General features: G+C 35.0%; 208 protein-coding genes, 1 tRNA gene, 6 pseudogenes and 2 riboswitches. Of the genes and pseudogenes, 133 read left to right on the top strand and 82 right to left on the bottom strand.

Going from position 1 to position 230,686, the window contains the following annotated elements; translation table 11 throughout:
- Nucleotides 1-289: 289 nt before the first annotated feature.
- On the bottom strand, nucleotides 290-1,546 hold the full coding sequence (locus AK212_RS08095; protein WP_053030204.1) for a YhgE/Pip domain-containing protein: 1,257 nt from the start codon (nucleotides 1,544-1,546) through the stop codon (nucleotides 290-292).
- Nucleotides 1,547-1,710: 164 nt separating this feature from the next.
- Between AK212_RS08095 and AK212_RS08090 the strand changes: the two genes are divergently transcribed.
- The 3 genes and pseudogenes from AK212_RS08090 to AK212_RS08080 all read left to right on the top strand — a co-directional run.
- On the top strand, nucleotides 1,711-2,316 hold the full coding sequence (locus AK212_RS08090) for a TetR/AcrR family transcriptional regulator (RefSeq protein WP_053030203.1): 606 nt from the start codon (nucleotides 1,711-1,713) through the stop codon (nucleotides 2,314-2,316).
- 123 nt (nucleotides 2,317-2,439) lie between these two features.
- Nucleotides 2,440-3,690 carry an FAD-dependent monooxygenase gene (locus tag AK212_RS08085; RefSeq protein ID WP_053030202.1) on the top strand — a complete coding sequence of 417 codons (1,251 nt, stop codon included), beginning with the start codon at nucleotides 2,440-2,442 and terminating at the stop codon, nucleotides 3,688-3,690.
- A gap of 286 nt (nucleotides 3,691-3,976) precedes the next feature.
- Nucleotides 3,977-4,321, top strand: a pseudogene (locus tag AK212_RS08080) (aldo/keto reductase); the annotation flags it as partial.
- 51 nt (nucleotides 4,322-4,372) lie between these two features.
- On the opposite strand, the gene AK212_RS08075 reads toward AK212_RS08080, so the two are convergent.
- On the bottom strand, nucleotides 4,373-4,891 hold the full coding sequence (locus AK212_RS08075) for a hypothetical protein (RefSeq protein ID WP_053030201.1): 519 nt from the start codon (nucleotides 4,889-4,891) through the stop codon (nucleotides 4,373-4,375).
- Between the two features lie 209 nt (nucleotides 4,892-5,100).
- Between AK212_RS08075 and AK212_RS08070 the strand changes: the two genes are divergently transcribed.
- From AK212_RS08070 to AK212_RS08055, 4 genes are all read left to right on the top strand, one after another.
- Nucleotides 5,101-6,414, top strand: coding sequence for a PrsW family glutamic-type intramembrane protease (locus AK212_RS08070; protein ID WP_053030200.1), 1,314 nt, complete (start codon nucleotides 5,101-5,103; stop codon nucleotides 6,412-6,414).
- A 6-nt stretch (nucleotides 6,415-6,420) separates the two neighbouring features.
- On the top strand, nucleotides 6,421-7,509 hold the full coding sequence (locus tag AK212_RS08065; RefSeq protein WP_053030199.1) for a zinc ribbon domain-containing protein: 1,089 nt from the start codon (nucleotides 6,421-6,423) through the stop codon (nucleotides 7,507-7,509).
- Between the two features lie 30 nt (nucleotides 7,510-7,539).
- The gene (locus AK212_RS08060; protein ID WP_053030198.1) at nucleotides 7,540-9,573 is read left to right on the top strand and encodes an Ig-like domain-containing protein; all 2,034 of its coding nucleotides are present in this window, start codon (nucleotides 7,540-7,542) and stop codon (nucleotides 9,571-9,573) included.
- Between the two features lie 86 nt (nucleotides 9,574-9,659).
- Nucleotides 9,660-10,187, top strand: a complete 528-nt coding sequence (locus tag AK212_RS08055) for a DUF3267 domain-containing protein (protein WP_053030197.1) — start codon at nucleotides 9,660-9,662, stop codon at nucleotides 10,185-10,187.
- 67 nt (nucleotides 10,188-10,254) lie between these two features.
- Here the strand turns inward: AK212_RS08055 and AK212_RS08050 are convergent, their stop codons facing one another.
- A complete protein-coding gene (locus AK212_RS08050; protein ID WP_053030196.1) occupies nucleotides 10,255-11,133 on the bottom strand; it encodes a CobW family GTP-binding protein in 879 nt (292 codons plus the stop codon).
- 276 nt (nucleotides 11,134-11,409) lie between these two features.
- Between AK212_RS08050 and AK212_RS08045 the strand changes: the two genes are divergently transcribed.
- The 3 genes from AK212_RS08045 (at nucleotide 11,410) to AK212_RS08040 (ending at nucleotide 14,345) form a co-directional block, all read left to right on the top strand.
- On the top strand, nucleotides 11,410-12,399 hold the full coding sequence (locus AK212_RS08045; RefSeq protein ID WP_053030195.1) for a metal ABC transporter solute-binding protein, Zn/Mn family: 990 nt from the start codon (nucleotides 11,410-11,412) through the stop codon (nucleotides 12,397-12,399).
- A 174-nt stretch (nucleotides 12,400-12,573) separates the two neighbouring features.
- Nucleotides 12,574-12,696 carry a hypothetical protein gene (locus AK212_RS13940; RefSeq protein ID WP_256323751.1) on the top strand — a complete coding sequence of 41 codons (123 nt, stop codon included), beginning with the start codon at nucleotides 12,574-12,576 and terminating at the stop codon, nucleotides 12,694-12,696.
- A 308-nt stretch (nucleotides 12,697-13,004) separates the two neighbouring features.
- Nucleotides 13,005-14,345 (top strand): trypsin-like peptidase domain-containing protein, encoded by a 1,341-nt coding sequence (locus tag AK212_RS08040; RefSeq protein ID WP_053030194.1) that lies wholly within the window; start codon nucleotides 13,005-13,007, stop codon nucleotides 14,343-14,345.
- A gap of 308 nt (nucleotides 14,346-14,653) precedes the next feature.
- Here the strand turns inward: AK212_RS08040 and AK212_RS08035 are convergent, their stop codons facing one another.
- Nucleotides 14,654-15,877 carry an ArgE/DapE family deacylase gene (locus tag AK212_RS08035; RefSeq protein WP_053030193.1) on the bottom strand — a complete coding sequence of 408 codons (1,224 nt, stop codon included), beginning with the start codon at nucleotides 15,875-15,877 and terminating at the stop codon, nucleotides 14,654-14,656.
- 302 nt (nucleotides 15,878-16,179) lie between these two features.
- Here AK212_RS08035 and AK212_RS08030 point away from each other — a divergent pair, with 302 nt between their 5' ends.
- The 6 genes and pseudogenes from AK212_RS08030 (at nucleotide 16,180) to AK212_RS08005 (ending at nucleotide 24,297) form a co-directional block, all read left to right on the top strand.
- Nucleotides 16,180-17,232: a PTS sugar transporter subunit IIC gene (locus AK212_RS08030; protein ID WP_053030192.1), complete on the top strand. Its 1,053-nt coding sequence runs from the start codon at nucleotides 16,180-16,182 to the stop codon at nucleotides 17,230-17,232.
- 372 nt (nucleotides 17,233-17,604) lie between these two features.
- The gene (gene thrS, locus AK212_RS08025; protein WP_053030191.1) at nucleotides 17,605-19,521 is read left to right on the top strand and encodes a threonine--tRNA ligase; all 1,917 of its coding nucleotides are present in this window, start codon (nucleotides 17,605-17,607) and stop codon (nucleotides 19,519-19,521) included.
- A gap of 153 nt (nucleotides 19,522-19,674) precedes the next feature.
- Nucleotides 19,675-20,529, top strand: a complete 855-nt coding sequence (locus AK212_RS08020; RefSeq protein ID WP_053030190.1) for a GIY-YIG nuclease family protein — start codon at nucleotides 19,675-19,677, stop codon at nucleotides 20,527-20,529.
- Between the two features lie 77 nt (nucleotides 20,530-20,606).
- A pseudogene (locus tag AK212_RS13645) lies at nucleotides 20,607-20,747 on the top strand (MepB family protein); the annotation flags it as partial.
- Nucleotides 20,748-21,317: 570 nt separating this feature from the next.
- Entirely contained in the window at nucleotides 21,318-22,385 is a 1,068-nt protein-coding gene (locus AK212_RS08010) for an acyltransferase family protein (RefSeq protein WP_053030188.1), read from the top strand.
- A 16-nt stretch (nucleotides 22,386-22,401) separates the two neighbouring features.
- The gene (locus tag AK212_RS08005) at nucleotides 22,402-24,297 is read left to right on the top strand and encodes a glycosyltransferase family 2 protein (RefSeq protein WP_053030187.1); all 1,896 of its coding nucleotides are present in this window, start codon (nucleotides 22,402-22,404) and stop codon (nucleotides 24,295-24,297) included.
- Nucleotides 24,298-24,971: 674 nt separating this feature from the next.
- Here the strand turns inward: AK212_RS08005 and mntC are convergent.
- Genes mntC through AK212_RS07985 form a run of 3 tightly spaced genes read right to left on the bottom strand, consistent with a single transcriptional unit; the run spans nucleotide 24,972 to nucleotide 27,470 of the window.
- The gene (gene mntC / locus AK212_RS07995) at nucleotides 24,972-25,901 is read right to left on the bottom strand and encodes a manganese ABC transporter substrate-binding lipoprotein MntC (RefSeq protein ID WP_053030185.1); all 930 of its coding nucleotides are present in this window, start codon (nucleotides 25,899-25,901) and stop codon (nucleotides 24,972-24,974) included.
- On the bottom strand, nucleotides 25,898-26,734 hold the full coding sequence (locus tag AK212_RS07990; protein WP_053030184.1) for a metal ABC transporter permease: 837 nt from the start codon (nucleotides 26,732-26,734) through the stop codon (nucleotides 25,898-25,900). The genes mntC and AK212_RS07990 overlap by 4 nt, the downstream gene beginning before the upstream one ends.
- Nucleotides 26,727-27,470 (bottom strand): metal ABC transporter ATP-binding protein, encoded by a 744-nt coding sequence (locus AK212_RS07985; RefSeq protein ID WP_053030183.1) that lies wholly within the window; start codon nucleotides 27,468-27,470, stop codon nucleotides 26,727-26,729. Before AK212_RS07985 ends, AK212_RS07990 begins: the two co-directional genes overlap by 8 nt.
- A 258-nt stretch (nucleotides 27,471-27,728) precedes the next feature.
- Between AK212_RS07985 and AK212_RS07980 the strand changes: the two genes are divergently transcribed.
- The 16 genes from AK212_RS07980 to AK212_RS07910 all read left to right on the top strand — a co-directional run bounded on the left by AK212_RS07980 (nucleotide 27,729) and on the right by AK212_RS07910 (nucleotide 40,932).
- Nucleotides 27,729-28,928: a GTP-binding protein gene (locus tag AK212_RS07980; protein ID WP_053030182.1), complete on the top strand. Its 1,200-nt coding sequence runs from the start codon at nucleotides 27,729-27,731 to the stop codon at nucleotides 28,926-28,928.
- Between the two features lie 229 nt (nucleotides 28,929-29,157).
- Complete coding sequence (brnQ, locus tag AK212_RS07975) at nucleotides 29,158-30,519, top strand: branched-chain amino acid transport system II carrier protein (protein WP_053030181.1); 1,362 nt, start codon at nucleotides 29,158-29,160, stop codon at nucleotides 30,517-30,519.
- Between the two features lie 169 nt (nucleotides 30,520-30,688).
- Nucleotides 30,689-31,381, top strand: coding sequence for a class I SAM-dependent methyltransferase (locus tag AK212_RS07970; RefSeq protein WP_053030180.1), 693 nt, complete (start codon nucleotides 30,689-30,691; stop codon nucleotides 31,379-31,381).
- Complete coding sequence (locus AK212_RS07965; protein ID WP_053030179.1) at nucleotides 31,378-32,931, top strand: ABC transporter substrate-binding protein; 1,554 nt, start codon at nucleotides 31,378-31,380, stop codon at nucleotides 32,929-32,931. The genes AK212_RS07970 and AK212_RS07965 overlap by 4 nt, the downstream gene beginning before the upstream one ends.
- A gap of 2 nt (nucleotides 32,932-32,933) precedes the next feature.
- Nucleotides 32,934-33,890, top strand: a complete 957-nt coding sequence (locus AK212_RS07960) for an ABC transporter permease (RefSeq protein ID WP_053030178.1) — start codon at nucleotides 32,934-32,936, stop codon at nucleotides 33,888-33,890.
- On the top strand, nucleotides 33,890-34,657 hold the full coding sequence (locus AK212_RS07955) for an ABC transporter permease (RefSeq protein WP_053030177.1): 768 nt from the start codon (nucleotides 33,890-33,892) through the stop codon (nucleotides 34,655-34,657). Before AK212_RS07960 ends, AK212_RS07955 begins: the two co-directional genes overlap by 1 nt.
- Nucleotides 34,624-35,391 (top strand): ATP-binding cassette domain-containing protein, encoded by a 768-nt coding sequence (locus tag AK212_RS07950; RefSeq protein WP_053030176.1) that lies wholly within the window; start codon nucleotides 34,624-34,626, stop codon nucleotides 35,389-35,391. The genes AK212_RS07955 and AK212_RS07950 overlap by 34 nt, the downstream gene beginning before the upstream one ends.
- Nucleotides 35,384-36,019 carry an ABC transporter ATP-binding protein gene (locus tag AK212_RS07945; protein ID WP_053030175.1) on the top strand — a complete coding sequence of 212 codons (636 nt, stop codon included), beginning with the start codon at nucleotides 35,384-35,386 and terminating at the stop codon, nucleotides 36,017-36,019. Before AK212_RS07950 ends, AK212_RS07945 begins: the two co-directional genes overlap by 8 nt.
- 159 nt (nucleotides 36,020-36,178) lie before the next feature.
- A complete protein-coding gene (locus tag AK212_RS07940; RefSeq protein ID WP_053030174.1) occupies nucleotides 36,179-36,403 on the top strand; it encodes a DNA-dependent RNA polymerase auxiliary subunit epsilon family protein in 225 nt (74 codons plus the stop codon).
- A 162-nt stretch (nucleotides 36,404-36,565) separates the two neighbouring features.
- Nucleotides 36,566-37,024, top strand: coding sequence for a MarR family winged helix-turn-helix transcriptional regulator (locus AK212_RS07935; RefSeq protein WP_053030173.1), 459 nt, complete (start codon nucleotides 36,566-36,568; stop codon nucleotides 37,022-37,024).
- Between the two features lie 21 nt (nucleotides 37,025-37,045).
- Nucleotides 37,046-37,336, top strand: coding sequence for a patatin-like phospholipase family protein (locus AK212_RS13845; RefSeq protein ID WP_231119757.1), 291 nt, complete (start codon nucleotides 37,046-37,048; stop codon nucleotides 37,334-37,336).
- A 22-nt stretch (nucleotides 37,337-37,358) separates the two neighbouring features.
- A complete protein-coding gene (locus tag AK212_RS13840) occupies nucleotides 37,359-37,907 on the top strand; it encodes a patatin-like phospholipase family protein (protein WP_325969117.1) in 549 nt (182 codons plus the stop codon).
- Nucleotides 37,908-37,963: 56 nt separating this feature from the next.
- Nucleotides 37,964-38,395 carry a 6-pyruvoyl trahydropterin synthase family protein gene (locus tag AK212_RS07925; protein WP_053030172.1) on the top strand — a complete coding sequence of 144 codons (432 nt, stop codon included), beginning with the start codon at nucleotides 37,964-37,966 and terminating at the stop codon, nucleotides 38,393-38,395.
- 161 nt (nucleotides 38,396-38,556) lie between these two features.
- Nucleotides 38,557-39,573 (top strand): hemolysin family protein, encoded by a 1,017-nt coding sequence (locus AK212_RS07920; RefSeq protein ID WP_053030171.1) that lies wholly within the window; start codon nucleotides 38,557-38,559, stop codon nucleotides 39,571-39,573.
- 154 nt (nucleotides 39,574-39,727) lie between these two features.
- Nucleotides 39,728-40,156, top strand: a complete 429-nt coding sequence (locus AK212_RS07915; protein WP_053030170.1) for an Rrf2 family transcriptional regulator — start codon at nucleotides 39,728-39,730, stop codon at nucleotides 40,154-40,156.
- Nucleotides 40,157-40,293: 137 nt separating this feature from the next.
- Nucleotides 40,294-40,932, top strand: a complete 639-nt coding sequence (locus AK212_RS07910) for an NAD(P)-dependent oxidoreductase (RefSeq protein WP_053030169.1) — start codon at nucleotides 40,294-40,296, stop codon at nucleotides 40,930-40,932.
- A gap of 138 nt (nucleotides 40,933-41,070) precedes the next feature.
- Here the strand turns inward: AK212_RS07910 and AK212_RS07905 are convergent, their stop codons facing one another.
- Nucleotides 41,071-41,985 (bottom strand): LysR family transcriptional regulator, encoded by a 915-nt coding sequence (locus AK212_RS07905; protein WP_053030168.1) that lies wholly within the window; start codon nucleotides 41,983-41,985, stop codon nucleotides 41,071-41,073.
- 174 nt (nucleotides 41,986-42,159) lie between these two features.
- On the opposite strand from AK212_RS07905, the gene AK212_RS07900 reads away from it, so the two are divergent.
- The 7 genes from AK212_RS07900 to AK212_RS07870 all read left to right on the top strand — a co-directional run bounded on the left by AK212_RS07900 (nucleotide 42,160) and on the right by AK212_RS07870 (nucleotide 48,277).
- Nucleotides 42,160-43,464, top strand: coding sequence for a GntP family permease (locus tag AK212_RS07900; RefSeq protein WP_053030167.1), 1,305 nt, complete (start codon nucleotides 42,160-42,162; stop codon nucleotides 43,462-43,464).
- 39 nt (nucleotides 43,465-43,503) lie between these two features.
- Nucleotides 43,504-44,259: a 3-hydroxybutyrate dehydrogenase gene (locus tag AK212_RS07895; RefSeq protein WP_053030166.1), complete on the top strand. Its 756-nt coding sequence runs from the start codon at nucleotides 43,504-43,506 to the stop codon at nucleotides 44,257-44,259.
- Between the two features lie 41 nt (nucleotides 44,260-44,300).
- A complete protein-coding gene (locus AK212_RS07890; protein ID WP_053030165.1) occupies nucleotides 44,301-44,723 on the top strand; it encodes a lipocalin-like domain-containing protein in 423 nt (140 codons plus the stop codon).
- 147 nt (nucleotides 44,724-44,870) lie between these two features.
- Nucleotides 44,871-45,629 (top strand): SDR family NAD(P)-dependent oxidoreductase, encoded by a 759-nt coding sequence (locus AK212_RS07885; protein WP_080365539.1) that lies wholly within the window; start codon nucleotides 44,871-44,873, stop codon nucleotides 45,627-45,629.
- Between the two features lie 314 nt (nucleotides 45,630-45,943).
- Nucleotides 45,944-46,468, top strand: coding sequence for a dihydrofolate reductase family protein (locus AK212_RS07880; protein WP_053030163.1), 525 nt, complete (start codon nucleotides 45,944-45,946; stop codon nucleotides 46,466-46,468).
- Between the two features lie 84 nt (nucleotides 46,469-46,552).
- Nucleotides 46,553-47,602, top strand: coding sequence for an ABC transporter permease (locus tag AK212_RS07875; RefSeq protein ID WP_053030162.1), 1,050 nt, complete (start codon nucleotides 46,553-46,555; stop codon nucleotides 47,600-47,602).
- A gap of 12 nt (nucleotides 47,603-47,614) precedes the next feature.
- Nucleotides 47,615-48,277 carry an ABC transporter ATP-binding protein gene (locus AK212_RS07870; protein ID WP_053030161.1) on the top strand — a complete coding sequence of 221 codons (663 nt, stop codon included), beginning with the start codon at nucleotides 47,615-47,617 and terminating at the stop codon, nucleotides 48,275-48,277.
- A gap of 85 nt (nucleotides 48,278-48,362) precedes the next feature.
- Here the strand turns inward: AK212_RS07870 and AK212_RS07865 are convergent, their stop codons facing one another.
- The gene (locus tag AK212_RS07865; RefSeq protein ID WP_053030160.1) at nucleotides 48,363-49,772 is read right to left on the bottom strand and encodes an amino acid permease; all 1,410 of its coding nucleotides are present in this window, start codon (nucleotides 49,770-49,772) and stop codon (nucleotides 48,363-48,365) included.
- 363 nt (nucleotides 49,773-50,135) lie between these two features.
- On the opposite strand from AK212_RS07865, the gene AK212_RS07860 reads away from it, so the two are divergent.
- From AK212_RS07860 to AK212_RS07845, 4 genes are all read left to right on the top strand, one after another.
- Nucleotides 50,136-50,753 (top strand): nitroreductase family protein, encoded by a 618-nt coding sequence (locus tag AK212_RS07860; RefSeq protein ID WP_053030159.1) that lies wholly within the window; start codon nucleotides 50,136-50,138, stop codon nucleotides 50,751-50,753.
- Nucleotides 50,754-50,978: 225 nt separating this feature from the next.
- Complete coding sequence (locus AK212_RS07855) at nucleotides 50,979-51,644, top strand: MBL fold metallo-hydrolase (RefSeq protein WP_053030158.1); 666 nt, start codon at nucleotides 50,979-50,981, stop codon at nucleotides 51,642-51,644.
- Between the two features lie 38 nt (nucleotides 51,645-51,682).
- Complete coding sequence (locus tag AK212_RS07850; RefSeq protein ID WP_053030157.1) at nucleotides 51,683-52,219, top strand: VOC family protein; 537 nt, start codon at nucleotides 51,683-51,685, stop codon at nucleotides 52,217-52,219.
- 434 nt (nucleotides 52,220-52,653) lie between these two features.
- The gene (locus tag AK212_RS07845; protein WP_053030156.1) at nucleotides 52,654-52,944 is read left to right on the top strand and encodes a hypothetical protein; all 291 of its coding nucleotides are present in this window, start codon (nucleotides 52,654-52,656) and stop codon (nucleotides 52,942-52,944) included.
- 240 nt (nucleotides 52,945-53,184) lie between these two features.
- On the opposite strand, the gene lip is transcribed toward AK212_RS07845, so the two are convergent.
- Both lip and AK212_RS13365 read right to left on the bottom strand, forming a co-directional pair.
- Nucleotides 53,185-55,401 carry a YSIRK-targeted triacylglycerol lipase gene (lip, locus tag AK212_RS07840; RefSeq protein WP_053030155.1) on the bottom strand — a complete coding sequence of 739 codons (2,217 nt, stop codon included), beginning with the start codon at nucleotides 55,399-55,401 and terminating at the stop codon, nucleotides 53,185-53,187.
- A gap of 358 nt (nucleotides 55,402-55,759) precedes the next feature.
- A tRNA-OTHER gene (locus tag AK212_RS13365) sits at nucleotides 55,760-55,849 on the bottom strand.
- Between the two features lie 235 nt (nucleotides 55,850-56,084).
- On the opposite strand from AK212_RS13365, the gene AK212_RS07830 reads away from it, so the two are divergent.
- Complete coding sequence (locus AK212_RS07830) at nucleotides 56,085-56,948, top strand: trypsin-like serine peptidase (RefSeq protein ID WP_053030153.1); 864 nt, start codon at nucleotides 56,085-56,087, stop codon at nucleotides 56,946-56,948.
- A gap of 70 nt (nucleotides 56,949-57,018) precedes the next feature.
- On the top strand, nucleotides 57,019-58,365 hold the full coding sequence (locus AK212_RS14015; protein WP_053030152.1) for a hypothetical protein: 1,347 nt from the start codon (nucleotides 57,019-57,021) through the stop codon (nucleotides 58,363-58,365).
- 512 nt (nucleotides 58,366-58,877) lie between these two features.
- Here the strand turns inward: AK212_RS14015 and AK212_RS07820 are convergent.
- Nucleotides 58,878-59,741 carry a helix-turn-helix transcriptional regulator gene (locus AK212_RS07820; RefSeq protein WP_053030151.1) on the bottom strand — a complete coding sequence of 288 codons (864 nt, stop codon included), beginning with the start codon at nucleotides 59,739-59,741 and terminating at the stop codon, nucleotides 58,878-58,880.
- Nucleotides 59,742-59,984: 243 nt separating this feature from the next.
- Here AK212_RS07820 and AK212_RS07815 point away from each other — a divergent pair, with 243 nt between their 5' ends.
- The 6 genes from AK212_RS07815 to AK212_RS07790 are packed head-to-tail and all read left to right on the top strand — an operon-like array spanning nucleotide 59,985 to nucleotide 65,581.
- A complete protein-coding gene (locus AK212_RS07815; RefSeq protein ID WP_053030150.1) occupies nucleotides 59,985-60,956 on the top strand; it encodes a LacI family DNA-binding transcriptional regulator in 972 nt (323 codons plus the stop codon).
- The gene (gene rbsK, locus AK212_RS07810) at nucleotides 60,953-61,834 is read left to right on the top strand and encodes a ribokinase (protein WP_053030149.1); all 882 of its coding nucleotides are present in this window, start codon (nucleotides 60,953-60,955) and stop codon (nucleotides 61,832-61,834) included. Before AK212_RS07815 ends, rbsK begins: the two co-directional genes overlap by 4 nt.
- The gene (gene rbsD / locus AK212_RS07805) at nucleotides 61,827-62,216 is read left to right on the top strand and encodes a D-ribose pyranase (RefSeq protein WP_053030148.1); all 390 of its coding nucleotides are present in this window, start codon (nucleotides 61,827-61,829) and stop codon (nucleotides 62,214-62,216) included. The genes rbsK and rbsD overlap by 8 nt, the downstream gene beginning before the upstream one ends.
- A 12-nt stretch (nucleotides 62,217-62,228) precedes the next feature.
- Nucleotides 62,229-63,725, top strand: a complete 1,497-nt coding sequence (locus AK212_RS07800; protein WP_053030147.1) for a sugar ABC transporter ATP-binding protein — start codon at nucleotides 62,229-62,231, stop codon at nucleotides 63,723-63,725.
- Nucleotides 63,706-64,644 carry an ABC transporter permease subunit gene (locus AK212_RS07795; protein ID WP_053030146.1) on the top strand — a complete coding sequence of 313 codons (939 nt, stop codon included), beginning with the start codon at nucleotides 63,706-63,708 and terminating at the stop codon, nucleotides 64,642-64,644. Before AK212_RS07800 ends, AK212_RS07795 begins: the two co-directional genes overlap by 20 nt.
- A gap of 19 nt (nucleotides 64,645-64,663) precedes the next feature.
- On the top strand, nucleotides 64,664-65,581 hold the full coding sequence (locus AK212_RS07790) for a D-ribose ABC transporter substrate-binding protein (RefSeq protein WP_053030145.1): 918 nt from the start codon (nucleotides 64,664-64,666) through the stop codon (nucleotides 65,579-65,581).
- A 398-nt stretch (nucleotides 65,582-65,979) separates the two neighbouring features.
- On the opposite strand, the gene AK212_RS07785 is transcribed toward AK212_RS07790, so the two are convergent.
- Entirely contained in the window at nucleotides 65,980-66,828 is an 849-nt protein-coding gene (locus AK212_RS07785) for an oxidoreductase (RefSeq protein ID WP_053030144.1), read from the bottom strand.
- An 81-nt stretch (nucleotides 66,829-66,909) separates the two neighbouring features.
- Between AK212_RS07785 and panB the strand changes: the two genes are divergently transcribed.
- From panB to AK212_RS07765, 4 genes are all read left to right on the top strand, one after another.
- Nucleotides 66,910-67,728, top strand: a complete 819-nt coding sequence (gene panB, locus AK212_RS07780; RefSeq protein WP_053030143.1) for a 3-methyl-2-oxobutanoate hydroxymethyltransferase — start codon at nucleotides 66,910-66,912, stop codon at nucleotides 67,726-67,728.
- Complete coding sequence (gene panC / locus AK212_RS07775; RefSeq protein ID WP_053030142.1) at nucleotides 67,721-68,575, top strand: pantoate--beta-alanine ligase; 855 nt, start codon at nucleotides 67,721-67,723, stop codon at nucleotides 68,573-68,575. The genes panB and panC overlap by 8 nt, the downstream gene beginning before the upstream one ends.
- Nucleotides 68,576-68,578: 3 nt before the next feature.
- Nucleotides 68,579-68,962, top strand: coding sequence for an aspartate 1-decarboxylase (panD, locus tag AK212_RS07770; protein ID WP_011274512.1), 384 nt, complete (start codon nucleotides 68,579-68,581; stop codon nucleotides 68,960-68,962).
- A gap of 171 nt (nucleotides 68,963-69,133) precedes the next feature.
- Nucleotides 69,134-69,874 carry a hypothetical protein gene (locus AK212_RS07765; protein WP_231119754.1) on the top strand — a complete coding sequence of 247 codons (741 nt, stop codon included), beginning with the start codon at nucleotides 69,134-69,136 and terminating at the stop codon, nucleotides 69,872-69,874.
- On the opposite strand, the gene AK212_RS07760 is transcribed toward AK212_RS07765, so the two are convergent.
- On the bottom strand, nucleotides 69,772-70,290 hold the full coding sequence (locus AK212_RS07760) for a M15 family metallopeptidase (protein WP_053030141.1): 519 nt from the start codon (nucleotides 70,288-70,290) through the stop codon (nucleotides 69,772-69,774). The genes AK212_RS07765 and AK212_RS07760 overlap by 103 nt on opposite strands.
- A gap of 187 nt (nucleotides 70,291-70,477) precedes the next feature.
- On the opposite strand from AK212_RS07760, the gene AK212_RS07755 reads away from it, so the two are divergent.
- From AK212_RS07755 to AK212_RS07715, 8 genes are all read left to right on the top strand, one after another.
- Nucleotides 70,478-71,329, top strand: coding sequence for a MurR/RpiR family transcriptional regulator (locus tag AK212_RS07755; RefSeq protein ID WP_053030140.1), 852 nt, complete (start codon nucleotides 70,478-70,480; stop codon nucleotides 71,327-71,329).
- A 13-nt stretch (nucleotides 71,330-71,342) separates the two neighbouring features.
- Nucleotides 71,343-71,645 carry a PTS sugar transporter subunit IIB gene (locus AK212_RS07750; protein WP_053030139.1) on the top strand — a complete coding sequence of 101 codons (303 nt, stop codon included), beginning with the start codon at nucleotides 71,343-71,345 and terminating at the stop codon, nucleotides 71,643-71,645.
- Nucleotides 71,646-71,669: 24 nt separating this feature from the next.
- Nucleotides 71,670-72,965, top strand: a complete 1,296-nt coding sequence (locus AK212_RS07745) for a PTS sugar transporter subunit IIC (protein WP_053030138.1) — start codon at nucleotides 71,670-71,672, stop codon at nucleotides 72,963-72,965.
- 14 nt (nucleotides 72,966-72,979) lie between these two features.
- The gene (locus AK212_RS07740) at nucleotides 72,980-73,297 is read left to right on the top strand and encodes a PTS lactose/cellobiose transporter subunit IIA (protein ID WP_053030137.1); all 318 of its coding nucleotides are present in this window, start codon (nucleotides 72,980-72,982) and stop codon (nucleotides 73,295-73,297) included.
- Nucleotides 73,298-73,591: 294 nt separating this feature from the next.
- Nucleotides 73,592-74,680, top strand: coding sequence for a DUF871 domain-containing protein (locus AK212_RS07730; RefSeq protein ID WP_053030135.1), 1,089 nt, complete (start codon nucleotides 73,592-73,594; stop codon nucleotides 74,678-74,680).
- A gap of 13 nt (nucleotides 74,681-74,693) precedes the next feature.
- Complete coding sequence (locus AK212_RS07725; protein WP_053030134.1) at nucleotides 74,694-75,698, top strand: N-acetylglucosamine kinase; 1,005 nt, start codon at nucleotides 74,694-74,696, stop codon at nucleotides 75,696-75,698.
- A gap of 323 nt (nucleotides 75,699-76,021) precedes the next feature.
- Entirely contained in the window at nucleotides 76,022-76,888 is an 867-nt protein-coding gene (locus AK212_RS07720; RefSeq protein WP_053030133.1) for a hypothetical protein, read from the top strand.
- Nucleotides 76,889-77,028: 140 nt separating this feature from the next.
- On the top strand, nucleotides 77,029-77,580 hold the full coding sequence (locus tag AK212_RS07715; RefSeq protein WP_053030132.1) for a DUF805 domain-containing protein: 552 nt from the start codon (nucleotides 77,029-77,031) through the stop codon (nucleotides 77,578-77,580).
- Between the two features lie 93 nt (nucleotides 77,581-77,673).
- Here AK212_RS07715 and AK212_RS07710 read toward each other — a convergent pair whose 3' ends face one another.
- Nucleotides 77,674-78,855, bottom strand: coding sequence for a DUF418 domain-containing protein (locus AK212_RS07710; RefSeq protein ID WP_053030131.1), 1,182 nt, complete (start codon nucleotides 78,853-78,855; stop codon nucleotides 77,674-77,676).
- Nucleotides 78,856-79,020: 165 nt separating this feature from the next.
- Nucleotides 79,021-80,628, bottom strand: coding sequence for a MutS-related protein (locus AK212_RS07705; RefSeq protein ID WP_053030130.1), 1,608 nt, complete (start codon nucleotides 80,626-80,628; stop codon nucleotides 79,021-79,023).
- Between the two features lie 266 nt (nucleotides 80,629-80,894).
- Between AK212_RS07705 and arsB the strand changes: the two genes are divergently transcribed.
- The 3 genes from arsB to AK212_RS07690 all read left to right on the top strand — a co-directional run bounded on the left by arsB (nucleotide 80,895) and on the right by AK212_RS07690 (nucleotide 84,986).
- Nucleotides 80,895-82,184 carry an arsenite efflux transporter membrane subunit ArsB gene (arsB, locus tag AK212_RS07700; protein WP_053030220.1) on the top strand — a complete coding sequence of 430 codons (1,290 nt, stop codon included), beginning with the start codon at nucleotides 80,895-80,897 and terminating at the stop codon, nucleotides 82,182-82,184.
- Nucleotides 82,185-82,654: 470 nt separating this feature from the next.
- On the top strand, nucleotides 82,655-83,356 hold the full coding sequence (locus tag AK212_RS07695; protein ID WP_053030129.1) for an NAD(P)H-dependent oxidoreductase: 702 nt from the start codon (nucleotides 82,655-82,657) through the stop codon (nucleotides 83,354-83,356).
- A 235-nt stretch (nucleotides 83,357-83,591) separates the two neighbouring features.
- Nucleotides 83,592-84,986 (top strand): YfcC family protein, encoded by a 1,395-nt coding sequence (locus AK212_RS07690; RefSeq protein ID WP_053030128.1) that lies wholly within the window; start codon nucleotides 83,592-83,594, stop codon nucleotides 84,984-84,986.
- 159 nt (nucleotides 84,987-85,145) lie between these two features.
- On the opposite strand, the gene AK212_RS07685 is transcribed toward AK212_RS07690, so the two are convergent.
- On the bottom strand, nucleotides 85,146-86,342 hold the full coding sequence (locus tag AK212_RS07685) for an MFS transporter (protein ID WP_053030127.1): 1,197 nt from the start codon (nucleotides 86,340-86,342) through the stop codon (nucleotides 85,146-85,148).
- 142 nt (nucleotides 86,343-86,484) lie between these two features.
- Between AK212_RS07685 and AK212_RS07680 the strand changes: the two genes are divergently transcribed.
- The 8 genes from AK212_RS07680 (at nucleotide 86,485) to AK212_RS07645 (ending at nucleotide 95,358) form a co-directional block, all read left to right on the top strand.
- Nucleotides 86,485-87,387: a LysR family transcriptional regulator gene (locus AK212_RS07680; RefSeq protein ID WP_053030126.1), complete on the top strand. Its 903-nt coding sequence runs from the start codon at nucleotides 86,485-86,487 to the stop codon at nucleotides 87,385-87,387.
- A gap of 104 nt (nucleotides 87,388-87,491) precedes the next feature.
- Nucleotides 87,492-87,731 (top strand): hypothetical protein, encoded by a 240-nt coding sequence (locus AK212_RS07675; RefSeq protein WP_053030125.1) that lies wholly within the window; start codon nucleotides 87,492-87,494, stop codon nucleotides 87,729-87,731.
- A 151-nt stretch (nucleotides 87,732-87,882) separates the two neighbouring features.
- A complete protein-coding gene (locus tag AK212_RS07670) occupies nucleotides 87,883-88,410 on the top strand; it encodes a YfiT family bacillithiol transferase (protein WP_053030124.1) in 528 nt (175 codons plus the stop codon).
- Between the two features lie 140 nt (nucleotides 88,411-88,550).
- A complete protein-coding gene (locus AK212_RS07665) occupies nucleotides 88,551-89,585 on the top strand; it encodes an SDR family oxidoreductase (RefSeq protein ID WP_053030123.1) in 1,035 nt (344 codons plus the stop codon).
- A 180-nt stretch (nucleotides 89,586-89,765) separates the two neighbouring features.
- Nucleotides 89,766-91,376 carry a xylulokinase gene (locus AK212_RS07660; RefSeq protein WP_053030122.1) on the top strand — a complete coding sequence of 537 codons (1,611 nt, stop codon included), beginning with the start codon at nucleotides 89,766-89,768 and terminating at the stop codon, nucleotides 91,374-91,376.
- A gap of 34 nt (nucleotides 91,377-91,410) precedes the next feature.
- Nucleotides 91,411-92,691 (top strand): MFS transporter, encoded by a 1,281-nt coding sequence (locus tag AK212_RS07655; protein WP_053030121.1) that lies wholly within the window; start codon nucleotides 91,411-91,413, stop codon nucleotides 92,689-92,691.
- A gap of 14 nt (nucleotides 92,692-92,705) precedes the next feature.
- Nucleotides 92,706-93,488 (top strand): glucose 1-dehydrogenase, encoded by a 783-nt coding sequence (locus AK212_RS07650; RefSeq protein WP_053030120.1) that lies wholly within the window; start codon nucleotides 92,706-92,708, stop codon nucleotides 93,486-93,488.
- A 166-nt stretch (nucleotides 93,489-93,654) separates the two neighbouring features.
- Complete coding sequence (locus tag AK212_RS07645; protein ID WP_053030119.1) at nucleotides 93,655-95,358, top strand: ABC-ATPase domain-containing protein; 1,704 nt, start codon at nucleotides 93,655-93,657, stop codon at nucleotides 95,356-95,358.
- A gap of 52 nt (nucleotides 95,359-95,410) precedes the next feature.
- Here AK212_RS07645 and AK212_RS07640 read toward each other — a convergent pair whose 3' ends face one another.
- Both AK212_RS07640 and AK212_RS07635 read right to left on the bottom strand, forming a co-directional pair.
- Nucleotides 95,411-95,809 carry a hypothetical protein gene (locus AK212_RS07640; RefSeq protein ID WP_053030118.1) on the bottom strand — a complete coding sequence of 133 codons (399 nt, stop codon included), beginning with the start codon at nucleotides 95,807-95,809 and terminating at the stop codon, nucleotides 95,411-95,413.
- 149 nt (nucleotides 95,810-95,958) lie between these two features.
- Nucleotides 95,959-97,617, bottom strand: coding sequence for an FAD-binding dehydrogenase (locus AK212_RS07635; protein WP_053030117.1), 1,659 nt, complete (start codon nucleotides 97,615-97,617; stop codon nucleotides 95,959-95,961).
- A 161-nt stretch (nucleotides 97,618-97,778) separates the two neighbouring features.
- Here AK212_RS07635 and AK212_RS07630 point away from each other — a divergent pair, with 161 nt between their 5' ends.
- The 4 genes and pseudogenes from AK212_RS07630 to AK212_RS07615 all read left to right on the top strand — a co-directional run.
- Nucleotides 97,779-99,161, top strand: a complete 1,383-nt coding sequence (locus tag AK212_RS07630; RefSeq protein ID WP_053030116.1) for an NAD-dependent succinate-semialdehyde dehydrogenase — start codon at nucleotides 97,779-97,781, stop codon at nucleotides 99,159-99,161.
- 394 nt (nucleotides 99,162-99,555) lie between these two features.
- Nucleotides 99,556-100,335 carry a hypothetical protein gene (locus AK212_RS07625; RefSeq protein WP_053030115.1) on the top strand — a complete coding sequence of 260 codons (780 nt, stop codon included), beginning with the start codon at nucleotides 99,556-99,558 and terminating at the stop codon, nucleotides 100,333-100,335.
- Nucleotides 100,336-100,510: 175 nt separating this feature from the next.
- Nucleotides 100,511-101,584, top strand: a complete 1,074-nt coding sequence (locus tag AK212_RS07620) for an NAD(P)-dependent alcohol dehydrogenase (protein WP_053030114.1) — start codon at nucleotides 100,511-100,513, stop codon at nucleotides 101,582-101,584.
- Nucleotides 101,585-101,781: 197 nt separating this feature from the next.
- Nucleotides 101,782-101,967: pseudogene (locus AK212_RS07615) on the top strand (NAD(P)/FAD-dependent oxidoreductase); the annotation flags it as partial.
- Between the two features lie 106 nt (nucleotides 101,968-102,073).
- Here AK212_RS07615 and AK212_RS07610 read toward each other — a convergent pair.
- The 4 genes from AK212_RS07610 to AK212_RS07595 all read right to left on the bottom strand — a co-directional run bounded on the left by AK212_RS07610 (nucleotide 102,074) and on the right by AK212_RS07595 (nucleotide 106,150).
- Nucleotides 102,074-102,760 (bottom strand): type 1 glutamine amidotransferase domain-containing protein, encoded by a 687-nt coding sequence (locus AK212_RS07610; RefSeq protein WP_053030112.1) that lies wholly within the window; start codon nucleotides 102,758-102,760, stop codon nucleotides 102,074-102,076.
- 90 nt (nucleotides 102,761-102,850) lie between these two features.
- Nucleotides 102,851-103,618 (bottom strand): SDR family oxidoreductase, encoded by a 768-nt coding sequence (locus AK212_RS07605; RefSeq protein ID WP_053030111.1) that lies wholly within the window; start codon nucleotides 103,616-103,618, stop codon nucleotides 102,851-102,853.
- A gap of 20 nt (nucleotides 103,619-103,638) precedes the next feature.
- A complete protein-coding gene (locus tag AK212_RS07600; protein ID WP_053030110.1) occupies nucleotides 103,639-105,072 on the bottom strand; it encodes an acyl-CoA reductase in 1,434 nt (477 codons plus the stop codon).
- Between the two features lie 10 nt (nucleotides 105,073-105,082).
- Nucleotides 105,083-106,150, bottom strand: coding sequence for a LuxE/PaaK family acyltransferase (locus AK212_RS07595; protein WP_053030109.1), 1,068 nt, complete (start codon nucleotides 106,148-106,150; stop codon nucleotides 105,083-105,085).
- 71 nt (nucleotides 106,151-106,221) lie between these two features.
- Nucleotides 106,222-106,321: riboswitch (TPP riboswitch) on the bottom strand.
- Nucleotides 106,322-106,420: 99 nt separating this feature from the next.
- Nucleotides 106,421-106,519: riboswitch (TPP riboswitch) on the top strand.
- A gap of 97 nt (nucleotides 106,520-106,616) precedes the next feature.
- On the opposite strand from AK212_RS07595, the gene AK212_RS07590 reads away from it, so the two are divergent.
- From AK212_RS07590 to AK212_RS07540, 11 genes are all read left to right on the top strand, one after another.
- Nucleotides 106,617-107,189 (top strand): ECF transporter S component, encoded by a 573-nt coding sequence (locus AK212_RS07590; protein ID WP_053030108.1) that lies wholly within the window; start codon nucleotides 106,617-106,619, stop codon nucleotides 107,187-107,189.
- A 98-nt stretch (nucleotides 107,190-107,287) separates the two neighbouring features.
- Nucleotides 107,288-107,800 carry a DUF308 domain-containing protein gene (locus AK212_RS07585; RefSeq protein ID WP_053030107.1) on the top strand — a complete coding sequence of 171 codons (513 nt, stop codon included), beginning with the start codon at nucleotides 107,288-107,290 and terminating at the stop codon, nucleotides 107,798-107,800.
- Nucleotides 107,801-107,953: 153 nt separating this feature from the next.
- Nucleotides 107,954-109,150: a 3M3SH-releasing C-S lyase gene (locus tag AK212_RS07580; protein WP_053030106.1), complete on the top strand. Its 1,197-nt coding sequence runs from the start codon at nucleotides 107,954-107,956 to the stop codon at nucleotides 109,148-109,150.
- Between the two features lie 13 nt (nucleotides 109,151-109,163).
- Nucleotides 109,164-109,571: a carboxymuconolactone decarboxylase family protein gene (locus AK212_RS07575; RefSeq protein ID WP_053030105.1), complete on the top strand. Its 408-nt coding sequence runs from the start codon at nucleotides 109,164-109,166 to the stop codon at nucleotides 109,569-109,571.
- Between the two features lie 274 nt (nucleotides 109,572-109,845).
- On the top strand, nucleotides 109,846-111,198 hold the full coding sequence (gene lpdA, locus AK212_RS07570) for a dihydrolipoyl dehydrogenase (protein WP_053030104.1): 1,353 nt from the start codon (nucleotides 109,846-109,848) through the stop codon (nucleotides 111,196-111,198).
- 37 nt (nucleotides 111,199-111,235) lie between these two features.
- Nucleotides 111,236-112,183 carry a thiamine pyrophosphate-dependent dehydrogenase E1 component subunit alpha gene (locus AK212_RS07565; protein WP_053030103.1) on the top strand — a complete coding sequence of 316 codons (948 nt, stop codon included), beginning with the start codon at nucleotides 111,236-111,238 and terminating at the stop codon, nucleotides 112,181-112,183.
- Between the two features lie 14 nt (nucleotides 112,184-112,197).
- Complete coding sequence (locus tag AK212_RS07560) at nucleotides 112,198-113,238, top strand: alpha-ketoacid dehydrogenase subunit beta (protein WP_053030102.1); 1,041 nt, start codon at nucleotides 112,198-112,200, stop codon at nucleotides 113,236-113,238.
- An 18-nt stretch (nucleotides 113,239-113,256) separates the two neighbouring features.
- Nucleotides 113,257-114,549: a dihydrolipoamide acetyltransferase family protein gene (locus AK212_RS07555; protein ID WP_053030101.1), complete on the top strand. Its 1,293-nt coding sequence runs from the start codon at nucleotides 113,257-113,259 to the stop codon at nucleotides 114,547-114,549.
- 259 nt (nucleotides 114,550-114,808) lie between these two features.
- Complete coding sequence (lpdA, locus tag AK212_RS07550; protein ID WP_053030100.1) at nucleotides 114,809-116,170, top strand: dihydrolipoyl dehydrogenase; 1,362 nt, start codon at nucleotides 114,809-114,811, stop codon at nucleotides 116,168-116,170.
- 268 nt (nucleotides 116,171-116,438) lie between these two features.
- On the top strand, nucleotides 116,439-116,777 hold the full coding sequence (locus tag AK212_RS07545) for a PadR family transcriptional regulator (protein WP_053030099.1): 339 nt from the start codon (nucleotides 116,439-116,441) through the stop codon (nucleotides 116,775-116,777).
- The gene (locus tag AK212_RS07540) at nucleotides 116,770-117,546 is read left to right on the top strand and encodes a hypothetical protein (protein WP_244881425.1); all 777 of its coding nucleotides are present in this window, start codon (nucleotides 116,770-116,772) and stop codon (nucleotides 117,544-117,546) included. Before AK212_RS07545 ends, AK212_RS07540 begins: the two co-directional genes overlap by 8 nt.
- A gap of 86 nt (nucleotides 117,547-117,632) precedes the next feature.
- On the opposite strand, the gene AK212_RS07535 is transcribed toward AK212_RS07540, so the two are convergent.
- From AK212_RS07535 to AK212_RS07515, 5 genes are all read right to left on the bottom strand, one after another.
- Nucleotides 117,633-118,391 carry an SDR family NAD(P)-dependent oxidoreductase gene (locus AK212_RS07535; protein WP_075108299.1) on the bottom strand — a complete coding sequence of 253 codons (759 nt, stop codon included), beginning with the start codon at nucleotides 118,389-118,391 and terminating at the stop codon, nucleotides 117,633-117,635.
- Between the two features lie 521 nt (nucleotides 118,392-118,912).
- The gene (locus AK212_RS07530; RefSeq protein ID WP_053030097.1) at nucleotides 118,913-120,016 is read right to left on the bottom strand and encodes a mannitol-1-phosphate 5-dehydrogenase; all 1,104 of its coding nucleotides are present in this window, start codon (nucleotides 120,014-120,016) and stop codon (nucleotides 118,913-118,915) included.
- On the bottom strand, nucleotides 120,016-120,450 hold the full coding sequence (locus AK212_RS07525; protein WP_033079814.1) for a PTS mannitol transporter subunit IIA: 435 nt from the start codon (nucleotides 120,448-120,450) through the stop codon (nucleotides 120,016-120,018). Before AK212_RS07525 ends, AK212_RS07530 begins: the two co-directional genes overlap by 1 nt.
- 11 nt (nucleotides 120,451-120,461) lie before the next feature.
- Nucleotides 120,462-122,498 carry a BglG family transcription antiterminator gene (locus tag AK212_RS07520; RefSeq protein ID WP_053030096.1) on the bottom strand — a complete coding sequence of 679 codons (2,037 nt, stop codon included), beginning with the start codon at nucleotides 122,496-122,498 and terminating at the stop codon, nucleotides 120,462-120,464.
- Nucleotides 122,499-122,571: 73 nt separating this feature from the next.
- Complete coding sequence (locus AK212_RS07515; RefSeq protein ID WP_053030095.1) at nucleotides 122,572-124,131, bottom strand: PTS mannitol transporter subunit IIBC; 1,560 nt, start codon at nucleotides 124,129-124,131, stop codon at nucleotides 122,572-122,574.
- A 380-nt stretch (nucleotides 124,132-124,511) separates the two neighbouring features.
- Between AK212_RS07515 and AK212_RS07510 the strand changes: the two genes are divergently transcribed.
- The 5 genes from AK212_RS07510 to AK212_RS07495 all read left to right on the top strand — a co-directional run bounded on the left by AK212_RS07510 (nucleotide 124,512) and on the right by AK212_RS07495 (nucleotide 128,443).
- Nucleotides 124,512-124,727 carry a zinc ribbon domain-containing protein gene (locus AK212_RS07510; RefSeq protein WP_053030094.1) on the top strand — a complete coding sequence of 72 codons (216 nt, stop codon included), beginning with the start codon at nucleotides 124,512-124,514 and terminating at the stop codon, nucleotides 124,725-124,727.
- 245 nt (nucleotides 124,728-124,972) lie between these two features.
- The gene (rarD, locus tag AK212_RS07505; protein ID WP_053030093.1) at nucleotides 124,973-125,878 is read left to right on the top strand and encodes an EamA family transporter RarD; all 906 of its coding nucleotides are present in this window, start codon (nucleotides 124,973-124,975) and stop codon (nucleotides 125,876-125,878) included.
- Nucleotides 125,879-126,067: 189 nt separating this feature from the next.
- Nucleotides 126,068-126,673: a stage II sporulation protein M gene (locus AK212_RS07500; RefSeq protein ID WP_053030092.1), complete on the top strand. Its 606-nt coding sequence runs from the start codon at nucleotides 126,068-126,070 to the stop codon at nucleotides 126,671-126,673.
- A gap of 577 nt (nucleotides 126,674-127,250) precedes the next feature.
- A complete protein-coding gene (locus tag AK212_RS13935) occupies nucleotides 127,251-127,385 on the top strand; it encodes a hypothetical protein (protein WP_256323729.1) in 135 nt (44 codons plus the stop codon).
- 92 nt (nucleotides 127,386-127,477) lie between these two features.
- Nucleotides 127,478-128,443 (top strand): hypothetical protein, encoded by a 966-nt coding sequence (locus AK212_RS07495; protein ID WP_053030091.1) that lies wholly within the window; start codon nucleotides 127,478-127,480, stop codon nucleotides 128,441-128,443.
- A gap of 45 nt (nucleotides 128,444-128,488) precedes the next feature.
- Here the strand turns inward: AK212_RS07495 and AK212_RS07490 are convergent, their stop codons facing one another.
- From AK212_RS07490 to AK212_RS07475, 6 genes and pseudogenes are all read right to left on the bottom strand, one after another.
- Nucleotides 128,489-129,814 carry an RNA-dependent RNA polymerase family protein gene (locus tag AK212_RS07490; RefSeq protein WP_053030090.1) on the bottom strand — a complete coding sequence of 442 codons (1,326 nt, stop codon included), beginning with the start codon at nucleotides 129,812-129,814 and terminating at the stop codon, nucleotides 128,489-128,491.
- 400 nt (nucleotides 129,815-130,214) lie between these two features.
- Nucleotides 130,215-130,724, bottom strand: a pseudogene (locus tag AK212_RS14065) (restriction endonuclease subunit S); the annotation flags it as partial.
- Nucleotides 130,725-130,774: 50 nt separating this feature from the next.
- A pseudogene (locus AK212_RS14060) lies at nucleotides 130,775-130,931 on the bottom strand (restriction endonuclease subunit S); the annotation flags it as partial.
- A pseudogene (locus AK212_RS14055) lies at nucleotides 130,920-131,300 on the bottom strand (restriction endonuclease subunit S domain-containing protein); the annotation flags it as partial. The pseudogenes AK212_RS14055 and AK212_RS14060, both read right to left, overlap by 12 nt.
- Nucleotides 131,301-131,442: 142 nt before the next feature.
- Complete coding sequence (locus AK212_RS07480) at nucleotides 131,443-132,999, bottom strand: type I restriction-modification system subunit M (RefSeq protein WP_053030088.1); 1,557 nt, start codon at nucleotides 132,997-132,999, stop codon at nucleotides 131,443-131,445.
- Between the two features lie 120 nt (nucleotides 133,000-133,119).
- Nucleotides 133,120-135,906 (bottom strand): type I restriction endonuclease subunit R, encoded by a 2,787-nt coding sequence (locus AK212_RS07475; RefSeq protein ID WP_053030087.1) that lies wholly within the window; start codon nucleotides 135,904-135,906, stop codon nucleotides 133,120-133,122.
- A gap of 243 nt (nucleotides 135,907-136,149) precedes the next feature.
- On the opposite strand from AK212_RS07475, the gene AK212_RS07470 reads away from it, so the two are divergent.
- From AK212_RS07470 to arcC, 6 genes are all read left to right on the top strand, one after another.
- Entirely contained in the window at nucleotides 136,150-137,919 is a 1,770-nt protein-coding gene (locus tag AK212_RS07470; RefSeq protein WP_053030086.1) for a zinc-ribbon domain-containing protein, read from the top strand.
- The gene (locus AK212_RS07465; protein WP_053030085.1) at nucleotides 137,912-139,552 is read left to right on the top strand and encodes a hypothetical protein; all 1,641 of its coding nucleotides are present in this window, start codon (nucleotides 137,912-137,914) and stop codon (nucleotides 139,550-139,552) included. Before AK212_RS07470 ends, AK212_RS07465 begins: the two co-directional genes overlap by 8 nt.
- 102 nt (nucleotides 139,553-139,654) lie before the next feature.
- Entirely contained in the window at nucleotides 139,655-142,771 is a 3,117-nt protein-coding gene (locus tag AK212_RS07460; protein ID WP_053030084.1) for a choice-of-anchor I family protein, read from the top strand.
- Between the two features lie 796 nt (nucleotides 142,772-143,567).
- Complete coding sequence (locus AK212_RS07455) at nucleotides 143,568-144,599, top strand: PTS sugar transporter subunit IIC (protein ID WP_053030083.1); 1,032 nt, start codon at nucleotides 143,568-143,570, stop codon at nucleotides 144,597-144,599.
- A gap of 326 nt (nucleotides 144,600-144,925) precedes the next feature.
- Complete coding sequence (gene argF, locus AK212_RS07450) at nucleotides 144,926-145,924, top strand: ornithine carbamoyltransferase (protein WP_053030082.1); 999 nt, start codon at nucleotides 144,926-144,928, stop codon at nucleotides 145,922-145,924.
- An 18-nt stretch (nucleotides 145,925-145,942) separates the two neighbouring features.
- Nucleotides 145,943-146,872: a carbamate kinase gene (gene arcC / locus AK212_RS07445; RefSeq protein WP_053030081.1), complete on the top strand. Its 930-nt coding sequence runs from the start codon at nucleotides 145,943-145,945 to the stop codon at nucleotides 146,870-146,872.
- Nucleotides 146,873-147,106: 234 nt separating this feature from the next.
- Here the strand turns inward: arcC and lplA are convergent, their stop codons facing one another.
- The 5 genes from lplA to AK212_RS07420 are packed head-to-tail and all read right to left on the bottom strand — an operon-like array spanning nucleotide 147,107 to nucleotide 151,200.
- Complete coding sequence (lplA, locus tag AK212_RS07440; protein ID WP_053030080.1) at nucleotides 147,107-148,129, bottom strand: lipoate--protein ligase; 1,023 nt, start codon at nucleotides 148,127-148,129, stop codon at nucleotides 147,107-147,109.
- An 11-nt stretch (nucleotides 148,130-148,140) separates the two neighbouring features.
- Nucleotides 148,141-149,055 (bottom strand): SIR2 family NAD-dependent protein deacylase, encoded by a 915-nt coding sequence (locus AK212_RS07435; RefSeq protein ID WP_053030079.1) that lies wholly within the window; start codon nucleotides 149,053-149,055, stop codon nucleotides 148,141-148,143.
- Nucleotides 149,039-149,791, bottom strand: coding sequence for a protein-ADP-ribose hydrolase (locus AK212_RS07430; protein ID WP_053030218.1), 753 nt, complete (start codon nucleotides 149,789-149,791; stop codon nucleotides 149,039-149,041). Before AK212_RS07430 ends, AK212_RS07435 begins: the two co-directional genes overlap by 17 nt.
- A 44-nt stretch (nucleotides 149,792-149,835) precedes the next feature.
- Nucleotides 149,836-150,177: a glycine cleavage system H family protein gene (locus tag AK212_RS07425; protein WP_053030078.1), complete on the bottom strand. Its 342-nt coding sequence runs from the start codon at nucleotides 150,175-150,177 to the stop codon at nucleotides 149,836-149,838.
- Nucleotides 150,178-150,198: 21 nt separating this feature from the next.
- Entirely contained in the window at nucleotides 150,199-151,200 is a 1,002-nt protein-coding gene (locus AK212_RS07420) for an LLM class flavin-dependent oxidoreductase (protein WP_080365538.1), read from the bottom strand.
- A 239-nt stretch (nucleotides 151,201-151,439) separates the two neighbouring features.
- On the opposite strand from AK212_RS07420, the gene AK212_RS07415 reads away from it, so the two are divergent.
- From AK212_RS07415 to AK212_RS07405, 3 genes are all read left to right on the top strand, one after another.
- Nucleotides 151,440-152,633, top strand: a complete 1,194-nt coding sequence (locus tag AK212_RS07415) for an NADH-dependent flavin oxidoreductase (RefSeq protein ID WP_053030077.1) — start codon at nucleotides 151,440-151,442, stop codon at nucleotides 152,631-152,633.
- 234 nt (nucleotides 152,634-152,867) lie between these two features.
- The gene (gene bioB, locus AK212_RS07410; RefSeq protein ID WP_053030076.1) at nucleotides 152,868-153,833 is read left to right on the top strand and encodes a biotin synthase BioB; all 966 of its coding nucleotides are present in this window, start codon (nucleotides 152,868-152,870) and stop codon (nucleotides 153,831-153,833) included.
- Nucleotides 153,834-153,897: 64 nt separating this feature from the next.
- Nucleotides 153,898-154,098 carry a hypothetical protein gene (locus AK212_RS07405; RefSeq protein ID WP_053030075.1) on the top strand — a complete coding sequence of 67 codons (201 nt, stop codon included), beginning with the start codon at nucleotides 153,898-153,900 and terminating at the stop codon, nucleotides 154,096-154,098.
- A 76-nt stretch (nucleotides 154,099-154,174) separates the two neighbouring features.
- Here AK212_RS07405 and AK212_RS07400 read toward each other — a convergent pair whose 3' ends face one another.
- The 4 genes from AK212_RS07400 to AK212_RS07390 all read right to left on the bottom strand — a co-directional run bounded on the left by AK212_RS07400 (nucleotide 154,175) and on the right by AK212_RS07390 (nucleotide 157,171).
- A complete protein-coding gene (locus tag AK212_RS07400; protein WP_053030074.1) occupies nucleotides 154,175-154,705 on the bottom strand; it encodes a tubby C-terminal domain-like protein in 531 nt (176 codons plus the stop codon).
- A 135-nt stretch (nucleotides 154,706-154,840) separates the two neighbouring features.
- Nucleotides 154,841-155,419, bottom strand: coding sequence for a hypothetical protein (locus tag AK212_RS13825; protein ID WP_053030073.1), 579 nt, complete (start codon nucleotides 155,417-155,419; stop codon nucleotides 154,841-154,843).
- A complete protein-coding gene (locus AK212_RS13640) occupies nucleotides 155,391-155,558 on the bottom strand; it encodes a hypothetical protein (RefSeq protein WP_174841330.1) in 168 nt (55 codons plus the stop codon). Before AK212_RS13640 ends, AK212_RS13825 begins: the two co-directional genes overlap by 29 nt.
- Nucleotides 155,559-155,752: 194 nt before the next feature.
- On the bottom strand, nucleotides 155,753-157,171 hold the full coding sequence (locus AK212_RS07390; RefSeq protein ID WP_053030072.1) for an anion permease: 1,419 nt from the start codon (nucleotides 157,169-157,171) through the stop codon (nucleotides 155,753-155,755).
- A gap of 191 nt (nucleotides 157,172-157,362) precedes the next feature.
- Here AK212_RS07390 and AK212_RS07385 point away from each other — a divergent pair, with 191 nt between their 5' ends.
- Nucleotides 157,363-158,562, top strand: coding sequence for a DUF819 family protein (locus AK212_RS07385; RefSeq protein WP_053030071.1), 1,200 nt, complete (start codon nucleotides 157,363-157,365; stop codon nucleotides 158,560-158,562).
- Nucleotides 158,563-158,620: 58 nt separating this feature from the next.
- Here AK212_RS07385 and AK212_RS07380 read toward each other — a convergent pair whose 3' ends face one another.
- Nucleotides 158,621-159,406 carry a putative hydro-lyase gene (locus AK212_RS07380; RefSeq protein WP_053030070.1) on the bottom strand — a complete coding sequence of 262 codons (786 nt, stop codon included), beginning with the start codon at nucleotides 159,404-159,406 and terminating at the stop codon, nucleotides 158,621-158,623.
- 275 nt (nucleotides 159,407-159,681) lie between these two features.
- Nucleotides 159,682-161,295, bottom strand: a complete 1,614-nt coding sequence (locus AK212_RS07375; RefSeq protein ID WP_053030069.1) for a BCCT family transporter — start codon at nucleotides 161,293-161,295, stop codon at nucleotides 159,682-159,684.
- Nucleotides 161,296-161,513: 218 nt separating this feature from the next.
- Between AK212_RS07375 and nagA the strand changes: the two genes are divergently transcribed.
- The gene (nagA, locus tag AK212_RS07370) at nucleotides 161,514-162,671 is read left to right on the top strand and encodes an N-acetylglucosamine-6-phosphate deacetylase (protein WP_053030068.1); all 1,158 of its coding nucleotides are present in this window, start codon (nucleotides 161,514-161,516) and stop codon (nucleotides 162,669-162,671) included.
- A 117-nt stretch (nucleotides 162,672-162,788) separates the two neighbouring features.
- Entirely contained in the window at nucleotides 162,789-163,037 is a 249-nt protein-coding gene (locus AK212_RS07365) for a hypothetical protein (RefSeq protein WP_053030067.1), read from the top strand.
- Between the two features lie 58 nt (nucleotides 163,038-163,095).
- On the opposite strand, the gene nagB is transcribed toward AK212_RS07365, so the two are convergent.
- Complete coding sequence (nagB, locus tag AK212_RS07360) at nucleotides 163,096-163,824, bottom strand: glucosamine-6-phosphate deaminase (protein ID WP_053030066.1); 729 nt, start codon at nucleotides 163,822-163,824, stop codon at nucleotides 163,096-163,098.
- 24 nt (nucleotides 163,825-163,848) lie between these two features.
- Nucleotides 163,849-164,520 carry an N-acetylmannosamine-6-phosphate 2-epimerase gene (locus tag AK212_RS07355; RefSeq protein WP_053030065.1) on the bottom strand — a complete coding sequence of 224 codons (672 nt, stop codon included), beginning with the start codon at nucleotides 164,518-164,520 and terminating at the stop codon, nucleotides 163,849-163,851.
- A 171-nt stretch (nucleotides 164,521-164,691) separates the two neighbouring features.
- Here AK212_RS07355 and AK212_RS07350 point away from each other — a divergent pair, with 171 nt between their 5' ends.
- Nucleotides 164,692-165,498: a MurR/RpiR family transcriptional regulator gene (locus tag AK212_RS07350; RefSeq protein WP_053030064.1), complete on the top strand. Its 807-nt coding sequence runs from the start codon at nucleotides 164,692-164,694 to the stop codon at nucleotides 165,496-165,498.
- Between the two features lie 72 nt (nucleotides 165,499-165,570).
- On the opposite strand, the gene AK212_RS07345 is transcribed toward AK212_RS07350, so the two are convergent.
- On the bottom strand, nucleotides 165,571-166,437 hold the full coding sequence (locus AK212_RS07345) for an ROK family protein (protein WP_053030063.1): 867 nt from the start codon (nucleotides 166,435-166,437) through the stop codon (nucleotides 165,571-165,573).
- A 242-nt stretch (nucleotides 166,438-166,679) separates the two neighbouring features.
- Here AK212_RS07345 and AK212_RS07340 point away from each other — a divergent pair, with 242 nt between their 5' ends.
- The 3 genes from AK212_RS07340 (at nucleotide 166,680) to AK212_RS07330 (ending at nucleotide 170,060) form a co-directional block, all read left to right on the top strand.
- Entirely contained in the window at nucleotides 166,680-167,561 is an 882-nt protein-coding gene (locus tag AK212_RS07340; RefSeq protein WP_053030062.1) for an N-acetylneuraminate lyase, read from the top strand.
- A gap of 51 nt (nucleotides 167,562-167,612) precedes the next feature.
- Nucleotides 167,613-169,145 carry a sodium:solute symporter family protein gene (locus AK212_RS07335; RefSeq protein WP_053030061.1) on the top strand — a complete coding sequence of 511 codons (1,533 nt, stop codon included), beginning with the start codon at nucleotides 167,613-167,615 and terminating at the stop codon, nucleotides 169,143-169,145.
- 270 nt (nucleotides 169,146-169,415) lie between these two features.
- Entirely contained in the window at nucleotides 169,416-170,060 is a 645-nt protein-coding gene (locus AK212_RS07330; RefSeq protein ID WP_231119753.1) for a CPBP family intramembrane glutamic endopeptidase, read from the top strand.
- A 276-nt stretch (nucleotides 170,061-170,336) separates the two neighbouring features.
- On the opposite strand, the gene AK212_RS07325 is transcribed toward AK212_RS07330, so the two are convergent.
- Complete coding sequence (locus AK212_RS07325; protein WP_053030060.1) at nucleotides 170,337-171,557, bottom strand: MFS transporter; 1,221 nt, start codon at nucleotides 171,555-171,557, stop codon at nucleotides 170,337-170,339.
- Between the two features lie 169 nt (nucleotides 171,558-171,726).
- On the opposite strand from AK212_RS07325, the gene AK212_RS07320 reads away from it, so the two are divergent.
- Complete coding sequence (locus AK212_RS07320; RefSeq protein ID WP_053030059.1) at nucleotides 171,727-172,335, top strand: NDxxF motif lipoprotein; 609 nt, start codon at nucleotides 171,727-171,729, stop codon at nucleotides 172,333-172,335.
- 99 nt (nucleotides 172,336-172,434) lie between these two features.
- Here AK212_RS07320 and AK212_RS07315 read toward each other — a convergent pair whose 3' ends face one another.
- Nucleotides 172,435-173,280, bottom strand: a complete 846-nt coding sequence (locus AK212_RS07315) for a CPBP family intramembrane glutamic endopeptidase (RefSeq protein ID WP_053030058.1) — start codon at nucleotides 173,278-173,280, stop codon at nucleotides 172,435-172,437.
- 156 nt (nucleotides 173,281-173,436) lie between these two features.
- Between AK212_RS07315 and AK212_RS07310 the strand changes: the two genes are divergently transcribed.
- A complete protein-coding gene (locus AK212_RS07310) occupies nucleotides 173,437-173,694 on the top strand; it encodes a CPBP family intramembrane glutamic endopeptidase (protein ID WP_053030057.1) in 258 nt (85 codons plus the stop codon).
- 72 nt (nucleotides 173,695-173,766) lie between these two features.
- On the opposite strand, the gene AK212_RS07305 is transcribed toward AK212_RS07310, so the two are convergent.
- The 9 genes from AK212_RS07305 to AK212_RS07265 all read right to left on the bottom strand — a co-directional run bounded on the left by AK212_RS07305 (nucleotide 173,767) and on the right by AK212_RS07265 (nucleotide 181,902).
- Nucleotides 173,767-174,399, bottom strand: coding sequence for an ATP-binding cassette domain-containing protein (locus AK212_RS07305; RefSeq protein ID WP_053030056.1), 633 nt, complete (start codon nucleotides 174,397-174,399; stop codon nucleotides 173,767-173,769).
- A complete protein-coding gene (locus AK212_RS07300) occupies nucleotides 174,386-175,159 on the bottom strand; it encodes an ATP-binding cassette domain-containing protein (protein ID WP_053030055.1) in 774 nt (257 codons plus the stop codon). Before AK212_RS07300 ends, AK212_RS07305 begins: the two co-directional genes overlap by 14 nt.
- On the bottom strand, nucleotides 175,126-175,893 hold the full coding sequence (locus tag AK212_RS07295; RefSeq protein WP_053030054.1) for an ABC transporter permease: 768 nt from the start codon (nucleotides 175,891-175,893) through the stop codon (nucleotides 175,126-175,128). The genes AK212_RS07300 and AK212_RS07295 overlap by 34 nt, the downstream gene beginning before the upstream one ends.
- The gene (locus tag AK212_RS07290; RefSeq protein ID WP_053030053.1) at nucleotides 175,883-176,842 is read right to left on the bottom strand and encodes an ABC transporter permease; all 960 of its coding nucleotides are present in this window, start codon (nucleotides 176,840-176,842) and stop codon (nucleotides 175,883-175,885) included. Before AK212_RS07290 ends, AK212_RS07295 begins: the two co-directional genes overlap by 11 nt.
- Nucleotides 176,835-178,397, bottom strand: a complete 1,563-nt coding sequence (locus AK212_RS07285) for an ABC transporter substrate-binding protein (RefSeq protein ID WP_053030052.1) — start codon at nucleotides 178,395-178,397, stop codon at nucleotides 176,835-176,837. Before AK212_RS07285 ends, AK212_RS07290 begins: the two co-directional genes overlap by 8 nt.
- A gap of 317 nt (nucleotides 178,398-178,714) precedes the next feature.
- Nucleotides 178,715-179,353, bottom strand: coding sequence for a pyroglutamyl-peptidase I (gene pcp / locus AK212_RS07280; protein WP_053030051.1), 639 nt, complete (start codon nucleotides 179,351-179,353; stop codon nucleotides 178,715-178,717).
- A gap of 24 nt (nucleotides 179,354-179,377) precedes the next feature.
- Nucleotides 179,378-180,304, bottom strand: a complete 927-nt coding sequence (locus AK212_RS07275; protein ID WP_053030050.1) for a DUF979 domain-containing protein — start codon at nucleotides 180,302-180,304, stop codon at nucleotides 179,378-179,380.
- Nucleotides 180,297-181,001, bottom strand: coding sequence for a DUF969 domain-containing protein (locus AK212_RS07270; RefSeq protein ID WP_053030049.1), 705 nt, complete (start codon nucleotides 180,999-181,001; stop codon nucleotides 180,297-180,299). Before AK212_RS07270 ends, AK212_RS07275 begins: the two co-directional genes overlap by 8 nt.
- Before the next feature lie 289 nt (nucleotides 181,002-181,290).
- Nucleotides 181,291-181,902 carry a GntR family transcriptional regulator gene (locus AK212_RS07265; RefSeq protein ID WP_053030048.1) on the bottom strand — a complete coding sequence of 204 codons (612 nt, stop codon included), beginning with the start codon at nucleotides 181,900-181,902 and terminating at the stop codon, nucleotides 181,291-181,293.
- Nucleotides 181,903-182,020: 118 nt separating this feature from the next.
- Here AK212_RS07265 and AK212_RS07260 point away from each other — a divergent pair, with 118 nt between their 5' ends.
- The 4 genes from AK212_RS07260 (at nucleotide 182,021) to AK212_RS07245 (ending at nucleotide 187,171) form a co-directional block, all read left to right on the top strand.
- Nucleotides 182,021-182,896 (top strand): NAD(P)-binding domain-containing protein, encoded by an 876-nt coding sequence (locus AK212_RS07260; protein ID WP_053030047.1) that lies wholly within the window; start codon nucleotides 182,021-182,023, stop codon nucleotides 182,894-182,896.
- A gap of 8 nt (nucleotides 182,897-182,904) precedes the next feature.
- The gene (locus AK212_RS07255; RefSeq protein ID WP_053030046.1) at nucleotides 182,905-184,272 is read left to right on the top strand and encodes a four-carbon acid sugar kinase family protein; all 1,368 of its coding nucleotides are present in this window, start codon (nucleotides 182,905-182,907) and stop codon (nucleotides 184,270-184,272) included.
- Between the two features lie 9 nt (nucleotides 184,273-184,281).
- Nucleotides 184,282-185,643 (top strand): gluconate:H+ symporter, encoded by a 1,362-nt coding sequence (locus tag AK212_RS07250; protein WP_371106754.1) that lies wholly within the window; start codon nucleotides 184,282-184,284, stop codon nucleotides 185,641-185,643.
- 151 nt (nucleotides 185,644-185,794) lie between these two features.
- Nucleotides 185,795-187,171, top strand: a complete 1,377-nt coding sequence (locus AK212_RS07245; RefSeq protein ID WP_053030044.1) for an MFS transporter — start codon at nucleotides 185,795-185,797, stop codon at nucleotides 187,169-187,171.
- Between the two features lie 69 nt (nucleotides 187,172-187,240).
- Here AK212_RS07245 and AK212_RS07240 read toward each other — a convergent pair whose 3' ends face one another.
- The 3 genes from AK212_RS07240 to trhO all read right to left on the bottom strand — a co-directional run bounded on the left by AK212_RS07240 (nucleotide 187,241) and on the right by trhO (nucleotide 190,785).
- Entirely contained in the window at nucleotides 187,241-188,218 is a 978-nt protein-coding gene (locus AK212_RS07240; protein WP_053030043.1) for a choloylglycine hydrolase family protein, read from the bottom strand.
- Between the two features lie 36 nt (nucleotides 188,219-188,254).
- Nucleotides 188,255-189,472 (bottom strand): MFS transporter, encoded by a 1,218-nt coding sequence (locus AK212_RS07235; protein WP_053030042.1) that lies wholly within the window; start codon nucleotides 189,470-189,472, stop codon nucleotides 188,255-188,257.
- A 350-nt stretch (nucleotides 189,473-189,822) separates the two neighbouring features.
- On the bottom strand, nucleotides 189,823-190,785 hold the full coding sequence (gene trhO / locus AK212_RS07230; RefSeq protein ID WP_053030041.1) for an oxygen-dependent tRNA uridine(34) hydroxylase TrhO: 963 nt from the start codon (nucleotides 190,783-190,785) through the stop codon (nucleotides 189,823-189,825).
- A gap of 278 nt (nucleotides 190,786-191,063) precedes the next feature.
- Here trhO and AK212_RS07225 point away from each other — a divergent pair, with 278 nt between their 5' ends.
- Together AK212_RS07225 and AK212_RS07220 are read left to right on the top strand one after the other, a co-directional pair.
- Nucleotides 191,064-192,041, top strand: coding sequence for an SMP-30/gluconolactonase/LRE family protein (locus AK212_RS07225; RefSeq protein WP_053030040.1), 978 nt, complete (start codon nucleotides 191,064-191,066; stop codon nucleotides 192,039-192,041).
- Nucleotides 192,042-192,291: 250 nt separating this feature from the next.
- Nucleotides 192,292-193,938: a phospho-sugar mutase gene (locus AK212_RS07220; protein ID WP_053030039.1), complete on the top strand. Its 1,647-nt coding sequence runs from the start codon at nucleotides 192,292-192,294 to the stop codon at nucleotides 193,936-193,938.
- 224 nt (nucleotides 193,939-194,162) lie between these two features.
- Here the strand turns inward: AK212_RS07220 and AK212_RS07215 are convergent, their stop codons facing one another.
- The 7 genes from AK212_RS07215 to AK212_RS07185 are packed head-to-tail and all read right to left on the bottom strand — an operon-like array spanning nucleotide 194,163 to nucleotide 199,231.
- On the bottom strand, nucleotides 194,163-195,020 hold the full coding sequence (locus AK212_RS07215) for an urease accessory protein UreD (RefSeq protein WP_053030038.1): 858 nt from the start codon (nucleotides 195,018-195,020) through the stop codon (nucleotides 194,163-194,165).
- The gene (gene ureG / locus AK212_RS07210) at nucleotides 195,020-195,634 is read right to left on the bottom strand and encodes an urease accessory protein UreG (RefSeq protein WP_053030037.1); all 615 of its coding nucleotides are present in this window, start codon (nucleotides 195,632-195,634) and stop codon (nucleotides 195,020-195,022) included. Before ureG ends, AK212_RS07215 begins: the two co-directional genes overlap by 1 nt.
- Nucleotides 195,635-195,646: 12 nt before the next feature.
- Nucleotides 195,647-196,336 (bottom strand): urease accessory protein UreF, encoded by a 690-nt coding sequence (locus tag AK212_RS07205; RefSeq protein ID WP_053030036.1) that lies wholly within the window; start codon nucleotides 196,334-196,336, stop codon nucleotides 195,647-195,649.
- Entirely contained in the window at nucleotides 196,329-196,781 is a 453-nt protein-coding gene (gene ureE / locus AK212_RS07200; RefSeq protein WP_053030035.1) for an urease accessory protein UreE, read from the bottom strand. Before ureE ends, AK212_RS07205 begins: the two co-directional genes overlap by 8 nt.
- 12 nt (nucleotides 196,782-196,793) lie before the next feature.
- On the bottom strand, nucleotides 196,794-198,509 hold the full coding sequence (ureC, locus tag AK212_RS07195) for an urease subunit alpha (protein WP_053030034.1): 1,716 nt from the start codon (nucleotides 198,507-198,509) through the stop codon (nucleotides 196,794-196,796).
- The gene (locus AK212_RS07190; RefSeq protein WP_053030033.1) at nucleotides 198,509-198,916 is read right to left on the bottom strand and encodes an urease subunit beta; all 408 of its coding nucleotides are present in this window, start codon (nucleotides 198,914-198,916) and stop codon (nucleotides 198,509-198,511) included. Before AK212_RS07190 ends, ureC begins: the two co-directional genes overlap by 1 nt.
- Nucleotides 198,917-198,928: 12 nt before the next feature.
- Entirely contained in the window at nucleotides 198,929-199,231 is a 303-nt protein-coding gene (locus AK212_RS07185; protein ID WP_053030032.1) for an urease subunit gamma, read from the bottom strand.
- Between the two features lie 217 nt (nucleotides 199,232-199,448).
- Between AK212_RS07185 and yut the strand changes: the two genes are divergently transcribed.
- A complete protein-coding gene (gene yut / locus AK212_RS07180; protein WP_053030031.1) occupies nucleotides 199,449-200,351 on the top strand; it encodes an urea transporter in 903 nt (300 codons plus the stop codon).
- Between the two features lie 70 nt (nucleotides 200,352-200,421).
- On the opposite strand, the gene AK212_RS07175 is transcribed toward yut, so the two are convergent.
- Complete coding sequence (locus tag AK212_RS07175; RefSeq protein WP_053030030.1) at nucleotides 200,422-201,345, bottom strand: ABC transporter substrate-binding protein; 924 nt, start codon at nucleotides 201,343-201,345, stop codon at nucleotides 200,422-200,424.
- A 71-nt stretch (nucleotides 201,346-201,416) separates the two neighbouring features.
- On the opposite strand from AK212_RS07175, the gene AK212_RS13355 reads away from it, so the two are divergent.
- From AK212_RS13355 to pbp4, 3 genes are all read left to right on the top strand, one after another.
- A complete protein-coding gene (locus AK212_RS13355) occupies nucleotides 201,417-201,587 on the top strand; it encodes a hypothetical protein (RefSeq protein ID WP_154392021.1) in 171 nt (56 codons plus the stop codon).
- Nucleotides 201,588-201,722: 135 nt separating this feature from the next.
- The gene (locus AK212_RS07170; RefSeq protein WP_053030029.1) at nucleotides 201,723-202,862 is read left to right on the top strand and encodes a polysaccharide deacetylase family protein; all 1,140 of its coding nucleotides are present in this window, start codon (nucleotides 201,723-201,725) and stop codon (nucleotides 202,860-202,862) included.
- Between the two features lie 411 nt (nucleotides 202,863-203,273).
- Entirely contained in the window at nucleotides 203,274-204,425 is a 1,152-nt protein-coding gene (pbp4, locus tag AK212_RS07165) for a penicillin-binding protein PBP4 (protein WP_053030028.1), read from the top strand.
- Nucleotides 204,426-204,513: 88 nt separating this feature from the next.
- Here pbp4 and AK212_RS07160 read toward each other — a convergent pair whose 3' ends face one another.
- On the bottom strand, nucleotides 204,514-205,101 hold the full coding sequence (locus AK212_RS07160) for a TetR/AcrR family transcriptional regulator (RefSeq protein WP_053030216.1): 588 nt from the start codon (nucleotides 205,099-205,101) through the stop codon (nucleotides 204,514-204,516).
- Between the two features lie 196 nt (nucleotides 205,102-205,297).
- On the opposite strand from AK212_RS07160, the gene AK212_RS07155 reads away from it, so the two are divergent.
- Nucleotides 205,298-207,073 (top strand): oleate hydratase, encoded by a 1,776-nt coding sequence (locus AK212_RS07155; RefSeq protein WP_053030027.1) that lies wholly within the window; start codon nucleotides 205,298-205,300, stop codon nucleotides 207,071-207,073.
- 78 nt (nucleotides 207,074-207,151) lie between these two features.
- Here the strand turns inward: AK212_RS07155 and AK212_RS07150 are convergent, their stop codons facing one another.
- From AK212_RS07150 to AK212_RS07120, 7 genes are all read right to left on the bottom strand, one after another.
- Nucleotides 207,152-209,410 carry an ATP-binding cassette domain-containing protein gene (locus tag AK212_RS07150; protein WP_053030026.1) on the bottom strand — a complete coding sequence of 753 codons (2,259 nt, stop codon included), beginning with the start codon at nucleotides 209,408-209,410 and terminating at the stop codon, nucleotides 207,152-207,154.
- A gap of 30 nt (nucleotides 209,411-209,440) precedes the next feature.
- Entirely contained in the window at nucleotides 209,441-210,226 is a 786-nt protein-coding gene (locus AK212_RS07145; protein ID WP_053030025.1) for an arylamine N-acetyltransferase family protein, read from the bottom strand.
- Nucleotides 210,227-210,393: 167 nt separating this feature from the next.
- The gene (locus AK212_RS07140) at nucleotides 210,394-211,029 is read right to left on the bottom strand and encodes an ABC-2 transporter permease (RefSeq protein WP_053030024.1); all 636 of its coding nucleotides are present in this window, start codon (nucleotides 211,027-211,029) and stop codon (nucleotides 210,394-210,396) included.
- A complete protein-coding gene (locus AK212_RS07135) occupies nucleotides 211,029-211,874 on the bottom strand; it encodes an ABC transporter ATP-binding protein (RefSeq protein WP_053030023.1) in 846 nt (281 codons plus the stop codon). The genes AK212_RS07140 and AK212_RS07135 overlap by 1 nt, the downstream gene beginning before the upstream one ends.
- A gap of 94 nt (nucleotides 211,875-211,968) precedes the next feature.
- A complete protein-coding gene (locus AK212_RS07130) occupies nucleotides 211,969-212,685 on the bottom strand; it encodes a DUF3169 family protein (RefSeq protein WP_053030022.1) in 717 nt (238 codons plus the stop codon).
- Nucleotides 212,682-212,885, bottom strand: a complete 204-nt coding sequence (locus AK212_RS07125; protein WP_053030021.1) for a helix-turn-helix transcriptional regulator — start codon at nucleotides 212,883-212,885, stop codon at nucleotides 212,682-212,684. Before AK212_RS07125 ends, AK212_RS07130 begins: the two co-directional genes overlap by 4 nt.
- Before the next feature lie 143 nt (nucleotides 212,886-213,028).
- A complete protein-coding gene (locus AK212_RS07120; protein ID WP_053030020.1) occupies nucleotides 213,029-213,511 on the bottom strand; it encodes an RrF2 family transcriptional regulator in 483 nt (160 codons plus the stop codon).
- Between the two features lie 155 nt (nucleotides 213,512-213,666).
- Here AK212_RS07120 and AK212_RS07115 point away from each other — a divergent pair, with 155 nt between their 5' ends.
- A complete protein-coding gene (locus AK212_RS07115) occupies nucleotides 213,667-214,587 on the top strand; it encodes a DMT family transporter (protein WP_053030019.1) in 921 nt (306 codons plus the stop codon).
- Nucleotides 214,588-214,948: 361 nt separating this feature from the next.
- Nucleotides 214,949-216,118, top strand: a complete 1,170-nt coding sequence (locus tag AK212_RS07110) for an MFS transporter (RefSeq protein WP_053030018.1) — start codon at nucleotides 214,949-214,951, stop codon at nucleotides 216,116-216,118.
- A gap of 70 nt (nucleotides 216,119-216,188) precedes the next feature.
- On the opposite strand, the gene AK212_RS07105 is transcribed toward AK212_RS07110, so the two are convergent.
- Nucleotides 216,189-216,752: a hypothetical protein gene (locus AK212_RS07105; protein ID WP_053030017.1), complete on the bottom strand. Its 564-nt coding sequence runs from the start codon at nucleotides 216,750-216,752 to the stop codon at nucleotides 216,189-216,191.
- A gap of 74 nt (nucleotides 216,753-216,826) precedes the next feature.
- Nucleotides 216,827-218,368, bottom strand: a complete 1,542-nt coding sequence (locus tag AK212_RS07100; protein WP_053030016.1) for a bifunctional metallophosphatase/5'-nucleotidase — start codon at nucleotides 218,366-218,368, stop codon at nucleotides 216,827-216,829.
- Nucleotides 218,369-218,663: 295 nt separating this feature from the next.
- Here AK212_RS07100 and AK212_RS07095 point away from each other — a divergent pair, with 295 nt between their 5' ends.
- The 5 genes from AK212_RS07095 to AK212_RS07075 all read left to right on the top strand — a co-directional run bounded on the left by AK212_RS07095 (nucleotide 218,664) and on the right by AK212_RS07075 (nucleotide 223,209).
- Nucleotides 218,664-219,623, top strand: a complete 960-nt coding sequence (locus AK212_RS07095; RefSeq protein WP_053030015.1) for a phosphate/phosphite/phosphonate ABC transporter substrate-binding protein — start codon at nucleotides 218,664-218,666, stop codon at nucleotides 219,621-219,623.
- Nucleotides 219,624-219,771: 148 nt separating this feature from the next.
- Nucleotides 219,772-220,545 (top strand): phosphonate ABC transporter ATP-binding protein, encoded by a 774-nt coding sequence (gene phnC, locus AK212_RS07090; protein WP_053030014.1) that lies wholly within the window; start codon nucleotides 219,772-219,774, stop codon nucleotides 220,543-220,545.
- Nucleotide 220,546: 1 nt separating this feature from the next.
- The gene (gene phnE, locus AK212_RS07085; protein ID WP_053030013.1) at nucleotides 220,547-221,347 is read left to right on the top strand and encodes a phosphonate ABC transporter, permease protein PhnE; all 801 of its coding nucleotides are present in this window, start codon (nucleotides 220,547-220,549) and stop codon (nucleotides 221,345-221,347) included.
- Nucleotides 221,344-222,171: a phosphonate ABC transporter, permease protein PhnE gene (gene phnE, locus AK212_RS07080; RefSeq protein ID WP_053030012.1), complete on the top strand. Its 828-nt coding sequence runs from the start codon at nucleotides 221,344-221,346 to the stop codon at nucleotides 222,169-222,171. Before phnE (AK212_RS07085) ends, phnE (AK212_RS07080) begins: the two co-directional genes overlap by 4 nt.
- Before the next feature lie 387 nt (nucleotides 222,172-222,558).
- A complete protein-coding gene (locus tag AK212_RS07075; RefSeq protein ID WP_053030011.1) occupies nucleotides 222,559-223,209 on the top strand; it encodes an SDR family oxidoreductase in 651 nt (216 codons plus the stop codon).
- Between the two features lie 80 nt (nucleotides 223,210-223,289).
- Here AK212_RS07075 and AK212_RS07070 read toward each other — a convergent pair whose 3' ends face one another.
- On the bottom strand, nucleotides 223,290-223,664 hold the full coding sequence (locus tag AK212_RS07070) for a transcriptional regulator, SarA/Rot family (RefSeq protein WP_053030010.1): 375 nt from the start codon (nucleotides 223,662-223,664) through the stop codon (nucleotides 223,290-223,292).
- Nucleotides 223,665-223,897: 233 nt separating this feature from the next.
- Between AK212_RS07070 and AK212_RS07065 the strand changes: the two genes are divergently transcribed.
- Entirely contained in the window at nucleotides 223,898-224,278 is a 381-nt protein-coding gene (locus tag AK212_RS07065) for a hypothetical protein (protein ID WP_053030009.1), read from the top strand.
- A gap of 126 nt (nucleotides 224,279-224,404) precedes the next feature.
- On the opposite strand, the gene AK212_RS07060 is transcribed toward AK212_RS07065, so the two are convergent.
- Nucleotides 224,405-225,349 (bottom strand): hypothetical protein, encoded by a 945-nt coding sequence (locus AK212_RS07060; protein ID WP_053030008.1) that lies wholly within the window; start codon nucleotides 225,347-225,349, stop codon nucleotides 224,405-224,407.
- Between the two features lie 215 nt (nucleotides 225,350-225,564).
- On the opposite strand from AK212_RS07060, the gene AK212_RS07055 reads away from it, so the two are divergent.
- The gene (locus AK212_RS07055; protein ID WP_053030007.1) at nucleotides 225,565-226,047 is read left to right on the top strand and encodes a GNAT family N-acetyltransferase; all 483 of its coding nucleotides are present in this window, start codon (nucleotides 225,565-225,567) and stop codon (nucleotides 226,045-226,047) included.
- A 982-nt stretch (nucleotides 226,048-227,029) separates the two neighbouring features.
- Nucleotides 227,030-230,686, top strand: a 3,657-nt coding sequence (locus AK212_RS07050) for a lectin-like domain-containing protein (protein WP_195831488.1), incomplete at its 3' end; no start/stop codon positions are given.

Genomic DNA, 230,686 nt, shown 5'->3' with positions numbered 1-230,686 from the left:
AACTACAATCATATGATACATACATATGATACATAAACAATAATATATAAAGGGTGGAACAGAATTCATTTAGAATACGTCATCCCACCCTAACTTGTTTTACTTGTAAAATTTTTTGGAAATCTCTCATGTTATTGTCTCGCTTACAAAAGTGATTACAACTAAGAAAAGCTTGATTTAAGAGAATGCCTAGTATAGTCAGTTGTTGCGAATTTCAACGTAGTCTTATAATATAATTTTTGCTTCATACAGATTCTATTAATAAAACTAAATTTACTCAATTACCATGTTAACTAGCTTTTTTTACATAAACGGCAGAAATTAGTGATACTAAACCAAATATTATAAATGCAATAAACATCCATATTGTGCCGCTCATAGTTAAGCCAGAGTTAGTATATAGTAACTCTTTTAAAGTATTTACATAGTGATAGAATGGGCTCCATGGTAAAATCCAATCTTGATAGAATTTTGGCAACATGACTTTAGGCAACATCACTGCTTGAATTGTGAAGAATAGATATAAAATAAATATTGGAATAGCACCAAAGCCTATCCATACCATTAGTCCTAGTATGAGTAGTGCAAATCCTAATATTGCAATTGCTATGAATAATGCTGTATCTAATGGGTGATTAAAATCAAAGTTCAATACTCCACCTGTGTAGTAGACATAGACAAATGCACCAGCGAAAGCAGCTATTGTTACTGATAAGATAACCTTACTTGTAAACCATAATTTATCTTTATGTGATGTTAATTTTTCTCTGTTTTTAAAGGCAAAGAATGATAGCACTGCGGTAATCATTGCTGCAAACCATATTGGTGTAAACATTGCTGAAGCACCATTTCCATTACCTTGGTGATCTTTAACTTCATTTAAAGTTGTAGTTTCAACTTTGACCGGATTCATAAATTGATTAAATTGCTTACTTGGTAAATCTATTTGATTTTTTGCTAATAACCCAACATTTTGCTTACTAATCTGATGATTAAGATTCTCTGTAATTTTACTTAATGCTTGTTGAGCAATGTTTGATACTTGAGCATGACTACCTTGATTAATGATGGTTTCTATGTGAGCTTGTTTTGGTTTTGGTATTTCTTGATCACCATTACCCGTTTTTTCTTGCATTGCTTTAATTTGTTGTGGTGACAGTTCACCAGATTTGATTTTTTCTTTAACCTCATGTTGTTTTTCAGTCATAATTTTACTTTGAGCATTACTAATAGCATTTTTAGAAAAGTCTTTCTCGAAGACGATAGCGCCAATATATTTATTATCTTTTAGTCCTTGCTTAAGGTCTTTCTCATTTTTCACGGACTCCCAATTTAACGTTTTATTATCACTTTTCTTCAAATTATCTGCTAGATTCTTACCGATGTTGGTTGAATTACCTTGAACTTCAATACCTTTATCTTTATTTAATATTGCCATTGGTACATCCTTTGGCTTCGGGTTGTATGCAGGATAAAAAGCTGTCGCTAAAATCATTAATATTAATACGATTGCAATGGGGATGAACCACACTAATTTCTTTTTCATAAAAATTTCTCTCCTTATAAAACAACACAATGTTGTTTATCATTCTATTTGTTATTATAATAGGCAGATAAGGATATTCAATAATCAATAACTTTAAATGTGAATGTTAAACAACAATATAATCTGAAATGTTGTCATTATCTAATAAATAAGGAGTGATTTTTATGGATCGTAGAGTAAAACGAACAATTACAAGTATTGAGAAGGGCTTTATTCAACTTTTAAAAACATATAGTTTAGAAGAAATAACGATTCAACAGATTGCGGATGAAGCGGATATTAATAGGGCTACATTTTATAAATACTATTTAGATAAATACGATTTATTGAACCATTTAGAAGATAAAGAAATTGAACGTATGAAAGCAAATATTGATTATGATAGATTAGCTAATCAACAAATTAATGAGTTTAGTGATTTAAATAAGATTATCAATAATGTACCAAATAGCATCATTAAAATTGTTTTAAATAATATTGAATTATATGAAGTATTATTTAATCTAAAAAGGCAAAGTAAATTAGAAGAAAAATTAGCAGATACGATTTCACAAAACTTATTAATTGCTTTAAATAATAAAATGACCATCAATCATATACCTTTTAGATATTTTCACAGTTACATTTCTGGAGCTATCATAACTACAATTAAATATTGGGTATTAGATTCAGAAAGAATTCCAGAAGAAGAAATCATGCATCATCTATATACACTCATGAGCACAGGTCCATTAGAACAATTAGTCATAGAACTATCAAAAAAATCTTAGGATTGTTTGTGCTTTTGGCAACATTTTTTATTCTTTTGTTACTAAACATACAGATTGATGGTTTTTGATTATTGTATAACAGGTTACTCGTAAATATTATTAGACACACAGGGGGAATGTAACATGTCTAATAATGTTTCAAATAACAAAACAAATAACGAAAGTAAAAAAGTATTAATTGTAGGTTTAGGTATTAGTGGTATTTCTTCAGCAATAGCTTTAAAAAAAGCAGGATGGGATCCTGTCATCATTGAGAAAGCCTCAGAACGGCGTAAAGGTGGCTATTTCTTGGCGCTATTTGGACTTGGTAGATATGCTGCTCAAGATTTAGGAGCACTTCAATTCTTACATGATAGACGTAGTTCTACTTCTGTTAATTTTTCAATAGATAGAAATGGTATAACAGGTTATACGCTTGGATTTGCTGATATTCCGAGATCTTTTGCTCCGTGGATGATGTTGCGTGGCGATATTGAGAACGCTGTCTATAAAGCGTTGCCAAATGATATCGAAATAATTTATGATACAGTGCCAGATGCTATTTGGCAAAATTCATCTGAAGTAAGAGTGACTACTAAAAATCTTAAAACTAATATGAAATCTGAAAGTTCTTATGATCTTGTTATAGGTGCTGATGGGGTGTTTTCTAAAGTAAGAGAATTAGCATTTGGTCCACATGAACAATATATTAAAGAATTAGATTATATGATTTGTGCGTATCAACTAACTGAAAACCCACCTGATTTAAAAATAGATCAAGGCGTTATTTTGCATGAAGTTAATAAATCATTTACTATATTTACGTTTAAAAATCATCCAGCAACCATATTATTTACGTATAAAGCGGATAATCCACAAGCGGAAAGAAAAAAAGATCCACGTGAAAGAATTAGAGAAGTATTTGGTAAACCTTATGGTAAATATATGGAATTTGCGTTGGAGCAATTAGATCAAGCTGATAACGTCATATTTAGCACAACTGACCAAGTAAAAATGCCATCATGGCATCGAGGTCGTGTCGTACTAGTCGGTGACTCAGCATGGTGTCCAACACTTTATTCAGGAATGGGCGCAACATTAGGACTGGGTGGTGCTAATCTATTAGGTAAAGCATTGCAAAAACACTCAGATAATATAGAGTATGCGTTAAATGAATGGGAAAATATATTAAGACCTAAAGTTAAACAATTTCAAAAGCAAGGTGCGACAACAGGCAGAAGAAATTTTGTATCTATAAATGATAAAGAAGTACAAAAAAGAGAGAACAGTATTAAATTAAGAAGAACATTAATGAAAAGTAATCTGTTGGGTAATTTATTAAAGTATACACCATCCATAAAAGCCCGAAATGCAGATCTTACAAAAGAACTTTAGTATATATAAGGACCAATACTTAAATAGCGAAGCAATTTACGATGGTAAATACGCTTTGCTATTTTTGTTTTTTATATCAGAAATTAATTCCGAAAGCTGTTTCATTTTAATAGGTCGAGTAATTATTGTAATAAAAACAGCATCATTAATCAGAAGGTTTATTAAGTAGTTGCAGCCTACATTTAACCAACAAACAAATTCATATCAATATTTTTAAATTTATTGCTTGCTATAGAGTTAACGCCATAATTTATAGTGAGATTATCAAATTTAGGGAGTTAAAATAATGGAAACTTTAAAAATAGAAAATGACGTTGAAATTCCAGTGTTAGGCTTTGGTGTGTATCAAATTCCTCAAGAAGAAACTAAAGAAGCGGTTGAAAATGCAATTAAAGTTGGCTATAGACATTTTGATACTGCGCAAAGTTATCAAAATGAAACAGAAGTTGGAGAAGGTATCAAAGCTTCTGGTATTGATAGAAAAGAACTATTTATTACGACAAAAGTTTGGATAGAAAATGTGAATTATGAAGATACACTAAAATCGGTAGAACTTTCACTTCAAAGACTTGATTTGGATTATATAGATTTAGTACTTATTCATCAACCTTACAATAAAAAGGCAGGGAACTAATGTGAGTATTGCATCACATTAGTTCCCTGCCTTTAATTTTAATGGTTATTATTCTACATCTTCATCATCATTACCAATACCATCATGAGCTGCTGACATACCTGGTCCACCGACGTCGCCTCTAGGGTTATTTGGATTATATCCAATTCCTTCTTGTTCCGCTTTAGATAAATGATCTAGTTCTTGTTGACTCATCTTATATCCTTGATGTTCTATAGATGTTGCAGTGCCTGAATTTGGTTGGGCTACACTTCCTTGTTGTGCTTGTGTTGCGTTAGTATTTGATACTACTCCAGTAGATGCGCTTTGAGCGTTGGTAGTTTGTTCAGTAGTATCGTTCACATTTGATTTATTGATGTTTGTTTGCATCGTTTCATCATCTTGTTTTTCTTCTTTTTTCTGTTCTTTTTTAGATTTATTATCATTGTTCTGATTTTTATTTTCACTATGTGCTTTTGTATTATCGTTAGTTAAGATATCTTTACCAAAGCTCACTCCGAATACAACTAGCCCAATTAGAATAACGGATAGAATTGAAATAATTAATATGTTAATAATTTTTTGCATATAATACTCCTTATTTTGAAAATAATAAGTTAATTTTACCTTTTAATTAAATATTTGACTACTGTAATTAAAAAATATTTCAATATAGTAACGCCTATTAATTATATATTATAAATATTTTGAAATTCTTTAAAAACAAATAGTATTTTGACGAAAAATAAATTAAAATATTTGTATTAATAATAATCAAAAATAAGGAGTGCAACTAAATGGAATGTTTAGCTTGTGGTGGTAATGTTAATCGTGATGATAAATTCTGCCAGCATTGTGGTCATGATTTAATGACTGATAATTTGAAAGCCATGGACCAAGAGGACATCTTAACGCCTTTAACGTGTCCTACTTGTCATCAAATGGTAGATGAGAGTGACAAGTTCTGTACTAATTGTGGCTATGATTTAACAAATACGGATAAACAGACAATGCAAGGGGCTTATATTCATAACAATCAACAAGTCGAAATGACAGAAAATATGAATTTAGCATATGAGGCAAAGAATTTATTTAATAATACAACGAAATCAATTGGTAGAATCGCCGGTAATGAAGAAGTGTTGAGTTTAAATTTAAAAGATATGTTTTCAGAAGTATTCAAATCTCATGCTAAGCATGAATCTGATGACATTTTTATTGCTGGTACGAGAAATACGACACCACACATTAAAGATGTATCACAAGAATGGGCTAAGCCATGGGTCTTTTCACGTGTGTTTTTAGCTTTAGGTATCACTTTTATGGTCTTATTAATTTTAGTTAATACATTTGCGAATACGAATGCGTTACCTGGATTGATCTTTATAGGTGCACTCATTGTTCCTATTTCAGGTCTGATATTTTTCTATGAATCTAATGCGTTTCAGAATATTAGTTTCTTTGAAGTGTTGAAAATGTTTTTCATAGGTGGGGTGTTCTCGCTACTAAGTACGATTATTTTGTATCATTTTGTCTCTTTTAGTGATGAATTAGAAACTTATGGAATCATGACGATTACTGACGCGTTCTTAATAGGATTAGTTGAAGAACTTGGTAAAGCCATTATAGTTATCTTATTTATTAACTATCTTAAAACAAACAAGATACTAAATGGTCTATTGATTGGTGCTTCTATAGGCGCAGGTTTTGCTGTATTTGAAACAGCAGGGTATATCTTGAATTATGGGATTTTGAGTACTGGTACGCCAGATTTGACTGAAATTATGGATATTACTATTTTAAGAGGTTGGTCAGCAATTGGTGGTCATTTAGTATGGGCGGCTATTATTGGTGCGGCAGCAGTTATTGTTAAAGATGCGCGTCATTTTACCTGGGCTAATATTTTAGATAAACGTTTTCTATTTTTCTTTTTTGTATCTGTAATTCTCCATTGTATTTGGGATACAGATATAACAGTTTTAGGTAGTAGTAATTTGAAAATGATTTTCCTAATCATTATTGCATGGATTTTTGTATTTATATTAATGAAATCTGGGCTTAATCAAGTAAACCAAATTCAAAATGATTATCTAGAAATGGAAGGAAGATAGTGCTAAATGAGATACTGTACAAATTGTGGACACAAAATCAATGACAATCAATCATTTTGTAATAACTGTGGGACTAAGCTACATGATGCTCAAAGCAATCAACAAAGCAATCAACAAAGTGATCAACCAAACAACCAGCATGACAATCAACAAAGTGATCAACCGAACAACCAACATGACAATCAATCAAGTAATCAACATAGCCATCAACCAAATAACCAATACAGTAATCACAATAGAATTGCCAGAAATAGAGAAGTAAATGATCGATACGCATATCATTATCAAGATAATAGCCAACATAAGCGTTCTGGGTTTGGAAGCGTGTTATTAGCCATACTTGCAGTCGTTATTTTAGGTTTACTCGTATATGGTCTTTATTTTGCTTATCATCAATTTACTGGTCATAACAGTTCTGATGATACGACACAAAGTCAAAGTTCAAATACTTCAGATAGTAGTTCTGAAGGAGCGCAAATTGATATTTTTAGTGATGCATTTGACCAAGCCTATACGAAAGCACCTTCTAAAGACGGCTATGCAGAAATATACAACGGTATGAGTCGCTCAGGTGTTGAAACGAAATACGGACAATCGAATGGCACAGTCTATTTACAAGGTAGTACATATGAAAAGTATGGAGATATAGCTGTTTTATATGATGAACACGATGATGTGAGCCAAGTCATTATCACACCAAGTAATATAACGGAAGACGACTACATTGAACATTACGGTGAACCTGACGATAGAGAAGGCAATACGCTCATCTATGATACTTACAAAGATAATGATTTTAGCGTCTTAGTAACAATTAAAGATGGCATGGTATTAGCTATAGAGAATGTCGATCAATTACCAAGTAATAATTCAGATGATAGCGATAGTGATGAAGTATCAAGTACAAGTGAAGCAAGAGCCATTGCGAATGATGTGTTAGATAGTAGTGATTGGATACACTCAGTCGATGAAGGTGAATTCAGTTATAGAGTTAATTATGGTAAAGAAAATGAAGATAAAGCCCATCGTGCAATCATCGTAGAAAAAAGTGATGGTAGCACCTCTGAATGGCATGGTGGAGAATGGGATTATTAGGACAATATAAAAAATTAAGGGGATAGGTAGATGAAAGAAAATATTCAAAAACGATTTGTCAAAACGACAATTAAGACAGTCATTGCTTGTCAAGGCATGATTGCGGTAGGCATACTTACACATACTCTAGGTGATAATCAGCAGAAAGCTTTTGCGGCTGAGCGTAAAATAAACAATCAACAATCGACGCCAACAGAAACCGTTCAACAAAATCAATGGAATGGTAAAGTTCAAAATAACGTTAATAAGACTACTGGCAGTCTAAATAATGTTGAAAATAAGCAACAAACATATACCAATGTAAACACTGCACAACAAAAACAAAATAAATCATTAACTCAGTCAGACGCAGGGACTTTGAAACAATCAGTCATTCCTAAAAGTGACGCACCACAAGCTAACACGTCAAATATCCAAAGAAGTACGAGTCATACACAATCAACAAAGGTATCAACTGCACCTACTAAGGAAATAAATGACAAAAAAGTAGTTAGGAAAGAACAAACACATAGCACATCAAATAGTACTAAACATGTAAACACAGCAGTTAAATATAGTAGTCATTCGAACAAAACACTTCCCAACACTATTGCACCAAAAGCGACGACACCACAAATTAAAGTGAATAGAAAATATACAGTCTCATCTAATGTTACAAGTGATCAAGAAAAAGAAATTAGAAGAATTAAAAAATATAATGATGAACGATATATAAAGGGAAATAGCACTTACAAATATGGACATGACGATACTACGTATCAAGGTATATTAGGAATTGAAACAGATAAAGTAACATATAAACCGGGCGAAACAGTAAGAATATATACGGAACATAATAAAGATTTTGTTAAACCAATCTACAATGAAGCTAAACTTTTTTCTCATCGATTAGGTGGTTGGAATGGAATGGACCCGCCTTATTATTTTGATAGAACAGCTTACATAGGACGTACAACTCGATTCTACAAGAAACCCAATGGTAACTGGGAATCATTAATCGAAATTAAGTTACCAGATAAAATGGTGGATGAGGCATTTGATTTAGATATCAATTGTTGGAATGATAATTATGATAGTAACTCTGAAAGTAACTTCAATCATATTGTAATTAAAGTAATCAATGATAGTACAGCAGATCCGTTAGGTGGTTATGATGGTTCAGCTTTTGATGCTTCATCAACACGTAAAGCAGACTATGATGATCCGAAAGTGGTGAACATGAGCTTAGATAAGAAAGTGTATAATCCTAATGATATTGTGACGCTTACGGCTGAGATTGAAGAGGAAAGTGATTTGATGTTTGCAAGTGCGGATATGTCTACAGTTGAACCATATGGTTATGAAAGAGGAACACACCAATACATTCCAATGCAGTTTACACATTCTACAAGAACATTGACGCTACTGGACAATGGTAACTGGCAAGTTAAATTCCAGTTTAAACTTCCGGATTATATTAAGACAGGTGTTGTGAACATAGATCAAATATTAGCTGCTGATAAATATGGTAATGAAATGAGATATAATCCTGTGTTCGCTAACAATGAACTAAATGGTCAATTTAAAGTTGAAAGAACAGAGAATGTACAATCATTTTCAGCAGATCCTGTTGCAGACTTTTCAACGGAAATAAGAGGCAAAGCCACTTCAGGAATGACGATGTATGCTTATGTGAATGGTAAAAAGATAGGGCAAGCGCCAGTAGTAGATGGCAAATATTTTATGAAAATACCTAAACAATTGGCGAATAGCAAAATTCAACTTTACACAGTTAATAAATATAAAAATAAAAGTAAAATCATAACAATAACAGTGTTAGATAAGACAGCACCTAAAAAGCCAACAGTCAGCAAGATGGCGCCAAGAACGATTTCTGGTAAAGGTGAAAAAGGATCAATCATTTATATTTATAAAGGCTCTACCAAATTGGGAAGCGCGACAGTTAATGCTAAGGGAACATATACGATTAATATAAGACCACAGAAAAAAGGAACAACACTCGTTATGTATGCCAAAGATAAAGCGAATAATAAGAGTGCTTCTTTAAAGTTAAAAGTAAAATAAATCAAAAATGAAACAACGATGCATTGTGAACTTCACGAAAACATATTACGATTGTAGTAACTAAACTTTCAAAAGGGGCGCTATCTTTGGAAGAAATTAATTTGTTAGAAGATAAACAATTGGCGAATAAGCTAGCTATATATTCTTATATTAGCTTTGTCGTTTTTGGTATCATTTTTTATATTATTATGAAGTTTTCGGATGCACCTAAATTTTTTGATTCTTTGTTAGTTAATGCATTATTCGTGATTATTCTTATTGTACTAATGTTTGTTATTCATGAGTGTATTCACGGCGTATGTTTCAAACTATTTTCTCCTAAGAATAAAGTCTACTTCGGTGCAGCTAACGGTATGATTTATTGTGCGATACCAGGCGGGACGTTTACACCGCTCACATTTTTAATTAGTAGTATCGCACCGTTTGTCATTATCACAATGCTATTTATAGTGACGTTATTTTTAGGGTGGTTTCCACGGGGGCTCTTTTTCTTCTTTGCCACATTTCATGCAGGATGTTGCGCTGGTGATTTCTATTGGGTTTGGAAAATGATTAAAGCTCCGAAAGATGCAACCATTGAAACAACGGATAAAGGCATTATTATCCATTCATAATTAAGATATGTTTAATAAATTTTTTAAAAGCATCCAACATTAAATGACCTGTTGGGTGCTTTTAGTTTTATAATACCAACTCTATATCATCTAACTGCTTGCCAATGACTACCAAATATAAAGGGACGTCTGATTTAAATTGGACGGGTGTTAATTCCATCTCTCCTTCAGCATACTGAACTAGATGTATCAATTCATGATCTGTAAAACGAACAAATCCTTTCACACGGTAAACTTGTTGTGGGAGTTTGGTTAATCTTTCAATTAACGCTGCTTTCGTTTGTGAGAGAGGTGGTTCTATCAACTGATGATTGATTGCGTGATGTAGTGTACCACTTTGTTTAACATCTAAATGTTTCACGTTTAACAATGTATTTAAAGATAATTTGCCCCATTGTCCTACTTGTATATTTGCCTCTCCATTAATAACCTCCAGATGTCTTAATAGATGAGCAATCTGTTCGACATCAGCGATATCAATCTTATTCACAAATAATGTAGAACAATGACTTAACTGTTCATAGAATAACGCTTGAATATCTCTAGGGTATGTTTCCAATTGCGCATATAGATTCGCATCAATAATACCAAGCATGCTTCTTATTGTAGTGATTGGTGCTAAGACAGGTGTCAAACAGGCATCGACAACAGCCAATGGTTCTGCCACACCACTGCATTCAATGAATACTAGATCTGGTTGGTGTGCTAAATATAATTCGTGTAGTTGTTGAGATACGTCAGACTTCATAGCGCAGCATATGCAGCCTTCCACAATTTCGCTTATAGGGATAGCGGGATGGATGAGTTGACTATCGACGCTCATTTTTCCGAATTCATTTATAATTAATGCGGTTTTTAAGTTATGATTCAAGGCGTCTGTAATCAGATGATTTAATGTCGTTGTCTTGCCACTGCCTAAGAAACCCCCAACAATAATAATCTCCATAATAAACTCCTAACTATGAATGAGACGAGTGATGTCATTCATGATTTTAAATAACGATTATGATACAGGAAATAGATTCAATTTTTAAATCGTAATAATTACTATTTGAAAAGTATATCGAAACATATAATCATTTTCAAAATAAAATGTATAGATAAAGATAGATTAAACCTATTTCTATTGTCAGAGTTTTAAGATTTTAAAAATTAGCATTGACAATTACACCATTTAATGTGAATAATAAAACGTAACGATTTTGATTTAGGAGATGTGTACATGTTTAAGAAGAGTATTATTTTATTATTCGTGGCTGTTTTAACGTTATCACTTGCAGCATGTGGCAAAGGCGATAGTGAAAAGTCATCTGATCATAAAGGTAAATTAGAAGTTAAGACGACAGTTTATCCATTAAAATCATTTGCACAACAAATCGGTGGTAAATATGTTGATGTTGAATCAGTTTATCCAAACGGAGTAGACCCACATACATATGACCCAAGTCAAAAACAAATGGTTGATATCGGTAAATCAGATTTATTCGTATACACAGGTGACAATTTAGACCCTGTAGCTAAGAAAATTGCCAAAGCAATTAATGACAAAGATAAAACATTATCTTTAGAAGCAGCATTAGACAAAAATAGTGACTTATTAAAAGGTGAAGAACACGAACATGAGCATGAACATGGTGAAGAACATGACCATGACCATGGCGAAGAGCACGAACATCATCACCATGGTAAATATGACCCACATATTTGGTTAGATCCTGTCATTAGCCAAAAATTTGCTAAAGAAATTAAAGATGAATTAGTTAAGAAAGATAGTGAACATAAAGATTACTATGAAGATAACTATAAAAAATTAGTTAAAGACTTAAAAGGCATCGATAAAGATATGAAACAAGCAGTTAAAGGTAATGAAGGTAAAACAGTTTATATCTCACATGATTCTATCGGTTACTTAGCAGATAGATACAATTTCAAACAAGAAGGTATTCAAAATATGAATGCTGAAGAACCTAGCCAAAAAGATTTAACAAACATTGTTAAACAAATTAAAGAAGATAAAGTCAAATATATCTTAGCTGAAGAAAATGTATTGAACAAAGTTGCAGAGACAGTGAGAAAAGAAACAGATGCAGAAACAATCAAATTCTACAATATGGGCTCACATACGAAACAACAAGATGACGACAAAAATACGTATCAATCATTTATGAAAGAGAACGTTAAAGCAATTGAAAAAGCCCTTAAAAATGAATAATACGATTTAAAATACAAGATGACAGACCTTCGTGTATAGATCTCATGACAAGCGTCATGAGGTCTTCTTTATAAGTAGAGGTAAGTCTCACTTCCCTATGGATAATAGATAGAATTAGGCAGAAATTAATGTTATGGTGATAATGAAATGTAGTATTAGAGGAGGTCATTGCAAATGTCTTCAAGTACATTGGTTCATGTTATGTTTTATACGCTATTCTTTATAATAGTCGGAATGGCACCTGTATTTGGCGTTTATTTGCAAAAAAGAAAACAAAAAGATAGTAAATCTAAATAGTCATTAATATTTATTAAAAATAGGCAGCTAGCAGATTAAATTCTACTAGCTGTCTTTTTGTATATTTATGAACGTGTGAATGAATTGTTATAAATTAAAGTGATGACAATTCAATATTATATAAATTTAATATTTATTAAAAGTTAAAAAACTATAAAAATGAATATTGTAGTGTACATTAATTAAGGTATATAATAAGTTAAAGCAAAAATTTATTAATTTGAAACATGATGAAAGTAGGGATGAGTATAGTGAACAAAGGGGTAGCATTAAAGAGATATTCACTTATATTAGTAGTCTTTCTGATAATGATGTGTTTATCTTTTCATTTTCAATTTAATGAAGCGCATGCTTCTACTATAAGTGATAAATTAGATGTACAACAAACATCTCAACAACCTGTCGTTAAACAACAAAACAAGTCAGTAAATGTATCTAAAGATAAAGTTGTAGTAGCTCAGACTAAGGTACAAACGCCGTCTAAGGTAACAAATCGCAATCAAGCTTCGTTACAAAAGACAATGGCACCTTCTAAACGAGCACATATTACTTCAACACATGTGATACCAAAAAGTACTAAAGTACAACCTTCATCGCAAAACGTTTCAAAACAAAAGCAACCAACTAAGGTTAACAAAAAAGTTGTCTCAACAAATAAAAAACCACAAAATGCATCAAAAGTAACGCGTACACAATCTGCGAAGCCACAGTTATTAGCACAAACTACCAAAACGAAAAGTAAACCAATTACGAAAGTGGCAGTTGTAAGTAAGACTAAAGCTGCGAAACCAAGTGCGCAAACAACAGTCAAAGCGTCTAAAAAAGCATCATCAACGGCGAAAAAGAATTACTATAATCAAGCGCCTAAGCGTTGGCCATCAAATGTGCCAGGCGGTGATAATGTACGTGATTTCGGTCAAACGACGAAAGAATCCGGCATTGATGACGCACTAAAAATAATGAAGAAATCGGGCAACAAAGGCGTAACCATTGAGCACGCTAAAGCGAAAGATGCCAATATCGCAACGGTATATAACTGGAATCCAAAAGCAAAACAATTAACATATGGCACTGGTACAGCAATTGGAAAGCATACGATTCTAACTGCGAATCATGTTGTTAATGATCAAAGTGCGCATAAACCTTTAACACCGTCACAACCACAAAATATGCGTATCAACATATTACAAGAGGGATCTAAAATTGTGCGTACACTTGAAGTCTTTGGTGTTCAAATGCTGCAATATGGTGATGTTTCTCTAGTGTATACGTATGAAGATATTTCAAAGTATATGAAGATAAGAAAGATTGCATCAGAAAGTTCGATTAAAGCTATGAAAGCAAACACACCTATTCATATGTACCACTATGGTAAGCCGACTGGTAAATATAAAAATGATCCTGCCGGCACAATGTATCATTCAAAAGGGAAATACACGATGACTGCACGTAATGTGAACCCGATTGGCTATTATCAAATGATGGCAGAACCAGGTTCTTCTGGTGGGGCAGTCTTGAATAGTAAGAATGAAGTGATTGGTATTCATGCTTTCCGATTAAACTCAGGAGATTATAAAAAATATAATTTAAATACGATGGCAGAAATCAGAGGCAAATTACGCAAAGAAATTATTGATAATATTGTGTAACAATCTGATTGCGACAGTGAGCGGGATGACAGAAGTTAAAGCTAGTCAATATCCTGCTCTTTTTATAGTTACTTGAAGTTATGCGTCATAGCCTGAAGGAGAGTTGTGATTCAAACGAATATGGATTGTTTTAGGGATATTTTAATGAAAGAGTGTCATTCATTACAAGGAAGTTAGACTGCGGTCACTAACAGGTAAGCCTAACCTCAACATTGGATTTTACTTAAATACATCACTAAAATGACGTAGTATAGACACTGATCATATGACAATCAATGTCTATACTACGTCGCATGTTAAATATTAATTTACTTTTCACCCAAGTACTTCACGGCCACCTCTTTGTAGATATCGATGTATTTAAGGTACATCTCTTTTTCAATATATTCATCGACTTGATGGGCCATAATCGTAATTCCTGGACCAACAATAGCAAGATCCACATTATTTGGATTATCACCTAGAAGACTAGATGCATCCGTAGTACCTATAAATGCTGCGACAAAGACGTCGTCCTTATTCACATAATGTGGTGCAACGTCTGTAATCACTTTGATTAAGGTGCTGTCTTTATCACTTGTTACAGGACGATGGTCACTTACAACTTCAAATGACAATGCATCGCGATTTACTTCGTCAATCGTTTGCTGGAATAATGTTTTAACAAAGTCATTATTATACTCAGGTACAGGCCGTACATTGTATTCAATTGAGGCTTCTTCAGGTACAGAGTTGAATTGTTTACCACCTTTGATAACTGAACCGAGCATGGTAAAGCCAGATGCAAAATTTTCCGCTTCCTCACTTAATGTGCCTTTCATAAATTTATTTACCATAGGTGCGACATCCAACGCATGATGCAGGTCATGCTTTTTAATATCCGCATACTTTGAATTTAACTGATTGATAAATTGTACAAGTGTGTTAATTGCGTTGTCTCCTAGAAATGGCATTGAACTGTGGGCAGCGACACCTGTGGCCGTCACTTTACATGCCATAGACCCTTTATGTGCATAGAAGACACCGTTATCTGTTGGTTCCCCGATGATTAAGCCATCAAGATCATCTAAATAACCTGCTTTCGCAAATAATTTGGCACCTGCCTGTTCTTTTTCCTCTCCAGTCGTCGCCAGCAAACGGATGGTTCCCTTTGGTAGTGCGTCAGACATTTTTAATTCAATCAGTGCAATCACCATTCCCATCAAGGCGCCTTTCATATCTGTTGTACCACGTCCATATAATTTGCCGTCTTGTTCAGTGAGTTTAAATGGTGGGTAAGTCCATTTCTCATGATTTCCGGCATCAACAACATCCATATGACCACTCATTGCTAATATCGGAGAACCACTACCGATTTCAGCGACTAAATTTGCTCTAGTCTCGCTCACTTTTAATATTTTAGATGGTATTTCGTAGCGTGCTAATACGTTTTGTAAATAACGACAAACGTCTATTTCGTGATCATTTTCTGACTGAATTTCAATAATATCTTCTAGTAACTCAATTTTATCTTCTTCTTTAAAACTCCACATATGTATCCCAACCTTAAATTTAATATTAGTATTATGTATACATAAAGTGTAATTTATAAACATAATAATGAATATTCATCCTAATATATTTTATAAAATTGCATGTTAAATGATATAGTTATCAAAAAAGGGTTACATTCGTAATAGTTAATGTAATATACTATCGAAGTTGTGAACAAATGATGAATGTTACATATTTATTTTTATATGATTTAAAATAATGTGATTGATTTATTTGTTCGATACTTTAAAATCAAGATTAAAATTTAGAAAAAGAGAAAGTTTTATGAGGGATAAGAATTATGGGTGAGAGAGAAATGATAACACCTAGAACATTTATATTTAATGTATTAAATGGTGTTGCTTTAGCAATTGTAGTAGGTATGATTCCAAACGCAATTTTAGGGGAGTTAAGCAAATACTTAGGTCAGTATAATGATATATTTACGAAAATCGCCTTTGTAACGCAAGGTATTCAATATTCAATTCCAATTTTGACAGGTATATTGATTGCGGCACAATTTGGCTTAACACAATTACAAACCGCCGTAACAGGGGCAGCTGCTTTTGTGGGGTCTGGTGCATCGACATTTGTAGATAACAAGTGGGTCATTGTTGGCATAGGTGATTTAATTAATACGATGATTACTGCTTCCATTGCGGTAGGCATTATTTTATTAATTGGCAATAAACTGGGTAGTTTAAATATGATTGTGTTGCCTATCGTTGGTGGTGCGGTGGCTGGATTACTTGGATTATTGATCTTGCCATATACTAAATTGATTACATTAGGATTAGGAGATGTTATCAATGGTTTAACGAATACACAACCTATTATCATGACGGTATTGATTGCAATGATATTCTCTATCTTAATCGTGTCTCCGATATCATCTATCGGTATAGGTTTGGCAATTGGAATCTCAGGATTAGCCGCTGGTTCGGCTGCAGTGGGTGTTTCAGCAAGTGCAATAATGCTTGCGGTTGGTAGCTGGCGTGTGAATAAACCAGGTGTTCCGATTACAGTATTACTTGGCGCAGTGAAATTAATGATGCCGACGCTAATTCGCCATCCAATGATGATGGTACCAATTATTTGTACAGCAGGTGTTTCAGGTTTTGTTGGTGGCTTGTTAAATATTAAAGGTACGCCAGATTCAGCAGGTTTCGGATTGATTGGTCTTGTAGGACCTATTAAATCATTAAATTTATTAGATATGGGTACAACGAGTGGCTTATTGATTATCGCCATTACGTACATCATTGTGCCGTTAATTTCTGCACTGTTTTTCCATTATTTATTTACAAAAGTATTAAAACTCTATGATCCTAATATCTTTAAATATAAAGTTTAAGCCAAATATTAAACATAAATTGTCAAAAAGATAACTCATGTAGGTAATTTAATATTTTGATACGCATTTGACTAACATTTAAGATAGGTATATGATTATTAAAAATTAATACTGAATTTAAGGACAAGAACTTTATGGTCAATTCACAGAGAGGGAATAAGTGCTGAGATATTCCTAAATTTAAAATAAAGTTTACTACCTTTATATACATTACATGGAAACATGTAACGTTTCATACGCGTTAAAGTATGACTAAAGTGCCATCTCTTGAATGAGATGGAATGTTGGGTGGAACCACGGGTATTCAAGACTCGTCCCTTTTGTAGGGACGGGTTTTTTTATTTTATATAAATGTTTAAGGAGAGATGTATCATGTCTAATCAACAAATTCATATTCAATTTCCAGATGGAAGTGAAAAAGCGTATCAAGCAGGTGTTCTAGCTAAAGAGGTAGCGCAATCTATTAGCCAATCTTTATATAAAGAAGCGGTCGTTTGCCGTGTGAATGACCGTTTAGTTGATTTGACCCATCCTCTCCAAGCGGATTGTGAACTCACATTCTACACTCTTAAAGATCAAGAAGGTTTAAATGTGATGCGACATTCTGCGGCACATGTCTTAGCACAAGCACTTACTCGTTTATATCCTGACGTAAAATTAACAATTGGTCCTGTCATTGAAAATGGCTTTTACTATGATATTGATTTAGATGAATCGATTAGTGAAGCAGACTTAAATAAAATTGAAAAAGAAATGAAGAAAATTCATAGTGAGAATTTAAAATTTGTACGACAAGATTTAAGCTATGCAGAAGCTAAAAACATTTTTAAAGATAATCCTTACAAACTGGAATTGATTGAAGAACATAAAGATGATCAGCTTTCACTGTATCAACAAGGAGAATTTATAGATTTATGTGTTGGTCCACATGTACCAAGTACTAAATTTGTAAATCATTTCAAGTTAACAAAAGTGTCTGGTGCATACTGGCGTGGCGATAGTGACAACAAAATGTTGCAACGTATTTATGGTGTAGCATTTAGTTCTAAAGATCAACTTGATGACTATTTTGAGTTTTTAAGAGAAGCAGATGAACGCAATCATAGACGTTTAGGGAAACAATTAAAATTATTTATGTTCTCTGAAGAAGCACCAGGTATGCCATTCTATCTTTCAAATGGTCAATTTATTCGAAATCAAATGGAAAGTTTCTTAAGAGAAGTGCAATTGAAACATGATTACGATGAAGTAAGAACACCATTAATGATGAATAAACGACTTTGGGAAGAGTCAGGACACTGGGATCATTATCATGAAAACATGTACTTCACTAAAGTAGATGAAAATGATTATGCATTGAAACCAATGAATTGCCCGGGACATATGTTAATTTTCAAAAATGAATTAAGATCTTATAAAGACTTACCGCTTCGAATTGCTGAATTCGGGCAAGTACATCGTCATGAATTTAGTGGTGCGTTGAATGGTTTACTACGCGTGAGAACGTTCTGCCAAGATGATGCGCATATCTTTATTATGAAATCTCAAATCAAATCAGAAGTACAAGAAATTCTGAAGTTAATTGACTATATCTATTCAGTCTTTGGCTTTGACTATAGTATTGAACTATCAACACGACCAGATGATTATCTAGGTGAAATTGATTTGTGGAATGAAGCGGAACAGTCATTGGCACATGTGTTGGATGACCTTGGTTTGGCATATTCAATTAATGAAGGCGATGGTGCCTTCTATGGTCCTAAAATTGACGTACACATTAAAGATGCATTAAATCGTAGTCACCAATGTGCAACAGTACAATTAGACTTCCAAATGCCAGAAAAATTTGATTTAACTTATATCAATGAACAGAATGAGAAAGAACGTCCAGTTGTATTACACAGAGCAGTCTTCGGCTCTTTAGACCGCTTCTTCGGTATCTTGATAGAACACTTCAAAGGTGCATTCCCATTATGGATGGCACCTGTACAAGTGAATTTAATCGGCGTATCAGATAATAATGATGACTACGTCCGTAAAGTGGCAGACACATTAAGAAACGAGAATATTCGCGTCGCTATAGACGACCGAGATGAAAAGTTAGGCAAGAAAATTAGAGAAAGCCAAATGAATAAAATTCCATACACATTAGTATTAGGTGACGATGAACAACAACATCAAACTGTGTCATCAAGAAAGTACGCACATCACGATAACGAAACAATGGGTATTCAAACATTCGTTGAAAAATTAAAACATGAAATTGAAAGCAAAGCCTTATTAGTTTAATGATATAATCTGAACTCAACCAAGCCTATCAGAGTATGAACACTTTGATAGGCTTTTTTAGGTTCTAAATATTAAATATAAATATGTGAATTGTAGAATAATTATATAATGTATTAAAATAATAAAAATACTAAATTATTAAGGGTTATAAAGATGATTAAGCTAACAGATTTTATACAGACACCAAATGTAAGTAAAACTAAAATTAAATTCAATATGAATGCTGGAGATATTAATAAGCGTGCATGGGACTTTTTGTTAGAAGATAGTGAAGATTGGATAGTTATGAACGCATGGAAGACTAGACAAAATAATAATAATCTCAATAAGGCCGATTATTTAATAGCCTTAGCTCAATATTATCCATATGGACCAGAATATTTTGTCTTTGGCGGTATTTATAAGGTCGAAAAGATCAATCCAGAAGTATTTAATCAAGTTGGGTATAAACTAACATTACTTGATAACTATAAAGCATACCGAAAAAGACTTATTATCAAAATACAGAAACCGATTGGTAGAGATGTATATAATCGCCTCTATTCAACTGTGCAGGAACAATTAAATCCAGAAGTTTATGAAATAGCACCAAATGTTAAATTAGGACATTTTAAAGGTTATCAACATGTTTGTTTAAAGCATAAAGAATTACAGCAGATTATAGATAGAAATGAACCAAGTTGGAAAGATGCATTAAGTCATGTTAAAGGCGTTTATGTTATTACTGATTTAGAAACGGGACAACTCTATATAGGATCAGCGTCAGGCAATACTGATGGGATTTGGCAACGATGGTCGAACTATGCACATTTAAATAATTTAACCGGTGGCAATAAAGAATTTCTAACTATTTTAAATGAAAAGGGTAGAGAATATATTATTCAGCACTTTCAATACGCTATCCTAGAAATATTTGATACAAAGACAAAGACCAATACAATAATTGAAAGAGAGAATTATTGGAAAACAGTATTGGATACGAAAAAGCATGGTATGAATCATAATTAAATTTTAAGACATAACACATTAAAAAAGGAGTTTGTATATGAAACCCATTGAAACAATGCAATCATATCATTTGCTAGAAAGGTATTTTAAAAAGTGATACGTTTATAGGGAAAATGGCATTAAGAGTGTATCCACCATGGGAGACAGAATTAAATAAAACAGCAACTAAGACACAAGCATGGCAGTGTGCATATTTTAATGAGATAACGTATGAATAAGTACCCAAGCTACATTTTGCAGTAACAAAAATATTATAAATAAATGGAGAGAATACATGGATGGTATCATTGCATTTATTCAAATGTTAGTCGTCGTACCTTATTCCATATTTTTACTGGCTGTGTTTATGTATTGTATATGGAAGTGCGTGTTTTTCGTAAGTGATTTAATTAGATTATTGTTGAGAAACAAATTAAGACAAGATGTGTCTGAGGACTTGTCTTTTGTCATATTATTTTTCTCTATCATTTTTGGAACATTGCTTTTTATCATTCCTTTCTATATTGTTGTCCAAGTAATAGGCAACGTATTCCAATATGTTTTACTGATCTTCGGAATTTGTATCATTATAAAAAAACTGAAAAGATAAATATCTTTGATTGACAGCATGCTATTGAGTTAGCGTGCTATTTTTTTGATTTTTTCATTGATTGTATGTTTAAAACGATTTGATTTATATTTTTTTGAAGTTATATAAATTACTATTGTATAATAAGTGTTGATTGCGTTTTTTTTGAGAATTCAAACATAAAACAATCGTAGTTTAGTATGAAAAAGGGAGAATACAAATGAGGGTTTATACATCGATTATTTTCTGGATGAGGACAATCGCCTGTTTAAGTGTTGTCATGATACATACAATAACAACGACTTTTTATAAATTCGATATGCCAAATGAAGGCTACTTGTTAAGAATCTTTCAATTGTTATTGTTATACGCAACACCGATGTTTGTTTTTATTTCAGAATTCTTGCTAGCTAAGCAGTATAAAACGAAAGTTAAAGATGGCTTCTTTAAGCAAAAGTTACTAACGTTAGGTATTCCGTATATCATCATTAATTTAGGACTTGCTTATGTTTATGGACATCCTAAGAATTTCGGAGATTACATGGATTCTGTAGTCTTTATGATGTTTCGTGGTGGAACATTAACTTATTTTATTGTAATCATTTTTCAGTTTTATTTATTACATGTATTATTTGCTAAATATTTGGTCAAACTTAATCCCATCAAATTAATTATTTATTCACTGATTATTACTTCTTTATTTTGGGCTATGAGAAATTTCATTCCCGCACCAGAATCAATTTATTTTAATTGGTTATGGCAAAGAGAAGGTTGGATGATCTTTGTTGGCTGGTTGAGTTACTTCCTATTAGGTTTCTATATGGGTTATCACTATGAAAAATTAATGAGTAACATTCAAAAATATACAGTCCATATTGTGAGTGGGACAATCATCGTTACCATATTTGTCATTTTTAATTACTTGTTTGGCATTTTAACTTTAGTTGATTCTAAACGCTTTGATACACCTATTTATGTGACATTTGTCATTTTACTATTCTTTTTAATTGCATCTTATTTCAAGTATGTTCCAAGATTTATTATTTTCATAAGTAATTATTCATTTTCAATTTATTTAATTCATTACTTCTTCGTGCATCGATTAGGAGCACTACATGATCATCCGTTATTAAACATATTATTTACGTTTACGTTAACTGTGACATTCTCAATATGTATCGCCTACGTTATGAACTTAAGTAAATTTGGTAAGTATATTGTTGGTGGCATAGGGAAGATGAAATATGAAACGTACTATCAAAGTTATAAACAAAATTTAGTTGATTAAAAAATGGGGGATAATGATGGCTAAAGTAGTTTCAATTATTGTATCTGTATATAATAAAGAACATTTTTTAAAAAAGTGTATAGAGTCATTAATTGATTTAAAGATAGACAAAAGCATGATTGAAGCAATATTTGTAGATGATTGTTCAACAGATCAATCGGTTGATATTATCAAGGCATATGAAAAGGAATATGACTTTATAAAGTTAATTCAATTACCTGAAAATACAGGCAGTCCTTCTGAACCTAGAAATATTGGAATGAGAGAAGCACAAGGTAAGTATATTACGTTACTTGATGCGGATGATTGGTTGGATAAGGACGGCTTCCCACAAGTGATTGAGAAAGTGAATGCAGATGATGCTGATTTTGGCCTGGGTCAAAGTTACAAACATACGTCAAAAAACGTGGCATATCATTCCTTTTTCACTAGCTATAAAGACGCGTCTCATTTAAAACCGCAAGATATTAGTAAACTCTTTAGAGCAGTAGGACCACCAGGAAAAGTATTTAAACGAAGCTTAGTTATGGAAAATCATATTGAATTTGAGCATATGAAATATGGTGAAGATAAATTATTTTTCTTCCAACTATTTTCTAAAGTGGAAAAGATTACAATGTCCACAAAACCTATGTATCACGTGAATCGCTATGATGAAAACAAATCGTTAGTACAACAAACATCAATGTTAGATAAAGCAAGCTTGAATTTAGCGATTCTAGATAGAACATGTCGAATGGACATGCCTACACAACTTAAACATATGGCTTTATCAAGAATGGTCGAAGTAGACTTTATCTCGAGATTCCTTCGTACGAAGACATTTATTAAATCTATGGATAAACAGGCATTTTATGCTGTATTTGATAAAGTCGAACAAACATTAAATGCGCATGGTATTGATATCAACACTTTGATTACGAATCCAGTATTTAAGCAGATTTATACGTTATACCATCATGCAGATGAATCGGTATTTATTCAATTTACGAAAGATGTCGTATATAACCAATGGCGTTATATCATTCAAGACGGCATGGTCTTCAGAGATTTCGTTCATCCATACGACATGATTCAACCAACTGCTGTTGATTGCTATCCAGTCTACGAAGGAACGCAAATGGTAGAAGATAAGAAATATGAAGTCATTCACGTCATGAAACCAGACGATATCAGCATTAGTTCGGTGAGTATGGTTGAAATCAACAATGCATTTAATGAATATGAAGTGGCGTACCAATTTAATGACAATAGACTTTATATTGCACATGATGAATTTAAAAAGTTAGATAGCCACATCGATGTTAATTTTAATGTGAAGTACGGTGAATCAGGACAATCACTAGTATATGCCTCATATCCTAGTTTCAATGATGTCTATAAAATGAAACGTCAGAGTTTTAAAGTTGAATTCATTCATAAAGAAAACGAAAACCAAGCGCAACAATCAACTGATATAGCACATAAATATTTCACTAAAGTCATGAATCCTATGATGACCTTGAAAAAAATTAAAGTATACAAAGACTTATCTTTTAATGAACAAATCGATAGTTTAGAAGCCGGTGCTAGAGTAGAAGTGTCAGATGTTCGATATACATCGAATGGTACACCGCGTCTGATATTAAAAGATGATAGTGTTATAACAGCGAATAAAGACTTTATTACCTTGATTAACACAGCAGGTTTAGAACAGTATATTACTAAGGTGCCTGAAACTGTGAAAATTATAAAAGCTTGTAAACTGTATGACTCACGTAATTTCAAAGATAATATAGTAGGTAAACTTAAAAAAGATGATGTACTGACTATTAAAGACATTATTTATACTAAGAACGCAACACCAAGACTCGTAACACAAGAAGGGCTATTCTTAACAGCAAATAAGGATTTTATTGAGATAATCAAATAATACGACATTTATTTATGACTTAGGATTCATTAGTCCTAAAGATGGATTACAAATGACGTTGTGTGCGGGGCCCCAGCAAAGAGATTTTCAACAAGAAAATCTACAAGCAAAGCAAGCTAGGGTTGATGAACGTAAGTGCTCACACACTTACGTAAATAGTTCTAAGATAGATTACGAAACAGAGTTGTGGAGACTCCTCTGTTGGTTATTAATGAACATAAGTGATAGCGCACTTATGTAAGAAATTCTAAAGATGAACTACGAATGACGTTGTGTGACGCCTGAGGGAGTAGGATTTTTATTGAACTTAAGTGCTAAAGCACTTAAGTAAGAAATTCTAGAGATGAATGACGAATATTTTTGCGCGACTCTTGGCGGAAAAGAAAGTGTCGAGTGACTACAGGCACGAGCCTTTCCCGCAAGAAAGCGTCGCAACAAATTGAGTAAATATTCATCTAAGAATTTCTTTACAACCCATCCCCCTAGGCAAGCATCACAACAGAATGAGTAAATGTTCATCTAAGAATTTCGTTAGGATCTAGATGTTAACTAAGCATATCAAAAATAATAAGCCAGTAAATGAATTCCTAAAAATTCATTTACTGGCTATTTTAATAGGAGGATGATAATAATATATTAATTTAATTTCTTAAATGCGCTGTTTTTAATTAAGTCTATTCCATGCTTCCATGGATTGTTTCGATATTGTGTTTCATCATTTTATAATATGAATCACCTTTAGAGCCTTTTTCTCCGATTGAATCGGTAAAGACTTCTCCGTAAATCTGCTTACCAGTTTCCTCAGATAAGCTATTCATAGATTTTTTATCTACACTTGTTTCAACTAATAAATGTTTGATGTGATTGTCTTTAACAAACTTGATAGCTTGTTTCATTTGTGACGGTGTACCTTGTTTCTCAGTATTGATTTCCCAAATATAGCCTGGCTTGATATCAAAGGCTTTTGAGAAGTATTTGAAGGCACCTTCACTTGTAATCATAGCACGTTCTTGTTTTGGAATATCATTGAATTTATCTTTACTGTCTTTGTTTAACTTTTCAAGTTCGGCAAGATAAGCATCACCTTGTTTATGATAGTCTGCTTTATGTGAGGCATCTGCTTTCACAAGTTGTTCTTGAATATTCTTAACGTATTGAATACCATTATCCAAACTTAACCATGCATGTGGATCAATCTTGTCCTTGTTACCTGTTTCACCATTTAAATAGATAGGCTTAACGCCTTTAGACACCGCGAAGACTGACTTATCATCTGTAGATTTGCCTGCTTGTTCTAAAGCTTTTTCAAACCACCCGTTACCAGATTCTAAATTGAAACCATTGTAGAAGATAACATCTGCATCAGTAAGTTGTTTAATATCTTTCGGTTTCACTTCGTATTCATGTGGGTCTTGTCCTACAGGAACGATACTATGAACGTCTACTTTGTCACCACCGACTTGTTTGACCATGTCATAAATAATGGAATTGGTTGTGACAACCTTCAATTTGTCATGATTTTTAGAATGTTGATCACTAGAATTTGAACTACACGCTGCTAGAACTAGAATCAATGCAATAAGTAATGGAATAAATTTTTTCATGTTGTGTGTACACCTCTATACTTTGTTTTTAATTTTGAAAAGAGAAGGGTCAAGATATATATACTAAATGTTGCAATGACAATCGTTGCCCCGCTTGGAAGATTGTAAATAAAGCTAAAGTACAATCCGACAATCGAACTTACTACGCCAATCAAACTTGCTACAATCATCATTGAATAAAGATTCTTTGTGATTAAAAAGGCAGTCGATGCCGGTGTAACAAGTAATGCGACGACTAGGATAATGCCAACAGTTTGAATACTAGCAACGGTGACTAAGGCGAGTAAGAGCATTACAAAATAATGAATGACTGTTGTATTCAACCCACTTACGCGACTGAATGTTGGATCAAACGTTGAAATCATTAATGGTCGATACAATATGACAATCAGTAACATCACGATGGCACCAATAATAAGGGTTGTCCAAAATGTTTGTCGGGTAATCGCGAGTAAGTTACCAAATAAAATATGATGTAAATCTGTCGTGCTGTTTATCAGACTAATAATGATGACACCCGTTGCGAGAAATGCAGTGAAACTGATGCCAATCGCTGCATCTGGCTTTGTTTTACTATTATTAGAAATGTAACCAATTAATAAACTTGCAATCATGCCAGTGACTAATGCGCCGATGAACATCGGAATATTGAATAAGAATGACAACGCCACACCAGGTAAAACGGCATGACTCATCGCATCTCCCATCAACGATAATCCTCGAAGGATGATTAAACTTCCGACAGTCCCACAAACCACGCCTACTATAATAGATGTAATTAAAGCGCGATTTAAGAACTGATAATCAAATAAATGTTGAATGAAATCAGTCATTTGCTGTGTCACTCCCTTCATTAAACGTAGAAGTCACATTAAATAAAAATGTGCGATTGAGATATTGGGGTTGCATTGCTTGATGACTAGGACCGAAGAACCTAACTGTACGATTCAGTAAAAGAATACGATCGAAATAGTCTTCTGCTTTAGATAAATCATGGTGCACGATAAGAATAAGCTTACCTTGCGCTTTTAATTGACGAAGTTTCTCCATAATAAGTTGCTCACTATTAAAATCGATGCCTACAAACGGTTCGTCTAATAAATAAACTGTACTATCAGACATCAATGCTCTTGCTACAAGAACACGTTGCAATTGACCGCCACTGAGCTCGGAAATTTGTTTGTATTGCAACGCTTCTAAATCTAAGTCTCTTAATAGTTTTTGAAATTTTGTTTTAGACGCATGATCAACACGTTTGAACCAGCCAATGGTTTGATAGCAGCCAGATAGAATGACTTTCTCAACATTGATTGGGAAGTCTAAGTCTAATTGCGCTTTTTGAGGAATGTATGTAATGTATTGCAATTGTTTATGTATGGATTTGCCATATAAATACATCTCGCCACTAGCGTTAAACGTTCCGATCAAGCTTTTTAGCAATGAAGACTTACCCGCACCGTTGGGCCCCATGATGCCAATGATTTCCCCTGATATTGGAATCTTTAAAGAAATATCTTTTAGCACATGTTTATGATTTAAATGCAAATTCATGTTGTTAATTTCTATCAAAAAACTACCTCCTAAATAAAAGTTTAGGTTAACCTAATTTATTTCATAATAACTTCCGAAAACAGAGCGTGTCAAGTCGAGATAGTCAATAAAAGTGTGGAAATAGTATCAATTCATTTCGGTAAATAAGTTCTAGAGTGAGCGTTAATCATTGATATGGCTACATTTGATCATCATTAGTTTGATTGACAATTAAAAATTTAAATGTAAAATATAAAACGTAATAATTACGATTTATAAAAAGAAAGGTATGATTTTATGGGCAAGATACCTGTAACGGTATTGAGTGGTTATCTTGGATCAGGTAAGACAACATTACTTAACCACATTTTAAATAATCGTGAAGGCCGTCGAATTGCGGTTATTGTGAATGATATGAGTGAGGTAAATATTGATAAAGACTTAGTTGCTGATGGGGGCGGGTTATCTCGAACAGATGAAAAATTAGTCGAATTATCTAATGGTTGTATTTGCTGTACGTTAAGAGATGATTTATTGCAAGAAGTTGAGCGTCTAGTAGAAAAAGGAAATATTGATTATATTGTGATTGAATCTACAGGGATATCTGAACCGGTACCTGTTGCACAAACCTTCTCTTATATTGACGACGCATTAGGTATTGATTTAACTTCTATTTGTCGACTAGATACGATGGTAACTGTTGTAGATGCGAACCGATTTATTAATGACATTAATTCTGAAGATTTACTTGTCGATCGTGATCAAGGTGCGGACCAAACAGATGAACGCTCAATTACCGATTTACTCATTGATCAAGTCGAATTCTGTGATGTGTTAGTGATCAATAAGACGGATTTAGTTACCGAAGCGGAATTAACAAAATTAGAAAACATCTTAAGAAAATTACAACCGGATGCTAAATTAATCAAAACGACAAATGCCGAAGTGGATATCAATGACGTGTTAAATACAGGTCGCTTTGATTTTGAACAAGCAAGTAATTCTGCAGGTTGGATAAAAGAATTAACTGAAGGTGGTCACGCTGAACATACACCTGAGACAGAAGAGTATGGGATTGGATCATTTGTCTATTCAAGACGTTTACCGTTTCACGCGAAACGTTTCAATGATTGGTTAGAACAAATGCCTAATAACATTGTTCGTGCAAAAGGGATTGTTTGGTTAGCACAATATAATCAAGTTGCATGCTTATTATCTCAAGCAGGTTCATCTTGTAATATTAGTCCGGTAACGTATTGGGTAGCTGCAATGTCGCCAGAACAACGAGAACAAATTCTTAATCAACGACCAGATGTTGCCGAAAGTTGGGATATCGAATATGGTGACAGAAATACACAATTTGTAATTATCGGTACAGAATTAGATCAAGAACAAATTGTAAAGGAATTAGATCAATGCTTAGTAAATAGCGATGAAATTGGTAGTGATTGGAATCAATTAGAAGATCCATATCAATGGCAAATTCGAAAAGCTTAATATCATACCATCGTTCCAGTTGTTAATGTTTGAAAGACAACGTGGCTTAGGATGGACGATAACACCTCGTAGATTGCGTGAAATAATCAAAACGCCCATTACGAGGTGTTTTTTTATGGAATCATCCAGTGAATATAGTGACGATTTAAATTTATTGAATATTTTGAACAAATAGATGTTAAATTTATGTATAATAGCTAGTAAACACATAATAGGAGAGATGTAACACATGATGAAACAGAAACTTTCAATCAAAGAAAATATATTTATTGGTTCGATGTTGTTTGGTTTATTCTTTGGTGCAGGAAATTTAATCTTTCCTATTCATCTTGGACAAACAGCAGGTGCCAATGTTTGGCTTGCTAATTTAGGATTCTTAATTACAGCGATTGGGTTACCTTTCCTAGGTATCGTAGCCATTGGTATCTCTAAAACGAATGGCGTTTTCGATATTTCATCTAGAGTGAGTAAAGGCTATGCATATGCATTTACAATTGCCCTATATTTAGTAATTGGACCGTTTTTTGCGTTACCAAGACTTGCAACAACATCGTATGAAATTGCATTTTCACCATTTATTTCGGCAAGCACTGGAAAGTTAGTGTTACCGATATTCAGTATTTTATTCTTTCTAATAGCATGGTTTTTCTCTAGGAAGCCATCTAAAATTTTAGATTACATAGGCAAATTCTTAAATCCAGTATTTCTAGTATTGCTAGGTATCGTAGTTGTCTTAGCGTTTATTAAACCTATGGGTGGTGTTAGTCATGCGCCAATAAGTGCAAACTATAGTAATAGTGTCTTATTGAAAGGCTTTATTGACGGCTATAATACGCTAGACGCACTCGCATCACTCGCATTCGGGATTATCATTGTGACAACGATTAAGAAATTAGGTATTACCAATCCGAATGGGATTGCTAAAGAAACGTTTAAGTCAGGATTTATAAGTATCGTAGGAATGGGCGTGATTTACACGTTACTTGCTTTAATGGGTACGATGAGTTTAGGCCATTTTAAAGTGAGTGAAAATGGTGGTATCGCACTTGCTCAAATCGCGCAACACTATCTTGGAGATTATGGCATTATCATCTTATCGCTAATTATTATTGTGGCATGTTTGAAGACGGCGATTGGTTTAATAACTGCCTTTTCAGAAACATTCACAGAACTATTCCCGAAAATGAATTACCTTTGGTTGGCAACAGGTGTCGCACTACTTGCCTGTATCTTCGCGAATGTCGGATTAACTAAGATCATTATGTATTCAACACCTGTACTTATGTTTATCTATCCATTAGCGATTACACTTATTTTATTAACACTTGTCAGCCCATTATTTAATCATTCGACAATAGTTTATAAATTTACAACGTTCTTTACTATGTTTGCAGCATTCTTTGACGGCATCAATGCAAGTCCAGAATTCTTTGCGAAGACATCATTCGCGCAAACATTAATTGGCTTTGCCGAACACTATTTACCATTCTTTACAATTGGTATGGGCTGGATCGTTCCAGCAATTTTAGGATTTATTATAGGACTAATCGTTTATTCAATTCGTTCTCGTAGACATACACAAACACAATAAATATGCAGTTATAAGCTGTGAGCCTGGGACATCGATCAATGTCCCGCGCCCATAGCTTATTTTTTTGCGTTCATTCATGACTTTAAAAAATTCTTATTGTGTAAATGTACATAGTGTAGTACTATTTAAAACGTAATTATTACGATTTAAAGTAAGCGAGGAGAATGAAATGACTAAGACTTATGACGTTTGGTGGCAAAAAGGTCAAGAATCAGATGATGATATGGCACGAGACCATCAAGAAGCTTGGGAGAGAACGATAGAAATGCTTGATACATCTGACATCGAAGGGAAAACGATTTTAGATGTGGGATGTAATCAAGGCGGATTTTTACGACAATTATACGATACAACACCGTTTAAAGAAGGTGTTGGCATCGATTTAGCACGTTTATCTTTGGAAAAGGCAGAGACATTAAAAGGACAACGTCCACTTACATACTATTTAACAGATAAACCACAAGAAACGAAGCACATATTTGATACGGCTGTAAGTACGTCTGTCTTATACTTAATAGAGGATATTCCGCAACATGCGAAAGATTTAAAAGAGGTATTGAAACCAGGCGGCGTTTATTACGCTTCATTCGCGGATTTAACTCATAACCCGAGTCGTCAGTTTATGGATGACACGATTAATCAATATGGTGCCACACCGTCTCAGAATCACTCTCTAAAACATATCGTTGATAGCTTTGTGAATGCAGGATTTGAAGTTGCAGTAATGAAAGAGCCTGTACCTGACGTGATTGATTTAACACATTATAGCGATTTTTATTTATCACCAAATGATTATTTACAAACATTATATGAAGAATCATTTTTAATCAAAGCAAGAGTGAAAGAAGGTACTGAGAAATGAAGAAACGTATATTAATGACGGTAGCAGCAAGTGCTACGCTCTTATTAGCGGGTTGTGGCAATGGTCAAAAAGAAGATAAAGATGTTACGGTATCGCTACCTACTGAAGCAAAGGCGGATAAACTTGACGCGCAAGGCTATGATGCAGCGATGCCCGTTTATAGTGCAGTGTATGATGCATTAGTTAAATACGACAAAGATAAGGGCGTTAAAGCAGGTTTAGCAGATAAATGGCGCGTTGATGAATCAGGGAAAGTTTATGAATTCCATTTGAAAAAGAACGTTAAATTCTCAGATGGTTCAGCATTAGATGCTAAGGCCGTGAAATTCTCAATTGATCGTGCGAAAGCGATGAATAAAGATACGACTGTAGAAACGTTAAAAAAATTAGATAAGGTCGTTGTTAAAAATGATCACGTGGTCCAAATTAGATTGAAATCTCCATCAAATCAAGTGTTAAATGAATTAACACAAGTGAGACCGTTGCGTATTATGAGTCCACATTCAGTAGAAGATGGTAAAGTAAACGGTAAATTTGAAAAAGCGATTGGGACAGGTGCATTTGTTGTTGATAAAACTGGTAAAGAAAAAACGACAATGAAGCCAAATAAATATTTCGACAACGGTCACCCAGTCAATTATCATCTTGCATTCCAAACGATTGAAGATGGGGACTCAAGAAATTCTGCAGTACAAAGTGGTTCTGTAGATATTTCTGGTGGTGCTTTAGGTATGCTCTCAGATGAACAAATCAAACAAGATAAGAAAAATAAGAACTTAACGATTGAAGATAGACCTAGCACAGTAAGTCACTTTATGGCATTTAACCCTAAAAATGATGTATTAAATCATCGCGCAATTCGTGAAGCGATAAGTAAGAGCATCGATGCGAAAGACATTGTGGGCAAATCTGTAAATGGTCTGTTCCAGAAGAACGTACAATTTGTGACTAAAGATAATCAACAGCCACACGATTATGATATGAAAGCGGCTGAAAAGTTACTTAAATCAGAAGGCTATCATAAAAACGATGACGGCATCTTTGAAAAGAATGGCAAACCTTTATCATTTAACTTAGTCATTCAAACTGCAGAGTTCCCAAGTTGGAAAGATAAAGCAGAAAAAGTGCAACGTCAGCTTAAACAAGCCGGTATTAAGTTAAATGTGAAAACGTTAGATTCACAATCATACTATGATACATTATGGACGAAAAAAGACTATGATTTGATTTTCTATAGAACATATTCAGATGCACTAATGCCTTACAACTTTATGAGTTCAGTGTTTAAAAATAATGATGGTCAACCAGGCGTGTTAGCTGATGATGAAACATTAACGAAACAGCTAGACGATTTCCCATCAACCGTATCAAAAGAAGACCAACAGCGTTCGTTTGATGACATATTTAAACACTTTAATCAACAATACTATGGTGTGCCAATTGCTTATCCAAATGAGACGTTTGTAGTGAGTGATAAAGTAAAACAATTCAAATTCTCTGGACTTACGGATGCACCAATTGATTATAAAGCGTTGAAAGTTAATGAATAACAATGCTCAAACGTACAATTAAATTCATACTTTATTTAATCGTAAGTTCGTTTATTATCTTCATTTTAGTTGAGAAGACATCTGGTAATCCAGCGATTCTGTATCTACAACGTCATGGTTATACGTCGATTACGCAAGACAATATTGAAGCGGCACAACATCAACTTGGCTTAGGACAACATGTGTTACTTAGATATATCGATTGGGTTGGACATGCACTTACGGGCAACTTAGGATACAGCTTTAGTACCAACGAAGCGGTTACCGCTATGATAATGGAAGCCATCATGCCGACGCTTGTGCTAATCATTGTCTCTAGTTGTATCATGTTGCCATTTGGCTATATTGTTGGTTACTTCGTTGGGACGCGTCCGCATACACGTTACGCTAATGGAATTCGTGGATTCGCCCAAGTGATGACCTCAATGCCAGAATACTGGTTAGCTATTTTATTCATTTATTATTTAGGCGTACGTTGGCAATGGTTACCATTTGTAGGTAGTGATTCATGGCAACACTTTGTGCTGCCCATCTTCACAATTGTTGTTATAGAAGGGTGTCATATCTTATTGATGACAGCACATCTGATTGCGCAAACGTTAGATCAAGATGCGTATCAACTTGCGCAGTTAAGACATTTCTCGTTAAAAGCGCGTATCATCGTACAAATTAAAGAGATATTTGCACCACTAATGACCATTTCAATTAACAGTGTCATTCATTTAATTGGAAAAACCGTAATACTTGAAGTTATCTTCAGCATGTCTGGTATAGGTAAATTGTTGATTAATGCTATTAACCAACGAGATTATCCACTAATTCAGGGCATTGTCATCTTTATCATCGTCTTTATTATGCTAATGAATTATTTAGGCGATGTGATTATCTTGAAGAATGAACCTAGACTTCGACGACGTCACACCCAGCAGTCAGGCAATGAGAAAAGAGGTGCGATGTGATGAAAAAATATCAAACGTACATCGCAATAGGTTCACTATTGAGTTTGATAGTTGTATTAATGACGTATGGTTTAATGCAAGACACGCAACATTTGGATCCACTTGAGTCACCTAATGGACAACATTGGTTGGGTACCGATCAATTAGGCAGAGACTTCTTAGTAAGACTGATTGTCGGTAGTCTTGTCACATTGAGTTTAACAGGTATAGTGATTCTATTAAGTGTTTGTATAGGACTTATCTTTGGCTTAATTGCAGGCATAGAAAGACGATGGTTAGATCAAATCATTATGTTTGTTGCCGATATGTTGTTGGCTATTCCGTCATTTATTATCGCATTAGTCATTTTAAGTTTAGTAAGTAACTCCATGATAGGTTTAATACTTGCTTTAACGATTGGATGGATAGGACGTTATTTACGTTACTTCAGAAATTTAACGCGAGATATTCAAAAACGTCCATTTGTTCAATATGCACGATTGAGTGGGAACTCAACATTCAAAACGACAGTAACACATGTGATTCCACATTTATTAAGTAATATATTCGCTTTGGTAACGGCTGACTTTGGCAAAATGATGCTCAGCATATCTGGCCTTGCCTTTCTAGGACTAGGTATTAAACCGCCGACGCCTGAGTTAGGAACCATTCTTTTTGATGGGAAAAGTTATTTCAACGGCGCACCGTGGCTCTTCTTCTTCCCGGGTGTATTGTTAGGAGGTTTCGCCTTATTATGTCAAATCATCAACAAAAAAATAACGCAGTAAATACGGTAGTCAACGTCAATCAATTATCGATTTTAGATCAAGAGAAAGTATTGTTAAAAGATGTTGATTTGACAGTAACTAAAGGTGCATTTCATTGCATTATAGGTGAAAGTGGCAGTGGGAAATCACTGTTAACAAGAACAATACTGGGAATGAAGCGACCACAATTAAGTTATCAAGGAGATATTGACATCGATTTAACTAAAACAGATGCAGTGTTTCAAGATGTTCAAAGTAATATGTTTCAAAATATAACATTAGCTAAGCATTTCCAATACATTTATGAAGCTAATCGTACACATCTGACGAAACAGCGTATTAAGGATGATGTCTTACAGATGATGCAATTACTTGGTTTAAGACAAGGGGAACAATTACTTGAGCGTTATCCTTTTGAACTTAGTGGAGGTATGGCGCAACGTGTCGCCTTTATAATGTCATTAATTAGACGTCCGGACTACTTATTTTTAGATGAACCGACGAGTGCACTTGATCAAGACAATGTTAAAAAGTTTATGCATTACCTTCTTAAGGCACAAGAACGCTACCAAATGACCATCGTTTTTATCACACACGATATTAACTTAGTAAAAGATTTTGCCACGCATATTAGTATTATGCAGCAAGGTCAATTGATAGAAAGTGGTGAGGCGGCGTCAATCTTAACTAAGCCGACACATAGTTACACGAAAAAATTAATTACGATTGCACATCGGAGACAACCTTATGCTTAAAATTGAGAGATTAACCAAATATATAGATACGCAACTGATATTTAAAGAGATATCATGTACAATGAATGACCAGCACTTGCTCATAAGTGGTGAGAGTGGTTGTGGTAAATCTACGTTAGCCAAGATTATCGCTGGCTTAGATACGGACTATCAGGGCGAATTATATCTTAATGGGCGTTTGCGTGAATCTTATACGTCTAAAGAGTGGATGAAGCACATCCAATATGTACCTCAATATCAACGTGATACCTTAAATCAGCGTAAAACGGTATTAGCTACACTATTAGAACCACTTAAGAATTACAAGGTAGATAAACAGCGTTATACATCAAGTATTGAAGCAGTGCTTGAACAGTGTAACTTACCACACGATATACTTAAGCAGAAAGTATCGACGTTAAGTGGTGGTCAATTTCAACGCGTTTGGATAGCTAAAGCTTTAATATTAGAACCAGAGATCCTCATATTGGATGAAGCTACAACCAACTTAGATGTCATTAATGAAGAAGCTATACTTCAAATGCTAATGTCTTTAAAGACGACGCAATTAATCATTATTTCACATGATGCTTATGTCTTAAGCCGATTTAACGGTGTTCAATTACCGCTCAAACAATGGAATCAGTAGCGTTGAAATATAGTCACACGTCACCTCCCTCAGCCTGTTTTAAATCTTAAATAATAAAGAAGTTTGAAAATATTTAAAACAGGGCATATTTTACTAATTAAACCTTTCATGAAAAATGAAACGGCATAAGGTTTTTAACTTTTATAGGGGGATTGTCACATGAATATATATAAATTACGTTACCAACATTACAAAGATATCGTAGATGATAATATCTTAACGGTCTTTGTATTAGCTAAAAATGAAGAAGAAGTTGAACAATTCGCGAAAAAAGTAAGTTATGCAGTTGAGAGTATTACTAAAATCTCTCAAGAAGCGTATGAAAAAGAAAAAGAAAAAAATGAACATTTCGGACTTGAACATGCTGAAAATTATTTAGATTAATCGTCCGATACTGTGAATCATTAGAAGAGATTAAGGCAATGAACAGTTGCGTTAATCTCTTCTTTTAAAATATAACAAGCGTGCATTATCTATTTAGTTGACAAATCAACCAATACGTTATATAGTTAAATAGTTGATAAGTCAACTATATGAGGTGAGGCAATGCGAAACGATAAAGAATTTGAGTATCGTGATATTAAATTTATTGGAAAATTATCATCGAAAATATATAGACGGGGCAATATTTATATTACAGAGCAGTTAAAGCCATACGGAATTAACTATATCCAGGTGATGTGTTTAGTTGCACTCTATATTGAGAATGGTATAAGACAAGAAACCATTGTTGAAGACATCGGTGTAGATAAAGCAAGCGTGAATCGAGCAATTAAGTATTTAGAAGAAAAGGGTTATATTACAAGAGAACGCAATCAAGACGATAAAAGAGCGTATAATTTATTTCTTACGCCTAAAGCAATGGCATTTAAAGAAATAAGTTGGGACATTTTAAGTAATTGGGAATTAATGATTTCCGAGGGTATTGATGCTCAAGAGAAAGCAATCGCTTTCGATGTCTTAAAGAAAATGTCGCTAAATGCAGACAAATACTATAAAAATTAAATGAATCAAGGAGTATATATCATGATTAATAAAGACAATATGGAACATGCAATTGTATTAGGTGGCGGTGGATCACTTGCGATAGGTTGGGAATTAGGATATCTTTCAGTCCTTTCTAAAGCAAATATCGATGTGAGACACGCAGATTTAGTTATTGGTACCTCTGGAGGTGCTCAAGCTGGGACGAGTTTAACATCTCAACAGAGTTGGGACGAGATTTATGAACAACAAATTGCGCCAAAAGCCAATGAAGCACCACCAGTAGATGACATGTCTGATATTTTTGCCAGATATGCTCAAATAAAAAAATAGTGCACACACACCAAAAGAATGGATTGAAAATTATAGTGTCTATGCATTAGAGGATCACAAATTTAATGAAAGCGTCCATATTAATCGATTACAAAATAGAATTAAAGTATCCAATTGGCCTGAAAATCTGATGATTACGGCAGTAAATGCGAATAAAGCAGCGCGTGTTGCTTTAACTTCAGATAGTCAAGTCGACTTGCATAGAGCAATGGCCTCAAGTGGTTCATTACCTGGTGTGTGGCCGGCAACAACCATTAATGGTGAGAAACATTTTGATGGTGGCTGTCATTCTATGGAGAATGCCGATTTAGCTAAAGGTGCCAAAAAAGTACTTATCTTTGCGACAAACCTTCCTGTATCAACACCATACAAACTTGAAGATGCGATAAAAGAACTCGAAGAAAGTGGTTCAGAAGTTAAATTAATTACACCAAGTAAAGCAGTGTTCGATAAATTAAATGAACTCGGTGGCAATACGGTTAATCCAGCTATTAGACCTGACATTTTTAAAGCGGGGGAAGCACAGGCCCTTGAAGATGTAGAGATGATACGAAGCTTCTGGAATGAATAAGCCTGATTGGCTTCCAAAGTAATGAAGAAAATAGATATAAAAGGGGGAACGCAAACATGTCTAACCGTTTCGATCATGTTCAACCACCCAATCAGTTTAAATATAAAGAAGGACAAACCATATTAAAGCAACAATATGATTTCGTCTGTGATAATCGAATTTATTTTAGTGAAACGATCTATCGAGATTTGCATAATCATTCATATCGCTTGTATGTAGACGTACTTTCGCCGATTGGAGATTATGGTTTGGGATTAGATTTTAATGATATAGATGCGATTTATAGCAAAGTGATTGAACCAAAATTAAACCATCAACTCATCAATGAGACGTTACCGGATATGAACACGACTGCTGAAAATATTGCAATGTGGATTTGGGATGAATTTGAACAACATCTTCCAGAACAAAATGATATGTATGAATTACAATTATTTGAGACTGACCGCCATGGGGTAAGTCTAAATCGTACAATAATGAAGCCGTAATATACAATTGAACACTATAAAAGTATGGTTCTCAAGGATGTATTTTCAATTAAGTGCTATTTATATTAGTATTTAAAATTTAAATATTTTGATTATATATAAAACATTGATATAATTATTATAGTAGAAAGTCTACAATTTTTTATTTTGGAGGAACATATTTGGGGACCACATTTAGTCTTATTACTTTTATATTATTATTAGTCCTAACGGCTTTTTTCGTTGCAACAGAGTTTGCTATCGTAAAAGTCAGAGAAACAAGAATTGCGCAATTGTCTAATGCAGGAGAGAAGAAAGCAATCGCTGCTAAAAAAGTTGTCGATCATCTTGATGAATATTTAGCTGCCTGTCAATTAGGTATTACCATTACTGCACTAGGTATAGGTATGGTTGGGGAATCAACATTTGAATTTATTCTACATCCGTTATTCAGTAGTATCGGTATTCCTGAAGCGTGGATACATCCATTTACAATTGGTGGTGCATTTGTTATTGCGACATTTTTACACGTAGTTGTAGGTGAGATGGCGCCTAAGACCATTGCGATTCAAAAAGCAGAGTATATTACATTACTCTTTGCAAAGCCGATTATCTTTTTCTATAAAATAATGTATCCATTTATTTGGATATTAAATGGTGCAGCACGATTAATCTTGAAAATGTTCAACATGAAACCAGCTAAAGAGAGTGAAGTATTCCACTCTGAAGAAGAATTAAAACAATTAATTCAAGATAGCCATGAAGGTGGCGAAATTAATGACAGTGAATTACACCATATCAATCAAGCATTTAAATTCGATAATTTAGTCGCAAAAGATATTATGATCGATCAAGCACATGTTAAAACACTCAATTTAAATACGCACTTTGATGATGCGATTCAACAAATTAAAGTAGATGCGTTTACGAGATATCCAGCTGTTAAAGATGATCAAATCGTTGGTTTTATCCATTCCAAATCACTATTTAACGTGGATCAGCCATCTAAGTTAGAGACATTTGTTAATCCAATTATCAACATTAAACCGGATACGCCATTGAAGCATATCTTGGAAATAATGAAGAAGAAAAAAGTTCATATTGCCGCAGTTTATGACGATGCTGATTTCAAAGGAATCATTACTTTAGAGAATATTCTGGAAGAAATCGTAGGCGATATTGAAGATGAATATAATTAATGTGAATATAGTCTTATATAATTAATGTAATTGTTTATATTGACCCTATCATTGAGATTTGAAAGTCTGAATGATAGGGCTTTTTTATGAATCGATTTAAAAAATTGACATCTAACTCAACTTGTAACTATAATGGTTACATGAGGTGAGAAGATTGAAAATTAGTAGTCGTTTTACTGTGGCTGTGCACATTTTAGCGTTAGTCAAACTAGAACAGTCGCAACCATTAACGTCTTCTTGGATTGCCAGCAGTGTGAATACAAATGCTGTCGTCATTAGAAGGTTAGTTAGTAAATTAAAACAAGCGAACTTAATTGAAACACAGCAAGGTAGTGGCGGTATTCAATTGTTGAAACCATTAACGGACATTACATTACTTGATGTATATCAAGCGGTGGAAGTAGTAGAAGAAGGCGAATTATTCCAAATGCATGAAGACACGAATATGAATTGTGTTGTAGGTGCTAATATTCAAAGCGTACTTGAAATCGTTCTCTTACGCGCACAAGATGCGATGGAAGGTGTCTTGGCGAATGTTACGATGGAGGATATCGTTTCAGGTATCTTGCAACAAAACGGATAAGTCGTCATCCGTTATATCCAACTTGTAACTAAAATGGTTACAAGACAAAAACAACAATACGAATTCACTATAACGACCTAATTGACGCATATCACCATTGAAATCACTATAAATACAAATAAGTGGAGGAATAAATAATGAAAATTGGCATTATCGGAGCAACAGGTAAAGTAGGAACTAAAGTATTACAAGAAGCAACACGTCGTGGTCATGAAGTGACGGCCATCGTCAGAAATGCGGCTAAATTAAATCACTCAGATGTCAAAGTGATTGAAAAAGATATTTTTAATTTAACAACAGAGGATATTAAAGATCTTGATGTCGTTGTTAATGCGTTTGGCGCACCACTCGGCGAGGAAGAAGCCCATGTTGAAGCAGGACGTGCGTTAATTGCATTATTAAAAGATGTAGATACAAGAGCGATTATTGTTGGAGGTGCGGGAAGTCTATTTGTGGATGAGGCACAAACAACTCGTGTCGTTGATACACCAGATTTTCCAGATGTTGTTAAACCAACAGCTAAAGGTCAAGGACGCAACCTTCAAGACCTTAAAGATGCAGAAGGTATCACTTGGACATTTGTAAGTCCATCTGCAGAATTTGATGCGGAAGGTAAACGCACAGGATCATATACATCAGGTAAAGATCAATTATTAGTTAATAGTCAAGGTAATAGTTACATTAGCTATGCAGATTATGCGATTGCGATTGTAGATGAAGCTGAAAATGCAGACCACATTAATGAACGTTTTACTGTTGTTGGCGAACAAGTGTAATTGATTAAACGAGCCATTTAAGACAAGTGGATATATTGTTTGAGTATAAATATACAAAGGGCGTGGAACAGAATGCTTTATGATTCATTGTTCCACGCCCGTTTTCTATGGCTAATACGATGGTTTTTAATGTATATCTTATTTCATTCCGGATTTCGCCATTTGGATAAAGGTCTTAGCTGCTCTGGATAACCGTTTTTTATCATTTTCTTTATATGCTAACACGACTTGATTGTAATAATGATGCGGGTTCAACTGGACAAACGCACCATTAAATCGATCAGATGTCATATCTTTAACACTTTTAGGGACAAATGTGATAGCAATACCTTCATTTACGAGACGAAGCGCGTTCTCTACACTCACCGTTTCCATCATTACGTCAGGTACGACATGATAATCGTTTAAGATTTGATTGGTTAATTGACGTAACGTCATTTCAGGCTTCAGCAAGATAAATTTTTCATTATGCAATAAATGAAATGGGAATTTACCATCATCTGCATGGGCTTTCGCTTGGTCGATAAGGTCATGCCCAGGCGGTAATGCTAGATAGACATTTTCGGTATACAAAATATCATAAGATAAATCCTCAGTGTACAACGGTAAAATTGTTACACCGATATCCACTTTCTGATCGGAAACAATTTGTTCGATTCGATGTGCCACTTCTTCTACCAATTCAATCTCGACGCCAGGGTAATGCTCGATAAATTTTGGCAAGATACTATAAAGCGTATGTGTAGCTAAAATTGGATTTACACCTATACGGATGCGTCCCTTTTTCAAATTAGAAATCGTCTGTAACTCATCGCGCATTTGCGTGTCGATATCCTCAATGTCGTGTAAATAATCTAGAAATCGTTCAGCTGAATAAGTGAGTTCTAAAGGATTACTGTCGCGATTAATCAAAGTAACGCCTAAGTCATGCTCGACTTCTTTAATATAACGACTTAAATAGGGTTGAGATATATAAAGATGTTTCGCTGCGTGTGAAATACTGCCATAACGTTGAATAGCTTCTAAATATTGAATTTTATTTTTATAAGTCATGTAGATGACCGCCTTTCATCGTGCTATATATGGCTATAACTATTTAGTTATACATTTGATAGTTAAATACGTCTTTTACATTTAGACTATAAGGTCAGATAATAGATTTAGACATAAAACAGACACATTTTCCAGAATGCGTATTGTTAATTTCATACCTTTGGGGGTGACATGATGGACATGATTGGAACGATAGGGATTGTATTAGCAATTCTTTTCATTATATATATGTCAGACAAGAACTATTCTATTTTAGTTATAGGTCCTTTGGCATCTATTATAGTCATTTTGACGAACAATTTACCATTTTTCGACTCATTAATTGGTACGAAAGCGTCATATATGACTGGGTTAGCAGATTTTATCGTTAGCTTCTTTGGCGTTTTTATACTTGGTTCATTATTAGCGAAATTTATGGACGACAGTGGCGCAGCACAATCTATCGCTGAAAAGATTGTGTCAAAAACAGGAACGAATAGTCCATATGCTATTTTAGTTGCCATATCCATTATTACAGCAATCTTAACATATGGTGGTATTAGTCTTTACGTCGTTGTATTTGTATTAATTCCATTAGCGAAACCACTTTTCAAAGAGATGGACTTAGCTTGGAACTTAATCGGTATTCCAGTTATGCTTGGTTTGGGTACATTTACCATGACTATGCTACCCGGTACACCTTCAGTACAGAATGTTGTACCAACTAAGTATTTAGGCACAACGTTAACAGCAGCACCGATATTAGGTATTGTAGGGACGATTGTCGCAATTGTATTTGGTCTTTGGTATATGAAACATGCATTAAATAAAAGTATCGCAAAAGGTGAATCCTTTGCAGACTATAATATCAAGGATATGCAATTTGACAAGAAGGAACAGACACCGCATTTTCTATTAAGTATATTACCAATTGTCGTGCTTATTGTGATGAATATCGTTGGTAGTGCAATGGGTATTTCCAATATTATACTGATCAGTTTAACGACAGCGATTATACTTTCAGCACTTCTATTCTTTAAATACATTCCAGTTAAAAGACAAGTGCTCAATGAAGGTGCATCTAATTCATTAATGCCAATGTTCCTTACCGGCTCAGCAATTGCATTCGGTACGGTTATTACATTAGCACCAGGGTTCGAAACGATTCGCTCATTAATATTAAATATTCCGGGTAACCCATTAATTAGTTTAGCTGTTGCATCAGCACTATTTGGTGTGATTACAGGTTCACTCGGCATTGTGTTACAAGCATTTGGTCAACACTATGTTGATATGGGCATTGATCCTGAAGTGATTCACAGAGTTGCAGCGATGTCATCATCAATATTTACAGTAATGCCTCACACAGGCGTTGTATTAACATTCTTTGCAATTACTGGTTTAACACATAAAAACGGCTTTAAATATTTATTCATTACAAATACCGGTGCCAACCTTTTAGCGTTGATCGTCATATTATTAGGCGTAATTATTTTTTAGGAAAAGGCAGCACCAAATACTTATAGGAGGTAATTCATTATGACAAGAAATGTAATCGTAACAGGTTCAGCACAAGGAATAGGATTTGCAATTGCGCAAGCATTTGATAAAGAACAGGATCGTGTGTTCATCTTTGATATGAACCAAGAAGCGGCAGACAAAGCAGCGAATGAATTAAACAATGGCGTTGCATACAAAGTAGATATTACAAACGAAGATGAAGTGTCACAAGCAATTAAAGACGTGAATAATCAATATGGTGCGGTTGATGTATTAGTTAATAATGCAGGTATTCAGCACATCGATAAAGTTGAAGATTTCCCATTAGATCAATGGAACAAAGTCATTGGTGTTATCCAAACAGGTACATTCTTAATGACTAAACACGTGTTACCTTCAATGAAACAACAACAAAGTGGACGTATTGTGACAATTTCATCAGCACACGGTGAAATGGCAGACCCATTTAAATCAGCTTATGTTGCTTCTAAATTTGCACAAATTGGTTTCACTAAGACAGTTGCGCTTGAAACAGTTAAAGACGGTATTACAGCAAATGCTGTGTTGCCTGGACCTGTGCGTACGTCATTAATTGAGAACCAATTAGCACACCTTGCAAAACAAGATGGCTCAACAGAACAAGAAGCAATGGAAAAATATATTACAGGTAAAATGCCTATGAACCGTTTATTAGAACCTTCAGAGATAGCAGCAACAGTTGTATTCTTAGCTTCTGAAGGTGCTACAGCGATTACTGGTGAAACAATCAGTGTTTCTGGCGGTTCAAACGCATAATCATCAATTATTTTAAAAAATTAAGAAAGGATGTATTTAAAATGGCAGAACTTAAAGAACAATTAATCGGAACTTGGAAATTAGTTAGATATCAAGATGAAGATAAAGATGGCAACATCTTCTTTCCACTAGGTAAAGATGCAACAGGATTCATCATGTATAATCCAGATGGTTATATGTCAGCACAATTAATGCAACAAGGACGTCAAGCTTATGAATCAGGTGACTTACACACAGGCACACAAGATGAAATGGCTGAAGCAGCACATGGTTATGTTGCATATTCAGGTCGTTTTGAATTAGACGAAGAAAATTCAACAGTGTACCACACAATGGAAGTGAGTATGAATCCAACTTGGTTAGGCGATACACAACCACGTTTATTTGAATTAGAAGGCGATACACTTAGCATTGTAAACGGCAATGTGCCTAACCAAAAATTAGTTTGGCAACGTGTGAAATAAAAATACTATTCACGAAATGATTAAGGCGTGCATTTTAAAGGTAGGAATGTTGTGAAAGCGATATGCGTGAGTCAATGTGATGTATAGCTTTCAATAATGGTACTTTGCACATCGTATACAGAGATAAATCAAAGGGAGATGTTAAATATGAGATACAATGAGTTCGAAGGGAAAACAGTTGTTATCACAGGCGCAGCATCAGGAATTGGAAAAGCTACAGCATTAAAATTTGCTCAAGAGAAAGCAAATGTCGTTATCGGAGATGTCGATGAACGTGCGCAACAAACAGCACAAGACATCAATGATAATGGTGGTCATGCAGTATTCGTGAAAACAGACGTTTCTGATCCAGAACAGGTACGCGCATTGATGCAAAAAGCACTTGATGAATTTGGTAGTTTGGATCACGCATTTAATAATGCAGGTATTTTAAATCAACCGAAAAAATTCGCTGATCTTGACCCTGAAACATTCGATAAAGTGATGAATGTTGACGTCAAAGGCGTATTCTTATCAATGAAATATGAATTAGAAAGCATGCTTAAAAGTGGTGGCGGCACAATTGTTAATACTGCATCAGTTGCCGGATTAATTGCTGACCCTCAAATGGGACCTTACATTGCTGCAAAACATGCAGTTGTCGGAATGACAAAATCAGCAGGTTTCGACCATGCAACAGATGGTGTACGTATCAATGCTGTTGCACCTGGCTTAACTGAAACAGAAATGACGAAAGCTTGGAAAGATGATGATGAAAAATGGCAACAAATGATTTCAGGTGTACCAATGGCAAAAGCAGCACAACCTGATGACATTGCTGACATCGTATTATTCTTATCATCTGATTCAGCAAAATTCATGACAGCACAAGTTTACCTTGTTGACGGTGGTCAAACAGCACATTAGTCTTCATATTTATAAGATTTAGTTGTAATGAGTCTGGGACATAAAAATATAATAAAGCTACTTTGCAAATTTGCAGTAGCTGACTGAACTAAGAAGGCACTTAAACTAAGTGCCTTCTTAGTTTTAGTCATGCTTGTGGGCGGGGCCCCAGCAAAGAGAATTTCATCAAGAAATTCTACAAGCAAAGCAAGCTGGGGTTACGATGAATTTAAGAAAATTCTGTCCCACTCCTTTCACCTTTGTCTTTATATTATAAGTCATTATCGGTATAGTTAGGTTCAAACTATATTATAGAGAAAAGTGAGTGGATAACGATGTCAGCAAATATTTGTGCCTATTTAGGTGTATCTGTCGATGGTTATATAGCGGATCAATATGAAAGTGTTCAATTTCTAGAAGAGGTCGAAGGCGAAGGAGATAATGGTTATGCTCAATTTTATGACAGTGTCGATGTTGTGATCATGGGTGGGAATACATTTAGATGGTTACTCGATAATGGCGTTAAGACAAATCCATATGAAGGTAAACGCGTCATCGTAATGAGTACGCAACACGTTACGATAGACTGGGACATTGAATTTTATAGTGGAGACCTAAAGCAATTGTTTACGCAATTTAATAATGCCGAACTGGTTTGGATTGTAGGTGGCGGTGCCTTAATTTCCGAGTTAGTGAATTTAAATATGCTAACATCAATGCGCTTAACGCTGGCACCTAACTTATTAGGTCAAGGTATCAGTTTGTTCAATGATATTAAGGATAACGTTCATTTAACGTTGCGAGATGTGACGCAATATAACCAATTTGTAGAACTTAATTATGACATTAATTACAAATAATAAAAAAATTTAAATCAATTTATTGTAATTCTTAATATAAGTATTGCTATACTTGTTAATAATATGCATAAAGGAGGGAAAGACATGTTTCTTGCATGGAACGAAATTAAACGTAATAAGCTGAAGTTTGGATTAATTATAGGCATTCTTGTATTAATTAGTTACTTACTCTTTTTATTATCCGGCCTAGCGAGTGGTTTAATTAATATGAATACAGAAGGCATCAAGAAGTGGAAGGCAGATGCGATTGTCTTAAATAAAGATGCTAACCAAACTGTGCAACAATCAGTCATAAAAACATCAGACGTTGAAGGCAAATTTAAAGAAGAGGCGCCTTTGAAACAAATGGGCGTTATAGCATCAAATGGAGATAGTGAAGAGAATGCGCTACTCTTTGGTGTAACGTCAAATTCATTTTTGATTCCAAAGATTGAGGAAGGCAAAACATTTGATAAAGATAATGATGTCGTCATTGATCAATCATTGAAAGATAAGGGATTCAATATTGGTGATACGATCAAGTTATCTCAATCTGATGAGAAATTACATATCGTAGGGGTATCAGAAAGTGCTAAATATAACGCTTCTCCAGTTATTTTTGCGAATAATAAAACGATGGAAAAAATCAATCCAGCATTATCATCAGATAAAACCAATGCCGTAGTCGTCAAAGATAGTAATTGGAAAGATAAAAAGGTTGATAGTGATTTAGAAGTTACAGGTATCGATGACTTTGTAGAAAACCTACCAGGCTATAAACCACAAAACTTAACAATGAACTTCATGATTACATTCTTATTTGTTATTTCTGCTACAGTCATCGGCGTATTCTTATACGTGATTACATTACAGAAAAAGAATTTATTCGGTGTGTTAAAGGCACAAGGATTTACAAATGGCTTCTTAATGAAGATGGTATTAGCACAAACCTTTATATTAGCCTTAATCGGAACATTAATTGGTTTAATACTCACATTGCTGACAAGTCTAGTCTTACCTGAAGCGGTACCTGTCCAATTTAATATTGGTACACTCATTATCTTTGGTATCGTCTTAATATTAACGTCACTTGTTGGTAGCTTATTCTCAGTACTATCTATTCGCAAAATCGATCCACTCAAGGCAATCGGATAAGGAGGTGCCACTATGTTAAAATTTGATGAAGTAACCAAAGAATTCCAAGATGGGAATCATATCATTGAAGCAGTTAAACCAACATCGTTATCGTTTGAAAAAGGTGAACTGATAGCCATTGTCGGCCCTTCCGGTTCCGGTAAGAGTACGTTTTTAACAATGGCTGGTGCGTTACAAACACCAACATCGGGTGAAATTTATATCAATGATAAGAAAATTTCGCAAATGAGTCAGAAACAATTAGCTAAAATGAGAATGAAAGAAATTGGTTTTATTCTACAAGCGACCAACTTAGTCTCATTCTTAACAATCAAGCAACAATTCCATTTATTGAAAAGTTATAAAAAAGATGTCTTAAGTACAGAAGAATACGATAAGTTGTTGAATGATTTAGGCTTAAAAGAAATTGAAAATAAATTACCTTCTGAGGTGTCAGGAGGACAAAAACAACGTGTCGCCATAGCTAAGGCGATTTATACGCAACCATCTATTATTTTAGCCGATGAGCCAACTGCATCACTTGATACAGAAAATGCGATGGCAGTTATGGAAATCTTAAAAGAACAATCTAAACAACGTCATAAAACGTGTATCATCGTTACTCATGACGAACGTTTAACTAAATTCTGTGATAAAGTCTTTCATATGGAAGACGGACGTCTAAAAGAAAAATAAACAAATTAAACACCCTCCGAGTAGGCTTTAAGTGGTCCTACTTGGAGGGTGTTTATCATAGGTTGAGATAACTTTAATCAACCATCTATTTATCTTGTAATTCTCTCTCTAAATCAGTTTCATCTTCCATTGCGATGGTCGCTTTTTCAGATTCTTTTTTATATTTTTGATACATAATTACCAGTACAATTCCCCAAACTGGTGCAAAGAGTACAGCATAACGTGTACTACTATTGATCAGTAAAACAATAAAGATAAATGCGAAGAAGACTAGAATCGCATACGCCATATATTTGCCACCTGGCATTTTAAATGTACTCTCATTGTGTAATTCTGGGTTTCTTTTCACGAAGCCTAGATAAGCAATCATAATACAAGTCCAAATCATAATATTAAGTACTGTTGAGAACGTTGTGATTTGAACGAATACTTTCGTAGCGTCTTTAAATATAGCGTTTAAGATAATCGCAATACTTAATAAACCACACGTTAATAAGATAGCGTAATATGGGACACCATGTTTATTCGTCTTATGTAAGAATGGCGGTCCCTGCTTTCTGCCAGCTAAACCGAATAACGTACGGCTATTAGCGAAAATTCCACTATTACATGATGAAGCGGCAGCTGTTAATACAACAAAGTTAATAATTCCCGCTGCAAATGGAATACCAACTAAACCAAATAATTTAACATATGGACTTTCCGCAGGATCTAATTGATTCCAAGGTACAACTGACATAATAACAGCTAATGAACCAATGTAGAATATTAATATACGGAAAGGTACATTGTTAATTGCTTGAGGGATTGTTTTATATGGGTTCTTAGTTTCTCCTGCAGTGATACCGATTAACTCAATACCAATAAATGAGAAGATTGCCATTTGGAAGGCCATTAAGAAACCAGAGATGCCATTAGGGAAGAATCCACCATAACGCCAAATATTCGATACACTTGCTGTACCGTAGTCAGTCTTCATTGCGAAGACAACCATCACAATACCTACAACAATTAACGCAATAATTGTTATTACTTTAATTAGTGATAACCAGAACTCTAGTTCACCAAATAGTTTGGCACTGAATAAGTTCATGCCAACAAGCACAAGAATTGTAAATGCGACAGTTAACCAGTTCGGTATTGCTGGATACCAAAACTCAACATATTTCGCGACAGCTGTTACTTCAGCCATACCTGAAATAATCCAAGTGAGCCAATATGTCCAACCAACCATGAACCCTGCCATTGGACCAATGTGATGATGCGCGATATCCCCAAATGATTTAAATCCTAAATTAGATAATAAGATTTCTCCCATTGCACGCATAAACATAAATAATACGAAACCAACGATAATGTATGTAAGTAAAATCGATGGACCTGCTAAATGAATGGATGCACCGGCACCTAAGAATAAACCAGTACCAATCGCACCACCAATTGCAATCAGTTGTATATGCCTATTGCTTAACTCCCTTTGTAATTTATCTGCCATAATGTTCGTCCTTTCATGAGTATATACATGACTTAAGGTTATGACTGACTATAAATACCCTTAATAATTAGTTAAATAATTGTATTAAATTATGTAATTAATTTTTTTGTTAAGATTAATGATACCCTATTTATTAATTTTTAATCAATTGATAATTAAATGCCGGGCTATTTTAACAAGCACAAATACGTGGATTGAAATCATTGTGATACATCAAATCAGTGGTTTCATTGGCGCTTTCGTTACTAAGGAAGACTGAGGTTAGTCTAAAGTATAGTAACAACGGGAAACATATTATTGTACATAGATGCTATTTGCATTTAAATTATAACTAGAGAAAATGAATAGAAAGTAGGCTAAATCATGCTTAATGACTTTAATGAAATATTAGAAGGTCGCAGATCAGTTAAAGGTTTCGACCCAGACTATAAAATTCCGCATGAGGAAATGAATGAGATGATTGCAAAAGCAACCAAAGCACCTTCATCAGTAAACATGCAACCGTGGCGTTTTGTTGTGGTTGAAAGTGACGAAGCGAAATTGCGTCCATTGATTCAATTCAATACGAATCAAAATGACACATCATCAGCAATGATTATTATCTTCGGCGATTTACATTGCTATGAAGAAGGCGAATATATTTATGAACAAGCGGTGCTTAATGGGCACATGCCACAAGAAGTTAAAGAACAAATGTTGCCAATCGTCTTAGAGAATTATAAAAATCGCACACGCCAATCAATGAATGACATTGTGAAAGTAGATAGTAGTTTAGCCGCTATGCAATTGATGTTAGTAGCAAAACAACACGGTTACGATACAAATCCAATTGGTGGCTTTGAACATGAAGAAATCGGAAAAGCATTTGGCTATGATTTAGAACGTTATGTACCTGTCATGATTGTTGCTATCGGTAAGAAGGCTAAAGAGGCACATACATCATTCAGAATGCCAGTTGATCGTGTCATCGATTATAAATAATACGTTAAACATATATTGCAAGACACAGTAGCGAACACCATTGACAACTGTCGATAACGAGTTTTGGCTACAGTCATCTACATGGTGGGGCGGAACAGTAAATTCATAATGAATGCTGTTTCGCCCTTTTTAATTAAAATAAAGACCATGAACATGAACGGTCATATTCAATATATAGAAAAAGGGTATAGCTAAAGACACAGAAATTCACAAAGGGTGATTCACATGGAAAATAAACAATTCGAGACATTAACACACATAGAAAAGGGGTTATATGAAACTACGAAGGCAGTCTTACCATTTGATAAACGTTACCGTATCAAATCATTTGTATTAGAGCGACCATCAGGCAATATCATCATATATCATTCTCCAGGGTTAAATGAGGCAGATTCAGATATTCAATTATTAGGTGGTGCGACGCGCGTTTTAATGAATCATGAGCATGAATCTCTAGGTGGACACCCTCGGATTGATGTACCGTTTTGGATTCATCGAGATGATGTAGCCGCTATACGTCATACAGTGGCCATTGATGGGCAGTTCGAACAACGCGAAACAATTGCAAATGATTTGGAAGTCATTCCTACACCCGGACATACGCCTGGTACAACCATGTTTCTATGGAATAATGGTGAGCATCGCTTCCTGTTTACTGGTGATTTTTTATGTGTAGAAGGTGGCGAATGGCGTACTGTAATATTGCGTTCAAGTGATCGAGACGCATCGATTAAAAGCTTGGAGATGATTCGTGATTTAGCGTTTGATGCGATTGTACCTTGGGTTGCGATTGAGGGTGAAGACGCAATTTATTATGTTGAGAATGAAGAGGATAAACAAAATAGAGTGCAAAAGATAATTGACCGTGTTCGTCGTGGTGAAAATACGTAAACAAAATATGAATAGTTTATTAAACGGAGTGATAGCATATGAATATCAATAGAGGCATTAATCATATTGGACTGACTGTACCTGATATCGAAGCGGCGACAGCCTTTTTCAAGGAAGGCCTTAATGGCAAGATTGCCTATGATAGTCAACGAAAGAACGACGTGCCACGTGGTGGAGAAACGGTTGAACGCATACTTGGCTTAGAAAAAGGGGCCGTCATTATTCATAAACGTATGATGGTCTTTGGTAATGGAACGAATATAGAAATGTTTGAATTTAAAGATGCGCATCAAGGTCAAGCGCAATCATTACAGGATATTGGTTTTACGCATATTTCATTTTATATCGAGGCAGAACATTTTGATGAAGCTGTTAAACAGTTAATGTGTGCTGGTGGACAGTCGATATCTGAGCCTCATGCGAATACAAAATATGAAGATACAGAAGGTAACCGTACCGTTTATGTGAAAAGTCCATGGGGAAGCTTAATCGAATTACAAACCGTGCCGAATGGATTTTACTATCCAGATGATAGCGAAGCAGCCGTTTTTGTGCCGAAAAAGTTAGACGATTGATTAGTGAAAAGTATATCAATATTCATTAATATGACACATTTGTCATATTTAAAAATTTAAGTATTTTCTCCTTTTGAATTAAGGTATAATGCCTTTGAGCCTAGGACATAAATAATTTAATGATGTTATTATACCAATTCGCAGTAGCTGACTGAACTGAGAAGGCGCTTAAATCAAGCTTTTCTCAGTTCTAATCATCCTTGCGGGGGTGGGCGGGGCCCCAACACAAAAAATCACGAAAGTGATTTTACAAGCTAAGCAAGTTGGGGTTACGACGAATTTAAAAGAATTCTGTCCCACTCCCAAGCTAGATGTTTTAGGGGGATTCGGGCTGTTTGATAGATACTATTTTGAATATCTATGCTTAAAAAGGGTATAAATTTAAAGACATAAATTTTTTGATATGTCAACAAAAATTTAAGGGAGTAATAGTCATGATTGATATTCAAATTCAAAAATCAGAATTAATCGAAGCAATTGAAAGTATTGTAAAAGAAAAAGTATATGTTGAAAGTGACGATGCATGTGAAGTATTAGCGACTGAGATTGTCAATGGCTTGGAAGAGTTGAATAGCGATGAAACGCAAGCGAATAATTTGCTAGGTCTAAATAGTGAATTGCAGCACAAGGTTGATCAATCAAATGGCGCAATCGATAAAGTAACCGTCTCCACTGCAGGTAATGCCTCCAGTAACGTACAATCTATGAATGCGCGTGCGAAATAGTCAGTCTTGGTTAACATAATCATGATGAACAAGAGACCTTTCAAGTACAATGGCAATCAACGACAAATGATAAGCACCACCTATGTTAAGAAGCAAATGCTTTTTAAGATAAGTAGTGCTTATTTGATTTGTCATTTATTTATGAAAATAAGACTTTCAAAATATTAAATAAAGAACCTATTAATTGAAGCACAGTACCAGACATGAGAGGACCTCCCTTCGGTTAGATTGAAATATGTGTTAAACCTCACGTGTTAGCGACTCACTTTGAACTAAATCATCGGCTAAACTATGCCAAAATTGTTGTAGTTCGTCTCTAGTACGCTTCGTATCAGAACTATCTTGACCTACAAAATCGATATGGTCCCAATCGTGTTTCGTTGGAGTGACTTGCCAAATGCCTTTTTGATTCGTATCTGTAGCTTGAGTAAAGGCTTGATTAAATGGATGTTGTGACGAAATAACAGACACTAAGCCATCATTTTCTCGCCATTCTTTTTCAGCTACTTTGCCGATCACATTAGCAGTAAGGGTGAACGGGAAATATAAATTTAAATCTGATTTTTGACGTCCGAATAATGATGCATGTGTTGATTCACCAGTGTATGTTTTATATACAATATTTGGATTTAAAGATGTTTGGCGATTAAGATTTGTCGCGCCTTCACGTGTTAAATCATAAAAGCCATTGTCTTTTGTTTGCCATAATTTAGAATCTTTAACACGTTTGGCGTAGTCGATATAAGATTCATTCGGTTGTTGTTTTAGACCCCATTGAGACAGACCGAAGTCTACGCGTGAATCTTTATTGCCGAGTACTTTTCCTGCGTCAAAGACAATTTGACGAATAAGTGCCTCGTTACCTAATAAATCTGATGCATGTGTGCCGTTATGTGGCGTACCAAGCGTTGTTATGGAAGAAATCATATTGTCGTGTTGACCTTGGTATAATGGTGAAATTTCACCACCATGAACACGTTGGTATTCCTGTTCTTCTGGATTACCATTTCTTAATAATGCCTCTAATTGACGAATGGTCTGACCACCCATACTATGTCCGACTAGATGGACTTTTTGGCCTGGTTGCCAATCTTTATAGACACCTTCGTATGTTTTGCCGTAACGCTCATGACCATATTTGGCAGCGTGTGCAGCCCCATAATCAACCGTTCCACCTTTAATATAGTAATAAAGTTCAACGGCACGATCGTAGTTACTACCAAATGCACTAATACTTGCTTCATAAGATTCATAACCGTTTTCTTCTAAATCTTGGCGAATGTTTAATTTATCGCCACCCCAATAATGTGCTAATACAGATGGGCTTATATCATCAGTAAAACCACTAAAGCCGTGAACTAAAATAATAGGATCTTGGTTTTTATACTGAGCTTGTTTCGCAACTTTATTGGTTTGATCTTTTGTGCCACTTGCCGCTTGAGATTTAGATTGCGTATTGGTTGTTGCGACTGAATTATTTTTAAGTGTATTTAACCCTGATTGTGCATCTTTATCTTCCTTAGAAGGGTTGTCGTTATTGAAAGGGTTAGTTTGCGCATCAATAGAAATGTTAGCATGATCGCCCTTTTCTGTGTTGAGATCTTGTGATGCTTGAGTTGTCGTTTCTTCTTTTTTAGTTATCGTTTGTTGCTGTGACGGTGTGGTTGCTTTAAGTGCCTCGCTTTGATGGTTATCTTTTAGTGGTGATGGCGCTTGCTGATTGTCGCCTTTGGATTGAGTGGATTGCGTTGACTGTTGTTGTTCAGTTACGCCACTCTTGCTCGAATGTACGTCATTTGAAGACACACTTGTATCCTTAGATTTAACAGTATTTGAATGTGGTTGATTTAAGTCCGCTTGTTTAGTTTCAGATGTTTGGTTAACTTGTGATTCAGTATGTGGTGTCACTTTCTTAGTTGAATCATCCGTCTTCGATGATGGTTCAGATGATTGTAAAGATTGTTCATCTTGCTCTAATGATGCTGCGTGTTCTGTTGATGTGACTTCGTTAGTAGTTGTTTTAGAAGTTGGTGTTTCAGTTGAATGTGTTTGTTGAGAAGTTGATGTCACTTCTGTTTGTTGATTGTCTGTATTTGAATCTGACTTCTCAGATTCTTCAGTAGAAGGTTGATGCGTCTCGTTGGAAGAAACATGATCCTTAGATGCATCCGTTTGATGAAGTTCATTATGTAAGCTTGTTTGATTTTTATTTTCATTTTTAATTTGAGACACATCGTGCTTTGCTTGTGCAACGGATTGAACTTGTCCCTTTTGAGCCTCTGGTGTGTCATTATCCCCAATAGATTGTGCTGACGCCGTATCAGGAGTTCCCACTTCCTGTTGTTTCTCGGCTGCCTGTGCTGAGCCACCTCCCATGAATAGCAAAGTCGCTACTACAATTGATGACGCACCTACGCTTAATTTACGAATACTAAATCGGTTCTCTCTTGTTTTCATAAACAGCACCTCTATTTTATTTAATTTTTGAAAATGTAAATCAATGAATCCATGTTAGATAAATAAATTAATAATTACACGTGGTAAGAATTCAAACAATTTGCTAAATATCGCCTTAATTTCTTCCATAATGACCTTCCTTTCTTTTGAAAAGAGAAAGCGTTTGCAGAACTAGATAAAAAATATGTATTGATAAGGACAGTTCAAGTGGAGAAACGTATCTCTTTCAAAGTAATTTAAACAAATAGTAACCTTGCGCACAGATAATTGTCAACTCATGCCAATATATAAGCGTAGCGTTTAAGACGTAAACCATAAAAAAAAGACTGAAACGATCATCGTTCCAGTCTAGAAATAGCGGAGAGGGAAGGATTTGAACCAACGCGAGCAAAAAGCTCCTACCAACCATAAATGATTGGCCTCTTTAGCCAGGCTTGAGTACCCCTCCATAAATATATTTTTTTAATATGTTTTACATTTTACCTCTATCAATTTATTTTGTAAACAAAAAATACTTTGTTTTTGTTATTAAATTAAAAAATAAGTCTAAAGTTTTATTAATTAATACGTCTAAAGACGTATATTGTCCTACTAATATCATATAATAATATTGAAAAATGATTATATTGAGCGATGTATGTCGTGACATAACTATATAAAAGAAAGGTATTGAGGAGAATAATATGTGGAAAACAAAAGTTGGTAAAACGTTTATTGCTAGTGTAGTGATTGGAGCATCGATGTTTGGTTATGCTGGACATCATGAGGAAGCGCAGGCTGTTGGTAATTATTACTATGATGGCACACATGCAGGTGAGTATTCAGGGTATTTAAAAGCTAAAAAAATTGCTAAAAGTTCAATTTCTAACCAATATTATCCAAATGCATCTAAAAGCAATTTAAAATCTATTGGTCGTGTGTCGAATCTAAACGGTTGGAAGGTGGGGATTCCAAAATATAAAGGACAAGACTCAATGGGTACTGGCACGGTTATTGGTGCGCATACTTTTGTCACAAATGGGCATGTTATTGATGATCAATATGGTAAAGCCGCAGCACCAAAATATATTAAATTTCAATTGAATCGTAATGGTAAATCAATACCTTATACTTTTCATGCGAGTGAAGTGATTAAAGTACCGCAGTATGATATTGCCATCGTCCATACAAAAGAAAATATGTCGAAGTATGCTAAACCGATACGTATTGCGACAGATTCAGAAATTAAAAAATTGAAATTTAATACACCATTATATTCTTTAGGTTACTCAAAAATAAACGAAGACAACACGAAACCATATTACAGTAAATTACGTGTTACACAATTTTCTCCTAACGGCACCGAAATTCAAACGAAAGACTTTTTCAGATCAGGTGCGTCTGGTTCACCGATGTTAAATAGTAAATATAATACAATGTACGGTATGAGAACGTATGGCCATAATTTAGGTGGTACCGCAACTGATTTGTATGGTAAGCAAGAAATGGCTGGCGGAGAGTCATTTAAAGGGTACGCTGGTAAATTTGTCCGTCAACATATTAAGTAATTGGATTGAATAAATAGAATAACAAGCGTTTCGCAATTTATCTTACAAAGGGAATAAAGGGTGGAGAGAAATGAAGAAACAGTATTTAATGATTGGTGCAATAACGGGGACAATGCTGTTAGCCGGCTGTAGTTTAAGTGACTTAGGACTAGGAAATGGCTCATCCGATGATAAGAACACGTCATCACAAACGGATAAATCGAATAAAGATAGTAATTCGAAATCTGATAATAGTACTAATAATAAGAAAAATAATGATGCGAATTCAGTAAACAGTGTTAAAGATTTAAATCAAGCTGAGAAAGTCGCATTAGCGCTAAGTGATGACCGTGTGTCTAATATAGCGATAACTGCCAATGATTTAAAGCGTCATTCATACATTGAAAATAGTAATACTGGGAAAAGGCAACAAAGTATAGATAAATACGAGTTACAAGCAACTGGAGAAGCCGTTGAAGACGCACCAGAAGGGATGACATTTTATAGTGCTTCACCTGGCAAAGGATCCTTTGCGACGTTAATCGGTGTGAGTGATGATAAAGTAGCAGTAATAGGTACGCAAAGTCCAGGTAAATATCAACAATTTATTCAATCCGACTTAGGGTACGAGCTTGATTTAAATGCGTTATATCGAAAGTATGGTAAGGATTCAGATTATAAGAAAGTGGCAAAACAAATTTCGATTAGTGGCGGTTCTAATAGTACGCATTCGGCCGACAGTAATGATAAAAATACGAAAGAATACTTTGCTAAAATATGGCTGACAGCACGAAATGATGCGGATGAAATATTTAATGGAGAAGACCATACGTATGAACCTGTAGATATGTCCGGTGAACCGATTAATCCATATAATGAAGATGCGTCAGAAGTGTATCCGGAGGGAACTATTGTATTAAGTCCATCTGTTACAGCACTTGGTCACATTACGTTTAAAGATAATAATGATGGGACAGTCACATTTTATGATGTGCCAAGTCATTTCCAAGACCATCGTTGGACTGAAGATGGCTACTCTAAACAAGAAACAGCTCGAATTTTGAATAATGGTCAAACGAAGAAGATGAAGAACGCGTCAGATTCAGAAATTGAAAAGGTAGCAAGTTACATTACATCTGATACGCCTAGACAACCTGAACATTATGATAGTTCAAATTCAGATGACAGTAGCTCAGAAAACTCTGATAATAGTTCAAGTGATGAAACGGTGACACGCGATAATGTGATTGATAAAGTCGAAGCATACGAAGGGCATACCTTAGATACAGACACATACACTTATAAAGAACCAGAAAAAAATTCTGACGGCGATTGGGGATTCTCATTTACTGATAAAAATGGTGAATTAGCTGGATCATATATTGTAACCTCAGATGGAAGCGTTACGAAATATGATGAAAACGGTGAAGAAGAATAAATCTTTAAAATAAACAATATAAGGCACCTCGTTAATTTAGCTTAGTGATGTTTACTAAATTAACGAAGTGCCTAATTTATTGTAATTTGGAGATACATAGTTGAATTACGAATATCTCTTTGCTGGGGAAAAGGAGGGAGTGGGACAGAATTCTTTTTAAATTCGTCGTAACCCCAACTTGCTTAGCTTGTAAAATCACTTTCGTGATTTTTTGTGTTGGGGCCCCGACTCCCAGCTTGCTTTGCTTGTAGAATTTCTTGATGAAATTCTCTTTGCTGGGGCCCCGACCCCCGCAAGGATGACTAGAACTGAAAAAAGCTTGATTTAAGCGTATTTTCAGTTCAGTCAGCTACTGCGAATTTGCAAAATAGCATTATTATATTATTTATGTCCCAACCTCAAGTAGTTCTAATGATTAAAATCAAAGAACTGCTTTAGAGCCTTTCCCACAGGAAAGCGAAATAACTTAAGCAAGCGAAATCTATCTATGAACTACTTTACGAACACTTTCATTATTTATAAATACCTTTGATCTCATCTAATCTTTCTATAAAACTATCAATATATGACTGTGGTTTCAGAATCTTAGCATGTGGCGCTAATTGATAAGCGATATAGTACGCATCGAAACGCGTACAATTCACCCATACTGTGATACTATCTTCGCTGTGTTCAACGACTTCCTTAATTGAAAACTGTTGTTGGAATTGGTTCCAAAAGTGTGTGTGAATTTGGAATAACACAGGATTACATGTGCCATCTTTCTTAAATTTTAAATTTAAAATCTTAACAGACAGAATATCTCGAAGAAGAATCGTCTCAATTTCATGATCCTCTTCATATGTAAACCAATAGTCATAATGCATATACAAGATAGATAATGGTTTAACCACTATCTTTTTATCTTGAAGTTCAATGCGAACAATTTCTTTATTCACGATTGCTTTTTGGAGGAGCATGAGATGTTTCCCAGGCAATAATTCTTGTCTGATTTTAAATTGATGTAACGTACTCATTAAAACATGTTTATCTGAAACTTTCATTGAAGTAATTGAACTAAGTAAAAATTTATGAATATCGTGATGCAATATAGGCGTTAAGCTTTGAAGTTTAATGAGCAGACTCAGAATGCCCAAACTGTGTTTACTTTGAGTATCCTGCTTAAGTTCGTATCCTGCCAATTGATGATTATAAACGACTCTAGTATTACTAGGATTCCAAAACTCATTTTCATAAAAGAAAGTGTTAATCGTATTAATATCACGTTGAATTGACTTTTTACTTACATCAGTGAATTGATTTAAGTCTTGTTGCGTAACAACATAACCTTTAAGAAGCAAAGTTAAAATATTTAGTATACGAGTTGATTTATCCAAGAATTGGGTCCCCTTTGCATCAATTCTGTATTTACTTTGAAAATTAACTATATAGTATCATATTATTTTTGTAATGTGTATAATTCCAAATTTAAAAAGTAGCGATATATCAATAAACATAAATAATAAGATAGCGTACATTTACAAAAGTAATAATCTATAAATGTTTTATTTAATATTGCAATTAAAAGAAAAAAGTGATAAATTTTTGTGTAAGCGGTTACACATAAAAGGAGTGGCAAAGTGAGAACGATTAAAGAAGTGGCTAAACAAGCAAATGTTTCAGTAGCCACAGTTTCAAGAGTGATTAATAAAAGTGGTTATGTTAAAGAAGCAACACGTAAAAGAATTGAACAAGTCATCAAAGACCTAGATTATTATCCAAATGAAACTGCAAGAACCTTATTCACTAAGAAATCTAAAACGATTGGACTGCTTTTACCAGATATGAGTAATCCATTTTTTACAATTGTTGCTAAAGGTGTTGAGGATACTGCAATTCAAAAAGGGTATCATGTCATGATTGGTAATGGTGAAATGCAAGAACATAAAGAACTTAACTATTTAACCACATTTAAAGTGAATAATTGCAGTGGCGTCATTGCTTCACAATTATCGACGCAATTTGCTTTTGATCAATTCAACTCCTATCAATTACCCTATGTTCTCATTGACCGCGTTACAGATAATCAACAATGTATCGAAGCAGATCATTATAAAGGTGGTCAATTACAAGCTGAGGCAATCATAGAAGGCAATGCGCAACGTGTATTAGTGCTACATCAAGACCTGAATTATCGTTCGTTTGAAGAACGATTCAACGGTGCAAGAACGACGTTAGAAAGTCAGGGCATTCAATTATGGATTGAAGATGAGCGTGATATTACTATGGATAAATTACAGCGTTACATTAAGTACAATGATATCGATAGTGTGATATGTAGCAATGATGTATCAGCACTGAAAATGATGAAATGGTTACATGATTTACATATTACTATTCCAGATGACATACAAGTCATTGGGTATGATGATATCCCGTTAGCTAAGCTATTTTATCCAAGTCTCACAACCATCAAACAGCCTGCATATGATATTGGTAAGCAAGCAGCATTAGGTTTGATTCAACAATTAGAACATAATGACATCACAACGAAAGTAGTATTAGATGTTGATTTAATTTATAGAGAATCTACAAGGAGGAAGACAAAATGACAAGTATTTATGTAGTTGGAAGTTTATCTATTGATTTAGTCGTTTCTACGAATCGAGTACCAAGTAAAGGCGAAACCGTACTAGGTGAGTCATTCTTTACGACACCTGGAGGCAAAGGTGCGAACCAAGCCGTAGCAGCTGCCAGACTTGGTGATGATGTGTATATGGTAGGACGCATTGGGGATGACGATTTTGGCAATCAAATTTTCACAAATTTAGAAGATAACCATGTTTTAACGACATTTCTGAAACCCGTTACACATTCGGCATCAGGGACAGCGCATATTACACTATCAGACAATGACAATAGCATTATTGTGGTGCCTTCAGCCAACAACTATGTGACTTCAGCGTATGCATTGGAAGCATTAAAACAAGCGCAAGCAGGCGACATTGTATTAATTCAACAAGAAATTCCTGCCGAAACAGTTAAAGACGTCATAACTTATTGTGATGATCATGATTTAATCTCAATTCTTAACCCGGCACCATTCCGAGAAGTAGAAGCAGAAGTCATTGATAAAGCGACATATATTACACCTAATGAAACAGAGAGTAACGCGATGTTCCAGACTAACATTGATGAAGCGTTAGCACATTATCCTAACAAACTGATTATTACATTAGGGGATAAAGGTGCTATGTATCATAACGGCACTAAAAAGGTTCATATCGCAGGATTTAAGCGAGAAGTTAAAGATACCACAGGTGCCGGAGATACATTTAATGGTGCTTTCGCAGTAGGATTACAAAAGGGATATTCCATCGCACAGGCCCTTACACTTGCGAATTTAGCAGCAAGTCACTCAGTAACAGGTATGGGCGCTCAAGGTGGTATGCCGACCTTTTCAGAAATAGAAGGTGAATTCGATGTATAAAACAGGCATATTAAACAGCGGAATTTCAAAGGTACTTAGCGACTTAGGACATACAGATCAAATTGTAATCGGCGATTGTGGGCTACCAGTGCCTAAAGATGTTAAGAAGATTGACCTAGCACTAACGTTAGGGAAGCCTAGTTTCCTAGACGTTTATGACGTCCTTAAGCAGCACATGGAAATTGAACATATTACGATAGCCGAGGAAATGGAAGTAAACAATGCACCTATTTATAAGCAAGTGACACATGACTTTTCAGACATAACAAAAGTCGATCATGAAACATTTAAAGCATTAACGAAGGATGCAAAAGCGATTATACGTACAGGTGAAGCAACACCATATGCAAACATCATACTTCAAAGTGGTGTCATATTTTAAGGGGTGAGATTAATGATTCAAATGACTAATATTCATAAAGCCTTTGGTGATAACGAGGTGCTTAAGGGTGTTGACTTTACTTTGAAACCAGGTACCGTCCATGCCTTAATGGGAGAAAATGGGGCTGGAAAATCGACGCTAATGAAAATTTTAGTAGGTATTCATAAGAAAGATCAAGGTGTCATGACGTATTCTGATGTTGAAATAGAATATAGTAATCCTAAAGAAGCGGAAGAAAAAGGATTAACCTTTATACACCAAGAATTGAATTTATATCCAGAATTAACAGTACTCGATAATTTATTTGTAGGAAAAGAAATCCGCAACAAAATGGGCATACTCAATACAAAAGCAATGAAACAACAGGCAGAACAAGTATTTAAAGAATTAGATTTCTACATTCCGTTAAATAAAGTAGTTAAAGATTGCTCGATTGGTGAGCAACAAATGATAGAAATCGCTAAAGCGATGATGACGAAAGCACAAATCATTATTATGGATGAACCGACAGCTACCTTAACAGACAAAGAAATCCGACGTTTATTCGATATGATTCGTAATTTAAAAGCAAAAGGTGTTGCCTTTGTTTACATTTCGCATAGAATGGCTGAAATATTTGAGATTTCAGATGAAATAACAGTCATGCGTGATGGCGTTTCTGTGATGTACGATGAAACACGTCATCTAACGTACAACCAAATTGTGAAAGCAATGGTAGGACGCGAATTAGATGAACAATTTCCACATAGAACGTATGAACCACAAGATATTATCTTAAATGTAAAACGTCTCAATAATCCGCTACATCATATTGAGAATCAATCATTTTATCTTAAAGAAGGTGAAATACTAGGTGTAAGTGGCTTGATGGGTGCAGGACGTACGGAAATGATGCGCAGTTTATTTGGTGTGGATAAAGCAGACAATGACATTGAAATTAAAGGTCAACCAGTGACGATCACGTCCCCAATTGAAGCGATGAAACATGGACTTGCTTTTATAACCGAGAATCGTAAGGAAGAAGGATTAATTTTAGACTTCTCCATTCAAGACAATATGGTGTTACCTTCGTTATTTAGCTTTTCAAAACATGGCATCGTAGACGATAAGAGTTCTGAGCAATTTGTTGATACGATGCGCAAAAGACTGAACATTAAATCGCCAGGCAAGCTACCAGCTGGTTCATTATCAGGAGGTAATCAACAGAAAGTCGTATTAGCTAAGTGGATTGGTACGGGTGCGCAAATCATCATATTGGATGAACCTACAAGAGGTATTGATGTTGGCGCTAAGAGAGAGATTTATCAACTTATGAATGAACTTACAGATCGTGGTGTGTCTATTATTATGGTCTCATCTGAATTACCGGAAGTCATTGGTATGAGCGATAGAGTGATGGTCGTGCATGAAGGTAATATCAAAGGAGATCTTACAGGAAATGAAATTACAGAAGAAAATATTATGACGTTAGCTACAGGGGGAACTTTAAATGAAACAGTTAACAGCTAAAACATCGTTCATGGAAAAGATTATTCCATTTATTGGTCTGATTTTATTAATTATTGTAGTGAGTATTTTAAATCCATCATTTTTAGATTTATCTAATTTACTCAACTTATTAAGACAAATTTCTATCAATGGTCTGATTGCCTTTGGGATGACATTTATTATCTTAACTGGTGGCATAGATTTATCAGTAGGTTCAATCCTTGCTTTATCATCTGCGTTTATTGCACTGATGATTACAAGTGGTGTTGATCCAATTATCGCCTTAATTATAGGTGTACTGATAGGTTTTGTTTTGGGTGCAGTCAACGGTTTACTAGTGACGAAAGGGAATATGGCGCCATTTATTGCAACACTTGCGACAATGACGATTTTCCGTGGATTAACATTAGTCATTACTGACGGCAATCCAATCACTAATTTAGGTGATAGCTATTTATTCCAACTATTTGGTAAAGGCTATTTTATTGGTATTCCGGTACCAGCAGTAACGATGATTATCGTATTTATCATTTTACTTATCATTCTTCAAAAAACAACGTTCGGTCGTCATACATATGCAATTGGTGGGAATGAGGTAGCAGCTAAAATTTCAGGTATTAAAGTGAATAAAATTAAAATCTTTATTTATGGTATTTCAGGATTAATGTCAGCGTTAGCCGGAGGAATACTAACATCACGTCTAAATTCTGCACAACCAACAGCAGGTATGTCTTATGAGTTAGATGCGATTGCCGCGGTCGTGCTTGGTGGTACGTCATTGACAGGTGGTAAAGGACGAATTGTTGGAACACTTATAGGTGTACTTATCATAGGTGTTTTAAATAATGGATTAAATTTACTCGGTGTGTCTTCATTCTATCAACAAGTCGTTAAAGGTGTAGTCATTTTAATTGCGGTATTAATTGACCGTAAAAAATAAGAGAAAGCAGGATAACAATATGAAGAAATTATTAGCCATTACATTAGCACTCGTCCTATTTTTAGCAGCATGTTCCTTAGAATCACCTTTGAAAAATGATAAAAATGGTAAAACAAATAAGAAAAAATCAGAGATTACAATTGGTGTAAGTATTTCAACGTTAAACAATCCATTCTTCGTTAAAATTAAAAATGGTATTGAAAAAGATGCCAAAGCACAAGGGATGAAAGTCAAAGTTGTAGATGCACGAGATGATTCAGCAAAACAAACGAATGACATTGAAGATTTAATTCAACAACAAGTGGATTACTTAATTGTTAACCCGACAGATTCAAGTGCAATCTCAAGTGCGGTAGAATCAGCTAATAACGAGGGGATTCCGGTAATTACGTTAGACCGATCTGTAGATAAAGGTGATGTAGCGTCATTTATTGCGTCAGATAACGTTGAAGGTGGTAAAATGGCTGGAAATTACTTGGTAGATAAAGTCGGTAAAAATGCCAAAGTGGGTGAACTTGAAGGTGTACCTGGGGCAAGTGCGACTAGAGAAAGAGGTAAAGGGTTCCACGACGTTGCTGATAAGCAGTTAAAAGTCATCGCCAAACAAAGTGCAAAGTTTGATAGAGCAGAGGGGTTAAATGTAACGCAAAACATGCTTGAAGCACACCCTGATATCCAAGCAATCTTTGCCCAAAATGATGAAATGGCTTTAGGTGCAATAGAAGCAATTGGTGGTAAGGATATTCAAGTCATTGGATTTGATGGTAATGAAGATGCGATGAAATCCATTAAAAATGGCAAACTAGATGCGACAATTGCGCAACAACCTGAACTTATGGGTAAAGAAGCAATTAAAGTAGTTAATGGTCTAATGAAAGGCGATTCTGTCGATAAACAAATTAAAGTGCCATTAAAGTTAAAACAAAGTAAGAGTTAACTAGAAAAAAAGAGCCTGGGACATAAATAATATAATGAAGCTATTTTGCAAATTCGCAGTAGCTGACTGAACTGAAAATGCGCTTAAATCAAGCTTTTTTCAGTTCTAGTCACCCTTGCGGGCGGGGCCCCAACAAAGAGAATTTCACTAAGAAATGCTACAAGCAAAGCAAGTTGGGAGAGAGACGACGAATTTAAAAAGAATTCTGTCCCACTCCCTACAAATATATATTGGCAGTAATTGACTGAACTGAGAGAGCATTTAATTCAAGCTTTTCTCAGTTCTAGTCATCTTTGCGGGCGGGGACCCCAGCAAAGAGCATTCCACCAAGAAATTCTACAAGCAAAGCAAGCTGGGAGTGGACGACGAATTAAAAAAAATGCTGTCGCATTCCCTTTTTATTCTGCAATAGAATGATGTGACAGTAAAAGGGCGTAAACAGTGTCTAAGTGAGGTGTATTGAGATTATAGTATCTCGCCTTGCTATAGATAAAGCCTTGAATGGCTTCAACTTCAAGCGGTTGGCTATTGATCACATCATAATACATACTCGTACCCATATGGTCAGGATAACCTGCATAAATCTGCATAATATCATCGACCAATGAATCAGGAAGCGTAATGCCCTCTGATAAAGCTACGTGTTGTCCCTCGTATAATAAGTTTTTACATAATTGTTCCACTTCTTTAATTTTTAAGATTTGAGCGGTATTATGACCAAGCGCAGTAATAGAATTAATGCCGAGGTTAACTAATAATTTATACCAAATTTTGTCTTCAATATGTTCTTCAAGTACGAGTTCAATTTTTGTGTGATCAAGTAACTGTTTTAAGCGCATTGTTTGAGCATCTTTTTGAACATGTAAACGATAATCACGAAAATGTACGACTTCGTTTCCCGACTTTTGGCCACTAATATAAACAACAGCTTGGTAAGTGTGTTGAAATGGAAGACGAGATAGTAGGCCGTAGCCATTTTGAGCTAAAATAAATAGCGTTTCGTCATGGGCTAAACGATGTAACTTTGGAATTAAATGATTAAGCTGATGTGTTTTGACAGCAATGATTATCACGTCAAAGGTCGACGTCACGTCATCTATATTAAATACTTCTACCGTTTGATTTGCGGGTTGAATGGTTATGTCTTTATTAGAACGACCAATTAGTGTGACGTTTGGTAACGATGTTTGTAGTTCATAGGCGATCGTAGTGCCAACCGCACCTGGTCCAATAACAGCAATTTGCATTTAAAACTTTCCTTTCTAGGTATTCTTACATATAATTATACGTATTATTATCGAACTTTTAATATAGGAGTTAATTTAAAAATGAAAAATTTAGCAAAATTAGTTGAAATGAAACAAGAGAAAACAAAAATTTCGATGATTACGGCTTATGACTTTCCAAGCGCAAAACAAGCACAAGATGCAAATATAGATATGATTTTAGTGGGTGATTCACTTGGAATGACAGTGCTTGGTTATGAGACGACAACACAAGTGACGCTAGATGACATGATTCACCACGGTAAAGCGGTACGCAGAGGCGCAGATGATACCTTTGTAGTAGTAGATTTACCAATTGGCGCAGTTGGTGTGAGTGACGAACATGATTTGAAAAATGCGCTCACACTTTATCAACAAACGAATGCGAATGCGTTAAAAGCAGAAGGTGCACATTTAGTTAATTTCATTAAGAAATCAACGCAAATTGGAATACCAATTGTAGCGCACCTAGGTTTAATGCCACAAAGCGTGGGTGTTATGGGCTATCGTTTACAAGGTAGTACGAAAGATGCAGCTGAACAACTAATTCAAGATGCACATGCAGTACAAGAAGCAGGCGCAGTTGCCTTAGTATTAGAAGCGATTCCTAGTGACTTAGCTGGTTTAATTAGTGACCAATTAGATATACCAGTGATTGGTATCGGCGCAGGAAAAGACACGGACGGTCAAGTATTGGTTTATCACGATATGTTGAATTATGGTGTAGATCGTTATGCTAAATTTGTGAAACAATTTGGTGATTTTTCAGTGGGCATTAAAGGCATCAAACAATATGATGAGGAAGTTAAGGCAGGCACGTTTCCAGCTGAAGCACACACGTATAAGAAAAAGATATTGAACGAGGTAAATGGTAATGACTAAAGTAATTCAAACTGTAGCTGAGATGCAACACATTACGCAAGAATTGAAACGTTCGGGTAAGACAATTGGTTTTGTTCCTACAATGGGCGCCTTACATGAAGGGCATTTAAGTATGATGCGTCGCTCAGTTGAAGATAATGATGTTACAGTGATTAGCGTATTCGTCAACCCACTACAATTCGGACCAAATGAAGATTTCGATGCGTATCCACGTCAAATTGATCAAGATGTAGCTTTAGTTGAAGCTATTCATGTGGATTACGTCTTTCATCCAACAGTAGAAGAAATGTATCCAGACGAATTAAGTGTAACATTGAAGGTGGGACGTCTAGCGGAAGTCTTAGAAGGCGCACAACGTCCAGGTCATTTCGACGGCGTTGTGACTGTCGTGAATAAACTATTTAACATCGTCAGTCCTAATAAAGCTTACTTTGGTAAGAAGGATGCGCAACAACTTGCAATCGTTGAAAAAATGGTTGAAGATTTTAACCATCCAATTGAAATTGTTGGTGTTGATATTGTACGTGAAGCGGATGGACTCGCACGCAGTTCACGAAATGTATATTTAACCGATGATGAGCGACAAGAGGCTGTTCACCTAAGTAAAAGTTTAGCATTAGCACAAACGTTATATAATCAAGGGGAACGTCGTAGTCATATTATTGTTGGTGAGATTAAGGCATATTTAACGGAACATACGCGTGGTCATATTGATGAAGTTGCAATTTACAGTTACCCCGGTTTAGAAGTTGCGACAGAAATACAAGGTCAAATCTTTATATCACTCGCTGTTAAATTCTCGAAAGCACGGTTAATAGATAATATTATTTTAGGAAGTGAATCGTAAGTTATGATTAGAACAATGATGAATGGTAAGATTCATAGAGCACGAGTAACAGAGTCAAATTTAAATTATGTTGGAAGTATTACGATAGATGCAGATATCTTGGATGCAGTTGATATTTTACCGAATGAAAAGGTAGCCATCGTGAATAACAATAATGGTGCCCGCTTTGAAACGTATGTCATTGCTGGTGAACGAGGTAGTGGCAAGATTTGCCTTAATGGTGCAGCATCTCGATTAGTTGAAGTTGACGATGTGGTGATTATTATGACTTATGTTCAATTAGATGAACGTGAATTAGTTGATCATGCACCGAAAGTTGCTGTGATGAATGAAAAGAATGAAATTATTCAAATGATTCATGAAAAAGAAGGCACTATAATTAAATAAATAAGTATGACGGCAGTCTAAAAATATTGAAATGATTACAATCCGGTAGCTTAAAAGCTATCGGATTTTTGTGTATATAGTGGAGCATAATATTATAAGTAATGCCTCTATATATAACTTTTATATAGTATAATAAAATTATATAAATTGTTTAGATTAGAGGGCTTGTTTATGAAAAGATTTATATTACTTAGCATCACATTTATGTTGATTTTAACAGCTTGTAGTACGAATGAATCGTCCAAGGAAGGTAAAACTAATTCACATTCGAAACAAACGGATACTAAGACAACAGAAGACAATAAAAAACAAAACAAGGTTGAAAGCAAAAAGAAGAATGAAGAAAAAACTAAAGATATAGTAGCTAACTTTTCGGAAAAGGAAAAATTAGCTTTAGCATTTTGTGTCGACCATGTCGACCAATATACATTAACTAAAAATGAAATTTTAACTGGATTTTATTTAGCTATAGCACCAGCTGGGGAGTATCATTATAAATTAGTCGATTTTACGTTAGTTAAGCATGATAAACCTGTTGTAAATGCGCCAAAAGATATGCATTTTTACACTGTATATCCTGATAAACGAAATTTTGCTGCAATCATCGGTGTGAATAATGAAAAGATATTCTTAGGAGGAACACAAGCCGCAATTATAGATTATAATGCATTGATGCAACATGGTAGAGAAGTGAATTTAAGCGATGTCTATTTAAAAAATAAACATAACAAAGCTTTGCCAGAATTAGTAAGTAAAATGCATATTGATAATAAGTATCCTAACATTAGTTATGATGAGAATGGCATCTCTTATAAACAGTTGGAGGGATTGGGTGCAATCCATTGCCCCTCTTTAGTATCTCCAAAACATTCATGTAAATTGCAATTTGATCCAATAGCACCTACATCATAACTTAATCCACTTTGATGTTCAGAAGTGCCAGGACGCGCACTATATCGATTCGCAGCTTGTTCGCCATCACGCGCAACATACTGCTGATACAAACTCACTTGTGTTTGGTAACTTCTGAAACCACTTATCTGATAAAGGTTTACACCCTCTTCGCCAGCATCAGCAAACATCCGTTGTAATGCACGTTGTGCTTTCGGATTTTCACCAGGATTGTAATCAGGTGGGAGCGTTGTTGTTTTATTAACAATTAAAATATCGTCATAATACGTTCGACCATTTTTGATTTCTTTCTTGTGTACATGATGAGTTGATTTTTGTGATGAATCATGATTATTTTTGCTTTTTGAGTCATGATTATCATGACATGCACATAAGATTAAAGTACTCAAAATTAAAATTGCAATAAGCTTTTTCACAATATAATTCCTTTCCCAAAAAAGTTTATTAATAGATTATTCTTACAATGTAAGATTAGCATAAAAAAAGAAATGAAATAAGATGTTAAATAACTAAATTACATACAAATTAGATTTTGACAAATGTAATAATATTTTGTAAATTGTAATTGAAGTGAAATATTATTCCTTTTAGAGGTGATGTTTATTGCATGGTAGTTTAATTTTTATTGAATCATCTTTAAGCGATTTAAACCCCTCGGAACGTAGAGTTGCTGAGTATATTCTTAAACATCCAGAAGAAATTATTAATTACTCAGTACAAAAGCTAGCCGACCTAACAAACGTAAGCGTAGCTACGATTGTTAGGTTATCTAAAAAGATGAAATGTAAGGGCTTTCAAGATTTAAAATTGAAAATCGCATTTGATTTAAATGAACCTGGGAAAGTACAACGCGATTATGCAGAAATTGATGAAGATTATTCAATTGAAGAAGTCACGCAATCAGTATTTCATAACAATACTAAGACTTTAAAAGACACAGAAAGGATTTTATCCACAGTTAGTATTAAGCAAGCTTTTGAATTAATTATCAATTCAAGAAAAACTTGTATTTATGGAATTGGTGCATCAGCTATTATTGCGCAAGATTTTAAACAAAAGTTAACGCGTATAGATTATTGGTGTGATGTAGGAAGTAGTTTTGATGAGCAAGTGACTTTAAGTGCTAACCTATCTTCTGAAGATGTTGTAATTGCAATATCAAATTCAGGTCAAACTAAAGATATAGTCTACGCTACGCAATTAGCTAAAGAAAAGGGTGCAAAAATTATTTCTATAACTAAATATGGTGATAATTCTATAGCTAAATTAGCAGATGTACAATTGTTTGTTAGTTCTTCCGAAAAAACGATACGAAGTGGGGCAATGAGTTCAAGAATTGCTATGCTAAGCATCATTGATATTTTGTATATTTGCATCGCTAGTGATGATTATTTAAGTAATCGCCAGAAATTAGAGAATACAAGAAATGCTATAAAAAACAATAAATTAAAATAGAGGAGTGTTTTAAATGAAAGTAATTATGGTTTGTTCAGGTGGAATGTCAAGTGCAATGGTAGTTGATTCAATTAAGAAACAAGCAGATAAAGAAAACTATGATCTTGAAATTAAAGCAGTAGGATCTGAAGAATTTGAAAATCAAATTGAACATTATGATTTAGGATTAGTTGCCCCACAAGTTAAACACCGTTTAGATAAATTTAAAAAAATGGGAGAAGAAGTTGGTAAACCAGTTGATGTAGTTGATCCAATGGGTTATACACCAATAGGTGCACCTAAAATTTTAAAACAAATTAAAGAATACGATAACTAATATACATGTTTAGGAGATGGTCTTATGCAAAAGATATTACAATGGCTTGAAAAAGTATTAATGACACCAATGGCAAAAGCATCAGAGCAAAGACATTTAGTTGCCATTCGTGACGGTATTATTGCAACATTACCATTGATTATCGTCGGTTCATTCTTCACTTTGTTTGCATCACCACCAATACCCTATCTCGCAGATTTAGTACAACCACATGCTGAGAAGATTATGATTGCAAATAGAATGACGTTGGGGTTAATGGCTTTATACGCAGCATTTTGTATGGGTTATAACTTATCAAAATCATATAAAATGGATGGTCTTTCAGGTGGCTTACTTTCATTAGCAACGTTCCTAATGATGAATATTCCATTGAATTTAGATGATAAATTAGCTAAAAAGGATGCCGTTGGATATGTATTGCCTATGGCAGATTTGGGAGGGTCTGGTTTATTTGTAGCTATCATTTCTATGATATTTGCAGTAGAAATAAGCAGATTAGTTATTAAATCTGGTTTTACTATTAAAATGCCTGAACAAGTCCCTAGTTCAGTTGCCAGATCTTTTGAGTCTTTAATTCCGGCTACTTTAGTTATTGTTATTTCATGGTTTATCCGTGTGATTTTAAATGTAGATTTAAATAAAATCGTTAACATGCTATTTGAACCACTCGGTAAATTTGCAGGAGATTCATTGTTAGGCGCTTTGATACCAGTATTCTTTATCGTTCTTTTATGGGCTGCAGGTATTCATGGTGTTGCTGTCATGGGTGCTGTTTTCCAACCAATTTGGTTCTCACTCTTAGATCAAAATATTGATGCTAAAGCAGCGGGAGAACAACTACCTAATATCGTTGTAGAACCATTTTTCCAATGGTTTGTCTGGATTGGAGGCGCAGGTGCGACGTTAAGTCTGTGTATATTAATGGTTTTCTCTAAATCAGAATATCTCAAAAAAGTAGGTAGATTCTCAATCATTCCAAGTATATTTAACATAAATGAACCTCTCATTTTTGGGACACCATTAGTAATGAATCCAATTCTAGCTTTACCATTCATATGTATTCCTTTAGTTTTAACTACTATTACGTACTTCGTTTTTAAATTGGGATTAATTGCAAAAATTACCATCTTAGCACCGTGGACATTACCTGGACCTATTGGTGCATTGTTTGCGACTAATGGAGATTGGAAAGCACTTATATTAGTATTAATCAATATCATTATTGCAATTGTACTTTATTATCCTTTCTTTAAAAAATATGAGCGTGAAATGTTAGCGCAAGAACAAAGTCTTAATGAAGATGCTACTGAAAAAGATTAGGAGAGGTAATTGCTATGGACAATAAAAATGAAACAGAGATATTTGAAATTATTGCACATGGAGGAAATGCAAAAAGTTTAGCTTATGAGGCATTAAATAGTGCTACTGAAGGCAACTTTGAAGAAGCGAAAAAATTTCTTGATGAATCAGAGAGAGAAATGGCAGAGGCTCATAAAACACAAACACGTTTAATACAAGATGAAATTAATGGTGAAAAAGTTGATACGTCGTTATTAATGATTCATGCACAAGATCATCTTATGACAGCATTAAGTGAAAAAAGTTTAATTGAAAAAATGATTGAGCTATACAAAAAGTTAGAAGAGAAGTGATTTTCCATGAGACTTTTATATATCCTAGGATTATTATTTTTAATATTTTTTTGCTTCAAGTTATCACAGTTGATTATTAAGAAGGTTGCAATTAACAGATGGTTACTTTTAATTATTATGCCATTTATTATTGGTATTCCAGTTTTAATCTTTGATGAGATTAATTCATTCGGATGGACCGTTATTTACGTGTTGATCATATTCAATAGTATTTTATTTTTTGAACAGTCAAGACAATTACTTGAAAATAAAAAAATTAAAGGCGTTATTTATAAATCTGAGGAGGGCAAGTAAATGCATCGATTAGGTATTTCAATTTATCCTACACAATCTGATCTAGAGAGAATGAAGAATTACATTGATACCAGTGTGAAATATGGCTTCAAACGTATATTCACTAATCTGCTATCGGTAAAACAGGAAGATCGTGAAGTTTTTGAGAAGTTTAAGGAAATAGTGAAATATGCTAATGAGAACGGTATGGAGGTCATAGCTGATATAAATCGAGAAGTATTTAAAGATCTTCAAATAGATAATTTAGACTTATCATTTTTTAAAGATTTAGGTGTATCTGGAATTCGAATTGATTCTGGATTTTCTGCTCAAGAAACAGCGAAAATGACGCATAATAAGCAAAATATGTCTATTGAATTAAATATAAGTACAAGTGCAACATTTATCAATGATGTATTAAATTTTAAACCTGATAGAGATAAGTTAATAGGATGTCATAATTTTTATCCACAAAAATATACAGGCATATCATTTAAGCATTTTAAAAAAACCTCAGAATCATATAAACAACATCAATTGACGACTGCGGCATTCGTAACATCTCAACACGGTAAAGTAGGGCCTTGGAAAGTAATGGAGGGGTTACCTACATTAGAAAGTCATAGAAATTTACCTATTGAAGTTCAAGCAAAGCACTTATTAATGACTGGATTAATCGATGATATTATTATAAGTAACGCATTTGCTTCTGAGGAAGAGTTATACGCATTATCTAAGATTAATTTATCAATGCCTACGCTTGATATAGAATTAAATCCTGAAATTTCTAGTTTAGAAAAAAAGATTGTGTTAGAAGAAGATCATTTTAATCGTGGCGATGTCTCAGAGTATGTTATTCGCTCAACAATGAGCAGAGTACATTTTAAAGATAAAGATTTCCCGCCTCATAATACTGCTGAGATTAAAAGAGGAGATATTTTGATTTGCAACGAAACTTATGGTCACTATAAGGGAGAAATGCAGATAGCACTTCAAAATATGGAAAATGATGGTGTAAAAAATGTTATAGGTAAAATAACTGAAAATGAACAATTTCTATTAGATATGATAGAGCCTTGGGAATCTTTCGTATTAAATGTGAAAGAATAGGATTGATATAACAATGAGTATTAATAAAAAATACTATATTGGTATTGATGGTGGAGGAACCAAAACAGAAGGTGTCATTGGTAATAATTATGGAGAAATTATTGGACATACTCTAGCAGAATCTACAAATATACAAGTTAAAGGTTTGGACACTGTTAAAGAGATATTAATGAATATGATATCTAATTTGAGAAAACAAGCAAAGATAGACTTAAATGAAATTGATACGATTTATTTATCATTAAGTGGTGCTGGGAGAAAAGAAGAAAAACATTTGATTATAAAATCATTGGAAGCGTACAAATTACATAAGATAAAAATTGTCGTTGAAAATGATGCTATATGTGCTTTGGCATCCGGGACATTTGGAGATTCTGGTATTGTGCTCATAGCAGGAACTGGCTCTATATCATATTATTTTAATAAAGAAACAAATGAAATGAATAGAGTCGGTGGATGGGGGTATTTACTAGGCGATGAAGGCAGTGGGTATGATATAGGCAAAAAAGCACTTACTGCAGTAATGAAAAATTATGATGGTAGAGGTCAATCAACTCAATTAACTGAAGCGGTTAAGCAACAATTAAACTTGATACAAGAAACAGAAATAATTCCGTTTGTTTATCAAAATATGGAAATGAGATCAGAAATTGCTTCATTAACTAAAGTAGTGTTTGAGGTTGCCAACAGTGGTGATATGGTTGCTAAAGATATCATTAGTAACAGTATGGATGCATTGATTGAATTAATTAATGGCGCGTTTCTTTCGGTTAATAAGGCACAATATCATCCACCTATTGTATTATGTGGAGGTCTATTCTCTAATATTCAGTTTAAAGAGACATTTATGAATAAATTAAAAAAAGTTTATCCGAGTAATGAAATTATAATACCTAAATTTCCCCCAGTGGTTGGAGCCTATACACTATCTTTAAGAGAAAATAGCGAAAATAGTTTTACTCATACAATTCAACAAACAATTGAACGTAGCTGGAAAGAGATTGATACATTAAGTTAAAAAAGAGAGAGTGGGACAGAATTCTTTTAAATTCGTCGTCCACTCCCAGCTTGCTTTGCTTGTAGAATTTCTTGATGAAATTCTCTTTGCTGGGGCCCCGCCCGCAAGGATGACTAGAACTGAGAAAAGCTTGATTTAAGCGCCTTCTCAGTACAGTCAGCTACTGCGAATTTGCAAAATAGCATTATTATATTATTTATATCCCAGCCTCTTCTTTTTTGCAAGAAATACTTTCAATTAAGTATTTACAAAGTACACTTTTATAAATAAAATATAGTATAATTAATTGATTTTAAAAATGCAAATGATATGAGGAGACATAGATGAAAAAACTAGTATTTATATGTGGGGTGTTTTTACTTTTACTTGCAGCTTGTGGTTCTAATGACGGTTCTAAAGAAGATAATAGTAAAACGAAATCTAATGCAGAACAAACAAAATCTAAGAAGTCTAAAAAAGACCAAGAGTTGGAGAAAGAAGTAGCAAAACTTACTGAAAAACAAAAATTGGCTCTTGCCTTCTGTGTGGAAGATGTCGATCGCTATACATTGACTAAGAATGAAATTTTAACAGGTATTTATGAATACAGACTTGCGTCTGGTAATAAAAACTTTAAGCTAGTTGATTTCAAACTTGTGAAATATGAAAAACATATTAATAATGCACCTAAAGGTATGAATTTCTACAATGTATCACCTAATAAAGGGAACTTTGAAGCATTGATTGGTGTGAGTAACGACAAAATCTTTGTTGGACGTATGCAATCGGGTTCATTAGATTATAAAGACTTATTAGGCAAAGGCAAAGAGGTCAAACTCATTGATGTTTATAAAGCTAATAAAGATAACAAAGCTTTACCAGAATTAACTGACAAAATAAATATTGTAGATCAATTATCTAAAAAAGATAAAGAAGACAATAATCCATTATCTGCAGCATACTTAGAAAAATCAGGAACAGTTAATACACATTTCCGTAACCAAGTGTATCAAATGATTTCAGATTTCGAAGGTATTGCGGTAGGTAAGACAAACTATTTATGGGATGATGTTAAAATGGTTGGTCATAGTGGCGATTGGATTGTCAATTACCGAAATAAAGATGGCGAAATTTTAGGGACGTATAAAACTAAAAATAATAAAATTCTTAAATTAGACCCTAATGGTAAAGTCATTAAACAAGAAAATTAATAAACCAGTGTTATAGAGTTCTCATGTTAATTGGTTTAGCCTGAGAACTTTTTATATAGGGTTTTATAATTATGTCAGTATGGTACGATGAAACTGAAGGGAAAGACGGCAATTAAAATCACGCAAAGGAGTTTATGCTTATGAATCCAAAGGTAGGTTTTGGCGAAGCATTTAAGTTGTTTTGGAAGAATTATTTTAATTTTAAAGGACGCTCAAGACGTAGTGAATTCTGGTTTATGCAATTATGGCATGTCATTTTTTACGGACCAGTACTCATTCTTTATATTGCTTCTTTAATCATGGTTATGTTCTCAGCAGCATTAGAATCTGACGCGTTATCAATAGTAAGTATAGTCATGTTAGTTGGCACAATCATTTATATGATTTTATATGCAATTATTACTTTCATTCCGAATTTAGCATTGACAGTCAGACGCTTCCATGACACCGACCGTACAATGCTTATTCCAATTTTATCGGTTATATTAGGTGTGATATCTTTTATTAGTCAATTGATTTGGGATATTAATGACCCTAACGGTGACAATGGTTGGGTATTATTGTTTATTCTTCTACTTGCACTCGTTCAATTTGCTATTTCAATTTATCAATTAGTGATTACATGTTTAAATAGTAAATTTAATAAGAATAAATATGGAGTAAGTCCTAAATTTAAAGGACATTATGAATAATTCAATTCTTCTAATGAAATGCTTTTAGCGATATAAATTAAGGTTCAACGTGTTGTTAATCATTATAACCACGTTGAACCTTTTTTAGTATGTCTATTTTCGCTTACCTACATGCCATTTCCAATAAGTGAACATACGTAGAAGATATTCTAATGGACCGTATCGGAAGTGTCTTTGATGTAATGTTGCTAATACAACTAAAAGAATATAAATCACAATAAACAAAATGCTGGTATAGATGAGTATATCTTTGCCAAATAATCCTAGACCATAACTATAGAAAATAAGTGTACCGATAATACTTTGAGTAATATAAACGGTGAGCGAGATTTTGCCGGCATTTTCTAAACCTTTAAAGATAGGATGTTTCTCATGACGTTGATATAAATATTTAAATAAACTCATATAACCAAATGATAAAACAGGTCCAAACATAGCAAGGAGTACACCGGAAATCGCATCGTTATTTAACCAAAGTATGGTTGATTTGGCAATAATCGCTATTGGTATCAGGTATATGAATAATTTCGACGACCAAAAGTGTCTTGCATCTTTTTCGAACCAACCAGATCTAGAAAGAAAGATACCTAAAGTAAATAACGGCACCTCAAAAAGGATGGCTACCAAGAAGATGGCGCCCTTATTATCACCTAATTGATCTTTTAATTCTGCAAATTTAGGAGATGGCGCAATGTCATCTACATGATGAATGTCGTCATAACTACCTTGTGTGTAAATTTGCTGTACCTTATGGATATAAGCAGCAGCATCATGATTGTCGGATGTTGTAGACGGTTGTGAATCATCAAACATAGACCAAAAGCCCATGATGAAGACGAGAGAAATGATGATAATATTAAACCATTTAAAGGCTTTCGTACTAAGTGAAATGAAAGGGATGACACATAACATCGCTAAACTATAAGCGGTTAAGATATCGCCTTCCCATATGTAAGATGCATGTATAAAGCCTAAAATCAGTAAGAAAATGGCACGACGTAATAATTTTAATCTAGGTCGTGGTAACCCTTTTAATTTCATAGACTGATACAACTTATCCATCGAAAAGCCAAATAATATGGCAAAAATAGGTAAAAAGCTCTCTTCAACAAGTACAATGATAAGATTGAATATGCCTTGGTTGATGGGACTTAAATGGAAATGTTCGATGTAGTCTTTGCCGGATAAACTAAATTGAAATATAAGTAAATTAGCAAGAAATATACCTAATAAGCTGAATCCTCTTAAACTGTCAGCAAATGTAATACGTTTCATAATGTCACCTCAATACATACAGTAAACAATAATGATAAAATCTAGCATAAATGCACCTTAAATCTATCTTAAATAATTAACATCACAACAAAGTAGTGGAGTGATGAAAGTATAATTTAAGCTCAACACCCCACATATGCCGATAATGTTTTACATGAAACAATGTTAATCCAAATCTTTAACTTGGTCTTTGGCACGTTTGTAAATGCTGTCAGGGAAGTGGGTAATACGCAATAATTCAATGGCGTTTCGCGTATTGGATTTACCTGTTTTAATCTTATAATCGAAATGAATTTCATTGTTTTCAATCGTTTCATTAAAGTGATAGTTATGATAATTGTCCTTTAACAATTGGGAAAGTTCGATATCATGTGTTGCTGCTACAATTCTGTAATTGTGCAAATGATTCAAATACGATAATATGGATTCTGAAGCCGCAATACGCTCAGTTGTATTGGTACCTTTGAAGATTTCATCAATGAAACAATAAACGGGTAATGTCGTTTCTATATCAAATAAGCGACGAATCGATTTGAGTTCAGCCATAAAGTAGCTATCGCCTGATAACACATCATCGGCATTTGCCATAGAAGTATAAACTAAGCCAGGTCGATAGCTAAATGTATCGGCTGTCGCAGTTTCAATCGTTTGTGCAAGGATAATGTTAATAGCTACAGCTTTCATAAATGTTGATTTTCCTGATGCATTTGACCCAGTTAATAGAATATTGTGTTTAATGTCGAGGTCGTTTGGGACGGCATTGTCCAGTAAAGGATGAACTAAGTTTGTAAATGATACGTTCTGTTCTTCTGAAAAGGCAGTCGGATCACAATATGTGTCCAATGTGCGTCGATACATGGCTAATGAATAGTGATTATCTAAGGTACTCACATAGTCATAGCAGGCGAGTACTTCGTCTTGATATCGATAATACGTATGCTGGATGATATGAAATAGGAAGTAGTCAACCATAAATGCCATCTTGATTAACATGATAAATGCGCCGCCAATATCTTGATCGCCCACTTTGCCAAGTAGACCGCTAAATAGACGCGCACCTTTAAAGTGATTAAAGTTCGTCTTAACTTCAGGTGTGCCTTCGATTTGGTCAAGATGATAGCCTTCTTTAAGTACTTTTGCTGTGTAGAATAGTGACTTTAAATCTTGATCATATGTGCGTTTAAGACTACCAGATAAGATAATATTCAATAGCACTGCGAAAATAGTTATAAGTACACCGGTTGATGGCGAAAATAGAATGATAATAATGCCAATCAATGGTAAGAATGGACAAATCATAAATAAATTATTACGTTTAATCGGTTTAAGTTGATCTGGAAAGATAGGATAAACCACTTTTCCGATAGAAGCGAGATGATAAGATACATTCACTCTAAATGTTTCATTGTTATTAAAGTAGTCTAAGAGTTGATGGTCATTAACCTTAAACATATTGCGTAATGTAGCGCACCAACGCATTTCTCCAATAGCTGTGAAGTTAAAGTTACTGCGATGGAAGATTTCCTCCATATTTAAATCCGACCATGTTTTATCGTCAATAAGATTGTCGTGTTGATCACGCTTGAGCTCAAATTGATAATCGAAACGAGCATTTGGACGTATAAAGTTCTCAATTGGCTTCTTATTACGCCAAAGTGTATGTATATGATGAATCAACTTTCGCTTATCTGAAATGCTCAGAGCAATATTCATAATTAACCCCAGAATGATGATGCCAATCACCAATAACGCATAAGTCTGATAAATATTCATAACTAAACTCCTTAAAAATTTAAATCATTTACACAATTATTTCATAATATGATGTAATTAACAAAGATAGATAAATTACGCTTTATCAATATAAAAATAATATAGGATTACTCAGATAACCTTTGCCACATAGATTTCACCTTGTAGCTCGTGATATGCTTAATAATGGTATAGGAGGCTTTGGTTGATATGATAGAGAAACAAATAGCATTTACATATAATTTAATGAACTATAACATGTGCGTGTGCCATGGTGAATGTATATGATGACAGCGCTAGCAATCACTATTTTTGTTATCACACTCGTATTTGTCATTTGGCAGCCCAAGGGACTTGATATAGGAATAACGGCCGTTATAGGCGCAGTTTTAGCACTCATTACTGGGGTTGTGGGTTGGTCAGATATTGTAGAAGTAACGCATATTGTTTGGAATGCGACGCTAACATTTGTGGCGGTCATTTTAATCTCATTGATTCTTGATGAAATAGGTTTCTTTGAGTGGGCTGCCTTACATATGGTTCGAGCATCTAAAGGTGACGGTTTTAGAATGTTTGTGTACATCATGATTCTCGGTGCGATTGTTGCAGCTTTCTTTGCGAATGATGGTGCTGCGCTGATTCTAACGCCAATTGTGTTAGCTATGGTACGTCATCTTGGCTTCAATAAGAAAGTCATCTTTCCTTTTGTTATCGCAAGTGGTTTTATCGCGGATACAACGTCATTACCATTTACAGTAAGTAACTTAGTGAACATCGTTTCAGCGGATTATTTTAATATTGGTTTTGTAGAATATTTGAGTCGTATGTTTATGCCCAATATATTTTCATTAATTGCAAGCATCATTGTCCTTTGGTTGTATTTCCGAACGTCTATTCCGAAGACAGTCGATATTCAAAAGGTTCAAAGTCCTAACACTGCAATCAAAGATCAGAAATTATTCCGTATGTCTTGGCTAGTTTTAGCAATACTCCTAATAGGTTATCTTGTCAGCGAGTTCATACACGTACCAGTGTCTCTAATAGCCGGCTTTGTCGCTATTATTTTCTTACTCTTGGCACGTCAATCAGACGTTGTTTCTACTGGAAAAGTTATCAAAGGTGCGCCATGGAATATTGTGATTTTCTCACTAGGTATGTATCTAGTCGTCTTCGGACTTAAAAATGTGGGTATCACAACTGTCTTAGGGCATATATTCGCATCGATATCTACGCATGGCTTATTTACCAGTATTATGGGGGTAGGCTTCATATCTGCAATATTATCATCCATTATGAATAACTTACCGACTGTTTTAATTGATGCGATTGCCATACATCAATCACAAGTAACAGGTATGCTTAAAGAAGGTATGATTTACGCTAACGTCATAGGTTCTGACTTAGGTCCGAAGATAACACCTATAGGTTCATTAGCCACCTTGTTATGGCTTCACGTTTTAGCTCAAAAAGACGTTAAAATATCATGGGGTGTCTACTTTAGGACGGGCATCGTTATTACAATTCCTGTACTCTTTATGACGTTGTTAGGTCTATATCTGACATTACTCATTTTTTAACACAATAATCATATTTCAAGATGGATATGACAGTTAGGCATTGATACGTAGCTTTTAAGAATAGATGGACATCAGGTTTAAATCATCTGATAACATGTTAAAAGTATATTCAAGAGAAGTTAGATTGCTCGCCATCCCAAAATGTTAAAGTATAATTCGACCATTCAAACAGTTAATGACTAACTTTTATACACCTTGCAGTCTAACCTCCTTGTAATATAAGGCTTAGATATATACATAGTTGAATATACATAAATCGTCATTAGAAGACCTTTGAGCGTCTAGTACTAATGACTTAAGTGAGATAACGGATGTGTCGTCTATGATCCGTCTATCTCATTTTTTTATGCCTTTTAAAAACTTAGTTAAAAAACATGTTAATGACATTAAAACGAGCATAATTTTTGGCGAAATGATGGTGTCATAGTATCTTAAATCTATAACTATACCAATTCTATAGAGGTGAGAGTGTGAAAGCATTAATTGTATACGCCCATCCTGAACCAAAGTCGTTCAATGGCGCATTAAAAGATAAAGCTGTAGAAACATTAGAGGCACAAGGTCATGAAGTTAAAGTTTCCGATTTATATGCAATGAACTTTGATCCAGTAGCTCGAAAAGAGGATTTTGAAAATCTGACAGATTCTGACTTCTTCAAATATGCAGTGGAGCAAAAACATGCCTATGATAACGATGAACTGACATCAGTGATTAAGGGAGAATTTGAAAAATTATTATGGGCTGACTTAGTCATTTTCCAATTTCCATTATGGTGGTTTAGTGTTCCAGCTATTCTTAAAGGTTGGTTTGATAAAATCTTTATTTTTGGTGGCATTTACGGTGGAGAATATGACCGTTACGATAAAGCACGCTTGACTGATAAAATCGCAATGATTTCAACGACAACGGGTTCGCCCGAAGGCAGTTATGCTGCCAATGGTTTCTCAGGAGATATACACGAACAAGTACTATTCCATATTAATCACGGCATGATTTATTTCTCTGGAATGACACCGTTAGAACCATTTATCGCTTATCAAGTAAGTCATAGTGAAGCAGTAAGACACGACTATCTTGAACAATTAGCCGAAAAATTAAAACATATTGATGCAATTCCTAGAATTAAATATCCTAAATTAGCTGATTTCGATGATAATGGCCAATTAAAATAAATGGTTGGTAGTTAGAGATATCGGGTGTGGCGCAGTGAATTCAAATAGAATACTGTGTCACGCCCGATACTTTTTTAAGTTCGCCAATTTTCAAAGCCTGCTAGCACACGTATGAAATAACAACAATAACAAATGTAATTTAAATTGTAATAGTATATCTTATTGTAAATAGGGTATGATGTAAATAATCATTGAGTGAATGATAGTCATATTCTATATAAGGTGCTGATGAGTCATGGAAGAGAAGAAACGGAAGACATTTAAGTTTAAGACGCCACATACATATGCATTATTAATGTTTGTCATTTTTCTAGCTTGGTTGCTAACATATATCATTCCTGCTGGTGAGTATGCACGTGAAAAGAAGGGTGACCAAACGCTTGTCGTTTCAGGAACATACCATACGGTAGAGTCGGCAAATGTAAATTTTCTCGAAATATTCAGAGCCATTCCTGAAGGTTTGATTAGTGGTGGAGAGATTGTATTCTACATATTCCTTGTAGGTGGCGCCTTTGGCATTATTCATAAGACAGGTGCTTTTGAAAATGGTGTTAACAAAGCAATGAGAATGCTAGGAGAGGCCAACTTTCTTATGATTCCATTAACGATGACAGTATTTTCTATATTAGGGTTTACAATTGGTTTAGCAGAGGAAACGATTATCTTTGTACCAATTGGAATCATCATCGCACGCACATTAGGATACGATGCTTTAACAGGTGCAGCTATGGTGATTTTAGGCGCTGCGAGTGGTTTCAGTGGAGGGATGTTAAATCCATTCACAGTTGGGGTAGCTCAAACTGTCGCTGAATTACCCATGTTCTCAGGCTGGGGCTTACGTACGATGATCTATTTATTTATCTTAACCGCTGCCATTTCAACAGTGATGTTATACGCTAATAAAGTGAAGAAAGATAAATCTAAGAGTATTGTGTATGAGCTCGAAAAAGAAGAAGGACATACAGTACAAGAAGTTACTTACCAACATTTTAGTAAACGACAAGCAGCAAGCTTATTGATTATCGTTGCTACAATTTTATTTAATGTATTTGGAATATTTGTATTTGATTGGACATTTAATGAAATGAGTGCCAATTTCTTACTCGCAGGTATGATTGCTGGTTTAGTAAGTGGACTCGGTTTAAATGGCACATTTGATGCTTTAATTGAAGGGATGCAAAATATTTTATTTGGTGCAATGATTGTTGGATTCGCCAAAGGTATTGTTGTTATTTTGGAAAATGGCAAAATCATCGATACGATTGTTCATGGTATGACAATGCTGTTGTCAGATATACCAGCTTCATTTGTTATTATTGCGATGTTTATATTACAGTTTCTACTTAATTTCTTTATACCATCTGGATCAGGACAAGCATTAACAACCATGCCCTTAATGGTACCAATATCTGATTTGCTTCATATTAATCGTCAGTTAACTGTCCTTGCTTTCCAATATGGAGATTCAATAAGCAATATTTTATTCCCAACGTCAGCAATCTTAATGGGGGCGTTAGCTGTAGGACGCATTACCTATACACAATGGATAAAATTTGTATGGAAATTGATACTGCTTTGGGTGGTTATTTGTGCAATAGCCATGTCGGTGGCACTTATAATTGGATATTAAAATGTGTATTTAAATCTACATATAAACAGTGTGAAAATTAAGTGAGGTAAGACTGACGTTTGTCTGAAGTTAGAGGGTGGTGCGTCTAATAAACACTGATATATCAATAGATAAGCGCGTTCCTAACATTATAGAAACGCGCTTGTTTCATATGATCAATTAGTTGTTTACTGTTGTATTGAATGGATGTTTATGATGTTTACCATGGACGATATAATACACAATAATTGCGACGGCTAATAGTGAAGCCATGGCTAAATATAAGTTGCGATATCCCATAAATGGAATGATTAGTCCAAGTATAAATGGTCCCATACCGGCACCGAAATCTACGAAAATAAAATAGGTTGATGTTGCTAACCCCATTTTGTGTTTAGGAGATTGTTGAATTGCAATGGCTTGTGCAGTGGGAATAATGGTGCCATAACCAAAGCCGATAAATGCTGCTGATATCAGTAAAAATAATGATGAGGTTGTCATACTCAATAGAACTAAACCAACTACAAAGCTAATCATAACTGGATACATTACTTTATTTTCACCATAATGATCATAAATTTTGCCGGTGAAAGGTCGGGTTACAAATGTCGCTAAGGCATATACAACAAAGAAATAACTTGCTGCAGTAACTAAATTTAGTAACTCGGCATAAATGGATAAGAAAGATAACACACTTGAATAAGCTATGCCAACCAGCATTGTAACCATTGAAATCGGTAAGGCTTCTCGTTGTAAATAAGCGTGAATGCCTTTAGGTTGAGCATTCGCTTCATCTTCGTTTGAGGCGATATTGATTGGAAGCCTTTTAACAAAAGTAGTGAAAACTAAAGCAATTACGATACTGATTAAACTAATCGTAAAGATAGAAGAAAAACCTAGACGATGATTTAAAATTAATCCGAAAAATGGCCCTAAAGCTGACGCTAATGTCACACTTAATCCATAATAACCGATACCTTCACCTTTACGTGCTTCAGGAATAATTCTTGAGGATATGGTACCAGTTGCTGTTGATGCGAATCCAAAAGCAATACCATGTATGAAACGAACTAACATGAGAATCCATATATTCGTAATAGTGAAGTATAAAGCAATTGCGGCCACTGAAGCGATGACACTATAAAATAATATCGATTTCGGTTGGAGGTAATCAATGATACGACCCGAACCTAAGCGTCCACCTAACATACCAATAATAAATACTCCTGCAGCTAAGCCTCCAATGCTTTCAGATGCGTGATATTCGTCAATAGTAAACGCAGTGACCGTTACGATAAGCATGTAATGTATTAAATACATAAAGAAGTTCACTAATGTAACGAAGATAAAATCTTTTGTCCATAAGCGATGTTCCATCATGTCCCTCCTAAAATAGTTAGAGTGACTTAGACTCTATATTGTTTTTTAAGCGCATGGTTTATTATATAAATAATTAAAACTAATGTATAATTAGAATAAATGAATTTAATATAAGTAGAACTGATATAAAGGGGTATATATGAATTTCGAGCAATTGAGTTATGTTAAAACAGTGTATGAACAGGAATCTATGATTCATGCCAGTGAACGTATGCACATTAGTCAATCAGCGATGAGCCAATCTATAGCGCATTTAGAAGAAGAATTAGGTTATAAATTATTTTATCGTTCTAGAAAAGGGACGGTACCTACAGAAATCGGTAAACGTCTCATTCCTAAGATATTAGATATTATTGAAGCCAAACATGCGCTGCTTTCAGAAGTTGATAGTATTGAAACACATTTTGAAGGTAGAATTAAAATTGCTACGAACCCAACCTTGTTCCATAAATTACTTCCTAAAGTACTCTCTCAATTTAAAAAAGATCATCCCAATGTAGACATCGAAGTCATTGAATCTGATAAAGAAGATATATTAAGAATGATTGAAGACCATGATATTGATTTAGGGTTGATAGGTAAGACCAATCATTCTGAAATATCAAATCATATTATTGAATTTCCGCTTTATTTTGGTTCGAATTTTAAATTGATTGTACCAGCTAAATCGAAACTTTCGTTTAAAGAAACCGTGGATCTTGAGGATATTAAAGCGTACCCATTTGTCTTATATGATCGTAGCTTTTATCATCATCATTTAAAGAAATTTCAAGAAGCGAATGGAGATTTGAAGATTGTCTTCCGTACAAATAATCCAATTGTCTTAATGAGAACTGTTGCTGAAGGGCTAGGTGTCGGTATTGTATCAAGCTTTATGGTTGAGAATGAGCCTTTTTTAAACAATGAATGGATTAAAGCGTTACCTTTAGGACAATCTTTCGATTATACAGTTGACTTTGTAGCCATTACACATCAAGAACATCAAAATGATCCAACCGTGCTTGAATTTATTAACTATTTAAAAGACTATAAGACGTTGTAAACAACATATGACAAAGATGTGTCGATTTTGTTATAAAAATTTTACTCAATTCAAATAAATTTTAGTATATAATACTGTGTAACACCGATTGAAAGGAGCAACTTATGAATTTACATAACATTAACTTAGTTTCAGGTATTTTATGCTTATTATCATTTCTATTAGTAGTTTCAATTATGTTCACTAGCATGTTCTGGTTTCTTCCAGGATTGTTCGTCATGTTATTAGCTATTATTGCGAGTGTTTTAGGCATCTTAAAAGGCAACAAAGCCATTAATATTACAATATTGATTTTAAATATTGTATTTTTAGTTATTTTCTCAAGCCCGTTATTACTAGCATAAGCGTGTGAGAAAATCATATATTTTGAATTGATATAAGATAGCGGCTACAGAAATTAATCGATAACATTAATTTCTGTGGTCGCTTCTTTTTATTACGTCTTAATAAGGGTAAATAGAAGGTATAACGAAAGATAACTAAGGGGGATTTATCATGGACGTAAGATTTCCGATAGGAGAATTTGAAGCACCTAGTAACCCGACATTAGTCGATGTGAAGGAATGGATGAGTGACATAGAAGTGTATATTGACCACCTTAGTGCAACGGTCAATTCGTTAACTGATGCGCAATTAGCACGTCGTTATCGAGAAGGCAGTTGGACAGTCAGACAATTAGTACATCATATCGCAGACTCTCAAATTAATTTATATGAAAGATTAAAAATGGCACTTACTGAGACACAGATAACAGCATATATGTTTGATCAAGAACGTTGGGCCGAACTACCAGATTCAAATTTACCTATCCAAGTATCAATGAATATTTTAGATGGCCTCAATCAACGCATTGTTGAAATGGGGAATCATGTTACAGAAGATGATTTAAAACGTTCGATTAAGCTTTCAGATGGTAGCCAAGTACCAGTTTCAGAATTATTGGCAAAATTATCATGGCATGAGCGTCATCATCTAGAACATATCAAGATTGCTTTATCAGACCAAGGTGTGTCACAAGCATAAAGTGTTCAAAAATAATTATATGAAGAAGTCTCTACAACCTAAGAATGAACTTTATCAAAAGTAAGTGTTAATAAGCATACTACAAGGATAAAACTGTTATAATCTGAACTTACTAAGAGATAGATAGGGGAGGAAGTTTCATGAAGGAACAAGTTTTAGTAACTGGAGGTACAGGCTTCTTAGGTTTGCGTATAGTCGCAGAGTTGTTAAAACAAGATTATGGCGTACGTGCAACAATTCGTTCATTGTCTAAGAAAGAAACGGTACTTGAAACATTGAAAGTACAACAAATTGACACGCAAAACCTAGCGTTTGTTGAAGCGGATTTATCTAAAGATGATAACTGGGAAGAAGCTATGGAAGATTGTACATATGTGATGAGTGTCGCTTCGCCTGTAGTAATGGGGAGTGTAAGTGTGACCGATGAACACGCCATTAATAAACAAGCCGTTGAAGGGATTCAACGTATTTTAAGAGCTGCTGAGAAGACAGATGTCAAACGTGTCATTATGACAGCAAACTTTGGGGCAGTTGGATTTAGTAATAAAGATAAGTCGAGTGTGACAACAGAAGCATATTGGACTGACCCTAATGAAAAAGGACTTTCTGTGTATGAAAAATCTAAATTGATTGCAGAACGCGCAGCATGGGATTTTGTTAAAGCGACTGAAAATCATATTGAATTTGCGACAATCAATCCCGTTGCAATACTTGGTCCTTCATTGAATCAACATATGTCATTGAGCTTCCAATTTGTAGAAAATATCGCCAGTGGCAAAATGAAACGTATCCCTAATATCCCAATGAATATTGTCGATGTCAGAGATGTGGCATTAATGCATGTTTTAGCAATGAAGACACCTGAAGCCAATGGCAAACGTTTTATTGCTACTGCAGATGGACAAATTACTATGCCCGAAATTGCACAATTAATTAAACAAGAACGCCCTAAACTAGCAGACAAAATTTCAACTAAGACAATTCCGGATTTTGCGATTAAGTTAGGCGCTAGATTTAACAGTGAAGCACAAGAAGGTAAGTTATTACTTGAAATGAATAGAAATGTCAGTAACCAACAAGCGCGAACAATTCTAGGATGGACACCAAACTACACACAAGAAGAAGCCATCTTAGCATCTGTTGATTGTATGATAGAACACCACATCTTAAAATAAATATAAGTGAATACGCCATTTGAGGTAGCACCTTTATCTATAATATTGTAATTAGAAGATAAAGGTGTTTTTTTACTTACAAAATTTGGAAAGCGCTTACTTTTCTCTTGTTTCATGAAAAATACATATGCTAGTATAAATCTATGATAACGTTTTCATAACAAAAAGTAAGGTGAAACGATGAATAATACAGAGATTAAACAATTTATTGAAGCAGGACATTTAACGGTTGGTATTGAATTCGGATCAACACGAATTAAAGCGATTGCGATTGATGATCAATGCCAAACACTCGCAACAGGTTCATTTGAATGGGAGAACAGTTACCGTAACGGTTATTGGACTTATTCGATGAATGACGCATGGGTAGGTATTCAACGTGCATATGGTGCAATGACGCAAGAACTTAAAGACAAATATGATGTGACGGTGCGTCAACTCGCTTCATTAGGTATTAGTGGTATGATGCATGGCTACTTACCATTTGATGACAATGATGATTTACTCGTGCCATTTAGAACTTGGCGTAATAACAATGCTAATAAAGCAGCTGAACAATTGCGTGAAGATTTCCAAGTCAATATTCCAGAACGTTGGAGTATTGCACAACTTTATCAATCAGCATTAGATCAAGAAGTACATGTTGAGAAAGTACGTTATATGACGACACTTGCGGGATACATACACTGGTATTTAACTGATGAGAAAGTATTGGGTATCGGAGATGCATCAGGCATGTTCCCAATTGATAGTGAAACACAAGACTATCGTGAAGATATTATTCAGCGTTTTAATAAGAAATTTTCTGAAAAGGGTTACACACAAGACATAAGAGATCTCTTGCCTAAAGTGGTTGTAGCAGGAGAGTATGCCGGACGTCTTACGGAAACGGGTGCGAAATTAGTAGACCCGAACGGTGAGTTACAAGCTGGATGTCCATTATGCGCACCTGAAGCAGATGCGGCTACAGGAATGGTAGCGACGAATAGTGTAGCACCAAGAACAGGGAATATTTCGGCAGGTACAAGTATCTTCTCAATGATTGTTCTTGAAAAGCCAATCAAAGATGTTTATCCAGAGGTAGATATTGTTACAACACCAGATGGTTATGAAGTAGCAATGATTCATGCGAATAACTGTACATCAGATATTAATGCGTGGGTTGATCTATTTGGCGAAGTCTTTGAAACGATGGGCGTTCAATATGATAAAGGTGAACTATTTACCAAATTGTTTGAACGGGCTTTAAAAGGCGATGATGATTTAGGTAAGTTATTGTCATTTGGTTATATTTCAGGTGAATTTATTACAGATGTACAACATGGCTATCCAATGCTTGTACGATCAGTAGATAGCAATTTTAATTTAGCCAACTTAATGAAGACGCATATTTATAGCGCATTTACTACGTTGAAAATTGGTATTGACTTACTAAAAGAAAAAGAAAATATTCATATTGATTCAATGTTTGGTCATGGTGGCATATTTAAGACTGAAAAAGTTGCGCAATCCTTCTTAGCGGCCGCTTTAGACAGCCCAGTGCGTGTCATGCAAACTGCGAGTGAAGGTGGCGCTTGGGGTATCGCTGTCTTAGCAAGATACATGATTGAAACAGAGACATCTAATTTAGCAACTTATTTAAATGATTTCGCATTTAAAGGAACAGAATCTATGACTATGACGCCAACTGAAGAAGAAGTTGCACATTTTGAACAGTATACAGAACGTTTTAAACAAGGCATTCCACTTGAACGTCTTGCGCATGAACAATTTCATTCAGAACATAAATAACAACTAATAAACAAAGGTAGAAAGTGGGATTAAAGTGACGAACGAGATAGAAAAACGAGAACGTCAATTTTTAGGATTGCCTATGGTATTAATATGGGGTTACATTGCCGTAGCAATCTTCATGACCGGAGATGGTATGGAACAGGCGTTTTTATCTAAATATATTATGAGCCTGGGCTTTGATAATTCAGAAGCTGGTAATGTCTTAACCGTTTACGGTTTAGTGGTAGCAATTGCTTCGTGGTTATCAGGTGTGATGGCTGAGATTTTTAGCCCAAGACGTGTGATGACATTCGCATTTATCATTTGGATGGTCTTCCATGTTGGATTCTTAGTCTTTGGTTTAGAACAACAGAACTATGCCATGATGATGATCATGTATGGTATTCGTGGTTTAGCATATCCAATGTTTATTTATAGCTTTGTCGTATGGATTACATATTCTTCACCAAGTTACAAGCTGGCGTCAGCCATGGGTTGGTTCTGGGCAATGTATTCAATTGGTATAGGTGTATTAGGTTCATATTTACCAAGCTTTTCAATTCCAGTGATTGGTGAGATGGGCACTTTATGGTCAGCATTAGTCTTCATCTTAATTGGTGGATTAATCGCGATGTTCTTAGTTAAAGATAAAAAAGGTAAAGACGTAGAAGCGCAACATATGACTAAGAAAGAAATGTTAAGAGAATTTGGTCGAGGGATTACTATTCTTAAAAATAAGAATGTAGCAGTTGCCTTTGTCGTACGTATTATTAACCAATTGTCATTATTCGGCTTGGTTGTATTCTTACCTCATGTTTACACTGCAGATTTCGGTTTCACTACGTCAGAATGGTTACGTGTATGGGGATTAATGTACATTATTACCATATTTACAAACTTATTCTGGGGTATTATGGGCGATAAAATTGGTTGGGTACGCCAAGTCCGTTGGTTCGGTTGTATTGGTATGGCCGTATCCACATTAGCGTTTTATTACTTCCCATCATGGAGTGGGCCTAATATCATCGTGACAACGTTAATTGCGATTATGTTTGGTTTCGCAGTTGCTGCGTTCGTTCCAATGTCAGCTATATTCCCAACGTTGGTCCCAGAACATAAAGGTGCCGCAGTATCTGTACATAACCTAGCAGCAGGATTAAGTAATTTCCTGGGTTATGGACTTGCAAGTGTGATGCTCATCTTCGCTTCAGCAGAAGTGACTATTTGGGCTTATGCAGTGATTTATGTATTAGGCTTTGTTCTTACATTCTTTATGAAAGTACAACAGCCTGGAAGACAAGTCAAAACAACAATTAGTTCACAATCAAATTAAAAAGGATGATAAAAATGACAAACATTATTGATCAATTTAAAGTAAATGGTAAAGTAGCAATCGTAACAGGTGGTGCCATGGGTCTAGGTAAAGCGATGGCAGAAGCATTGGCACAAGCAGGCGCAGATATTGTAATTGCAGACATTAAATTAGACTTAGCACAAGAAACAGCGAAAGCAATTGCTGATAATGAAGGCGTTAAAACGACAGCATTAAAAGTAGACGTAACTAATCCAGAAGACGTTAATAAAATGGTGGATGACGTCGTAAATGAGTATGGCAAAGTAGATATCTTAGTCAACAATGCGGGTATGACAATTAATGAAAAAGCAGAAGATGTGTCTTACGAAAATTGGTTAAAAGTAATTAACTTAAACTTAAATGGTGTCTTCTTAGTAGCACAAGCAGTAGGACGTCAAATGATCAAACAAGGCTATGGTTCAATCATTAATACTTCATCTATGTCAGGCTTAATTGCCAATAAACCTCAAGAACAAGCATCTTATAATGCGTCTAAAGCAGGCGTTATCATGTTAACGAAAAGTTTAGCAATGGAATGGTCTAAATATGGCATCAAAGTAAACACAATTGCGCCAGGATACATGAAAACGGCATTAACTGAACCAATGTTTAATACTGGTGGCGAAATGATTGACTATTGGATGGGAGCAACACCAATGGGTCGTCCAGGTGAACCAGAAGAGCTAGGTGGCATTGTTGTATACCTTGCATCAGATGCGTCATCATTCGCACAAGGTAGCGTATTTACAATTGACGGTGGTTACACAGCATTATAATCATATTTAATGAATGGCAAAAATATACATCTCAACAGTAGGTGAAAATCTATCTGTATGAGGTGTATTTTTTTATAAGCAGATCAGGAATTTCAAGAATGACGTTATGCTTGCCGGTTAGGTCGGGTAAACAGTACATATAGACGTATTGAACGGAGGAATAATGATGAAACGCTCGACAGATCTCGATAAGACATTGAAATCTTTAGATGGACAAAAATACGGCGCGTATAAAAGAATTAAAGGAACATATGCCTTTAATCAATTTCGTTTAGCTATTGATCATGTACAGGTGGATCCTTTTGCGCCACCTTCAAAAATGCGACTTATGATCCAACGAGATGTTGCTCAAATTCCGGATCATTTACTAGATACGAAAGACAAACGGCTTGCAGTATCGGACTTCTTAACCCGAGCGTTTGCCTATCAAGTCGCAACGTTTAATCGCACTGTAAAAGGTTCTGGGAAAAATGGAAAAATCTTTATCAATCATTGTGGCCAAGAAATGCTAGAACGCACGTCGGTTGTAATCAATGATAAAACCATTGAAGTGCGCTTTGAAGTTGGTATGCCGGCTGCAGGACGTAAGATTCTTGGAAAAGCTGCAGCGCATACACTGATCAACGGTTTACCAAAGATCGTAAATCAAGCCATTATGTATCAAAATATTGATCAGCAAGCACTCCAACATCAAGTGACAGTAAAACTCGACCAAACGTATATTAGAGAACAACTTGAACAACAACATCTTGTTGCTTTCGTTGCGAATAATGCTATTTTACCAAGAAAAAGTGGTGTGTCTGATGAACCGATGAAAGATGCGATTCGATTTACGAGTCCAACAACGCTTGAGACGACGTTTAACTTACCAAGTGGTCGGGCAGTCACAGGGATGTCTATTCCTGAAGGCATCACATTGATTGTTGGTGGCGGTTATCATGGTAAATCGACCTTATTAGAAGCGCTTGAACGTAGCGTTTATGACCATATTCCAAATGATGGACGTGAATTTGTAATTACACGTCATGATGCTATGAAGATACGTGCTGAGGATGGACGTGGTATTCACAACGTTAACATTAGTCCGTTTATAGATAATTTGCCTGGTAAGAAGGACACGACGCATTTTTCAACTGAGAATGCGAGTGGCAGTACCTCTCAAGCGGCAAATGTGATGGAAGCATTGGAAACGCAAACGTCAACATTGCTTATAGATGAAGACACATCAGCAACGAACTTTATGATACGTGATGGGCGCATGCAGAAATTGATTGCGCCTGATAAAGAGCCCATTACACCATTTTCAAATAAAGTGAGACCACTCTTTGAAACACATCACGTTTCAACCATTTTGATTGTCGGTGGCTCTGGTGATTACTTTGATGTAGCCGACCAAGTATTAATGATGGATGCGTATCATTTGAAGGATGTGACGGATGAAGCGAAAGCCATTGCACAATCAGACGGCTATCAACGCGACACACAAGCAGATACGCCATTTGGTGAGATTCCATCTCGGGTGCCGTTAGTCACTTCTTTCTCTAAGAAGGGAAAAGATGATCGATTGAAAGCGAAAGGACTACACACAGTCATGTACGGCAAGGAAGCAATTGATTTATCTGGTTTAGAGCAACTGGTTGACGATAGTCAAACCAATGCATTGCCGGTTATGATCAATTACTTTAGACATCAACTGATAGATCATCATTTAAGTCTTATTGAGGCGACGAACCAAATGTATGAGGTGATTGAAAAGCATGGCATCGAAGCGGTATCTAACTTCGATGGTCATCCGGGTAATCTAGCGCTACCACGTAAACAAGAATTTATTGGAACGTTAAACCGTTACCGCGGATTAAAAGTGAAATAACATAACAAAAGCACATTGCACTTGATAGTTAATCAAGCTTTGCAATGTGCTTTTAATTCGTTAAGAAAAAGTCTACAGTAATATCATCATCATAATATCTTTCGTCATATTCTTCAATTGACGTATTAGGCAGTATGCTTAAGCTTTTGACATAATCAATACCATAGTCTTCGACATAGCCGTGTTGGCCATGTTTAACATAAGGCGTTACTTTCGATTTAAATTTAACAACTTGATGTAAAAATGGATCTTGGTCGTGATAATATCGCTTCGCTGCATAAACCCAAACATGATCGAAATATTGACCGCCGATGTTCACATCAGTTAATAAAATTTTCGAGAAAATAGGTTTATTTGGGATGTGTATTTTAGGTGTTATAGTAATATATTCAACTTGGCCTGTTACGGTTACAGTTTTATTCTTCAAAGATTTCAAGCTATCACGAGACATAGTATCACCTTCTTATGCAAAAATTGTAAAATTGATAACTATTACCTAAAATAATTAATGTTTAAAGTAATTTTACAATAAAATGCATAGAAAGTGGTAACTTATACATTCTGAAAATACTTAATTTCGGAAGTGTATATTTATGAAATTTACTGTATATAATGGTGGATACCTTCAGCTGCACGTATGCCACTGAAGATACAACCACCAAGGAAAGTGCCTTCTAAAGCGCGATAACCATGGACACCGCCACCACCAAAACCAGAAGCTTCACCTGCCGCATATAGACCTTGTATCGGTTGCATCTTTGAATTAAGTGCTTGGCCTTCTAAATTTGTTTGAATGCCACCAAGTGTTTTACGACTAATGATATTTAATTTGACGGCGATCAAACGTCCGTTTCTTCCACTTAATATTTTATGAGGTTTGGCCGTACGAATCAATTTATCGCCTAAGAACTGGCGTGCATTATTGATAAATGCGACTTGTGGATCTTTCGTAAACGGATTATCAATTTGTAAGTCGCGTGCTTTGATTTCTTGCTTAATCGCTTCATAATCAAGTAACGTACTACCAACTAAGTCGTTCATTTTTCGAACTAGCGTACCTAAATCATCAGCGATAACAAAGTCCGGGCCATTATTCATAAAGGCTTCTACTGGAGAGGTTGCTTTACGACCTAAGCGTTCTTGAAGTAGCAACTTGATATCTTTGTCCGTTAAATCAGGGTTCTGTTCAGAGCCTGAAAGGACGAATTCTTTCTTAATAATGTCTTCTGTTAAGATGAACCACGAGTAGTCATAACCTGTGTTCATGATAGTTTCTAATGTATGTAAGGTGTCGAAACCAGGATAATCAGGCGCAGGCATACGTTTGCCAGTAGCGTCAAACCACATAGAAGATGGACCTGGAATAATACGAATGCCGTGGTTCGACCAAATTGGGCTATGATTCTGGATACCTTCAGTGTAGTGCCACATACGATCTTTATTCACGATGTTTGCTCCTGCATCTTCAGTAATTTGAATTAACCGGCCATCCGTTGAATCAGGTACCCCTTGAATCATAGTTTTTGGTGGATTACCTAAACGTTTAGGCCAGTATTTACGAATAAGTGGCATGTTGGCACCAATACCACCTGAAGTAATTAACAGCGCATCCACTTCGAAATGGAATGTATCTATCACGGTACGGGATGATTTCTCACCGCGTGCCACATCACTTGGTTCTAAAATATTTCCAGCAATGTGTGTCACTTGATTATGTTTGATACCAATATCTGTTACTTGATGACGTGCGAGAAATTCAAATTGACCTTCTTGTTCTTTTTCAAGGACGTAACGACTAAACGGCTCAACTAATCCAGGACCTGTCCCCCATGTGATATGAAAGCGTGGCACAGAATTACCATGACCTGAAGCAGACGTACCGCCACGTTCAGCCCAACCTAAGATCGGTGTTAGGCGTACACCCATCGATTTTAAATAATTTTCCTTTTCAAAAGTCGCAAAGCGCACGTAGGCTTCAGCCCATTGTTTCGCCCAATAATCTTCATCCTCCAGGCGGTCAAATTGAGCAGAGCCAAACCAATCATTCAGCGCAAGTTCATACGAATCTTTAACCCCTAGACGTTGTTGGATCTTTGAGTTAACTAGAAATAGCCCACCGAATGACCAATAAGCTTGACCACCAATCGCTTGACGAGGTTCCTGGTCTAACATTGTGACGTGATAGCCTTTCTTTAATAATTCTGTCGCAGCAACTAACCCACTTAAACCAGATCCAATGACAAATATCTTTTTATTCATAAAAAACTCCTTACAACCATTGTTTTATGTAGTCTACATATTTTATCAAGTAATATTGTCATACGAAAGTGACAACCTAAATGTTAACAAAACGGTTTGATAGATTATCAACTTCTACGGGTATATACTTGTATCAAATGTTCTTAAAGGGGTGGATGTAAATGGCAACATTAGAAGTGCTTAATCCAGCGACAAACGAAGTGATTCAAACATTAGACTATACTGACGAAGCAACAGCGAAACAACAAATTGAGAAAGCACATGAAGCGTTTAAATCTTGGAGAGAGGTAGATGCACATGAACGTGCAGACAAATTATATAAATGGTTCGCTTTGATTAACGAACATAAAGAAGAATTGGCAGAACTTATTACTAAAGAGGGCGGTAAACCTTTAAAAGAAGCACAAGGTGAAGTAGACTACGCGAATTCATACGTTTCTTGGTATGCCGAAGAAGCCAAACGTATTTACGGACGTACCATTCCTGCGAATACACCGAATAAAAACATTATCATTAAGAAATTCCCAGTAGGTGTAGTTGGTGCTATTACGCCGTGGAATTTCCCAGCGGCAATGATTACACGTAAGATTGCGCCAGCATTAGCTGCAGGTTGTACCATTGTGTGTAAACCTGCGACGCAAACACCACTGACAACGATACGCTTAATTGAATTAGCGCATGAAGCGGGTATCCCAGAAGATGCCGTTCAATACGTAATTATGTCAGGTAAAGACGCAGGTGAATTATTCACGAAACATCCAGTGATGCAGAAAGTGACGTTTACTGGCTCAACTAATGTAGGTAAGAAACTTATTGCGCAAGCGGCTGAATCCGTTGAAAATGTCACAATGGAACTGGGTGGCCTGGCACCACTCATTGTTCATGAAGACGCCGATATTGATTATGCGGTAGACCAAACAATTGCTTCAAAATTCCGAAATGCGGGTCAAACATGTATCTGTGCAAACCGTGTATACGTACATGAAGCGGTTGAAGATGCGTTTGTTAAGCAATTAACGCAAAAAGTTCATGAACTGAAAGTCGGAAATGGTATGGATAAAGACGTTACGATTGGGCCGTTGATTAATGAAGATGGCGTGAAGAAAGTCGTTAATCAATTAGAAGATGCAGCATCTAAAGGTGCTCAATTATCACGTTCTTTAGAGGATGCACAAGCGTTAGGTGGTAACTTCTTGAAACCTGTTGTCGTATCAAATGCGAACCAAGAGATGTTAGCCATGCAAGAGGAAACATTTGGTCCTATCGTGCCTGTTGCAACATATTCAGATTTAGAAGATGCGATTCAAATGGCGAATGATACACAATTTGGCTTAGCTGCTTATTTCTTTACAAATGATTATCGTACTGGCTTCCACTTATATCATTCACTTGACTATGGCGTGATTGGTTGGAATGACGGTGGACCATCAGCTGCCCATGCACCATTCGGCGGTATGAAAGAAAGTGGTTATGGCCGAGAAGGTGGCACAGAAGGTATTGAACCATACTTAGAAACAAAATATTTATCAATCGGTAATATTTAAGCTACAACGGGAGTGGGACAGAATTCTTTTGAATTCGTCGTAACCCCAACTTGCTTAGCTTGTAAAATCACTTTCGTGATTTTTTGTGTTGGGGCCCCGACTCCCAACTTGCTTTGCTTGTAGAATTTCTTGATGAAATTCTCTTTGTTGGGGCCCCGACTCCCAGCTTGCTTTGCTTGTAGAATTTCTTAGTGAAATTCTCTTTGTTGGGGCCCCGCCCGCAAAAATAACTAAAACTGAGAAAAGCTTGAATTAAGCGCCTTCTTAGTTCAGTCAGCTACTGCGAATTTGCTAAATAGCTTCATTATATTATTTTTGTCCCATCTTTTAACTCTATGTAAATTAATGTTATGCTATTATGAAATGACTAACAGATAGAAGGTGTGAGAACATAATGACAAAAATGCTATTTTACATTAACGGTACACAAGTGACTCAAAAGAAAGTGAATAAATGGGAAACGCAACGTTTAAAAAATGTTTATAAATATTTATCGAAATATCCAGAAGCTCAGTTAAATAAAAATGTCAAATTATGGGTTAAAAATAATGATTTAGATAATATGAAACAGGAAATTGCTCAAGCTAAACTTAACATCACCTTTTCAAAACTAAGAAAATCAATGAGATTAAAATATACAGTAGGTAACTTAATATCAGCAATAGCTACTAAGCTATCGTTTGGACAACGCAAAATGAGCACAGTTGAAATCGCTATACCTAATAGTCATTTAAATGCTCAGGAAGTGATGAATGTTTTAAATCAAGTAATGATGCAGAAAACGCCAGAACATGATGAAATTAATGTGAAAGCAAATCCGGATCATTATGTACTCGAAGGCATTACTGCAGAAATTCAAGAAGTGCTTGAAACTACAGGTGGTAGTCCGTTACCGACACATTTCTTTGCTCATTATAATGATGAAACGAAACTTAAATCACGTATGTCGGAAGATTACCAAATTGAATTACCGGGCGTTGCTAAATTGAAAAACGGCATGATTATAGGCGGTATGCGTCATCAAATTCGCAATGAAAATAATGGCTTTCGTTTTAAAGCATTAGTTGAATTTCCAGCGATTTTACCAAATTATATGATTCATCAACATCAATATCATTTATGCTGTGAATTTGGAAACTGGCTGACTTACATTTTAGAAGTTGAAAGTAAATAGAGCTTTAAACTAATATTCGCTACCTAATAAAGTAGCGATTTTTTTATTGAAAAAATTATTGTGAATTCATCATTTTAGTTTAAAATTACTTTACAAATATTTATGAAATCGTTTACATACACCATTTTCAGTGAAAGAATAGTATAAGATACATAAACTTAGGAGGATGTTATTTATGAGTGAAACTATTCCGGAGAAAATGAACGTTGCATTAATGCATGAACCTTATGATATTGAAATTGTCGAAAGAGATATGCCAAAAGTAGGACCTAAAGATGTCTTAATCAAGATGATGGCAGTAGGCGTTTGTGGTTCTGATGTTCACTATTATGCACATGGTCGTGTTGGTGAATTCGTAGTTGAAAAACCAATCGTATTAGGACATGAATGTGCTGGTATGGTCGCACAAGTTGGGGATGAAGTAACAGACTTTAAAGTAGGAGATCGTGTTGCTATCGAACCAGGTGAACCTTGCCGTGAATGTGAATACTGTAAATCAGGACAATATAATTTATGTCCACATATGGAATTTATGGCGACACCACCATACGATGGTGCGTTCTGTGAATATGTAAGCCATCCGGCAGACTTCCTGTATCATTTACCAGACTCAGTGACTTATGAACAAGCAACCCTTGTTGAACCATTCTCAGTAGGTTTACAAGCATGTAAGCGTGCGGATATTAAACCAGGATCAACTGTTGTGATTATGGGTATGGGTCCCGTTGGTTTAATGGCAGTTGTCGCTGCTAAAGCTTATGGCGCAACAAACATTATCGTTTCAGACTTAGAAGATAATCGTTTAGAAGCGGCTAAACGTTTAGGCGCAACAACAACAATTAATATTAAAAATGAAGACGTCGTTGAACGCATTAAAGAATTAACAGACGGTCAAGGTGTTAACTATGCAATCGAAACAGCAGGTAACCCGATTGCCTTAAGAAGCGCATTAAATTCGTTAAAAGATGGCGGTACTTTAGCTATTGTTGGTTTACCTCAAGAAGATATGAACGAAATCAATGTGCCATTTATTGCGAACCATGAAATCAATATTGTAGGTGTGTTTAGATATGCTAATACGTACCCACAAGGTATCCAAATCTTAAGTACAACAGACGCTGACATCGATTCACTATTCACACATCAATTTGAACTTGCCGATACAAAAGAAGCGATGGAATTAACACGTACAAGTAAAGGCGATGCCTTGAAAGTGATGGTATATCCAAATGGCTTTTTAGATAAATAATGAATCACCACCATTAAGCTAAATTGAATATACATTAACAAATCAGTCTGGGACATAAATAATATAATCATGCTAATTAGCAAATTCGCAGTAGCTGACTGAACTGAGAAGGCGCTTAAATCAAGCTTTTCTCAGTTCTAGTTATCCTTGCGGGGGTGGGACGACGAATTCAAAAGAATTCTGTCCCACGCCCATTTGTGTTAGATGAAAATAAACGATTGGTCGGCGCAGAAATTTATGGTATTGACGCAGCTGAGTTAGTAAACTTATTCGTATTTATCATTAATCAACGTATGACAGCACAAGATTTAAATCAATTGATCTTTGCCTTCCCTGGTGCCTCTAGTGGTGTCATTGATATGTTGAAAGTGACTATGTTGTAAATTAATATAAATCAATAAATAAGCCTACATATTGGAACTAATGCGTTATTGTTCCAAATCATGTAGGCTTGTTTTTATATTTTAACTGTACGCGCAGTCTAAAATGTTACTTTTGAGATTCTAAGAATTTTTCAGCTACGGCTTTACCAGATTGTGGATTTTGACCAGTAATGATGCGACCATCAACGACTGCAAATTCAGTCCAGTTATCGCCTTGCTCATAGTTAGCACCGCGACGTTTCAGTTCATCTTCAGTAAGATAAGGCACGACGTCTGCCAAACCAACCGCTTGTTCTTCACTATTTGAGAAGCCAGTAACTGTTTTGCCATCGATGATATAGTTACCTTCAGCATCTTTAACATTTAATAGGCCAATTGCGCCATGACAAACAGATGAAACGACATCGTTATTGTCATAGATTTCTTGTGTTAATTTCTGTAAATCTTCATTGTCTTTGAAATCCCAAATCGTACCGTGACCGCCAGCGAAGTAGATAATATCGTAATTCTCAGCTTTGACAGCATCAGGTGTAACGGTATGGCCAAGACGTGTCATAAAATCTTTGTTTTGATAGTATTTCCAATCTAAATCAGTCATCATATCCTCTTGTAGACTTTGTGGATCAATGGCAGTATAACCACCTTCTGGGCTAATGTAATGCACTTTATAACCATTTTTATATAAGACATCCGCGAAATGAACAACCTCGCCAAACCATAGACCAGTTGGACGGTTCATATCTGGATATTTCGTTACACTTGTCACAACCACTAATGCTCTTTTTGTATTCATTGATACGCCTCCTCATTTTATACTACCTTCAGTCTACCCTTTTCAGAAAAGTAGGAAACCGAAGTAGTATATAATGGTCTATTTAAAATGTTAGATAGTAAAGCCACCATCAACATAAAGAACTTGTCCTGTAACAAATTCACTCCATTGTGAAGCTAAAAATAAAGTTGGTCCTGCAATATCTTCTGGTGTTGCAATCCTTCCCAACGGAGTTTGAGTTATAATATTTTCTTTTAGCTTTTCTTTAGTATTGTACGTTCCATTAGTTGGATACACTAATCCAGGCGCAATACAATTAACTCGAATGTTATATCGACCTAAGTCCATTGCAAGGTTTTTAGTGAAACTTTCTAACGCTGATTTAGCAACATTATATTGGTGATATGGAATAATAGGTCGTTTAGTTAAGTTACTAGTAATATTGATAATAGAACTTTCTACTTCTTCTTTAAGATAAGGCATGCAATAGTGTATAGTATTATATGCGTATTTAATGGCACCTTGGAATTGTGTGTCATATTCATCCCAAGAAACTTGATCAGCCATTTGTCGTTGCTCAGCATCAAATTTGAATGGAGCAAATGCGTTATTAACTAAGCAAGAAAGTTTACCGTATTTATTAATTATATATTTAATCATATCTTGAACTTCATCTTCATTGCTAATATCAGTTTTTATAGCTTCAACATTAGCACCAAAACTTTTGCATTTTTGAACTGTTTCGTTCGCAGCATTATTATTTGTTTTGTAATTGATAATGACAGTTGCTTTTTCTTTTGCAAATGCAATTGAAATTGCACGACCAATACCTCTACTTCCTCCAGTAATTAAAACAACTTTATTTTGAAAATGGGTCATTAAATTCCCTCCAGCAATTACTAAATTTCATATTCTACAAAGTTTTCACTGTCACTTAATAAATTTTGTTCAATATCTACATAAGAAACTAAATCTTTTAGATTAAACCCACCATCATGATGCCATCCTTCTTCAGGTAGAGTCATAGATTGAATGCTAGTAAAACGACTGACTCCAGTACTAGATAGTTTTTCACACCAATCAAACATTGTTTCCTTAGAAGATGCCATTCCTATCGTTTGGATGTATTTTTTATGAGGTGCTATTAATTGTATAAGTTCATTAATTTTATTAAATGGCATGATGCGAACAAAACGATTTAAAGGGGTAGGATAAAAGCATTGATTTTCATGATAAACAACCACCCATGATGAGTTTTGGTTTTTATATATTTTTAGAGAATCATCAAACATAATTTGTGTTTCAACCTCTTTAATTCTTTGCACACGTTCTATACTTTCTTCAAATGTGAGTGCGCGTATAGGATATTGCTTTTCTAATTGATGTAATGCACTACAAATTATCTGAGCAAAATTTTTAGGATTAATCTGTGCATTATCTTGTATGAATATCATTTGTGGTGAATAGCAACCTTGTTGATCATAACGCATGATTTCTAAAGCCATATTCTTAGCGACATTTTGAACTTTATTAGGTTTTAAAGATTCGCTACTTATAATAGATAAACCTACTTTTTCACCATAACTTAAGAACTTTTTAGTAATAGGAATTCGTTTAGAAATTTGGTTTAAAACTGTGTTATTACCATAACCTATAATCACATCTGAATGCTTAATGGCAATATCTTCTAAATTTGTGCTACCTCCAGTCCAATAAACAATAGCTATACTATTACCAATAATTGGATCGATTCTAGCTAAAAGTTGAACAAACCAACTAGCGATAAAAGGTTCAGACTTAGGTAATTTACAAATACTTCCAGATTTTACTATTAAACTATTGATTAGACTCCATAAAGGTAGTCCTGGAACATTTCCAGACCATATATGAGTGATAATATCTGGTGCGATGGCTTTTGAGAAGCCGCCTTTATGATTAGGAACAAAGTGTTCTAAAATATTAGGGTTATAAAAATCTTCTGATACGAAGCGTTGTAGTTCAAATTTTCTAAAAGTAGTTAAGTATTTTGTAAATCCTACTTTAAGTATTTCTGAACTATATCCTGTAGTTTGAGGTATGATTCTATCAATATTTTTTCTCCATTCGGATTGGGAATCTAGGAGTTCATGAATAGCTTGGTCAATTAAACTAATAATTTTTGAAGTTGAATAACTTCTCAATTTTGCTCTATGTTCTTTTATTTTAGAGCAAACGAATTCTAATTGATTTTCGGTTAATTCAGGCACTAAAGCGGTACAGTCTTGAAACTCGATTTCTTTATAATGTATTTCATGACTCGCTATAAAAGGCACATGTCCAACTTTTAATTTCATAAGTATCTCCTTAATTTTTAGAATTTAAAAATTCCTCTACAGCTAATGAACAACCTTTTGCCAATGATCCTTCAGTTCGACCATGTAATATAAATCCTTGCTCAGTAGGTTCTCCAACATCTTCCATCATGATTGTTGCCACAGAGTTATAGTTTGCTAAATCATAGTGAATTAAAATACCTTTTTCATTATAGGAAACATCCTTCATAGTCATTGGATTAACAACACGACTTCTACACCAATGAGGTGAAAATTTAATTGATGGAGATATTTGATTCCCTTTATCATAAAATTGTGTACTTAATTCTGTAACACCATACATATTGATACACATGTTTTTTGAGATATTAAATATATTTGATAATTTATCGTAAAATTCTTGTTGAGGTAGTTCTTTAGAACGATTTTTGTAACCTCCTGTATCTAATATACGGCTACCTTCAGGTAATATAAAAGTTAAATTATGTTCTTCTAGATATTCCATTAAATGAACAATGCTATAACTTGCACCAAGCAATGAAAATGGTGTTCCATTTGTTTCAGATTGTCTTAAAGCTTGAATAAGTTTTGTATATTGAATACCGCTATTGTCAATATATATTGCACTATTTTTTGTTCCGAATGTTGATTTCGCTACTTCAAGGTAATGAGCTAATGAAGAACTTGGAAGTTCTTTAGGAGAAGGGAATAATATAGCCATCTCAATCTCACTGTAATCTGGAAGAAACATTTTCTTAAAAAATGAAGTCATAGCTAAGTCATAAACATCTAAATCTTTATGATAGTTTTTGCCTTTAATTCCGCTAGTAGTACCGCTAGTCATATAGATAAATTGGGCATCTTCAATCGGTATAGTACTAAATGTTGCATGTTTGAATGCATTAATTGGGACAGCTGGAATATCTTTCCAATCATTAATTGTTTGAGGTGTTTTTCCTTGAGATAGGCAAAATCTTTTATAGTCACGGTTGTTATTAAATTGATATTCAAATAGTTTTAAAGCAACTGTTGGGAAATCATCAGAACTACCATTTTCAATAAATTGATAAATATATTGTTTAATTTGTTTAAAGTTCATTTGTATCTACTCCTTTAAAATAAAAAACAGGGAGCAACAATACAGTGCTCCCTGCTTTAATAGGTATAATAGTTATCTCGAAATCACTTTCCTACGTTGGTTTTAGCCATATCAGGTTCAATGGTTGAAGTTGATAACTTCTCTCAGCAAATAGCACCCATAGTGATATATAATTTTAATGTTGCTTATATTATATTAAAATATTAATTGAATTTCAAAATTAATTTTTGACAAATGAATAAAAGGTAATTATATTTAAAATAAAGCAGATATCAGTACTAGGGGTGTTTTTTAACTGAGATGGAGCAATCCAAACCCTTTGAACCTGAACTAGTTAGCACTAGCGTAGGGAAGTATATATCAAATATAAATCTATATACTTTTTTATGCGCAAACTTTCTGGTTAGATAAGTTTGTGTTTTTTATGTACTTTTCTGCATATTTCTTCTAAAGGAGTAGGAAAAAGTTGAAAAATTTAAATTTGGCAGATATATTGGTAACTGTTTTAATTAGCTTTATTTTTGGTTTGATTTATAAGGGTGTAGGACTAACTGTTGCAGCATTAAAACCATTAGGTCTTCATTTAGATCAAATAGCTTATGGACTTTGGTTTATAGCTGCAGTAGTTGCATTTTTAATAATTCGTAAACCAGGAGTGGCGTTACTAGCTGAGCTAGCTGCAGGAGCCGGGGAGACAATTTTATCGGGAGATATTAATATGTCCATCTTATTACATAGTTTAGCGCAAGGCTTAGCATGTGAAATTATATTTTTAATTTTTAAATACAAATCTACTAAACTAGCAGTAGCTATGTTAGCTGGTGCGACTGCTGGAATATTTACTATACCAGTTGATTGGTTATTTAACTATTTGGGAGAATTATCTACTTGGAATATAATCTTACTTTATACGATTAGAATTTTAAGCGGAACGTTATTATCAGGTGCATTTGGCTACTATATTGTAAAAGCGTTAGAAAAAACAGGCGTAACGAACTTATATCGAAATTCAACTAAAGATGATATTGACGCATTATAAAAATGTATCATTTTTATAATGAAATTTTATTTATTGTTACCTGACCATAAATTTCTTATACTTGAATTATTGTTTTTTAGTTGGAAGGAGTTATTACATTGGCACAAGATAATAACAAATTGAAATGGTCAAGCTTAATAATGGGGACATTACTGTTAATTGTGGCAGTTATCATCTTTAGTTATCCTGTTAAAAACTTCTACACGCTGACTTGGCTTATTGGTTTATTTATTCTTATTAACGGTGTGATTCAGCTGTTATTCCGTCGTGCTGCAAGAGCGGTCGCTGGTAGTGGTACTGGACTTATTATGGTTATAGGAATTATAGATATTATATTTGGACTGCTAGTCATGTTTAATGTTGGAGCAAGTTCAACATTCTTTATTTTCATGTTTGCCGCATGGTTTATTGTAAGTTCAATTATCGGTCTACTTACGATTTCTAAGCAAAGCCGTTTAAAAGGACTATCTATCATAGTTAATATTTTAGGCTTGCTATTAGGAATGATTTTATTATTTAATCCTATGATGGGGATGATACTTGTTTCAACAATGATTGCGATCACATTTGCAATTTTAGGTGTAACTTATGTCATTGACGGCCTTGCATAAATTTTCAGGGGAGGGAGAGAGACAGAATTCTATATGAATTTCTTGTCTTTCTCCCAATTTTTATATTTAGAAGAGAAAATCTTAAAAAGTGAATTCATGATTTGGAAGTATTACAATAAAATATATTAAACAATGATTATAGGAGGCATTCATGTGACGTACAATTTTGATGAAATCATTGATCGCCGTGAAACTAATGCGATGAATGTTGAAGGTTATAAAGGTTACTTATTTGGAGATGCAGATACTTCAGACTTAGAAGACCATGATGAACTCATCCGTATGTGGGTCGCTGATATGGATTTCGCGACACCCGACGTTGTGTTAGATGCGATTAAAGATAGACTAGATAAAAAGATTCTAGGTTACACTAACTTATTTGGTACAGATTATTATGATGCCTTTGTCTCATGGACAGAGCGACGATTTGGTTATACATTCCCACAAGACCACCTTGTATTCTCTCATGGTATAGTTGCTGGGTTAATTGAACTTGTAAGTTATATTTGTGATGAAGATGACAAAGCGCTTATTTTAACACCAAGTTATGGACCATTTAAAATGGCATGCGATAAAAACCACATTGAAACGGTTTATTCTCCAATGATTAATCATAACGGTTATTATGAAATTGATTTCGAAGATGTACGCAAAAAAGTAGAATCAGAAAATATTAAACTGTGTATCTTTGCGAACCCACATAATCCAACAGGCCGCGTATGGTCAGAAGATGAATTGAAACAATTTGGTCAAATCATGGCAGATAATGATGTATGGATCATTTCAGATGAAATTCATTGTGACATTAAACGTGCCGGTCAAACCCATATCCCTTTTGCTAAAGCAGTGCCAGATTACGATAAGATTGTGACCGCAATGTCGCAAAGTAAGGCATTTAATATAGCAGGCTTAATGTTCTCAAACATCATTATTCCGAATAGAAGATTATTAAAGACATGGAAGTTACATCACTTTAGTTCTGAGAATCCATTAAGTATCGTTGCGACACAAACAGCTTATGAAAAAGGCGAAGACTGGTTAGCCGCTATGAATGATTATTTAGACGATAACTTCAAATATTTGGCAAACTTCTTAGAACAAGAACTCCCTCATGCAGAATTTAAAATACCAGAAGCCACATACCTCGCATGGGTAGATTTAAGCTATTACATCAAAGAAAAAGAAATCAACGAACCCATCGCGAAATACTTTATCAAACACGCAGGCGTAATCATTGAAGGACAAGAACAATTTGTCCATAACGCGGAAAGTCACATTAGAATCAATATTGCCATTCCACGTGAAGTTATGAAAAAAGGATTACAAAAAATAAAAGATGCATTGATTTAAAAGGAGATTATGCATGTCAATTATACCCCCATCGAACAACGGCCAGACACCATTTCAAAAGTTATTAGGCCATCAAGACAAAATCATGCAGTCATGGTCACAGCTAAGTGATGTGCTAGAAAGTGACGGCACACTTAGCAAGGCATTGAAAGAAGAAATACGAAGAATGTTAGCCCAGAATAATGGGTGCCAATACTGTAAGGCAAAAGGTCAACCTACCGGCAGTCTAAAAGATGAAAAATCATCCATTTGCATAGGATTTACCGAGGTGTTTATCAAAATGGGCGACCACATTCCAGACAACATTATTAAAGTACTTCAAGACAATCTAACAACAGAAGAAATCGTTGAACTCATTGCATTTATTACATTCACCAACGCACAACAGAACTTTGGTGCAATAATGAAATTACAACCATAACACAAACCTCTAGTCTATTTGGCTAGAGGTTTTTTGCTTTGAGAGACTAGTGAGATAGTTAGTGAAATCGTATAAAATCGATATGAAATTTAAGAAATAAGTATATAAAAATTTAATTTTACAATTATTTGAAAATTCAAAATCATGAGTATAAAATGTAATTAAAGAAATAAGATAGCGCTTACATTAAAAATAAAGCATATTTTATTTCTATGTTTTTACAGAGTATTTTGGGTTGCACAATAATATGTTCTTATGAGAGTAGGTGATAGTGATGACAGAATCATATGATTTGATTGTTGTTGGTGCAGGACCTGGTGGATATGTTGCCGCTATTCGCGCTGCACAATTAGGTCAAAAGGTAGCAATAGTAGAGAAAACTAATGCAGGGGGGACTTGTTTAAACGTAGGTTGCATACCTTCTAAAACATTACTTGAACATGGAACAAAGGCGCATGACATCAGTATGGCTAATGATTGGGGGATTGAAACACAATCATTAAAAGTGAACTTCTCAAAATTATTGAAACGTAAACAGCACATTGTTAACACGCTTACGGATGGTGTGAAGTATTTATTAAAGAAAAATAAAGTGACTTATATTGAGGGAGAGGCTACTGTAACAGATGATTTAAAGGTCAAGGTAAATAGTGACACTTATCAATCAAAAGATATTATTTTAGCTACAGGTAGCAAACCATTTATCCCGCCTATTAAGGGATTAGATGATATTAAATATGAAACTACAGACACATTTTTTGATTTAGATACATTACCTAAACAACTTGCCATTATTGGGGGTGGTGTTATTGCGACTGAGTTAGCTTCTTCAATGGCAGATTTGGGAGTTAAGGTCACAATGATTGAAGTAAATGAAGATATTCTCCTGACTGAGATTGAAGTGGTGCGTGAACGATTAAAAGCACATTTGAAGAGTCAAAAGATTAAAATTTTGACCAGCGCTAAGATCAGTCAATTAACCTCATCCGAAGTAATCTTAGAGAATTACGATGATGTGTCATTTGATACATTATTGGTGGCAACTGGTCGACAGCCGAATATTAAAGTAACTGAAGCATTAGATATAGAGATGGACGGTAAATTTGTACAAGTTGATGACCACTATCAAACGAGTCGTCCACACGTATATGCTATTGGAGACCTAATTAAGGGCTATCAACTTGCACATGCAGCGAGCGCACATGGAATACATGTTGTTGAAACTTTAGCTGGATTAAATCCAAATCCAGTTTCTCCAGAAAATATTACGCGTTGCATCTATACTCGACTTGAAGCAGCCTCTGTGGGTTTATCTGAGGAACAAGCTAAGGAAGCGGGTTATGACGTGTCCGTAACACAATCTACTTTTCAAGGTAATGCAAAAGCGCTTGTAAAAGGAGAATCACAAGGGTTTATCGAAATTGTAGCTGATAAAAAGTATGGTGAAGTATTAGGTGCCTTTATTGTTGGTCCACACGCGACAGATTTAATTGGTGAAGTATTAGGTGTTAAGGCCTCAGAAGGTACGATGAATGAATTATCTAACATCATTCAACCACATCCCGCTCTATCAGAGGCTATTGGTGAGAGTGCGGATGCATACTTCGGAAAAGCCATTCACATGTAATTACAAAACGAATCATGAGTGATGGGAGGAACTAACGATGGAAAAAGAACAAGCACGTTGGATTTATAAAACGATGAATGAAATTCGATACTTTGAAGAAAAGGTGCATAAAATCTTTAGCGATGGTAAAATTCCTGGTTTTGTTCATTTATATGTAGGCGAAGAAGCCGTAGCAACTGGTGTTATGTCACAACTTGAAGATGATGACTATATCACTAGTACCCACCGTGGTCATGGACATGCGATTGCGAAAGGTTGCGACTTAAATGGTATGATGGCTGAAATTATGGGTAAACGCGATGGTCTTGGCCATGGTAAAGGTGGCTCAATGCATGTTGCGGAAATTGATAAAGGGATGTTAGGGGCCAACGGTATCGTAAGTGGTGGCTTTGGTCTTGCGACAGGTGCTGGCATCTCTATTCGAAATCAAGGTAAAAAGAATGTAGCGGTCTGTTTCTTTGGAGATGGTGCAGCAAATGAGGGGAATTTCCATGAAGGACTAAATTTTGCTTCAATTTTAAATCTTCCAGTTATCTTCGTTTGTGAAAATAACCAATTCGGTGAAGGTACAACACATGACTATGCCAGTGCCTCAGAAACAATTGCCGAACGTGCTACAGCCTATAATATGCCAGGCGTCAGAGTAGATGGCATGGATGTAGTCGAAGTGTACAAAGCAGCTCAAGAAGCCGTTGAACGAGCAAAAAATGGTGAAGGTCCTACATTAATCGAGTGTGACACATACCGTAAGTATGGACATTTTGAAGGTGATGAACAAAAAGTTAAATCTCCAAACGACCGTAATGCAGATAAAAATGCAACAGAAGACTTTAAGCGACAAGCACTCGAAGAAGGTTGGTTGACTGAAGAAGAAGCAGATGAAATTGAACAAGCAGCTGAACAAGCTGTCGAAGATGCCGTGAAATATGCAGATGACAGTGAATTGCCAGATGTCGAATCGTTATATAAAGATGTATTTGCTTAAAGGAGGTTATCGCTATGAGTGAAGAACGCAAGTTAACATTTATGGGCGCAATTAACGAAGCAATCGATCAGTCAATGGAACAAGATGACAACGTTATTCTCATTGGTACCGATGTTTCAGGTGGTGCAGGTGTTGAACATATTAAAGATGACGATACTTTTGGGGGCGTCTTTGGTGTCACAAAAGGTCTCGCAAAAAAATATAGTCGTGACCGTGTTATTGATACTCCAATTGCTGAACATATTACATTAAGTTCTGCTGTAGGTGCAGCGGCAACCGGCTTACGTCCTATTGCTGAATTAATGTTTAATGATTTTATTGGTTTTGGATTGGATCCGATTCTAAATCAAGGAGCAAAAATGCGTTACATGTTTGGTGGTAAAGCTAAAATTCCACTTGTCGTACGTACAGTTCATGGCGCTGGTGCAGGTGCAGCAGCACAACATTCTCAATCGCTATATAACATGTTCGCCGCTATTCCAGGTGTGAAAGTGGTTGTGCCGTCTAATCCTTATGATGCTAAAGGACTGTTAATGGCAGCAGTACAAGATGATAATTTGGTAGTCTTTTCAGAAGATAAAACGTTACTCGGTCAAAAAGGCAATGTACCTGAAGAACCTTATACAGTAGAAATTGGTAAAGCAAATGTGACACGTGAAGGTGAGGATTTAACAATTGTAGCAATCGGTAAAATGGTTGCTGTTGCTGAAGAGACAGCAGAGAAATTAGCAGAGGATAACGTTTCAGTTGAAGTCATTGATTTACGTTCTGTATCACCGTGGGATGAAGAAACAGTACTAGATTCAGTGAAGAAGACAGGACGATTAATTGTGATTGATGAATCGAATCCACAATGTAATGTAGCAAGAGATGTGGCATCTGTTATTGGTGATATCGGTTTCGATTACTTAGACGGACCAATCAAAAAAGTCACTGCACCTGATACACCAGTTCCATTCGCAGCTAACCTTGAACAAGCCTATATACCAAACGTAGATAAAGTGTTGGATGTTGCGTCTGAACTAATTGAAGACTTAAAACAAGTTAATTCATAGGCAGGGAGGTGTTGAACGATGAGCGAAAATATTATTATGCCAAAACTCGGTATGACGATGAAAGAAGGCACAGTCGAAGAATGGTTTAAAGCTGAAGGAGACACTGTCGAACAAGGGGAAAGCGTCTGTACAATCAGTTCTGAGAAACTAACGCAAGATGTTGAGGCACCGGCCAGTGGTACGCTACTCCAAATTAAAGTTCAAGCCGGTGAAGAAGCAGAAGTCAAATCTACTTTAGGTGTTATTGGAGACGAAGGTGAGAGTTCTGAAGATAGCAATACTTCTCATTCTGAAAATGTAGAGTTAAACAACGCTCAATCAGACAATGAAAATCAACAAACGAACGATACAACTTCTGCAAATGAAGATGATAGTAAGCATGATGAAGATACAAGAAAATCCAATAATATTGAACATAAAAATGGTAAACGTATCTTTATTTCACCACTTGCACGCAAGATGGCAAAAGATAAAGAGTTTGATATTACGCGAATTCAAGGTACGGGTGGTAATCAACGTATTACGAAACTAGACATCCAACGTGTCGAAAATCAAGGATATGATTTTGAAAATAAAGATGAGCCAACACAATCTACAGTAGAGGCTAGCTTTAACAGTGTAAATGTGGGCGAGGGATTAAATCCTATGCGTAAGCGTATTGCACAAAATATGCGTCAGAGTCTTAATGAAACAGCACAACTCACATTACATCGCAAAGTAGATGCCGACCGCTTGCTAGATTTTAAAGACAAATTATCGGCGGAACTTGAGAATGCAAATCAAGATACGAAACTGACTGTCACAGTATTGCTAGCCAAAGCCATCGTATTAGCGCTTAAAGATTATGGTGCTATGAACGCACGTTATGAAAATGGTCAACTTACAGAATACGATGATGTTCATTTAGGTGTAGCAACCTCACTCGATGAAGGTTTAATGGTACCAGTTATTAACAATGCAGATACTAAAAGTATTGGTGCCTTAGCTCAAGAAATTAAGTCTTCTGCTGAAGCGGTACGTGACGGTAACACTAACGATATTCAACTTTCAGGTGCTACCTTCACAATTACAAATATGGGTACCAGTGGTGTTGAATACTTTACACCTATTCTTAATCTAGGTGAAACAGGTATTCTAGGCGTAGGTGCACTTTCTAAAGAAGTTGTGCTGGAAGGAGATAGTATCAAACAAGTATCACGCATTCCGTTAAGCTTAACATTTGATCATCAAATTCTTGATGGTGCGAGTGCTGCTGACTTCTTAAAAGTATTAGCTAAATATATCGAAAATCCATATCTATTAATTCTGTAATAACAAACCCATTTGATTCGATTAATACCCTCAGCGCATTTAAAATGCTGGGGGATTTTCATGCCTTGTTCTAAATACGTCCCTTATTTAAAAAAGTAAAAAATCTGTCACTTACGTTTATTTGAAATTATAAAAATATAACTCTAATATATAATTGAAAGGGTGTAAAGCGCTTACACCAAATTAGGGTGATTATGTTCAAAGCAAACATTATTAAGGGATGGAAAGACAACTTCAAAGGTGAAAGGGGTAGCAAATGATGTCTAAATCATATGATTTAATCGTTATTGGAGCAGGGCCTGGAGGTTATGCAGCAGCAATTCGAGCAGCACAATTAGGAAAGCATGTAGCGATTGTTGAGAAACAACATGTGGGTGGTGTATGTCTGAACGTAGGTTGTATACCGTCAAAGATATTTTTAGAATATGGTGCGAAAGTGAGAGACATACAATCTGCAAACAATTGGGGAATTAAGACGAATCACATAGATATTGATTTAAACGGTCTAGTGCAACGTAAAGACCAAGTGTTTAAGACCGTAACGGATGACGTTCGAGATGCACTACAGCAACACAATGTTGACATGATTGAAGGCGAAGCGGAAGTACTTGAAGGATTGAAAGTCCAAGTGAATCAGACCATTTACTCGGCGAAAGATATTATTTTAGCAACAGGGACAAAGCCGTTTGTACCACCAATCGAAGGTCTAGATCAAGCACACTTTGAAACAGCTGACACATTTTTCAACATGGATGCATTGCCGAAACAACTCGTGATAATTGGTGGCGGTGTGATTGCCTCGGAAATCGCCTCTTCAATGGCTGACTTAGGCGTAGATGTAACGATTTTGGAAAAAGGCGATAACATTTTATCTAGTGAAATTGAGGAGATACATACGCATCTATCCTCATATCTGAAACAACAAGGTGTACAAATTATTACCAATTCAGAAACAACGAAAGTAAATGCTACAACCTTAGAAATAGATGGTAAAGACGGACCTAAAGAAATACCATATGAAACGTTACTCTTTGCGACAGGACGACAACCTAATGTTCATGTGGCTAAGGCGTTAAATCTAGAACAGGAAGGGAAGTGCCTCCAAGTCAATGAACATTATGAAACAAGCTATGCGCATGTTTATGCGATTGGTGATTTGGTGCCAGGTTATCAACTAGCACATACCGCAAGTGCGCATGGTAAGTATGTAGCAGAACATATTGCAGGCAAACATCCAGAGGCGATTAATCAAGAAGATATACCGCGATGTATCTATACAAGATTAGAATCTGCGTCTGTTGGTTTATCAGCATTACAAGCACAAGAGGCGGGCTATGAGGTTGAAGTGACGACTGCGTCTTTTCAGAAGAATCCTAAAGCAATCTTGAAAGGTGAAACACAAGGACTTGTTAAAATAGTAGCGAATAAGCAAGATGGCAAGATTTTAGGTGGATTTATCGTTGGGCCGCATGCGACAGATTTAATTAGTGAAATCTTAGGCATTAAAGTGGCAGGAGGTACGTTGAACGATATTGCGCACATTATTCAACCACATCCTTCACTATCAGAAGTGATTGGTGAAAGTGCAGAGGCATCTTTTGGAAAAGCAATATACCATTAAATATGAACGATCATTATCTTTCAAAAACCAAGTCAAATACATTAGCGATTTATTTATAAATTACACAAAATGAATTTTAATATTTACGTAACGAGTATGGATAATCCCCCAGGCGCGCCAAAGCTGCTGGGGGTTTTAATGTGTTATTTATGTAACTTATTAATTAGCGTAGCGATTAAAGTATCACTATATTTTATTGTAAGATAGTTGACTTCTTTTTTAAAATGCATTATCTTATATTATAAGATAGTTAACAAAAGGTGATGACATGTCAGTATCTAATCAAATGATGAAGGGGCTTTTAGATGGCGCAATTCTAGGACTTATAGCTAAGGGTGAGACCTATGGGTATGAAATTTTAGAGAAATTAAAAGAAAACCAATTTCCTGAAATTAGCGATGGTAGTATTTATCCAGTGTTACTTAGATTAAGTAAGAAAGGCTACGTTCACACAACCACGCGTAAATCAGATAACGGTGGCCCTAAACGTAAGTATTATACGATTTCTGAAAGCGGCCAAGAAGAATTGGAACGATTTAAGGAGAAATGGCGTTATCTCAACTCAGGAATGAATAATTTATTCGGGAGTGATGAATATGATGACTAAAGAACAGGAAGACTATATATTAAAGCTAAAGGCAGAATTAATGTTTAGAGGTAAGGATGAGGATGAAGTCCATGCCATTGGTGATGAATTACAAGATCACTTTGAAATGGCAGAAGCGAATGGTGGCGATGTGAGCGATATTCTGAATACGCCTGTGAAAGACTATGCGGATAATTTCTCTAAAGAAATGAGCTTCACTAAAGGGTTACCTAAATATTTAACGTACTTCGTATGCTTTATGATTGCGGTATTTACGATACCAGATTTCTTTGAAACGACCTTTACACTCACGGTGGGCTATATTTTAAATATAATTTTTATCTTCGTATTAGCGATTATTGTGCCGTGGTTCTTAATAAGAAAAGCAATTGTAAAATATGGCGATGCTAAACGTGTCTATGTCTATGCGTTTATAGGCGGTATGGTTCTTTTTACACTAATGATTGTAAGTACGTATATTGCTGAAAAATATCCAATCTATACACTTGTGCGCCTTAATCAAACGCAAAGTATCGTTACTAGACTCATATTATTAGCAATTGTCATGTTGCTATGTTTCATTGTGAAACAAAAGCTATTTGCACTTGTCATCTTTATCGTGTGCTTACCTAATTTAATTGGCCAGATTTTTAAAGCACATCATCATTCTAATGAGCAATTTCTAACGATATCACTTGTACTGTATATCGTATTACTTATTGGAATCAATATCGCATTCTTTGGTCGTGCTTATTATACGAACCGAAAAGAGCGAAAGCATCATTCTTAAATGATTGATAAAAAGCGTTGAATCACTTCATTAATAGTGACTCAACGCTTTTATTAGTGACGCATCATTGAAATATGATTGCATCATTAATCGACTAACCAACCACCATCGATTGGAATAATTGAACCGTGGATGAAATCAGAATCATCACTTGCTAGGAAGAGTGACAATTGTGCAATTTCCTCTGGTTGACCATAACGACCAGCAGGTACAGAATTTGTTTTTTCCATAACATCTGCAGAACCTTCTTCAAACATCGCATGTGTCATGCCAGTATCAACGGCACCAGGTGCAATGGCGTTTGCTTTAATACCTTTAAGACCATAATCAAATGATAATTGTTTCGTATAACCTGCAATACCATGTTTCGCTGAAGTATAAGCAGCACCGCCACCGCCAGCTACAAATGCACCGATAGAAGCAATATTAATAACCGTACCTTTGCCATTGTCGATCATATGTGGCAACACTGCATTCGTTACAAGATACGTACCTTTTAAATTGATATTAATAATTCTATCCCATAATTCCTCTGACGTTTCTAGCGTTGGTTTATAATCATCTAGAATACCAGCTGTATTACTTAAGATATTGATCGTACCAAATGCTTCAACACCTTGTTTAACAGCGTGGTCAACACTTTCTTTATTAGATACATCGATCGTAACTGGTAGTGCTTCGCCACCATGCGCTTTAATGTCACTAGCTGTTTGGATCACAGTTTCTTCATTGATATCAGCGATTATAACTTTAGCACCTTCTGATGCATAAAGAATGGCCTGTGCTTTACCCATACCTGAACCTGCACCTGTAATAAATGCGACTTTACCATCTAATTTTCCCATTAATAATCCCTCCAAGATATATTCATGAACACCCTTTATTTAACTATTCCTTTAAAATGTGAAAGTATTCATATCACTTATTTATGTGTTCATAACTTTAAGTTATGAGACTTTGAATGATTATTAATTAATAATATAGGTTCAACTAAACTATTGTAGATGGCTAGAATTATAAATTTTACTTGCTAAAATACGAAGTATAGGCTGCGAGACGCTACTAGGAATAGCATTAGCACTGAGACAAAACCTAAGTAAAAAAAGAGTTAAATCACAACCTACAAGACTTTGAAAAAGGCTTATAAAGTGATTTAACTCTTTTCAATTATAAACAGATTGGCTTCACAGTGGTTGATTGGGAGTGGGACGACGAATTTAAAAGAATTCTGTCCCACTCCCTAATCAACTTTGTGGGGGCGAAAAAACGAATTCTTAAACACTAGAATTCTGTTTCGCTCCCAGCAATTCCTAGAGCAAGCGAGCAGCAAACCTGCACGCATTCAATTGTTAGAGTAATTAACGCATTATAGTTCTTCGTACACAGCTACAATTTTATCTGCTAAACGGTCATTGATTTTCGCATATTCTAATAAGAATGCTTTTACACCATGTGCATCAATATATTCACGCATTTCAACTGTTTCTTTATCGTTCATATCATCATATTTCAATAATAACGCTGCTGCTTTTAATAAGCCTTTGCGACGTAAGTTATTTTCATATAGATAAGATAAAGGTTTGATAATACGATCTTTAGGACCGATTTTACGGATTGTGCCACGACCTACACGTGTTACTTCGTCAGAAAGGTATGGATTTTCGAAACGACCAATAATTTTCTCAACATAAGCCGCTTGTTCATCTTTAGTGAAGCTGAAGTTATCTACGATATACTCGCTTGTTTCACCTAATACTTGACGTAAATCTGCAACGATAGCATCGTCTTTAACCGCATCTAGGACAGTATCTCTACCATAGAAACGACCAGCATATGCTAATAAGGCATGACCTGTATTAACAGTTAATAATTTACGTTCGATATAAGGTGTTAAATCATCAACATATTTAATATGTTCTAATTCTTCACCGTACCAAGCGTCTTTTTCGACAACCCATTCAAAGAAAGGCTCAACCATAACGTCTAAAATATTGTCATTCTTTTGAAGAGGGACAATACGGTCAACCGCAGAGTTTGCGAAGTGAATGTTATCGCCTAATGGACCAGTGATATCTAAGATTGCTTCTTTAAGCGTATCAGTCGCCATAATTGCATTTTCACATGCCACGATGTTGACGTGATTTTCTTTTTCTTTTAACACTGGTGCGAATGATTTCGCAATGATAGGAAGAATGTTCACACCAACCGCAGTTGTAATGATATCTGCTTCAAGAATTGCTTGTTTCAACTCATCTGAAGGTTGACCACTGTTAATTGCACTAACACCAGTCACGCGTGTTGTTGTTTTCTCTTCATTAGCAAGAATAACGTTATACGCGCCTTCTTTATCTAATGCAGTGATAATGTCTTCGTTAACGTCTGCAAATGTGACATCAATATTGTTATCTGAAAGAATATAGCCGATGAACCCACGACCAATATTACCAGCTCCGAAATGTACAGCTTTCATTATGCATCAGCCTCCTCGAAGACTTGTTTGATTTCTTCCGCAGATTTAGCATTGACGATACGGTCAACATTTTCTTCTTCACTGAATGTAATTGCGATTTTAGATAATAAGTCTAAGTGTTCGCCATCTTTACCAGCGATACCAACGACAACTTTCACTGTTTCGCCGTTCCAATCTACACCTTCAGGAATTTGAAGTAATGTTAAACCAGATGCTAATACATCACCTTTAGCTTCATCAGTACCGTGAGGAATTGCTAATCCGTTACCCATGAATGTAGAAACAAGTTGTTCACGTTCTTTCATTGCTTGGATATACGCTTCGTTTACAGAACCGCTATCTACTAATGCACGACCTGCTTTTTCGATGGCTTCGTCTTGGCTTCCTACAGATACGTTTAAAAAGATATTGTCATTACTAAATAATTCAGTCATTTTATACACTCCTAAGTTAATTGGTTTTGAATTCGTTTTAAAAAGCTATCTCTCAATATGTGTTTCATAGCGGCAGGGTCTTGCATGAAGTCATCAATTTGCTCGAGATGATGACCCAATTCAGCAGATAGTTCCCCGACAAGTTGTGCCATTTCATCATTATTTGGGATGAATAGGCTAACCATATATTTAATTTTGAAAAGGTCATTTTGAGTACTTTGCATGTCCATCTCTTGATTCAATATCGTGATGAGAATCAACGGACGAAGAATCAAATCATCCTTCATATGTGGAATAGCAACAGGGTAGGGTTGCAATATCCAACCAGGATTCTGATTCAATTTATCTTGCAACAGCTCAGCGAATGACGTCTGACTATTCGGCGCAATCACGCCATTGTCCTCAAGATAGTCAGCTAAATAGTGATTCCAAATAGTTACATCTTTATATTCAAATTGCATAGAGTTCAACAACGCTAAGCCTTGTTCGATGTTCCTGACCACTTGATCAGGATTTTGAATCGAATGTTTTACTTCGCGTATTTCATGTTGTTTTGCTTTATGCTCAGTCGTCTTTAAGAATGATGCCACATAGGTCACGTCAGCTTCTGGTAGTAGCGGGTTAACCGTAATAAATGGTGCTGAAATATCCAATTTAACGGTTGAAATAATACCATCGTAATCTTCAAGATTTAATCGTTTCAAATCACTGACGGACGCTTGTGTAATCTTCTCTATTTCATTAAACGATTGTTGTAGTCGTGTTGCTAATAATCGACTTGTTCCAATACCACTACTGCAGACAACTAAAACATGTAGCAGTTGGCTCGACTGACTTTTTAAGGAGCCACCAAAATGCAAGACAATAAAGGCAATCTCGCTATCTGGGAAGACTAGCTCCGGCCACGTCTGATCAATCGCTTTATGCACGATGTCGAAGAGACGAGAGTACTTGTACTTAATCATCTCAGTGAGTGGATTATATGTCTCAATATTGGCTTCCAAACGATTAATCGCTGGATTGATGTGCAATGATAAGCCATGAACAAGTGTCGCATAGTCTTCAAATGTTTGGCCTGATAGACGTTCAACACGGTTTACAAATGCTTGTATTTTACGGTCGTCAAATTCATTATTCTCAAACATCTTGGAGGTTGTTCGGCGGTTTGCACCGCGTAAATGAATGGTGATAAATGTAACTTCCGCTTGATTAAAGTCGATATCGTATAGTGTCTCTATACGTTTCGCAATTTCTGTAGCAATTTGATGTTCAAATGTGTCTTTAACAGAATGATGAATATCTTCATTTATGGATACATATTCTCCATTTTGAATGCGCGCAATACTCAATACAATATGGACGGTTAAGGTAAGGTAGCTCGACTCCGTTAAGGTGTACGGCAATTGGCCTAAGTAATCCATTAAGATACGTTCAATCTTGAAGATGCTATCCAAATCGACTAACGCTTGTTGTGACTGATTAATCGATTGATAGACAAAGTGATTCTCGATAACGGAGTAAACACTTGTACTATTTAAGTTATTTACCATCAATTGACTTAAGAACTCACGTTTCTTCGATTCAGGGCCATCAAGATATACCCCTTCACCACGTTTGCGATAAAGGTTAAGTTGATAGCTTGCGAGATCTTTCTCTAGGTCATCAAGTAATTTGGTTAATGATTGAACAGATACGCCAATTTCTTGCGCCAAGCTGTATTGCTTCACCGCATGCTTGGATTGAATCAGTGCGTATAAGATAATCGCTTTTTGTTCTTCAACAGACAAGTCAATCGTATCGTGTTGGGCCATTTCTTGTTTTAAAAGTTGAATTTGGTCATCGTTACAAGACAACTTAATGCCTTTTTTATTCGCACGTTCAAGTGTCATATTGAATCCTTGAAGATAGGATTCAATGCCTTTTAATTCACGATGAATTGTACGAGAGGACACGCCAAGTTGTTGAGCAATTTCATAAATCGTGACGTATTGACCGTAATACTTAATTAGCAGTTCAATGATTTCCTTTTCACGTGTACTCATTAACATGGTGTGTCCCCCCTTTGAAGGAAGTCTGAACATAGGAAGCAATCGCGCTATGTTCGACTCCTAAACTATTTAATTATGCTTTGTCTTGATCTTTCTTCAAGTTGTTTAATAATTCTTCATAACGTGGAGAATTTAAGAAGTTATCCACTGAGATATGAATTGCGTTTGGAACTTGTTTGATTGCACGGTCTGTTAATGTTTTTTGTGTAATAACAAGTTGTGCATTATTTGGTAATTGGTTAATCGCAGTATTTGTAACGTTAACGTCTGAAATGCCTGCTTTTTTAAATTTATTACGTAACATACTTGCACCCATTGCACTAGAACCCATACCCGCATCACATGCGAAAATAACATGGTCAACATTGCTATAGTCATGCGCGTCTACGTCTTCAGTGTTGTAGTTATCAAGTAAGTCTTCTTCTTCATCTTCTGATGAAGCTTCTGTATGATTGTCACCTTCAGCTTTGTTTGCTGCTACGCCAGCTGCGCCAGTACCAGTAGTGGCACCAGTTAATTTAGATGACACGCTAGATTTTTTACCTTTAGTAGATTCCATTTTTGCTGTTGCTGCTTCTAAATCTTGTTTAGGTTCTTTCGTAAATTTCATAATTAATGCGGCAACTACGAATGAAACAAGTGCTGCTAAGAATACGCCTAATACCATGTGTAAGAACTCGCCTTTAGGTGCATTTAAGCAATACACGATGAATGAACCTGGTGAAGCCGGACTCTTGAATCCGAAACCAGTTGCTTGATAAGTTGCTACGCCAGTCATACCACCTAAAATAACAGCGATGAATAATAATGGACGCATTAATACATATGGGAAGTAAATTTCATGAATACCACCGAAGAAGTGGATGATTCCTGCACCATATGAAGTTGCTTTAGCTGTCCCTTTACCAAAGATCATGTACGCTAATAAGATACCGATACCTGGTCCAGGGTTTGATTCGATTGCGAATAGAATAGATTGACCTGCACTTGCGGCTTGGTCAGTACCAAGTGGTGTGAATACACCATGGTTAATTGCGTTGTTAAGGAATAAAATTTTAGCTGGTTCTACGATAATACTTACAATTGGTAATAAGTGTAAGTGTACTAAGAATTCAACTGCTACTGATAAGATGTGCATGATGAATTGCATAATTGGCGCCAATAGTTTGAAGCCAAGGATTGTCATAATGAATGCTAGAATACCTGCTGAGAAGTTATTGAATAACATTTCAAAGCCTTGTGGTGTTCTAGGTTGTAAGAATTGGTCAACTTTCTTCATTAACCAACCAACAAGTGGTCCCATAATCATTGCACCGAGTAACATTGGTGTATCTGGTAATGCAACAATAACCCCCATAGTTGCTGTCGCTGCAACGATACCACCACGTAAGTCGTGAATTAAACGACCACCACTAAATGCGATAAGTAATGGAATTAAGTACGTGATCATTGGTCCTGCTAATTGAGATAATTCTTTATTAGGATACCAACCATTATCAATGAAAATCGCAGCAATAAAGCCCCATGCGATAAACGCACCGATGTTTGGCATAATCATACTACTAAGGAATGAACCAAACGCTTGAACTTTACGGCCGAGACCTTTTTTCTCTTGTGTCTCTGTTTGAGCCATAACTACACCTCTTTTTTTATTCTGATTTGATACTTCAATTGTAAGGGCTTAAGAAAGCGTCTTCAACACAAAGAAAATGCCACTTTGTCACAGTAATTGTGACAACAGTGTGGCAAGGTCGTGGCGAATGGGTTTAGGGTTTGGATTGAAGTAATTAGCGAGCAAATCTGAAAGCCAAGTTTTGCATATATTTTGTCGAGAATCCTGCATTTAGATTGTTATTTATAAGATGACTTACCTATAATTTGAGAATTAAAGGAGTGATGCCAAACATCTTTTAAAACAAACGTGTAATTCAACTGGAGATATTTAATATCTAAAGATTAGCGATTAATAAATAGGCTATAAAATAAGTGAGAAACAATAAAGGAGTGTTGTTTATGACTGGAAACACAGGAGACGGTTGTGTGAAATGTGGACATACAGAAGTGGAAGAAGGGACATTATCGGCAACAGGTTCAGGACTTTCTAAAATGTTTGATGTACAACATAACAACTTTAAAACAATCACTTGTAAGAATTGTGGTTATACAGAGTTTTATAAAACTGATAAAAATAGAACGAGTGATATAGTCGATTTATTCTTTGGTGGATAATTGAATACGACGCTTTATGGTAGGACCAGTGACTTTCATGGCGCTGGTTCTTTTTATATTGAAAGGAAGACTTCGGGTTGTGTGATGTTAGAGAGATGGATGTCTAAATTTGGGTTAATTTGATCCGATTTACTGGGAATTTAAGAGATTTTGAGCAGTTTATATATCTAACTTTCTTAACTATTGGTAACATAGTTGTATTACTAAATACATATTTCCAGGGTTATACCAATAGGAGGGTTTGGATGAATTCCAATACTGAATTCAAAAAAGGGATTCTATATGCGTTAGGGGCATATGTACTATGGGGTATCTTGCCAATTTATTGGAAATTAATTGGTGGCGTTAGTGCATTTGAAATCCTAGCTTATCGCATTGTATTATCCATGATCTTTATGATTCTAATGATCGTCGTTTTAAAGAAATCACAAACATTCAAGCGTGATTTACAACATTTATTCTCACATCCAATTGAACTTATCGTCATCATTATTGCCGGTTATGTGATTACGGTGAACTGGGGAACGTTCATTTGGGCTGTATCTAATGGACACGTCCTTCAATCTAGTTTAGGTTATTACATTAATCCATTAGTCAGTATATTATTGGCGTTTATTTTCCTAAAAGAAAGATTTAATAAATTTGAATCTTTAGCCATCGTATTTGCGGCAATCGGAGTACTCTATATGACGATACGCGTTGGAGAATTTCCAGTTATCTCATTAATGCTTGCTTTCTCATTCGGCATTTATGGCTTGTTGAAGAAGATTGTTAAAATCGAAGCCATCAGCAGTATTGCGATTGAATGTATCGTCACAGCGCCAGCGGGATTAATGTATATGATTTATTTATGGAAGACAGGAACGTCATCAGTCGGTATGAACATGGATACCTTCTGGCTACTATTCTCAGGGGCAGTAACAGCCATTCCACTAATTCTATTCTCAGCAGGTGCCAAACGAATTCCATTATCTCTAACAGGATTTATTCAATACGTTGGACCAACGATCATGTTCTTCTTAGGTATCTTTGCTTTTAAAGAACATTTTGACGCACAACAGTTAGTTACGTTCGCACTTATTTGGTTCGGAATCATACTATACAGTATCTCTCAATATGTGAAGATGAAACGCAATCCAAGACCTCAATAATCACTTCAATTTAGTTAAAATAAGCTATGAAGAAACCGATAATGCAAGGTTTCCTCATAGCTTTTATAATGTTAGAGCGCTAATGTGAACGTGTACAAGCGAACATTAAGTCTACCTTAAATCTCTGAAAAAGATATTAAAATACCGTATGAGATTTGTTAGTATATGTGGTGACAGAGGAGGTCGCTTATGCTGAAATCAATTGACTTGGATATTGTTAAACGTGCCGTAAAAATTTTTATAGTGGCTACGATATGTGTAATCATTACTACGCTATTCTGTTATTTTGTTCATCCGTCAATTAATGACTTGAAGAATATGGGAAATGCGAGCGAAAAGATTGGCGAAGCTAAAGGACTTGAAAAAGTGTGGAAATATATCGTTAATAACGGCTTTCAAGTGCCACTACAAATGTTTATCTTAGCCTTACTACCTATACCTTATCTTTATTTGATCAATATAGTGGTTACCATTCTTATGCCTGGCATAATGTTTGGTTTTATTCTGAGTTTTGATTTACATAAAGGCTTGATAGGATGTATTGCATTTATTCCGCATTATACATTTGAAGTCATGGGCTTTTGCATTTTAGCAAGTGCATTGTATATGTTGAACAAAGCCATCACACGCCGCTTTACCAATCTCTTCAGGAAAAGTAAAAAAGAAAATTACGCGATAAAAGTTAACTTAATCAACGTAATCAAATCATATGTATTGATCGCATTACCCTTAATCATCATCGCTGCATTTCTAGAAACATATGTAGCTAATTTTATATTTGAATGGATGAGTTGATTCTTATACAAGAAGCCAAATGAACTATTTCTGCGTTCATTTGACTTTTTTAATGCACTTTTTTAGTTTTGGTTGGATGTTAAGAAGTTCGTGGTTGGAATATTTATTTTGACTAACATTAACGTCAGCGAATGTTAGTGAGAACTCACAACTCTGAGGACTTAATGTTTTATATAAAAGTCATAATGTACATCTATAACAGAAAAATATTAATTGTTACTATAAGTAACTTAATAGGTTTCATAGGTGGTTATTACTTACACCAATTAATCATGAGCACAAAACCACCTAACAATGCCTGGCACTTTATTTGACCAACTTTCGTCTAACAAACGTGCTAATGCTCATCTTCGCGTTTATCATTATGCACCGCTTGGCAAAAAAATATATAAAACAGATATACTTAGCGCTCTAAATTCAGTGGAATAAATATTTAAATTTAAAAAAGTATAGTAAATATAAGTTTTTAGACTTTCGTTAATGAAATTTTTTAATTTACTACAAAAAGTTTTCTTTTTTGATTTATATTGATAGTTTATACTTAATAATAAATTTATTTAATGAAGAGGTACATAAAATGAAGTATGAAATTGATGATTTTAATTTTAACAATTTAAGTAGCAAATTATCACACTTAAATACTAAAGAAGTTGTAACTTTAATTAATCGATATTATGCAGAAGAAAAAATAAATAACTTAATAAATGAATAAATGAATACTCTATTACGGTGCAACCAAGTAAGTTAGTCTCACTATTTCCATATCTAATAATAGATGAAAAATGTATTTATTGTAAATCAAAAATGAATAAAAAGTTAAAGGGTAGAACTGTATCTGCACATTTATATAATGATATTTCATTTTGTTTAAAATGTGGACATGATAACTCTAATAATTGTATTTGTGAAAATTGTAAAAAAAATAAAGATAAAGAACAAAAGCTTATTAAAGAGTTAGAAGAAGAAATTATTTCTAGTTATGGTAATAGGGATTGTAAAAGTATAGAAGAATTAAGTGAAACAGATCGATTTTATTTAGCTTGTCTCTTAAGATGTGGTCTCAGTGATAATTTGGAATATATTGTTCCTTTTAATCAATTGAAAGGTAAGTTAGCACCCACAGGTAAAATGATTAGCGAAATATATGACCATTTATTTTTAGAAGGGATTATATCTCCAAATTTTAATATGAGCAATAATAATGATTTAGTTTTTGATTATAAAAATAAAACTATAGAAGAGTTTTATACATATAAAGTCTATTATTCAATAAATATAGACTTTAAAGGAAAGGGTATTGACTATATAAATATGTTAGAGCAATTAGTTTACCCAAGTAAATCACTATTTTCCAATGAATTTTATTATTCTATGTGGAAGGTTATCGCACTAAATGAAAGTGTTGAAAATTTAAAATATTTAATGGAAGAAGTAAATTTTCATAATTATTCAATTGATAGTGCAGAACAAGTTTTTAAAAAATTACTTGAAAACTTTTCCACGGGCGAAATTTCATACATAATTAATCATGAAATAAAAAATGCTACTAAATTAATACGTACTAAGAAATATACTTTAAAACATGTACAAAATATGGTTGTTTATGGATGTGAACAATATGGAGAGAGAGTTATAGCAAATAATTGGAGTGTAATGAATTTTACACGAAATAGAAATATTGAGCAATCTCAAGTAAGTCTAATTTTATTTAATTATTTAATGCAAATTGATGAAATTGGTTACAATCACAAGCCTATTGAAGACATATAACCTCTCTTGATAAATTAAGAGAGGTTTTTACAAAGATAATATTCCTTATAATCTCGAGTGAATTTTATAGCCAAGTAGCTTTTCAATTTTCTTCTTTCGATTATTTATTTGTTGCATTATTATATTGTTAGTTTGTGGCGATAATTTATCAAAGATTAGTTGTGCTCTTTTAGCATAATCAATAAAATTATTTTTACCATTATTAGATGTACCTAAATCAGTATAGAGTTTATAAATTCGTTTTCGATATGGAAGTTTATTTAAATCACTTTTCAACATTCTATCTTTGGCGAATGAAATTTGTTTTTTAGCATTTCGATAAAATTTATAAGGACTTTTACTTCTCATTTTTACTGACTGACCATCAAAAACGAATCCTAAATAGTCAAGTTGATGTTTACTATCATTGTTTAAGCTTTTTATTTTCGAGTTATCAAATAAATAAAGGTCGGTTTTTTTATCTTGTAAATCTATTTTATGTTTCGCAGTTAGTTGTTTAACAAAAGAAACAATTTCTTCTTCAAACGGTGAATCGATAAACTGATAAGGTATAATTAATATAAAGTCATCAGAGTATCTTCTATATAATCCTAAATATTTTTCAGTAAAATTTTTCATTTTTATATCAAAATTTATAGCATAAATATTAGCAAATACAGCACTAATTGCTGTGCCTTGAGGAATACCATACTTCTCGTTATTAAATTTAGGCTTATATATACGTTGGAAATTTCTAAATTTCTTAACACTTTCAAAAAAACTTCTTTTATTTAAGGATCTCAACATTTTTTCAGTGCCAATCTTTTCTTCTAGAAAATCTTTATCATAATATCCATACTTAGTAACTGACTTGAATATATTAAACCAATCTTTATTTAAATAATTTGTGTTAAGTACTTTTTTTAAATTCGCTTTTAAAATCGAATGGTCAATATAGTTGAAATAATTTGAAAAATCCCCAATCAAAATATAGCACTTTTCATACATAACTATGCTGTTAATAACTTCAGCAGCAAAATGTATATTAGATTGTCCTGGTTTATTATTACGATACGCTATTATACAATCATCTATTTCATTATTTTTACAAAATTGATTATAGTAATGAGTATTTAGTAATTCAGCATAATATTTATAAATGAAATTATCTAAGTGTCCAGCATACATTATTTTTCTAGTTTTAACTTTAACTGGTCTGTCATTATAAAACGTTTTATGGGATTCATCAAACTTTTCGAAGTTTAAGTCACTATGAATTAATGGGAGAAAACTATGAGTAGCTATTGAAGTAGGGCTAGAAATATATTCTTTTACTTTGCCATAAGAAATTTTTGAATCAATATGTAAATAATTTTTAGAAATAAATTTCATTATATATACCTACTATATGTGGAGCTATAAAGAGTCACAGACCCAATTTCTGTTAAACCGACCCTTTTAGCACTCTATTTGTCGATACTTTATGCATTACGACAATTTTTTATGCATAAGATTGGGAAAATAACAAATATGTTATCATCTAATAGAAGAATATCTGAAAGGTGTGAATGATATGGATGTTGTATTCTTTGTAATAATCTTCTTCTGCTTATTCATGTGTAGACTAATTGGCACAAGAATGAGCAACAGACAACTCTATGTTCAAATCAGTCAATTAGAGTTTGACAATTTGAAACAAAATTTTCTGTTACCATATGTAACAGGCATATTTATTTTATCATTTTTGTTTATAAACTTAAATATTTAATAAGCTTGTGAAGCGTTATCAGAATTACATGAACATTTTTTGAAGTAATCCTTGTTTGCGCTCTTTTAAATTTCTAATCTTGTTTACTAAAACTTCAATTTGAACGTCAATTTTAGAGAAAAATAAACCTATTTTTTCTTGTTCTTCTAAACAAGGCATTGTTATTATTCCGTTTTCTAAATCTTTTCTAGATAAATTACCTATTGAACCATTGCCACCTTGAACTTTATTAATAATCTTTTTATATTCTTTTGTATTCATCCATATTTGAATAAACTTAGTATTTTTTGATTTTAAGAGGTACATAAATCCACCAGCTACACTATCTTGTTTTAACGCTTTTATTAAGGCGTGTTTGCCTACTAATTTTGGACTTCCATTTGCAGCTGTAATTAATATATCTTCTTCATTTGCTAAAGGAATCTTCACTACATTTTCATCTACAAAAATATCATCTTCATATGTATGAAATTTGTCATTAACAATATTAGAAGACCTTAAAACCCTCACACCTTTTTGACGAATATCTGAAGGTTTATAGGTTAGCCCTCTATTAATTGTAGCTACATTATCTAATTTTTTAGTTTTCCAATTAGGATATTCATTACCATTTTCATCTTTAAATCTTAATTCTTGTGAGAATATTTTTTGTATATATCCTTTTTTCTGTTGCTCTAAAAGTTCAAGTTTCTCTTCTTCTAACTCTATCTGGCGGTCGAGTTTGCTAAAGAACTCTCCAATTTTCAATTGTTCATCAAAAATTGGTACAAAGTATTTTAATTTTCTTAAATCTCTAGGATATATTGCAGCTACGCTTGTAGTCCCTACTGCTAGCGATTTAACTTTATGAATCATCTTAGTAGTATTGTATAAATAGTTAAAAAATACTGTATCCATATTTTCTAAAGTTAATCTTGCTATATTACTATTAAAAGCAAACTTATTACTTTCACCTATCCATGTTGCACTTTTGCCTACAAGTTCCATCGTATTTAGAGTATTAAACAAAAAATCTTTATTTTGAATTAAGTGTTCATTATTAACTACTTCATCTTTTTTTAATTTTTCAAGTTTATTGAATGTAAAATTTCCACGCTGTATATTCCCCATTTTTAATAATGGAAGACCTGAAAAATCTTCTGACCCAAGCTTATTAGTCCCTGTCTCTATTTTGCTAAGATGCGATTGAAATTGATATTCTGTCCATTCCCCTTCAAACTCTGGAAATCTGAGTTCTGGAGTATTTTGTGGTTCAGTCATGTTTTAACACTCCTAGTTCTTTGAGGTATTCATTGATTTCTGATTCTACGTCTGCGATTTCTTTATCGATGTCTGTGAGTTGCTGTTGGACTTGGTCTAGATCAATCGGTTCTTCTTCTTCGAATGTGTCGACGTATCTTGGGATATTAAGATTATAGTCGTTTTCTTTAATTTCTTCTAATGTTGCTATATAGCTGTATTTATCAATGGTTTCTCTATTGCGGTAGGTATCAACGATTTTGTTAACGTCTTCGTCGGTAAGATGGTTTTGGTTTTTACCTTTTTCAAAGGATTGAGAAGCGTCAATAAACACTACGTTGTCATTCGCTTCACGACATTTCTTAAATACTAGAATGCTTGTTGGGATACTTGTACCATAGAATAGGTTAGCAGGTAAGCCGATAACGGCATCTAAGTAATTCTTCTCTTCAATTAAATATTTACGAATGGTACCTTCTGCTGCGCCACGGAATAAAACACCGTGCGGTAAGACTACGGCCATAGTGCCATTGTCATCTAAGTGGTAAACCATATGTTGAATAAAGGCAAAGTCGGCTTTAGATTTAGGCGCAAGTTTACCGTAGTTACTGAAACGTTCATCGTCTAAGAATGAAGGGTCAGCACTCCATTTCGCGCTGTATGGTGGGTTAGCTACAACGGCACCAAAGCGTTCTTCATGTACTGCAGGACTTTCAAGCGTATCGTCATTTTCAATTTGGAAACGTTTATAGTTCACATCGTGAAGTAACATATTCATTCGAGCTAGGTTGTATGTCGTACTATTGTATTCTTGACCATAGTATTGACGTACTTTAGCTTCTGCACCAACACGAAGGAGTAAGGAACCAGATCCACACGTAGGGTCGTAAACGCTTTTTAAGTCATGCTTTCCTGTTGTAACAATTTTAGCTAAGATTGTAGATACTTGTTGAGGTGTATAGAACTCACCAGCTTTTTTACCTGCACTTGCTGCGAATTGACCGATTAAGTATTCGTAGGCATCACCAAGCATGTCGATTTCAAGGTCACTATGTACGAATGGTAGTGTTGAAATTTGAACCATTACTTTTGAGATGAGTTGTGTACGTTTCGCGTTTGTATTACCAAGACGGCTTGATGTTAAGTCCATGTCATCGAAGAGGTGTATAAAGTCATCTTCACTTTCGTGACCACGTGTAGAGTTTTCAACGTTTTTCACGGCATTGCTTAAGTCTTCAATTTGGAATGTTTGTTTTTCAATTTCTTTAATTAAATTACTAAATAAGTATTGAGGTTCAATGACAAAACCAATACGTGCGATTAATTCTTTCTCAACGATAGGTTTATATGTATCATTATTCATTGCTTCTTCATATGAGATACCATCTTCTTTAAGCAAGTCTGAAGCGATTTCTTCATTCTTCTCACTTAAGTAACGATAGAAGATTAAGCCTAAGATATAGTTTTTGAATTCATTTGCGTCCATGTTTCCGCGTAAGTCATTGGCGATGGACCATAATTTTCTTTGTAGATCAGCTTGTTGTTGACGTTGTTTTTCTGTCGTTGACACTGATGTTTCCCCCTTAATAAAAATAGTTATATTGTTTGATATATTGCTTTCTTTTTTATATGTTATAACTTATTTTAAATCACAAATTAAAATAAGTTAAGCGGGAAACCGCCTAACTTATCAATTCGCTGCGCCATATTTTTCTGTTGTTTCTTGAACGAAGGATTTAACGTTTTCAATCTTCTGGGTACGTACCAGTAAGCCCCCTGTAATACCTTGTTCAACAACGGTATTGTCTAATTGTCCGCTAAATTCATATTCATTAATGACTTCTTTAAGCAGTTCGACTGGATATTCTTTTGAATCTGCGAAGTCTTGAATTTCCTTTTCTTTGACCGTTTCCTCGAAATTAAAGTAAGCATCTTCTACAACGGCATCTTCATCTAAATGAGGAATGACTTTATCTAAGAATTCTCTAATTAATTCGGCTTTAAGGCGAAGTTTGTCATCGTCAGCTTTATCTAATAATTGCTTAATTTGATTACGCACGCGCTCAGTTTGTTTTTTATCAGTTAAGTCGATGTTGTTGAGAAGGTCTAAGATGTATTGAACATTGATTAAATCGTTTCTAAGTACTTCGATTTTAAAGTCAATATCTTCTAAAACAGATGTCTTTTCAGTAGTATTGGTTGCTTTGACTTGATCATAAATGTTGAGATATTTACTCTTATAATCTTCGTACGTTTGTTCATCAATACCTACCACATCTGTTGTGAAATAGAATTCGTCGAATGTTTTAAGTCGTTGCATAATACTCGCTAGGGCACGATAAATCATTACAAATTGATACTTGTCTTCTTCACGCTCTAAGTCATCTACACTATCTGGCGTTGGGGCAAGTTTGAATAATTGTTCTAACTCTGACTTGAATTGTGACAATATGACATCAAATGATGGACTTAATACGGTATCCGTATCGTTTGTTTGTGAAAAGAGCTCAATGGCTCTATCTGTATTGTCTTTCAAATTTCGATAGCAAACGATATTACCATAAGGCTTCATTTCTTTCTCAACACGATTTGTACGTGAATAGGCTTGGATTAAGCCATGATATTTTAAGTTGCGGTCGACATATAGCGTGTTTAGCTTCTTGCTATCAAAACCAGTTAAGAACATATCGACAACAATCAGGATATCTAGACGTTCAGCAGGGATGCCTTGTTTGACACGTTTTGAAATATCGTTGAAGAACCCATCGAATGAATCGAGTGAGTAATTCTTGTCGAAGGTCGCGTTATAGTCTTTCATTATTTCGGCAAGTTCATCTTTAGTATGTTTATTATCTGTTTGTTGTTTACTATCCTCATTCGCTCCGTAAGTAAAGATGGTAGAAACATTTAAATCATGTTTACCTTCTTCTTTAAGTTGTTTGAAGATTTTATAATATTTAATTGCCATCGGTATACTTTGCACAGTAAATATGGAAGTATACATTTGATTACGCGTCTTCTTATGATGATTATCAATCATATGTTGTGCTACTAATTTAAGACGGTCGTCAGCCATCCATAATTCATTTTCATCGATATTAGCGACATAAGTGTCGTCCATCTCGTGTAATTCCTTTGCAAATGTACTGATATATTCTACTGAGAAACCAAGTACGTTGCCATCACGAATCGCATCTTTGATGAGATAGGTGTGTAAACACTTTTCGAAAATATCTGCAGTCGCACGCCCATCTTGACTTGAATTCTCTTCAAAGCGTGGCGTACCAGTGAAACCGAAATATTGAGCGTTAAGGAAGTGTTGTCTAATAAGACGATGCATCTCGCCAAATTGTGTACGGTGACATTCATCAATAATGAAGACAACTTTATCTTCCTTATATTTATCCATTACTTTAGCGCCAGTCTTAACCGCATTGGACATCTTCTGAATCGTAGTAACAATGAGTTTCTGATAAGGATCATCAAGCTGCTTTAAAAGTTTATGTGTATTATCGGTTAAATCAACAGAGTCCATTTGGAATTTATTAAATTCTGCGAGTGTTTGACTGTCTAAATCTTTACGGTCTACGAGGAAGATGACTTTCTTAATGCCAGGATCTCTAGATAGAATTTGGCTCGTTTTAAATGATGTCAGTGTTTTACCACTACCAGTCGTATGCCAAATGTAGCCATTATTATTCATTTCCGTAGCACGATTGATGAGTGCTTCCACTGCATATACTTGATATGGTCGAAGCGCCATTAATAATTTATCAGTTTCGTTTGTAATCATATAGCGACTAATCATTTTCGCTACGCGACAACGGTCAAGGAAGTCTTGGATAAACTCTTTTAAATTGTTAATTCGACGATTGTCTTTATCGCTCCAATAGAACATAAAACTTTTGAATATTTCTTTATCACTGTTCGCATAATAACGTGTTTCCTTCTTATTACTTACGACGAATAATTGAATGAAGCGGAACAAGCCTCTGTAGTTATGTTTACGATAACGTTCAATTTGATTGAACGCTTGTGTAATCGCAATACCACTACGTTTAAGTTCAATTTGAACAAGTGGCAGACCATTAATGAGAAGCGTCACATCATAGCGACCTTTATATTTATCATCGACTGATACTTGATTCGTAACTTGGAATTTGTTTTGACACCAATGTTCCGTATTAATGAAGTATAAGTACACCTTCGATTCGTCATCTCTTTCAAGCGTGTAACTATCGCGCAGTTGCATTGCACTTTCAAAGACACTCTTATCACTAATGTCAGTCATCAAACGCGCAAACTCAGTATCAGTGAGCGGTTTATTATTAAGTTTGTCCATATTTCGTTCATTTAAAATTTGACGAAAATTGTTAACCAATTGGTCATGATTTCTTAAGATTACTCTTTCATAACCTTGAGACTCTAGTTGCTTAATCACTTCATTCTCTAACGCCAATTCACCTTGATAACTCATAACATCACCCGAAAAATAGTATTTGGTTTAAATATAGCATAAGAGAATAAAGTGTTGTAGAAAACAATTAAATTAACTAAATACGCAGACTGAATTATATATTTTAGAGTGAAATACTACACTTATTTTCAAATTGTAAAAAATATAAAAATATTTATAAAAATTACAATGATTTTTAACTAATTTTATGATTGTTGTGCTAAACTAATTTCGAAAAATAAGTATTTTAAGGGGATAATTGAAATGAAATTTTGTCCGGAATGTGGAAATAAATTAATTGAAAATGCTAAATTTTGTCCGGAATGCGGATTTAAAATTGCAAGTATAAACAATAGTAGTCAAAAAATCGAAGAAGTGGATGTAGTAGAGAAGTTAAGTTCAGATGTGTATATTAAGTCATTATTAAATGAAACAAATCTAACAGATATCATGATTACACCTGATATTCCTGAAAAAGTTCTCATAAATGCATCAGTCAGTATTGCAGAAGGTATTGATCCAAATACTGTTATAGCATTAATCGATACTAGTTTATTAAATAATGGTAAATCAGGAGTAGTGTTTACTGGGGCTGAAATGTATTTAAAAACTACGTTTGATAGTGTTAAGAAAATCCCTTTTGAAAATATAATATCAGCTGAGTATGATTCTGACAGAACAATCAATAATAAGGGAAAAGTAATTGAATATCATCGAGTAATCGTTTCATATAAAAACGGTGAAGATATAGAATTTAGCTCTGAACAATTTGATAGTGATTTGCCATATAAACTTATTGCAAAGTTATTGAATGATTTTAATAAACGTGTAGATAATATTGCTTCTAAAAATCAAGTAGTGCAAATTAGTCAAATGAGTTCAGAAATATTGGAATTATATTTCAGAATTGTTATTGCATATTTAAAAGATGATGATGGCATTATTGATAGTCGGGAGTATAAAGAACTCATCAGTTTGATGACCAAAATAAAAGTTAGCAAACAATTGGCCAATGATTTAAGAAAGTATCGATTCGAAGATAAAGAAGATTTAACTATTGAAGAATTAATAGATCAACTTAAAAGTCAAACTAATAAAGATAATTTTTCAGAAGCTGCAGTAGAACAAACTTTGGCTATGGATATTATAGGAATGAATAGTGATAAATTAGACAGTATTAAGGATGACGAAGTATTAGTTAGAATGCTTAATAGATTAAATATTTCAGATAAACAACTGAAGTTTATTTTGAGAAAAATTAAAGCAGATAAAGAAATTATTGAAAGTAGAATGACAGATAGTCAAATTAAAGAGGTAAACAAAGAACTTGCTGCTGTGGCTAGTGGTGCCGGGTTAGTGGCTCTGGGACTACTTACGAGTGGTGGAACTGTTTACCTGGGAATTATAGCGGGATTTGGTGTTTATAGAGGCCTTAAATACTTCTCTGGCACAGGAGAAGCAGAGAAGTTCGGTATTAGAATGCAAACGCTTAATGACCGTATTAGTCAACTACGTATTGCTAATGCCTACATTATTGAAGATATCAATTGGTTAAGTCAAAAAATGACAGATTTTGCTTTAAAATTACGTGAATCAAACGAACTTAGTTCAGAGTTGTATAAAGAATTAGAATTAATTATAAATCAAAATCAATCATTAGCTGATGCTGGTAGTTTGATTGAGGAGGATGAAACTTATTCTGAACGTGAATTGTTATTAACTATGATTCCTGAAAGTTTAGATATAGGAAAATATAACGAATTATTAGCTAAAAATATTAATAAAGTTTATGCGGATGAAGTAATTAAAAATGTTTATTTGATAAATGGAGATTTAGATAATCAATCTGAAGCTGACGATGTCGCTTTAAGAGAGAATATCGAATTGGATGAATTAAAAGCAGTGCATACTGTTCTTGAAGATATCGGTTACTTCGATACAAAAGCATCAAGTATTGCTCAAAGTAAATCACTTGCTAAAAAAGGATTTTCAGGTTTGAAAAAATCATTGTTTAGTGGAGAAAAAGATGAGTAGACAGGGGAGAAAAGATAAAAAAGAACTAAAAGGTTTAGCAGAAAATCTGTTAGTAGATTATGAATTACGTAATCAAGCTAATGACAACCTTGATAAGTCTTTGCATAATATTGATGTTATGAAAGGGAATATTGATAATCAAATTAATATGAAAAAAGACTTATTGAATGAATTAAGAAAACGAAGATTAAATAATACTCAGTCTCAAGATTCTAATCTCACAAAATTTAATGATGAAGTGTTGAGAAATAAACTGAGAGATGGCCAAATTTATGCTTCAAAATCTATTGATTTGGTAGAAACAAAAAATGTTAAAACAATAGATATTGATAGAGATGATTTTAATTCTTACGAATATAATAGACAATTCGCATTAGAAAATAATATAGACTTAACAAGTCCATTTTTAAATTTATATAGTAAACATGAGCAGGTTGAAGTGGCTCGTAAAATGATAGAAAAATTTGACTTACTAGAACTTGAAAAAGAGGACTATGGATTCGCAGCATGTGCAGCGTTAATTGCAGGGATTGTAGATTGTGCGCTTGTAGGTACGATATCTCATAATAATCCAAGTGTATTACAGAAAAAAGTGGATGAAAAATTTTATTCAATTGTACAGAAATACTCTAATAACAGAGAATTACCAGAGTTGAAAGCGAAATTCGAAAAAGTTCAATCAAGGAAAGATGTTAGTTCAGATTATATTAAAGAGTTAGAAAATAAAATTAAAGCCATTGAAAATGGAACTCAATCAAGAAAAGATATGGTTGGTTATTTAGAAAAGAAATACAGAGTTAAATATGATGCGGTACATGATAAGTCTATAGCTGGAATGTATGTCAATAATCATCATAATGCTTCTTTAGCACATGATTTTTCACCTTTAGGTTTATTAGTTGGTATTATGGACCAGTTAACTGGGAAATCAACTTTTATTTCTGCTAAGACCGGGGAAATATCAAGAATTGCAACAAAGAATAAAAATACAGAATTACAAGGAAATATTATACAGAAAATTATTGGAGCCACTAACAATTGGTTTGGTCATTGCATGAGTGATATTGTTGGTAGTAGTGGCTCAAAAGGTAGAGGGCAAGGCTTACCCGCACCTTTTTGGCCCTATTTGCAAAAATTAAATTTCGGTAAAGTTAAACTTTCTAATAATAAAGAATTATCTATTGGACAGTTAACAGATTGGATGTTTCAAAATGGCTATGACACAAGGGCTTTTGTTGCAGAACTAATTCCTGTTATCATATTTGAAACTTTAATTAGATGCTATTGGTTTTATAAACAAAAATTCTATTATGGCAAATCATTTAAAGAGAGCCTACCTATAGCAAATAGTCGTGAGTTATCTCGCTTATTACTGGTTGGTAATGCAACTTTTACTTCAATTGATACTACACATGCAACTATTAAAGGGGTAATGAAAACTGGTGGGCATGGCGTTGATATTGGAACGTTTGTAATGACTGTAAATAAACCTGGTCTTGTTGATTTAGGATTTAGAAGTTTTCAAAATGCCCGGTTAGAACTTGAACATAAAAAACATGTTAATAAAATTATAGATGAAGACATTGTAGTAGAGTATAAGAGAGTGATGTCTTCTAGGGGTGTATTTGAGTAACATTTGCACTTTACCATTTCTTTACTCACCCCCAATAATCCATAAATATTCCTCTTGTAAGATGGTGGTGTATACACTTTTATCTTACAGGGGGATTTTTTTATGGATAAGAAGCAGTTTGGGAATAAGCGTGAGGCGTATTCGATCCGTAAATATTCAATCGGGGCGGCGTCTATTCTTGTTGGGAGTTTATTATTTATAGGTGGGGGTCAAGCGTCTGCTGCGGAAAGTCATGAGGCGAATACTTCTGAAAAGGTTTCAACTGAACAAACACAATCAACTGAGGAACAACCGAGTCATGAAGCCTCAACGCAACGTGTGGAACAACCACAAAACAAAGTGATAGCAACACAAGAAATTCAAACTAAGGAAGACGCATCTACTGAACAAGTACCGTCTCAAGAAGCGGATACAGATGGAAATAAAGCGATACATAATAAGAATCAAAATAGTAATCAAACAGAACAAGTAACTAAAGAAACGACACAACAAAGTAAATCATCTAACGATGTAACAACATCTCAAACACCAACTACACAAGAACAACCTAAAACAGAACAATCACAAACCCAAGAACAACCTCAACATGAAACCAAAAAAGCATCATCACAAAACAACACACAAGAAGCACCTACACAAGAAACTAAAAAATCAACACAACCAGCGACTAATTTCAGACAAACAGAAAAACGTCATACGACACAACAATCTAACCAAAATGCACATTCTGATGTATCTCAATCCAACGTGACATCGACTGAAAAAGTACGAAACTCAAATGTAGCACGTACGAACGCACACCCTTTTTCAAAAGAAACGCAAATGAATAAAGTAACGGCTACAGAAGCGCGTGATGTCACAGTTGCGGATGTTCCTAAATCACAACTGACGCATATGTCTCCGCAACAAAAGCAAGTGCTCTTCAATGCGTTACAACGTGATGCGAACGCGCAAGATCAACAACCGAAAGCAATCCTTTCTACAACACCTGAATGGACATCGGCACAACGTACAAAGAATGCGTCTCGCACTGGTCAAGATCAATTGAACATCACGCATACAGGACGTTATACAAGTGGTGCGGATTTCGATAAGGGTGGAACTGAAATTGTGAAATACAATCCAAAGAATGGCTATGCGTATTCGGTAAATGGTGATAAGGAAGCGTTGGATATTATTGATGTGAAGCATCCTGGAAAGGATGGCGCAATTCATTTAGTGAAGCGTATTTACCTGCAAGATAATGGGATTGAAGCGGGTGACTTAACGAGTGTGACGGTACATCCGAGTGGAGCGTATGTAGCTGTGTCGGCGCCAGCAGTGGATAAGACGAAGCCCGGGCATGTTGTATTTTATGATTCAAATGGTGAATATATCAATAACGTGACGGTCGGCAGTCTACCAGATATGGTCACTTTTTCAAAAGATGGCAAATATTTATTGGTCGCTAATGAAGGGGAACCAAGTGACGATTATACCGTCAACCCACCAGGTTCTGTGTCAGTGATTGATGTGGCGAATGGTCCTGAAAATGTAACTGCGAATGACGTGCGTACGGCAATGTTCACGAAAGAACATCAAGAAGGTATTCGAGCTTTAGGACCTAATGCGGAAGATGCTTATTTGAATATTGAACCAGAATATATTGCGGTTGATAGTCAAAGTAAATATGCCTATGTCACGTTACAAGAAGTGAGTGCTATCGCGAAGATTGATATTGCGAAAGGAAACATTGTCCAAGTGAAAGGGTTACCGTATAAAGACCATTCACTTGCCCAAAATGCGATGGATGTATCTGATGAAGATGGTAAATCAGAGTTGCGACGTGTACCAGTATTAGGACTGTTACAACCAGATGGCATCGATACGTATGACTACAATGGTGAAACCTATTTATTGATCGCAAATGAAGGTGATTCTCAAGATTATGAGGGTTATTCTGAGGAAAAACGTGTGAAGAAATTGAAAGATGATATTCAATTGGATGCACGTTATTATCAAGGCTACACGCAAGCAGAACTAGATGAAATGGTGAAAAATGGCTTATTTGATGATGAGCAATTGGGTCGTTTGAAAGTTACGACGTCACATGCATTTAAAGATGCAAATGGTAAATACAATGCGCTTGTATCATACGGTGGACGTTCATTCTCAATCTTAAGAGCGTCAGACTTAGAAATGATTTATGACAGTGGCAATGATATTGAGCAACGCGTTTTAGACTTATTGCCTGAGAGATTCAATGCCAATTATGAATCAGCTGATGACATTAAAGTAGATGACAGAAGTGATGATAAAGGTCCAGAAGCTGAAAATGTGGTAGTTGGTAAAGTAGGCAGTCATTCATATGCCTTTGTCGGTTTAGAACGTGTGGGTGGTATTATGATTTATGATATTACAAACCCTAATGAACCGTATTTTGTGAAATATTTATATGACCCAGATAATAAAGATATTTCACCTGAGGGCATCACGTTTGAAAGTGCTGAAGACAGTCCAAATGGTAAACCAATGTTGATTGCATCATTTGAGTTATCTGGCACAACATCCGCTTGGGAATTAGAGGATTTAACAGGTGATCAAGAAAGTGATGATGGAGAAGATAGTGATAACCCGGGAAATACTAACGGGGCGTCTAAAGATGATTCAGATAACCCTACCTCTGAAAATGAAGCACCCAATACTAATCATGGTGTAGATAATGACGAACAACCTAATAACGGAAACGATACTTCAAGTAACGAAGAAGGCAATCATGCTTCTGATAATAATAATGGAAATGATGAGGGCTTAGAACCACCTTATGAAGTCGGTGGTGACATTTATGAAGATGATAGTGACGCGATTATCTCAAATCAAGAAGATAACAATGCACAGGCACATAAAGAAGTAGAGAGTAAAGATTCTTCTCACAATATGAATCATAGTGTCCATAACAATCATCAAGAAGAAAGCTATAATCAACAAACAACAAAATCTAACAATCATAACTTGAGTGTGATAAGTACTCAATCTCCAAGTCATCATGAAGTGATAACTCATCATGCAAGTGAAGTATCTGATAAGGTAACCCATTCAAATACTTCGAGTGACAACGTAACAAAGGTACTACCAAAGTCAGGTCAAACTGATACAAACACAACATTATGGTCAGTACTTTTAGGAGGCCTAGGCCTTGCATTAATTAAAAAACGCAAAACGTCAAAATCTGAGAAATAATGCTTCAGAGAGTGAGGCTGGGACATAAATAATATAATGAAGCTATTTTGCAAATTCGCAGTAGCTGACTGAACTGAGAAGGCGCTTAAATCAAGCTTTTCTCAGTTCTAGTCATCCTTGCGGGGGTGGGACGACGAATTCAAAAGAATTCTGTCCCTCTCCCATTTTTCACACAACAAAAGCACTTATAGCATTGGGAGAACTATAAGTGCTTCAACGGCCATATTGGCGTTTTGGGAAAATATAAAAATTGGGTTTTTAATAAAATGTACGTATGGATACATTTTATTGGCATGGGATTACTAGTAATTCATAAATGTACTCAATAATTTAAAGAAGTTTGAGTAATTCAAACTAAATTGAAAAGAAAAGAGCATGTAATTGATCACGTAAAGAACATTACGAATGCAATTAGTCTCCCAAAACAAATACATAAATCATGTATCTACTTTTGATAAATACCCATTCAATTTAAAATAAAACTCTTTTTACAAACAAAAAGGATAAAAATATTAATTTTATTGAAGATAAAGATATTATCTTTAAGCGTGCCATGCTATATACGATTTCTAAGTTTTTCCATTACAAAACGATACAATTAAATGCGATTTACGTATATATGATTTTGCATAGTATTTATTTTGCTTTTTACATAAAAAATAATAAATTCCGTGGAATATAATTTGTTTTTTTAGTAAAATAGTCACTAAACGAGGATAAAAGATAACTTTAGGGGTTTAAAATAGTTAACTTATATTCTCTTTTTTTATTATCTATAAGGGGATGGAAAAATATTATGGATTTACTTATTGGTACGTTATTCTTAATTTTAGTTCTTATTATTTTTACATTATTTACGTATAAAGCGCCCAATGGTATGCGTGCGATGGGAGCACTAGCAAATGCGGCGATTGCAACGTTCTTAGTCGAAGCATTCAACAAGTATGTAGGCGGAGAAGTCTTTGGCATCAAGTTTCTTGAAGAGTTAGGAGATGCTGCGGGAGGCCTTGGTGGCGTTGCTGCAGCAGGATTAACTGCACTTGCGATTGGTGTGTCTCCAGTCTATGCACTAGTGATTGGTGCTGCCTGTGGTGGTATGGATCTCCTACCAGGTTTCTTCGCAGGTTATCTGATTGGTTACGTTATGAAATACACAGAGAAATATGTTCCAGACGGTGTCGATTTAATTGGTTCGGTTGTGATACTTGCGCCACTTGCAAGATTAATTGCAGCTGGTTTAACACCAGTCGTTAATAATACACTCTTGAAAATTGGTGACATTATTCAAAGCAGTACAGACACGAATCCAATCTTTATGGGTATCGTTCTCGGAGGTATCATTACAGTTGTTGGTACAGCGCCATTAAGTTCAATGGCATTAACCGCATTACTCGGATTAACAGGTATACCGATGGCAATCGGGGCAATGGCTGCATTTAGTTCAGCATTTATGAACGGAACATTATTCCACCGTTTAAAACTAGGTGACCGTAAATCAACAATCTCAGTAAGTATTGAACCGTTATCTCAAGCAGATATTGTATCAGCTAACCCAATTCCAATTTACATAACCAACTTCTTCGGTGGTGCTGCAGCAGGTCTAATTATCGCATTATCTGGTATGGTTAATGATGCGACAGGTACAGCGACACCGATTGCAGGTTTCCTTGTCATGTTTGGCTTTAATAATCCAATGACAGTCGTTATATACGGTGTAGTGATGGCTATCGTTGGTGGACTTGCAGGTTGGATTGGTTCACTCGTATTTAAGAAATACCCAATTGTTACTAAACAGGACATGATTAATCGAGGCGCTAAAGACGCATAATATCAAAATAAACCTTCTTTGTACCATTGTGACAAAGAAGTTTTTTTAGTATATAAATTTAAAAAATGGAACAAGTATTGCCAATGAGAAACGAATTACTAAATAAGTTTAATAATACTATTTTATGTGTAATAATAAAAATATAAAAATTGGAGTAATCTCTTTCATTATAACGCTATAAAATGTAAAAATATCTAAAATCATGTTATTGTAAACATTTTGTCAATTATACATAAATAATTTATAAACTTATTTAAAAAGTGTTGTATTATATTTTGTTATCGCTTACAATACATGTGAAAGATATCACAAAGGAGTTGTACAAGATGCAAAATTTAAGAAATAGAAGTTTTTTAACACTATTAGACTTTTCACAAAAAGAGGTTGAGTTTTTACTAAATCTATCTGAGGATTTAAAACGAGCGAAATACGCTGGTATAGAACAACAAAAGCTTAAAGGTAAAAACATCGCTTTGATCTTTGAAAAAGACTCTACGCGTACACGTTGTGCGTTTGAAACTGCAGCATATGATCAAGGCGCTCACGTGACATATCTTGGACCAACTGGAAGCCAAATGGGTAAAAAAGAATCTGCTAAAGATACTGCTCGTGTATTAGGTGGTATGTATGATGGAATCGAATACCGTGGCTTCTCACAACGTACTGTTGAAGAATTAGCGAAATATTCAGGTGTGCCTGTGTGGAACGGCTTAACAGATGAAGATCATCCTACTCAAGTACTTGCTGACTTCTTAACAGCAAAAGAAGTATTGAAAAAACCATACCACGAAATTAACTTCACATATGTTGGAGACGGACGTAACAACGTTGCAAATGCATTAATGCAAGGTGCAGCAATTATGGGAATGACTTTCCACTTAGTTTGCCCTAAAGAATTAAATCCAACAGATGAATTATTAAATCGTTGTAAAGAAATCGCAGCTAAAAATGGTGGCGAAATCTTAGTAACTGATAACATCGATGAAGGTGTTAAAGGTTCAGACGTTATCTACACAGACGTTTGGGTATCAATGGGTGAACCTGATGAAGTTTGGGAAAAACGTATTAAATTATTAGAACCATATCGTGTAACTAAAGAAATGATGGAAAAAACTGGTAACCCACGTGCAATTTTCGAACACTGCTTACCATCATTCCACGATACTGAAACTAAAATTGGTAAAGAAATTCAAGAAAAATATGGCTTAACTGAAATGGAAGTTGCTGACGAAGTCTTTGAAAGTGAACAATCTGTTGTCTTCCAAGAAGCAGAAAACAGAGCACACACTATTAAAGCTGTGATGGTTGCAACTTTAGGAGAATAATCGAAGGGAGATCTACCTATGTCTAAAATCGTAGTGGCTTTAGGTGGTAACGCTTTAGGACAATCACCTGAAGAGCAATTAGAATTAGTTAAAGGAACAGCTAAATCATTAGTTAGCTTAATCCAAAAAGGTTATGAAGTTGTAATCAGTCATGGTAATGGCCCACAAGTCGGCAGTATTAATTTAGGATTAAATTACGCAGCTGAAAATGGCCAAGGACCAGCGTTCCCATTCCCAGAATGTGGCGCAATGAGTCAAGCTTACATTGGCTATCAACTACAAGAAAGTTTATTAAATGAACTTCATGAATTAGGTATCGATAAACAAGTTGTTACATTAGTAACCCAAGTAGAAGTTGCTGGTGATGACCAAGCATTCGATAATCCAACAAAACCAATTGGTCTATTCTATACTAAAGAACAAGCGGATCAAACAATGCAAGAAAAAGGTTATCAATTTGTAGAAGACTCAGGACGTGGCTATCGTCGAGTTGTACCTTCTCCAATGCCAATCAACATTGTAGAATTAGATAGCATTGAAACATTGATTAAACACGGCACACTCGTTATTGCAGCTGGTGGTGGCGGTATCCCAGTTGTTAAAGAAGAAGGTAACTACAAAGGCGTCGATGCTGTTATCGATAAAGATAAAACAAGTGCTTTATTAGCAGCACACTTAAAATCAGATCAATTAATTATCTTAACAGCAGTAGACTATGTTTACATTAACTATGGTAAAGATAATCAAGAAGCTTTAGGTGAAGTAACAGTAGATGAAATGAATAAACACATTGCTGACGGTCAATTTGCAAAAGGCAGTATGTTACCTAAAGTAGAAGCAGCATTACAATTCATCGAGAAAAATCCAGAAGGTAGTGTATTAATCACATCTCTTGAAGACTTAGGAGATGCCTTAGATGGTAAGATTGGTACATTAATTAAAAAGTAATGTTATGTGAATGACTTTTGACATGGTTATAAAATAACACTCAATACATTTTAATAAATAAGTTAAACCTGGGCTTAATGTATATGATTTACATACTAAGCTCAGGTTTTTTAGTGGTCATTTAATTATTAAAAATCCCCTCACTAAATAGCGTAGTGAAGGGAATGAGGTTTATCAAATGTGATTTAGTTGTTAGTAACATTCAAAATGTGACTTAAAATTGCTCTGCTACAATTAACTCAATATAAATGCCACAAATTCTTCTACGCTAAGATTGCCAAAGTAGAAGGTCAAATCAATGTCATTCAAACGTTCAATTAAATCTGCTTTGACCATGCGTGTCCCAATTAAATGTGCTTCAACATCGTGAATGTTGCCTTGACCAAAGAAATCGCCATAAATACGACAAGCGGCAATACGGTTATGTTCAATTGATAGGGAAATATCAATTGTGCCACAACTAAAGCGCTCATTTCGATTGTATTCGTATCGTGGTGAACGGCCATAGTTCCATTCCCAATTATCATACTTTTCAGCGACTAATTGATCGATGCCAGCCCAATCTTCATCAGTTAATTCATAGCGTTTAGCATCTTTAATGTCATCAATGCCCATAATTTGCGTAATCATCAGATCTTTAAATTCGTGAATAGTGATGTCTTGATATTTAGGATCTAATGCATCACGAATTTGACCGACACGGGCACGTACAGATTTAATACCTTTAGATTCAATCTTCTTACGGTTTGGTTTCAACACATTGACCATGGCGTCATAATCAACATCTAATAATAATGAATAGCCACCATAAATACGATCATTCAATAATGTCATCGCAGCGCCTGAAATTTTCTTGTCATTTAAAGCAAGGTCATTTCGACCACTTTGAATGACGTCAGTGGCACCTAAATTGTGTAGTGCTTGAATGGCCGGACGATAGAAGCGTTGGAAATCTCCGTATATGGATGTATCTTGTTCTAAAATACAACATACGTTGACGGCACCATCATCCACGTAAACTGCGCCACCGCCTGTATCACGGCGCACCACTTTAATATGATGCGCATCGACATAATCTTGATTAATTTCTACTGCAGTATTCTGGAAGCGACCGATTTCTACTTTCGGTTGGCAATAATATGGAAGTAATATATCTTCATCTAAAAAGATGTGGTTATTAACATATACTTGCATCGCCAAGTTAACGGCGCCATCATCGATATATTTACCATTACGAATAGGTTCTATTAAATACATGTTCTCGTCTCCTAAGTTGTTAATTGTCTTTGTGCATGAATGATTAACGACGCAATATCTTCAGTAAGATGAATCGTTCTATCTTGGATTGATTTAGGGATGCGATATGCTTTCTTATTTAACGTCATAAACACAGCATTTGGATTTTGGCGTGTCATACGTTGGAACGGATGTTTCACAAATTGTGGTGTCGTATAACCAATACCGATTTCAAGATATAACACTTTGCCATCTTTATGCGTGTCTAGAAAATGGTTGTAGCGATCTAGTTGTGCATGGAAGTCCGCATCTTCAACCATCCCTACTTGTGCTTTACGTTTATTAATTTCCATAGGCGCATCACATTTAGGGCAATGTGGAATCAGTTCATATGGAATTTTCATGTCTTCTTGTTGGGCTACCATTTCGCGAATTGCATCATCGTCACGATACGTTTGTGCATGACAGTGTTGGCTACATTGCCAGAGAATGTATTCTCCTTGAATATGGAACACTTTGTCTAAATCATAATCTGCGACGAGAAAGGCATTATCTGCATTTGTCGTAATGATATGATAATCCTTTTGCTGAAGCATCTGTTTAAGTGCCACGTAAGAAGGACCTACAGGTTGATCTAAGTAGTTTAATTTCACGAAACGACTTTCAAATGCCCAATACTCCTGCCAACTTTCAAATGGATGCAGACTCGCTTGTAGCATATCGAAGAAGTTATATTTCTCGATAAAATCAGGGAAATTCTGCGTAAAGCGTTCACCAATATAAGTGAAGCCGTCTGATGCAGACATCCCCGCACCTATACCTACAACAATGGCATCTGCTTCATCAATCGCTTGTGCTAAAATATCCGTTTGATTAGCGTCTGCTTGTTGCGCCTTATCAAGTGCAATCCAGTTCTGTTTCTGTGTTATGTTATCTGTTGTTGTCATTGAAAGCCTCCTTATAAAGTGCTAAATCTCTGTCTGTGAATACGTTAAAGAGTACTTTCATCTTTGAGCCAGTTTCATGCAAATAGTCGCGTGTGGTTTGAATTGCTATGCGACTCGCTTCATCTTGAGGGAATCCAAAGACACCTGTTGAAATACAACAGAATGCTAGGTGCTTTAAGCCATGTTCGTCGGCGAGTGCCAGACAACTTCGATAACAACGTGCGAGCAAATCTTTATTCATCTGTGACACAGGTTGTTTATGAATTTGAGGCCCGACTGTATGAATAACATATGTCGCTGGTAGATTATAAGCAGAGGTAATCTTTGCTTTCCCCACACCTTCTTTACGGCCTTGTTGCGCAATAATATCAGCGCAATCAAGACGTAACTGTACACCAGCTTTAGTGTGAATGATATTATCGATGCAATCATGATTCGCTTGCATACATCCTAAGAATCGGCTGTTCGCTGCGTTGACGATACCGTCAATAGCAAGTGTTGTGATGTCGCCTTGCCATACATATAGTGACGCATCTGAAATAGGTGTTAAATCATCGATATGTGTGATGTCTTGTTGGTTGTTCAATGTAGATAAAAAGGCATCTTGTATCTCTAAGTACTCAGAACTTACAGGCTCAGGTGGACGAACATTGGCCAAACCACGATACAATTCCCACTGTTCTATGTCAGTCTCAGGGAGGTCTAAAGGTTTGTCACCATATTGTTCTTTCCACATGGCTTCAATTAGATAAGCTAAACGTTCTTGTTGATTCACTGCATTTAGTCCTCATCTGGATCTGGTAATGCGTCGTATGCTGCTTCATCTACATTTTCTAATTTAACTAACCAATTTTCTTCTGGTTTTTCTGAATTTAAAATGGCTGGTTCATCTTCTGCTTTCGTATTACGTTCGACGATTTTACCTGCAAGTGGAGATTGCACATCTAATACAGTTTTAGATGCTTCGATGCTGACGATTTCATCATTAACATTAACATCGTCTGCACCCATAAATTCGACATAACCTACAGTACCTACATCATCTTGTAATTCAGGTGTCATACGATAAATATATTGGTTACCTACTTTTTCTACATATAAATAATTAGCTAATTTAGCCATTACATATCATCCTTTCTTTCTTTATAAATACGCTTGTGCTATGCGTTCGATTGTACGACATCGTTGGTCGATGCCTGGTAATAGTGGTACAACTAAGACTTCATCCGCCTTAAATTCTTGGATCATTGCATCCAAGCGGGGTTTCACTTGTGCTATTGTTCCAGCTAGAATTCGTGAGCGGTGTTGAGCGATAATGCGTTTATCACGGTCACTTAATTTATATTGTCTAGCTGTTTCAATAGAAGGGAAGCGGTCAAACTCAGCAAATTGTTGTTTGCCTAATAACCAAACGTCAAGTGCATGTAATAAGTCTTGCGCCTCTTCTTCAGTATCCGTAACGATGACAAACGTGGTTAACATGACTGTGGGTGACATGTTTAACGCAGTCGGTTGAAAATGTTCGCGATACGTTTCGACGGACGCTTTAGCTGCATCAATCTTATCTTGGCTTGGTAATAAGAATGTCCCTAATGTGTAGCCCATGCCTTGTGTAGCAGCTAATTTAGCTGAACGTTGACTTGCGCTTAAGAGCCACATATCAGGATGACGAGATAGCTGAGGTTGACTAATGACCTGTCCTACGCGTTGGGCTTCTGGTGCTTGCGTCAAGTAATGGCGAATATCTTCAATACTTTGTGCATAATCAAGATAATCACGTTTGTCCTCGTCCATTGCGCGTTTAACCACCGATGTACCTGGATTATTGCCGATACCCAAGTCAACCCGACCAGGGTGGAGTGCCTCTAACATCTTGAAATTTTCGGCCACTTTAAACGGGCTATAGTGCGGTAACATGACCCCGCCAGACCCCAATTTAATGCGTTTCGTTTCCCCTAACAAATGCATCATTAAGAGTTCAGGACTACCACTCGCAAACGCTGGTACATCATGATGTTCCGTTAACCAGAAACGTTTATAACCAAGTTCGTCAGCGCGTTTAGCAAGTCTTGTTGTATCTTGTAATGCTTGTGTCGCATCCTTACCTTCATCAATCATGGCATAATCTAATATATTGAAATCCACTTGGTGCTCATCTCCAAAGCTTAATTGTTTAGTCCCTTATTATAATACCCACCACCATTTTAACGTGTTTAAAGAATTTTTGTAGTAATTTAGTTTATACGTCACACAAATGTTCTACTGGTATTTTCTTTTCCCGAAAAGGGGCCAAAAAATCGTTCACAAACAAGTCGATTGTGTATTGTCATAAAGCATGATACTTTGAAAATAATACAAAAATGAACGAAAGAGGATGTCATAAAATGTCGAAGTACGCACCATTGCTAGAACCCATTACATTATCTAATGGCATTACATTAGCCAATCGATTTGTCCTTTCGCCAATGACGACGAACTCATCTACGAAAGAAGGACATATCACAGAAGAAGATTTACGTTATGCGAAACGACGCGCAAGTTCAGCAGGATTGCAAGTAACCGGCGCAGCATATATTGAGCCATATGGACAATTGTTTGAATACGGCTTTAATATCTCTGATGATGCTTGTATTTCTGGTCTTAGAAAAGTTGCGCAAGCGATGAAACAAGATGGCAATAAAGCGATTATTCAACTTGCGCATGCTGGAAGATTCTCAAATACTGCAATTATGAATTATGGAGAAGTGTATGGCCCCAGTCCAATGACCTTGCATTCACCAATTAAACATAACGTATTAGAGATGTCAGTTGATAAAATTCATGAAGTTACACAACAATATGCAGATGCGACATCTCGTGCGATCCAAGCGGGCTTTGATGGTGTTGAGATTTCAGTCGCACAACGTTTAATATTACAAACATTCTTCTCAACATTCTCTAATCAACGTCATGACCAGTATGGTGTTGATTCATTAGAGAATCGAGCACGCTTTGGCTTAGAGGTCATGCAAGCAGTACAGAAAGTGATTGATGATGAAGCACCAAGTGATTTCATCTTCGGCTATAGAGCAACACCTGAAGAAACTAGAGGTAGTGACTTAGGCTATACCGTCGATGAATTTAATCAACATATCGATTGGGTTATGGACGTTGCCAATATTCATTATCTGGCTATCGCAAGTTGGGGGCGTAATATTTATCAGAATAAGACACGTACACCTGGCGCACATTATGGACGACGCGTTAATCAAGTCGTATATGAACATTTAAATGGTCGTATACCACTCATTGCAAGCGGCGGAATTAATTCACCTGAGACGGCACTAGATGCTTTAAGTAACGCTGATATGGTTGGTATGTCTTCACCATTTGTCACAGAACCAGATTTCGTGCGTAAATTGGCAGAAGGACGTGAAGACGCCATTGATTTACATGTACATCCAGATGAGTTAGATGAGCTAGCCATTCCACATGCAGCATTCAAAGACATTGTTCAAATGATGGATTATGGCGAAGGCCTGCAGAAGAAAACACGTGATGAATTGCGTAAATTAGAGAAAAATTATGATGAAGAGTAGGACGCAAGGCATAAAACGAATGTGTTAAAAGATTTTGTTGCATTGCCCTACAATGATGAATAGAACAAGAATATGTTGATATAGGTTGGGATGTTTTAATACGTTCCAGCCTTTTGTTTTGTTTAATTTCCGGCTAAATATTTAATTTTTTACGTCGTTAATGTAAACTTATTTATATATAAAGTTTACTTTTAGGGTTTAGCGGGATTTTTTAAGGATAAGGGGTTTAACAACATGACATTAAATTTGGCAGAACGTATTTTAAATCAAGATGTTTTAAGTAAAGAAGAGGCGTTAGCATTATTTGAAGATGAAGCGATAGATACGTTTGAATTATTAAATGAAGCGTATGTTCTTCGTAAACACTTTTTCGGGAAAAAAGTGAAATTAAATATGATACTTAATGCGAAAAGTGGCATTTGTTCAGAAGACTGTGGTTATTGTGGTCAATCTGTGAAAATGAAAGACAAACAGCGGTACGCCTTAGTGGAACCAGAAAAAATTAAAGCAGGTGCACAAGTAGCGACAGATAACCATATTGGTACATACTGTATCGTGATGAGTGGGCGTGGTCCTACAAATAGAGAGGTTGATCACATTTGCGACACAGTAGAAGAAATTAAAGCGTTACACCCACAACTTAAAATTTGTGCTTGCTTAGGACTAACGAATGAAGCACAAGCGGAGAAGTTAAAAGAAGCGGGCGTGGATCGCTATAATCATAATTTAAATACAAGTGAACGTTATCATAGCGAGGTTGTAACGACACATACATATGAAGATCGTGTACGTACGGTTGAAATCATGAAAGCGAATCAAATCTCGCCGTGTTCAGGTGTGATTTGTGGCATGGGTGAGACCAACGAGGACATTATCGATATGGCGTTTGCGTTGAAAGATATTGACGCTGATAGTATTCCAATTAATTTCTTACACCCAATTAAAGGAACAAAATTCGGCGGACTCGATTTATTATCGCCAATGAAATGTTTAAGAATTATCGCGATGTTTAGAATTATTAATCCATCTAAAGAAATTCGTATTGCCGGTGGTCGAGAAGTGAATTTACGATCACTCCAAGCCATCGCATTAAAGGCAGCCAATTCCATCTTTGTAGGTGATTATTTGATTACAGGCGGACAACCAAACGAACTCGACTATCAAATGATTGAAGATTTAGGATTTGAGATTGATGGGTAGTTTAGAATACGTTTGAAATTTGCTACGATAGAAGAGAAGAACATTTAGAAAAGGATGAAATAACATGTCATCTAAACAATCATCATTTGGAGATAAACGTTGGCATAACATTTTACTTATTGTAGTAGGCATATTGGCATTCTGTATATTCCATTTTGTAATGGGTGTTAATGTGGCATATGCATTAATGTTTCTATATGGGCCACTTATCATAGGGATTGTTAATTTAGGAAAGATTAGAGAAAAAGAAAATAATAATGACTGAATCATAGACATAAACCACACGTTTTGAATTTTAAGGTAAAAAAACGTGTGGTTTTTAACATTAAAACACAAAATCATTAATATTCAAAAATAGTATTGAAGATACCTAAAAATAATAATTGATGTTGCGCCATAGTGGGATCTAATAACTCAAAATATACTTGCTTATTTGGTTCTCTTATTAACTTCCAACTTGCTATTGTAGTGCCGGTATCTTCGTTTACAATCGTGCTCCATCCAAAAAAATCATATCTTAGAGTATAAAGTTCATCGTTAAAATAAAAATAAGGATAGTCTGTTTTCTCGGGAAATAATTTTTGGTGGATGGTTATATCATGCGTTACTTGCGGTTCCGATTCAAAATAATTAACGATATAATTTTTGGTGATAAATGGAAATTTGCGACGCCCTTTGAATACTAAGCGTTGTTCATTGTCAAAAATACGCCATCTTGCTTTGAAAAAAAGACGCATATCCTCAATGAATAGATATTCATAGCCATATACTTCAAAACGTTTAATGGTTCCTAACTGTTTGTTAGGATCGTCTACATCAACAATGTTTTTTAATTTTGGTGATAAGACATGCCCAATTTTATGTGTATACATACTGCGCACCTACTTTTAAAGAATTACAAGAAGTATCATTTATTTTAAACATAAACAATTTGTATATTTCATGCAAGAGGAGAAAGAAAAAGATATAGCTTATTGGTGGAGATCATATGAAATGAATTTTTTCGATTACTCAAATTTATAGAAGGCCGAAACAAGTTTACCTTTATCAGTAACTTTATATTGAAATATTTTAAAGCCACAATCTTCACAATAAAATTTATCTAGTTTGAAATGATCGTACCAGTCAACGCAAACATGTTTCAATGCAGTTTTTTTATAAATATCATAAGCTATTGAGAATGCATATTTTAAAATTGTTTTCCCTGAAACTAAACCTTTATATTGGTCGTTTCTAGCGAGTTTCGTAATTAATAAAGATGGAAATTCATTGTTTTTCATAGCATCAGAAGAAATTTTCTTTTTAATATTTTTACTTACATTAATTTCAAATTTTATGATGACTATTTTTAAACAAAAATATCCGATGAGTTCTGAAGTATCGGAATCAATTATTAAATACGTGCGGATTGAATTTTGTTTATTTAAAGAAAGAGCTTTGTCTTGCAAGTAAGATGCAATAGAAGGGTTTGAAGAAGTTTTAAATTTACTTATATTTCGTCGGATAAGTTTGAGAAGAAATTCATCTTCCATCTCATAGTTAGTAAGTTCAAAGATATTACAAAGTTGATGGTTTATCTTTTTCATTTTCTACTAGTTTTTTAAATGGATTTGGTTGTGGTGTATCTTCTTCAAGTCGGTTATGAAAAGGCTTAAACTTTGCAGTTGCAAATATGATAGCTTCTTCTTCAGTTAAAGTATATGAACTTCTTTCTTCAGGAATCATAGTATCATCTCCTTTTGTTATAATATAATGTTTTTATAAATTATAATACGCATTGAAATATTTGGCAATAGAAAAGATATGTAAGTAAAAGTCTTTATTTGTTCAATAGTATTGACTAAGGCAGAGATAAATATAAAGGAATAAAGAACAAAAAAGGAGGGAAACAGAATTCACTGTTTCTCTCCTTAATATAGTTACATCAATCCTATCAATTTCATCCATAGTGAGCCTAAACCGAGCCAGATGACAAAGTACACAACGCCTAAAACAAGGTTCATCAGCCACCAACGTTTCTGAGTGACATAACCAGCGGCATAAAGGATAGGTGCTGGACCGCTACTGTAGTGTGTTGTAGAGGCCATTAAATTTCCAAAGAAGCCAAGCATTAATGCACTGAATAATGGTGGTGCACCTGCGGCAACGGCTACGCCAAGCAATGCAGCGTACATGGCACTGACGTGAGCGGTTGAACTGGCAAATAGGTAATGTGAATAGAAGTAAAAGATAATGAGTATGACAAGAACGACTGGCCAACTGAGTACACCTAAGCTTGTTGCGATAGTATGGCTTAACCATGGAATAAAGCCTAATTGATTGAGTTGATCTGCCATCATAACTAGCACTGAGAACCAAACTAATGTATTCCAAGCACCCGTTTCATTTAAGATATCTTTCCAATCTAATACACCTGTGATAAGCAATAAAGATAATGCAATAAATGCAGTTAATGTTGCATCTACACCAATAAAGCTGCCGATGACCCAGAGTAGTAAGGCGATGATAAATACACCAATCATAAATTTTTCAGCTTTAGCAATTGAACCCATTGCTGCTAATTCATTTTCAGCCCAATGTTTCGCATCCGGTGTCTCTTTCACTGTTGGCGGATAGAGTTTATAAATAATGTAAGGTATGACAATCAGTGACACAATTCCAGGTACAACTCCTGCTAAGAACCAGTTCATCCAAGTTAAGTGAACATGCGCGGTTTTCTCTGCTAAATTTTGAGCGAGTGGATTACCGGCCATTGCTGTTAAGAACATGGCTGCAGTAATAAGATTGCCGTGAAATTCGGTAAAGATTAAAAATGAGCCCACCTTACGTTCGGTGCCTTGTTTTGGGTCAGAACCAAATGATTTAGATAGGGACTGAATGATTGGGAACATAATACCACCAGCACGGGCAGTATTACTAGGTGTTGCTGGCGCCAATATTAAATCTACACCGACGAGTGAGTATGCCAGACCAAGTGTCTTTTTACCAAATAGTCTTACAAACTGAAGTGCGATACGTCGACCTAGTCCAGTCTTAACAAACCCTCTAGAGATAAAGAATGCCATTGCAATCAACCAAATACTTGGATTACCGAAGCCTTGAACCGCTGTCTTAGTATCGATAACGCCAACTAATATAGTTAACGTGAATCCTATAATTGATACGGCACCAATCGTCATCGGTTGGGTGATACAACCGATAATGGTACCTACGAATATAGCAAACATAAGCCATGCATCCAGACTGAGTGATTCGGGTCTGAAGGGGGCAAGCACAGCGATAAGTATGCCGATGACAAGGGGTAATATGAATTTCTTATATTTAACAGAGTGATTCATCTCGAAACCTTCTTTCCAACTTTCGAACATTTTCATACATAGAATAGACTTATTTTTAAGTAATGTACAGCGTGTTTTTGCATTTTGTTGAGAATGATTATCAATGAAATATTAAGTTAAAAAAACGCATAGGCTATCGAATTTTAGATGTGTATGGGATAAAATGTTATTCAAAGAAAGGGGATGACATCATGTTAACTATAGGGACGTTGATCGCGAAAGATGATACATGGATATTGTGGGCAATTATTATTGTTTGGGCGACAGTCAGTATTGTCTTAGAACAAAAGTATCAATGGGCGAGCACGATTTCAGGAACTATTATAGCCTTGGTAGGTGCGATGGTATTATCTAATTTTAAAGTGATTCCAACTGAATCACCGGTGTATGATACGGTATGGGATTATGCCGTACCTATTTCAATTCCTTTATTATTGTTCAGTTCGAACATTTTAAAGATTTGGAAAGAAAGTCGTCGATTATTATATATTTTCTTAATTGCGTCTGTTGGGACATTAATGGGAACCACAGTAGGATTTATTGTGCTTCATCAATGGATTCCATACTTAGCTAAGATTGGCGCGATGATGACAGGTAGCTATATCGGCGGTGGTGTAAACTTTGCAGCTTTAAGTACCAAATTTAAAACACCAAGTGATATGATTTCATCTACAGTTGTAGCGGATAATAGTGTGATGGCGCTTTACTTTATGTTATTAATTGCTATACCGTCATTGCCTATTATAAAGAAATGGTTCAAGACGGATTACCAAACGGCGTCAACACCAGAAACGCAACAATCCTATTGGAAACCGAAGCAAATTCAACTATTAGATATTGCACTTTCAGTGGCGATTGCAGTCGCATTAGTCGCTATTAGTTTTAAATTATCTGAGGTAATTCAACATGTGATACCGCAGTCTAATGTTCTACTAACTATCCTTGTTTCTTTCTTTGGAGATCAGTATTTGTTATTGACGACACTGACGTTATTAGCGGTGGCTATTTGGGGAGATTTCTTTGATAAATTAGCCGGTTCTTCAGAAATTGGGACGTTCATTATTTATATATTCTTTGTCGTTATCGGAACGCCGGCTTCATTTATGATGATTATAAAAACGGCGCCATTGTTATTTGTCTTTGTGATGATTATTTTAATTTTCAATTTAGGTTTAAGTTTAATTGTAGGGAAATTATTTAACTTCAAGATTGAAGAAATATTGTTAGCGAGTAATGCGACAGCAGGTGGTCCAACGACGGCAGCAGCATTAGCAATTAGTAAAGGATGGCAAGGGCTTGTTGGTCCAATATTAATTATAGGCACATTAGGTTATGTCATTGGGAACTATGCCGGGACACTTATGTATCAACTGTTAATACACATTGGATAAGCATACATAAAAGGAGATATCTCAGCAAAACGTTTAGCTGAATATCTCCTTTTTAAATTTAATCATTTAATTCGCTATCTTTAATATCTGTAATAAACATGTGTCCGGGTGAGTGTGTAATCATTAACTCAGGTTTGGCATCAAGCGCAACGGACTGTGGTGTCACGCCACACCCCCAGAAGACAGGGACTTCATTTGGTTTGATCGTGACAGCCTCTCCATAATCAGGCTTATTAATATCCGTGATACCCAGTTCTTCTGGTGTGCCAATATGGATTGGCGTGCCATGGACATTCTTAAAGTGTGATGTGATTTCAGTTGCTTTAATCGCTTGTGTCATTGTCATTGGACGCATGCTCACTGTAATATTACCTTTAAAATAGCCACTTGATTCGGCAGGAATATGCGTACGATACATTGGGACGTTATGACCTTCTTCAATGTGTCGAACAGGTAAGCCAGCTTCCAACATGGCATGTTCGAAGGTGAAACTACAACCAATTAGAAAGCTAACCATATCTTCGGTATACAACTCTGTGATATCATCGACTTCTTTAATCAACTGGCCATGTTCATAAATGCGGTATTTCGGAACGTCAGTGCGAATATCTGCGTTACGTCCATAATATGGAAACGAATGTGCACCAACTTCCGAGACATCTAATAGTGGACACGTCTTAGGATTTCTAAAACAAAATTTTAAAAAATCATAAGCGTATTTCGATGGCAATATGACTACATTTGCTTGAATGTAGCCCTCAGCCATACCACTTGTGTGACCGACAAGTTCTCCTTTACGAATCAATTGGCGCAAGACTTCAGGTGATGCTTGTTTGTAATTCATGTTAAATCCCCCTTGTTTCCCCTTTATAATTGAAAGTGCATATTACTACAATATTTTAAAATTACACATATGACAAGAAAGAAGATACAGTTTATTTATTGAAATAGTTATAGACTAAAGTGATAGAACTATTAACAAATAATGGTAATAAACAATATAAACTAACGACGATCCAATTATCACTTACACGATAAATGACAAAAAACAATATAAACAAAAATATACTTATGATTAGCCCAATGAGTGGTAATAAATGATAGTACTGGTCCATATGATTATGATTGTTTCTCATTATGATCCGCCTTTTCATTAGACTCACTAAGCTGTTCACGTTGTTCCAATGGGATAGAATAGTCTTTGTCATCATTGATATAAGACATTTGGAAGTGCTTCGTATGTTCTCTACGGAGTGCGCGCATAATTGAGAGCGTCATTAATAATAGAATGATAGAGAACGGTAATCCTGTTACAACAGAGGCAGTTTGTAAGCTTGTTAACCCACCTGCAATCGTCATTGCTACCGAGATTGCACCAATGAGTAATCCCCAAACCACTTTGTGCTTAACCTTAGGATTCTCACTACCTCCCGTTGCCATGCCAGCAACAATATGTGTCGTTGAGTCGGCACTTGTCACTATGAGTAAGAATATTAAGACGACGGCAAGAATGCTCGTTATATCAGCCAATGGGAATTTAGATAATAATTCAAATAATGCAACGGTGTAATCTTTATCAACTAATTGCGCAATATTATCGCCACCCATTGCAACTTTCACTGCCATACCACCAAAGCCAGCAATCCATACAAATGAAATGAGTGGCGGTACGATTAAGACACACATAATAAACTCACGAATGGTGCGTCCACGAGATACACGCGCAACGAAACCACCGATAAATGGTGACCATGAGATAACCCATGCCCAGTAAAAGACAGTCCATTGTTGAATCCATGCATTATTACCAGAATAGGGATTGATACGCAAACTATATTCAACAAAATGTCTGATATAATCGCCAATGGCTAACGTGTAGGATTCAAAGATGAATTTTAAATCCCCAACAATCAGCATAAATAATAATAAGATTGCACCTAAAATAATATTGATGTTGCTTAGCCATTTCACGCCACGATTTAATCCAGTTACCGCAGAACCTAAGAATATACACACCATGAGTACTGTGATAGCTATTTTTGTAACGTTATTGTTGGGTACATGAAAGACATGGTTAAGACCACCACTAATTTGCATAATTCCAAGACCGATAGAAGTGGCGATACCCATGACTGTAGCTATAATTGCTAAGATATCAATGATATTTCGAAATGGACGTTTATAAGCTTGTCCGAAGACAGGTTCCATTGCTGTAGAAATTAACCCGTCTCGCTTTTTACGAAATTGAAAATACGCCACGATCAGTCCCGCCATGGCGAATATAGACCATTGTGAAATGCCCCAATGGAAGAAAGTGTAACCCATAGCTACACGAGCAGATTCTGCCGATGCATTCGGCACGTCTTTTGGAAAAGGTGAATGGAGATAATGTGTGAGTGGTTCAGCAACACCCCAGAATACGATACCAACACCAAGTCCAGCCGAAAATAACATACCTAACCATGATAAGAATGAAAATTCTGGTTCTTCATCATCACGCCCTAATTTGAAGCGACCATAACGAGAAATTGCTAAAGAGATTAAAAAGATGTCTAAAATGAATATGATAAGTAAAAATAACCAACCAAATGAATTAGAAATAAAGTCATAAATATGCTGTGCATGATTTCCAAAAGCTTTAGGAAAGAAGCCAGCCATTGCAGTTATAAGTATAATGATGGCTACGGATACCGTGTATACTAAATAATTGTTTTTCTGTCGCTTGTCATTCATTGTTCAATTAAGTCATCCTTTATAATTTATTTATTTTGAGTATACCGATAATAGTAAATATTTTCAAAATTCAAATTTTATGAAATATAACGATTCATAAGTCATACTGCGCTATTTTGAAAACTTTTTCCAAAAGAGAAATTTGGCTAAATACTATCTAATGAAATGCTATAATTGAGATGAAAATTTGAAGAATTCAATAGAAAAGAAGGTATATCATGTCGACAAACTATGTCATTACGAACGGTAAAATTTACACAGAACAACAAGTTATTGAAAATGGATATCTTGTCGTAGAAGATGGCAAAATCAGTGATATTCAGCAAGGAACGTATACTGGCGAATTAGAACAAATAGATGTGAAAGGTCAAAATGTATTGCCTGGGTTCATTGATATTCATATTCATGGCGGCTATGGTGAGGATGCCATGGATGCGTCTTACGATGGTTTGAAACATTTGGCAGAACAATTGTTATCAGAGGGCACAACTACATTCTTAGCAACAACGATGACACAATCGGATGCCAACATTGAAAAAGCATTGAAAAATATCGTGGCATATCAAGCAGATCAACAACAAGGAGAAGCAGCGGAAGTAGGCGGCATTCATTTAGAAGGACCATTTATTTCAGAACATAAAGTTGGTGCACAAAATCCTAAATATGTGCAACGTCCATCAGCGTCGAAAATTCAACATTTCCAAGATGTGGCTAATCATCAAATCAAAATTATTACATTTGCACCAGAAGTTGAAGGTGCCCATGATACGCTTAATCAATTACATGATGATATTATCTTCTCAATGGGGCATACGGTAGCCACTTTTGATGAAGCGAATGAAGCGGTGGAACATGGTGCTAAGCACGTCACACATCTATATAATGCAGCTACACCATTCGAACATCGCAATCCTGGTGTCTTTGGTGCAGCGTGGACGAATGATCAATTAAATACTGAAATTATTGTGGATGGTATTCATTCACATCCGGCTGCTGTGCATATTGCATATAAGCAAAAAGGAAATGAACATATGTATCTCATTACTGATGCTATGCGTGCGAAAGGCATGGAAGATGGGGAATATGATTTGGGTGGACAGAACGTTATCGTTAAAGGTAAAGAAGCCCGCCTAGCAAGTGGTGCCTTAGCAGGTAGTATTCTTAAAATGAATGATGGTTTGCATAATTTAATTCATTATACACACGATTCATTAGAAAATTTATGGCGTGTGACAAGCTTGAATCAAGCGATTGCATTGAACATCGATGCGCATAAAGGTAGCTTAGCAATCGGCAAAGATGCGGATATCGTAGTGGTAGATGATACGATTCGTATTGACAAAACAATCAAATCGGGCGTTGTACATCAATATTAAAAAATGTATTCAATTGGGATTATCTCTTTTCCGCGTTTAAAAATATGCATACAAGTGTATATATGTAGTAAATGTTTTGATACGAAACACAAGCGACGGAAAAGAGGTGTCCTAACCATGAATAATGATTTTAGATTCCCAAATGCTAAACATTTCTTTAGTTGGTTAACATGGCTATCAATTATTGCATTACTTGCAGTAATCGTACTTAATTTTATTGTATATAGCACATTCAAAAGTTTTAATCATTTTACTTTAGCGTTTGAATTCCATCAAACAGAGTTAATATTCTTAATTACTTTCTCAATTATTGCGATTATCAGCATTATTATGTATTTAATTTTAAAATTATTTAAACATTCATAAAAAAAGAAAGTGGATTGTAATCTCCACTTTCTTTTTTTGTATTATTTAGGATAAGATACTATAACTGTTTGAAAATCGTGTCATCAACAATGATTTCTACATTAGGATGTTGATGTAGGATCGATGCAGGTAATGACTCAGTGGGTTCACTGTTTAATAATTGATGAATCGCATCACGTTTACGTTCACCAAATGCTAAGAGTATGATTCGTTTCGCACGCATGATGGAATTTAATCCCATTGATACAGCTTGTTTAGGTACATCATCAATATGATCAAAATGCACACTGTTGGCATTAATCGTTGATTCGGTTAAATCAACGACACGTGTTTCACTTTCAAAAGATGTGCCTGGCTCATTAAAACCGATATGGCCATTTTCACCAATACCTAATAATTGGATGTCTGGTTGACCTATTTGCTTCAAGCGCGCTTCGTAACGTCGTGCTTCCTCCTCTAAATGATCAACATGCCCTTGAGGGATATGAATGTGATCTTCATTCCAACTATCATTATGATCAAATAATAATTGATGCATATACGTATGATAACTTTGAGCATGCGAAGGTTCTAAACCTACATATTCATCTAAATTGAACGTTTGAACATTTGCTAAATCAACGTGATTGGCTGATAGCAATTCTGAAAAGCGGGGATAGACATCCGTCATCGTGCCACCAGTAGCAAGGCCCAATATCGCATCAGGTTTGTCTTTAGTCAGTTTCAATAGTTCAATGGCAACATAATCACTCGCCAGTTTTTTGTCTACTAAGTTTGTTATTTTCATGATTTATGCCTCCAAATTAAGATGTTATTTCTGTTGGACAGCTTCTATAAAACGTTCAGTGATTTGTTTAGGACGTGTAATTGCACCGCCAACAACCGTGCAATGTACGCCTAAATCGCTTACCTTTTTATACATTTCAGGGGTAATGACATTTCCTTCAGCAATCACTTTGGCATTAACCTTTTGCAATACTTCTTTCAAGAATTCAAAATCATTCTCAAAGAGAATGTGTCCCTTTGTATAAGACGTATACCCTCGTAATGTTGTGCCAATGTAATCAAAGTTTAAATGATCTGCATTAATGGCTTCTTCAACTGTTGAAATATCAGCCATAATTTCAACATGAGGTGCTTTCTCTCGAATGTATTGAACTAATGCCTCAAGTGACTCCTTAGGACGCGATTGGGTAGTGGCATCTAAAGCGATTACCTCGCAACCACTTTCGATTAATTCGTCAACCTCTTTAGAAGTTGCGGTAATAAATACATTTGAACCCTCATAATCTCGTTTTACAATTCCGATAACCGGTAGTGATACTTCTTCTCGAATCGCTAAAATATCTTCTTTCGTATTAGCACGAATTCCAACTGCACCACCTTGATAAGCGGCAAGCGCCATTTTTGACATAATAAATGATGAGTGCAATGGTTCGTCAGGTAACGCCTGACATGACACGATTAATCCGTTTGGTAACATTTTTAAACACGCTCCGTCTTTTCAAAATTGTAAATAGAAATAGCATTGTAATTGATTCGTTTATTCATTCATATCATAACATTAAGAAAATATTTATCAATTTATAAACCACATTTGAAAAATATTTTCAAATATACTACAGTTTAACTAACTTAATTACGAGGTGATGTAATGAAATTTGAAAATCGTATTCAACGAAGCCGTCATTTGTTAACGAAAATGGATAAAAAAATCATCGACTACATACAAACACATGAACTTGATGAAAATTTCTCAACGATTAATTCTTTAGCCTATGCCATAGGGACATCACCAGCTACAATCACAAGATTTAGTGGGAAATTGAACTATGCCAACTTTCAAGATATGAAATTTAATTTGCAACATGAAAAATCAGAAAAAGTAGTTGAAAATGCGCCACTTGTTCAACTGATTCATCGTTATCATCAAAATATTATTCAACAAACGGGTGAATTTATTTCCGAGGAAAAGATTAAGCGTTTAGCACATAATTTGAAGACATGTCGCCAAGTCAATTTCGCGGGATTAGGAAGTTCAGGATTAACGGCAAGTGAATTTTATTATCGAACGATGCGCATGGGTATTAAAGGATCTGTGTCGACAGATGCACATCAAATGAAGATTTCTGCATCGCTATTGTCATCGAGAGATATGTTTGTCGCTATTTCAAATAGTGGTGAAACGTTAGAGTTAATTGAAGCTGCGAAGATTGCACAAAAACAAGGTGCCTATGTGGTTGTGATAACCAACTTTGAAGGAAGTACGCTCACTAAGAATGCAGATTTAGTATTAATTACGACTGCACAATCCAGCAACAATGATTCGAAATTTATTAATTCACAAATCGCGACACATTTTTTATTAGATTTAGTCAGCTATATACTACTTAATGACACACATATGCATCACGTGTATCAACAAACGCGTCATGTCATTTTAGGTGATGAGAAAGAATGAAAAAGGGGGCGTGGGACGACGAATTCAATGTGAATGCATCGAATTCTGTCCCGCTCCCCTAACGCTATAGCCTTATAGTTGAGTGATTGCACCAAATAATGCGGCATGGTTTTCTGTTTGAGTGGTTTGTATCTTAGCAATGCCGTAATCAGAAGGTAGATAGTGATGGATTTTAGGTTCGATGTATTTAAGTAATGTGTTACCTTGAGATGAAATACCGCCACCTATCAGAATAAGGCTTGGATCATACATAATTTGAATTTGTGCGATACCTTCAGCAACATAATGACTCCATTGATCAAGAATGTGAATGGCATCTTGATGATTCTTTTCAGCTAAATCAAATAACTTAGGTACGTCGGTGCCGTGTTCAAACTGATTTACCGTCATTAGGGCTTTAAGTGCAGAAGTTGAGGCACGTTGCTCGAATGTTTTACCATCTTCTTGTCGATACAGTAAATAACCAATTTCATTTGCGCGATGACGTGACCCTTGATATATACCAAGCGTTGAATTATAAAATGCACCCCCGATACCAGTGCCTAAAGTTAAACAAAAAATATTATCCTCTTCATAATGGTGGAGTTTGAGTTCCCCTAATAATGCAGCATCCACATCATTATAGACAGCGATATCAGACGATAAATCTTTAAAGACCTCGAAGAATTGCGTACCGTCGTAATTTGGAATGGTCGGACCGGTATAAATAATCTGACCTAAATCCGAATCAACGACGCCGGCACTTGAAATACCAATAAATGGATTGTTAAGTTGATATTGGCTCATAAACCCTTCTACCAATTCATACACTTTATCTACTATACGTACATTTATATTATCTGGCGTTTTAATCTTTTGATAATCAATCATTTCTAAATCATCATTAATGACTGCTACTTTAATATTTGTTCCACCTATATCTACAGCTATTTTATACATTGAGGTACCTCCTTATTCGTCTTTATTATAACGACACTTCAAATCGAAGTAAGCGTCATCCCTCCTTTTGAAAAATATTTTCACTAATTTTAGAATATTTTGTTAAATCTTTTCAAAAGTAGTTGTTTAAGAAAATGATAGCGTTTACAATTCGAAGTGTAAATAGAAATTTATTGTAATTGAATTTATCTCAAAGTTTATAAAAATGAATTTGAATAAAAATTGGTTTGGAGGAACGTGACATGGAAGATAAATTAAAAGGTTTATATGCCGCATTACTTGTACCATTTGATGAACATGGTCAAGTCAAAGAAGAAGGGCTCAAACAAATCGCCAAAAATGCGATTGAAACTGAAAAACTTGATGGCTTATATGTGAATGGTAGTTCTGGAGAAAATTTCTTAATTAGTAAAGAACAAAAGAAACAAATCTTTAGAGTTGTGAAAGAAACTGTTGGAGACGATGTGAACTTAATCGCGCAAATTGGCTCATTAGATCTAAATGAAGCGATTGAACTAGGGAAATATGCAACTGAATTAGGTTATGATGCATTATCAGCAGTTACACCATTCTATTATCCATTCTCATTTGAAGAAATTAAGCAATACTATTTCGATATTATCGAAGCAACGCAAAACAATATGATTATTTATGCAATCCCTGATTTAACAGGTGTCAATATTAGTATTGAACAATTTGGCGAGCTATTTAACCATGAGAAAGTTGTTGGCGTGAAATACACTGCACCCAATTTCTTCTTATTAGAACGAATTCGTAAAGCATTCCCTAATAAGCTCATATTATCAGGATTTGATGAAATGTTAGTTCAAGCCACAATCTCAGGTGTCGATGGGGCGATTGGTTCTACATACAATGTGAATGGTCGCCGTGCACGACAAATTTTTGATTTAGCACGTGAAGGTAAAATTGCTGAAGCCTATCAAATACAACACGATTCAAATGACATCATTGAAACAGTATTAGGTATGGGCATTTATCCAACATTAAAAGAAATATTAAAGTCTCGTGGTATCGATGGCGGCTTACCTAAACGTCCATTCAAACCATTTGATGAAACACATCGTGACGCATTAGACACTTTAATTAAGCAATATGATTTATAAGCAAACTGAGACGATTTAACAACAGAATATGAAGCACAAGGGGTGTTGATTATGCATCAAGTAGGTTTTGGGGCATGGAATTGGGTAGCTGTTATTGGTTATCTAGTCATTATGTTATTAATTGGAGCGTACTTTACTAAAAGAGCTGGTAAAGATACGGATAGTTTCTTCACGGCAAGTGGTCGCTTACCTTCATGGGCCATTGGTTTCTCGATTTATGCGACAACATTAAGTGCCATTACCTTTATGTCTACACCAGAAAAAGCATTTTTAACGGATTGGGCATACATAGCTGGTAATATTGCGATTGTCGCAATTATTCCAATTTTAATTGCTTTTTATGTACCATTCTTTAAAAAGTTACGTGTAACATCAGCGTACGAATATTTAGAAGCACGATTTGGTCCAAGTATTCGTGTCATTGGATCATTATTATTTGTTATCTTTCATTTGGGACGCATCGCTATCGTAATTTATTTACCGACACTAGCCATTACAGCAGTATCTGATATGAATCCATATATCGTAGCTAGTTTAGTAGGGATTTTATGTATTCTTTATACGTTTTTAGGTGGATTCGAGGGCGTTGTATGGAGTGACTTTATTCAAGGCGTTATCTTACTTGGCGGGGCATTATTGATTATTATCATCGGTGCTTTTGAAATCAAAGGTGGTTTCGGCACCATTGTCAGTGACGCAATCGCCAACAAGAAAATTATTAGTGCAGATAACTGGAAATTGAATTCAGCAGCGGCTGCGATTCCAATCATTTTCCTTGGAAATATCTTTAACAACTTACACCAATATACTGCGAGTCAAGATGTTGTTCAACGTTATCAAGCATCAGATTCAATGGACGAAACGAAGAAATCATTATGGACCAATGGTGTATTAGCGTTAATCTCTGCACCTATCTTCTATGGTATGGGAACAATGATGTATTCATTCTATCAACATGAACAAGTCTTACCTAAAGGATTCAATACATCATCAATCGTGCCGTACTTTATTCTAACTGAAATGCCACCATTTGTAGGTGGGTTATTGATTGCTGCTATATTTGCAGCTGCACAATCAACGATTTCATCAAGCTTGAACTCAATTTCAGCATGTATTTCAGAAGATATTAAACACCGTTTCTTTGGAAAAGGGGCAGACAAAGCAGAAGTTAACTTCGCACGATTAGTCATTGTTGTGGCAGGCTTATTAAGTTATGGTATTTCAATATACTTAATTGCTGCTGATTCAAATAACTTATGGGATTTATTCTTATTAATCACTGGATTATTTGGTGTACCACTGGCTGGTATCTTTGCAGTAGGTATCTTTACGAAGCGTGCCAACACATTTGGCGTCTTAGTAGGTTTAGTTACAGGCGTAGTGATCGCATACTTACTCAATGGTGTCGGAGGCGGAAACTCACCATTCTATGTATCAATTATTTCTTTCGTCGTGGCCTTCGTCTTTGGCTACTTAGTAAGTCTGGTTGTACCAGCTAAAAATGCGAAAGATATTACTGGATTAACAATCTTCGATAAAGATAAACCATCAACATATATTTCTAAAGTAGTAGAGAAAAAATAATATTTTGTTGCGAGTTGGACACAAGTTTTTGTTCGACTCGTATTTTATGCCTCTAGAGTTATGCTAAGATAAAAATGAACTATAAAACAAATAGAGGTATCATCATGAAATTATTAAAGATTATAGGTATGTTTATTCTAGCACTACTAATCATGAGCATTACGCATTGCATCCATCTTCAGTGACTTAATTCCATTTTTAGGTATAGACGCTATTCTACAAGGGTTATTATATGTTATCTTTGCATTTCTCGTTGTTCGATTATTCATCATGCGTGTATTTAAAGATAATTTAAAAGCATATCGCATCACGAAACCTAAATTTAATATCATCTATGTGGTATTAGGTATAGGTTTACCAGTAGCAGTTTATGCGGTATATTTCATCTTTGTACCAGGTGATTTCATCGTACATCATTTTAGTACTTTGAATGATACATTGCACACGTTTTTCTGGTCTATCTTTGTAACAGCCATTGGTGGCGCAATCGTTGAAGAAATGGTATGCAGAGGTTTCTTGATGGTGTATGTTGAGAAGAAGACGAATATCAACGTTGCCATTATTTCCACGGCAATCTTTTTTGGTGCCATTCATTTGTTAAACGGTGGACTAAATGTAACTAGTTTCTTCTTATTATTAATTAGTGGTTCATTAGTAGGTATGATGTTTGGTTTAGCAACTTATACATTCAATACCATTTGGGCAAGCATTACATTACATTTTTGCTGGAATTTATCCCAAATTGTATTCATCACTGAAAAGGAAAGCCAGTATAGCATATGGCAGTATGTCGTACATACTAAGAACATAGCAATCACAGGCAATCAATTTGGTTATGAAGCATCAGTGATATCCATCGCTGGATATGTATGCATGATTTTAATTTTACTAACAATTAAGCGAAAGCAAGCATAAGGGAGTGGGCAGAATTCTTTTAAATTCGTCGTCCACTCCCAGCTTGCTTTGCTTGTAGAATTTCTTGATGAAATTCTCTTTGCTAGGGTCCCGACTCCCAACTTGCTTAGCTTGTAAAATCACTTTCGTGATTTTTTGTGTTGGGGCCCCGCCCACCCCCGCAAGGATGATTAGAACTGAGAAAAGCTTGAATTAAGCGCCTTCTCAGTTCAGTCAGCTACTGCGAATTTGCTAAATAGCTTCATTATATTATTTATGTCCCAGGCTTTTAGTTATTTATACTGAACGTTCATATTTTTTATTCAACTTCAAGAGCATACTAATTAGTATAGAAGCACACAGAATACTGCTAAATAAAATTGGATAAAAAATATTAGAGATATTAAACAATACACCGGCAAGTAAATATCCAATTGGTGCAACGCTTTGAACAACACTCGTCATTAAACCGAAGTATCGACCTTTATAATTTTCTGGAATAACTTTTTGTAAATATATCATAGCTGAAATATTCATAAATTGGATTCCTACGCCAGTTAAAAAACGTGAAACGCTATAAATAATAAGTATAAAACTCGGATTAAAATGTACTATAAAAGGAACAGATAATATACCCATACTTATACCAAGAATCAATGATCCAATGATGTTTCTATCAAACGTACTTTTTATAAATTTAATATAAGGATAGACAATTGCCATTAGAAACATTGATATAGTCGTAATCGATTCTATTAGCCCTAATGATTTAGAATCCATATGAAAATATTGAGCAAAACTAGTCGAAATACCAACATTACTAAAAGCCAAAAAGAAATTAGAAATAACTCCAATACTTAGTAAGACAATGAGGTCTTTATGTGGTTTGATAAATTTAAGAATCCCTGTTTCTGTCATTTGGTTTTCTTCAATAGTTTCTTTATTCTTTTCAGATGTTTGTTCATGATTGAATTTGATGAATAAAAAAAGTACCAATGATAATAGTTCAGTTATTATCATAATAATTAAGAAATCCGATAAATGAATAAACGCATAAATCGTTCCACCAAGAATAGGTGCTACAATGGAAACCATTCTAATGATTGCTTCACGATTTGAAACAGCTTTTTCTAATAAAGTGTCCCCAACTATTCCGACTAGACCACTTGTGAATGTTAATCCTACAATAATATCTGTTATCGTAAGAATAATCAGCAATATAAAAATAGTTATAATATTGTCTAATAAATGATTAAATACAATAAAAATTGGAATAATACATAAATTAATTATTTGTCCTATTATTACGAGTTTCTTTTTAGTATAATGATCAACTAATTTACCTATTAAAGGTGCGCATAAGACCTCTATAATGACTAAAGTAACAAGGTAAGTTGTGAAATAAAGTGGACTTTTGTAGTCATAGAGTAATTTAAATGACAGGGCAAAGATGAATAGTTCACTGCCAATAATGCTTATTAAGGTAAATAATAACAGTAAATAGTAATTTCGCTTCATTTTAGGTCACCCCCACAATATAATATCTTTATAATACCATTTATCAGAATTTTTAGAATATAAAGGTTGTATCATTTAAGTTTTCAATTCTGTTAATTTATATAATTTTGTACGATATACTCTGACTGTGAATATATTTAATACTGATAAATAAAAAAGGAGATTTGATATGAAAAAGTTTATATTATTCATTTCAACATTAGTATTAACCCTTTCATTAGTAGGATGTTCGTCATCATCGGATGAGAAAGATTCTAAAGATACATCTTCAGATAATAAGCAGTCACACAATAGTTCTAAACATAATCATAAGATACCGAAACATATTTTTGAAAAAACAACCAAAAATCAGAAGATTTCTGAGGGTACGATCAAAAAAGATATTAAAACCTATTTAGATACCGATAGAAAACTAACAGATGCTAGAGAGCCATACGAGGACAAGTTAGACTCTGACGAAAAATTATCTAAAAAGAAAGAGCAAAAATTCAATCATATTGTTGACTTACAAGAACGAAATTTAAAAAACTTTGCCAATTACATAAAAATTAATCAGATGCCTAACAAAGAATATGAACAATACACTAAAAAGATAAGTAATTATATGATAGCAATTTATCAAACAAATCAACGTGCGTTAAATTTAGATGAAAATGCATCATTAAAAGATATTCTCGATATTAATAAAGATAAAAATATTGCGAATGGTCGAGAACAAGCAAAAATTGAGAAATTTTTAAAAGAGAAAAATATCCAAACCATTGCATTTGATAAATAAAAATAAGCAGGACTTCGACGGGATGAAGTCCTGCTTTTACTGTGTAAGTAATCATTTCTAAATTAAGAAAGATTTAAGATTAAAGAGTGACATTATTTGTTATGGTAGAACTAGCTTCAGACACTTATGTTTAAAAAGTACCATGAAATAACTTACTAAAATCATGATGCCACTCACACCGTTATGAATCATGTGAACCATCATACTATCTCTAACATTACCACGACGATGGTAAGCTAGATAGAATATCATGCCCATCATCGTATACATTAGAACAGCTACCCAATTTGAAATACCATGCTGAGAAGCAAAGATAAGGGATGATAAAATGAATGGTAACCAGAATCGTGTACGTTTAAATAATGTTTCTTTGAAGATGCCACGATAAACAAGTTCTTCTAAATAAGGTGCTACAAATGTAATCGTAAGTACGAAGATAATGAGCGGAAAGACTTGCCCTAATTGATCAGGTGTTGGTTTAGCCGCATTCATATCACCTAATAACATTTTGTCATTTTGTGTTTGCATCGAACCTGTAGCAAATAACATTAAATATGACATACCTATAACGATGATTCTAAGAAGTACGGCCCAACCAATGTTAATCGCAATCGCTTTGCCTGTGAATTTTTTAGGTTCTTCATACGTATGACGTTTATAATAGCCTCTAACAAGCCATATCACTATAGCAGCGATTAATAAATAAATGATGGTTACTAATGTACCAGTCAATGTATCTATATAAATAGAAAAGCTATAGATAAACATGATACTAACTAACGGAATTTGAATCAGTAACATCCAGCCAATGAAAATGAGGGCACGCACAAACTTATTACCCTTTGGACGATGTTCTTCAATATGTATATGCTCCTTGGATGTCAATGCTTCATTTGAGGAAGTGGTTACATTAGCATTTGTATTCAGATTCTGTTGATTCGTCATAATAAACCCACCTTTGTCTAGAAATAGTAAACTTTGAACATGAATACTTCATTATGAATGTAACATATATTTGACATTTTTAATAGGTCACTTGCTAAGAATAAGTAATTTTAACTTAAAATTAACAATTCAAATAATAATGCTAGGAGGCGAACGGTGGCACAACATGATACGAAAAAAGACTTTCAAATTCCTCATAAACCTTATTGGAAGTTGCTATTACAATCCCTATGTTTAATCATTATTTTATTTGCTGGGGCGCACGGTCCAAGCAATATAGAAGAATGGTTGATTTACGGCTTTTCAGGTTTGATTTTTCTTACTGCATATTTAAAAATAAAACGCCTTGAAGTACCGATAATCATACACATGCTTGGTAATATATTCGCTACATTTCAAAATTATTTTTGGTAGAGAAGCGCTAAAGTTATAGTATATACGTAATAAAAAGCAATGCCCAAGTTTTGGTGGGCATTGCTTTTTATCTTAATTACACTCGATTTTTAAGTGTTTACCAGGAAGGCTGTCTAATAAATAAGGATCATGTGTGATCATAATAAGCTGTAACGTATTCAAATTTCGTAACATTTGAATAATGATGTCTTCATTGATCACATCAAGATTCGTTGTAGCTTCATCCAAAATTAATATCTCAGGTTCAACGAGTAGGGCTTTCGCAATCCACAAGCGTTGAAATTGTCCGCCACTCAAAGTGCACACTTTTTTAGATAATAAACGTTTGTCGAGTTGACATTGTTCGATGACACTTAAAATCTTATCGTCATGTAGACGTTTAGGAATATTAAAGTGCTTTAAAGGTTGTTTCAAAACCCATGAAACAGTTTTTTTAGGATCTAATGTATTGGCATTATATTGCGGAACGTATTGAATATGTTTCATCCAGTCGTGACGTGACACGTGTCCGAGTGTCATCTCTTTATAGCTTATGATACCTTCATAACGATTATCCAAACCAGCAATGATTTGTGCGAGTGTCGACTTACCGCTCCCACTTGTACCACTAATAATTAAATGATCATCATTTTTAAGTTCGAAATTAAAGTTTTTAAAAATTTGCTTTTCAGAAAATGATTTATTTAAAGATTTAATCTGCAACATATCGGTATCTCCTATGTGCCAATTCAATTAATTGTTGAGTGTATGGGTGTTTAGGGTTCGCTAAAATCTCTTCAGCCTTGCCACTTTCAATTATTTGTCCGTTACGCATCACACTAATATGTGTTGCGTAATTCATCACTAAACTTAAGTCATGCGTGATAAATAAGAGTGTCATATGATGTGCTTCGACAACATGATGTAATAACTTCATTAAGTGATTGCGATTGTCAAAATCTAATGCGCTAGTTGGTTCATCTACAATCAAGAATTTGGCTTCTCTTACAATTGACATCACTAACGCAATACGTTGTGCCATACCACCACTCAATTGAAAAGGATAGTCATGAAGTAAAGCTTCTGGATGTTCTAAACCTAAATGTCTAAATTGGCGGTATACAAATTCATGTTGTTGCTGTCGAGACCATTGCGTATGCAATGCATCAAATAGGGCATCAAAATGCTTTTGGATACGTACGTTTTGGAAGAAATTACTATTGGTATCTTGGAACATAGCATCCGTATTATTTAAATCAATATCGATTTGACCTTGATATTTTAAATGCGGAGGGCACATATTCAAAGCCGTCCGTGCTAGTAAAGATTTCCCACTGCCACTCTCCCCAACTAAACAATGAAAGCTACCTTCTGTGACATTAAAATCTATATCGTTCAATAATACTTGATGTCCATCATAAACAGAGACATTGTTCAACTTTAATAACGTGTTTAGCGTGTGTATCGACGATTGAGTATTTGACATATGAGCGCGAAACCTCCTAACAATAGTCCTGGAAAGAAGAATAACCAAGGCGCTGAGTAAAAGTAACTCTTACCGTCATAGAGTATTGCACCTAATTCGGGCAACGGCGGTTTTACGCCTAATCCAATAAAAGCTAATCCAGAAATACTAAGCATTAATTTACCAAAATCTGCAGTGATTAATGCAGTTACGTTACGTATTAGGTGTGGAACAATGTGGTGTATCGTTGTTTGTGTCTTCGTAAGGCCACTCAAAGATGCGAATTTAACAAATGGTTGCGTTTGTACATCACGTGCCAAATTTCTAAAGTAACGTAAGTAGCGTCCTAACCAGCCAATCATCAAGGCTAGGCATAAACCGATAATTGAGTTATTGATAAAACCTAATACCACAAGGGCGATAATAATAGATGGTAAGGCAATTAACATATCGGCAAGTGCCATTAATAACGCATCCAGCCAACGACCAATCAGTGCAGCTGCTAGCCCTAATACAAGTCCTAATACAACGGTGCCAAAAATAATAAGCGTTGTTAAACCGAGTGTAACCATACTACCTACAAATAAGCGTGTGAAGAAATCACGACCTAAATGATCAGTACCTAAAAGGTGGTGCAGACTCGGTGGCAATAGTGCCTCAGATTGATGAATCATATTTGCTTTATCATAGAGCAGTGTAGCAAGTATGACTAAAATAACTGCCACGATAGGCCATATCCAATGTTTAATCTTCATATGTAATTCGGCCTCCTGACTTTCTTGACAATCTTAGACGTGGATCACTCTTCTCAAGTAAAACATCGCCGAAGAAATTAAGCACCATTATAAAAGTAATAATCATCATTAATATGCCTAAAATCACAGGATAGTCACGCAAATTAATGCTGTTGATGAGTAACTTACCTAATCCAGAAATACTAAATATGACTTCTAAAATGATCACACGACTAAATAAATGAATAAAATTATTAATGGTAATCGTCATGAGTGGCGCTAATATTTCTTTTACTTGTACGTAGATACGATCTTTTAATTTGTACCGACGCAATTGGGCTAATTGGAAAGGTTGACTTTGTAAGGTGCTTTCAAAAAGGTGACTGCTTAATAGCAACATATGACTACCTTCTACAAGAACGAGTATAACAATTGGAAGAACAAAGTATTCCCAACTATTACTTCCTACAAAGGGGAACAGATGCCATTTCACACCAAAGTAATAAATGAAAATAATAGCTAGCCAATATTCTGGTAATGATGTTATGACTTGAGCAATACGAGTTAATACGACTGACCACTTTTTCCGTGGATGATTGCCACATAGATAACCGATGACGTAACTAATAGGAAACAGTATGATAGCTGAACCAATAATTAGTTTAATCGTTGGTGTAATTGCCTGGGAAATACGTTCTGTTACAGGTTCACCATTGCTGAAACTCGTACCAAGATCGCCTGTGAAGACATTACCTAACCATTGTACATAGCGAACAGGCATTGCCTGGCTTAAACCGAGTTTATCTTGAGCCATTTTGATACGTTCAGGTGTAATTTGAGCGACACCATGTTCTTGTAAGTATTGAACGGCAGGATTGCCAGTTGTGTTCTCCAAAAGAAGAAAGAGCACAAAAGAAATAATGATTAAATAAATGAGTAGTCGGATGAAATGTTTTACGATGTTAGTCATTATTTGACACCTTCAACTTATCATAATTTAGCGGTGCATCTGTTTGCCCTGAGAACTCGAAATGCTTGATTTTAGGACTGGTTACAAATGTCTCATTAGGATAGGAAATTGGGACAATGAGATATTGTCGGTCAATATAAGATGATAGCTTATCAAACGCATGTTGTCGGTCACGCATATTGATGATCGTCGGGAATTGATGAATCATAGATGTTAAAGTGGCATCGTCTGCAAACACACCGGGACGCGTACCATCTTGTTTAAATCGTGCATTCAAGAAATTGTATGGCATTAATGCATTCGTATATGTTCGATAATAAATGAGGTCAAAATCTTTACGCACCGTTAATGTTTCATAATATGTTTGTGAATCTAAAATAGTAATATCGAGTTTAATACCTACTTTTTTAAGGTCTTGTTGCATAATTTCCGCTTTCGTCTTCCATTCTGGAAATTCATCGGTTTGTAGTGCGAGTTTAAATGACAGTACACGGCCGTCCTTTTCAAAATAACCATCATCGTTCATCTTGTAACCTAAAGAACGGATGAGTGACTGAGATGTTGAAGGGTCGTAATCATGGTCAGAATGATTATTTGAATTGACGTATTGAACATGTTGTTGAAATAGACCTTTCAATTTCTTATTCGGTGATAAGTCATCTGTATTAATTGCTTTGCTAATTGCCTCACGCATTGTCTTATCTTGTAAGATTTTATGCTGTGGATTAAATCCCATAAATTGCGTTTCTGTACTTGGTGACGTATGTACAGATAATGCTTTGTTTCTATGCGACTCTTTTACTTGTTGTGGCGTCATTTGACCTAAGGAACCACCCGTAATATCAATAGAATGACTCTCAATCGCTAAATGTCTTGAATCGCTATCCTCAATCGATTGAAATGTTAGATTGTAGTTAAGGGGATGGCCATTACGGTAATATGTATTTGGTTTGAAGCTCACAGTTTCATTGGTTGAATCTGCAACTTTAAATGGACCTGTGCCGATTGCTTTCTCAAATTTACCAGTTGTCTTGCCGTCTTTAACTGCATGTGGACTCATAATGCGGAGCGGTCTAACTTGAGACAACTCATTTAGCACTTGGTTTGATGGCGATTTTAATTCAATCTCAACGGTATGTTTGTCCTTTATTGTGACAGATTTTAATTTATCTAACGTTTCCATAGGATCTGTTGTATCTGTTGCCTTCGCACGTTCAATCGAAAATTTAACAGCCGATGCATCAAATTCAGAACCGTCATTAAATTTTACATTGTGCTTCAAGTGAAAAAGGTAGTGTTTACCATCTTCTGAAACGTCCCATGATGTAGCAAGTCCAGGTTCAATCTTGCCATTTTCACCATAAGTCACAAGCGGTTGATAGATGGCATTGTATACAGGCATAGGGGCATCAAAACCTTGTGCATCAAGTTGTTTTGTATTAAATTCACGAGGGAGCGAGACTTTTACCTCACTGTCATCATTGTGATGTTGAGCACAACCACTTAACATAAGCATCGCGCACATAGAGAGCGAATAGCATATGCGCTTTTTCAATGTTTTACCTTCTTTCCATTGTATTCATCATTATTTTTTATAATAGAGTTTAGTTATGAAAAAATATTTTTCCATCAATAGACATTATTATATGATACACCCTATACAAATTCTTTGAAATGATAAATTTGTGAATAGATACGTAGAGGTTTTCCAATTTTGAAAATAAGGGAGTGGGACAGAATGCTTTTAAATTCGTTGTCCCACCCCCGCAAGGATGACTAGAACTGAGAAAAGCTTGATTAAAGCGCCTTCTCAGTTCAGTCAGCTACTGTGAATTTGCAAAATAGCTCCATTATATTATTTATGTCGCAGGCTTAATGTGTTTCACCTAATGCAACTTTAGTATCATCTTCTTTAGAAATGGCTTTAATAGCAGCAGTTAAACCTTTCGCTATTGTCTCAATAGACATCGATGGTTTCCCAGGTTTATCTGTCACTTGTTCTGGGATAAACGGCACATGAATAAATCCAAATAACAAGCCAGGGTATGATTTATCAGCGAGATAACCTAATTGATATAAGACATGATTACAAACAAAAGTGCCAGCGGTATTCGATAAACTTGCTGGGATGCCAGCTGCTTTAATCGCTTCAGTCATCGTCTTGACAGGTAGATTTGAGAAATAGGCAGGTGCTCCATCTTCTTGAATAGCTACATCAATTGGTTGATTTCCTTTGTTATCTGGAATACGTGCATCATCTATGTTGATACCAACACGCTCAGGCGTCAGATCATAACGCCCACCAGCTTGACCAATAGACAAGACCACATCGTAATTGCCATTTGCTAACTCTTTATCAATGACGTCTTTAGATTCATGAAAGACGGTTGGAATTTCTAACTTTGAAATGGTATGTTCACCAATTATGTCCTCTAATTGCTTTACTGCCTCTAATGCAGGATTAATCTTTTCCCCGCCAAATGGATCAAATGCTGTAACTAAAATTTTCATTATTCATTTCCTCCTTAGAATTTTTTAAAATGCCCAGAAATACATTAGTGCAATGTGAATTACTATAAGTGCTAAGGCTATAGGTGCTTGTGCTTTAATAACGCCAAATTCTTGTTTCATCTCAAGTAGTGCAACTGGTAATGTGTTGAAATTTGCTGCCATAGGTGTAAGTAATGTTCCACAGAAACCACCAGTCATGGCAAGTGCACCTGCTATGATTGGATCTCCACCTTGAGCAATCACGAAAGGAATACCGATACTCGCTGTGATAACTGTAAATGCAGCGAAAGCATTTCCCATAAGCATTGTGAAGAGCACCATACCTAGCACATATGCAATGGCACCAATTAAATGGTTACCCTCAGGTAAAAATGATGAAATGCCTTTAGAAATGACTTGACCTACGCCACTTGCAGTAAAGAGTACGCCTAGTGCTGCTAAGAACTGTGGCAATATACCTGTTGTCCCAACTTGTTGTGTTAATCGGTCACTATCATATAATGTGTAAGATAATTTCGGTTTGATAATGAGTAATGCTGCAATTAAGCCGATAACTGATGAAATACCTAAACCAATTGCACCACCAAGTGGTGTCCAGTTTGATACAACAACAGCTACGACAGCTAGGACAATTGCTGGAATGAAGAGCTTATTTCCATATTTAGCAGAACCTTTTTCAACTTCTTTATCATTGACATCGATAATATTTTTAATTGTAACTTGTCTGAAAAGTGTTAACGCACCCATAGCTAAAACAAGGAGACCATTTATTGCGTCAGGAATGTAAGGCCCGCCTATGAATAAAATAGCTAGAATCGTCCAAAACGCTGCCGTACCTAAACGTTTTGATTTATCTTGTGAACGTAAAGCGCGAAAGGCTGTATATAGGAACTGAAGCCCAATAAGTATGTAAAATATTTCTAAAATATGGTTTAACGTTGTCTCATTCATGATTTTTCACCTCATTATGTCCATATTTTTTATTAAAGTAACGATCAAGTAAAATATTCTTAATCCAAACTAAGATAAGTGTGATGATGGCGATAGGAATTGAAGCAAGTACTAAACTCATTGCATTCACTTTGATATCTAGAGATTGGAAAGTCCCAACCATTAACAAGACGCCTGCAGCACCAACAAATAAGTTTTGACCGAAGAAATTACCATAGTTTTCCATAGCAGATGCTTCAGCTTTTAATTTTTCAATATCTTTCTCATCGATGTCTTTATCAGTAAGATTAAAGCGTGTTCGAAGTGCACCTTGAACCATTGGATTAATTAAAGGTCGAACAAATTGAGGGTGTCCACCGATACGTATAGAAGCTACACCGGCGATTTCACGAATAATTAAATATAAAGTAAGAAGGCGACCGGTTGTTATTTTCTTAACGTTACTAATGAGTTTAGAAGCTTGTTGCTTCAAACCAAAACGCTCAATTAAACCGACCATAGGAAGTGTAAGCATAAATAAAGTTACAAGACGTTGATCTACAAAGGCTTTTCCAAGTGTTGAAAGTACTTCAACGATATCCATACCGGCAACTAAACCAGTGACCACAGCAGCAATTAAAATAATTGCGATTGTATCAAACTTAAGAATGAAGCCGATGATAATGATTAAAATACCAATCAATTTAATCCATTCCATAAAACCACTCCTTAAAATTAATTCAATTTATCATTTAATATCTAAAATCTGAGGTTCAAAGTTACAATAATGTTGTAATGAATCTAACTCAGATAAGATAGATAAATGATTAATAGATGTAATTTTCTTAATATTAGCACAACTAAAATTACTATTAAAGTGAATTTAAAATAAAAAGAATAATATTTTATATAAAGAAAGTATAATAATTAATAGTATAACAAACGATTTTAACCATTATTAACCCTTCTCAAAATAATGATATGAGAAGGGTTTAAATTATATTAAATTATTTTTTGAATTCAAGGTAGTAAAGACTGAATTCTAAGTCTTTTTTTAAGTGGTCTTCAAGTAAATTAGTAGCATTTTGAACATTTCCTTTTGCAAGTTCTACGACTATTTCTTTATGTTCTTCAATTAAGTTAGGTCTACGCTTATTTATTACAGTTTGGCTAAATAAATATATAAAACTACGATATTTTTGATAAGTTTCTAGAATGAATTGATTATTAGTTGCCTTCATTATTTTTTGATGAAATTGATCATTGACTCTAATAATTTCTTGTTCATCATCCTTATCAATATCTATCTGAGTATATTGATTAAGTTCCTCAAAATCTTTTTTAGTATAAACAATGCCAGCTTTTTTGATAGCAAAAGTTTCTAATAAAATTCTCATTTCAAAAATTTGCCTATATTCTTCTTTTGTTGGAGTGAAAATGTAAGAATCTCTTACAAAGTATTCTAATTCTAACTGTTTTAGAGCTTCTCTGATAGGGGTTCTACTAACATTATACTTTTTTGCTAGTTTAGATTCTGTTAATTTTTCGTTTCTCTTTAAATTCCCATCAATGATGTCATTTCTGATTCTTTGGTAGATAGTTAAATTCAAGTTTTCCATAACCATGCCCCCTCGTTATGAAATAAGTTTACTATAAAATTTAGGGTTTTAAAATGTATACAATTATAGTATTATTGTATACATAAATAATGTAATCGCTTACAAAGGAGAGGGTATTATGAAAATTGGGTTCATAGGTTTAGGTATTATGGGTAAGCCAATGGTTAAAAATTTATTGAAAGAGAATATTGAAGTATTAGTAAATGATATTAATAAAGAGTCAATAGAAGAAGTTGTTAGATACGGTGCTAAAGATTCCACAATTCAAACAATCTCAAATGAGGTAGACTATTTAATTTTATCTTTACCAAATGGTGCAATTGTCAAAAGTGTTTTATATAGTGGGGAAAATAATATCCTAAATAATAACAAAATAAATATTAAAGGAGTTATAGATACTAGCTCATTAACTCCAAATGAGTCATTAGAAATTAGTAAAGTGCTAGGTGAAAGAGAGATTAAATATTTTGATGCGCCAGTAAGTGGAGGAGAACCATTAGCTATAAGTGGAGAACTATCAGTTATGGTAGGTTGTGATGAGAATGATTTAAATGAGATAAAAAATGTCTTAAATCCAATTGCAAATTCCGTCGTAAGAGTAGGGGAAGTCGGTTCGGGAAGTGTAGTTAAATTAGCTAATCAAATAATTGTAAACACTAATATAGTGGCTTTATCTGAGGCAGTAGTTTTAGCCAAAAAATTTAATATTGATTTAAATGGGATGTATGAAGCTATAAGAGGAGGATTAGCTGGCTCAAGTGTAATGGAAGCTAAATTTCCTAAAATGATAAAAGAAGATTACAAACCAGGTGGGACTCTGAATATAAATTTAAAAGATTTAAAAAACGTTAATTCTACTGCTGACACAGTTGGTCTTACACTACCTTTATCATCACTTGTAAAAGAATTTTATAAATCTGAAGTAAGTCACGGTAATGGGCTTAATGATCATTCTGGAATAATTAAATATATTGAAAAAATAAACAATATGTAGGTGATATTATGATTAGCGACAGTTTAGTGAATCAAAAAAATATAGAAAATATTAACAAAGGTTTAAGTGATTTTAACTATAAAATTATTGTTTTGGATGATGATCCAACTGGTACTCAAACAGTTAAAGATTTGCCAGTTTATACAAAATGGACTGAGCAATGGATTGAAGATGGGTTCTTACAAGAAAATAATATGTTTTATATCTTAACTAATTCAAGAGCTTTAAGTGAAAAGGAAACAGTAAAATTACATGAAGAAATTAGTCGGAATATAGAAAAAGTGGCAAAAAACCTAAAAAAAGACTACTTAATTATTAGTAGAGGAGATTCAACATTGCGTGGTCATTTTTATCTTGAACCAAAGGTAATAAGTGAATCAGCTACGCAACCTTTTGATGGAGTATTTTATTTACCACAATTCTTCGAAGGAAACAGATATACCTATAATGGTATACACTATTTAAAAGAAAAAGATGAGTATATACCTGTAGTTCAAAGCGAATTTTCAAATGATACTACATTTGGTTATTCTTCTGAAACTATGTTTGAATTTGTGGAAGAAAAAAGTGGGGGAGAGATAAAATCTAATGCAGTATTTCATATCTCATTGAAAACTTTGAGGGAAAAAAATGAAAAAGAAATATTTTCTGTTTTTGAAAAATTAGATAATTTTAGCGCTGTAGTTGTGGATGCTCTCAATGATAATGACATGAATTATTTTGTCAGTTGTTTGATTAAGTTTCTAAAAAGAAATAAAAAGAAATTTATTTTTAGAACTGCAGCGTCATTTGTAAAAGCTATGTGTGAAACTCCAGGAGAAATCATTAATTTAAATCAATATAGTAGTAATAAAAATGGCGGAATAATAATTGTTGGATCACATGTAAAGAAATCAAGTGACCAATTGAGCTACTTAATTAATAATACAGAAATTAAACCTTTTGAGTTTGATGTTAGAGAAATTACTAAAAAGAGTTTGGAAGATTATATAAATAAATTAATTCAAAAAGTTGAAAAAGAAATATCTAATGGAAATAGTGTTGTTGTTTATACATCTAGAGATGTTATTAAAACTGAAGATATTAATAATAATTTGAGTATATCAACCAATATTTCAAATAGCATAGTCAATGTTATCAAAAATATATCTATAAAACCGAAATTTATTATTGCTAAAGGTGGAATTACCTCAAGTGACGTTGCTACAAAGGGATTAAATATAGAAAAAGCAGAGGTTATTGGCCAAGTTACAAAAGGAGTTCCTGTTTGGTTAACAGGTAATGAAGCTAAATATCCTAAAATGCCTTATGTTATTTTCCCAGGAAATGTGGGAGAAGTTGAAACTTTAGCAACAGTATATGAAATGAATAAATAGGGGGTAATGGTGATGGGAGAATTTTGGCCATTGTTTGCAGTTGTAATAGGGGTAATTATATTATTGTTATTGATAATGATATGTAAATTGAATACATTTATCTCATTAATAATAACTTCTATGGTAACTGGTATTTTATTAGGTATGCCTTTAGAAAAAATTGTGGAAACTATTGAAAAAGGAATGGGAGATACTCTAGGTCACATTGCGATAATATTTGGTTTAGGATCTATATTAGGAAAGCTTCTATCAGATGGTGGCGGGGCAACTAAAATAGCTGACACCTTAATAAACGCATTTGGAAAGAAATATGTAACATGGGCAATGTTAATTGCTTCTTTCATAATTGGGATTTCATTATTCTTAGAAGTTGCATTTGTATTGCTAATTCCTTTAGTTTTTACACTAGCAAGAAGAATGAAAATATCTAATTTAGTTGTTGGGTTACCGATGGCAACTTCAATAGCAATAACACATGGATTTTTACCACCGCATCCTGGACCTGTTGCAATAGCTGAAGCTTTAGATGCCAATATAGGTTATGTGTTAATGTATGGTTTTATCATTGGTATTCCTCTAGCAATTATAGTTGGAGGGACTTTCCCTAAATTAGCTTATAAGCTTTCTCCATCAGCTTTTGATAAGTTAGGTAATCAAAATGAGTTAGGAGAAGTTAAAGATGATGAAAAACAATCTTTACCAAGTTTTGGAATAAGTTTATTGACTGCACTTTCTCCAGTTATCCTTATGTTGTTTTCGACAGGCGTACAATTAATCACTGGGAATGAAAGTGGAAAGGCATCAGGATTAGAAGGTGTAATATTCTTCTTAGGCAAATCTACTACTGCAATGTTAATAGCTGTGTTAATAGCAATTTATACAATGGGATTAAGAAGAAATAAAAATATGAAAAATATCATGGAGACAGTTACTAATGCGATAACACCAATTGCAATGCTGCTATTAATAATTGGCGGTGGTGGTACATTTAAGCAAATTTTAATTGATGGTGGAGTCGGAGATACTATTTCTGATATATTCAAGGGCACTGAAATGTCACCTATAATCTTGGCTTGGTTAGCAGCAGCCTTATTACGTACTGCGTTGGGTTCTACTACAGTAGCTGCGATTTCATCTGTAGGTATTGTTTTACCATTATTACAAGCAGTAGATGTTAATATAGCACTAGTGGTATTAGCGATTGGTGCAGGAAGTATATTTTGCTCGCACGTTAATGATGCAGGATTTTGGATGTTTAAAGAGTACTATGGACTATCTATGAAAGAAACTTTTTTAACATGGACTTTATTAGAATCAATTCTTTCGGTAGTTGGTTTAGGATTGATATTAATAGTTAACTTGATAGTGTGATTTTCAAAGAGACTTTTACAAAAATTAGTAGAAGTCTCTTTGAAATTTAACCCTATATATTTTCTCTGCATACGTGATATAATAACTAAGGTTAAATGAGAACAATTCTCATTATCTAGGTTGATTATATTATGTAAAGGAAGTGTCAGATGTGAAATCGCATCAAAGTAAGTTTGACGGTAAATTAATCATTGCGGCTAGTTTTGCAGTGTTAACATATTGGTTGTTTGCGCAATCATTTATTAATATTGGCTCAAGCGTTCAAAAGACGTTTAGTGCTGCGGATTCAACATTAAATCTATCAATCAGTTTAGTCGCTTTTGTAACTGGTATTTTCATGGTAGGAGCAGGGGATATTGCTGATAAAGTCGGCAACCTGAAAATGACGATATTAGGTCTTATCTTTAGTATCATCGGCTGTCTTAGCCTGATCATTGTGCCAGCAACACCCTTTTTAATTATTGGACGAATCTTTCAAGGGCTGTCAGCTGCGATACTCTTGCCTTCAACGATTGGTTTAGTATCAGATAAATTTAAAGGTCAAGATTTGCGTAAAGCCTATAGTTTTATGATGATTGCGACAGTTGGCGGAATTGGATTTTCTTCCTATGTCGGCGGTCTTATTTCTAGTTTATTAAGTTGGCAAATGATCTTTGTAATTTCAATCATTTTGTCAGTGATTGCAATCTATATTTTAAGTCGTAGAAAGGAAACGCCACGTTCAGAACGTAATCATCAGCCTTTTGATTATGTAGGTATGATCATCTTTGGTGTCGTCATTGCTTGCTTGATGTTGCTGATGACACAAGGATTTACATATGGTTGGACGAGTCGTTTCACATTATCTGTTGCTGCTATTGGTCTCATTGCCTTAATTGTGTTCTATCTTTTTGAAAAAGGCAAAACCACACCATTTATTGATTTCTCGATTGTAAAAAACCGAGCATTTCTAGGATCAACGATTAATAATTTCGTACTTAACACAGGCGTTGGGACTACAGTTGTCTTCAATGGCTATGCGCAAAAGCAATTTGGCATGAGTGAAGCACAAACGGGGTTAGTCACTGTGCCGTACGTCTTCATGGCGATTGCAATGATTCGTTTAGGTGAAAAAGCAATTCAAAAATATGGTGGTAAAAGCATGTTAATTGCAGGACCACTATTCCCAGCAATTGGTATTATTCTAATTAGTTGTACATTCTTATCACCAAGTTGGTATGTTGGTGTTGTAACGTTCGCATTCGTGGTTTGTGCAATTGGTAATGGATTGGTAGCAACACCAGGGTTAACCATTGCGGTGTTTAACATGCCAGAAGAAAAAGTGAGCTTTGCGACAGGTTTATATAAGATGGGTGCTACACTTGGGGGCGCCTTTGGTATTGCATTAAATACAACTGTATTTACAGTATGCCAACAGTTCTACTCAGTAGAAATGTCAGCAATGATTTCCTTCTTAGTAGGTGCGATTATTATGGTACTTGGCCTCATTTCGGCATTTATTCTTATCCCTAAAAATGTTAAAGCATAACAAACAAGCGTGACTGTATACTCAGCCACGCTTATTTATAGATAAATATGTAAGAACTTCTTTAAAAAACTATTCATTCACTTTATCGGTCGTCAAACCTTGAGGGATAGGATCGAACATGACTAAGTCCTCGCTATTTAATAAGTCCTCTGTTAATTGTAATTCAGCAATACGATTAGAATTATAGTATTTTACATATAACGTACGTGACGTTAAGTTAAATACAGTTTGGTATAGCGTATAGTGGAATTCATGTTCAGAAGGGCGAACTGCTCCTTTAGGAATGCTGACGCTATCAAGCATTCTAAAGGCATCCAACACCGCATCATCACCATCGTCAGGCAACATATTATTTACGAGATAAGCGGCTCTTACATAACGTTCTGCTGACGTGTAGCCACCTGGTAGTCCAGACGTACCACTTTCATTTCCAATATATAAATTTTTATAGCGTTTATATTGGGGTTTGTAAGGCGTCACATTCGCATAGTTCTTCAAGTTCTCGTAATGCCAATTTAAGTCAGGACTATTTGTTAGTACACCAACTGGATTATCATGAACGACAATGCGACCCTCTACAAATGTAATTTCTGCAGTTCGACCTGTTGCATCCGATACATGATAATGTAAAGGTGGTGCTTCATTAATATCATTTAATGTATGTGCAACGACATTAACTTGGTCTGCTTGTTCAATCAGTTCTTCAATCGTTTGGTTGTAACCAAGCACCCATGTTAACACTTCAGTTTGTGAAATATTAATATAGCCATCACGTATTTTATTAGCGTACGAGGCATAACCTCGGTCATATTGATTTGAAATCGCAAGGCCATGCTCATTTACACCATCTCCGAAAATAAACCCTTCCATATCAGAACCAGCACCAGTGAAACCATACTTCGTTGTCCCTTTATAATCTACACGAGATTCCCAATAGTAGTGACGTGGTTGCACAGCTGGATGACCAGTTAAAGGATAATCATAATCCATCGTACGACCTAAAATAACATCACCGTTTTTAGCTTGAAACGTAAAACCTGTACACATATACAATAGCCTCCATATCCAAAGTGAGAATTATTTTCAATTATAAGATGTCTGTTTATGTATTTCAATTTTAAAATATTTTCGGAAAAAGAGTCCTAAAATAAAAGTTAATATATACATACTAAAGCAAATAATATAGGCCCAAATAATACCATAATAGTCAACGATCATTGATATAACAAAAGTTCCAATAGCGAAGAAAATACTACTGAATAAATTGTTTAATATGTATGTAGAAGGAAGAATCTCTTTAGGCGTATAACGTTGAACTACCGAATTTAAAGAAATGTAACGCATATCTTCGAAAATGCCCATCAATAATGAAAATAATAAGACAATAATGATTGAATGATGGAGGATAAAGCTTAAATTAATAAATGCTAAGAGCACAGGAACGTAAATAATAATCGGGTAATTGATCTGCGTAAAGAAGCGATCTTTATAATTTATCCATAGGCCTGCAATAATTGTGCCACTAAAGAAAAAGGCATTAATCAGTCCAAACCAATAATCAGGAACGTGTAAATAAGTTCTTGTGTAAGTCAAAATAATTGCTGCAATCCAAATGGTTGTTGCGAATGATTCAAAAATGATAGAAATATTTAGATATAAACTTAGTTTATTGCGATAGTTATCACGGATAACGGTTTTAAAACTATTAAAAATCGTTTCCTTATCTGTTTTATAAACATGACGTTCTGAAAGGCGTAAAATAAAGTAATAGCTTACTATTTCTAGTATTAATGCAAATAAAAATAAGTACTTTGCACCGATAAGACTCATTAAGACACCGCCTAATGCCCAAGTAGACAGTTGAACAATGCTGCTCATCATATTCATCAAAGCGTTAGCAGAAGTGATTGCGTCTTTATTCTCAATAAAAGGAATCATTGAGTTCTTAATAGGATTTGTGAATCCGTCAAAAAGAGCATTGAAGAAAAGCAAAATAAATATAAAAGCAGGGGTCATTTCTATCATTAATAGAATGGCGATGCACGCTAAGCTCACTAGTTTAAGAAATTGAAATATAGATAATACTTTTTTCTGAGTAAGGTATTGATAAATATAATTTGAAATAAAACTACTTACAAAAATACCCATAGTAAAAATAATCGGAATTAAAGAAGCGGCTGTCGTCTTTGATGTCATGTTATAAACAACAGCAATTAAACCCACTATCGTTAAAATATCACCAGTATTAGCGAATAACTGACTATAAAGTAAATGGTAAAAATCTTTGCTGTGCTTTGTCATAAATGTCACCACATTTCAGAAGGGATTTTTTACACTATTATAGCATTGGGTAGTTATAAAAAAAACGGGATATCAATAGGTGTCTCAGGCTATAAAGATATATTGGTAGTAGTTGACTGAATAAAAAATGCACTTGAATTAGGTTTTTTCAAACCTTGTCATCCTTGACGGTGGACCTTAGCAAAGAGCATTTTATCAAGCAAATATACAAGTTAAGCAAATTGGGAGCGGGACAAAGAAATACATTTTGAAAAATATGATTTCTGCCTCGCTCCCTAATAAGATTAAGCCTAAAAAATAAGCGTTAGGAGGTAGTGTTTAACTGCCTCCTAACGCTTTTGTTCAGACCACTATGCGTGTGCGTGTTCTGGTACGTCTTTAAAATTGTCTAAACGACGATTCCATTCTTCATCACTTATATTATTTTTAGCTACATAACGGTTACGTTCATGTTTCGCGCAATCATATGAACATGCGCCAAGATATTTAGCTTCATTTTCTTCTGAAACAAGAATTTGTTTGTTACATTCTGGATTAGCACAGTTAATGTAACGCTCACATGGTGTGCCGTCGAAGTGTTCTTTACCAATCACTGTTTTCTCAACTTGGTTGACGTCTACGCTAATACGCTCATCGAAGACGTACATTTTACCGTCCCAATATTCACCTTTAGTCTCAGGATCTTTACCATACGTTGCAATACCGCCATGCAATTGACCAACATTCTCGAAGCCCTCTTTTACTAACCAGCCTGAGAATTTTTCACAACGAATACCACCTGTACAATATGTTACGATATTTTTACCATCTAATTGGTCTTTATTCTCACGAATCCAATCTGGTAAATCTCTGAAACGTGTAATATCTGGACGGATTGCACCGCGGAAGTGACCTAAATCAAATTCATAGTCATTACGTGCATCTAAGATAACAGTATCTTCATCTTCCAATGCTTCTTTAAATTCACTAGGTGAATAGTATTTACCAGTTGTGACACGTGGATCAACATCGTCCTCTAAACCAAGTGCAACAATTTCATTTCTTGGGCGAACATGCATTTTTTTGAAAGCATGACCTTCAGCTTCGTCAATTTTGAACGTCATATCTGCGAAACGTTCATCTGCATGCATATGTTCGATATATTGATCTGTATCTTCTTTCGTACCTGATAACGTACCATTGATACCTTCTGTAGACACTAGAATTCGACCTTTTAAGTTGTTTGCTTTACAGAATTCTAAATGCTCAGCAGCAAATGTTTCTGGGTCATCAATCGTTGTGTATTTGTAATATAATAACACTCTATAATCCATTTTCTGATTCTCCTCTAAAAATTATTATTTATCGTAAAGGCAAGCCATATCATTTAATGATTCATTCATTTATCTTTTTATAAAAATCAACATTATATTATTTTATCAAATTTACAATAACTTTCAATATTTCAGTTTTTAAAATAGGGCAATAGACCTATGTTAGAAGTATAATTACTTTTTGAAAACGATTACATGTAGTACGATAAGTAGAAAGTGTATTAATGGATTATAATGAATGCAAATGATACTTTTCACAAAGGGAGGAAATGTTAATAATGACAAATCAATCTTTACCAAAATTAACATATACTGGAGCATCTAAAAGCGCAGTACCAATTATTTCTGAAAGTGAATTACAAACGGTAACGGCCGAACCATGGTTGAAAATTTCAGATGAAGGATTGCAATTAGAAGGTCTCATCTTTGATAGAGATCATAATTTGTTCTTATGTGAAGTATTTGGCGGTAAAATTTTTAAAGTTGATATAAATACAAAAGAAGTTTCAACAGCATTTCAATCAACAAAACAAAATCCAGCTGCAGTCAAAATACACAAAGATGGACGATTATTTACATGTTATTTAGGTGACTTTGAGTCAACAGGCGGCATCTTCGCTACTGATGAACATGGTGAACAGTTTGAAGAAATTATTTCGGAACTTAACACGGAATATTGTATTGATGACATGGTCTTTGATAGTAAAGGTGGCTTCTATTTCACTGATTTCAGAGGGTATTCTACTAACCCTAAAGGTGGCGTCTACTACGTTTCGCCTGACTTCAAGACAGTAACACCAGTCATTCAGAATATTTCAGTAGCTAACGGAGTAGCGTTAAGTACGGATGAAAAAGTACTATGGGTGACAGAAACAACGACAAATCGACTTCATCGTATTCAATTGGAGGACGATGGTGTGACAATTGCACCATTTGGCGCAACGATTCCATATTACTTTACTGGACATGAAGGGCCAGATTCAGTATGTATCGATAGTGATGATAATTTATATGTAGCGATGTATGGCCAAGGTCGTGTTTTAGTCTTTAATAAACGTGGCTATCCTATTGGTCAAATCTTAATGCCAGGGCGTGATGAAGGAAAAATGTTACGTTCAACACATCCACAATTTATTCCTGGAACAAATCAATTGCTTATTTGTACCAATGACATTGAGAATGGCTCAGAAGGTGGTTCTATGATTTATACCGTTGAAGCCTTTGCGAAAGGACATGAAAGCTATCAATTTCAGTAAGTAATAAGCGACATCGTCTAACACACCATAAAACCCCTCACTAGCGCAATAGTGAGGGGTTTGGTGTTGCCAATGGAATTAATTTATGAATGTATTATATCACTATGAGTAACTTATTGCAAGTTTAATTCGGCCAGCATAAAAGATTACTAAATAGAGCTTATTTACTAATCAAATGAAACTTTTTTAAATATCCAGTATACTGAAATAGAATAATAAGACATCCGCATAAGTATGAAAGGAGTATATGATGAAAGACAATTGGATGAAATATAAAGATGACAGTCTTGTAGCATCATTCTATGATAGCCAGACCGCAACGTTTCAAGAACAAGGATTTGAAACTGAATTAGCATTTGGTACTGCCGGTATTCGCGGCCAGTTTGGACTTGGTCCAGGTCGTTTAAATCGCTATACCATACAACGTCTGGCATTAGGAATTGCTAATTACTTAAAAGATAAAGAAGATAATCCTTCAATTGTCATTCACTATGATATTCGTCACTTATCATCAGAATTCGCGCATATTATTACGCAAATTTTGACTTCGAATGATATCAAAGTTTATCTGTCAGATGTGTATAAAACAACGCCACAGCTCTCTTATGCTGTGCGATATTTGCAAACATCTGCAGGTATTATGATTACAGCAAGCCACAACCCTAAAGATTATAATGGCATCAAAGTTTATGGTGCAGATGGCGCACAATTAGATGAGGCTACGTCATTAGAAGTTGCTAACTATATCAATAATTTAGGTGATCCGCTTGAGTTAAATATTAAATTAAACCAAGAACGCATTGAGCAGAATACTAGTGATTTACCAGAAGCGGTTAATGATAGTTATATCAATGAAATTACACGGTTAGTAGGAGATATTCCACAATCTGACTTAAAGGTTATTTATACGAGTTTACATGGTACCGGAGTACCGATTATTCCAGACGTGTTAAAGCATCTGAATTTTAAACAAGTCAGCTTAGTGCAATCACAATGTGAACTTGATCCGAACTTTAGTTCCGTGAAAAGTGCGAACCCTGAAGAACGAGAAGCCTTTGATTTAGCGATTCAACAAGCACATGATAGCGATGCGAATTTAATTATTGGAACAGATCCAGATGTTGATCGCATGGGGTTTGTTGAACGTTATACAGATGGACAAACATATTACTTTGGTGGCAGTGAAATCGGGGCATTACTCATTAAATATTTTCTCGAACACACGAATGTACCGGAGCATTCAGTTGTTATTCAATCTATTGTAAGTGGTGAGTTAGGTAAACGTCTTGCGCAACAACATGGGGTCACTGTGAAGGAAGTCTTAATCGGCTTTAAGCATATTGCTAAAGCTATTCGTGAATTAGATGATACAGAATCTTTCCTATTCGCCTATGAAGAAAGCTATGGCTATTTGGCCGATGATTTCGTGCGAGACAAAGATGCTATTCAAATCGTGCCATTGATGATTAAGTATGCATCTATTTTGAAAAGTCAGGGCAAAACACTATACGACGCTTTAAATGAGATTCATAACGAAGTAGGGCAATATCGTGATAAACCGATGTCTAAAGTCTTTGAAGGTAAAGAAGGACAACAACAGATTAATGAATTAATGAATCAATTAAGACAAAATATTCCTGAAATCATAGCAGGATTAAACGTTGTTGCAGTAGAAGATTACGAGACATTAAAACGCGTCAATAAAGAAGATAATACCGAAGAAGCAATATCATTACCACAAGCAAATGTGATTCGAATTATCTTTAAAGAAGGCTTTATTGCATTGAGACCATCAGGTACAGAACCTAAACTGAAGTTCTATCTCTCACTCAACGTCGATAACTTCGAACAAGTATCACAAGAAATCTATAATTATATATTTGGTGATACTGAATAGCCTTTCTCAAATGTCTTTCCTAGTACAAAGACGGCATTTTGATGGCAAGACGCTACTAGGAATTGGATACGTCTTGAGACAAAAATGAAAACAAAAAGCGATGAATCACGACCATTAACCTTTGTAAAAGGCTGGTCAAGTGCGTCATCGCTTTTTCAATCAAAGCAAGCAGGGAGCGGGACAACGATTTTAAAAAAATCTGTCCCGCTCCCTGTTCTACTTTATTAATACTTTCTTAAAAAATTGATTTGTCGATCGTATAATTTATTCGCAATATAAGATTGTACCATATTCAGAATCTCTTCAATTTCCTGTGTCATATTTGATAATACACGCACGGTAAAGCCATGTGTTGGCAATTGTGTTATACCAAGACGACAATCATATTGCTTCATATAACCTTTAATTTCGTCATACACTTCATCGATTAACTTTTGCGTCACGTCAGGATGAATAAAATAGGCTGAACCTAAATGTGTGTAATGCTCCATATAACCAATCGAACTAATCTCTGTTTCACTTGGATGCATACGCAAATTATCGTAAGTGACGAGTTCATCACCGACGTAAATTTCATTTAATAAATGCATATAATCATATGTGAAATGTTCATCACGCATAGAATAGCCAGGCGTCAAAATATCTGTATAATACATAGATGCCGTTTCATCTAACTTGAATATATTGTGCTGATAGAATTTCGCATGTTCGTAAGCAATAATCGGGTCACCAACATATTCCATATATCCATCTTTCGCTATATGGAATGTTTGATATTGTTCCACACGATCATTCAACGTCTTATAAATCTTCGTAGCACCTTGTGATGTGAGCGTCACTGCTGCGCCTTGATCTACATTGATATTCATTCGATATCGATCGCCATCTAAGTAACCACCGCCCACGTTCACAATATAGAACGTAGGCATCGTTGAATGATTTAAATAGACTGGGCGAATGACTTTTAGCGCTTTTTCAAAGAAGATGTCGCGTGCAACAGAGCGTTTACCATTATTGAATACAGTTAAGTCTAACTGTCCAGTCCAAGGTTGTTCAATAGCTTGTTTCTTGTCTTCAGTCATTAAGCTAGCCCTTTAAGCAATACATCACGTTCAATCCATTCAATTACATTATCTAAGCCATCATCAGTCTTAAGGTTAGTGAATGTGAATGGACGATTTCCTCTAAATGTCTTCGTATCTTCAGCCATTTGGTCTAATGACGCACCGACAAATTCCGCTAAGTCTGTTTTATTAATGACGAAGTAGTCAGATTTAATCATACCTTGACCACCTTTACGTGGAATCTTCTCACCTTGGGCTACATCGATAATATAAATTGAGAAATCTACTAATTCTGGACTGAATGTAGCGGCTAAGTTATCGCCACCAGATTCAATAAATATTAACTCAATGTCGTCATTACGTTCTAATAATTCATCAATCGCAGCAAAATTCATTGAAGCGTCTTCACGGATAGCTGTATGTGGACAGCCACCTGTTTCGACACCAATGATTCTATCTTCAGCTAGCACGCCTGTATTGACTAAGATTTTTTGGTCTTCTTTAGTATAAATATCATTTGTGATAACACCGATACTTAATTCTTTAGACAGACGGCGGACTAATTTTTCTACTAATTGTGTTTTACCTGCACCAACAGGACCACCAATACCAATTTTAATTGGATTTGCCATAAATATTACCTCCTATGAAATAAAGATTCTCACATTAACGTTCTCATGTTCCATTTGATTAAGTTCTAATCCTGGTGCTGTCACACCAAAGTCTGATTCGTTCAATGTGAAGATATGTTGACGCGTACGTTCAATATGCGGAATCATATCTGACACAACTTGTTGCCCCGTTGTTTGACCAAGAGGGATTGCACGTACCGCATTCTGAGTTAAACTTGAAACATTTTGATACAAGTAATAATCAATAATCGTTTCGATATCAATACCTAAATGATGGCCTAACATTGTAAAGCAAATCGCTGGATGTAATTTAGCGCGCTTCTCAGTCATTTGCGTATGGTACCACGTCATCCATTCGCTATCATAAAGTTCCATTGCCAGTTTTGCCATACGTGTGCCCATTTGTTTCGTGCCGACACGTGTTTCGCGAGGCAAACTTTGAACATAGATTAAGCGGTCTAATCTTAATATTTCTTCTGTATCTTCATTTTCTAACGCTTGATAGACAAAACGCATAGCCAAACCGTCTGAGTAGGTTAATTGCTCATTTAAAAATAGCTGTAACCATGCTTTAAACGTCTTAGCATCTTTAACTACATCGCGTTGAATGTATGTTTCTAAACCAAATGAATGACTAAATGCACCTGTAGGAAATTGTGAATCACAGAACTGAAATAATCGAAGATGTGAATGATCAATCATGTGAATGTCCTATATGTCTGAAGGCTTTATTAACTTTACGGTCTTCATGACTGTAAGGAATGCCTAATGATTTTAATAAATCTTCGACCAAATAATCATATTGTACGAGCATTTCAGTTTCTGTAAATTGTGCAGGTAAATGACGATTGCCAAGTTGATGTGCGATATCGCCCATTTCTTGTAACGTACGTGGTTTGATAACGAGTAAGTCTTCAGAATTCACATCAACCACAATCATATTTGTTTCGTCTTGATATAAAATATCACCATATTGTAAATCAATAGGTTGTTTTAAACGGATACCAATTTCTGTGCCATGATCTGTTGTCACACGTTGAATACGTTTAACTAAATCAGCATTTTCTAAATAGACTTTTTCAACGTGCTTTTGTTTATCTTCAGCTGGTAAATTAGCGATGTTTCCTTGAATTTCTTCTATAATCATTAAACGTACCTCCTAGAATAAGAAGTATCTTTGAGTTAACGGTAATTCAGTAGCAGGTTCACTTGTCACTTTTTCGCCATCAACAAATACTTCATAAGTTTGTGGGTCTACATCAAGTTTAGGTGTAGCATCGTTATTCTTCATGTCTTTTTTCGTTAAATTACGAATGCCATGAACAGGTCGAACCATACGTTGTAGGTTTAAGCTACGGTAGATACCACTTTCGAATGCAGTTTTAGACACAAATGTAATGGCAGTATGCTGTAAATTGCCACCATATTGGCCATACATTTTACGATATTTTTGTGGCTCTGATGTTGGAATTGAACCGTTGGCATCGCCATTAACCGCTGCATTAATTAAACCGCCTTTTACAATTAGTTCAGGTTTAACACCGAAGAAGGCTGGTTCCCACATCACTAAATCTGCTAATTTACCACCTTCGATTGAACCAACATAGTCTGAAATACCATGTGTAATTGCAGGATTAATTGTATATTTAGCGATATAACGTTTAATACGGTTGTTATCATTGTATTCTGCATCACCATCTAAGAAACCGCGTTGTTCTTTCATACGGTGAGCGACTTGCCAAGTACGTGTTATCACTTCGCCTACACGTCCCATCGCTTGTGAGTCAGAACTTACCATACTAAAGACGCCCATATCTTGGAGTACATCTTCAGCTGCGATAGTTTCTTTTCTAATACGAGAATCTGCAAAGGCGATATCTTCAGGAATAGATGCGTTTAAGTGATGTGTAATCATTACCATATCTAAATGTTCGTCGACAGTATTTTGTGTGTAAGGTAATGTTGGGTTGGTAGATGAAGGTAAGATATTAGGATATGATGCGGATTTAATTAAGTCGGGCGCATGTCCACCACCTGCACCTTCAGTATGATACATGTGTAAGACACGTCCTTTAACTGCTGCCATTGTATCTTCCATAAATCCAGCTTCATTTAATGTATCAGCGTGAAGGGCAATTTGAACATCGAATTCATCTGCAACGGCTAATGCGTGATCAAGTACTGATGGTGTTGCACCCCAGTCTTCGTGAACTTTCAATCCAATGACACCTGCATGAATTTGTTCGATGAGCGCAGTGTGATTAACAGCTTGACCTTTACCAGTGAAACCAACGTTAATAGGGAGTTGCTCAGCTGCTTCAAGCATGCGATGTATATGCCAAGGGCCAGGGGTTACTGTCGTAGCTTTAGTACCTTCAGATGCACCAGTTCCGCCACCAATGTGTGTAGTAATACCACTTTCAAGTGCTACTTCAGCTTGTTCCGGATTAATAAAGTGAACGTGTGTATCAATACCACCAGCTGTCACAATTTTACCCTCAGCTGAAATAATATCTGTTGTCGCACCAATAATGATATCAATATTATCCATAATATCTGGATTACCTGCTTGGCCAATGGCAAAGATGTAGCCATTTTTAATGCCAATATCTGCTTTAACTACTTTATCGTAATCAATAATAACTGCATTTGTTATAACTAAATCTGCAACATAACGGTCGTCACGTGTCACATTAGGATTTTGCCCCATACCGTCACGAATTGATTTACCGCCACCGAAAGTGACTTCATCTCCGTAACTTGTATAATCGTGTTCAACTTGAGCAAATAAATTTGTATCACCTAGACGAATTGAATCGCCTGTAGTCGGACCATAAAGACTGGTATATTGAGATTGCGTCATTTTAAAACTCATTAATCTTGTCCTCCTTTTTTATTGACGTTTTCTTCGCCTTCGTCATGAAATACACCGGCGTAGTCATCATTCTCGTCGGTAGGACGGTAAACGCGACTTTCATCAATTTTGCCATTCACTAAACCACGGAAACCATATATATTACGATGGCCTACATATTCAACAAGTTGAACTTTTTTCTCGTCTCCTGGTTCGAAACGTACGGCTGCACCAGCGGGGATATCTAAGTGTTTGCCATAAGCTTTTTCACGTTCAAAATTTAATGCTTTATTAGCTTCAAAGAAGTGGAAGTGAGAACCAACTTGTACTGGACGGTCACCAGTATTTTTAACAACAAGTACCGTTTCCGCGCGTCCTTGATTAATTTCGATTTCAGTATTTTTAACAATAATTTCTCCAGGAATCATACTATTGCCTCCTTAGACGATTGGATGATGGACTGTAATGAGTTTCGTTCCATCTGGAAATGTTGCTTCGATTTCAATTTCTTTGATCATGCTTGCAACACCTTCCATGACATCTTCTTCATTTAGTATTGTTTTGCCATAGCTCATTAATTCGGCTACGGTTTTACCGTCTCTTGCACCTTCAAGTAATTCATCACTGATTAAAGCAAGTGCTTCAGGATGATTTAACTTTAAACCACGTGCTTTACGACGTCTTGCAACTTCTGCAGCTACAACAATCATCAACTTATCTTGTTCACGCTGAGTAAAATGCATATCTATTCCTTCTTTCCATTTGAAAATAAAGTTCGTAGTTTTAATGTTAGAACTGTTAAGAATATTGTACAAGCAATATAGTCATACAATTATTTTAAATCCAAACTCTAATTGTATTTCTACATGATTAAATTTTGTAAAAGTATTTTGTAAGTTGTAGTAATAGTGCTAGAATTTAAAAGAATGAAGTGTAATAAGAAAAGAGTAAGGTGAGTTTGTGAAGTATATTGATGTTTTTTTCAAAAATATAGCGCAAGTTGTGTTTATGAATAACAAATGGTCAGGGGTACTGATTTTAATTGGTTTGTTTGTGGCTCGATGGGAGATCGGTATAGCGGCTATGATAGGTAGCGTATTAGCGCTCTTATTGGCACCCTTCTTCAATTATAGTGAAGCGGAAATTCAAGATGGCTTAGCAGGGTATAATGCTGTGTTAACGGCTATTGGTTTAGCATTGTTCCTTCAATCTACAATGGTAGCTTGGGTTGTATTGCTGATTGCGACCATTTTAACGTTGCCTATGGGGGCGGCCATTAGAGAATGGTTAAAGCCATTTGGTGTACCTATGCTAACATTTCCATTTGTATTGATGACGTGGTTAGTGTTAGCAATGACGACACAATTTTCGAAATTAAAAGTGACAATTGATATATTGCCACAACAAGTAAAACATCCAGATATTAGTCATAATCATATCAGTTGGCTAAGTGGTATTACTACGAACTTCAGTGAAATCTTTCTAGTGACGTCTATACTGGGAAGTGTGTTAATTATAATAGGCATCTTTGTGGGATCGATCAAAGGTGGTATATACGCCATCATTTCCAGTATCTTAGCTGTTATCTTTATTGTGGCACTTGGTGGTGACTATCCATCTATTACGAATGGTTTATATGGATATAACGCTATACTTACAGGTATTGCGTTGGGTGCGATATTTACGACGAAATTAAATGCGTATATCGCAGTCATTACAGGGTTGTTATTAACTGTAGTAATGCATGGTGCACTCGCAACGTTACTTGCACCAGTAGGATTACCTGTATTTACGGCACCTTTCATATTTGCCACATGGATTGTGATGTTCGCTGGCAAGGCATCAGTTGAAGAAACAAATTAAATGTTATAATAAAAAACCATCAACCGACCAGGTATTCTGGTCGGTTGATGGTTGTTATGCAAGTATGGCACTATTTATTTGCAGAATCTAATAATTTTTTCTTTAAATCTTTACGTTCAAAGTCAAGAGAATAGGGATCGTTTAACCAATATACACCCTCGTCAACTTTAAATGTTTGTCCTTTTTTAACTGCGTCTGTATTTTTCCAAACATCTTTATTTTCGAATGAAAGGTCAGCCCCTTTAGCAACAGGTGTTACGACATAATCACCAGCCATTTCTGGAATTTGTTCCGCAGAAATATCAGCTAAATCTTCTTTTTTAGTTGCACTTTCAACTTTACTTGGCATTTTTAGGCCGAATGAATCGTAAAGTACTTCGCTACCGTGACCATAAGTTTTACCTAAAACATAGATTTTTTTATCGAAATCTTTGATGATTGAGACAGTAGCGTCTTCACCAATGGCATCCTTAATTTCTTTACCATCATCTTTGGTTTTATCTTCCCATTGATCTACCCATTTTTGCGCTTTATCTTCTTTACCGATAATTTTACCTAATTCTAAATGTTGTTCTTTATAATCATGCTTCATATAATCAAATGCGACAGTAGGTGCGATTTTTTTCAATTTTTTCAAGTTTTTGTCAGTATTATAAGTAATGATTAAATCTGGTTTCGCTTTAGCTACAGCTTCAACGTTTTCGGGATCAATTTTCTTAACATCTTTAAATTTATCTTTTAATACTGAACTATCATCAACATTTTTAGCTACAGCTTGAATGTTAGCATCAAGTTCTTTTAAACCACCGGCATACGTTGTACCTAAAACAACGATTCGTTTAGGTTCCTTAGGAATTTTAATTTTATCCCCATCGTCAGTTGTATAAGATTTAGTATCTTCTTTAGCATCATTAGAACGATTATTATCGCTATTATTACCACAAGCAGCTAAGGCTAAAATAAATACTAACGCTACAGCAAATAATTTTCTCAAAACATCCATCTCCTTTTATATGTATAATGCAATTATATAGGAAATTAAAATGAAGCAAAAGGTGAAATAGAATGACATTAGATAGTCACGATAAAATTGCGATAGTGCTCATCATAGTATTTGTATTTATTAGTACATTTTCAATGCCGGAAATTTACGAATTAATATTAAAGAGCATTATTGTTCTAGCCATTGTAGTTAATTTAGTTATGAAATTCATTGAAAAGCGTAAAAACAAATAATTTAATATTAAATAAAATTAATGTCATGTAAAAATTACGTTAAGCTATAAATGATATGTTATATATAGTATAAAAATGTTATATAATATTCAGTGATCGGCATAAAATCACTTTGTTATATAAAGGAGTAAATGCATGACTAAGAAATATTTGTTGAGTGTATTCACAGTTGTTCTCGCCATTGTTTTATGTGCATGTCAATCGACATCACACACGCAAGATAAAAAAGCGCAACAAGCATCGCAAAATAAAGAAGCAAACATGTATGCGAAAAAGAAAAATTCTGGACAAGAAGATTGGGTTGAATATAAAGGTGATGTGGCGCATGTCTTTTTTCATCCGTTAATTACAGATCCTAAGATCGCGTTCACTGGTGAAGCAAATCAAGCAAAAGGTAATAATGATTGGATGATTACTGTTGATGAATTTAAACGTTCACTTGATGAGTTATATCAACATCATTACATATTAATTGATCCACATGATGCCTATGATTTTAATTCTAAACCTATTAAGAAGAAAACATTAAAGCTGCCTAAAGGAAAGAAACCATTAATTTTATCCATTGATGATATGAATTACTATGATTATATGAGAGGAAACGGCTATGCAGACCGCTTAGTCTTAGACAAATCTAATCACGTTGTATCTGAAACAAAAGGTAAAGATGGGAAAGTAACACAAAGTGAAACGAATGATATCGTTCCGATTCTAAATCGCTTTGTGAAAGATCATCCCGATTTCTCACTGAATGGACAAAAGGGTGTCGTTGGTTTGACAGGATATAACGGTGTACTTGGATATCGTACCAATGAGTTAGACAGCAAAGATTATCATGAGCGAAAAGAACAAGCAATCAAAGTTGCAAACGCAATGAAACGTGACGGTTGGACATTTGCAAGTCATTCTTGGGGGCACATTGATTTTGCCAATAGTTCATATGATCGTATTGTGAAAGATACCGAACGTTGGAAGAAAGAAGTCACACCAATCATTGGACAAACAGATTTATTTATTTTCCCTCATGGCGCGCAAGATAGGGGCTCTGCAGGTTATCAATATCTAGAGCATAAAGCTGGTTTCAAATATTTAGCGGGCGTAGGTCCTAATAACTTTACTGATATCGGTGAGTATAGTGTATATCAAGATCGTGTTGCTATCGATGGTTTGAATCTTTATGACTTTAAATACAAGTTGAAACCATTTGTAGACCCTGACAAGGTTTATAGCAAAGAAGATCGTAGTTATTTTAAAGGTGACAAAGCGTATAAATAATCAGAAGTCACAGGCACATGACTCATCGCTATGACAAATGACAGCGAAATGAGCCTGGGACATAAATAATATGATGATGCTATTTTGCAAATTCGCAGTAGCTGACTGAACTAAAAATACGCTTAAATCAAGCTTTTCTCAGTTCTAGTCATCCTTGCGGGCGGGGCCCCAGCAAAGAGAATTTCACTAAGAAATTCTACAAGCCAAGCAAGTTGGGAGAGGGACGACGAATTTTAAAAGAATTCTGTTCCACTCCCTTAAATTTGGTTAAACCATTAAAAATTAGAGTTAATCATCATAATAAGAAACAGCATTCTAAGATGATGCGTTTATATATAGTTGTAATATCCATATAATATTGTTATAAAAAGTATTGTACAATATTATAAATATTTAAAAAGAGGGGATATATTGTTTAGTAAATTTGTAAAAGGGATAGGCGTCATCATTACGATAGCGCTATTACATACGTCGATAAGTTACGCGAGTGAATCGCCAGTAACGATTGCCAATAAAGAAAAAAATAGTAGCATAAGTAAGAAATATCAGCCTAGTGGTGTCATGTTGACTACAGATCAAGGGCAAATTTTATATAATTACCAGGGAAATCAACATGTTGATCCGGCATCTATGTCTAAAATGATGACCTTATATTTAACATATGAAGCCATTGACAATGGAAGATTAAAGCTTAACGATAAAGTAAAAATTACCAATCATTATGCAACCCTGTCTAATTTACCAAATTTATCATCAGTATCATTGCAACAAGGTCAAGTATATACGATTGAAGCACTAATCAAACAAACAACATTAGCATCAAGCAATGCTGCTGCGATGATATTAGGTGAGAAGATTAGTGGTAATAATGATGCATTTACTAACAAAATGAATCAACAAGCTCAATCATTTCATATGACAAATACAAATTTTGTCAATCCTGCTGGCGCGCAGAATCGCTTGTTAGGTCAATACGCACCATCTAAATTAAAAAACCAAGAATATCCTAAAAGTACAGCGAAAGATATGAACATTTTAATGCAACAGCTTATTTCAAAGCATCCTGAAGTATTGCAAATATCTAAGTTGACACAAGATACACAACAAGGCAATACGTTTAAGAGTACAAATTTATCGTTAAAAGGCCAACCGCTTTATTTACCTGGTACGGATGGGTTAAAGACAGGTACAAGTAATAAAGGCTATAACATCGCATTAACCAATAAGCAAAATCACTTACGTTTAAACGAAACGGTCATGAACGTTCAACCTTATGGCGATGAAAATGCAAAATATAATAGAAATCGAATAGGAAACAATATTATTAAACAATATCGCCAAAAATATGAATACAAGAAAGTATTAACTGAAGGTGACCATGAAATTGATGGCAAGAAATATCATGTTAAGAAAGATTTATATGATATCGTGCCAAAGGATAGCGCTCAGTGGCATATAGCCATCAATAAAGATGGTAAAGCCTATGTTCATTATCATAGGGATTTCTTACCAGGTAGTGACTACCCACGTGTTGCTGCAGATAAAAAATGGAAATGGTTCTAAATCGATAAATTAAATTAGAAAAAATGTCGCTAAGCTTTCAACTTGGCGACATTTTTCAAATTATGAAATACCTTAAATAAAGGGCGTTTTAGCTCAGTTTCTTCAAATGGATTTCTCTAGCACCACATATCATATTCACAATTTCATTCGTTACTTTATCAATCGATTGTTGTTGTCCATGTTGAATCCAATTCGTGATGACGCTTAAAATACCTCCAGTTAGAAATTCTCCATATATGGTTACATCTACATAAAATTGTCCACTTTGTTTATCAAAGGCAATTTGCTTTTGAACGGCTTTATAGATTTGTTCATAAAAAATCGTATAAACTTCGCCGTAAAAATTGAGAGTTATAACGCTACGGACCATGTCTTTATTATCGTGAATAAATGTCAAAACATCTCTCATCAATTTCTCAAAAAATTGTCGTGGATTGTCGGGATTAATGTCTGGTAAATATAGCTCTCTAAAATGATCAATCAACGTGCCGACAACGTGATTTAACAAGTCATATTTATCATTAAAATGACGATAAAACGTAGATCGTCGTACGTTGGCTTTGGTACATAAGTCCTGAACTGTAATCTGTTCAAATGATTTCGATTGCAATAGTTCAGAAAATGAAGTAATTAGCGCTTGATGTGTCTTTTGGACGCGTAAATCTTGTTTGGTCAACATCATCACTCCTCATATCGGACAGTTTAATTAAAATGTCGCTTATGTTACAAACCCACATAAGTGACGCACAATTCTTGGCCTTCCTCATTTTATAATACAGTCGAAGGGTAGATTAATTTCTTTAAGATTACTAATAGTTTACTACTTTTCAATCTAAAAATTAAAAATAATGAACATTTGGGAAGTGATATATATGTACTATAGTAACGGGAATTATGAAGCATTTGCCCGTCCTAAAAAACCAGAAAATGTCGCGCATAAATCCGCTTATCTTATTGGATCTGGATTAGCCTCGTTAGCTGCTGCATGTTTCTTGATTAGAGATGGACAAATGGATGGGTCAAAAATCCATGTTTTAGAAGAATTGTCTAAACCTGGTGGAAGTTTAGATGGCGATCAGCTTCCTTTAAAAGGCTATGTTGTTAGAGGCGGAAGAGAAATGGAAAATCATTTCGAATGTTTATGGGATTTATTTCGCTCCATCCCATCGCTTGAAATGGACAATGCTTCCGTATTAGATGAGTTTTATTGGTTAAATAAAGAAGATCCTAATTACTCACGTTGTCGTGTTATTGAGAAAAGGGGACATCAGTTACCTACTGATGGTGATTTTACTTTGACGCCACAAGCGATTAAAGAAATCATACATTTATGTTTAATGAAAGAAGAAGCATTAAATGATGTGACGATTACGGATGTTTTCTCAAATGATTTTATGCATTCGAATTTCTGGATTTATTGGAAAACAATGTTCGCATTTGAACCATGGCACTCTGCGATGGAGATGCGTCGATATTTAATGCGCTTTGTACATCATATTGGAGGATTAGCGGATTTCAGTGCCCTTAAATTCACCAAATATAATCAATATGAATCACTTGTTCTTCCTATGATTGCTTACTTAGAGTCCCACGGTGTGCAATTTCAATATGATGTTCAAGTCATGAATATTAAAGTAGATATCACAACAACAGAGAAGGTTGCTCGTGAAATACAACTTAAACGTTCAGGTAAAGATGAAGTTATTCCTCTAACGCCAAATGATTTAGTATTTGTTACGAATGGTAGTATTACTGAAAGTTCAACATATGGAGATAACAACACGCCCGCACCCCCTACAAAAGATATTGGCGGTAGTTGGACATTGTGGCGTAATCTTGCCAAACAGAGCCCTGAGTTTGGTTGTCCCGAAAAGTTCTATCGTCATTTACCGGACAAAAGTTGGTTTGTATCAGCAACTGCGACGACGAATAACAAGACAATTATTAATACCATCGAGCACATTTGTAAACGAGATCCTTTAGCCGGCAAGACAGTGACAGGTGGGATTGTTACTGTGAATGATTCTAAATGGCAATTGAATTTTACTGTAAATCGTCAACAACAATTTAAAAGCCAACCCGACGATGAGGTGAGCGTTTGGATTTACGCGTTATATTCAAACGTGAATGGTGACTTTATCAATAAACCAATCACCGAGTGCAGTGGAAATGAAATTTGCCAAGAATGGTTATATCATATGGGCGTACCTATCAATCAAATTGAAGACCTCGCTAAAAATCAATGTAATACGATACCAGTCTATATGCCATATATCTGTTCTTATTTTATGCCTAGAGCTGTTGGAGACAGACCACTTGTTGTGCCTAAAAATGCTCGCAACATAGCCTTTATTGGTAATTTTGCAGAAACAGAAAGAGATACTGTCTTTACCACTGAATATTCGGTAAGAACTGCTATGGAAGCAGTCTACCAATTGTTGGGCATAGATAGAGGTGTCCCTGAAGTGGTTGCAACAGAATTTGACCTTCGCATATTGATGGATGCCTTATATGAACTCACCGACCGTAAAAATTTATTAGAACTCACCGAACATAACAAAATACAGCAACTCGCACTCAACACTTTCTTGAAGAAGATTAAAGGCACATATATCGAAGCATTGTTGCAACAACACAAGTTACTATAAGTGTAGATACAAATGCTTAATGGCAGAACTCAACCCCCACATGACAGTTACGTTTGTGGGGGTGTTTATATTGTTATGTTAATTACTTATATATCGTTTTAAATGTTTAGCGGTTACGGAATTGTCGATATTGAAAATACCATTGGGTTCGCCCGCATAAAGTAATTGACCACCTTTATCTCCGGCATAGGGGCCGATATCAATTAACCAATCCGCCTGAGTCATCATCGTTAAATTATGCTCAATTAAGATAACCGTATTGCCTTCGTCAATAAGATGATTAAAACAATCAATAAGGATTGGCAAATCATCTTCATGTAATCCAGTTGTTGGCTCATCAAAGATAAAGAGCTTGTTCGTCACGTCTTGAGTAAGGTAGCGACTCAGTTTCACACGTTGAATTTCACCACCTGAAAGTGTATCTAATGATTGTCCTAAAGTCATATAATTGAGCCCTGTATCCGCTAATGCTTGAAGCGGTCGCGTGATACTTGGACTATCACTAAATTTCTCAATGGCCTCATCCACAGTTAATGCTAAAATATCCGCAATGGAATAACCTTCTACTTTAGCTTCTAACACTTCTGGACGATATCTTGTTCCACCACATAACTCGCATATTTGTGAAAAGTCTGGCATAAACGCAAGTTCAGTTTTTAAGACGCCTTTGCCATGACATTCTGGACATGCACCTTCTGAATTATAGCTAAACATACTTTTTTTAAGACCAGTGTTTTGGCTGAAGAAACTGCGCACATCGTCAAAGATGCCTAGATAAGTGAGTAAATTAGAACGATTAGATGCATGAACAGGTTTCTGATCAATAAAAATAGCATTTGAGTTACGTTCAAATCCTGCAGAAATGAGTGAACTTTTACCTGAACCCGCAACACCTGTAACGACAGTCATCGCATGTTTAGGTAGTTCAGTTGAGACATTTTGTAAGTTATTACGACTAATATTTGAAATTTGAAGCATGTCTTTTGCCGTACGTGGTGTCGTTTTGAGTTGATGTTCACGATTTAATGCGCGACCAGTACTCGTGTCCGAAGCGAGTAGTGCGTTGTACGAGCCAGTAAATGTAATGTCACCGCCGTTTTTACCGGCTAAAGGACCTAAATCAATAATGTGGTCAGCCGTCTTAATCACATCTGGGTCATGTTCCACAACAAGCACCGTATTACCTTTATCTTTTAAGGATTGAATGATGTCATTAATGCGTTGAATGTCTTCTGGATGTAGTCCAACACTTGGCTCGTCAATAATATATACAAGATCGCTTAGAGGACTATTTAAATGACGAATGAGTTTGATACGTTGTGATTCACCGCCAGATAGGGAAGTCGTTTCCCGTGCAAGTGTTAAATAGTTCAATCCGATATAACTTAACGCTTCTAGTTGTTTTTTGAGTGGCTCTATGATCACACGTGCCTTGTCGGATTTTATTTTTCTTAAAAAGGCTAACGCCTCATCAATTTGTAAATTTGTAAATTCTGCAATATTTAAACCATTAATTTTACAACTTAGCACAGTGTCATTAAGACGTTGACCATGGCAACTAGGACAGTCATGTTTCGATACGACACGGTCGATGTCTTCCTTAAAACGTTTCTTTTCAAAATTATCATTGAGTAGAAATGAACGACGAAAACGATGGATTAATCCTTCAAATTTCGCAGTCCTTGGCCAATTTGAGGGCGGGTTCTTTAATTTGGTTGGTTCAGTATACAGGAAGGTATCCATTTCTTCTTTCGTGTAATCCTTTAGTTTCTTATCATTATCAAATAAACCTGTATATAAATAACGTTTACCACGCCAACTGTCTGGTCTAAATGAAGGGAATTTAATTGCATCTTCATTCAGTGATTTATCATAATCAAGCAGTTCATTTAAATCTATATCTTCAACGTAGCCTAGGCCCGAACATGTTTCGCACATTCCTTTAGGATTATTAAAAGAAAAGATATCAGAGTAACCTACAAAGGGTCCGCCAATACGTGACCATAGAAGACGTACGGACGCGTAAATATCAGAAATCGTACCTACAGTTGAACGAGAGTTACCGCCAAGACGTTTTTGATTGATAATCATAGCAACCGGAAGATGTTTAATTTGGTCAACATCAGGTTTTTCGTATTGTGTGAGTTGATGTTGTACATAACTTGAATACGTTTCATTTAACAATCTTTCAGATTCTGCGGCTACAGTATTGAAGACGAGGGAAGACTTCCCTGAACCTGAACGACCTGTAAATACTGTTAATTTATGCTTTGGAATGGTTACATTTATATTTTTTAAGTTGTTTTGTTTAGCACCAACAATCTCTATGTTAGACATAATTTCACCTCTTAATGAGAAATGTATATTTTAAGGTTCTAAAGGCTTAATTTTGACATCTAAATTAAAGTATTCTTTTAGCAAAGCGCGATAGTTGTCAGAAGTTACGTCGTACTTATCTTTATGATCTTGTTTACTTAGTGTGAGATGTTGTAATGACATCGTAGCACGACCAAATGACTGAGGTTGCGTAACGATCAGTTGTTGCACAAATATAGAATCTGGGTGTTCTGAATTATATTGAATCATATCCGCAAAATCTTCGACTTGTTTGGGTTGAAAACGCGCTTCGTAACGCGTGACCCATGTACCATTTTCAAGCTTTTGAATACAATAGGTACCGTCATGTTCTGAAATCGCACGAAATTCGCCTGTAATATCTGTCACAGGATGAGTAGGGTCGGTATTGGTAATAGGTAAAGCTTGTAAAGGTAAATCTCCAAAACCTACGTCTGCAACATAACTGACACCATCAATTGGGACTACAAGTGACATATGTGAACCTTCTGGACTACGATTGCCATTCGGCTGTTCGACTGTCGCAGACATGCGATATACGGTGAACCCTTTGGCTTCAAGGTAAGTCCCAAAGAAATGATTCATTTCGTAACAGAAACCGCCACGGTGTTGAATAATGAATTTATCATATAAATCATTAATTTCTACGGAGATAGGTCTGCCATTTTGGACATTAATATTTTCAAAAGGAACCATAAGCATGTATTGCTTAATATAATAATTGAGTGCTTCAAGTGTAGGTTCATGATATTTTGATGCATCTATATTTAAATAGTGTTCGATAGCTTGAATATCCATTAGATGAGGACTCCTTTTTAAGTGCGTTTAGTCATCCATACCCTATAAAAAGTTGAATGACGCATATAAGCAATGAATAGAAAGTGGTTCTAAACACTTGAGTGCCACTAATGTAGCGTGCTTAGAACCACTTTGAGTTTAAATTAAAATTGTAAATAACTTAAAAGTTATAATTCTTGTTTATTGAAAATGGCTATTGAAAGGAAATAAGAAGCCACCAAGCAAATGATGCCAAGTAGTGCATATAATCCTATGAAAAGGAAATCTGTAGGATTTGTTCCTAAATCAGAGAATGATCCTGAACGTACCACAGCTGATATAATGACACCAAAGTAAGTAATAAAGAATAAAATAAGAACGATAACAGATGTTGAAATCATGATGACATTTGAATTTTCTGGACCGAATTTAAAGGTTAACGGGAACATGATAGCGTATGTGCCTGCAGCACCTATACCAACTAAACCTGAAATAAGTGTTAACATCAAATTTTGGTGTATGGCCAATACTGCGATTAAGCCAATAATTAATCCGATGACGATGAGTATGCCGTAAAATGCGAAATAGCTTTTAATATAAGCGCTACGATGTGATGGCAATGTTGAGATATAGTACATCCATTTAGAATCTTTTTCGCGTTTCAAGTTATCTGTCACTGGTGACAATAAGAAAAGCATTGGTAAGAAACATGCCATTGCTGGATTTATAAACGCGAATAAGACACTAGCTACAATGGCTACAATGAAATATGTGATAAGTGACTTTTTAGTTGCATAGAAACTACTTAAAATAAGACCTTTCATTATTTATCACCTCTCATAATTAATTTTGTTGCGTCATCAATAGTGTTAAGTGGGTGCGCATTTGTAACGCGTGACCAATCATTAATTAAGATTTGACGTTTACCGTGTCTTACTCTTGAGGCAATGATGATATCTTGTGGAATGTCTAAATCATCTTGTTCCTCAATTTCTACAATACCGTATTGTTTTAACAATGCTTCCTTATTTTCTTGAAGGACAACTTCACCATCACGCATAAACACTAATTGTGTAGCGAGATGCTCAATATCTTCAGAAATATGAGATGAAATGAGAATACCATTGCCTTCTGAAATATAGTCTTCCAACATTTCAATGACTTCTTCACGACCTGATACGTCCATACCCGCAGTAGCCTCATCCAGAATGAGTAACTTTGTATCATGCGCTAAAGCCATAGCTAAGGCTGCTTTCATACGCATCCCTCTTGAGAACGTCTTAATTTGCGCGTTAGTTGGTAATTCGAAACGCTGAATGACTTCAAAGAAACGATCACTGTTCCACGTTTTGAAAATATTCACAAAAACCTTATCCATATCTTTAATTTCGAGTTTATCAGGCACACGTAAGTCATCAAATACAACGCCAATATGCTCTTTGTATGCATAATCCTTATCTGAGACAACTTGATCAAAAAATGAAATCTCTCCAGAATCTTTAAAACGGTTACCAACTAATGTATTAATCAATGTTGATTTACCTGAACCATTCTTACCAATTAAACCAATCACTTCACCAGGTCGAAGTGTTAAAGAAATATCTTTCAAATGGAATTGCGATTTTCTATACGACTTGTTGAGATGTTGCACTTGTAGTAGATGTTCCATAATAATCCTCTCTTTCTGTTGATTAGGTTTTGGATTTAATTTAATTAAAGATTAGTTACGTTTATCATAATATAGATTAATTAATAAATAACTACTATTTGTAAAATTTACGTACTTTTAACATATAACCAAATGTGTTGTAAGCGAATAAAATGATTAAGATGCCAACGCCAACTGCTTGGTTAATACCTGTAACGATTGAAAAGATACCTAAGAAAATAGCGCCTACCATGATTAAGGAAATATTGACGTGATATACTTTAAACATTGATTCAAGTGTAATATGACGCTCACCTTCATCCATATTTTGTAAAATACGTTCTGTATAATTGGCTTCGCCTTGTTTAGGCATACGCGTGTCAAATTTTCTATAAAAGAAACCAAGTATGGTTGACGGAATTAATGTCAATATAAATGGCACAATGACTAAAAATAAAATAGATGATGGGCCATTACCTAAGGCAATAATAAATATGTTTAATAAAGCGACTAATACTGTAATGTAATATAATGTGCCAGTTCTCATGAAAGTTAAATTAGCTTTTTGTTCATATTGATCGAGGTTGGCATCACTGGCATTTTCAGTTTTATGTTTGTATTTTAAAGATGTGTGAGAGGTCCTCCAAATCGCTAAGATAAGTCCAATATTAATTGTTGAAGCGATAATGGTAACGATAATCGTGAAATTGTATGAAGCGAAATGTAAGATACCAAAGATGTTCCCATCACTTAGCATTCCTATTAAGGCTCCTATCATTCCACCAATAATACCTCCTATCAATAAATAGAGTAAATACCTGCCTACTTTCATAAATCTCCCTCCTCAAAGATAAAGACATTTTCAACTGGTTCATTGAATATACGCGCAATTTTAACGGCTGTTAAAATGGACGGCATAAAATCATTCCGTTCAATCAAAGAAACTGTTTGGCGTGAGATACCAGCTTTCTTAGCGAGTTGTGTTTGATTGAAGCCATCGCGAGCACGCAATTCTTTAAGACGATTTCGCAATATTCATCAGCTCCTTGTCTATAACGTTACATTATCTTTGTCATTTTGACAAGTATAGTAGTCAAAAAGACCTATATTTTTGTCATAAAATTCTAAAAGGTAGCCTTCGGGTTGTCTGAAGTAAGACATCCTGAAGGCTTGATTTACCGTGTTTTACAATTCGTTAGGACCCATTGATTTAAATCGTTAAGATGATATTTTGTGACGATGGTTTGATTGACTTCATCCAATGTAATCGAAGATAAAGTGGAGATAAGTGTATGTTCAATTGTATTTAAAGCATGACTAACTACACACATTTCTGCTTTCTGACCTTCCTTTTCACCTAAGAAGGGTTTCAATAAATGCTGACTAGAAAAGATCGCGTCTCGACTTTCTATTGCTAGAAAAACATCATAAAATGTGATTTGATTTAAAGGCTTATTTAAAGAAAAGCCGCCATTTTTGCCTGTAGAAGAATTAACGAGATCTTCTTTCACAAGTGCTTTGATAATCTTCTTTAAATAAGAATCAGAAACATTTAAACGATCACTTAACGCGGTAGAGGTCATCACGCTATGTTTGGGTAGTAGGTTCAACATTAATAGAACATAGACAGCTTGCTCCCATCCTTTAGATAATTTCATAATAGTCCTCCAATGATAGACGTTTCTTTCATTATAAAATATAATATAAAAATTTTATATATTATGATTGAAAAATAGAAAGGGTGCATTATAATACTATTTAAAGACAACAAATATCTTAATTATCTTTAATCAATGACTAGGAGATGACATCTATGAATCTACATCAACGTTCGTACTTATATTTCTATATATGTATCATTTTGACGACCCTATGTATGGGATCTTCTTTTCCGACTGGGAAATACCTCATCTCAATTGAACACGTGCCCCCCATGCTACTCGGGGGATGGCGTTTTACTATAGCCGGACTGATTATCTTAGTGGTTTTATTGTTGAAAAGGGGCGTTAAAAACACATTACCATCAATTGATCATAATAGTTATAAAGGCTTTATATTTGTCGCTACAATCGGTTTATTACAAACGGCTGGAACAATGGGATTATTAAATATAGCAATGTCATTGGGTGTATCCTCTTCAATGTCTGCCGTTTTACTGTTTACCAATCCATTATGGTTAGCTGTTCTTGCGCATTTCATACTGAAAGAGCGGTTAACAATGATTAAAATGATTGCTTTAATCATTGGTGTGATTGGGGTTACGATTTGTCTAGGGTTAGATCGTACATTGTTAGGATGGGGGTCATTTGTCGCATTACTTGGTTCACTATGTTGGTCATGTAATACTGTTGTGACTAAACAATTTAAGTTTGATAAAGGTGCGTGGGTATTAACAGGATGGCAATTATTATTTGGCGGCATCATCATGTTCTTGATTAGCCAATTGTTAGGAGAGCACTATCACATTGAACAATTGAATGGTTGGGGATGGTTATGGTTTTGGTGGCTTGTATTTCCTGCGTCTATTGGATCATTTGGATTATGGTTTAGCAGTTTGAATTTACGTGGTGCTACGATTTCGAGTAGTTTTTTATTTTTAGTACCTTTATTTTCAACCATTTTCTCCATTATAGGATTAGGCGAACCTTTCACATTACACATTATGTTAGGCGGATTGTGTGTTGTAATCGCATTGATTGCGATTAATTATTCGCCACATCACCTAAGAATTTAAGATAGTAAATGTTTAAAAAATCGAATGATCGCACTAAATAGTTCTAGGATAATATTAATTATGAGTTCCCAAAGTGGTTGTTTGGATTTATCTTTTTTAGATTCAGACATCATATCACTCCTATGCTAGTTAGATTAACATAGCGACATTTTGATTGAAAATGTTACATATATGGAAGGTTTTCGAAATACTACATCCTTAAAATTATCTTAATATTAATACAATGAAAATATATGAAAACTTGCGAATACTGACTTAAGAAAATCAAAAAATCTGAACAAACCTCTTCACATGGTACCTATTTTTTTGTAAGATAGCACTCGTATTATTTTTGAGCGCGATATAAAAGGAGGTAGCAATGATGAAAGGTAACAGAATGATGTTCTTTATATTCATGTTAGGTACATTTACAGTTGGCATGGCAGAGTATGTTGTAACTGGATTATTAACTCAAATCGCAAGTGACATGAAAGTATCTATTTCAAGTGCAGGATTATTAATTAGTGTATATGCTGTGAGTGTTGCGTTAATTGGACCATTTATGCGCATATTCACAATGAATGTGCGTGCCAAATGCTTATTACCGATTTTAGTGGCCATATTTATCGGAAGTAACGTGGTAGGTATGTTGGCACCTAATTTTCAAATATTACTGTTATCACGATTGTTGTCAGCGTCAATGCATGCACCCTTCTTTGGCGTGTGTATGAGTGTGGCTGCAGCCGTTGCACCTCGTGGTAAACAACCACAAGCCATCGCATTAGTCCAAGCAGGATTAACCATTGCGGTTATGATTGGTGTGCCATTCGGATCATTCTTAGGTGGCTTTGCGAATTGGAGAGCTGTCTTTGGCGTTATGATTGGTCTAGCTGTGATGACGCTATTAGGTATGTTGAAATTTGTACCAGATGTATCGCTTAGTACAGAATCTAATGTGAAAAATGAATTGAAAGTATTCAAAAATCCACATATTTTAATTGTGATGTCTATTATCGTCTTTGGTTATTCAGGTGTCTTCACAACGTATACCTTTATGGAGCCAATGATTCATAACTTCGCACCTTTTAAAATCGTCGGCCTCACCATCTGTTTATTTATGTTTGGTTTAGGTGGTGTATTAGGGAACTTAATTACAGGGAATGTGCCAGAACCTAAATTGACGAAATATTTATTCTATACGTTTTTATTACTATTTGTAACCATCGTATTATTTGTCACTTTCGTGCATCATACGATTTTAGCAATTATAATTTGCTTCTTATTCGGATTTGGTACATTTGGTACGACACCCTTATTAAATAGTAAGATTATATTAAGTGCCAAAGAAGCACCACTACTTGCAAGCACATTAGCGGCATCTATCTTTAATGTTGCGAACTTCTTAGGCGCAATTATCGGGTCTATTTTATTATCAGTCGGTTTACCTTATTTAATGATTACCTTCGTGTCAGGTGGCATTATTATTCTAGGTATTTTAATTAATACAGTTAATTATTTCTATGAAAAGAAACATATCGAATTTGAAGCATAATGCTTTAGTCGAAGCAACACCTCTAAGGTCAGTTGGTCATCATACTGATATTAGAGGTGTTTCATTATATTTAATCCGATTCGAATTTTAATGTGGGTTCATACATTTCGTGGTTGAAATGATGTTTAGAAAATTGACGTAAATCATTGATAAATGTATGGATATTACGGTCTAATTTCTCTTTCGTTCTAACGATGATAATTCGTTTATCGTCAGAAGTTGTTTCGTATTTATCGTCATAGATTCTTGCAGCTATAGAAAATTTAGAGATATAATTCTCCAAAGATTCATAGCAATTTAATAAATCACGAATAGGTTTATTGGATTCTTCTTCATGGTGACTCATAGTACCCAATAATTCTTGAATTTGATCGTCTAATTTTACAAAAAGTTCTTTGACGTCATCACACTTCTCTAATGTTTGCGGCTTATTGATTAAAGCATTCGTTTCGCTTAAATGAATTTTACTTATTTTAGAAGCTTTGTAAGCAGTTAAATCGATCATACTCAAAATGTCATTTTTATAATCTTCACGTTTTTCTTCTTTTTCTTTAGTGATTTGATATTTAATCCCCCAAAATGTCCCAATTAGCGCAAAGATACCTCCGACAATCGCTGCTAAAAATTCGCTCATAAAGATGAACTCCCTTCCTGATGAGAATATTTACACATATATTGTACATTATCCGACGGGTATGAGAAGAAAAATTATTGCTGAACTTTAAAATTAACGACTTGCGGAATATTAGACAAATCGTTATTGGTAATGAAATCAATCAAAAGTTGCGCGCCTTCTTCTTGAATGTCTTTGACAACAGGTGCGTTGGCGAACATGTTGTAATTGCCACCACCTACAGCACGATAGTTGTTGACACAAATGGTATAAGTTTTATCACTGATAAGTGGTTCATTGCCAACCTTAATATCAGTTACGCGTTGACCAATAGGTTCTCCTACATGAATGGTATAAGTGATACCGCCATACATGTCATAGTTAAAATGCTGTGGTTTTGGATATAAAAAAGCATCATTAATGGTTATTTCGTTTTCGTCATTAAGTGCGAAATAGCTTGCTGATTTTTCTAAAGCGTCTTTAATACCTGCACCAGTGAGTTTCAAAACTTGGAACGTGTTTGGAAATGGATAATTATTGATGATCTCTCGCATTGTAATACGTGTATTAAATCCGGCTGCTGAGTCAAAGAGCGCCGTACTTGCAATATCAGCACCGCTGTTCTCTAGTAACATACCATTGATTAAATTAATGAGTGGATGAGGTTTCATTCTAGCCTTAAACTTGTCTTCTACTAACATAGGTTCTGGTAGGGTCGTAATTTCTGTATCTAGCCAGTCCTCTAATTGTGTTAATAGCTTAGCATCTTCGGGTAACAGACTAAATTCTGAGTCTCTCACTACAGGTAACAATTCGCTTTGCGTATCAATAATCTGATTATTGTCGCCAATCGTTAGTGTTACTTTACCTATTTGTGTTGCACGTGTACCAGGTTGAATAACGGCAGTGTCATACTTCACTGTTGCGATATCGCGGTGTTGATGACCTGTAATTAAGACATCGATACTTTTATGGAAACGACGTAGAATTTCAGACGCTTCATTTTCTCCAGTTAAATCTTCAGTCGGCACATCTGTATCTACATCACACTCGAATCCACCATGATATGACACGACAACGATGTCAGCTTTATTACGGACATTCGGTAATACTTGTGCGAGTGTTTCAACCGCACTTTTAAATGTTAAGCCTTCAATGTGATGTGGTTGTTCCCAGTTCGGAATATATTGTGTAGTTAGACCAATCACGCCCACGATGAGGTCTCCCTTTTCAAAATAATGCACGCCTTCACCTGTAAAAGGTTGATGTTGTGAATCTAAAATATTCGCACATAACACTGGATAGTTAAGGGTTTGGAGTGTGTCGTTAAGGTATGTCAGACCATAATTAAATTCATGGTTTCCAATTGTTCCGAAATCAAAATTTAAACGATTGTATATAGTTGTTAATGGTTCGCTAGTCTGTAATTTAGACACTAAATAATTACAAAATGGTGCGCCTTGTAAGAAATCGCCATTATCAATTTTGAAATGAATATCGTCATGTTTGCTTGATGATTCAATTAACTGATTCGCATATAACAACCCCATAGGTAACTGTTGATTTGCATGTGAAAAATCAGTAGGGAAAATATAGCCGTGAACATCACTCACGATATAAAGACCAAGTTGCGTCATATGTAACATCCTTTCATTAGAACAATAAAATAATAGTCATCATTATATGATATGCATGAGAGCACATCTTGAATAAATGTTATATAAAGAAATTATAGTAAAAAAAGGTTGGACAAATTAGATTTTAAAGAAAAAATTTAGAAATGATTTACAATAATTTAACGATATAAATATATTTTATATAAAATTCATGATAATTAAATATTATTTCAAGTAATATTGTGCTAATCTTATATTGTCATATAAATTGACAAATTACACGATTTTATACATATCGAACGGGGGCATTACAGTTATGAAGCAAATGAAGTATCTTTTAGTGCTTGCTTTAACAGTTATTATTTTTGCGGCGGCGTGTGGAAATAATAGCTCATTAGACAGCAATAATAAAAGCGCTGACAGCGGATCAGATTCTAGTAAAGATGGTTACACACCTAAGGAATTAACGGTACAATTTGTGCCATCACAAAATGCAGACACACTTGAAGCAAAAGCAAAGCCACTTGAAAAATTGTTATCTAAAGAATTAGGAATTCCAGTAAAGGTATCTGTATCGACAAACTATAATACAATCGTTGAAGCGATGAAATCTAAAAAAGTGGATGTTGGATTCCTTCCACCAACAGCGTACACGTTAGCACATGATCAAAAAGCAGCAGACTTGTTGTTAAAAGCACAACGTTATGGCGTTAATGAAGATGGTTCTAATTCGAAAAAATTAGTAGCTGACTATAAATCAGAAATATTAGTTAAAAAAGATTCTGGTATCAATAGCTTAAAAGACTTAAAAGGCAAAAAGATTGCATTACAAGATGTAACTTCTACAGCAGGATACACATTCCCTATCTCAACACTTAAAGAAGATGCGGGTATTGATGCAACGAAAGATATGAAGATTGTTAATGTGAAAGGACACGACCAAGCAGTCATTTCATTACTTAACGGTGATGTTGATGCGGCAGCTGTATTCCAAGACGCACGTACAATCGTTAAAAAGGACCAACCAAATGTATTTAAAGATACTAAGATTATTAAATTAACAGAACCTATTCCAAATGACACGATTTCAGTACGTCCGGATATGGATAAAAAATTCCAAGATAAACTTAAAAAAGCATTTAAAGATATCTCTAAAACAAAAGAAGGTCACAAAATTATCAGTGAAGTATATTCTCACGAAGGATATACAGACGCGAAAGATTCAGACTTTGATATTGTAAGAAAATATGAAAAACAAGTTCAAGATATGAAATAAGCGTAGAATAATATTATTAGAAGTTATAATACGATTAAAAAGTATTTAAATTTAGTCTAATAAACATTGTAGATAAACAAGGGACAAATAAAAGCTAGCCTATATGTAGGTTTAGCTTTTATTTGCAAAAATAAAGGGTGCTATTTAAATGAGTCAAATTGAATTTAAAGATGTCAATAAAGTATATCCCAATGGTCATGTAGGATTAAAAGATATCAATTTGAATATTGAAAAGGGAGATTTTGCAGTTATTGTTGGCTTATCGGGTGCAGGTAAATCAACGCTATTACGATCCGTCAATCGACTGCATGATATTACATCTGGAGATATTCTTATTGAAGGTAAATCGATTACTAAAGCGAAAGGTAAATCGCTATTAATGATGCGTCGTAATATTGGCATGATTTTCCAACACTTTAATCTTGTGAAACGATCATCTGTATTGCGTAATGTATTAAGTGGCCGTGTTGGTTATCATCCAACTTGGAAGATGGTGTTAGGTCTTTTCCCAAAAGAAGATAAAGTGAAGGCAATGGATGCGCTAGAGCGCGTGAATATTCTAGATAAATATGATCAGCGTTCTGATGAATTGTCTGGTGGTCAGCAACAACGTATTTCAATTGCACGTGCATTAGCACAAGAACCTGCAATTATCTTAGCGGATGAACCTGTTGCGTCATTGGATCCTCTTACAACAAAGCAAGTTATGGATGATTTAAAGAAAATTAATGAAGAATTAGGAATTACAATTCTAATTAACTTACACTTTGTAGATTTAGCGCTTGAATATGGTACGCGTATCATAGGTCTTCGTGCAGGAGAACTTGTATATGATGGACCTGTTGAAGAAGCAACAGAAGCAGTCTTTAATGATATTTATGGTCGTAAGCTTAAAGATGACGAGAAGCTAGGGGTGGATTAAAATGACAACGCCTACTACGCATAAATATGATCAATATTTAAATAAAAAAATGTCACTTAAAACAAGTTTTACAGTGCTTATCGTTGTTGCTTTAGTTGTATGGAGTTTCGTATACACGGGCTTTAGCTTTGCCGATTTAATGGTAGGATTACCTCAAATCGGCTCATTCTTTGGACAAATGGTGCCACCAGACTGGGCATATATACATACAATATTGAAACCGATGTTAGACACCATTCGAATGGCTATTGTTGGGACTTTTTTAGGTGCGATTGTGTCTATACCAATTGCGCTAATTTGTGCAAGCAATATCATTAAAACAAAATGGGTTTCGATTCCCGCACGTTTTATCCTAAATATTGTGCGTACGATACCTGATTTATTATTAGCTGCTATCTTTGTAGCTGTCTTCGGCATTGGTCAAATTCCAGGTGTGTTAGCACTATTTATCTTAACAATTTGTGTTATTGCAAAATTATTATATGAATCACTAGAAACCATCGATCCAGGACCGATGGAAGCTATGACGGCAGTCGGCGCAAATAAAATAAAGTGGATTGTCTTTGGCGTTGTGCCACAAATCATGTCTACTTTCTTCTCATATGTGTTGTTCGCATTTGAAATTAATATTCGCGCTTCAGCCGTACTTGGCCTTGTGGGTGCTGGTGGTATCGGATTGTTTTACGATTCAACACTAGGCTTATTCCAATATCCTAAAACTGCGATGATTATCCTGTTTACACTTGTTATTGTTGTAATTATTGACTATGCAAGTTCGAAAGTGAGGGAACAACTCGCATGACACAAAGCACAAACAAGCTAGAACAAAAGTATCCTGTTAAATCAAAACAACAAAAACAAAAATTAATTAAAAATTGGATTATAGCTATTGTTGTTTTAGGAATTATAGCGTGGGGCTTTGTAGGGATGCCCGCCTTAGAATTAAAATCAAAATCTATCGAAATTTTAAAATCTATCTTTAACGGCTTATTCCATCCAGATTGGGACTATGTGTATATTCCTGCGGGTGAGGATTTATTACGTGGATTACTTGAAACATTTGCAATTGCGGTAATAGGTACATTTATTGCTGCGGTCATATGTATTCCAATTGCTTTTCTAGGTGCACGAAATTTCATCAAAGTTCGCCCGGTAACAGGCATGACTAAATTTATATTAAGTGTGATTCGTGTATTTCCAGAAATCGTTATGGCGCTCATTTTCATTAAAGCGGTTGGTCCAGGCTCATTTTCAGGTGTATTAGCGTTAGGTATTCATTCAGTAGGGATGCTCGGAAAATTATTCGTCGAAGATATTGAAAGATTAGATTTTACTTCAGTAGAAGCACTGAAAGCGAGTGGCGCGAATAAGACCAAGACACTTATTTTTGCAGTCATACCACAAATATTACCGTCATTTTTATCGCTCGTATTATATCGCTTTGAATTGAATTTACGTTCTGCATCTATTTTAGGGTTGATTGGCGCGGGCGGTATCGGTACACCTTTAATTTTTGCACTTCAAACACGTTCTTGGGACCGTGTAGGAATTATTTTAATCGGTTTAGTGATTATGGTAGCTATTGTCGATTTGATTTCAGGCGCAATACGTAAACGAATTGTTTAGATTGTATAGGGAGTGGGACAGAATTCTTTTAAATTCGTCGTCTCTCTCCCAACTTGCTTAGGTTGTAAAATCACTTTCGTGATTTTTGGTGTTGGGGCCCCGACTCCCAACTTGCTTTGCTTGTAGAATTTCTTAGTGAAATTCTCTTTGTTGGGGCCCCGCCCGCAAGGATGACTAGAACTAAGAAAAGCTTGATTTAAGCGTCTTCTCAGTTCAGTCAGCTACTGCGAATTTGCCAAATAGCTTCATTATATTAATTTTGTCCCGGACGCTTTTTATATAGAGATGTTTAAAATATAGAGAGTCGGTAATACATATAGTAGTTAATTTAATGCATGTGCATGCATGAATGTGGGTGTGCATTTTAAAAAAGAGAGGAGATATAGAATGAATGTATTAGTTGTAGGTGCAAATGGTGCGGTAGGACGTAAAGTGATTGCACAATTAAAAGATACCGAACATAGTTCAGTTGCGTTAGTACGTAAAGAAGCGCAAGTTTCAGAACTTGAAAATACAGGTGCTGACAAAGTAGTTGTAGCAGACTTAGAAGGTGACATTTCAAATGCGTTTGATAATGTTGATGCTGTTATCTTTGCTGCAGGTTCGGGCGGAAGTACTGGCGCAGATAAAACACTTCTTGTTGATCTTTGGGGTTCTAAAAAAGTGGTCGATGCAGCAAGCAAAAATGGCGTAAAAAAATTAGTACAATTAAGCGCAACAGATAGTCCAGACCCAGATAATGAGTCTGATGTGATGAGACCATACGCTGTTGCCAAACATATGTCTGATTACTATATTGAACAATCAGACTTGAATTATACCATCGTACGTCCAGGACCATTACAAGATGATGAAGGTACTGGCAAAATCGATGCTTCTTTCTCAATTGAAGGAGACCCAAATGGTTACACAATTCCACGAGATGATGTTGCAACAACATTAATCAACGCATTAGATATAACGCAATTAGATAAACAAGTGGTCTATATTCAATCAGGTGATACTACTATTAGAGAAGCATTAGAACAATTAAAATAAGATAGTTTATAATATAGAGAAACCCATGGGGGAGATAATGCACGCGATATGAGTGTTATCTCGCTACCATGGGTTTCGTGTTATGATTTGAACACATCACGTAAGGTATTTTCAAAAGTGACTTTAACTTCGTTATAGAAATGACGTCCTTTATCTGTCATAGCAGCGTAAACATCACGTTTATCCTCACTACAACCTTGTCGTCGTATCACACCACAATCTTTTGATTCCATTCTTGTTGCTAATCTAGACATTGCACTTTGACTCAAACCAACTTTCGTTTGTAACACTTTCAACGGCAATTGATGATGTTCTGCACAATCTAAATACATTAAGACATAGAATTCTTTTAATGCAAGATGATGGTGAGACATTAAATCGTGTTCTAACTGCTTTGAAACGTTATTGTATATAGATGTAAATTCTAACCATTCATTTACTAATTCATTTGCCATAGTTATGCCTCACATTTATTTCTTAGTCTATTTTTTAATATTATAACAATAAATAAAATAAGCTAGCGACATAATGAACTAAATAATTAATTTAACATTGGTAGCGTTAATCATAATAGAGATAGATAGGCAAATGAGTTGAACGCTCCCGAAACTTACAGAGTTGTAATTTTGGGCTTTCTCCCTAAAAATCTTATGGTAAATATGTTTACATATAATTGAGGTGAGTGATTATGGAAGATGTAAAAGACAAATATAACTACAGACAAGACGACGATTACGGTAGCAGAAATGAAAATATTGCATCGTCTATTAGTTATTTAAGCGTATTCTTTGCACCAGTACTATTACCAATTGTAATGTGGATCATCGCTGACCAACCAGTATCAACCCACGCACGTAAAGCGTTGTTCAACCATATTTTAACTTGGATTTGCTTTGCATTAGCGCCGTTCGCATTGATGATATCTGCTAGCTTTATGGGCAACGCTTCAACAAATATGGATAGTTGGGTTGTATTTGGTTCATGGGTAGTTGCCGTTATACTAGGTTTAGTCGGTGTTTATTTATTCATTCAAAATATCGTTAGAGGCATTAAACTCTTATTAGTTTAGAATTATAAAAAAGAAGCTATCGCTAGGTGAGACCACCTATTGCGATAGCTTCTTTACTTATCATATGCATAAAAGAAATGCTTTAGTAATAAAAGTAACAGATAATTAGAAAAATATAGTTATTGTTTATTTCATAAGTTGACGTCTAAGGCTAATTACACCTACACCTAATATAAAAGCTAAAATACTGTAAACAAATGGTGTTGTTGAAGTGCGTTCGCCCGTCATAGGTAATTCGTGATGTAATGAAGATTGACTCGCTTCTTGTTGAGAATGAGTTGCTTGTTTACTAAGTTGTGTATTCATTTGTGATTGTGGTGACTGCGCTTGTTGTTTAACTAAATGATGCTTTTCTGCGTAACCATTGAATCCCATGTCATTATCTTCAGCTTGATGTTTACCTGGATCTTGTTGTGCGTTTGTCTTAGATGTTGGATTAACTAACCCGTGTTGTTCTGCATAACCATTGAATCCCATATCGTTATCTTCAGCTTGATGTTTATCTGGATCTTGTTGTGCGTTCGTCTTAGATGTTGGATTAACTAACCCGTGTTGCTCTGCATAACCATTGAATCCCATGTCGTTATCTTCAGCTTGATGTTTATCTGGATCTTGTTGTGCGTTTGTCTTAGATGTTGGATTAACTAATCCGTGTTGCTCTGCATAACCATTAAAGCCCATGTCATTATCTTCAGCTTGATGCTTCGTAGTGTCATTGTTGCTAGTTACATCATGGTTGAAACCAGGATCAATATCATTGTTGTCATCAACATCGTGGTTAAACCCAGGATCTACGTTGTTGTTATCTTGATTGTTCGTAGTGTCATTGTTACTAGTTACATCATGGTTGAAACCAGGATCCGTATCATTGTTGTCATCAACATCGTGGTTAAACCCAGGATCTACACTGTTGTTACTACCTTGAGATGTTATAGGTTGACCATTATTATCGTGATTGAACGCTTGGTCAATGTTATTTGTTGCTGCAAAAGCATGGCCATGTGACATAAGTAATAGTGATGATGTTACTAATGTTGTTCCGAAAGCATATTTAAAACGTCTTTTAATCAATTCATCCACTCCCTAGTAAATAGCATTCTTCATACATAAAGATGATTATTTAATAATTAAAAATATCATAAATATGTATATTTATAACTTAACACAATAATTTAAATTCAACCTTAATATCTTCTATCAACTGAATGACAGTTTTGTCATATACGCATTCATCACATTATTGTGCTACGATATATACGACTTTTGAAATTAGGAGAGGATGTTTGATGCAATTACGTGCAGTAACCGAAGCGGATCTGTCTTCACTGATTGAATTGGAAAATGAAGGCTTTACATCTGATGAAGCAGCTACATCTGAAGCATTAAAAGAGAGAATCGGTAAAATACCTGATACATTCATCATAGCTGAAAACGCCGGCCAAATTCTTGGCTATATTAATGGGCCTGTGATTACGCAACGTTATATAACTGATGACTTATTTGAAACGAGTGAGCGCAATCCTGAATATGGTGGCTATCTTAGTGTACTTGGATTAGTTGTTAGCAAAAGTAGCCAAGGACAGGGCATTGCCGGGCAATTATTAAAAGCATTTGAGGATTTGGCTAGACAACATTCAAGACATGCCGTAACACTAACTTGTCGCGAAGCATTAGTGCCTTTTTATGAACATTACGGCTATATTAATGAAGGAGCGTCAACGTCACAACACGCAGGTATAAAGTGGTATAACATGGTTAAAGAAGTATAATTAGATGTCTTAGAATGAATATAGTAGTATATGAAGATATATATGGTTTGTAGTACTTCAGTAAATAATACGTTATGGGCTTCACACAATAGAAATCAATTTGTGTATGCCCATTTTTTTAATGGTTTTGTCTATCATAACAGCTCTAGGCGACCTCGTTAAAAAATAATAAACACTGTTATTGAATTGGCCAACTGTATGAAGGACCCCATCGAAAAAGTAATTTCAAATCAACTATGTATTGTTTGAAATATAATAATTATCAAAACTTAAAAAATTCAAAAACTCTATTTTAATAGGAAGAAACTCGTTCTGAAGAATTTGTTTTTTAAGGATGGGACATAAATAATTTAATGAAGCTATTTTGCAAATTCGCAGTAGCTGACTGAACTGAGAATGCGCTTAAATCAAGCTTTTCTCAGTTCTAGTCACCCTTGCGGGGGTGGGCGGGGCCCCAGCAAAGAGAATTTCATCAAGAAATTCTACAAGCAAAGCAAGCTGGGAGTCGGGGCCCCAACACAAAAAATCACGAAAGTGATTTTACAAGCTAAGCAAGTTGGGGTTACGACGAATTCAAAAAGAATTCTGTCCCACTCCCTCTAATTATCAAAGAAATAATAAAGCGATAGATCTGTCATGCTTACAAAATTGTTATATCGATTAAATAAATGAATTTAAATACAAATAAATGAATATTATCATCCCAATCCAGTATATATAAATAAGCATTACAACTGATTCATCTTAAAGAAACTTACTAATCAAGTAATAATTTGATTGAAACAAAAATAATGAAAATAAAAATAATGAATAAATCGTGCATACTTTTGAATTTTGCACAATATAATATAGAAAAACCTTATATAAATGAACTCTAATTTTGTTGCAATTTGCATGTAAAGGGTAATATAATAGCATAAATTCAAATTAATTGTGGTCAATTAGTAGATGGGGAAGTAAATGAAAAATAGAGGAGAGTATTATGTCGAAAAAAGAGAGAAATTTTAAACGATCCTTTGGTGAAGAAAAAGCAAGGGTGAAACTATATAAATCTGGAAAACAATGGGTTAAAGCGGGTATTAAGGAAATTCAACTACTTAAAATGTTGGGTTTACCATTCTTAAATAAAGATGTAGAGGAAATTAGCAATTTAGAAACAAATCATAATGAGCGATTAAAAAAACAAGCTATGAGAGCAACTGGCTTAGTAGGCGGTGCCTTTACCTTTACGATGCTTAATGACCATCAGGCATATGCTGCTTCTGAGACACCTATGACTTCAGAAATTTCATCAACGAGTGCAACAGTAGCAAATCAACAATCAACTGCGATTACTAAATCAGAAACTTCCGAGTCTACTGAATCAACAAGTAAAAGCACTGTAGAAAGTACAAGCAATAAGAATTCAGTAGAAACGACTTCTAATAAAGCGACATCTAACGCTAATTCATCCACGAGTACAACGTCTACTTCGGAACAAGAAGCACCTAAGTCAGAAGCTGCTTCTTCGGAAAAACAAATTGAAAAGAACTCTGGAAATACATCGAATAGTGATAAAAGTAAAGAGACAAGTACGTCTGAAGAAAAAAAGAGCAGTACGAATTCTTTAGCAAAAGACACTTCTACTAACAGCACATCAGAAAAAAGTAATAAAACTTCTTCAAGTAGCAATAAAGAATCATTAAGTAACTCAAATGAGAATAACTCAAAAGGAAGTACGCGTACTGAAGCATCACTAGCGTCAAATAATGCCCAAAAAAGTGTGACATCTTCAACGCACACTACAGAAAGCAATAAAAACGAAGATTTAGGATCTGCCTTATTTACTACTAATTCAACAAGTTCATCCACAAGTCCAACTAAGTTAAGAACATTTAGTAGATTGGCAGTGTCTACAAATAATGCAAACGTGGCAGTAGCTCAAGTTGATAATAACGATTTTGTATCAATCAACAAAGATAATTTTACTGATCATTTTAATGTCAAAGATTCAGCAACTTTTGATGCTTCAACTGGAATAGTAACATTAACTCCGGATGCAAATAGTAAAAAAGGTTCTATAACTTTAAATACTAAAATTAATTTAAATAAAAGTTTCCATTTTACTGGAAAAGTTAATTTGGGAAATCGGTATGAAGGCTATTCTCCTGGAGGAGTCATTGGTGGTGATGGTATTGGATTTGCCTTTTCACCAGGAAAGATAGATGATACAGGTAAAGAGGGTGCTGCCTTAGGTATAGGCGGATTAAATAATGCTTTCGGATTTAAATTAGATACGTATCATAATACATCTCAACCGAAAGCTGACGCTAAAGCAAATAAAGATCCATCAAATGTTGCAGGCGGAGGAGCGTTTGGAGCTTTCGTGTCAACAGATTCTTCAGGAGTTGCAACAACTGAATCGACAAACGCAGCCAAATTAAAAGTGCAACCAACTGATAATTCATTCCAAAATTTTGAAATTGATTATAATGGTGATACTAAAGTTATGACCGTTACTTATGCAGGGCAACAATTTACAAGAAATTTATCTGATTGGTTAAAGAAAAATTCAAATACAAGTAATTATGCATTGTCAATCACTGCTTCAACGGGTGGTGCTCGAAATTTACAACAACTTCAGTTTGGTACGTTTACTTATACACAAAGTGCCTCTACTGAAGTGAGATATGTTGATGCAACTACTGGAAAAGATATAATTCCGCCTAAAACATTGGCTGGTGATGTAGATAATGTAGTGACGTTAGATAAGCAAGAAAGCGCAATGAATTCTCTTGGCTACCAATATAAAAGTGTTGATAGTTCAAATGCACCAACATTTAATTCAACTAATAATCAAGTGAAACTTACTAATTCTGGACAATCTGTTATCTACTATTTTAGTGACGTTACTGCACCAACAATTAATATGAGTAATCAAAATAACCAGGTTTTCGCACCAATTAATCCAGTTACTGTAATTGCTACTGATAATAGTGGAGTAACACCAACTGTAAATGTAACAGGTTTACCTGATGGTTTAACATATGATCAAACGAGTAATACAATTTCTGGTACCCCAACAAAGATTGGAAACTATACTGTAACTATTACAGCCTCAGATAGTAATAACTTACGAAAAACTCAAAATATTACTTGGACAATTACTAGAAATTCAACGAGCGATTCTATTTCAACGTCAAGTAGTGATAGTCAATCAACTAGCTTAACGAAATCAACAAGTGAGTCGACGTCAATTGCTAACAGTCAAAGTAATTCTAATAGTGTTAGTCTATCTAATTTCATAAGTGCTAGTACTTCTACAGTTGAAAGTAATTCAAATTCGACAAGCAAAAGTACATCATTAAGTGCATCAGCATCAACAAGCGTGAGTGACTCAACAAGTGCAAGTACATCAGATAGTGCATCAACATCAACGAGCGTGAGCGACTCAACAAGTGAAAGCACGTCAGATAGTGCATCAGTATCAACAAGCGTGAGCGACTCAACAAGTGAAAGCACGTCAGAAAGTGCGTCAACATCAACAAGTGTGAGCGATTCAACAAGTACAAGCACGTCATTAAGTGGATCAGAAAGCGCGAGTCTTTCAGACTCATTAAGCGAAAGCACATCATTGAGTGCATCAGCATCAACAAGCGTGAGTGACTCAACAAGTGAAAGTACATCATTAAGTGAATCAACATCAACGAGTGTGAGTGATTCAACAAGTACAAGTACATCAGATAGTGCATCAACGTCAACGAGTGTGAGTGATTCAACAAGCGCAAGTACGTCAGAAAGTGCGTCAACGTCAACGAGTGTGAGCGACTCAACAAGCGCAAGCACATCATTGAGTGCGTCAACATCAACAAGCGTGAGTGACTCAACAAGTATGAGCACGTCATTAAGTGGATCAGAAAGCGAGAGTCTTTCAGACTCATTAAGCGCAAGCACGTCAGATAGTACGTCAACATCAACGAGTGCAAGTGATTCAACAAGTGCAAGCACATCATTGAGTGTGTCAACATCAACAAGTGAGAGCGACTCAACAAGTGAGAGCACGTCAGATAGTGCGTCAACATCAACAAGCGTAAGTGATTCAACGAGCAAAAGTACGTCAGATAGTGAATCAACGTCAACAAGTATGAGTGACTCAACAAGTACAAGCACGTCATTAAGTGAATCAGAAAGCGCGAGTCTTTCAGACTCATTAAGCGAAAGCACATCATTGAGTGCATCAGCATCAACAAGCGTGAGTGACTCAACAAGTGAAAGTACATCATTAAGTGCATCAGCATCAACAAGCATGAGTGATTCAACAAGTATGAGCACATCACTAAGTGAATCAGAAAGTACGAGTCTTTCAGACTCATTAAGTGTAAGCACATCATTGAGTGCGTCAACATCAACAAGCGTGAGTGATTCAACGAGCACTAGTACATCTGATAGTGAGTCAGCATCAACAAGTGAGAGCGACTCAACGAGCACAAGTACATCAGATAGTGCGTCAACGTCAACAAGCGTGAGTGACTCAACAAGTATGAGCACATCATTAAGTGGCTCAGAAAGTGCGAGTCTTTCAGACTCATTAAGTGCAAGTACATCATTGAGTGCATCAACATCAGCAAGCGTGAGCGATTCAACAAGTGCAAGCACATCA

Source organism: Staphylococcus borealis (assembly GCF_001224225.1).
GTDB lineage: Bacteria > Bacillota > Bacilli > Staphylococcales > Staphylococcaceae > Staphylococcus > Staphylococcus borealis.
Note: the sequence above shows the minus strand (reverse complement) of the source record. Positions and strands in the feature narration are given on the sequence as shown.

Bases quoted from the DNA above. Each gene is read 5' to 3' on its own strand.
- AK212_RS07150 (WP_053030026.1), bottom strand. From the start codon at position 209,410: ATGTCTAACATAGAGATTGTTGGTGCTAAACAAAACAACTTAAAAAAT.
- AK212_RS07415 (WP_053030077.1), top strand. From the start codon at position 151,440: ATGTCGAAGTACGCACCATTGCTAGAACCCATTACATTATCTAATGGC.
- AK212_RS07380 (WP_053030070.1), bottom strand. From the start codon at position 159,406: ATGAATTACAAACAAGCATCACCTGAAGTCTTGCGCCAATTGATTCGT.
- AK212_RS07190 (WP_053030033.1), bottom strand. From the start codon at position 198,916: ATGATTCCTGGAGAAATTATTGTTAAAAATACTGAAATCGAAATTAAT.
- AK212_RS07140 (WP_053030024.1), bottom strand. From the start codon at position 211,029: ATGAAAGGTCTTATTTTAAGTAGTTTCTATGCAACTAAAAAGTCACTT.
- AK212_RS07130 (WP_053030022.1), bottom strand. From the start codon at position 212,685: ATGAAAGTAGGCAGGTATTTACTCTATTTATTGATAGGAGGTATTATT.
- AK212_RS07560 (WP_053030102.1), top strand. From the start codon at position 112,198: ATGAGTGAAGAACGCAAGTTAACATTTATGGGCGCAATTAACGAAGCA.
- mntC (WP_053030185.1), bottom strand. From the start codon at position 25,901: ATGAAAAAATTTATTCCATTACTTATTGCATTGATTCTAGTTCTAGCA.
- nagA (WP_053030068.1), top strand. From the start codon at position 161,514: ATGTCGACAAACTATGTCATTACGAACGGTAAAATTTACACAGAACAA.
- AK212_RS07870 (WP_053030161.1), top strand. From the start codon at position 47,615: ATGTTAAAATTTGATGAAGTAACCAAAGAATTCCAAGATGGGAATCAT.
- phnC (WP_053030014.1), top strand. From the start codon at position 219,772: ATGAGTCAAATTGAATTTAAAGATGTCAATAAAGTATATCCCAATGGT.
- AK212_RS07075 (WP_053030011.1), top strand. From the start codon at position 222,559: ATGAATGTATTAGTTGTAGGTGCAAATGGTGCGGTAGGACGTAAAGTG.
- ureG (WP_053030037.1), bottom strand. From the start codon at position 195,634: ATGGCAAATCCAATTAAAATTGGTATTGGTGGTCCTGTTGGTGCAGGT.
- AK212_RS07145 (WP_053030025.1), bottom strand. From the start codon at position 210,226: ATGGATATTCAAGCTATCGAACACTATTTAAATATAGATGCATCAAAA.
- AK212_RS07595 (WP_053030109.1), bottom strand. From the start codon at position 106,150: ATGAACTTTAAACAAATTAAACAATATATTTATCAATTTATTGAAAAT.
- AK212_RS07665 (WP_053030123.1), top strand. From the start codon at position 88,551: ATGAAGGAACAAGTTTTAGTAACTGGAGGTACAGGCTTCTTAGGTTTG.
- AK212_RS07545 (WP_053030099.1), top strand. From the start codon at position 116,439: ATGTCAGTATCTAATCAAATGATGAAGGGGCTTTTAGATGGCGCAATT.
- lip (WP_053030155.1), bottom strand. From the start codon at position 55,401: ATGAAAACAAGAGAGAACCGATTTAGTATTCGTAAATTAAGCGTAGGT.
- AK212_RS07710 (WP_053030131.1), bottom strand. From the start codon at position 78,855: ATGAAACGTATTACATTTGCTGACAGTTTAAGAGGATTCAGCTTATTA.
- AK212_RS07715 (WP_053030132.1), top strand. From the start codon at position 77,029: ATGAATCCAAAGGTAGGTTTTGGCGAAGCATTTAAGTTGTTTTGGAAG.
- AK212_RS13825 (WP_053030073.1), bottom strand. From the start codon at position 155,419: ATGAAAAAGATAAACCATCAACTTTGTAATATCTTTGAACTTACTAAC.
- AK212_RS07605 (WP_053030111.1), bottom strand. From the start codon at position 103,618: ATGACCCATTTTCAAAATAAAGTTGTTTTAATTACTGGAGGAAGTAGA.
- AK212_RS07705 (WP_053030130.1), bottom strand. From the start codon at position 80,628: ATGAATATTTATCAGACTTATGCGTTATTGGTGATTGGCATCATCATT.
- AK212_RS07540 (WP_244881425.1), top strand. From the start codon at position 116,770: ATGACTAAAGAACAGGAAGACTATATATTAAAGCTAAAGGCAGAATTA.
- AK212_RS13940 (WP_256323751.1), top strand. From the start codon at position 12,574: ATGTCTTCAAGTACATTGGTTCATGTTATGTTTTATACGCTATTCTTT.
- AK212_RS07325 (WP_053030060.1), bottom strand. From the start codon at position 171,557: ATGAAGCGAAATTACTATTTACTGTTATTATTTACCTTAATAAGCATT.
- AK212_RS13935 (WP_256323729.1), top strand. From the start codon at position 127,251: ATGAAGTATGAAATTGATGATTTTAATTTTAACAATTTAAGTAGCAAA.
- AK212_RS08075 (WP_053030201.1), bottom strand. From the start codon at position 4,891: ATGCAAAAAATTATTAACATATTAATTATTTCAATTCTATCCGTTATT.
- AK212_RS07965 (WP_053030179.1), top strand. From the start codon at position 31,378: ATGAAGAAACGTATATTAATGACGGTAGCAGCAAGTGCTACGCTCTTA.
- AK212_RS07865 (WP_053030160.1), bottom strand. From the start codon at position 49,772: ATGGCAGATAAATTACAAAGGGAGTTAAGCAATAGGCATATACAACTG.
- AK212_RS07600 (WP_053030110.1), bottom strand. From the start codon at position 105,072: ATGAAATTAAAAGTTGGACATGTGCCTTTTATAGCGAGTCATGAAATA.
- AK212_RS07475 (WP_053030087.1), bottom strand. From the start codon at position 135,906: ATGAGTTATCAAGGTGAATTGGCGTTAGAGAATGAAGTGATTAAGCAA.
- panD (WP_011274512.1), top strand. From the start codon at position 68,579: ATGATTAGAACAATGATGAATGGTAAGATTCATAGAGCACGAGTAACA.
- AK212_RS07890 (WP_053030165.1), top strand. From the start codon at position 44,301: ATGGCAGAACTTAAAGAACAATTAATCGGAACTTGGAAATTAGTTAGA.
- AK212_RS07855 (WP_053030158.1), top strand. From the start codon at position 50,979: ATGGAAAATAAACAATTCGAGACATTAACACACATAGAAAAGGGGTTA.
- AK212_RS07110 (WP_053030018.1), top strand. From the start codon at position 214,949: ATGAAAGGTAACAGAATGATGTTCTTTATATTCATGTTAGGTACATTT.
- AK212_RS08095 (WP_053030204.1), bottom strand. From the start codon at position 1,546: ATGAAAAAGAAATTAGTGTGGTTCATCCCCATTGCAATCGTATTAATA.
- AK212_RS08035 (WP_053030193.1), bottom strand. From the start codon at position 15,877: ATGTGGAGTTTTAAAGAAGAAGATAAAATTGAGTTACTAGAAGATATT.
- AK212_RS08090 (WP_053030203.1), top strand. From the start codon at position 1,711: ATGGATCGTAGAGTAAAACGAACAATTACAAGTATTGAGAAGGGCTTT.
- AK212_RS07300 (WP_053030055.1), bottom strand. From the start codon at position 175,159: ATGTCAAATACTCAATCGTCGATACACACGCTAAACACGTTATTAAAG.
- AK212_RS07335 (WP_053030061.1), top strand. From the start codon at position 167,613: ATGCATCAAGTAGGTTTTGGGGCATGGAATTGGGTAGCTGTTATTGGT.
- AK212_RS07740 (WP_053030137.1), top strand. From the start codon at position 72,980: ATGGACAATAAAAATGAAACAGAGATATTTGAAATTATTGCACATGGA.
- AK212_RS07940 (WP_053030174.1), top strand. From the start codon at position 36,179: ATGAATATATATAAATTACGTTACCAACATTACAAAGATATCGTAGAT.
- AK212_RS07575 (WP_053030105.1), top strand. From the start codon at position 109,164: ATGTCAATTATACCCCCATCGAACAACGGCCAGACACCATTTCAAAAG.
- AK212_RS07290 (WP_053030053.1), bottom strand. From the start codon at position 176,842: ATGACTAACATCGTAAAACATTTCATCCGACTACTCATTTATTTAATC.
- AK212_RS08085 (WP_053030202.1), top strand. From the start codon at position 2,440: ATGTCTAATAATGTTTCAAATAACAAAACAAATAACGAAAGTAAAAAA.
- pcp (WP_053030051.1), bottom strand. From the start codon at position 179,353: ATGAAAATTTTAGTTACAGCATTTGATCCATTTGGCGGGGAAAAGATT.
- AK212_RS07100 (WP_053030016.1), bottom strand. From the start codon at position 218,368: ATGACGCAACTTGGTCTTTATATCGTGAGTGATGTTCACGGCTATATT.
- AK212_RS07620 (WP_053030114.1), top strand. From the start codon at position 100,511: ATGAGTGAAACTATTCCGGAGAAAATGAACGTTGCATTAATGCATGAA.
- AK212_RS07640 (WP_053030118.1), bottom strand. From the start codon at position 95,809: ATGTCTCGTGATAGCTTGAAATCTTTGAAGAATAAAACTGTAACCGTA.
- AK212_RS07750 (WP_053030139.1), top strand. From the start codon at position 71,343: ATGAAAGTAATTATGGTTTGTTCAGGTGGAATGTCAAGTGCAATGGTA.
- AK212_RS07155 (WP_053030027.1), top strand. From the start codon at position 205,298: ATGTACTATAGTAACGGGAATTATGAAGCATTTGCCCGTCCTAAAAAA.
- AK212_RS08010 (WP_053030188.1), top strand. From the start codon at position 21,318: ATGAGGGTTTATACATCGATTATTTTCTGGATGAGGACAATCGCCTGT.
- AK212_RS07275 (WP_053030050.1), bottom strand. From the start codon at position 180,304: ATGAATGAGACAACGTTAAACCATATTTTAGAAATATTTTACATACTT.
- AK212_RS07455 (WP_053030083.1), top strand. From the start codon at position 143,568: ATGGATTTACTTATTGGTACGTTATTCTTAATTTTAGTTCTTATTATT.
- AK212_RS07795 (WP_053030146.1), top strand. From the start codon at position 63,706: ATGAAACAGTTAACAGCTAAAACATCGTTCATGGAAAAGATTATTCCA.
- AK212_RS13845 (WP_231119757.1), top strand. From the start codon at position 37,046: ATGATTAATAAAGACAATATGGAACATGCAATTGTATTAGGTGGCGGT.
- thrS (WP_053030191.1), top strand. From the start codon at position 17,605: ATGTCTAATCAACAAATTCATATTCAATTTCCAGATGGAAGTGAAAAA.
- AK212_RS07330 (WP_231119753.1), top strand. From the start codon at position 169,416: ATGCGTGTATTTAAAGATAATTTAAAAGCATATCGCATCACGAAACCT.
- AK212_RS07880 (WP_053030163.1), top strand. From the start codon at position 45,944: ATGTCAGCAAATATTTGTGCCTATTTAGGTGTATCTGTCGATGGTTAT.
- AK212_RS07520 (WP_053030096.1), bottom strand. From the start codon at position 122,498: ATGTTAATGAGTACACGTGAAAAGGAAATCATTGAACTGCTAATTAAG.
- AK212_RS07935 (WP_053030173.1), top strand. From the start codon at position 36,566: ATGCGAAACGATAAAGAATTTGAGTATCGTGATATTAAATTTATTGGA.
- AK212_RS07305 (WP_053030056.1), bottom strand. From the start codon at position 174,399: ATGTTGCAGATTAAATCTTTAAATAAATCATTTTCTGAAAAGCAAATT.
- AK212_RS07725 (WP_053030134.1), top strand. From the start codon at position 74,694: ATGAGTATTAATAAAAAATACTATATTGGTATTGATGGTGGAGGAACC.
- AK212_RS07240 (WP_053030043.1), bottom strand. From the start codon at position 188,218: ATGTGTACAGGTTTTACGTTTCAAGCTAAAAACGGTGATGTTATTTTA.
- AK212_RS07260 (WP_053030047.1), top strand. From the start codon at position 182,021: ATGAAAATTGGGTTCATAGGTTTAGGTATTATGGGTAAGCCAATGGTT.
- AK212_RS07390 (WP_053030072.1), bottom strand. From the start codon at position 157,171: ATGAATCACTCTGTTAAATATAAGAAATTCATATTACCCCTTGTCATC.
- AK212_RS07255 (WP_053030046.1), top strand. From the start codon at position 182,905: ATGATTAGCGACAGTTTAGTGAATCAAAAAAATATAGAAAATATTAAC.
- AK212_RS07270 (WP_053030049.1), bottom strand. From the start codon at position 181,001: ATGGAATGGATTAAATTGATTGGTATTTTAATCATTATCATCGGCTTC.
- AK212_RS07515 (WP_053030095.1), bottom strand. From the start codon at position 124,131: ATGGCTCAAACAGAGACACAAGAGAAAAAAGGTCTCGGCCGTAAAGTT.
- lpdA (WP_053030100.1), top strand. From the start codon at position 114,809: ATGTCTAAATCATATGATTTAATCGTTATTGGAGCAGGGCCTGGAGGT.
- AK212_RS08030 (WP_053030192.1), top strand. From the start codon at position 16,180: ATGGGTGAGAGAGAAATGATAACACCTAGAACATTTATATTTAATGTA.
- AK212_RS07625 (WP_053030115.1), top strand. From the start codon at position 99,556: ATGACAAAAATGCTATTTTACATTAACGGTACACAAGTGACTCAAAAG.
- AK212_RS07635 (WP_053030117.1), bottom strand. From the start codon at position 97,617: ATGAATAAAAAGATATTTGTCATTGGATCTGGTTTAAGTGGGTTAGTT.
- AK212_RS13640 (WP_174841330.1), bottom strand. From the start codon at position 155,558: ATGATTCCTGAAGAAAGAAGTTCATATACTTTAACTGAAGAAGAAGCT.
- AK212_RS07685 (WP_053030127.1), bottom strand. From the start codon at position 86,342: ATGGAACATCGCTTATGGACAAAAGATTTTATCTTCGTTACATTAGTG.
- bioB (WP_053030076.1), top strand. From the start codon at position 152,868: ATGACATTAAATTTGGCAGAACGTATTTTAAATCAAGATGTTTTAAGT.
- AK212_RS07990 (WP_053030184.1), bottom strand. From the start codon at position 26,734: ATGACTGATTTCATTCAACATTTATTTGATTATCAGTTCTTAAATCGC.
- AK212_RS07690 (WP_053030128.1), top strand. From the start codon at position 83,592: ATGGAAGAGAAGAAACGGAAGACATTTAAGTTTAAGACGCCACATACA.
- AK212_RS07650 (WP_053030120.1), top strand. From the start codon at position 92,706: ATGACAAACATTATTGATCAATTTAAAGTAAATGGTAAAGTAGCAATC.
- AK212_RS07800 (WP_053030147.1), top strand. From the start codon at position 62,229: ATGATTCAAATGACTAATATTCATAAAGCCTTTGGTGATAACGAGGTG.
- nagB (WP_053030066.1), bottom strand. From the start codon at position 163,824: ATGAAAATAACAAACTTAGTAGACAAAAAACTGGCGAGTGATTATGTT.
- AK212_RS08005 (WP_053030187.1), top strand. From the start codon at position 22,402: ATGGCTAAAGTAGTTTCAATTATTGTATCTGTATATAATAAAGAACAT.
- phnE (WP_053030013.1), top strand. From the start codon at position 220,547: ATGACAACGCCTACTACGCATAAATATGATCAATATTTAAATAAAAAA.
- AK212_RS07745 (WP_053030138.1), top strand. From the start codon at position 71,670: ATGCAAAAGATATTACAATGGCTTGAAAAAGTATTAATGACACCAATG.
- AK212_RS07220 (WP_053030039.1), top strand. From the start codon at position 192,292: ATGAAAGACAATTGGATGAAATATAAAGATGACAGTCTTGTAGCATCA.
- AK212_RS07565 (WP_053030103.1), top strand. From the start codon at position 111,236: ATGGAAAAAGAACAAGCACGTTGGATTTATAAAACGATGAATGAAATT.
- AK212_RS07830 (WP_053030153.1), top strand. From the start codon at position 56,085: ATGTGGAAAACAAAAGTTGGTAAAACGTTTATTGCTAGTGTAGTGATT.
- AK212_RS07765 (WP_231119754.1), top strand. From the start codon at position 69,134: ATGAAAAGATTTATATTACTTAGCATCACATTTATGTTGATTTTAACA.
- ureE (WP_053030035.1), bottom strand. From the start codon at position 196,781: ATGATTATAGAAGAAATTCAAGGAAACATCGCTAATTTACCAGCTGAA.
- AK212_RS07910 (WP_053030169.1), top strand. From the start codon at position 40,294: ATGAAAATTGGCATTATCGGAGCAACAGGTAAAGTAGGAACTAAAGTA.
- rbsK (WP_053030149.1), top strand. From the start codon at position 60,953: ATGACAAGTATTTATGTAGTTGGAAGTTTATCTATTGATTTAGTCGTT.
- rbsD (WP_053030148.1), top strand. From the start codon at position 61,827: ATGTATAAAACAGGCATATTAAACAGCGGAATTTCAAAGGTACTTAGC.
- AK212_RS08020 (WP_053030190.1), top strand. From the start codon at position 19,675: ATGATTAAGCTAACAGATTTTATACAGACACCAAATGTAAGTAAAACT.
- AK212_RS07425 (WP_053030078.1), bottom strand. From the start codon at position 150,177: ATGGCTAAATTAGCTAATTATTTATATGTAGAAAAAGTAGGTAACCAA.
- AK212_RS07525 (WP_033079814.1), bottom strand. From the start codon at position 120,450: ATGACTGAATTATTTAGTAATGACAATATCTTTTTAAACGTATCTGTA.
- AK212_RS08050 (WP_053030196.1), bottom strand. From the start codon at position 11,133: ATGGAGATTATTATTGTTGGGGGTTTCTTAGGCAGTGGCAAGACAACG.
- AK212_RS07315 (WP_053030058.1), bottom strand. From the start codon at position 173,280: ATGACGAATCAACAGAATCTGAATACAAATGCTAATGTAACCACTTCC.
- AK212_RS07970 (WP_053030180.1), top strand. From the start codon at position 30,689: ATGACTAAGACTTATGACGTTTGGTGGCAAAAAGGTCAAGAATCAGAT.
- ureC (WP_053030034.1), bottom strand. From the start codon at position 198,509: ATGAGTTTTAAAATGACGCAATCTCAATATACCAGTCTTTATGGTCCG.
- arcC (WP_053030081.1), top strand. From the start codon at position 145,943: ATGTCTAAAATCGTAGTGGCTTTAGGTGGTAACGCTTTAGGACAATCA.
- rarD (WP_053030093.1), top strand. From the start codon at position 124,973: ATGAATTCCAATACTGAATTCAAAAAAGGGATTCTATATGCGTTAGGG.
- AK212_RS07235 (WP_053030042.1), bottom strand. From the start codon at position 189,472: ATGACAAAGCACAGCAAAGATTTTTACCATTTACTTTATAGTCAGTTA.
- AK212_RS07320 (WP_053030059.1), top strand. From the start codon at position 171,727: ATGAAAAAGTTTATATTATTCATTTCAACATTAGTATTAACCCTTTCA.
- AK212_RS07470 (WP_053030086.1), top strand. From the start codon at position 136,150: ATGAAATTTTGTCCGGAATGTGGAAATAAATTAATTGAAAATGCTAAA.
- AK212_RS07055 (WP_053030007.1), top strand. From the start codon at position 225,565: ATGCAATTACGTGCAGTAACCGAAGCGGATCTGTCTTCACTGATTGAA.
- AK212_RS07950 (WP_053030176.1), top strand. From the start codon at position 34,624: ATGTCAAATCATCAACAAAAAAATAACGCAGTAAATACGGTAGTCAAC.
- AK212_RS07135 (WP_053030023.1), bottom strand. From the start codon at position 211,874: ATGGAACATCTACTACAAGTGCAACATCTCAACAAGTCGTATAGAAAA.
- AK212_RS07105 (WP_053030017.1), bottom strand. From the start codon at position 216,752: ATGAGCGAATTTTTAGCAGCGATTGTCGGAGGTATCTTTGCGCTAATT.
- AK212_RS07675 (WP_053030125.1), top strand. From the start codon at position 87,492: ATGAATTTACATAACATTAACTTAGTTTCAGGTATTTTATGCTTATTA.
- AK212_RS07385 (WP_053030071.1), top strand. From the start codon at position 157,363: ATGTTAACTATAGGGACGTTGATCGCGAAAGATGATACATGGATATTG.
- AK212_RS07730 (WP_053030135.1), top strand. From the start codon at position 73,592: ATGCATCGATTAGGTATTTCAATTTATCCTACACAATCTGATCTAGAG.
- AK212_RS07070 (WP_053030010.1), bottom strand. From the start codon at position 223,664: ATGGCAAATGAATTAGTAAATGAATGGTTAGAATTTACATCTATATAC.
- AK212_RS07680 (WP_053030126.1), top strand. From the start codon at position 86,485: ATGAATTTCGAGCAATTGAGTTATGTTAAAACAGTGTATGAACAGGAA.
- AK212_RS07185 (WP_053030032.1), bottom strand. From the start codon at position 199,231: ATGCATTTTACTCAGCGTGAACAAGATAAGTTGATGATTGTTGTAGCT.
- AK212_RS08040 (WP_053030194.1), top strand. From the start codon at position 13,005: ATGATGTGTTTATCTTTTCATTTTCAATTTAATGAAGCGCATGCTTCT.
- AK212_RS07630 (WP_053030116.1), top strand. From the start codon at position 97,779: ATGGCAACATTAGAAGTGCTTAATCCAGCGACAAACGAAGTGATTCAA.
- phnE (WP_053030012.1), top strand. From the start codon at position 221,344: ATGACACAAAGCACAAACAAGCTAGAACAAAAGTATCCTGTTAAATCA.
- AK212_RS07495 (WP_053030091.1), top strand. From the start codon at position 127,478: ATGAATAAAAAGTTAAAGGGTAGAACTGTATCTGCACATTTATATAAT.
- arsB (WP_053030220.1), top strand. From the start codon at position 80,895: ATGACAGCGCTAGCAATCACTATTTTTGTTATCACACTCGTATTTGTC.
- AK212_RS08045 (WP_053030195.1), top strand. From the start codon at position 11,410: ATGTTTAAGAAGAGTATTATTTTATTATTCGTGGCTGTTTTAACGTTA.
- lpdA (WP_053030104.1), top strand. From the start codon at position 109,846: ATGACAGAATCATATGATTTGATTGTTGTTGGTGCAGGACCTGGTGGA.
- AK212_RS07430 (WP_053030218.1), bottom strand. From the start codon at position 149,791: ATGTGGAAAGAACAATATGGTGACAAACCTTTAGACCTCCCTGAGACT.
- AK212_RS07860 (WP_053030159.1), top strand. From the start codon at position 50,136: ATGCTTAATGACTTTAATGAAATATTAGAAGGTCGCAGATCAGTTAAA.
- AK212_RS07365 (WP_053030067.1), top strand. From the start codon at position 162,789: ATGAATAATGATTTTAGATTCCCAAATGCTAAACATTTCTTTAGTTGG.
- AK212_RS07340 (WP_053030062.1), top strand. From the start codon at position 166,680: ATGGAAGATAAATTAAAAGGTTTATATGCCGCATTACTTGTACCATTT.
- AK212_RS07350 (WP_053030064.1), top strand. From the start codon at position 164,692: ATGAAATTTGAAAATCGTATTCAACGAAGCCGTCATTTGTTAACGAAA.
- AK212_RS07265 (WP_053030048.1), bottom strand. From the start codon at position 181,902: ATGGAAAACTTGAATTTAACTATCTACCAAAGAATCAGAAATGACATC.
- AK212_RS07170 (WP_053030029.1), top strand. From the start codon at position 201,723: ATGACTAAGAAATATTTGTTGAGTGTATTCACAGTTGTTCTCGCCATT.
- trhO (WP_053030041.1), bottom strand. From the start codon at position 190,785: ATGGATTATAGAGTGTTATTATATTACAAATACACAACGATTGATGAC.
- AK212_RS07065 (WP_053030009.1), top strand. From the start codon at position 223,898: ATGGAAGATGTAAAAGACAAATATAACTACAGACAAGACGACGATTAC.
- AK212_RS08060 (WP_053030198.1), top strand. From the start codon at position 7,540: ATGAAAGAAAATATTCAAAAACGATTTGTCAAAACGACAATTAAGACA.
- AK212_RS07460 (WP_053030084.1), top strand. From the start codon at position 139,655: ATGGATAAGAAGCAGTTTGGGAATAAGCGTGAGGCGTATTCGATCCGT.
- AK212_RS07375 (WP_053030069.1), bottom strand. From the start codon at position 161,295: ATGAATGACAAGCGACAGAAAAACAATTATTTAGTATACACGGTATCC.
- panC (WP_053030142.1), top strand. From the start codon at position 67,721: ATGACTAAAGTAATTCAAACTGTAGCTGAGATGCAACACATTACGCAA.
- AK212_RS07885 (WP_080365539.1), top strand. From the start codon at position 44,871: ATGAGATACAATGAGTTCGAAGGGAAAACAGTTGTTATCACAGGCGCA.
- AK212_RS07535 (WP_075108299.1), bottom strand. From the start codon at position 118,391: ATGGGAAAATTAGATGGTAAAGTCGCATTTATTACAGGTGCAGGTTCA.
- lplA (WP_053030080.1), bottom strand. From the start codon at position 148,129: ATGTATTTAATAGAACCTATTCGTAATGGTAAATATATCGATGATGGC.
- AK212_RS07955 (WP_053030177.1), top strand. From the start codon at position 33,890: ATGAAAAAATATCAAACGTACATCGCAATAGGTTCACTATTGAGTTTG.
- AK212_RS07115 (WP_053030019.1), top strand. From the start codon at position 213,667: ATGAATCTACATCAACGTTCGTACTTATATTTCTATATATGTATCATT.
- argF (WP_053030082.1), top strand. From the start codon at position 144,926: ATGCAAAATTTAAGAAATAGAAGTTTTTTAACACTATTAGACTTTTCA.
- AK212_RS07465 (WP_053030085.1), top strand. From the start codon at position 137,912: ATGAGTAGACAGGGGAGAAAAGATAAAAAAGAACTAAAAGGTTTAGCA.
- AK212_RS08065 (WP_053030199.1), top strand. From the start codon at position 6,421: ATGAGATACTGTACAAATTGTGGACACAAAATCAATGACAATCAATCA.
- AK212_RS14015 (WP_053030152.1), top strand. From the start codon at position 57,019: ATGAAGAAACAGTATTTAATGATTGGTGCAATAACGGGGACAATGCTG.
- AK212_RS07555 (WP_053030101.1), top strand. From the start codon at position 113,257: ATGAGCGAAAATATTATTATGCCAAAACTCGGTATGACGATGAAAGAA.
- panB (WP_053030143.1), top strand. From the start codon at position 66,910: ATGAAAAATTTAGCAAAATTAGTTGAAATGAAACAAGAGAAAACAAAA.
- AK212_RS07435 (WP_053030079.1), bottom strand. From the start codon at position 149,055: ATGACAACAACAGATAACATAACACAGAAACAGAACTGGATTGCACTT.
- AK212_RS07095 (WP_053030015.1), top strand. From the start codon at position 218,664: ATGAAGCAAATGAAGTATCTTTTAGTGCTTGCTTTAACAGTTATTATT.
- AK212_RS07660 (WP_053030122.1), top strand. From the start codon at position 89,766: ATGAATAATACAGAGATTAAACAATTTATTGAAGCAGGACATTTAACG.
- AK212_RS07960 (WP_053030178.1), top strand. From the start codon at position 32,934: ATGCTCAAACGTACAATTAAATTCATACTTTATTTAATCGTAAGTTCG.
- AK212_RS07295 (WP_053030054.1), bottom strand. From the start codon at position 175,893: ATGAAGATTAAACATTGGATATGGCCTATCGTGGCAGTTATTTTAGTC.
- AK212_RS07120 (WP_053030020.1), bottom strand. From the start codon at position 213,511: ATGAAATTATCTAAAGGATGGGAGCAAGCTGTCTATGTTCTATTAATG.
- brnQ (WP_053030181.1), top strand. From the start codon at position 29,158: ATGATGAAACAGAAACTTTCAATCAAAGAAAATATATTTATTGGTTCG.
- AK212_RS08070 (WP_053030200.1), top strand. From the start codon at position 5,101: ATGGAATGTTTAGCTTGTGGTGGTAATGTTAATCGTGATGATAAATTC.
- AK212_RS07925 (WP_053030172.1), top strand. From the start codon at position 37,964: ATGTCTAACCGTTTCGATCATGTTCAACCACCCAATCAGTTTAAATAT.
- AK212_RS07845 (WP_053030156.1), top strand. From the start codon at position 52,654: ATGATTGATATTCAAATTCAAAAATCAGAATTAATCGAAGCAATTGAA.
- AK212_RS07500 (WP_053030092.1), top strand. From the start codon at position 126,068: ATGCTGAAATCAATTGACTTGGATATTGTTAAACGTGCCGTAAAAATT.
- AK212_RS07610 (WP_053030112.1), bottom strand. From the start codon at position 102,760: ATGAATACAAAAAGAGCATTAGTGGTTGTGACAAGTGTAACGAAATAT.
- AK212_RS07400 (WP_053030074.1), bottom strand. From the start codon at position 154,705: ATGTATACACATAAAATTGGGCATGTCTTATCACCAAAATTAAAAAAC.
- AK212_RS07905 (WP_053030168.1), bottom strand. From the start codon at position 41,985: ATGACTTATAAAAATAAAATTCAATATTTAGAAGCTATTCAACGTTAT.
- AK212_RS07355 (WP_053030065.1), bottom strand. From the start codon at position 164,520: ATGTTACCAAACGGATTAATCGTGTCATGTCAGGCGTTACCTGACGAA.
- AK212_RS13355 (WP_154392021.1), top strand. From the start codon at position 201,417: ATGACATTAGATAGTCACGATAAAATTGCGATAGTGCTCATCATAGTA.
- AK212_RS07850 (WP_053030157.1), top strand. From the start codon at position 51,683: ATGAATATCAATAGAGGCATTAATCATATTGGACTGACTGTACCTGAT.
- AK212_RS07345 (WP_053030063.1), bottom strand. From the start codon at position 166,437: ATGTATAAAATAGCTGTAGATATAGGTGGAACAAATATTAAAGTAGCA.
- AK212_RS07215 (WP_053030038.1), bottom strand. From the start codon at position 195,020: ATGACTGAAGACAAGAAACAAGCTATTGAACAACCTTGGACTGGACAG.
- AK212_RS07875 (WP_053030162.1), top strand. From the start codon at position 46,553: ATGTTTCTTGCATGGAACGAAATTAAACGTAATAAGCTGAAGTTTGGA.
- AK212_RS07205 (WP_053030036.1), bottom strand. From the start codon at position 196,336: ATGATTGATCATTCACATCTTCGATTATTTCAGTTCTGTGATTCACAA.
- AK212_RS07645 (WP_053030119.1), top strand. From the start codon at position 93,655: ATGAAACGCTCGACAGATCTCGATAAGACATTGAAATCTTTAGATGGA.
- AK212_RS07785 (WP_053030144.1), bottom strand. From the start codon at position 66,828: ATGCAAATTGCTGTTATTGGACCAGGTGCGGTTGGCACTACGATCGCC.
- AK212_RS07900 (WP_053030167.1), top strand. From the start codon at position 42,160: ATGGACATGATTGGAACGATAGGGATTGTATTAGCAATTCTTTTCATT.
- AK212_RS07790 (WP_053030145.1), top strand. From the start codon at position 64,664: ATGAAGAAATTATTAGCCATTACATTAGCACTCGTCCTATTTTTAGCA.
- AK212_RS07490 (WP_053030090.1), bottom strand. From the start codon at position 129,814: ATGAAATTTATTTCTAAAAATTATTTACATATTGATTCAAAAATTTCT.
- AK212_RS07895 (WP_053030166.1), top strand. From the start codon at position 43,504: ATGACAAGAAATGTAATCGTAACAGGTTCAGCACAAGGAATAGGATTT.
- AK212_RS07980 (WP_053030182.1), top strand. From the start codon at position 27,729: ATGGGCAAGATACCTGTAACGGTATTGAGTGGTTATCTTGGATCAGGT.
- AK212_RS07530 (WP_053030097.1), bottom strand. From the start codon at position 120,016: ATGAAAGCTGTACATTTCGGAGCTGGTAATATTGGTCGTGGGTTCATC.
- AK212_RS07670 (WP_053030124.1), top strand. From the start codon at position 87,883: ATGGACGTAAGATTTCCGATAGGAGAATTTGAAGCACCTAGTAACCCG.
- AK212_RS07945 (WP_053030175.1), top strand. From the start codon at position 35,384: ATGCTTAAAATTGAGAGATTAACCAAATATATAGATACGCAACTGATA.
- AK212_RS07225 (WP_053030040.1), top strand. From the start codon at position 191,064: ATGACAAATCAATCTTTACCAAAATTAACATATACTGGAGCATCTAAA.
- AK212_RS07720 (WP_053030133.1), top strand. From the start codon at position 76,022: ATGAAAAAACTAGTATTTATATGTGGGGTGTTTTTACTTTTACTTGCA.
- AK212_RS07510 (WP_053030094.1), top strand. From the start codon at position 124,512: ATGACTGGAAACACAGGAGACGGTTGTGTGAAATGTGGACATACAGAA.
- AK212_RS07405 (WP_053030075.1), top strand. From the start codon at position 153,898: ATGTCATCTAAACAATCATCATTTGGAGATAAACGTTGGCATAACATT.